Below are 225,140 nucleotides of genomic sequence, written 5' to 3' on the forward strand. Positions count from 1 at the left end.
GCGCCGATCTGCCAGAGCACAGTCACCATGGGTGACGATCCCGGCTTCTCCGGGCAGGCGGTTGCCTCAGCGCAGCTGATCCAGACCATTGGGCAAAACTAGACCGGCTGTTAGTGCTTCATTAACGCCGTTGGGACTCCGCCGCGCCGTATGCGGCGTCGTAAATATCCGATTAGTGACATGCTCCTAGACTAGACCCGCAAGGAGAGCGTGGCCTTTGTCCAGCAGGATCGCATCGAAGATTGCCAGAGCGCTGTTGGGCAACCGACGGGGCAAGTTCACGCGTGATGAACACGGCGCTGTTGCAGTCGAGTTTGGCCTCCTCGCCCTGCCTTTTTTCGCCATTGTTGCGGCAATCCTGGAAACGGCGGTTGTCTTCCTTTCCGGGCAGATTCTTGACGCTGCAGTGCAGGATGTCAGCCGTTTGATCCGCACGGGCCAGGTTCACCAGATGGGAATCAACAGCCCTGCCAAGTTCAAGGAACGCGTTTGCGATCGGCTTTATGGATTGTTCCGGGACTGCGATGCCTTGCACGTCGAGGTTAAGAAGCAGAATTCGGATCGTTTTGCTGACGTCACAATCACTGCCCCATTAGACCTTGCCAACTGCAAAGTGGACGCTTGCGACTGGACCCGCCCCGAGACTTTCAATGCCGGCGAAGGCTCGAGCCTCATTGTGGTGCAAGTCTATTACAAATGGCCCACGATCATTGACATCGGCGGCGCTCACCTCGGCAATCTGGGCGATGGCACGCGGCTGATGAGTGGCACCACGGTTCTGCGCAATGAGCCATACACATGAGATTGGCCAAGTGTTTCGCAGCAAAGCTCCGGTCGTTCAGAATTGCGGAGAACGGTGCTGCGGCGGTGGAATTTGCCTTGATCCTGCCAGCCATGCTGATCCTCTATGTAGGAGCCAATGAAGCTAGCATGTTGATCAGCATGGACCGCAAGGTGCAGCTGATATCGGGCGCGGTGGGGGATCTGGTGGCGCGTACGGACACGGATATCAGTTCGGGCGACCTTCAGAACTATGTCAATGTCGCGGGGGGGATCATCTCTCCCTATGTGGTCGACGGCATGGTGCAGATCGTGAGCCAGGTAAAAGTCGAGAACGGAAAAGCGAAGGTCGTCTGGTCGCGCGGCTTTGACGACCAGGAACCCGACCCCAAGCTCGATCGGGCTGATGGCGCGGAATATGTCCTGCCACAGGCCGTGCTCGATATTGCGGAGGGCGATCACGTCATCGTTGCGGAAACCCGCCTGCCCTATACCCCGCTTTACGGAATCGTCTACACCAGTCCGGTGACGCTTTACCGCGAAAACTTCTTCATGCCCCGCTTCGGTGGACGGATAAGACTCGACGGGCGCTGACGCGCTTGCGCCGTGCGGAGCCACGTGCCACAAACCGGCATATTCTCCCACCCGCCAGAGTTTTCCCATGACCGATACGCTTATTCCCGTTTTTGATCTTGGCGGCGTGTTCGTCGACTGGAACCCGATGTACCTCTTCCGCAAGCTCTTCGAGAGCGAGGAAGACGCTTTGTGGTTTCACCAGAGCGTTTGCACGCTGAACTGGAATCTGGAATTCGACGCGGGTGAAATCTATTCCGAAGGCGTTGCCAAGCTCATCACGCGCTTTCCGAAGTATTGGCGCGAAATCCAGGCGTTTGATTTGCGCTGGAAAGAAACGTTGGGCGACTTCATCCAGGGCACGATCGAGATCCACGATGAACTGGTTGATCAGGAAATACCCACCTTCGCCATCACCAATTTCTCCTGGGAAAAGTGGGTAAGTTGCCTGCCGGAATGGCCATTCCTCGAAAAGTTCGATGGCGTGATTGTTTCAGGGCTTGAGGGCCTGGTTAAACCGGATCCGCGCATCTACCGCGTTTTCTGTGAACGCTACGGCGTGGCGCCAGAGAATTGCGTGTTCATCGACGACAGCGAGCCCAATATTTCTTCGGCACGCAAGTTCGGGATGCATGGGATTCACTTCACCGATCCGGTTGCGTTGCGGCGCGAACTGATCGGCCTGGGATTGCCACTCAAGGCGAAGTGAGGCGTTCAGCCGAAGCGGCCGCCCTTCCCGATGACTTCGATCTGATATCCGTCGGGATCGGCGATGAAGAAAAAGCGGGCGACGGGCACGTCACCGTTCTTGAAATCGACGAGCTTGCGCGGACCATAGCCCAGTTCGCTTAGGCGCGCGTGCTCGGCGTCCACATCGTCTACGACGAATGCCAGATGCCCATAGCCATCGCCGAGATCATAGGGCTCGGTGCGGCCGAAATTGACGGTAAGTTCCAGCTCGAAGCTGCCCGTCTCTGTCGCTAGATAGATCAGCGCGAACTCGGGAAATTCGATGCGCTCCTGCACCTTCAACCCGAAGGCCTGTTCGTAGAAATCAACCGAACGAGCCTCATCAAGGACCCGGATCATTGAATGGACAATCTTGGCCATCTCAGCGGGTCCCGTACATGCGGTCGCCGGCGTCGCCGAGGCCTGGGATAATATAGCCCTGCTCGTTGAGGTGGCTGTCAATGGCAGCGGTAAAAACCGGCACGTCGGGATGGTGCTCGGTGAACCGTTTGACGCCTTCAGGCGCCGCCAGAAGGCAGAGGAACCGGATGTCGTTTGCGCCGAGCTGCTTGAGCTTGTCGATGGCTACGGTGGCGGAATTGGCGGTCGCCAACATCGGGTCCACTACGATGATCAGGCGATCCTCAAGGTTGGACGGGGCCTTGAAATAATATTCAACCGGCTCCAGCGTCTCATGGTCACGATACATGCCGATATGGGCAACGCGAGCTGCCGGGACGAGGTCCAGCATGCCATCAAGCAGGCCATTGCCGGCGCGCAGGATCGAGGCAAAGACGAGCTTCTTGCCCTTGATGGCAGGTGACTTCATGGGCGACATCGGCGTTTCGATATCAATCATCTCGAGTTCGAGATCGCGAGTGACCTCGTAGCACATGAGATGCGCGATTTCGCGCAGAAGGCGCCGGAAACCGGCGATGGAGGTCTCCTTGTTGCGCATGATGGTCAGCTTGTGCTGGATCAGCGGATGATCGATCACCGTCACATTGCCGACTTTGTTGCTCATGAAACCAACCTGGTGTTTTAAAGAAAACTTCTGCCATGACGGCCGGGCGGGAGGCCAAGCCAATGGGCAATACTCTCGCCAATATCTGCGAAGGTGGAGCGAATGCCAAGTTCGCCTTGCGACAGGCTTGGGGAAAAGAGCAGGATCGGCACTTGTTCGCGGGTGTGATCAGTCCCCGTCCAGGTGGGATCGTTGCCGTGATCGGCGGTGAGGATCAGCAAATCGTCCTGGAGGAGCTTTGAGATGATCTCAGGCAGGCGGCTGTCGAAGAGCTCAAGTGCCGCGGCATAGCCCGGCACGTCGCGGCGATGGCCGTATTCGCTGTCGAAATCTACGAAGTTGGTCATGATCAACGCCCGATCAGCGGCCATTTCCATGGCATCGAGCGTTTTGTCGAAGAGCTGCGGGATGCCGGTGCCCTTGATCTTGTGGGTGACGCCATGGCCGGCATAGATGTCCGAAATCTTGCCGATGGCATAGACCTGGTTGCCGGCGGCCTGGTTGCGATCGAGCAGGGTTGGCTCGGGCGGCGCGATGGCAAAGTCGCGACGGTTGCCGGTGCGCCTGAAGCTGGTGGCATCCTCCCCGATAAAGGGGCGGGCGATCACGCGTCCGATCATCATTGGCGCGGTGAGCTCGAAGGCGATCTGGCAAATGTCGTATAGCCGGTCGAGGCCGAAATGGGTTTCGTGGGCCGCGATCTGGAAGACGCTGTCGATGGAGGTGTAGCAGATGGGCTTGCCGGTGCGGATATGTTCCTCGCCCATCGCGGCAATAATGTCGGTGCCGGAGGCATGCTTGTCGCCGAGGATGCCGGGCAGTTTGGCGCGCTCCACGAACTCGGCAATGAGATGGGGCGAGAAGGCAGGCTCGCTTTCAGCGAAATAGCCCCATTCGAAGGGAACAGGAACGCCGGCGATTTCCCAATGCCCGGAAGGTGTGTCCTTGCCCTTGCTCACTTCGCGGCCAACGCCGAAGCGACCGCCCTTGGCTGTTGGGGAAAGACCCGGCGGGAGCGTGCCAGTGGAGAGCTGAATGGCAGCGCCAATACCCAAGGCATCGAGGTTGGGGACATGGAGGGGGCCGGAGCGGAGCCCGTCGCGATCAGCACGACCGGAGGCAGCCCACTCGGAGATATGGCCGAAGGTGTTGGATCCCACATCGCCGTATTTGTCGGCGTCGGGCGCGCCGCCAATGCCGACGCTATCAAGAATGCAGAGGATGGCGCGCGGCATGGATCTACTCCTAAGGTCTTGGTTCATCGTCATTGCCCGGCTTGTCCGGGCAATGACGATAGGAGGCGAAGTCTTTTATGCGCCGGAAATCCTTGCGGCAATGAGCGGGGCGCCTGGTGCAGCGTCGCTCAGCTTATACGCGGCCCGAAGACGTGCGGTTGCATCGGCGGCGGAGGCTTCGTCGCGGGCGTGGATGCGGGCGATAGGGGTAGTTCGGTCTATCCTGGCGCCAAGCGGAGCCAGGCGATCGAAGCCGACAGTGTAGTCGATGGGGTCCGTGGGCGTGGTGCGGCCGCCGCCGAGGGCGACAACGGCCATGCCGACGCCGCGCGTGTCGATCTCCGTGATCTCCCCCTCCGTGTCGGCCAAGACATCGCGAATGATGGGTGCGGCTTGAAGATGGTGGTCCATGCGTTCGATGAAATCGGTAGGGCCGCCCAGTTCAGCGACCATGCGCGCGAAGCGCTCGGCCGCCGCTCCGCTGTCGAGCGCTTTTTGGACCATCGTCCGGGCGGAAGCGGTGTCCTCGGCTTTGCCGGCCATGAGGGCGAGTTCAGCACAAAGGGCGAGCGTAACCTCGCGCAGGCGCGGGTCCTGGTGCTTGCCGGAAAGGAACTCAACGGCATTGCGGACCTCGAGGCCATTGCCGGCGGCGCTGGCGAGGGGCTCGTTCATGTCGGTGATAAGAGCGGAAGTCTTGAGCCCTGCCCCATTAGCGACGGACACAAGGCTTTGGGCGAGCTCGCGGGATTTTTCCAGCGTCGGCATGAAGGCGCCCGAACCGGTTTTGACGTCGAGCACCAGGGCACCAAGGCCGGCGGCGAGTTTCTTGGAAAGGATGGACGCCGTGATGAGGGGAATGGATTCCACCGTACCTGTCACGTCGCGGATGGCGTAGAGCGTCTTGTCGGCGGGGGCGAGGTCGGCGGTCTGGCCGATAATGGCGCAGCCGGCTGACTGGACCACCTTGCGGAACTGGGCGTTGTCGGGGCTGGTGGCGTAGCCGGGGATGGCATCGAACTTGTCGAGCGTGCCGCCGGTATGGCCAAGGCCCCGGCCCGAGATCATGGGCACGTAGATGCTGATGGCGGCAAGGATCGGCGCGAGCATAAGCGAGACATTGTCCCCGACGCCGCCGGTCGAATGCTTATCGGCCACGGGGCCGTCGAGATCGGACCAATCGAGCACCGTGCCGCTGTCGCGCATGGAGAGGGTCAGCGCTACCCGTTCGGGCATGGACATGTCCTGGAAGTACACGGCCATGGCGAAGGCAGCGGCTTGGGCGTGGGAGACGGTGCCTTGGGCGAAACCGGCGATGAAATCAGAGATCTCGGTAGGCGTCAGAGCCTTGCCGTTGCGCTTTTTGATGATGACTTCTTGGGGGAGGAAGACCATGGGACTTTCTGCTTTCCCGAACTCAGTACACCCACATTGTCACCCCGCGAAGGCTGGGGTCCATCCTGAGACGTGTGTTCGCTGTGGTATCTCAGGATGGATCCCGGCCTTCGCCGGGATGACATCGCGTTTGTTGAGTATTTAAGCTCCGTACGGAACCCAGACGTTCTTGACCTGCGTAGCCTTGCTCAGGAAGTAGTCGCCTTCAAAGCGCCGGTCGGCGAGGTCGTAGTAGAGGCCGCGGCTGGTCCAGGTTTGCTTGAGGTTGCCCGCGGAGGCCTTTTCGACCATCGCAGAGGTTTGCGCGTCGCCGGCAAACCAGAGGCCATCCACGCCGTCATGTTCGGCTAGCGTCTTGGCGAGCGTGGCGCTGTCGCCGGTGACGATGTTGACCACGCCTGAGGGGATGTCCGAGGTTTCGATGACCTGGTAGAGGTCGGTGATGCTGAGGGGCGAGCGCGCGGAGGGAACAAGGACCACCGTGTTACCCATCGCCAATGCCGGGGCAAGCAGGGCAATTGAGCCCAGGAGCGGGCGCGAGGGTGGCGCGACGATGCCTAGGACGCCGAGGGGTTCGATCATGGAGGCGGCAATCGCGCGCATAGGTGGATTGTGGACGGCGCCATCATATTTGTCGGCCCAGCCGGCAAAGGCAAAAAGCCGCTCGACAGAGAGGGCAACTTCTTCAGCGCCGTCTTCGCCGGTTTGAGCCTTGATGCGCCTGGCGAACTCGTCGCGGCGGTAGTCGAGGTTTTCGGCAAGGAAATAGAGGATCTGCGCGCGGGAATGCGCGGATGTGGTGGACCAGCCAAGGGCAGCGCGCGCGCCTTCCACGGCATTGCGGATGTCCTTGCGGTTGCCGTCACCGACTTCGCCGATAGTTTCGCCGTTGGGTGCTAGGACAGCGCGGCTGTAACCGCTGTCAGGCCGCGCCTGCTTGCCGCCGATATACATCTTGGCAGTTTGGTCGAGATGGTCACGATCCAGAGGGTTCGTGCCACGCCCTCGTGGTTCGACAGGCTCACCATGAGGGCTACTGGTCGTTGGCGCGAGGTGCTTTTCCCAAGCGGGCTTCAAATAGGCGCTCACGCCCTCGCGGCCGCCTTCGCGACCGAAGCCGGATTCCTTGTAGCCGCCGAAGCCCACTGCCGCGTCGAAATTGTTGGTGCCGTTGATCCAGACAACGCCTGCCTTGATCTTGGGGGCGATGTCGAGGGCGAGATTGATGTTCTCGCTCCAGATGGTGGCGGCAAGGCCGTATTTGGTGTTGTTGGCGAGGGCGACGGCTTCCTCGGGCGTGCGGAAGCTCATGGCGACGAGGACGGGGCCAAAGATTTCCTCGGCGACAAGGGTGTTGGCCGGGGAGACATTGGTGACGAGAGCGGGCTTAAGGAAGCAGCCGGCGTCGGGCAACGTCATGTTGTCGGGCTCATAGATCATCGCGCCTTCGGCAGCGCCGCGCGTCATAAGATCACGGATACGCTCGACCTGGACGGGTGCGACCATGGCGCCGATATCCACGGATTTATCGAGCGGGTCTCCGACGCGCAGGGTTGCCATGCGCTTCTTGAGCTTGGTGATGAAGCGCTCTTCGATGCTTTCCTGCACCAGGAGGCGGGAGCCGGCGCAGCAGACCTGGCCCTGGTTGAACCAGATGGCGTCGACCAGGCCCTCGATGGCGGAGTCGATGTCAGCGTCTTCAAAGACGATGTAGGGTGACTTGCCGCCCAGCTCGAGCGAGAGGCCCTTGCCGGTACCGGCGGTCGCCATGCGGATGGCCTTGCCGACTTCGGTCGAGCCGGTGAAGGCGATCTTGTCGATGCCTTGGTGGGCAACAATGGCCTGGCCGGTTTCGCCCTGGCCGGTGACGATGTTGACGACGCCCTTGGGCAGGCTGATGCGCTGGCAGATTTCGGCGAAGAGGAGCGCGGTGAGCGAGGTGAACTCGGCGGGTTTCAAGATCACCGTATTGCCGGCGGCAAGCGCCGGGGCGATCTTCCAGGCGAGCATCAGCAGCGGGAAGTTCCACGGGATAATCTGGCCGCAGACGCCGTAGGGCACGTGGTCGGGAAACACGCGCTGGAGGTGCTGGGCCCAGCCGGCGTGGTGGTAAAAATGGCGCGCGACCAGGGGAATGTCGATGTCGCGGGATTCGCGGATGGGCTTGCCGTTGTCGAGGGTTTCCAGAACCGAAAACAGGCGGGCGTGCTTTTGGACCGCGCGGGCTATGGCGTAGAGGTATTTGCCGCGTTCGTAGCCGCTGAGAGAGCTCCAAGGGCCGAAGGCGGCGCGGGCGGCGCTGACGGCGAGGTCGATGTCGGCTTGTGTACCTTCGGTGAGGTCAGCCAGTTTCTCGCCGGTAGCGGGATTCTCGGTGTTGAAAATCGTGCCGGGTTCGGTCCACTCGCCATCGATGAAGTGGCCGAAGCGGCGCTCGTGCCCATCCAGCCATGCGATCGCCTGGTCGGCGGCTTCGGGAGCGGGACCATATTCGAGCGTTTCGAAAATTTGTGCGATCTTGTTCATTTGGTTTCCTTCCAACCGAACCCCATGATCGTCATCACCGGCTTGTCCCGGTGATCCATCTGCGCGCATCAAGCATGCGAACTTCAGGATGGATTGCCGGGACAAGCCCGACAATGACGGCGGTGTGGGATCGAGGCCTCCTCCTTGATTGCGCTGGCGCCTAGACCAAGGGTTGGCGGTAGTCCGCCGCGTAGTGGCCGGTGAGGCCGTGCTCTAGCTGACGCTCGATATCTGTTAACAGACTGCTAGCACCGAAGCGGAACAGATGCGGTTGCAGCCAGTGCGTTCCGAGCTCTTCCTTCATCAGCGCCATGTACTTGAGTGCATCGCCCGCAGTCGCAATGCCGCCAGCAGGCTTGTAGCCGATTTCGATGCCGGTTTCCTCGGCGAACCAGCGGATCATCCGGATCATAGTCAGCGAGGTCACAAGGTTCGCATTGACCTTTTCCTTGCCGGTCGAGGTCTTGATGAAATCGGCGCCGGCCAGCATGCAGACGAGCGAAGCCTTTGCGATGTTGGTTTGGGTGGCGAGTTCGCCTGTGCCCAAAATGGTCTTGATGTGGGCGTCGCCACAGGCCTTGCGGAAGGTGCGGACCTGATCGTAGAGCGCCTGCCAGTCGCCGCGCAGAACCATGCCGCGCTCGATGACGATATCGATTTCCTCGGCGCCATCGGCAACCGAAAGCTCGATCTCGCGCAGCTTGGTTTCAACGGGTGCCAGACCATGGGGGAAGGCGGTGGACACGGCGGCAACGGGGATACCGGTGCCCTTGAGGGCATGGACAGCTGTCTTGACGAAAGAATGGTAGACGCAGACGGCGCCGGGCAGGATGCGCAGATTGCCGATGTCGAGCTGCTCGAGAATGTCCTGGCGGAGGGGATGACGGGCCTTGGCGCAGAGGCGTTCGACGCGACCGGCGGTATCGTCGGCGTTGAGCGTCGTGAGGTCGATCAGCGTGATGGCCCTGAGCAACCAGGCGAGCTGATAGTCCTTCTTGACGGTGCGGCGGGTGCCAATAGTCGAGGCGCGGCGCTCGAGGGCGGAGCGGTTCATGCGGACGCGCCCGACCCAATCGAGATCCAGGGGAAAGCCCGGATTGCGCTTGTGGGTGGTTTCAGAGCGAAGCTTGTCGACGATCTTGAGGCTCATAGTTCCTCCACCAGCAAGGGGATCAGCCGCTTGAGTTTGTCGGCGCCCTGCACTGCCATGGTCTTGGTGTGCTCATGGCTGATGTTTTCAGCCGAGAGCCCTGCCCCCATATTGGTGATGGAGGAGCAGGCCCAGACCTTCATTCCCAGGAAACGCCCTAGGATCACTTCTGGTGCCGTGGACATGCCCACGGCATTGGCGCCCAAGCGGATGGCCATCTGGATTTCAGCCACCGTTTCAAAGCTCGGGCCGGAATACCAGAGATAGATGCCTTCGCCCAAGCGGATGTCGAGCCGCTCGGCCAGACCTTGCGCCTTGGCACGCAGATCCGGAGCATAGCAATCGACCATGTTCACAAAACGGCGGTCGGTCGCTTCCCCGATAAGTGGGTTCATGCCGGCATAATTGATGTGGTCGGAGATCAGCATCAGATCGCCGGGGCGGAAGCGTTCATCGACCGAGCCGGCGGAGTTGGTGAGCAAGAGGGTTTGCGCACCAAGGTCAGCCAGTGCTTCGAGCGCGGGGCGCATGGCGGCGGCGTTACCGTGTTCGTAGTAGTGTTCGCGGCCGGATAGGATTGCAACGCGCTTGCCACCAAGGATGCCGATCAGGAGGTCGCGGCCATGGCCGGACACCCCAGCGCCGGGGAAGCCCTTGAGCTCGGTATAGGGGATGGCGATCCTGTCGGCGAGGAGATCACCTATGGCGGACAGGCCGGAGCCTAGGACGATGGCCGCCGCGATAGGTTCCTTGCCGGCGATTTTCTGGATGGTCTTGGCGGCTTTGCTCATTTGGGCAGGTACTCCGGACCGAAGGAGTGGGGCAGCAATTGCTCCAAGGTTTGCGCCAGAGGGGTGCCCTCTACGCCATGGGAGATCACGGTAACATCGAGATCGGCGAATTCGCGAATACGCTGGCGACAGCCGCCGCAGGGCGTCACGGGTGCAGCACCGGGGCCGGTGACATAGATGCGCCTGATGCGGCGGGCACCGCCCGCAATCATCGCAGCGATGGCCGAGGTTTCGGCGCAGTTCCCTTGTGGGTAGGCAGCGTTCTCGATGTTGCAGCCAGAATAGATCTTGCCGTCGTCGGCGAGGATGGCGGCGCCCACGGAGAAGCGGGAATAAGGTGCGTAGGCCTTGGCACGAATGGCTTCGGCGGCTTCAAAAAGCCCTTGATCAATCGTATTCTCGGACATCGGCATCCTATCATTAGACCTCATCCTGAGCCTGTCGAAGGACGAGGTCGTGGCAATCTCTGGGGACCCGCCCTCGTGGTTCGACAAGCTCACCATGAGGGCCTAGTTGCATCGAAGGCGCGCTAGCGCTCCTTGGTGTAGGGCACACCGCCTGCCTTGGGGCCAACGGCTTTGCCGATGAAGCCGGCCAGCAGGATCACGGTCAGCACATAGGGCAGCGCCTGGATGGCCTGTACGGGGATTTCGATGCCGCCCAGGCGCGCGCTCTGCAGGCGAATCTGGAGGGCGTCGAGGAAACCGAAAAGGAGGCAGGTGAACATGGCGGGCACCGGCTTCCACTTGGCAAAGATCAGGGCGGCCAGAGCGATGTAGCCCTTGCCGGCTGTCATGTTGTTGCCAAAGCCGGAACCCTGCGCGATGGAGAAATAGGCGCCAGCAAGGCCGCAGAGGAGACCGGTTATGATCACGGCCTGGTAGCGCAGGGCGACCACGGAAATGCCTGCCGTATCCACCGCCTTGGGGTTTTCGCCCACAGCGCGCAGGCGCAGGCCGAAGCGGGTACGGTAGAGCACATAGGCAGTGACGGCCACCATGATGAAGCCGATGTAAACAAGCAGATAATGCCCGGAAATCAGGTCCGCATAAATGGGTCCGATGATTGGCACGCCGGAGAGTTCGCTGGCGAATGGCAGGGTGATGACGGAGAAGCGCCCGCCCTCATTGAGCGGCGGAGTACGCCCGCCCTGACCGAACCAGGTCTGGCCGAGGAATGTCGTCATGCCGGCGGCCAGCATGTTGATGGCGACGCCGGCAATAAGCTGGTTGCCCTTGAGGGTGATGGCGGCAACGCCTTGCAAAAGCGCCGTGCCCAGGGACACGGCCATGCCGGCAAGAAGGCCCATCCAGGCCGAGCCCGTGACAGCGGCGACCGCGCCAGCGGCGAATGCCGCTGCCAGCATCTTGCCTTCAAGGCCGATGTCGAAAATCCCGGCACGTTCGGAGTAAAGACCGGCAAGGCAGGCCAGAAGCAGCGGCGTGGACAGGCGGATCGTGGCGTCCAGAATGGAGAGGATGGTGGCGATATCCATCTCAGCTCTCCGTCTTGGCGGTGGACACGGCCACGGCTTCGGTCTTGTGCTCGGGCGTGTAGAGCATGAAAGCGCGCTCCAGCGTTGGCCGGAACAGCCCTTCCATGGCGCCGGTGAAGAGGATCACCAAGGCCTGAATGACGACGATCATCTCGCGGGTGATGCCGGGAATGACGAATTGAAGTTCTTGCCCGCCTTGGTAGAGCGCGCCGAAAAGGAGCGATGCGAGGAGGATGCCGATGGGGTGGTTGCGGCCCATCAGCGCCACGGCGATGCCAACAAAACCGGCGCCGGCGACAAAATCGAGCACGAGGCGGTTCTGCACGCCCATGACTTCGTTGATGGCCACCATGCCGGCGAGAGCGCCGGAAATGGTCATGGTGATCATGATCATCTTGCTGTTGGAAATACCGGCATAGCGCGAGGCGGTGGGATTGGCGCCCAGCACGCGCATGGCATAGCCGAACTTGGTGCGCCAGACGAGGAAGTAGACCCCAATCAGCGCGGCAATGGCGATGACGATGGAAAGGTTGACCGGCGAATAGCCGAAGAAGGAGAAGAATTGGCGCAGCTGCGGCACGCGCCCGGGGACTGCAATAGTGGCGGATTCAGGAGCCATGGTGGTAGCGGGCTTGAGCACACGGTTGACCATGTAGACCATCAGCGCCGCAGCGATGAAGTTGAACATGATAGTGGTAATAACCACATGGCTGCCGCGCTTGGCCTGCAGGTAACCGGGTATAAAGGCCCAAAAACCGCCGACGGCGCCTGCAGCGATGATGGCGAGCGGCATGGCAAGGAGCCAATGGGTCTGGTCGAGCGCCAGGGCAACGACGATGGCGCCCAGCCCTGCGACATAGGCCTGTCCATCGCCGCCAATATTGAAGAGCCCGGCATGGGCGGCTACTGCCACGGCAAGGCCGGTGAAGATGAAATTGGTGGCGTAGTACAGCGTGTAGCCAAAGCCATCGCCATAGCCGAAGGCGCCGTAGATGATGACCTGGATGGCGTGGAACGGGTTTTCCCCGACCAGCAGCACGACGAGGCCCGACACGAGGAAAGCCAGGATCAGGTTGATGGCGGGAAGCAGGGCGATATCGGCCCAGCGGGGAATAGGTCTGCGGGCGCTCATTCAGCTGCCTCGATGTTTGCGCTTGCCGCTTCAACCATCGCGTCTTGGTATTCCTTCAAAGTCTGATCACTCTCTTTGACCAGCCACGACGTCCTACCATTTGCATTGCGGCCGTAAATTACGGCTGCGGCTGCGCTTGGACTGGAGAATGGCACGTCTCTGGTGAAAGCAAGCATAGTCTGATCACTGCTCAACGAGAGTGAACCGTCGGCTATTAGTTGATCCCGAAGACCGCTGTATTGATTCATAGCATAATCGGGATCCTTGCGGGCGAGACTACCTTCCCGAACTATAGTCTCATCGCCGATCTGAACCGCAGCCGCAGAAAGCCCTTCTCGGCTGTTTCGTAGTATCAGTTCCAGTCGATCCACATCTGAATGAATGGGAGTAGCGGCGTTCCGAAAGACGGGCTGAACAACTCTAGAGATCGGCTCACGCAGTATGTCAAAACCAAGTACCGGAAGTACAGTCTTCAGCTGTTCAAGAAAGAACTCCATGTCTGCCAGATCTGATTCCGGCATGGCTCCCGGCGGAGGATCGTTGGCATTTAACACGTGAGCCCTGCCAGACTCGCGCGCGATCTGAGTAATACGGCTCTCTAGATATCTGACATGCGCTTTCGTTATATTCTGATCCGAGCTTGTAATCAGACAAACGCGTTCAAAAAAGTCCTTCTGCTCGTCTTTAGAATGCTGGACTATCCGCCGGCCTACGATGTCGCTTTCTCCAACATAAATTGTTCTTCTGACACTTGGATCCGGAGCATCTCCCAGCAGTATATAGACACCCGTTTTGTCTGCCTCCGGCCTGCGGACGAGCTCTGCCAGCCTTTCCCGAGGAGCGACCAAGACCCTGCCTGTCCAATTGATGATCTCAGCTGTTATCAAACCCGCCTGAGCGTTGCCGTCGACCAAGAAAAGTCTGACGGTACGGCCTAGGGCGCTCATGGCAGGGGTCCCTGTTCGGCAATGCCGAGGCCGCGGGGGGCCGCTTTGCTGTTGATGCCGGCCATCATAAGGCCGAGTTCGCCTTCGGTGGCGGTGGCGGGGTCGGCTTCGCCTACAATGACCCCGTCGAACATCACGAGGATGCGGTCGGCAAGGGAGCGAATTTCGTCGAGCTCGACCGAGACGAGGAGGATGGCCTTGCCCTCGTCGCGCATCTTGATGATCTCGTTGTGGATGAACTCGATGGCGCCGATATCGACGCCGCGGGTGGGCTGCCCGATCACCAGCACGTCGGGGTCCTGCTCCATTTCGCGGGCAAGGACGATCTTTTGCTGGTTGCCGCCGGAAAACAGCGAGGATTTGAGATTGATGTTGGCGGGCCGCACGTCAAAGAGCTTGATGTGGTCGGCAGCGGCTTTCTTGGCGGCGGCAATATCGAGGAACGGGCCCGCGCCATAGGCGGGTGTATCCTGGTAGCCCAGGATGGCGTTTTCCCATTCGGCGAAATTGGTGACAAGGCCCATGCGCTGGCGGTCTTCCGGGACATGGGCAAGGCCGGCCTGGCGGGCGCGGGCGGCGCCGTCATCGCCATCCAACGAGAGCGGCTCGCCCTTGACGAGGACATGTCCGGATTTCTGGTCGCGCATGCCGGAAATGGATTCCAGCAATTCCGACTGACCATTGCCGGAGACGCCGGCTATGCCGACGATCTCGCCGGCCCGCACGGCAAAGCTCACATCCTTGACGCGAGTGACACCCATGTCGTCGGCAACGACGAGGTTTTGCACTTCAAGGAGGGTTTTGCCAGGGGTGGCGGGCTTCTTGTCGACGCGCAGGAGGACGCGGCGCCCGACCATGAGTTCGGCGATCTGCTCGGGATTGGTTTCGGCGGTCTTGAGCGTGGCAACCATCTGGCCCTGGCGCATGATCGATACGCTATCGGTGATGGCCATTATCTCGCGCAGCTTGTGGGTGATCAGGATCACCGTCTTGCCCTGCTTGCGCAGGGTTTCCAGCACGCGGAAGAGGTCGTCGGCTTCCTTGGGGGTCAGAACGCCCGTGGGTTCGTCCAGGATCAGGGTTTCGGCGCCGCGATAAAGCGCCTTGAGGATTTCGACGCGCTGCTGCTGGCCTACCGAGATATCCTCGATGATGGCATCGGGATTGACCTCGAGGTCGTATTCCTGTTCGAGCCGATTGAGCTCCTTGCGGGCGCGGTCAAGGCTGGGCTTGATCAGGCCGGAATCCTCGGCGCCAAGCACGATGTTTTCAAGGACAGTGAAATTGTCGACCAGCATGAAATGCTGGTGCACCATGCCGATGCCCAGCTTGAGGGCATGGCGGCTGTCGGTGATGGCCTGAGGGGTGCCGTTGACGCGGATGGTGCCGCTGTCGGCGGTGTAGAAGCCATATAGGATGGACATCAAGGTGGACTTGCCCGCGCCGTTTTCCCCCACGATGCCATGGATGGTGCCGCGTGCGATCTTGAGATCGATGTCCTTGTTGGCGTGAACGTCGCCAAAGCGCCTGTTGATCTTTTCAAGCTCGATCGCCCAGCCATTTGCCGGGACAAAAGCAGCGGCCGTTTCCGGCCGCTGCGGGTTCATGGGGCCATTCTGGCTCATCAATTCTCGCTTAGAGAGGGCAGGACGAGTCGGTGAAGTAGTCGTGGACCTCGATATCGCCAGCGATGATCTGGTTCTTGATTTCCTCGACCTGGGTCTGCATCTCGGGGGTGATCAGTTCCTGGTTGTGTTCGTCCAGCGAATAGCCAACGCCATCTTCGGCAAGGCCGAGAACGGTGGTGCCGGGCTTGAAGGTGGCGTCGTCGGCCGCTTCGGTCAGGGCATTCTTCACGGCAAGATCAACGCGCTTGATCATGGAGGTCAGGACCGAGCCGGGCTGGAGGTAGTTTTGGTTGCTGTCCACGCCGATGGAGTATTTGCCGGCGTCCTTGGCAGCCTGCAGCACGCCAAGGCCCGAGCCACCGGCCGCGGCGAAAATCACGTCGGCACCAGCGTCGATTGCAGCCTTGGTCAATTCACCGGCGGTGACCGGATCGTTCCAGGCGGCCGGGGTGGTGCCGGTGTAGTTTTCGATCAGGGTTGCATCGGGGTTCACGTGCTTGGCGCCCTGGGCATAGCCGCAATAGAAGCGGTGGATCAGGGGAACGTCCATGCCGCCGACGAAGGCCACGGTGCCGGTTTCGCTCTTGAGCCCCGCCAGGGCGCCAACGAGGAATGAGCCGGTGTGCTCATCAAACAGGATGGACTGCACGTTTGGCGCTTCAACAACGGTGTCGATCACGACGAAATTGGTGTCAGGGAATTCAGGAGCAACGGCTTCAAGCGCCGCAGTCCAGGAGAAGCCGGCCATGACGATGGGGTTTGCACCCTGACCTGCAAAGCGGCGCAGGGCCTGCTCGCGCTGGGCATCGTTCTGCAGTTCCAGATCCAGGAAGTTGCCGCCCGTTTCTTCTTTCCAGGCCACGCCGCCATTATAGGCCGCTTCGTTGAACGACTTGTCGAACTTGCCGCCAAGATCATAGATCAGCGCGGGATCGGCGAAGGCTGCACCGGTCAGGACCGCGCTCAGCGCGATGCCGCCAGCGATAGCCTTGGTGAAGGTGGAAAATTTCATTGCTTAGTCTCCCTGTCTGGCACCTGAGCACCAGGTCTTTGCCCGATGGTTCAGCTTTGCGTGCGCTAGCAGGCGATACAATCGTGCAAATGCCGCGCCCGCAAGAGGGGATAATGCAAATTTTTCCGGTTGGTCAAAATTCAAGCGCCTCGGCTGGGCCGCTTTTCGGCAGGGCTAGAGGCGCGCCAGTATGCTCATGAACAGCCCCGGCAAATCGGCGTCGGCATACAGGACGCCAAGCACGGCAAGTGCCGCCAGTGAAAAAAGGGCGAGTGTGTCACGGGTCTGGGTGGACATGATTCAATTTGTTTCAAATGCGCTGGATTGCCGGCGACAGATAACCCGGGAACGCTGTGCTGATTATGATCCTTTCAAGGCAGAGAGCGGCATGGTTAGCGCCTGATTAATCCGGTCTGGAGGACCGTTCAGGGGGGCGGCAGAGGGGTGACCTGGGCGCCCATGGCAGCGCCGAAGCGCTCGAAAAAGCCGTCGATGATCTTTTGGGCCGAGTTGCCGATCACGGCCTTGCCCAGCTTCATTATCTGCCCGGATGCACCGCCTTCGGCCGTGAACACCAGCAGCGTTTGTTCGCCATGGTCGGACAGGGCAATGTCGGCGGCACCTTCGGCAAGGCCAAAGAGCCCGCCCTTGCCGCGGCCCGCAAGGGTGTAGCGTTCGGCCGGGATGATGTTGCTTAACATCAGCTCGCCCTTAAAGGATGGCTTGGCGACGCCCAGATTGACCTTGATCTCCATGTCCAGCGTGTTTTGGCCGGACCATTCTATGGAATGGCAGCCCGGAATGGCGGCTTTCAGCGTTTCGGCATCGTTGAGTGCCGCCCAAACCGCCACACGCGGCGCAGCGATTATATAACGCCCGCCAAAATCCATCAGCAGCCCTCCCCTGCACTGGCCCTATTGTGGCCGGAATGCCCCACGAAACAATTGCTTGCCATGCTTGGTCGGCCCCACTCTTTACGTGCGGCCTTTTCGCACCAATATGGCCTAAATAGTTGGCCCGGCAAGCAGTTGCAATTGCCACGCCCGGGTTCAGCAGCAATCTATGACGCGCACAAGCGCACACAATCGGCCCTGTGCCGGATACGGGAGCGAACAATAATGGCCACTGAAATGACCACCGCACCGAAACTCGAGACGGCCCCGGCGAGCGATATCGCCGAGCGTCCGCTGCAGTATCTGGACAAGGCCGTCAACGCCATTCGCGATCTTGGAATCTGGCCCGAGAGCCAAGGCGAGCAGCCGATCACCGGGCTTCTGAGCCAGATCACGGAACTCGATGAAACGCGCGTGATCCTGATCGGGCGCACGCTGTCGCAGGCCAGCGCCTTCAACGAAGTGGTGCGCGAGCAGATCGCGGCCATGAAGATCGGGGAGCGCTACGAGGAAATTACCAAGGGCTTCGATTCCATCCGCGACGATGCCAAGGGCATGGTTGACCAGCTATCGGACAACAAGATCGATCTGCTGGAGCGCGCGTCCAATGTGTGGATGAAGGTGAGCCGGGGCGATATTGCCACGCGGTTCAACCGGATTCGGGACACTTATCTTTCCGTGACCCGCGACACCAAGGACCAGATCGACCGCGAGCATGTCATCCTCGAAGCCTATCGCGATTTCCGAGGTGCGCTCAAGCAGGCCGAGGTGATGGCGCTTGAAGTGCTGGCGGTGGCCGAAGGCAAGCTCGCCGAAAAGAAGAGCATCCTCGAAGCGGCATCGGCGGCGGTTGCGGGCTATACCGGCACTGTGCCGGCCGATCGGGCACGCCTTGAAATGGAGCGTGACGAGAAGCTGCGCGACATGCAGAACGAAGAAAAGCGCTACCAGATCGCCAAGGACCTCTCGGACAATCTGACCATTTCCTACAATACTTCGGAAGTGGTGATGGCGCGGCTGATGCAGACCACCAATGCCAAGGAGCGGGTGTATCAGCAATCGATCTCGTTCTTTTCCACCAATGAGACCGTGCTGACGGCGCTGTCGGCCTCCTTCACCGGCATGTTCGGGCTGCATGAATCGACCGAAACTCTCAATGCCATGAAAGAGGGCATGAGCAAGAGCCTGGAAACGTTGAGCGAGATCGGCAGCCAGGTGCAGGAAGAAGCCGTACGTGCCGGCTATGGTCCAACGGTGCGGGCGGATGCGGTCAAGAAGCTCGTCGATTCCGTGATCAATTTCCAGGAAAAGAGCCGCACCATCATCAACGAGATGCGGGTTGCCTCCACCAAGAACTCGGCTGAAATCCGCGATGCGGTGGAAGACGGCAAGCGGCGCCTGGCGACTCTTGCAGCAGAGGGTAATGCTCTTTTGCTGGAAACCAGGCAGTAGAGAGCGGCTTACCCGGGTGAACGCCAATAATGAGTGACGTTTCGGCCAAGCCGGTCGCGCCCCTGGACGAAGTGATGCTGGCGATGGACGTGGTCGACACGCTCCGTCACCGGCAGGATCTGGCCACGCGTGAGCTTGCGGGGGTGGCACGCGAGCAGCAATTGATCGACAAGCTGCGCGAGATCTACCACCAGCAGGGGATCGAGGTACCCGACCACATCCTTAGGGAAGGCGTGGCGGCGCTGGCCGAGAGCCGCTTCGTTTATGATCCGCCAAAGCCTGGTCTTGGAACGACGCTCGCGCGGCTTTATGTAACCCGTGGCCGCTGGGGCAAGCCGGCGATGGCGCTGCTTGCCGTCCTGGTGACGTTGGGCGTGGCGTTTTTCGGCATCTACCTGCCCTACCAGACGGCACAGGCCGAACAGGCGCGGATCGAATTGGCCGAGGCTTTGCCCGCGCAGATGGATGCGCTTTACCAGACCATTTTCGAGGAAACCAAGGTGCAGCAGGCGGTCATGGATGCCGAGAGCCTGCGCCAGCGGGGGCATAGCTATGCCGCCGAGGGCAATCGCCAAGGCGCCTTGCAGGCCGTGGCTGACCTCACCGCGTTGCGCGATCAGTTGCGCCAGGAATATGTGTTGCAGATTGTCAGCCGGCCCGACGAGCAATCCGGTTTCTGGACCTTTCCCGAGATCAACAGGGCTGCCACCAACTATTACCTCGTGGTGGAAGCGTTAGACGCCGAAGGCAACAAGCTCTCCCTGCCGATCCGCAACGAAGAAAACGGGCAGGTCGAGACGGTGGGCAAATGGGGCCTGCGCGTCCCTGAGAATGTCTACAATGCTGTTGCGGCCGACAAGCGGGATGACGGGATCATCCAGAACCAGGAAGTTGGCCGGAAGTCCGACGGGTTCCTCCAGGTTGAATACAATGTGCCGGTGCTCGGCGGGGCGGTAACGCGGTGGTAGTGTCATGAGCATTCGCGGACCACAGGCTTTGGCGAGCCTTGATGAAGCCATGCGCGACATACGGCGCGAGGAAGACGAAATTGCCAAGCGTCTCGCCCGCTCGGCGGAGCGCATCGCCAAGATCAGGGAAGGCGAGGCGGAGCTGTTTCGCCAGCTGGCACAGCTGCGCCTTGATCCGGCCGTGCAGTCGGAACTGGATGGCGCGATTTCCAGCGCCGAGGTCAAGGCACGCGAAATGCTCAAGTCGCGCGCCAAGTCGATGAGCGAGGCCGAAGAGGCCGTGGCGCAAAGCGACACTAAACTCGCCGAGCTTGCAGCAAAGCGCGCCGAAGAACTGGAAAATTATGAAAGGCATCAGGCGCAGCTCAAGGCGCTTGCCGCCAAGTTCAGCGCCCAGATTGCGCGCGATCCGGCTTTTGCTGCAAAGCGCGCAGAAGCCACCGAATTGGCTGAAATCGCGGCGCAATCCATGCGCAAGACCGAACAGGCAGAGGCGGACCAGGATGCCAAGGGCAAGCCTTATCGGGATGATCCGCTGTTCATGTATCTTTGGGAGAGCGGTTACGGCACATCCAGCTACCGGGCCAATAATCTCGTCCGCTATTTTGATGGGCTGGTGGCAAGGCTAGTCCGCTTCGACAAGGCGCGGCCGAACTTTTCCATGCTCAACGAAATCCCGCTGCGGTTGCGCGAGCATGCGGAGCGGCAGATCGAGAGCGCCAAGGCAGCAGAGGCCGAGGTCGATGCGCTCGAGGTGCAGGGCATCGACAATGCCGGGGGCAAGCCCATCCGCCAAGCCATGGAAGCGGCGCAGGCGCGGATCGATGCCATTGATGCCGAGATCATGGAGATCGAGGACCAGCGCGACGAAGCAGCAAAGACGCTGGTGCAGTTGTCGCAAGGGAGCGATCCGGCGTTTGAAAGCGCGCTGGGGCAATTGGCGACGGCCCTGGGGCGCGAGGATATCCAGACCCTGTTGGCCGAGGCGCGCAGGACGCGGACAGCGCAGGACGACACAATCGTGGCGCAGATCGATGATGCGCGAGCCCGCGCCAAGGAAGAGGATGCCGAGACGCGCGAGCAGAAGGAGCGGCTCAAGACCCTGGCCGCTAGACGGCGGGAGCTGGAGGACATCCAGTGGGAGTTCAAGAAGCAGCGGTTTGATGATCCCCGTTCCACCTTCCGGGAAGACCGGCTGGTGGGCGATCTGCTGAACGATTTCCTGCGCGGCGGAATTTCGGCGGCGTCCTATTGGGAGCAGTGGCAGCGCTCGCAGAACTGGAGCGCGGGAACCTCGGACTGGGGCGGTGGCGTGGGCTTGCCCAATAATGGCCGCAGCCAAAGCAATTCGCCCTGGCGTGATGGCGGCGGATCATTCAGCTGGCCCGACAGCAGCTTTGGTGGGGGTTCGAGCAGCCGGCCGCGCAGTGGCGGCGGCTTTGGTGGCGGCTGGGGTGGTCGGCCGTCAGGTGGCGGGTTCTCTCGGCCGCGGACTGGATCAAGCGGCAATCGCCGCTCGGGCGGGTTCAAGACGGGCGGCGGGTTCTAGCCGGCGAGACCGGTGTAAAGGAAGTGCCCTCGGGTCGGACCCGAGGGTAACAATAGGGCGCTTGTTCAGGCTGGATTGATGAAGCCGAAAACCTGGGCGGCGTTGCCGGTTTGCTCGGCGAAGCGCTGGCGATGGACGCGCTGGACGAGAACTTCGCCGTTTTCCGGCGTGCCGGCCAGCAATTCCATGGTTTCGCTGATATAGGCATCGAGCGGCATGGCGTTTGGGTCGCGGGCCTGCTGTTCGCCCTGCAAGGTTGTTTGCACATAAGGTGGCGCTAGTTCGATGACCTCCATGGCGGTGTTTCGCAATTGGTGGCGCAGGGACTGCGTATAGGAGTGGATCGCGGCCTTGGTGGCGCTGTAGGTCGGCGTAGAAGCCTTGGGTACGAAGGCGAGGCCTGAGGATACCGTCAGCACAGCCGCCCGCTCCTGCTTAAGCAAATGGGGCAGCAGGGCTGCGGTAAGGCGGATGGGACCCAGAAGATTGGTGGCGATCGTGTCTTCGGCGGTTGCGAGGTAGGCGGGCGCGGCCAGGATATCCTCGTCGATCATGATGCCGGCATTGTTGATGACGGCGTTAAGCGCCGGAAAGGCATCGATGACGGCGGCCGCAAACTGCGCAATGGCTGCTTTGTCGGTCATGTCGACGGTGAACGCCGCCATGCCGGGATTGGCTGATGTGACGTCATCCAAAGCCGACTGCCGCCGGCCCGAAATAATCACCTGATTGCCGGCCTTGTGGAAGGCTTCGGCAAGGCCGCGGCCGATGCCGGAACCGCCGCCAGTGATAAGGATGGTGTTGCCCGTGATCTGCATGAGGATAGCTCCTTGCTCTTGATTGCCGGCAAGGTAGGCTTCACACTATCCATAGGGAAGTAGGCGCCGCAAAGTTCGATACATACCCGCAGGAGAGTGACTGTGCCACAAGGCTCCCGAGCAGAAAAAATCTTTGACTGGACCGACCGGGTGCCCAGCGGGCCACTTGATCCGGCGCTCCGAGCGCTGGTGCGGGACATTATAGGCAAGGTCGCTGACAAGTGGACAATGTTGATTTTGGAAGCGCTGGAGGAGCACGGCACGCTGCGCTTTACCGATGTCGGCCGAAAGGTTGGGGACATCAGCCAGAAGATGCTGACCAAGACCTTGCGACAGATGGAGGCGGATGGGCTGGTGGAGCGCACGGTTCATCCGGTAATCCCGCCGCATGTGGATTATCGGCTGACAGAGATGGGGCGCAGCCTTGGTGGCGCATTCTGCGGGGTGTGGATGTGGGCTGAAGCCCATCACGAGCAGATCGAGCAAGCCCGCAAGGTGTTCGCCGAGCGGAACGGCGCTCCCTAGTTTGCGGGCGGCTGGGCCATCAGTTCCCAGACATTGCCTTCACTGTCCTCGAAATAGGCGGAATAGCCCCATTCGGATTGCGTGCCGTCCATGATGATGGCGCCGCCTGCAATCAGGACCTGACGCAGAATGTCGTCGACCTCGTCGGAGCTGCCGGCTTGGTGGCTGAGGACAAACCCCGGTGTTCCGGCAATCGCTGCATCCTTGCCAGCGGTCTGGGCGATCTGCTCGCGGGGGAAAAGGACAAAGGAAAAATTGTCATCGAAAAAGAAGGCGACATGGTCCTCGCCAGGCGCGATCTGCTCGTCTGAAAGATCGAACAGAGCGCGGTAGAAGGTGAAGGCCCGCTCCAGATCGTCGACGCCGATGGTGATGATGGAGATCGATGGCTTCACGGCGGCGCTCCTTGCACGATTCGTCCGGAGCCTAGCACGGCTGCCTATTCGTAATAGAGGCTGATGCGCTGGCCGCCGATTTCGTGGACCTTGATCTCCATGTCGTAGATTTCGGAGAGCACTTTGGGGTCGATCATTTCGGCGGCGGGGCCCTGATTGGCCAGCTTGCCGTTTTTCATGGCGACGATGTAGTCGGAATACCAGGACGCAAAATTGATGTCGTGGAGCACCAGGACCACGGTTTTTCCCAGCTCGTTGGCGGCGCGGCGCAGGAGCTTCATCATGCCCATGGCATGCTTCATGTCCAGATTGTTGAGCGGCTCGTCGAGCAGGACATAGTCTGTGTCCTGGCAAAGGACCATGGCGACAAAGGCGCGCTGGCGCTGGCCGCCCGAAAGCTCGTCGAGGAAGCGGTCAGAGAGTTCACCGAGGTTGAGGTAACCGATAGCGTCGTCGATCTGCTGCTTGTCTTCGAGCGTGAGACGGCCCTTTGAATAGGGATAGCGCCCGAAGCTGACGAGATCGCGGACGGTGAGGCGCGCCGTCATGTGATTGTCCTGGCGCAGGATCGAGAGGCGCCGGGCCAGCACGTCGCTTGGGGTCTTGGTTACGTCGAGGCCAGCGACGGTGACCGTGCCCATATCCATGCTCATGAGGCGGCTGATCATGGACAGGAAGGTCGACTTGCCTGCGCCGTTGGGGCCGATGATGGAAGTAATGCCACCGGCCGGCAGGGTCAGGGAGACGCCATCGACCACGCAGGACGTGCCGTAGTTCTTGGTGACGCCTTGCGCGACGATCATCGGGCGGCTCTCCGTAACACAAGGAAGATGAACACGACGCCGCCCAGGAATTCGATGATGATCGAAAGGGCGGTATCAAATGCAAATAGGCGCTCCAGCACGGTTTGGCCACCCACGAGGCACACGATGCCCAGCAGCACGGCGGCAGGCAGGACATATTTGTGCCGGCTGGTGCCGAGGAGAGAATGGGCAAGGCTCGCCACCAGGAGGCCAAAAAAGGTGATGGGGCCGACAAGGGCGGTGGAAACCGCGACCAGCACGGAAACGAGGGTCAGGATGATGACCACGGTGCGCTTGTAGTCGACGCCCAGATTGATGGCTTGCGAACGCCCCAGCGAAAGAACGTCGTAGGTGTGCATAAGGCGGATGCCGACAATGGTCACCGCGCCCACGATGACGCTGGCGGCTACAAGCAGGGACGTGTCGACGGTGGCAAAGCTGGCAAAAAAGCTGTCCTGCAGCACGTTAAAGGCATTGGGATCCAGCAGGCGCTGCATGAATTGGGAAAGGCTGCGGAACAGGATGCCAAAGACGATGCCGACCAGCACGAGGAGGTGAAGGCTCCTTTCCTCGCCCAGAAACAGCCATTGGAAGAGGAGGCCTGAGAAGGCGACCATGACCAGAACTTCGGCGGCGAACTGCGCCTGGGGATTGAGCGTGCCGAGGGCGCCGATACCGAGGAAAAAGACGATGGCGGTCTGGATCAGCACATAAAGGGCGTCGAACCCCATGATGGAAGGGGTGAGGATGCGGTTGTTGGTGACAGTCTGGAACAGGACCGTGGAGACTGCCACCGAATAGGCGACAAGGCCGAGTGCCAGGAGCTTGCGACCGCGGAAGGGCAGCACAAAGCTCCAACTGCCCTTGGCGCCCAGGGTCATGAAGCAAATAATGGAAATGAGCGCCAGTGCACCCAGCACGAGGAGAACGAAGGCGGGGCGTGACAGCTTGCCGATGCGGCGAACGCTTGGAGCCGGGACGGGGACGGTGGTGGCGGGATCAGGTTGCATTGGGGCGCGTCCTGAGCAGGAGATAAAGGAAAACCATGCTGCCGATGACGCCAACCACGACGCTGATTGGGATCTCATAGGGCGCGCGAAGGATGCGACCGAGGATATCGCAGGCGAGAACGAAGCCCGCGCCCATCACGGCCACCCAGGGCACGGTGCGGCGCATGTTGTCGCCAACCATGAGGCTGACGAGATTGGGGATGATGAGGCCCAGGAACGGAATGGAGCCGACAGAAACCAGCACGACGGCGCTGACCAGCGAGACGATAACGAGGCCCAGGACCATGACGCGCTGGTAGTTGAGGCCAAGGTTTGTGGTGAAGTCCTTGCCCATGCCGGCAACGGTGAAGCGGTCGGCGGCGACATAGGCGAGGATGGTGCAGAGAAGGCCGATCCAGAGCAGCTCGTAGCGCCCGCGCAGAATGCCCGAGAAATCGCCCATGTTCCAGGCGAGGAGCGAGGGCAGAAGTTCGAAGCGATAGGCAAAGAAGGTCGTGACGGCGCCAATGATGCCGCCCAACATGATGCCGACCAGGGGCACGAGGAGCGTGTCGCGCAGGGGCACGGCTTTGAGGATGCGCAGGAAAAGGGCTGTGCCGGCCAGAGCAAAACTCGCGGCGATCAGCATCTTGCCCATCAACGGCCAGGCGGGGACGAAGATGGTGGCGACAAGGAAACCCAGGCTCGCCGCTTCCGTGGTGCCGGCAGTGGAGGGCTCAACGAAGCGGTTGCGCACAACCATTTGCATGACGAGGCCAGCCACGGCCATGGCGGCGCCGGAAAGGATGATGGCCAGGGTGCGCGGAATGCGGCTGATCAGGAGGACCTGTGTCGCGCGGTCCTCGGGGCCGGAGGACAGTAGCGTGCCGAGTGACACATCGCTGACACCCACAAAGAGGCTGGCGATGGCCAGGGCAATGGTCAGGATGATGGCGCCTGCGAGAAGCCGCAAGGGCAGACCTTTCGTTTAAACGAGCAAGACCCGGCGGTTCGAAAACCGCCGGGCCCCAATCGGTAAGCCTTTAGATCAGGCGTTGAGACCAGCCAAAACCTGGTCCAGCAAGAGCATCAGGCCGGAATAGCCATGCATGGTGATATAGGCAGCCTGGGGGTCGAGATAGACGATGTGGCCGTTCTGGGATGCGTTGGTCTGGTTGACCAGTTCGTTGTCCAGCAGGGCCGCGGCAGCGCCGGTGTTTTCGCCAACGCCCGCGTCACGGTCGATCACGAAGAGCCAATCGGGATTGGCTTCAAGGATGAACTCGAAGGAAACGGTGTCGCCGCCATGATCGCCATCATCGACTTCGGCCATGGGCGAGACCATGCCGATTTCGTTGTGGATCCAGGAAACGCGGCTATCCGGACCGTAAACGCCCACATTGCCGGCATTGGTGACCAGCACCATGGCCGTGCCCTTGCCTTCGGCAGCGGCTTTGACTTCGGCGACCTTGGCATCAAGGTTGGCGTTGAGTTCGGCGGCCTTGTCGCTGACTTCGAAGATCTCGCCAAGCTTGGTGATGTTGTCTTTGACGCCCTGGATCAGGGCATTGTTGGACACCGAGAGATCGATGGTGGGCAGGATCTCGGAGCCGGTGGGGTAAGCGGTGCGCGAGCGGGAAGCGACGATATAGAGGTCAGCTTCGGCCGCGGCGATGCCTTCGAAATCAGGCTCCTGGAGCGAGCCGATCTTGAGAGCGTCAGCTGGAACGCTGTCGGCGAGGTAGCCGGGAGCGTTGGAGCCGGGAAGGCCCGCTACGGGGATGCCTAGGGCGGTCAGATTGTCAAAGGCTGCCCAATCGGACACCAGAACCTTGCTGGGAACGCCGGTGATGGTGGTTTCACCCTGGGCATGGGTGATGGTTTTTTCCTGCGCGACGGCCGCAAACGACGTCACGGACAAGGCGCCGGCAACAAGCGCGGCCAGAATAGCGGAGGTGGGGATGAGCTTCACAGCAACTTCCAATCCGAGGCTGAAACAAGTGGAAAGCGCAAAGATGACCGCGCTTGTCCGCTTACTAGCCAGCTGGCATCGCGCTGTCAAAATATAATCTGAGGTGCCGGATCACCTTTGCACAAGCCTGTGCAAGATGATCCGGTCGCTGTCCTCAGCTTTTGGCCAGGAGATTGCGGATTTTCCCAAGGGCCGTGGCGTTGTCTTCGCCATAAGCAATGGTGCCCTGGAAGGCGCCGTCCTTATCGAGAAGGAAAACCGAGGCGGTGTGATCCATTGCGTAATCACCGCCTTCCACTGGCTGCTTGGCATAGTAGACGCCCCAGCCCTTGGCGAGCTTGGCGATCTCGTCGGTCGAGCCGGTGAGACCTGTCACACGCGGCACCCAGGAGATGTATTCGCCCAGGATTTCGGGGGTGTCGCGCTCGGGATCGACAGTGGCAAAGAAGCCGCGGAGGCCCCTGCCCTCCTCGCCCAATTGCTCGAACCAGGTCGACATTTCAGCAAGCGTCGTTGGGCAAACTTCGGGGCAGTGGGTGAAGCCAAAAAAAAGGAGCGATGGCTGGCCCTTGAGGATGGATTGGTCAATTGGCGAGCCGTTCTGATCGACGAGGTTGAAGCTGGCCTGCCCGAAAGTGGATGCCTCAGGCTGTGGCTGGCGAAGAAGGAACGTGCCGGCGGCAAGACCCGTGCCGAGCACAGCGACAAGGACCCAGAGCCAGATTCGAAGGGTTTTCATGGCTAATGGCTCATCGTGTGGTCGGCCGAACGGGCAGCGGCACCGAGGATGGGCAGTTCAACATCCACCGTTCCCGCCTTTTCAAAGGTCAGGCTGATGGTGATTGTTTCGCCTTCTACCAGCTTACCTTCAAGGTTCATGAGCATGATGTGAAGCCCGCCGGGCGCCAGGGTCACCGTCTCGCCGGCAGGGATGGGCAAGCCATCGTGCAGGTGCCGCATCTTCATGACATCGCCCTCCATGGCCATGTCATGGATCTGTACCGTGCCGGCGACAGGCGATGTGGCCGAGACGAGGCGGTCATCTTCGGCGCCGGTGTTTTCGATGGTGAGGTAAGCGCCGCCGACCAGGGCATTGGGCAGGGTGGCGCGGGTGAAGAGGGCCGAGATGTTGAGAGGGCCGAGGTGGACAACACCGTTATGCGCGAAGGCCGGGGTGATCAGCAAAAGCGTGGCGGCAAGGGCAGCCTGGACGAGACGAAGCATGATGGTTTTCCAGTAAAAGGGGGTTCGATGGGCCGATTGGCCGTTGGTCAGCCCAGGACTGGAGGGGCTCTTGCGCCCAAGGGGATAGGGGCAGTTCTTGCCGGGAGGAGCAGGGAAGGAATCGCGCGCGGGGCAGCAAGCGCGGTTCGCCCGATTGGGAGCACGATGGCGGCGGGTGGGGGTGCAATGAGATCGTTTTTGCCAATGCTAGTGGCAGGACATTTTGCGACGGCCAGCTCGTTGCTATCGCTGCTGTTTTCGAGCGGGCTGCAGAGGACCCAGCCGGTTACCAGCGTGGTAAAACCGAGTTCCTGAAGAGCAAGCTGGCTGGCGCGAGCCTGGTGGAGCGGCGCCAGGATGGTGAGCAAATAGATGGCGAGGACCGCCAGGGCCGTGCCGATCTCCTTTGCCATGATGCGCTGGGTGCTCATGGTCTTGTGGTAGGCGGGTTTCGTGCCGCGCTCAAGAGCGGTGTTGTCGCGGCTAGGCGCTGGGTGCGTAGGTTTCGCTGCAGAGGGCAATGAAACTCTTCATGGCGGCCGAAAGCGGGCTCGACTTGCGGCGGGCGACAAGCAATTGGCGCAAGGCCCAGGGCTCGGCCAAGGGAGCGCAGACGAGGTCGGTGCCGGCAAGGAGATGCAGGCTCGTGGAACGGAGGAAGCCTATGCCAAAGCCCGCTTCCACCATGCGCACCAGGGCGGGAAAGCTTTCCACGCTGACATTGGTTTGCACGGGTTTTCCGGCCTTCTTGGCGGCTTCGGCGACGAGGCGATCGAGCGAGCCGGTGTGGTGGATGCCCACAATGGGGTAATCGATGACGGTGTCGAAAGCGATGGTTTGGCGCGGCTGGATCTGTTCGGCCAGGGGGTGTTCTGGCGGAGCGAGGACCCAGACGCGGTCATCCTCGAAGGGTTTGATCTCGAAGCGCGTGAAATCATAATGATCGGAGACGATGGCGACATCGGCACGGCCTTCGTCGAGCGCCAGAAGAGCCCGGGCGGCGCCGGTTTCCTGGATGTCGATCTGGATGCCCGCGTGCTTGGCGGCGTAGCGGGCCAGCAATTCCGGCAAGCGACCAGTCAGGGCCGAGCTGGTGCAGGCCAGCCGCAGGCTGCCGCGCTGGCCTGCGCCAAAATCGGCCATGACGGCGTCGAGATCGGCAATGGAGCGCAGCACGGTGCGGCAGCCTTCGGCATAGGCCTGGCCGGCCGTGGTGAGCTTGACGCCATGGGCGGAACGATCGAACAGGACGACGCCCAGGCGGCTTTCGAGGTCGGACACGCGGCGGCTGACGGCAGACGAGGCTATGCCTTCGCGCTCGGCGGCGCGGCCAATAGAGCCGGTATCGGCCAAAAGCAGGATCAGCCGCGCGGTGACGCTGTCGAAAGGTGCCATGTCATCTCCATAGATGAGCGGCACCTTACTCATCGCGCCTAGATCAGCAAGGAAATGCCGCGCGCGAGGTAATAAATCCCGATGGTAGAGACGATGAGGCGCGTCCAGCGCTTGAAATTGGCGTCGGTGAGACGCTGGAGAACCCAATGGCCGGCGCTGGTGCCCAGGACCGCGAAGGGCGCGGCCAAGGCGATCGCACCCCATTCAAATGGGGCGAGATTTGCGGTGGCACTCCAGTAAAAGGCGATCTTGGCGGCATGATTGACGACCTGGGCTGCGGCTTTCGTGGCGATGATGGTACGCCGGTCCATGGGGGTGCGGATAAAAAACATGTCGATGGTGGGACCAGCGACGCCCACGGCCAGGTTTATGCCGCCACCAAGGAGGCCGCAGAGGAAGGCGTGGTGGGGTTTGCTGGCGTCCAAAGCCAGCCAATGCTGGGGAATCCAGAGCAGGATCGGCAGCAGGCCAATGGTGATGCAGACAGTCGCAAGATCGGGCGTGTAGCGCAGGATGAACAGGGCGATGGCGGCGGTGACGAGGCCACCTGTCATAATGGCAAGGACGCGCAAGTCTATGTAGGCGCGGGAGAAATAAGCGCGCGAGCCATTGGCGATGAGCTGGATGGCGCCTTGGACGGCGATGGCGGTGCCCACGGGGAGAATGAGGAGAAGAATGCCGAGGAGGACCAAGCCACCTGCCATGCCGAAGATGCCGGACAGCATGGAGGTGAGGAATACGGAGAGAAGAAGAACTGCGCCGATCCAGATCATTTTGCCAAGCCCGTCATAGGTATGTGTTGTGCACGTGCCTGGGCGAAGCGGGTAGACTGGATTGGGCAAGAGGGGGTGCCGGGCGGGGGATTTGGGCCTGTGGCGGGGTTCGCGTTCGAGGGGTTTGGGTTAGCAGACTGTTATCGTTGAGGGGGCGTTTGGGGGTTTGCTGCTACCGATAAGGCAAGCTGCGACAGCCAAGTTTGGTATTTGATCTCCATTATCGTGGCTCCCCTCCCCGCACCCTTGATCCCTCCCCGCAAAGGGGAGGGCGTCAACTGAGACTTTGGGGCTAGGCGAGTGGACCTTTGTGCCACGACCGCATGGTTCGACAAGCTCACCATGAGGTCTACTGGGGCGACTGGGCTGCGATGGGTCAGGTCTCGATCAGGAGGGTCGCGATTTCAAAGGGGCGGAGGTTTAGGGTGATGCTGTTGTCCCTGAGCTCGAGTGGAGCCCCCTGCCCTTCTTCCATGAGGTTGACGGGGCGGACGGATTTGACGGGGATGCCGAAGTGGATGGTGGCGTTGGCGCGGATGTTGGCGTGTTCGAAGAGGCGCAGGACCAGCGCATCGCTCCGCTCGGCTTTCTTGACGGTTTCGAGGGTGACGTTGGGTTGGTCGACGCTGGCGAAGCTGAAGCTCGTGAGGTCGGGGGTGGCGGCGGTTACAGGAGTGCGTGTGCCGACCACAGCCACGGGGTTGTTGAAGCGTTCGGCGGCGCGATGGACGTCGGCGAGATCGGCGATGCCGTCGTGGATAAAAAGGGCGTAGCGCAGGCGATGCTCGCCCAGATCGGCCTGGGGATCGGGGAAGGTGGAGCCGCGCACGAGCGTCAGGCGGATGGATTGTTCCAAACAGTCGTAGGCGTACTTGCAGTCGTTGAGGAGCGCGACGCCGAAATCGGCTTCGCTTAGATCCATCCAGCGGTGCATGGAGGCTTCAAAGCGCGCCTTGTCCCAGGAGGTGTTACGGTGAGTGGGGCGCTTGACGTGGCCGAACTGGATCTCGGAGCGGATTTCGGAGGTATTGAGATCGAAGGGGAATTGGGCCTTGAGCACGGTCTGGCGTTCCTGCCAGTCGATGAAGGTGTCGAATTCGACCTGGTGGGCCCCGGCGGCAAGGGAGACGATCTGTACCACTGTTGAGGCCTGGTAGTGCCGCTCGATACGAAGGGCCGCGCGATGTGGGCCGGTTTCCACGACGGAGATGGTGGTTGGGCCGTCTGCCAGGGGCCAGCCTTGTTCCTCGAAATAGCGGTCGATGTCCCAGGCGTCCCATTCCATGGGCTTGTCTTCATAGGCGATAAGGCGATTGGCCTTTTCGCCGGCGGCAAGGGTTTCGCGGTTGCGCGTCTTGTCAAAGACGGAGGTGATTTCGCCCGACGGGTCAACGGTGACCCGCAGGAGCTCGTTTTCGAGGTGCGTTTCGGAAACGGACAGGGTGGAGCTGGTGTTGGTGGCGCCGCCGGTCAGGAGTTGGGCCGCCGTCCAGCCCAAGGGAGCAAGGTCATGGACGGGAGAGACCATTTCGGTGGTGCCATCGGCGCGCGAAATAGTCTGTAGCGGATGAACGCCATTGGCGGTGGCGAGGGATAGGCCTTCAAGGCCGGGGTCGCTGCCCAGCGTCACCAGGCCCGAGCGGGTCTGGCTGGTGAAGTTGAGAAGGCGCAACTGGTCGGCGGCGGGCGCGGCGAAGGCCTGCGCGGCGGAATGCCAGGGGCCGTTCTGCGAGCCCAGGGTCGAGAAGATCTGGCCGTATTCATTGTCGGAATCGACATAGACTTCCGGAATGGAGGTGCCGGGCAGGATATCGTGGAACTGGTTGATGAGCACCAGTTCCCAGAACTCGGCAAGCGTTTCGCTGGGATAGGGGGAGCCGGTCTGCGTCAGGGCCATGGCGCCCAAGAATTCGAGCTCGCGCAAGAGGCGTTCGGCGCGGCGGTTATTGGCCTTGTTCTTGGCCACGGAGGTCAGGGTACCGCGGTGGTACTGAAGGTAAAGCTCTCCATTCCAGGTGGGGAAGTTGGAGCCTTGAGCGTCCATGCGTTCGCCCAGACGATCGAGGAAGGGCACGATGCCTTCAAGTTTCACACGCGGGGCGCCGGGAATGCCCCGCTCAAGGCGGATGCCGCGCTCGATCATGGCGCGGGTGGGGCCGCCCCCGCCATCGCCATAGCCATAGGACATGACGAGCTCGTTGTGGATCGCCTTGGGCTCGTAGCGCTTCCAGGCGCCCATGGTCTCCGAAACGGAGAGGTCGCCATTATAGGTGGTGTAGATCGCATCGCTTTCAAAGCGCTGCGCGGTGATCAGCTGGGCCTTGGTCACCGTGCCGTCGATGCCGCGCCAATGAAAGCTGTCATAGGGGTGCCGATCGGTGTCGTTCCACGAGAGCTTGGAGGTGACGAAGTATTTGAGCCCCGACTTGTCCATGATCTGCGGCAGATTGGCCGAATAGCCAAAGGTGTCGGGCAGCCAGACGGTTTTGGGATCAACGCCGAAATGCTCGAGGTGGAAGCGGCGGCCGCGCATGATCTGGCGCACCAGGGATTCGCCCGAAACGATGTTGACGTCGGGCTCCACCCACATGGCGCCCTCGATCTCGAACTGACCCGACTTCACCTTGGCGAGCATGCGCTCCCACAGCTCGGGATAGTCCTTTTTGAGGAAATCGAAGAGCACCGACTGGTTATACATGAAGACAAATTCGGGGTACTCCTCCATGAGGGCAAGCACCGTGGCAAAGCTTCGGCCCGTCTTGTCGCGGGTGTGCATCACGCGCCAGAGCCAGCCCACATCGAGGTGCGTGGAACCGACAGCCGTGATCTGCGGCTGCGTTTCGGTATCGACAATGTCGTAAATCTCGGCGGCGATCTTTTCCGCATCACCGAGCGACGCGGCAAAAGCCTCGGTGTGGCCGCCGCGACGATCAAGGGCACGCAACGAACGCTCCACGATATGCAGGATCGCGTGGCGGCGCGGATCGCTCTGGTGGAGGCGAATGGCGACGTCCAGCGGCGTCTGCAGATCATAATAGAGCTTTTCCGCCCGTTCGTTGCGCACAAAGAACTCGACGCCAAAGCCGACCAGCGGGCGATCGAAAAAGGTAAAGGCGTTCACAAGGAGCGTGTGGGTATTGCCGGGCTTGGCGTTGCGCTCAATGACCAGTTCAGTGTGATTGCCATCGAGGGCCTGGGCGATTTTGCCATCGAGATAGGCAAGGCATTGCGGATCGGTGGAGCCGGGGCGCTCCTGCCATTGCGAGGTGAAGCCGAGCACCAGCGTCTGGCCGGCTGCCCCTTCGGGCACCGTCACCTCTGCGGCAAACCAGGTGTGGCCCTGATGCTTGGCCCAGACGGAATGGGAGCCGAACTGTTCCCATTCGTGCCAATCGGCCGACAAGGCCTGCTCGGTCGTGACGTCGGCGCGCTGCACATGCCATTGAAAGGGTGTCGGCTCGATGGGGGTCAGGATTTTGCGGCGGAGATCCTCGCAGAGGCGGAGCAGCTTGCCCTCGCGCTTGAGATCATCATCCCCAAGGGCGAGCCTGGATGAAAGGGGATTGGAATAGGTCATGCTGGCGCTCCGCTGCTTTTGGCGGGGAGACGTTGGCACAGCTTGTGCAACGTTGCAAAGGGGTTTTCCCTAGCGGCACAAGCACCGGCCTCCTGCGTTTGTCGGCTTGGTTTGCGTGGGGAAGGATCGTAGACATAGGCGATGAGCAAGCAAAACGACATGGCGCCTCAGGGCGGCAAGCCGCCCCAGCGGGCAACACTGCGCACCATTGCCGAAATGACAGGCCTCAGCCTTTCCACCGTGTCGCTGTCGCTGCGCGGGGGCACGACGCTGAAGCAGGAAACGCGTGACAAGGTGCATGCCGCCGCCAAGGCGCTGGGCTATGTGCCCGACCGGGCCGGCGTGCGCCTCAGAACCGGGAAAACCAATGTTCTGGCGCTGGTGCTCGATGGCGCCGAGGACTCGATCGATTTTGCGCGCCAGATGATCCAGGGGATCGGGCAGGCGATCGGCGGGACGCAGTATCATCTCAATGTCGTGCCCGAATTCGAGCGGCATCTGTCGGCCGATACGATCCGGCATGTGCTGGATAATCGGTTGGCCGATGGGGTGATCATCACCCATACGGGGCCACAGGACCAGCGCGTCGCAATGATGATGGATGCGGGGTTTCCCTTTGTGAGCCATGGGCGGACGCAGTTCGAGCAGCCCCATCCGTTTCACGATTTTAATTCAGAGGCCTTTGCACGGATGGCCGTGGACCGGCTGGCGGAAAAAGGATGCCGGCGGCTGATGCTGGTGATCGGGGACGATCGGACGACGAACCACCACAATATCCTGTCCGCCTTTCACCAGCGCGCCGCGGAAAGGGGCGTTGGGGTTCAGGTGAGGGACGATATTCAGGGCATGCCGGTGGCCGAGTTGCGGCGCGTGGCGCGGGAGATCGGCAGCGGCGCGGAACGGCCGGACGGGATTATTTCCGATAGCGAGATGCGCACGATCTCGCTGGTGAGCGGGCTGGCGGATGCGGGGCTGGTGCTCGGGCGGGACGTGCAGATCGTCTACAAGCAGACCTCGGGGATTTTGCCGATGGTTTATCCAGAGATGGATAGCATCCGGGAGGATGTGTTTGCGGCGGGGGTGGAGCTGACGCAATTGTTGCTGCGGCGGATCGAAGGGGTGGATGCGGGGGAATTGCAGACGCTGGCGGAGCCAGTGGCGCAGTGGCGGGGGTGAGGGTTGGGGCTGGACGGAGACCTTGCGGCTGTGGAACGATCTCGGGATGGATCCCGGCTTGAGGCCGGGATGACATCGGGGGGTGGGGAGGGTGTGGGGCTATACGGGGTTGTTTTCACTCGATCGTCACCCTCGGGCTTGACCCGAGGGGACTGTACTGGACTGAGCGGCTGGCAAGTGTAGAGCCCTCGGGTTCGGGCCCGAGGGTGACGTTTGGGGGGTGGGATGGGGCTGGTGGCTGCCCTTCAATGGCCCGGTGTCTTGATGGGGTTGAGCTTGCGCCATTCCTCGTATTCGGCGCGGGCGTCGTCGTGGAGGGGGTAGTAGCGCTGGAGGGGTTCGCCGGCCATGAGTTTCATGCGGGAGAAGTCTTCCCAATCGTGCTGCTTGTTGGCGTTTTGGACCATTTCCGCAGCGAGGGCGGCGGGAACGCAGACGGCGCCGTCATCGTCGGCGATGATGATGTCACCGGGCATGACAGTGACGCCACCGCAGGCGATGGGGGTGTTGACGGCAAAGGGCATGAGATTGGTCTGGGTGTGAAAATTGGGCGTCCAGCCGCGAATCCAGATGGGAATGTCGAGCTTCTTGAGGTTCGGCTGATCGCGCAGGCACCCGTCGATCACCATGCCGGCGCCGCCGCGACCCTTGAAATAGGTACTCATCATATCGCCGAAGACGCCCGATGACATGTCGCCGCGCGCGTCGACCACGACAATGTCGCCGGCTTCCACATGGTAGAGCACATGGCGATGGAGCTGTTTTTCAGGGTCGGCGTATTCGGTTTCGTTGTAGAGGTCCTCGCGCTTGGGCATGAACTGCAGGGTCAGCGCGGGCCCGCAAATCGCCTTGCCGGGGGACCATGAAACCGGGCCTGTGATGTGGCAATTGCGGATGCCCATATGGGCCAGCGTCGAGGACGCGGAAGCTGCCCCCACCGCCAGAACGGCCTCGATGAGTTCCTTGGGTGGCCTTGTGATGCCGGGCGTATGCGTCATGTTGTTTTCTCTACCAATTGGTGACTGAACCATCTGTGCGCCGCAGATGCGGAGCTTCCCAGAATTTGAAGGATTGCTTGCGAATAAGGTCCTCGTTGACCTCGACGCCCAGGCCCGGTGCGTCGCTGACGGGGTAAACGGCGCCCTCGAGCATGGGTTGTCGGGTGAAGATTTCGGCGTCGTCGAAGCCGTGATAGAGCTCGCCGGGAGAGGCGCGCGTTTCTAGCCAGCTGAAATTGGGGACGGCGGCGGCGAAGTGAATGGTAGCGGCCGTGCAGATCGGGCCCAGGGGATTGTGGGGCATGAGGTCGACGTAATGGGCCTCGCTCCAGCCCGCGACTTTCATCGCTTCGGTGAAGCCGCCCACATTGCAGATGTCGAGCCGGTTGAACTGGTGGATGTTGCGCTCGATGAAGGGCAGGAACTGCCATTTGCTGGAGAATTCCTCGCCAATGGCGAAGGGTATGTCCGTCATGCGGCGCAGGGCTTCGTAGGCTTTGGGCGTTTCGTCGCGAATGGGTTCTTCCAGGAAATCGAGCGTGCCCGAGGGCATTTTCTGGCAGAAGCTGGCAGCTTCGGCGACGGAGAGGCGATGGTGGTAATCCACGCCCAGCACCACGTCCTCGCCCAGCGCTTCGCGTGCCTTGATGCACCATTTGGCAGTTTCGCCGATGCTTTGGCGGGGTTCGTAGATATCGACGTTACCGTGACCATGAGGAAAGAGGCGGATGGTGGTCCAGCCCAACGCGAGGAGTTCCCGGGCCTGCTCGATCATTTCGGGGCCGCAGGGGCCGCGTGTGGTGGCAAAGGTCGGGATATGGTCGCGCTGCTTGCCGCCAAGGAGCTCGTAGACGGGCACGCCCAGCGCCTTGCCCTTGATGTCATGAAGGGCAATGTCGATGGCCGAAATAGCGGCGGTGAGGACGCGGCCGCCCTCGAAATATTGCGAGCGATACATCTCCTGCCAGAGGGCGCCGATGCGCATGGGATCGCGGCCGATGAGGAACTCGCGATAATGCTCGATGGCGCCGGCCACGGCCTTTTCACGGCCGGAGAGGCCGCTTTCGCCCCAGCCGTAGAGGCCTTCGTCGGTTTCGATCTTGACGATGAGCTGGTTGCGCAGGCCGACCCAGATAGGAAAGGGGGTGATGGCGGTGATTTTCATATGTGGGGCATACCGGGTGAAATCAGGGCATTCCTCTTGCCAAGTGCTGGCGTCACCACCCGGCTTGTCCGGGTGGTCCAGGGGCGTGGTGGGATCGCTGGATTGCCCGGACAAGCCGGGCAATGACGCTGGGAAAACATCGAGAGTACGCCAAGGCACATGGCTTAGGCCTGCACGGCGAAGACAAACATTGACAAAGCCTTCGGCATACTAAGCCGCCTGGAGGGCCATGGTGGTTTCCGCGTCGAAAAGGTGCATGCGGTCCTGGTCGAATTCGATGAAGACCTGTTCATCGGGGGTAAGCAGGACGCTGGGCTCGACGGAGATGTTGACCACGGCGCCGTTGATGAAGATCTGGGCGAAGGTGATGTCGCCTGTGGGTTCAACCGTATAGACCTTGCCGGGAACGGAGCCGGGGACCTCTGATTTGTGCAGCTTAAGCGTGGAGTGGCGGGCGCCGAGGATGATCTTGCTTGTGCTCGAGCTGGCGATCTTGCGGGCGTTGAGGGGCGAGAGGGGCAGGTCCCAGCCTTCGGGGCTGCGCAGGGATGCTTCGGTGCCGTGGGTGACGGCGTCGAGCGGGATCAGGCTCATGGCGGGGCTGCCGACAAAGCTTGCAACAAAGGTGTTGACCGGGTTGGCAAAGACGTTGGCAGGGGTGTCGTATTGCAGCAGCAGGCCCCCGTTCATCACGGCCATCTTGTCGGCCATGGTGACGGCTTCGAGCTGGTCGTGGGTGACATAAACAATGGTGGCGTTGAGATTGTGGTGGAAGCGCTTGATCTCGGAGCGCATCTGGACGCGCAGCTTGGCGTCGAGGTTGGACAGGGGCTCGTCCATCAGGAACACGGCGGGATCGCGCACCAGGGCCCGGCCCAGGGCGACACGTTGTTGCTGGCCGCCCGAGAGCTCGCGCGGCTTGCGCTCAAGCAGGTGGGTGATGTCGAGGAGGCGGGCGGCTTCCTTGACCTTGCGGTCGATCTGCTCGGCGGGCAGCTTGCGCATCTGCAGGGGGAAGGCGAGGTTCTTGTAGACCGATTTGTTGGGGTAAAGCGCGTAGTTCTGGAACACCATGGCGATGTCCCGGTCCTTGGGATCAAGGTCGTTGACAAGGCGGTCACCGATGACGATGTCGCCGCCCGACATGGGCAGAAGGCCCGCGATGAGGTTGAGCGTCGTGGTCTTGCCGCAGCCGGAGGGGCCGACAAGGGCGACGAATTCGCCGTCGTTCACGGTGAGGGAGACATCGTTGACGGCATAAAGGGAGCCGTAGTTCTTCATCACGTGCTGGAGAACGATTTCAGCCATCGGCATGCTCCTTAGTGTTTGACGGCGCCTTCGGTGAGGGCACGCACGAAATATTTCTGCAGGACGAGGAAGAGGACGACCACGGGCACGCTCATCATGAAAGTGGCGGCCATGAGCCCGGGCCAATCGGTAGCGTTTTCCGAAAAGAAGCGCTGGATGCCTACCGGCAGGGTCATCTGGTCGTGCCGTGTAAGGAAGGTGTAGGCGTAGATGTATTCGTTCCAAGCGCCGATAAAGGAGTAGATGGCGGTGGCGATGATGCCGGGCGTGGAGAGCGGCATGACGATAAAGAGAAAGGCCTGGAGGCGCGTGGCGCCATCGATGCGGGCAGCCTGTTCGAGCTGGATGGGGATGTTGTCGTAGAACCCCTTGAGCAGCCAGATGGCGAGCGGCAGGCCAAAGGTGAGGTAGGTCAAAACCAGCGAGCCATGGGTATTCACCAGGCCCAGCCAGCGCATCAGGATGAATAGCGGCACAAGGAAAATTACCGCCGGGAACATGTTGCGTAGGAGGACCGCGAAAAACAGGACGGTGCGCCCGGGGAAGCGGAAGCGTGAAAAGGCGTAGGCGGCGGGTACGGCGACCACGATGGCAAGGATCGTGGTGAGGGTGGATACCCAAAGGCTGTTCCAGAAATAGCGCAGGAATTCCTGGCCCACGCTGTTGGTGGGGTCGAGCAGGCGTGTGTAATTGCCCAGGGTGGGTTCGGTCGGCCACCATTGGGGCGGGTATTGCATCGCGGCAAAGCCCGTTTTCAGCGAGGTGATCAGCATCCAGATCATGGGCATGACGGTGAAGATCAGCAGGAGCGTGAGGAAGATGCGGCCGGCCCAGCGCCAGCCATCGATGGGCCGGCGGGAGACGGGGTGGTCGGCGGTTGCGATGGTCATGGGTGGGATGCTCCATGCGCGGTCATTTTGAGCGAGGGTTCGCTCGGGGTGCGTGCCAGGCCGAGAGTGGCCCTCGGATCAAGTCCGAGGGCGGCGCTGGTGGGGGTGGCTAGAGCGGGGGTGATGCCTGGCTGGGCGAGGTGTACGAACGCCGTCATGCCCCTGCCCTTTCCTTGTCGCCCTGGGTCAGGGCGCGGACGTAGAAATAGCCCAGGGTCATCATGATCAGGAACAGCAGGACCGAGTAGGCGGCGGCGACGCCCCAGCGTTGGCGGCCAAAGGCGAGCTGGTAGATCTGGGTGATCCAAATGTCCGTCGAGCCGGCGGGCCCGCCGCCCGTCATGATCCAGGGGATGATGAAGGAATTGAAATTGGCCACCATGAGCAGCAGGATCGTGACGGTGGAGACGCCAGCAAGGTGGGGAAAGGTCACGTGCCAGAAGCGCTGCCAGGCATTAGCGCCATCGACCTTGGCAGCGCGCAGCAATTGCTCGGGCACGGTCTGCAGGCCCGCCATCAGCATGATCATGGCGAAGGAGAATTCCTTCCAGATGTTGACCACGATCAGGGATGGAAGGGCGGTGTTGATGTTGTCGACGAAGTTGATGGGCTGATCGGCAAGGCCCAGCTGGACCATCATGGCGCCGATAGCGCCGAAATCGGAATGGTAGAGCCACTTCCAGACATAGGAGGCGGCGACGGCGCTGACGACCCATGGGATCAGCAGCAGGGCACGCAACAACCCACGGCCGACGAATTCGCGATGAAGCGCGAGGGCTGCGCCAAGGCCGAGCAGGAAGGCAAAAAGGGTGGAAAAGAAGGTCCAGATCAGGGTCTGCCAGGTGACCTTCCAGAACGAGGCGCTGGAGAGGATCGTGGTGTAGTTGTCGAGCCCGATGAAGATCTTGTCGCGCAGCTGCAGGCTGGCGGGCGTGCGGAACAGGGACAGATCGATGGTGTAGTAGATGGGGTAGGCGATGACGACCATCATCACGATCAAGGCTGGCAGCACATAAAGGTAGTCGGCGCGCTGCTTCCACATGCGGGACAAGAGGCCAGCGCGTTTATCTGCTCCTGTACGCGGGCGATCGGTGAAGATGGCCCCTTCGGTTACGCCACTCATGGAGCTGATCCTTGTGTTGATGAAGGATAGGGCGGCCGTGGTCGCCGTGGCTTGGTGGGTTGGAGGCCCCTCCCCTGCTTGGGGAGGGTGCTGGATAGGGCAAGCCCCTGGACTCGAGTGCGCCGCGCAGCCGGCACCCCCACCTTGATCGCCATTCGAGCATAGCTCTCATGGCCTTCTCTCCTCCAATCGCTCCACCGGAGCGATTGGCCTTGCGGGACGGGTCGAAGCCCCTCAAGGGGGAGGTGTTGTCTGACACCGCACGGCTACATGCCGCTGCGGAGTTCTTCGATCTTGCGGGCGGCGTCTTCGGCGGCTTCGTCGACGGTCATGCTTTCGGTCAGGGCGTTCTGGAGCATGTCGGGGACGATGATGTTCATGATCTCGGGCGCTTCGGGCAGGACCGGGAAGGGTATGCCGTTGGGCAGCATGGAAGTCGTGACATCAAGGAACTTGATGGTGTCGAGACGTTCCTTCATCCACTCGGTCTTGAAGCCACCCAGATGGCCCGGATTGGAGCCGACCCAGGCGAGCTTTGTCGACCATTCGGGGCTGGTCCACATGCAGATCAGTGCCTTGGCAGCCTGCTCGTCATATTCGCCTTCCACATATTGGGGATTGACCACGTGGATGTTGGAGCCGCCGAACACCACGGCGCGGCGGGCCGGGCCTTCGGGGATGAGGCCATAGCGCATGTTTTCAACGACTGCGTCCGCCACTTCCTTGTCGGCCCCCGTTGCCTGGCTCGCAAGATCCAGCATCTTGGCGTATTCGGCAGGGTGAGCGATCATCATGGCGAGCTGGCCGGCGATGAACGGCCCCTGGTTTTCAGCCTGGGTATTGGTCAGGGCCGAAGTGGGCACGGATTTGTCGCGGACATACATGTCGTAGGCCGCCTGGAGCGCCTGCTTGCTGCCCTCGTTGTTGATGTGGACGCTGTCGTAGGTGGGGTTTTCCTCGGCCTCATCGAGCGCGCCGCCGCCATAGGCCCAAAGCTGGGGCATGAAGCGGAAGGGGGTATTGCCCGCGTTCTGCTTGGCGACAAGGCCATAGCCGGAAATGCCCAGCTGGTCCTTGATCTGCTTGGAATAGGTGACGACGTCGTCCCAGGTTGCCGGCGGGCTTTCGGGATCAAGGCCGGCATCGGCAAAGATCTTGGCGTTCCAGATGAAGGCCATGGTCTCGTTGTTGGTGGGAATGCCATAGCCTGTGCCGTCCCAGGTGACGGATTTGAGCGCGCCTGGCCAGAAATCGGCGCTGGTATAGCCGACATCCTCGGGAGCCAGCGGATCAAGATAGCCCTTGGCGGCAAATTCGACGCCGCCCAGGATCTGTAGGCGCACGACCATCGGGGCGGCATTGCCCAGGAGCGAAGTGCGGAACTTGTCGAGCAGCTCGTTATAGGTGATCGACTGCACATCGGTCTGGATATTGGGGTAAGCCTCCTTGAAGGCTTCCCAGAAGGCGGCGTCCTGCTCGTGGGCGATCAGGGGGTCGGCTTCGAAGGCGCCGGTGTACCAATAGGAGACGCGGCCTTCGTAATCATTGGGAACTACGGCGCCACAGGTAGCGGCAGTGTCATAGGTTTCGGTACCGGCAATGGAGCGGATATATTCGGGCGACCATTGGCTCAGATCAACGCTCTGGGCATAGGCGGTGGTGGACATCAGAGAAGCGGTGGTAGCAACCGCCAGGGCAAGAGCAGTGAATTGCCGACGAGTCGGCGAGCGGTGCCGCGCGATGCGGCCCTCCTTATTCGACATCGATATTCCTCCTCACAAGCGGAAGGATCGTCCAGCCCCCTCGGCCGAACCGGCCTTCCTCGCAGCCTTTCGGCTGCGCCTCCTCGGGGCCGGGCTTTTTGCCCATGTCTCCCATTGGTGAGAGTTCCAGAGCAATCCACATCTGTCAATACTTGCCCGATCGTACACTATTTTTGCCTCATCATGTGCAAAGCGGCTTGGCTTGCACCTTAGAGCGGCCTAGCATTGCCGAATGGCAATAAAGACTGCAGCGGACAACAATGCCGAGCCGATCGGAGGGTCAGTGTACGAGCTGATCCGGGAGGATATCATTTCGGGCACGCTCGGGCCCAATGAACGGCTCAAGGTCGCGGACCTTGCCGAGCGCTACGGCACATCAACCAATCCGGTGCGCGAGGCGCTGCAGCAGCTGCGCGGCGAAGATTTCGTGATCATGGAGCCCAATCGCGGGGCACGGGTGCGCCCGATCGACGAGGCTTTCGTGCGCGACATCATCGAGATCGCCTCGCTGATCGAGCCGGCGCTGACGCGCTGGTTCGTGTCGATCGCAACGGAAGACGATATCGTGCAGCTCGAGGCCATCCAGGCCGAAATCGAGGCCTTGAATTTTGCCGACCCGACGCTGCATGGCGAACTTGATACACGGTTTCACCAGGTGATCTATGACCGTCATTACAACCGGCACGCGGCCGACCTTTGGTGGCGGCATAGGGAAATTTTGCGCGCCATCAGCCGGCGCTTCACGACATCGCTGAGCCGCAGGGTCGCCGTGGTGAAGGAGCACCACGCGCTGATCGAAGCCATAAGGCTGCACGATGCCGACAAGGCGGCTAGGATAATCGCTGGCCATGTGGAGGGTTCGGGCCGGCACATCATCGAGCAGATGCGCCTCGCGCGCACAACAACAAGTGCTCGTAAATCGCTGACATAAGATCAGCCTGGAGGAGGATGAATGACCAAGGATGCTGACGCGATCAACACCGATGAGTTGATCCAGACCCATGTGCGCACGAGCTCGCGCCCAAGCGAATTGCGCATAACCGATATTCGGGTGGCGGAAATCGTAGGGGCGCCGTTTATTACCGCGCTGCTCAAGATCTATACCAATCAGGGTATCGTGGGCTTTGGCGAAGTGCGCGATGGCGCGAGCGCGACCTATGCGCTGATGCTGAAAAGCCGGCTTCTGGGGGAAAATCCGCTCGATGTGGATCGCCTGTTCCGCCGCATAAAGCAATTCGGCGGGCATGGGCGGCAGGGTGGCGGCGTTTCGGCCATCGAGATCGCGCTGTGGGACATTGCCGGCAAGGCCTATGGCGTGCCGATCTACCAGATGCTGGGCGGCAAGTTCCGCGACAAGGTTCGCATGTATTGCGACACCGATGCTTCGGTGCCGAGCGGCACAGAGACCGGCAAGCGGCTCAAGGAGCGCATGGATCTGGGGTTCACCTTCCTCAAGATGGATCTGGGCTTGATGCAGGTTGTCGACACGCCTGGATCGGTGGTAGCGCCAGCCGGGTCGCTGGAGGGCTATCGCATCCACCCCGAGCGGGGCGTGGGCAAGACGCTGGAGGACCGGCGCGCGCGCAATGCGGTTTATGACACGCATAACGTGCGCCATCCGTTCACGGGGCTCAATTTCACCGAACGGGGGCTGGACCAGCTCGAGCAGTATATCCACGAAGTGCGCGAGGTGATCGGCTACGAGATTCCGCTCGCGATCGACCATGTGGGTCATATCTCGCTCCAAAGCGGCATCCGCCTTGCCAAGCGCATTGAAAAATATGCTCCGGCCTGGCTCGAGGATGTGATCCCCTGGCAATATACCGAGCATTACCGGCAGCTGCAGCAGGCGACATCCGTGCCAATCTGCACGGGCGAGGACATCTACCTCAAGGAAGGCTTCGAGCCGCTGCTACAATCAGGGATTTCGGTGATCCATCCGGATCTACTGACTTCAGGCGGAATCCTCGAAACCAAAAAGATTGGCGATGCGGCGCAGGAATATGGGGTGGCCATGGCCATCCACATGGCCGAAAGCCCGATTGCCTGCATGGCGGCGGCCCATGTGGCCGTGGCGACCGAGAACTTCATGGCGCTCGAATATCATTCGGTGGAGGTGGATTGGTGGGACGATATCGTCACCGGCCTGCCCAAGCCGCTGGTTCAGAACGGCTTCATCACCATGACCGACAAGCCGGGGCTGGGGATCGACGAGATCGTGGACGAGGTAATCGCCGAGCATATGCAGGAGGGCGTCACGGGAATCTGGCAGCCCACCGATCACTGGGACAATGAATATTCCTGGGATCGGACCTGGAGTTAGGCCTGCTCCCGGGGGCCATGCGCCACCAGAGTATCCAACTTCAATGAGCATTTCGTGTTTCGTCACCACCCGGCTTGTCCGGGTGGTCCAAAACCGGACTGCGACATCGCTGGATTGCCCGGACAAGCCGGGCAATGACGGCGGGGAGACATGAGAACCGCTCGCGGGCGTCGGGGCAAAACTAGGGACCAAAAAAATGAAGATCACCGATCTGCGTTGTGCCGTTATCGGGCGGCATCCGATTGTGCGTATCGTGACCGATGAGGGGCTTTATGGGCTGGGCGAGGTGGAGTTCACCAAGACCTATCTCAAGCCCTGGGTGCTGCATTTCCAGGATGCCCTGATCGGGGAGGACCCGACCGATGTGGAGCGCTGCATGCTCAAGATCCGGCAGCGGGGTTCGTTTAAGCCTTATGGGGCAGCGGTCAGCGCGATCGAGCATGCGCTTTGGGATATTGCCGGCAAGGCCGCCAATGTGCCGGCCTATAAGCTCTTGGGCGGGAAGGTGCGCGACAAGGTGCGGGTTTATAATGGCTCAATCCGGCAGAAGCGCACGGGCGACCGGCCGGAGGATTATGCGGCTGATGTCAAATGGATGATGGAGCAGAAGCAGAACTTCTTCATGGTCAAGCAGGGCATTTCGTTTCATTCCAACATGAAAACCAATGTGCCCGATTTCCACTATGGCGTGACGCAGCCGCGGCTTTTCCATGGTGCGATGGACCAGGGGCAGATCAGCGAGCGTGGGTTCAACCACATGCTTGAGTGCGTGATCGCGATGAAGGAAGTGCTGGGCGACAAGGTTTCCCTGGCGCTCGATTGCGGGCCTGGCTGGTTCTTGCCCGACGCGATCCGCTTTGCGCAGGCGGTGGAGAAGTACAACCTCATGTGGCTCGAGGACATGTTGACCGGGGATTATGTCCCTTGGGTCAATCCGCAGGCCTATCGGGAGCTGACGACCTCCACCTCGACGCCGATCCATACGGGCGAGCAGATCTATCTCAGGCACAATTTCAAGGAGCTGATCGAAACACAGGCTGTGCGGGTGATCGGACCAGATCCGGCCGATATCGGGGGCATTGCCGAGCTTAAATGGGTGGCCGAGCACGCCTATATGCATTCCATCATGATGGCGCCGCATGGCACGGCCAATGGCTTGCTGGGGCTTGGGGCGCTGATCAATGTGTGCGCGACGCTGCCGGCGAACTTCATTGCGTTTGAGTATCCCAGTGCGTCCGATCCGTGGTGGGAGGATATCGTGATCGGCCTACCGGACGAGATCGTCAAAGATTCCATGGTGGATCTGCTGGAGGCGCCGGGACTGGGGCTGGATATCGATCCGGAGGGGGCGCGGAAGTATTTGCTGGAAGAGGATATGGGGTTTTTTGACGTTTAGGGGTTGGGTGAGGCCCGGTTTCGATCGTCACCCTGGGGCTTGACCCGAGGGGACTGTATTTAGCTGAGCGGCTGGCAAGTGCAGAGCTCTCGGGTCAAGCCCGAGGGTGACGCGTGGTGGGTGTGGAGGGAGTGCTCGTTAAGGCCTAGGGCCGGATGATTGGATGCGTCCAGCCGAGCATGCGGTTGGCTTTGGCGGAGGTGAAGAAGCTCTTGTGGTCGCTGAGGTCCCCGGTGATGGGGATGGTGGGGAAGTGTTCGGCGGCCAGTTGCAGGCTTGGAATGGGCGAGAACGTCGTCGGGGAAACGATGAAGAAGGCTTCGTGGCCGCGGAAGGGGGCTTGCAGGCTGAGGAGGCACGCGTCGGCGGCGGCGTCCAGATGGGTCCAGGCCCAGAGATATTTGGCGGGGTCGGTGTAGGATTGGTGGATGCTGATCGCCTGCTCGATGCGGGGCGTGACATAGTGGAAGCGCATGGAGGCGATTGACATGTCCTCGTAGCGGCGGGCAAAGGCGCGGCCCTGTTCCTCGCATATCCATTTGGAGAGGCTATAGGCTTCCTCGCCGTAATTGGGGTGATCCTCGTCGATGGGGAAATAATCGTAGCGGGGGTGGCGGCTAAAGGCATGGCCAATGGCGTTGACGCTGGAGGCTTGGCAGACTCGCATGATGCCGTTCTCGGCGGCCGCCTGGAGGGCGTTATAGCTGCCCACGACATTGTTGTTGTGAACGAGCTGGTCGGGGTGGCGCCCCGGCGCGGGAATGGCGGCCATGTGGATCACGGCGTCGCAGCCGGCGAAGGCTGCACAAAGGGCGTCGTAATCGGTGGCTTCAGCCTGGATAAAGGGCAGTCCGTAGACCTGCCCCTCAGGTGGCGGCACGCGGTCGATCAGGACGAGGTCATGCCCACGGGCTAAAGCAAGGCGGATGATGCCTTGGCCGATGCGGCCGCTGGAGCCCGTGAGCGCGATTTTCATAGGGTCAACCGATCCTGGGGTGAAAGGCAATGGCAGTGGGGGAGCCGCTGGGGATGGAGGCGCCCAGGGGTTCGAGAGCGCCCGTTTCAGGGCGGTAGCGGAACAAGGAGAGCAGATCGCTTTCCTGATTTCCCACCACCAGAATCTGGCCGGTGGGGTCGAAGCTGAAATCGCGGGGGACGCGGCCCCCGCAGGGTGTGTTGCCGATGCGGCGGGCGATGCCGCTGGCCTGATCGATGGCAAAGCCGGCAATGCTGTCGTGGCCGCGATTGCCGACATAAAGGTGCTGCCCGCCCGCGGCGATGTCGATGGCCGAGCCAGAATTGCCGTCCACCGGCTGGGGCGTCGTGGGTTCGCTGGCGAGCACGTCGAGGGTGCCGGCCCCTGCATTGTAACGGAGGCTCACCAGGGTGCAGGTGAGTTCGTTGACCAAATAGGCAAAGGGCAGGCTTGGGTGGAAGCGGAAGTGGCGGGGGCCGGAGCCGGGTGGCAGCACGGTTTCGCCATGGGGCGTCAGGGCGCCGGTGTTTTCATTGAAGCGGTAGATCACGAGGCGGTCTATGCCGAGATCAGCGACGATGACAAAGCGATTGTCAGGCGTCCAGCGGATGCAATGGGCGTGGGGACGTTCCTGGCGTTCGGCGTTGGGGCCGGTGCCGTGGTGGCGCATTTCGGCGACGGGGGAGCGAAGAGTTCCGTCAGGGTCGCGGGGGTAGATGGCGATGGACTGGTTGGGCCTGGCGTCGGCGGGAAGGCCCGAATAATTGGCAATGGCGGCGAAGCGGCCGGTGTGGTCGTGGCTGTTGTGGGCGGCGCCGTCACCACGGGTGGGCTGCTTGGACAAATAGGTCAAAGCGCCAGTGGCATAATCGATGGCATAGGCCGAGATATCACCCTCGTTCCAGCCCGCGACTTCGCTGATGGCGGAAAGCGAGGTGCCGTCCGGGGCAACAGCGAGAAAGGTGGGGTTGTCGATGCCTTCTGTGAGCCCAAGAAACTGGGTGGCGCCGGTATCCAGATCAAGCCGATAGGCGGAGATGCCCTTGCCCGCCACCTTCTTCACATAGCCTATAGGGCGATTAACGCAGCCGACGAAAAACAGGGCAGAAGGCATTCGAACTCCGGAAAATCATTTGGTAAGCGGCACGCTGGATTTTGGGCATGAGAGCCCGGTTCAGTCTAGCCGGTGTGTGCGGTTCTTGCCATGATTGCGTAGCGAGCCGAACAATCGGGCACAACAAGAGCGGCGCAAGGCTGGGAGAACATGGACATGTACAAGGATATGAAGGGCTCGGCCCATCGGCTGGCGCCGCCCGAGATTGCCGTCAAGGCCATGCCCGAAGATGAGCGGGTTTGGGTGCCGCAGGCCGAGGGGGTGTGGTTCCGGCCGCTGATGCTCAATACGCTGGTGGGGCAATGGTGCAATCTCTTGCGCGTGCGCCGGGCCGGCGTCCTTTCGCGGCATCTGCATCCCAATCCGGTGCATGGCTATGTGATCGAGGGGCGCTGGTTTTATCGCGAGCATGACTGGGTGGCGGAAACGGGCTCCTATGTGTTCGAGCCGCCGGGGGAAGTGCATACGCTGGTGGTGCCGGAGGATTGCCCGGAAATGATCACCTTTTTCAACATTACCGGCTCCATGATCTACCTTGATGAGGCCAACAAGCATGTTGGCTATGAGGATGTGTTTACCAAGATCGACATGTGCCGGGCGCATTACGCCGAGGTCGGGCTGGGAGCGGACTATGTCGATCAGTTCGTCCGCTGAAGCAGATTACCGCTGGGCCGCCGGTTGGTATGGCGGCAAGCGCGTGTTGGTGACGGGCGGCACGTCGGGGATCGGGCTGGGCGTAGCCAATGCGTTTGCGGCAGCTGGTGCCCGAGTGATCGGCCTTGGGGCGTTCGCGCATGAAGTGGAAGCTTTGCGGGCAGCTCCTGATTTCGATGGACGCGATCTGCGTGTGCTGGATGTGCGCGACAACGGGGCGGTGACGGCACTGGTCGGGGAACTCGATGAACTCGATGTGCTGGTCAATTGCGCGGGAGTGATCCGGCGCGGCGCGGAGCATGAGCCTGACGTATTCGACGATGTAGTCGACATTAATCTGGGCGGAACCATGCGCATGTGCGCGGCGGCGCGGCCGCTGCTCGCGGCAAGTGGGCAAGGGGCGATCGTCAATCTTGCATCCATGCTGTCGTTTTTCGGCGGCGGGCTGGTGCCGGGTTATTCGGCGAGCAAGGGTGGCGTGGCGCAGCTGACCAAATCGCTGGCGATCGCCTATGCGGGGGAAAATATCCGCGTCAATGCGGTGGCGCCGGGTTGGATTGCAACGCCCCTGACCGGAGCTCTTAGGGAAGATGAAGCGCGCAGCGAAGCGATCTTGAGCCGGACGCCGCTTGGTCGCTGGGGGCAGAAGGAAGACGTGGCGGGCGCTGTGTTGTTTCTGTGCTCGCCGGCTGCGCGGTTCATCACGGGGGCAGTGTTGACCGTGGATGGAGGCTATTCGGTAGCATAGCTGGTTAGTAGCTATGCATTTTTCAGGCTTGTGCGATTTTTAGGCAGCGGCACTAATGCCGGTCAATGACGCATCCCGATTTGTCCATCCTGATCATCGACGAGAATCGCATCCGCGCTTCGATCATCGAAGAAGGTTTGCGCGAGGCCGGGCATTTGCGGGTTGCGGTGCTGCACGATGTGAACGAGGTGGGGCGCACGATCGAGGCCGTAGTGCCCGATGTGATCGTCATTGATCTCGAAAACCCCAAGCGCGATACGCTGGAGCATTTCTTTTCCCTGTCGCGGGCCGTGAAGCGGCCGATCGCCATGTTTGTGGATCGCTCCGATGGCGCGTCGATCGAGAAGGCGGTGGAAGCAGGCGTTTCGGCCTATGTGGTGGATGGGCTGCGCAAGGAGCGGGTGAAGCCGATCCTTGATATGGCCGTTTCGCGCTTCAACGCTTTTTCCAAGCTCGCGCGCGAGCTGGAACAGGCCAGGAGCGAGCTGGAGGATCGCAAGCTGATTGACCAGGCCAAGGGCATCTTGATGCGAACGCGGGGCCTTGGCGAGGCCGAGGCCTATGCCCTGCTGCGCTCCACCGCCATGAACAAGAACCGCCGGATCGTCGAGATTGCGCAAAGCCTTGTGACGGCCGCTGACCTTTTGGGGCCTTGAATGACGACGCACCATCTTACCGCCGGTTTCCTGCCCCTGCTGGACAGTGTCCTGCTGGTGCTGGCGCGCGAAAAGGGCTTTGCCGAGGATGAAGGGCTGGACCTGCATCTGGTGCGGGAAAGCTCCTGGGCCAATATCCGGGACCGAGCGGCGATCGGACATTTTCCCATTGCGCAAATGCTGGCGCCGATGCCCCTGGCAGCCAGCCTGGGTTTGACCCCGATTGCCGTGCCTACGATTGCGCCCGTCGTTTTGGGGTTGGGCAATAATGCGGTGACGGTGAGCCAGACGCTTTGGGAAACCATGGCGGATCAGGGGGCGCCGGGGGATCTGCAGGCGAAGGCGGCGGGCGCGGCGCTGCGGAAGGTGGTGGCATCATCGTCGCGCAAGCTGCGGTTCGGAGTGGTGCACCAGACGTCTTCGCACAATTACGAGCTGCGCTATTGGCTAGCGGCGAGCGGGATCCAACCCGACCGGGACATCGAAATCGTGGTGCTGCCCCCTCCCCTGCTGCCGGACGCCTTGGGGGCAGGCAGTATCGATGGCTATTGCGTCGGCGAGCCGTGGAACAGCATCGGAGTGGCCGAGAGAGGTGCGCACATTGCGACGGTCAAGGCATCCATCTGGCGCACAAGCCCGGACAAGGTTTTGGGCATGCGGGCTGATTGGGCCGAGCAGAACCCGGAGATTGTTGCGGCAGTGATCCGGGTGATTTACCGGGCCGGCCTGTGGTGCAGCGATCCGGCGCATCACGACGAGATCGCGGAGATCATGGCTGGGGAGGCATATCTGAACGCTCCGGCCGGGATCGTAGGGCGGGCGCTGAGTGGAAGGCTCGATGTCGGCGGCGGCGTGGTCGCGGACGTGCCTGATTTCTTCGTTCCGCACCGAAACGATGCCAACTTCCCCTGGAAGAGCCATGCGCTGTGGTATTATTCGCAAATGGTGCGCTGGGGCGAGGTGGCGGCGAGTCAGGAGAATTCCGAGATCGCGGCGGGGGCGTTCCGGCCTGATCTTTATCGCGCGGCCTTGGCGCCGTTGGTCGTTCCTGCGCCTGAAACGGACTACAGGGCAGAATACACGAGGGCGTTCTTTGACGGCCAGGTGTTCGACCCTCAGCACTTGGACGAATATCTGGCTGAGCATTGCGCCTGAGCGCCTGCCCGCCTTATGCCCAGCCCGTTGCAGATGACTAGGTTTTGGGCAGATTGATGCACGATTGACCCGCGCCGGCTTGGCGCTGCGGTTTTCCAGCGACCGGCACAATCGATCTACTGCATTGTTAACATTTAACTTTCTGCCATCAGGCTGAATTGGCACGCTTCGTGCAATGTCTATGTCGAAGGCGCTCCTCCCAAGACGCTCCTTTCTTAATCCGACGTCCAATGGCGGGCGTCATCAGGCAAAGCTGCCAACAGATCTCGCATGCGGTCCCCCCGATCGCTGCGCCGGTTTGTTGGCAGCTTTTTTGTTTTCCCCAGCGGGGCAGATGGAGAACTGGATGACAAAGACGATGACGACCCGGCGCCACTTCCTGCAAGGCGCTACCGCCACGGCAGCCACCCTGCTGGCGGCCAAGGCGCTGTTTCCATCAGGGGTCTTTGCACAAGGGGCTGGACCCGAAGTCACCGGTGCAAAGCTGGGCTTTATTGCGCTCACCGATTCCTCGCCGCTGATCATCGCGCGGGAAAAAGGATTTTTCGCCCAGCATGGCGTTGGGGATGTGGAGGTGCTGAAGCAAGCCTCCTGGGGCGCAACGCGCGACAATCTGGTGCTGGGCGGCGCGGCCAACGGGATCGATGGGGCCCATATCCTGACGCCCATGCCCTACCTCATGAGCCTGGGCACGGTGACGAACGGCGCGCCGGTGCCGATGTCGATCATTGCGCGATTGAACCTGGATGCACAGGGCATTTCGGTGAGCCAGGCCTACAAGGATGCTGGCGTGGGGCTCGATGCATCGCCGCTCAAGGCGATCTTTGCCGAACGCAAGGCGGCGGGGCAGGAGGTCAATGTGGCCATGACCTTTCCCGGCGGCACGCATGATCTGTGGATCCGCTATTGGCTGGCAGCGGGCGGGATCGATCCCAACAGCGAAGTGTCGCTGATCACCGTGCCGCCTCCGCAGATGGTCGCCAACATGAAGGTGGGCACCATGGACGCGTTCTGCGTCGGGGAGCCCTGGAACGAGCAGCTGGTGAACCAGAATGTGGGCTTCACCGCGACGACGACAGGCGAAATCTGGAAGAACCATCCAGAAAAGGCGCTGGCGCTGCGCAACGACTTCATCGAAGCCAATCCGCGCGCAACAGAGGCGATCCTGATGGCCGTGATGGAAGCGGCGCAATGGGCCGATGCCACCGAGAACAAGGAAGAGCTGGCGCAGATTTTGGGCAAGCGGCCCTGGTTCAACATTCCGGCGGCTGATGTGGCCGGTCGGCTCAAGGGCGACATCAATTACGGCAATGGGCGCGTCGAAACGGCGACCGGGCTCGAGATGAAGTTTTGGCGCGACCATGCGTCCTATCCGTTCAAGAGCCACGATGCCTGGTTCCTCGCGGAGAACATGCGTTGGGGCTATCTACCGGGGACGACCGATATTGCGGCGACCGTCGATCAGGTGAACCGCGAGGACCTTTGGCGCGGGGCGGCGGCAACGTTGGGCGTGGCGGCAAGCGACATTCCCGAGGGGACGTCACGTGGGATCGAGACCTTCTTTGATGGGAAGGTTTTCGATCCGGCCGATCCAGGGGCGTACCTCGAGAGCCTGGCGATCAAGGCGATGGTTTGAGGCCAACCGACCCCACCCTTGATCCCTCCCCGCAAGGGGGAGGGTGTCGACTGAACCATCAGGGTAACAACATTCGAAGGGACTTTGCTATGCCCGCCAACGTTCAACGCCTGCCGACTGCGGCTTTGCCGGAAACCAGCGTACCGGCTGCTGTGGTCAGTTTACCCAAGCGTCCAAGGCGCACGCGGTCGTGGGGAAAGACTGCGGCGCAGATTGCTAGCAATGTGGTGCCACCGCTGGTGGTGTTCGCGCTGCTGCTGGTGGTCTGGCAGATCCTGTGTTCGTCGCCGGGGGCATCGCTGCCGTCTCCAAGCCAGGTTTGGAGCGATGCGGGGGAGCTGATCGTCAGTCCGTTCTTTGATTATGGACAGGGCGACATTGGGCTGGGCTTGCGGGTGTTGACGTCGTTGCAGCGGGTGGCGATCGGCTTTGGGATTGCGGCGGTAGTGGGGGTGGCTATTGGGGCGGTGATCGGGCAGTCGGTTTGGGCCATGCGGGGGCTCGATCCAATTTTCCAGATCCTGCGCACGGTGCCGCCGCTGGCCTGGCTGCCGCTGTCGCTAGCGGCATTCATGGATTCCGCGCCGTCGGCGATTTTCGTGATTTTCATCACCTCGGTCTGGCCGGTGATCATCAACACGGCGGTGGGCGTGCGCAACATTCCGCAGGATTACCGGAACGTGGCCGAAATCCTGCAGCTCAACCCGGCCGAGTTCTTTTTCAAGATCATGATCCCGGCGGCGGCGCCCTACATTTTCACCGGGCTCAAGATCGGCGTGGGCCTGTCCTGGCTCGCCATCGTGGCCGCCGAGATGCTGACGGGCGGTGTGGGAATCGGGTTCTTTATCTGGGACGCGTGGAATTCGTCGCGCCTCTCCGACATCATCGTGGCGCTGGCCTATATCGGGCTTGTTGGGTTCATGCTCGACCGGCTGGTTTCGGCCATAGGCGCCTTTGTCACCCGCGGCACAGCCGCGAACTAAGGGGCCAGACACATGAGCTATCTCACACTCGAAAACGTCGACAAGTATTTCGACCGTGGCGGGCAGCGCTCGGAGGTCCTCAAGGACATTTCGCTCGATATCGCCGAGGGGGAAGTAATTTCCATCATCGGGCATTCCGGGTGCGGGAAGTCCACCTTGCTCAACCTCATTGCGGGGCTGACCGAAGTGTCGTCGGGTGGCATCCAGCTGGAGGGGCACGAGATCAATGGACCAGGACCCGAACGGGCCGTAGTGTTCCAGAACCACTCGCTGCTGCCCTGGCTCACGGTCTACGAGAACGTCAATCTGGCTGTCAGCAAGGTGTTCGGCAAAACCAAGAGCAAGGGCGAGCGGCATGACTGGATCATGCACAATCTCGATCTCGTGCAGATGAGCCACGCCCGGGACAAGCGCCCGACCGAGATCTCGGGCGGCATGAAGCAGCGTGTTGGGATCGCCCGGGCGCTCGCCATGCAGCCCAAGATCCTGCTGCTGGACGAACCCTTCGGCGCGCTCGATGCGTTGACCCGCGCGCATCTGCAGGATGCCGTCATGGGTATCCAGAAGCGCTTGGGCTCAACCATGATCATGATCACCCATGATGTGGACGAGGCGGTGCTCTTAAGCGATCGCATCGTGATGATGACCAATGGGCCGTCGGCACGGATCGGGGAAATTCTCCCTGTGCCGCTGGAGCGCCCGCGCGACCGCATCGCCCTTGCCGGAGACCGCACGTACCTCCAATGCCGCGAGGCGGTGCTCAAATTCCTCTACGAGCGCCACCGCTTCGTGGAAGCGGCATAGGGAGCCCCGCCAATGAAAGAAAAACTCGTCATCATCGGCAATGGCATGGCGCCGGGCCGGGCGCTGGAAAAGCTCTTCGAGACTGGTCCCAGCCGCTACAGCGTCACCATTTTCAACGCCGAGCCACGCGTCAATTATGATCGCATCATGCTCTCGCCAGTCCTGTCGGGCGAAAAGAGCTTCGAGGACATCATTATCCATGGAGACGGCTGGTACATCGAGCATGGGATCATGCTCTATAAAGGGCACAGGATCGTCGAGATCGACCGCGAGAAGCGCATGGTGCGCTCCGAGCAGGGTGCGACGGCGGAATACGACAAGCTGATCATCGCCACGGGATCGGTGCCGTTCATTATCCCCGTGCCCGGGCACAAGCTGCCGGGTGTGTTGAGCTATCGCGACCTCGATGACGTGCATGCCATGATGCTGGCGGCAAAAGGGCGCGGGCATGCAGTGGTGATCGGCGGGGGGCTCCTGGGGCTGGAGGCCGCGGCGGGGCTGCTGAATCAAGGCATGAGCGTCACGGTATTGCACGTCAATCCGACGCTGATGGAGCGCCAGCTCGATCCGGCAGCGGGGTATCTGTTGCAGCGCGAGCTGGAGCGGCGCGGGATCGAGGTGATCACCAAGGCCAATACCAAGGAGATCATCGGCGGAAGCCGGGTCGAGGCGGTGTTGCTCGACGACGGGCGGCGCATTTCGGCCGATCTTGTGGTGATGGCCGTGGGCATCCGCCCCAATGCGGCGCTGGGGAAGGAAGCGGGGCTGGCGGTCAATCGCGGCATTGTGGTCAACGACCAGATGCAGACATCCGACCCGGCCATCTACGCCCTGGGTGAATGCGCGGAGGTGGGTGGCACCTGTTATGGGCTGGTGGCGCCGCTTTATAGCCAGGCCAATATCGTTGCGGCCCATCTGAGCGGCGACAGCAAGGCAGCGTTCGTGCCGCAATATACGGCGACCCGGCTCAAGGTGACGGGGATCGACCTTTATTCGGTGGGCGACTTTGCCGAAGGCGAGGACCGCGAGGAGATCGTGCTGCGCGATGCGACGGCGGGTGTCTACAAGCGGGTGATCCTGCGGGATGATCGGATTATCGGGGCCGTGCTTTATGGGGATACGGCCGATGGCCCGTGGTTCTTCGACATGCTCAAGAACGGGACTGACACGCGCCCCATGCGCGACACGCTGATCTTCGGCCAGGCCTATCAGGGGGGCACCCCGCTGGACCCTATGGCGGCCGTTGCAGCCTTGCCGGATGAGGCAGAGATCTGTGGCTGTAACGGCGTGTGCAAGGGCAAGATCACCGATGCCATTACCGGCAAAGGGCTGACGACGCTTGATGGCGTTCGGGCGCATACCAAGGCTTCGGCTTCGTGTGGCTCGTGCACGGGGCTGGTGGAGCAATTGCTGCGGGCAACGCTGGGCGATGGGTACAATCCGGCGGCGGTGCAGCCCATGTGTCCGTGCACGGACTATGGGCATGACGATGTGCGGCGGCTGATCGTGGCCAAGTCTCTCAAGTCCATTCCTGCGGTCATGCAGGAGCTGGAGTGGAAGACCTCGTGCGGCTGCGCGAAATGCCGGCCTGCGCTCAACTATTACCTCGTGGCCGACTGGCCGGGCGAATACGAGGACGATGGGCAATCGCGGTTCATCAATGAGCGCGTCCACGCCAATATCCAGAAGGACGGGACCTATTCGGTGGTGCCGCGGATGTGGGGCGGGATGACCAACCCGAAGGAATTGCGCGCCATAGCTGATGTTGCCGACAAGTTCGCCATCCCGGCGGTGAAGGTGACGGGCGGGCAGCGCATCGATTTGCTGGGCGTGAAGAAAGAGGATCTGCCGGCGGTCTGGGCGGATCTCAATGCGGCTGGGATGGTTTCCGGCGCGGCTTATGCCAAGGGGCTGCGGACGGTGAAGACCTGCGTCGGGTCGGACTGGTGCCGGTTCGGAACGCAGGATTCAACAGGGCTTGGTATCCGCATTGAAAAGTTCATGTGGGGCGCCTGGACGCCGGCCAAGCTCAAGCTGGCTGTGTCGGGTTGCCCGCGCAATTGCGCTGAGGCGACGTGCAAGGACATCGGCGTGATCTGCGTGGACTCGGGTTACGACATCCACTTTGCGGGTGCTGCGGGCCTCGACATCAAGGGGACTGAACTCCTGTGCCATGCCGACACGGAAGACGAGGCGCTGGAGATCATCGTGGCGCTGACCCAGCTTTATCGCGAGCAGGGGCGCTATCTCGAGCGCATCTACAAATGGGCCAAGCGGGTGGGCACGCCTTCGATCCTCGCCAATGTGGTGACCGATCGCGAGAAGCGCCGGCACTATTACGAGCGCTTCGTTTATTCCCAGACCTTTGCCCAGGTGGACCCCTGGGAAGAGCGCGTCAACGGCAAGGATGCCCATGAGTTTGCCGCCATGGCCGAGTTCGGCCTGCCGGTTGCAGCGGAGTGAATGGCATGACCGATTGGATCGAAATTGGCACAGTCCAGGCCATTCCCCGGCGTGGAGCGCGATGCGTCAGCGTGCCGGGTGGCAAGATCGCGGTGTTCCGCACGCAGGAAGACCAGATCTTTGCCATCGAGAACCGTTGCCCGCATCGCAATGGGCCGTTGAGCGAAGGGATTGTGCATGGCGGGTCGGTGACGTGCCCGCTGCACAATTGGGTGTTTGACCTCGCAACCGGGAAGGCTCTGGGAGCCGATGAGGGAGAGGTCAGGACCTATCCTATCGATGTGGTGGATGGGCGCATATTCCTTGCCGCCGATCTGGTAGCGGTGGCGGCGGAATGAACCAGATGGCTGCTGGCAACACTGTGCGCACCACCTGTCCCTATTGCGGGGTGGGATGTGGCGTGTTGGCGACGCCGCAGGCGGATGGTTCGGTCGCCATTGCGGGTGATCCCGATCATCCGGCCAATTGGGGGCGGCTGTGTTCCAAGGGATCGGCGCTGGGGGAAACGCTCTCGCTCAAGGGGCGGCTGCTTTATCCCGAGATTGGGGGCAAGCGGGCGGGCTGGGACAAGGCGCTGGATTTGGTGGCGCAAAAATTCAGCCAGGCCATCGCGGAGCATGGACCCAATTCGGTGGCCTTTTATGGCTCGGGGCAATTGCTGACGGAAGACTATTACGTCGCCAACAAGCTGATGAAGGGGTTCATCGGCTCGGGGAATATGGACACCAATTCCCGGCTTTGCATGGCGTCCAGTGTAGCAGGACACAAGCGGGCGTTTGGGTCCGATACGGTGCCGGGGAACTATGAGGATCTCGAGCTGGCGGATCTGATCGTGCTGGTGGGGTCCAATCTCGGATGGTGTCATCCGGTGCTGTATCAGCGGATTGCCAAGGCCAAGGGGGAGCGGCCCGAGATGCGGGTGGTGCTCATTGATCCGCGGCGGACCAATACAGCCGACATTGCCGATCTGCATCTGCCGATCCAGTCGGACGGGGATGGGGCGCTGTTTGTAGGGCTGCTGCGCTTTCTGGAACAGAATGGGCGGGCGGACGAGCGGTTTGTGCGGGAGCATACGAGCGGGCTGGGGGCGGCGCTGGATATTGCCGAGGACTGGCCGGTAAGCCGGGTTGCGGAGGCGACGGGAGTGCCAGAGGCATCGGTGCGCCAGTTCTACGAATGGTTTGCCGGAACGGAGAAAACCGTCACCTTGTTCTCCCAAGGAGTGAACCAGTCGGCGTCCGGCACGGACAAGGTCAATGCCATTATCAATTGCCATTTGCTGACGGGGCGCATTGGGCGGCCGGGCATGGGGCCGTTTTCGGTGACGGGACAGCCCAATGCAATGGGCGGGCGCGAAGTGGGCGGGCTTGCCAATATGCTGGCAGCGCATATGGATTACACGCCCGAGGCGATCGAGCGGGTTGGGCGGTTCTGGGGAAGCGATCGGCTCGCGCGGGAGCCGGGGCTCAAGGCGGTTGATCTCTTTCGGGCCATGGCGCGGGGGGAGATCAAGGCTCTCTGGATCATGGCAACCAATCCGGTGGATTCCATGCCGGAAGCCGATCTGGTGCGCGAGGCGCTAGGGCAATGCCCGTTCGTGGTGGTGTCGGATATGTCGGCTGAGACCGATACATGCATCGTAGCCGATGTTCGGCTGCCGGCAGCGGGTTGGGGCGAAAAGGACGGAACCGTCACCAATTCGGAGCGGCGGATTTCGCGCCAGCGGCCGTTTTTGCCGCTGCCCAGCGAAGCGCGGCCAGATTGGTGGATCATCACGGAGGTCGCCAAGCGGATGGGGTTTGGCGCGGCATTTGATTACGCCGGGCCCAAGCAGATCTTTGCCGAGCATGTGGCGCTGTCCGCATTCGAAAATGGGGGCACGCGGGATTTCGACCTCTCTGGCCTGCAGGATGTCGACTACCACCAGTTGAAGCCCGTGCAATGGCCGGTGTGTCATAAGCCGACAGCGCGCATGTTTGCGGATGGACGGTTCTATACCGCTGACGGCAAGGCGCAGTTCGTGCCGGTGTGCCCGCCGCCGCCCTTCGTGCCAGCGCCGGGGCAGTTCGTGCTCAATACGGGCCGGGTGCGCGACCATTGGCACACCATGACGCGGACGGGCAAGGCGGCGCGGCTTTCGGCGCATTATGCCGAGCCATTTGTGGAAATCCATCCCAATGATGCGCGTGTGTTGGGCATTGGGCGGGCGACGCTGGTGCGGGTGAGCAGCAGGCATGGTCAGGCCGTGTTGCGGGCGCTGGTAACGGATAGGCAAAGGCATGGGCAATTGTTTGCGCCCATGCACTGGACGGACCAGTTTGCCTCTTGCGGGCGGATCGATGCGCTGGTCGCGGGAAAGGTCGACCCGCAATCGCACCAGCCGGCGCTCAAGATGGCGCTGGTGCATGCCGAGCCGTTTCGGGTTGCGCTTTATGGATTTTTCGTCTCACGCACGCGGCCGCTCCTATCGGGGTTGGCCTACTGGGCCCTTGCGGAAGCTGTGGGCGGTGTGCGGGGCGAGATTGCCCTGGCGCAAGAGCCGGCGGATTGGCTAGGCTGGGCGCGGGCCATGTTTGGCGTGGGTGCCGATGCCGAGTTGATCAGCGTTCGCGATGCGCAGTCTGGCCGGCGCAGCATGGCGCTGGTGGAGGGTGGCAGGCTCGTCTTTGCGCTTTACCTGTCGCCCGATCCGGTGCTGGTGTCGCGGCAATGGGCGGTGGATCTGCTTGCAGCAGAACAGGTCTCAGGCGCCAGGGTTTTGGCGGGGCGGCCAGGTACCGACATGCCGGATAGCGGCGCAATTGTGTGCGCGTGCTTTGGCGTGGGCGTTAACACGATCGCGGCGGCAGTGACTGGCCAGGGCTGCACAACAGTGGAAGCGGTGGGAGCCTGCACGCGGGCGGGGACCAATTGCGGCTCGTGCCGTGCGGAGATCCGGGGCATCATCGAGGCGCATCGTCTCCAAGCCGCAGAGTAGCGGTTAAGCGGCCTAGGCTCCGCTTGCTTTTTGCCTCCACGCAAGGGTGTGGGTGGAACGGAGTTTGCCCGCAATCATTGACCTCTTGCCCAATGCTGGCGATCGGACGATCGGTTCGAAGAGGCTGAAGGCCAAAGATGCGCCTGCGCTTGCCAAGCGCTGGGCAGCCCTGACTTGCACCCTTTGTGCAAGTCTTTGATCTCAATCACTTTTCGCGGAACTTACGACCTATTGTGGCCGTTGGACGAGCAACTTGCAACCGCAAGGATTGCTTATTCCGCCTTGGAGGATTTTCCAGATGAGCACCGATGACTCGACGAACTTGCCAGGCGACGCTTCTGGCACCTCGACTTCCCAGATCCAGGACCGTGCCAAGCAGGACCTGAGCAGCGCCACTGAAACCGCCAAGCGCGATTTGGGCAATGCTACCGAAACCGCCAAGCACGAACTGGATGCCGCTGCCCAGAAAGCCGCCGCCGAAGTTGCGCGCCTGAAGGAGCAGGCTGGCCAGCAGATTCATGATGCAACGGACAAGGCCAAGAGCTTTGCCTCGGAGCAGAAGAATTTTGCCGCCGGACAGATCACGGGCGTTGCCTCGGCGATCGACAAGGTTGCCGATGAACTCGAGGGGAGCGACCAGCAGATGGTTGCGCGCTATGCCCGCGACATTGCATCGGGCTTGTCCCGCTTCGGCACCAATGTGCAGAACAAGGAAGTGGACGACCTGGTGGGCATGGCGCAGAATTTTGGGCGTAGCCAGCCGCTTGCCTTCCTTGGAGCCGCGGCCCTCGCCGGCTTTGTCGCGAGCCGCTTCGCTCTCGCATCGGCCAAGCGCCGGGAACCCGGCACCGGTCAGTATTCGGGCAGCCAGGCCAACAATTACACCGGCAATTCCACTGCCTATGGGTCGGGTTCGACCGGCGGCTATGGCGGCGGCTCGAACTATGGCACGGGCTCATCCACCGTTTCGGGCTATGGCGCAACCTCGTCCACCGGTACGGGCTATAGCTCCACCAGTGCGGGCAACACCCCAGGCACCGCCAGTTCCTCGGCCAGCACGACTGGTGGCACCGGTTCCACCGGCTATGGTTCGGGATCGTCCAGCACCAGCCCATCGGGCAATGGATCGAGCACGCCATCCACCTTTTCCAGCAGTTCAAATCCGTCGGGAGATAAATGATGTCTCAGGTTAATGAAGGCCGGCCTCTGGCCGAACTGCTGGGCGGGCTCGCCAGCGATATATCGAATTTGTTTCGCAAGGAAATCCAGCTTGCCAAGGCTGAAGCCTCCGAAAAGCTGTCCCAGACCATTGGCGGCGTGATTTCCCTCGTGATCGGGGCCGTCCTGGCCCTGGGCGCCCTGGGTGTGTTGCTGAGCGCAATCGTATCACTCCTGGCCTCGTTCTTTGTGAATCAGGGCATGGACCCAGCCATGTCCAACGCGATTGCCGCCGGCATTGTGACCATTGTGGTCGGCATCATTGCGTACATCTTTGTCAATCGAGGTCTTAGCGCCCTCAAGGCGAGCAACCTCAATCTGAACCGGACCACGGCGTCCCTTAGCCGCGATGCCGACATTGTTAAGGAGAGGCTCTAATGGCTCACGATAACGACTCCAAAAGCGCGGCCGAACTCCAGCGTGAAATAGAACTGCAGCGCTCGCGCGTCGAAGACACGATCGACCAGATCCAGCAAAAGCTGTCGCCTGGGCAGATGGTGGACGAGCTGCTTGCCTATACCAAGGGTGGTGGCGGCGAATTCATCTCGACCCTGCAGCGCCAGGTTACGGCCAATCCCCTCCCGGTCGCCCTGCTCGGCGTGAGCCTGGCCTGGCTGATGGCCAAGCCCGGCAGCACGAACAAGGACAGCAGCGTCAGCTATAGCAGCCCTGCCCCAGCCCCTGCTCCGGTTCGCTACACGGATCGGGAATGGGACGAAAGCATCAGCACCAATCGTGGCTATACGGCCGGTGCGGGCGATGACTACGACTATGACGACGATTATCAATACGAGGACATCGACTACCCGGTGACCACGGTTTCGGGTTCGGTGCGTCGCACCGGCTATTCGACCGACGAGGGCGGCAATCGCTTCAGCCACTTTGTTGACGATGCCGGCAAGAAGTTCCGCGCCGCAACCGATGCCCAGGGTCGTCGTGCCGGTCACTTCATCGACGATGCAGGCAACCGGTTCAAGGGCTTCACCGATAGCGCCGGTGGCACCATCCAGCAGATCCGCGATGAAGCGGGCAATCTGCTGGACGAAGCCAGCAATTGGGCTTCGCACACCTGGAGAATGGTTCGCCGCCGCATGCACGATGCACGTGACACAGCTGGACGTGGCATTGGCGGTGGTCGGCACCATGCCGGGCGGGCCGGGGCTGCGGTGCAACACCAGTTCGGCAATCTCAATGATACGCTGATCCACCAGTTCCGTGACCAGCCCCTGGTCGGTGGCGCTTTAGCCTTCGCCCTTGGCGCTGCACTAGGCTCCGCCCTGCCTCATACCGAGCAGGAAGACGCCTTGCTGGGTGAAGCAGCCGACAATGTAAAGGGCATGGCGAGCGAGCAGGCTGCGGGTCTTTATGAGCAGGGCCGGCAGAAGACAACCGAGCTCTATGAGACCGCCAGCTCTAAGGCCGGCGAGATCCTGAACCAGGCCAAGGACGGCTTGTCGGGCGTGACGGAGGGCGGCTCGGGTTCGAGCGGCTCTGGCTCAAGCAGCTCAGGCACGAGCGGCTCGAGCGCGGGCAGCTCCGGAGTAGGCAGCTCAACCTCAGGGGGTAGTTCAACCCAGGGTGGCAGTTCCACCATCGCCGGATAAGCAAAAGCGTTTACGACGGGAGGCTGACGCCTCCCGTTTTTCTTTCAGAGTGCCATCATGGTCAGCCACGGCGACGAAATGCAGGCCCGGCAGCGCGGACGGGGACGCGAAGCCGATGCTCCCTCCGAAATACCCGCTCCCGGTTGGAAAGACATAGTTTGGCGGCTTTATCGCTCGATCAGCGAGGATCACATCCTGCTGACGGCAGCGGGCGTTACCTTTTATGCGTTGCTGGCGCTGGTGCCGAGCTTGTCGGCCTTTGTGTCGATCTATGGCCTGTTCAATGATACAGCCAGCGTGCTGGACCAGGTCGAGCTGCTGCGCGGCGTCGTGCCCGGCAGCGTTCTGGAAATTCTGACGGACCAGTTGACGCGGCTGACCGCCCAAAGCACCGAGCAGCTTGGGCTCAATTTGATCTTTTCGCTCGCCATTGTCCTTTGGAGCGCCAGTGCGGCGGCGAGGGCCATGTTCGAGGCGATGAACGTCGCCTATCATGAAACGGAGCGGCGCTCGTTTTTCGTGTTCAATGGCCTGGCCCTTCTGTTCACCCTGATGGGTGCCATAGCGGCCGTTCTGGTGTTGGCGGTGGTTCTGGTGTTGCCGGCTTTGCTGGCGCTGCTGCCGTTTGGCACCGGGCTTGAGTGGACCGTGCGCGTCGCCAGCTACATTGCCATGCTGGTGGTGATCGCGCTAGCGATCTCGGCGCTTTATCGCTGGGGCCCGAGCCGGGAACAGGCCAAATGGCGGTGGATCACGCCGGGGGCGGTTTTCTCGGTGGTGGTGCTGGGCATCACCTCGGTGACATTTTCCTGGTATGTCAGCAATTTCGGCAATAATGACGCGACCTATGGCTCTCTGAGCGCAGTGATCGGCCTCATGACATGGCTCTGGATCTCGACGACGCTGGTGATTTTAGGCGCGGAGATCAATTCGGAAATCGAGCATCAGACAGCGCGCGATTCAACCATTGGCGAAGAAGCGCCGCTTGGCGAGCGCGGCGCCCATATGGCCGATCATGTGGGGCGGGTCTGGCCCCCTGCGCGGGATAAGGTGGAGCAGCAGGTCATGGCACAGGCGTCTGCAAGGCGGGAGCGCAAGCCGTTTTCGTTTGGGGCCCTGCTGTTTGCAGCGCCAGCGGCCCTAGCATTGAGCAAGTTCAAGCGGCCCAAGAGCTGAGGTCTGATAAAGCTATTTCGGCACCAGCGCCGCGTCGAGCGCGGGGGTGACGCCGTTGGGATCGTCGGGCAAGGCGATATAGCCCTGCGCCATGAGCCAATCGCGGATGATGACATTGACGGCGTCATCATAGCTCATCTTGCCCCTGGGCGGTTCATTGCGCTCGGCAATAAAGCCTTCAAGCCCGTCCAGGAGCTCGTCTTCGACCGTGACCGAAATCATTTGGGCCTGGAGCCCTGCGATTGCGGACGTGGCGGGGATTTGCCGTTGTGCGCATAGCTATTGGGGCCGACCTCATGGGCATCGGGCGGGTTGGCGCCGCCGGGATGAGGAATCTTGTCGTATTCTTCTTCGGTTGCGGGATGCGGATCGGCTACGTCCCTGGTTTTGGATGTGCCTTCCCCGGTTGGAAGCCCTTCCTTTTTCATTTGTTTTCCAATCTTTGTTCGACCTTGCCGCGGCTGTTGCCTTCTGCCTTGACCGCCTCGCGGACTTCGTCGGGTGATGTTCCGGTCTTTTTGGCTTCGTAGCGGACTTCATAGTCCTGCCCGCCAGCCACCCGGGCGCGATCCTGCGCGCGGCCGCGCGATGTGTGTTGTGCCATCTCTGTGCTCCTCCGTTCGGGGCGCTGGGGATCAATGCGGCGTTCGGGAAGTAGTTGCCTGGCTTCCCAGCGCCAGAAGGCTCCTGAGTTCGGCCAGCACATCGTCCGTGCCGTTGCGGTCGGCAGTGAGGCGGTCGTTGCTGGGGCGGAGGCGATTGCCGGAAAGGTTGATGAGTTTTTTGGTGTCTGCCGTTTCGCCGAGGGTCAGGGCCAGGGCCTTGGGACCAGCGTCGATGCGCGTAATGCCAAGCGATGCGGCCTCGAAGGCGAGGCTGGTGAGGGCAAGAAGGGATTGGACGGGCTCGGGCGGTTCGCCGAAGCGGTCTTCCAGCTCGTCGGCAAAGCTTTCGATGTCCTCCGGCTTCTGGAGGCGCTGGAGGCGCGCATAAAGATTGATGCGGACCACCGCCTCGGGAACATAGTCGGCGGGGATAAAGGCGGGGAGGCCAAGATTGAGCTGGGCAGGTTCAAGCGCCTGGAGTGTTTCGCCCTTGGCAGCGGCAAGGGCGCGTTCCAGCATCTGCTGATAAAGGCCGGCGCCGATCAGGTGGACATGGCCGGCCTGGTCCTCGCCCAAAAGGTCGCCAGCGCCCCGCAGCTCAAGATCACGCGCGGCGATCTCGAAGCCCGAGCCAAGCCGGTCGAGGGTCTGCAGGGTTGCCAGGCGAGCGCGGGTTGCTTCGGCAATTTCCGCATCAGGCTCGAGGAGGAGATAGCAAAAGCCCTGGGCACGGCCGCGACCGACACGCCCGCGCAGCTGATGGAGCTGGGAAAGACCAAAGCGGTCGGCATGCCAGATCAGCATGGTATTGGCCTGGGGAACGTCCAGGCCGCTTTCGATGATGTTGGTAGCCAGCAGAATATCCCCTTGCCCATTGGCGAAATCGAGGAGAGCCGTGTCGATCTGCCTGGCGCCGAGATCGCCATGGGCGGTGATGACCGAAAGTTCTGGGACGATGCGGCCCAGCTCCTCCTCCAGGCCCGCAATGTCTTCGATGCGCGGCACCACAACAAAGCTTTGTCCGCCGCGGCGCTTTTCGCGCAGCAATGCGGTGCGGGCGGTTGCGGCATCATAGGGAGCAAGGGAAGTGCGCACCGGGCGGCGGCGGGCTGGCGGGGTGGCGATGACGCTGACGTCCTGCAGGCCGACCATGGCGGATTGCAGGGTGCGGGGAATGGGCGTTGCGCTCATGGAGAGGAGATGGACATCCTTGCCTAGTTCCTCGAGTTGGCACTTGAGTTTGGCGCCGAAGCGCTGCTCCTCGTCGATAATGACCAGGCCGAGTTCGGGTAGTTCCACATCCGCGGCGGCTATGGCGTGGGTGGCAATCACGATACGGATTTCGCCTGTGCGCAGGCCAGCCTTGACCTTGTCGGCTTCCGCCGGAGTGTTGAGGCGGGAGAGATGGCCGATGGTGATGCCGGTGCCCGCAAAGCGGCGTTCGAAGCTTTGCCCATGCTGGCGGGCAAGCACGGTGGTGGGCGCGACGAGTGCCACCTGTCCGCCGCTCAGGGCGACGGCTGCGGCGGCGCGCAGGGCCACTTCGGTTTTGCCGAAGCCCACATCGCCGCACACAAGACGATTCATGGGATGGCTGGAGGCAAGGTCCTCGAGCACCGCGTTGATAGCGGCGGATTGGTCGGGCGTGGGCGTGAAGGGGAAGCGTGCGGTGAAGCGCTTGTAGTCGGCTGCACTGGGCTTGAACACGGCCGCCTTGGCCTTGATGCGCTCGGCCGCGAGGGCGGCGAGAGCCTTGGCGGCCTCGTCGATCTCGGCACTAACTTCGGCCCGCTTCTTGCTCCATTTATCACTGTCGAGGCGGTCGAGCTTGACGGCGTCGACTTCGGCGCCATAGCGCCACAGCTTGCCGAAATCGCCCACCGGCACCATGAGTGTATCATCGCCGTGGTAGCGGAGGCGGATGGTGTCCTGCTCAGTGCCTTCGGTTTCGATGTGGGTGAGGTCCTCCAGCACGCCGACGCCATGCTCTTCATGCACGACAACATCGCCCACGCGCAGCTCGGTCGGAGCCGAAAGGGATTGTACACTTGTGTGGCCCGGAGCGGCGGCGCCGTCGAAGACGTCGGTGGCGGCGATAGCTGTCAGCTTTGCGGTGCGGTCGGTGAAGCCTTGGCTTAGCTGGTAGTCGGCAAGCCAGATGCCGGGACTGGAAGGCAACTCTCCAGGGGTTTCGAGCTCTTCGCCCTCGAGCCTGCTGCGTCGCAGGATGGATCGGAGGCGGCGTTGCCTATCCTGGTTGCCGGACAGGAGGATGGAATAGCCTTCGGCTTGTTGCTCGGTGATGAAGCGGACCATGGCGCCGCCAGGATTGGGCTCGGCAGAAAAGAGCGGCACGGGGGCGAGTTCGTCGCGATCAACAGGCAGGGGCTTGTGCGCCTTGAGGATGGCGGACCATTCCTTGGCGTCGATATAATGGGCCCAGGCGGAAGCACTGACGGCTTCTTCGCTGAGGCTCCTTGCGGTGGCATGTGCCTCCTCGATTTGCTCGACCAGGGAAGCGATACGCTCCTCGACCTGCTCGCCCAATACGAGCTTGGCTTTGGGTAGATAGCTGAAAAGGGTTTGGAGCGTGTCGTAGAAGCCGGCGAGGTGATGCTCATCGCCGGGCTCGCGCGTTTCGGCTGAGGTGATGAGCTCGGATGCGGGGCGCAGGATCAGCTCTGCGAGCTCGTCGGTGGAGCGCTGCGTGGCCGGATCGAAGCGCATCATGGATTCGATGACGCCGTCTGCGTCGGTTATGCGCACGGGCGTCTCGGCGTTGGCGGGGAAGATGTCGACAACGTTGCCAAGAAGGGCCAGCTCGCCCGGCTCGTCCACCCGTTCGTCGGCGATATAGCCAGTGCGCTGGGCAAAGGCAGCAAGCTTATCGCGGTCGAGGGGCTGGCCGGTTTCGAGCTTGAGGATTTCGCCGGCAATGGCGTCGGGAGGGGGCAGGCGCTGCAGAGCCGCGTCCGGCGAGGTGATCAGGACACGAAGCGCCTTGCCGCCTTCACGCAGCCTTTGCAGCACGGCCATGCGCTGGCCCATGATTTCGCGGGAGGGCGCTGCGCGATCAAAGGGCAGGCAATCCCAAGCCGGGAAATAGAGTACGTCCAGGTTGGGTGCGAAGCTTTGCAGGGCCTGAGCGGTTTGCTCGGCGCGACGGTCGCTGGAAGCGATGAAAATGAGATCGGTTCTGGCCTTGCCCAAGGCTTGCGCGAGGCGAAAGGCGATGGCGGATGGCGGCGCCTGGCGAATGGACGGGGTGGCCAGCGCCTCCGCTTCGGCAGGATGGAGGGCAGCCGGAGCGGGCATGGTCATTCAGCAAGTCCAGAAGGAAAGAACAAGGCAAGGGCGGCAAGCTTGTCGCCGCAGCGGCAAACTGGTCTGCGCAAGGAAAGCCGCAGAAGCGGCTTAGCTTATGTTGTACGGCTAACGGTCGGTTACCTTGGTATAAAGGCGGACCATGTTGAGCGGCTGGCCGCTGTGCTGCCAATACACACGGGCCGCGAGATCGCGCTTGCTGCCACTGCGGATCAATCGCAATCCCAAGGCTTCACGCGCGGCATCTTCAGGGGTTCGGGCGCCCTCGATGATGATGTCGCCCGCTTTGTTTGCGTCTTCGCGCAGATCTACTACTCGATAGGCCAGGGTCATTGAATTGGTCATCTTGGTCTGATTGCTTGACCAGAGGTTAATGCCTGCTCGACGGTAACAGTTGCGCATAAAGGCCGGCGATCAGGCGATTTGATCCGGAACTCCTCGCGAGGACCGGGGATTAAGACGGTCCAACAGAGGAGAGCCTCATGAGCAAGACCGATCGCCAGCAGGAACAGCTGAAGCATGTAAGCGGTGGCGGACAAACGCCCGGCACCAATTGGGGAACAACCCCAGGCGAAGCCACCAATAGCGAGGGGCAGAAGAAAACCGTGCCCCATACCCAGCGCGGCAACAACGAGCCAGGCCAAGATGGCGACGACATGACGCCGATCGAAACCGACGAATAGCCGGGTGCCGAGGGGCCGATCGCGGTCGGCCCCTGCCCGGCGCATTGCATAGGGCAAGGCTGGAACATTCGCTCCTGTTCGAGATTGGTTTTTCGGTGAATTCGAACCGAGCCGCTGGCTCAAGGAGCAGTTGATGATCCCTACCCGTGTTCATGGCATAATAGACTATGTTGTTGGCGCCCTGCTTATCCTTGCCCCGTTCCTGCTTGGCTTTGCCGATGGGAGGGCAGCCCAGTGGACACCCATCATCCTTGGGCTAAGTGCACTGGTTTACAGCCTTCTGACCAGATACGAGCTCAGCGTCGTCAAGGCCATTCCCATGCCGGTGCATTTGGGGCTCGATATTGCGAGCGGGCTCTTGTTGCTGGCCTCGCCATGGCTGTTCGGCTTTGCCGATCGCGTCTGGCTGCCCCATGTGGTGGTGGGCCTTGCGGAAGTAGTTATTGCGGCTTTGACCCAGCGCCAGCCACGCGCAGTGCACTAGGTCCAAAGGCCGCTACGGGGTCGGGAACTGGCACGAGGCGGAAGCTCGTCGGTCCCATGTTGCACGGCTTCAAAAGCCTCTATGAATGCTTTCGGGGCGTTCCTATATATGCCCCGATATTGATCGGAAGGAAATTTGCCCATGTTTGCCTCGAGGGGCTTTCGCCTAGCCAGTTTATTTGCCTGCGTCTTCATGACCATGTCGATGGTTACGGTGGATCAGGCAGAAGCACGTCGCGGCGGCAGCTTCGGCAGCCGGGGCTCGCGCACCTTCCAGACCGCACCGGCGACCCCGACCTCGCCGAACGTGACGGCACCGGTGCAGCGCAGCACGACACCGGCGCAGCCGAGCAGCGCAACGCCGCGCGCCAATACTGCCCAGACGCGGCAGAATTCGTTTCTGGGCGGGTTCGGCGGGTCGCTGATGCGTGGCCTGTTCCTGGGTGGCCTGCTTGGGCTCTTGTTCGGCGGGGGCCTTGGTGGCTTTGCGGGCTTCCTTGGCCTGATCGTACAGCTGCTGCTGATCTTTTTCGTTGTTCGCCTGGTCATGGGCTTCATGGCGCGGCGTTCAGCGCACGCCACGGCTGGCGGCCCGCCCCTGGATGGCAACAACTTCTCTTTTGCGCGAGAAAGCGCGGCGCCTCGGCAGGCGCAGGGGAGCGGCTATGGCTCACGCTCCAGCAAGCCGCGCAGCCCTGACGAGATCGGCACGACGCAACAGGACCTTGACCGGTTCGAAGAGCTGCTGCGCGAAGTGCAGGACGCCTATGGGCGCGAGGATTACGAAACGATCCGCCGCGTCGCGACGCCTGAAATGATGTCCTACCTTTCCGAGGAACTGGGGCAGAATGCGTCCAACGGCCTGCGCAACGAAGTGTCCGATGTCCACCTGCTGCAGGGCGATGTCAGCGAAAGCTGGCGCGAAGGCAGCAAGGATTATGCAACGGCGGCCATGCGCTACTCGTCGATCGATGTGACCCGCGAGCGGGCCAGCGGCCAGGTGGTGAGCGGCGACGCTGAGCGCCCAAGCGAAACAACTGAGCTCTGGACGTTTGTTCGCGAGCGTGGCGGCGACTGGAAGTTGTCGGCTATCCAGGAAGCTTAAGAAGTCTTGCGGCGTGGGATCAATGAAGGTCCCGCGCTGTGACCCGCAGGCGCACGCCAGTGTCCGGACGTACCGTCATGGACATGGTGGGCGTTGGTAGCGGATGTGGCCCGGGTGCGAAGTGAAAGCGTGCCAGAAGGGTCGACAGAATGATCTGTGCCTGCATCATGGCGAAGTTTGCCCCCACACAAACACGCGGCCCTGCCCCGAACGGCAAATAGCTGTAGCGATCCCGGCGCTTGCTCTTTTCATCAGCGAAACGATCGGGGCGGAAGCTGTTGGGCTCCTCCCAAAGCAGCTGATGGCGGTGAAGGGCATAAAGGGGCAAGAAGATCACGTCATTGGGCTCGATGCGCCGGCCACCCAATGTGTCGGCAGCCCGCACCTCGCGTGCGAGCAGACCCACGGGCGGGTAAAGGCGCATGGCTTCTTCCAGGATCTGCCGCGAAAGCGGCATGCGATCGAGCTGGTCGGCTTGCGCTGCTTGCTTGCCGAGGACGGCACGGGCTTCCCGGTGCGCCTGTTCCTGCCAGTCGGGACTAAGGGCCAGGAGTTGCAAAGCCCAGCTCAGGGCCAAGGCCGTGGTTTCGTGGCCGGCAACGATAAAGAACTGCATGTTGTGAAGCAGGTCCTGCGGCGACATGGTGCGGCCGGTTTCAGGGTCCTTGGCGTTGAGCATGAAATCAAGGAGATCGTCGGCCTTTCCGCTGGATTGCTTGCGGCGCGCGTCGATCGCCCTGGCGACCATGTCGTGCATGGTGCGGACGGCGCCGAGCCCCAGCAATTCGCCGGGGCGAGGAATCCAGGACGGCACGCGCAGGAAATCGAGCAGCGAGGCTTTGCCGGCGGTTTCAAAATAACGCAGGATCGCGGCGGCATAAACGGCGGAGTCGAAGTGCTCGCGGCCCGAAAGAGCGACCTCGCAGATGACATCGAACGTGGCGGTGAGCATTTCGCCGACCATTTCGGCGTGCGAGCCCGCTTCGTGGAGGCGCTGCGCGGCGCGCTCGGCAGTGGCGGTCATTACCGGGGCAAGCGCAACTACATTGCGCTGGGCAAAGACCGGGGCGACGGAGCGGCGCTGCCAGCGCCAGTCAGGACCTTCGGAGGTGAAAAGGCTTTCCCCCACTGCCGGGCGGAGCATGCGCAGCATGACTTCGGATTTGGGGTAGTTTTCTGAATTGTCGAGAAAGATGCGCCGGAGGGCAACCGGATCCTGCACCATGTGCCAGCGCGCGCCCATGCGGCCTGAAACAATGGGCTGTGAATAGGCGATGGCCGGGATGATCTCGAGCACATTGCGGCGGGCAGCTCGAACCGATTGGAGGATCGAGAGGGGCTTGCGATGAGGCTCGATATGGGGCGGGTGGATCTGGGACAAGGTTCTGGCTGCTGTTGGCGGGCGGAACGGCAGAGTATGGCCAGCGCCGAACCAGCCCAAGCCACAACAGTGTGAAAGGTTTTCTAGCCGAACAGGGCCGTCATCAGGGTTTCGAACTCAACCCGCTTGTCGCACAGTTTGATATGGCTAAGGCGCGGCGGGATTATCGCTGGCTCGTAGCCGGTGAGAAACACGAAGGGAATGGAGCGGCTGACAAGGGCGTCGGCCAGGGGGAAAACCATTTCGCCTTGCAGATTGATGTCGAGGATAGCGCCATCGAGATGTTGCGTGCTGCCCAGCAGCACCATGGCCTTGCCTAGATTGCCCTCTGGACCGACTACTTCCAGGCCTGCCTGCTCCAGCTGGCGCAGGAGTTCCTCGACAATGAAAAAGTCATCCTCGACTACAAGCAAGCGGCGCCCCTTTAGCGAGGCCAGCACGTCACCCATTCCGTTAAACCTTTGTGTACTTTAGAGGAAAGCAGAGCAATGGGCGCCAGCCCCGTCCGCTCCGTGCTCCTTAAGGCCTCAGCGCCCAAAGGGCAATCTGGTTCGCACCCAGCGCCATGATCGCTCGATCCAGCTCAGCATGCGCGTCGTTGGGCGCTGCAGAAAGGGCACATCGATGGCCAGAAGCATCAGGCCGACTGGCAGCATCCACATGCCAAGCAGGGGCAGGATGCTGAAGACGCTGCCGATCACCAGCAGAACGCCTATGGGGATTCGCACCATGCGGTGGCTGGGTTGGCGTAGCCAGGCAAGCCAGCCGGTTGCAAGGTCGGGTAGTTGCGTTTCAATCCGGTCGAGCTGGCGCTCTAGCTTTCGCCTATCCTTTTCGGACATGGCTTTCACTCCACCAATGGGAACGGAAACGCCCGGCGGGAAACCCTGTTCCGTTTGGCCCGCTCCGGATTGCCATGGGGAAAACCCTGGTTTGCCGGTTCTCTTTACCAGCTGGAAACCATCGGCTTTGATTATGCGCTGGCTGTTTTCACCAAGGAGAAACCATGAGCGACGTGGGTATTGCCGGCGGACGGATCCGCTCTTTTGTTGAGCGGATCGAGCACATCGAGGCCGAGATTGCCGAGCTCAACGAGGGCAAAAAGGAAGTGTTTGCCGAAGCCAAGGGCGAAGGCTTCGACATCAAGATCATCAAGGAAATCATCAAGCTGCGCAAACAGGACGAAAACGAGCGCGACGAGCACGAGACCTTGCTGGATCTTTATATGCGCGCCATGGACAATTCGGAGCCGGAAGAGGCTGAAGCCAAGGCGGCGTAGTTTTGCAAGGGCCTGGATGGAAAAGCCGTCCGGGCCTTTTGCTGCAAGCGTTTAGGCGGGCTGCTGCCCTGCCTGCTGGGCGGGGGTGAAGTATCGCTTAAGAGAGAGGGCCGGCCGCTCCACCCAATGCCAGGAGAGATAGGCAAAGCAAACCGTAACCGCTGCGGCGGCCAGGCTCATGAGGATGGCCAGCGGCAGGGTGGTGCCAAAGCGGGCGAGCAGCGCCTGCTGGATGGGAAAGGAATAAAGGTAGATTCCGTAGGAAAGATCGGTGTGCCGGGTGGCGCGGGTAAGGCCCGGAATGCTGGTGGCGCCTAGGGTCGCCGCAGCATAGGCAAAGGCAATGATCGAGGCGACTTGTCCCAGGGGCGTGGGTGAGAGCCAGAAGGCAAGCACAATGCCGCAAAGCGCGATGGGCCAGCTCAGGACAATGCGATCACGGCAGGTGAATGCCAGCATGCCCAAGGCGAAGCAGAAGCCAAAGCGGATAAGGCTGCCGGCGAAGGAGGCGTCGAATGCGTGAGTTTGATAGCCAATCACCACCAGCGTGCCGAACAGGAAAACCAATGCTGCCATTGCCGCGCGGGAGCCGAAGACCTTAAGCAAGGGAATGCCCAGAAAAGCCAGATAGGCGATCAGCTCGTACTTTATGGTCCAGAGCGGGATATTGACCTGGCCCGGCTCCATGCCGAACAGAAAGGCGCCGGGCAGATCGGTCTGGCTGAAAAAGACCGGCATCAGCAAGGGATAAATCCAGGTCGCGGGATTGGTGAAGTATTCGCCCAGGCTCAAGCTCGTGCTGAAAGGTGCGATGACCCAGGCGATAAGGGCGCCGCAGACCAGAAGGCCGGGAAAAATGCGCAGGATGCGGGCGATGATGAAGCTGCCCAAATGGGGCTTCAGCGCAAAGGAGCGGCTCAGCATCAAGCCGGACAGAAAGAAGAAGACGTTGACGGCCAATTGGCCGAGGTCGAATGCCATGTTGTCCAGGGGCTGGTGGTGCGTTCCGGCAGGCACGATCAGGAAGGCATGGGACACGAAAACGGCAGCGGCTGCCAGCAGGCGTACCGCGTTGAAGCTGTTGTTGCGATCCTCGATGACGTCCTGAAGCGTTCGGCGGCTCATTTTGCACCTTTGGCAGAGTCATTCTTATACGCTCGGGACGTGCCTTTAGGCAGGGCAGCGGGCGGATATGATGTGGCTCAGGGTTAACGGCGCTTTGGAGCAGAACGGGACTCCCAAGTGCCCTCCCAATGTGTAGGCTGCCCTCCATGCGATTTGCCTTGTGTCCAGCAAAAGGGTTTTGGGAATGGCTTTGAACGTGTTGTTTATCGGGGGAACGGGGCAGATTTCCTACCCTTGTGTCGAGCGCGCGGTGGCGCAAGGGCACCGGGTCAGCGTTTATAATCGCGGCAAGCGCGAAAGCGATTTGCCTGCGGGTGTCGAGTCCATCGTAGGGGAGCTCAAGGACATAGCCAGTGCGGGTCTGGCGCAGCGCAATTTCGACGTCGTGTGCCAGTTTATCGCCTTTACGCCCGACCAGGTGGCGCGGGATATCGAGGTATTTTCCGGCCATTGCGGGCAGTATATCTTTATTTCGTCCGCCTCGGTCTATGAGAAGCCGGCGAGCCATTATGTGATCACCGAAAGCACGCCGGCCATCAATCCGTTCTGGCCTTATAGCCAGAACAAGATTGCCTGCGAGGAATTGCTGGCCAAAGCGGACGATCTCGCCTGGACCATTGTGCGCCCCAGCCACACGGTGCGCACGGGCATGCCCGTGATGATTGGGGATGCCGACATCATGGCGCGGCGCATGCTCGATGGGGAGCCGACCCTCGTGGCGGGTGACGGGCATACGCCCTGGACGCTGACGCGGTCGGTGGATTTCGCCGTGCCGTTTGTTGGGCTGTTCGGCAAGGAGAAGGCGCTGCGGGACGTGTTCCACATCACCTCCGACCGGGCTCATATCTGGGACCATATCCAGCGCGAGATTGCCAACCAGCTGGGTGTCGAGGCAAAAATCGTGCATGTGCCGACCGACACGTTGGTGAAGTTCAACCCCGAATGGGTGGGGCCGTTGCTGGGGGATAAGTCCTGGACGGCGATCTTTGACAATTCCAAGGTCAAGAGCGTGGCCGGGGATTTTACCTGCGCGGAGGATCTGCCGACGATTTTGGAAGAGCCGATCTTCCATCTCAAGAAGCGCCTGGAAAGCAATCGGCCGCCGCGGGGCGAGTTCGATGCGCTGGTTGATCGTATCTGCCAGGCGCAGGCCGCGCTGGGCTAGCAGGCATCACAGGGCAAAATGCAGGGGCGGCGGGATATTTCGCCGCCCTTGTGCCGTTAAGGGGCATGTGGACAGGAGGACAGCATGACCCGAGCCGTTTACGAGCCGATCGATACGCCCAAGCCGGTGGCCAACAATGTGTGGATCGTTGATAGCGGGCCGCTGCGCCTTGCTGGCATGCCCCTGCCCGTGCGGATGACGGTGATCCGGCTCAAGAGCGGCAAGCTGATCCTTCATTCGCCGACACAGTTCAGCTTTGCCCTCAAGGAGCAGTTGGAGGCTTTGGGGGAGATTGCGTACCTTCTGGCGCCCAACACGGCGCATTGGTCGTTTATGCGAGAGTGGCAGGAGCATTTGCCACAGACGCAGTGTTGGGCGGTGCCAGGGCTGGGCGAACGGCCGGCGGTCAAGAAATCGGGGTTGCGGATCGACCAGGTGTTTGCCGATGGCGCGCCCGCCGAATGGGACCAGGAGATCGAAATCGTGCTGCTGCGCGGCAAGGGGCTGGTGGAGGCGGAACTATTTCACCGCCCCAGCCGCACGCTGGTGTTGACCGATCTCATCGTCAATCTGGAAGGGGAAAAGCTGCCTTTGCCGATGCGGTGGGGGGCGCGGCTCGCCGGCGCGCTGGCGCCGGACGGCAAGGCGCCGGTCTATGCCCGGGGCCTGGTCAAGGCTGGCGGGGAGGCTGCAACAGCGGCAGCCCAGCGGCTGGTGGCACTGGAGCCAGAGCGCGTACTTTTTGCCCATGGGCACTGGCATGAACGCGATGGCGCCGCGCATCTGCGCCGATCGCTGGATTGGCTGCTGCCCAAATAAGCACTGCCCTTGCGGATTGGCGTGGCTGGGGTAACCTCCGGAGCAAAAAGGGGGGACGGCTATGGGCAGGCTCGAAGGAAAAAGCTGCGTCGTTACAGCGGCGGGCCAAGGTATCGGCCGCGCGATTGCAGAGAGCTTTCTGCGCGAAGGTGCCATGGTCTGGGCGAGCGATCTGGATCCGGGCAAGCTCGAGGGGCTCGATGGGGCGCAGACCCGGCAGCTCGATGTGCGCTCGAGCGAAGCGATCAACCAATTAGCTGCCGATACCGGCCGCATCGATATCCTCGTCAATGCCGCGGGCTTTGTGCATCACGGCTCGGTGCTCGAATGCAGCGATGAGGAGTGGGATTTCTCGTTTGATGTGAACGTCAAATCCATGCACCGGACGGTACGGGCCTTTCTGCCTGGGATGCTGGAGCGCGGCCAGGGCTCGATCGTCAACATTTCCTCGGGCGCTTCCTCGGTGCGGGGTATTCCCAACCGGCATGCTTACGGAGCGAGCAAAGCGGCGGTGATCGGGCTGACCAAGGCAGTTGCGGCCGATTTCATCAAGCAGGGCATACGCTGCAATGCGATTTGCCCGGGGACGATCCAATCGCCTTCGCTGGACGGCCGCATTGCCGAGCTGGCGCGGCAGACGGGCCGTTCGGAAGACTCGGTGCGCGCTGATTTCGTCAACCGGCAACCGCTTGGCCGGCTGGGGACAGCCGAGGAAATTGCCCTGCTTGCCGTGTATCTGGCGAGTGACGAGGCGAGTTATACCACGGGCTCGGTGTTCATGGCCGATGGCGGCTTCTCGCTTTAGCAGGCCAGCGATTCTGCCCGAGCAAAGATTGTTTTTGATCCCGGAAGGGGGCACGTGCGTTCCAGATCAAGATTTGTTCTGGTTGATGTCCCATGCGCCTGGCTTTCTTTAGTCCTCCCCTTCAGGGGCATCTGCAACCTGCTTCCGCGTTGGCCGAGGCATTGCGGGAGCGCGGGCACCAATGTTTTGCTGTTGCCCATCCAGAAACGCAACTGCCACAGCATAGCTTTTCGCCCATTTGGCTTGATCCGGCCAAGACGCGCTGGACGCCAGGGCAGTTCCTCGCCCATTCCCGCTCGCCGGGGCTGCCGCTGGGGATCTGGCGGCTGGTGGGGGACATGTCGACCATTACGGATTCCCTGTGCAGGCAGGCGCCGGAATTGCTGCGAGCGCACGGGATCGAGGGGATCGTTGGGGATCAGCTGGAGCCTGCTGGTGCCTTGGTGGCCCAATTCCTCGGACTGCCTTATGTGAGCCTGGCGGCAGCCGCGCCGATTAATCGCGAGCCGCTGGTGCCCCTGCCTGTGCTGCCTTGGCCCTATGAGGACAGTGAGGCGGCCATGCGGCGCAACGAAGTTGGAGAGCGCATTGCCGATTGGCTGACGCGCAAGCATGACCAGACTATTGCGCAATGGTCCGAGCGGTTTGGCATTGCGGGGCGATCCAAGCTGATCGACTGCCTGTCGCCCTTGGCTGACATGGCACAGATGCCAGCGGGCCTTGATTTCCCGCGCCGCAATTTGCCGTCCACCTATCACCATGTCGGCCGCCTACGGCCCGCGGACGGGGCTGGCGGAGGTGAGGTGCCGGCGTTCGGCCCCAAGCCGCTGGTTTATGCCTCGCTTGGAACCATGCAGGGCCATCGGGTGGGCCTGTTTCGCCGCATGGCAAAGGCGTGCCGGCTGTTAGGGCTGCAGCTGCTGGTTAGCCATTCCAATACGCTGACGGAAGCGGAGGCCAAGACTATTGATGCCGATTGGGTACTGCCCTGGGTTCCGCAAGAGGCGGTGTTGCGGCGGGCTGATATCGTCATCACCCATGGCGGGCTCAACACGGTACTTGATACGCTAGCGCACGGCTTGCCGCTGCTGTGCATGCCGCTGGCGTTCGAGCAGCCGGGGATCGGCGCGCGCATAGCCCATTCGGGCGCCGGAATGACGCTTTCGCCGCGCGCTTCCGCCCCGCAGATTGCCCAAGCTCTTGGGCGCATCATGAGTGAGTCATCGTTCCGCCAAAGGGCCGGAGTTTTGGCGCAGGAACTGGCGCAATTGCCCGGCGCCGCCGGGGCAGCCGAGATTGTTGAACGTGTTGTGGCCAGTGGGCAACCCGTATCCCGGCAGCCCGTCGCAGAACGGGCGTGACCCCTCAGGTACGGCGGGAGCGCTGCAGGGCGCCTGCAACGAGGAGGATAGAGCCGGCGACAAGCAAGAGGGGCAGCGCACCGCCGCCAATCCTGCCCGAGGGGTGCTTCCAGCCACCGCTTACGGTCCACTCGTCATCATGGATGGGCGCAAAGGCATTGCCGGTGGAAGGTGGCGCCGGGTCCTTGCGCAGCTCGATCGTGTTGACGGCTGTGCTAACCACAAGATCGCTCAAGGGCGGGAATAGGGTCTTGGCGAGAGCCGACAATGCACCGATCTTGCCGGCATAAACCTCCCGCCGGGGCTGCTTGAGCAAGGCGATGACTGTGTCAGCGACGGTTTGTGCGGAGTAGCGGGGCACGACGGGTTGCGCCTCGTGGCCGGAATAATTGGCAGCGCGCTGATAGATCGGTGTGTCGATGGCGTAGGGCAGAACGGTGCACACCTTGATGCCGGGAACATCGGCGACCTCCTGGCGGATGCTTTCGCTTAGACCCCGAACAGCGGCCTTGCTCGCGACATAGGCAGAGCCATAGGGCTGGCCAGTGATCGCTAGAACCGAGGAGACGTTGATCAGCATGCCGCCGCCTGCACGCCGGAACTGGCGGACCGCTACGCGGGTGCCGTTGAAATAGCCATTTATGTTGGTGTGGAGGACCTGGTCGATCACGGATGGGGGCGTGTCCTCGATGCGGCCGAAATGGATGATGGCGGCGTTGTTGATCCAGATATCGATGCGGCCCCATTCCTCCAGGGCTGCCTGCCCGACACGTTCAACAGCTTCGCTGTCGCCCACATCGGCGGCGATGGGCAGGGCTGCCCCGCCAAGAGCGCGGCATTCCGCGGCTGTTTCATCGAGCGCTTCCTGGGAGCGGGCAACAAGCACGAGGCGGGCGCCGCGGCGGGCGAATTCATGGGCGATGGCGCGCCCATTGCCGCTGGAAGCCCCGGTGACAACAACGACATGATCGCGCAGGTTCAAGGCTGATGCTCCATCTGGCTGCGGAGCTGGAGCAATGCGTAACGCCGCGTCATTTCAAAGGGCGATCAGCTACTCAGCTCAAGTTTGAGACGGCAATGCCAGCCCTCGCGGTTTGTTCCCGACGCGGCACATCCTTGCGGGGATTAGTGCCCCGGTGGCGCTTTGGCGGAGAGCATTTCCTCGATCGTGCCGGCAAGGGCGGACAGCTCGAAAGGCTTGGTCATCAGCCGCGTTCCGGGCTCGAGTTCGTCCCCGTTCAGGCCCGCGCCCTTGGCGTAGCCTGTTAAAAACAAAACCGGGAGCGACGGGCGAATCTCGCGGGCGAGCTTGACCAATTGCTGGCCGTTCATGCCGGGCAAGCCAATGTCGGAGATCAGCAGGTCGATCCTGAGATCGGATTGCAGGATCGCAAGGCCCGCATTTCCGTCCACCGCAAATGCGGACTTGATGTTGAAATCATCAAGCACCGAACCGATCAGCATGCGGATGGCCGGATCGTCCTCCACCACCAGCACGGTTCCTCCATGCACGAGGGAAGTCGGCGCCATGGACGCAGGCATTGGCTCGTCCACACTTGGCTGGGCCGGAGGCAAGAACATGGTGACGGTTGTGCCTGCGCCGGGCGCGCTGTCGATAGTGACATCGCCGCCGATCTGGCCCATGAAACCGTGGATCATGGAAAGGCCCAGGCCCGTTCCCTGCCCTAATGGCTTGGTGGTGAAAAACGGATCAAAGGCTTTCCTCATCACCTCGGGCGGCATGCCGCTGCCATTGTCGGCTACGCTGACGGTGAGATAATCGCCCGCAGGCAGTCGCGGCCCGCTGGTTGGAAGGTGCCGGCTGCCCAGGGCAATTGTGATCACCCCGCCATCGGGCATGGCGTCGCGCGCATTGATGGCGAGGTTGAGGATGGCGCTTTCCAGTTGCGCGGCATCGGCCCGGGCCCACCATTCGCCGGGCGGCACGTCGATGCCGATGTCGATGGCTTCGCCGAGGGTTCGGCGCAGCAGATCGTGGAGCGAGCGGACGAGTTGGCCAATTTCAACGGCCTGCACGTCGAGCGCCTGGCGGCGGCCAAAGGCAAGGAGGCGCTGGGTCAACGAGGCCGCGCGGCGCGAAGAGGTGACTGCCCCATCGATGAAACGGGCGATATCGTCGTAGCGCCCGGCGGCAAGGCGGCGCTGGATAACGTCCAGGCTACCGATGATGCCGGCAAGCATGTTGTTGAAGTCATGGGCGATCCCGCCGGTGAGCTGGCCGATGGCTTCCATTTTTTGCGCCTGTCGCAGGGCTTCCTCGGTGTTGCGCAATTCCTCGGCGGCCTGGTGTTCGGCAGTGATATCCCGGCCCACGGCATGAACGACGCCATCTTCCACCACGCCGCGCCAGTCAAACAGGCGATAGCTGCCGTCCCGGGCGCGGTAGCGGTTTTGAATGGTTATGACATCATCGCTTGCGGCCTGGTGCGCCACATAGCTTGCGGTGCGATCGCGATCCTCAGGGTGCATGAACTCGAAGATGGATTTGCCGATCATCTCTTGCGGGTCCCAGCCCAGGAGCCGCTTGGCACTCGGATTGACCGAAAGGATGATGCCGGCCTCATCGCGCACCAGCATCACTTCCTGGGAGATGCGCCAGAGACGGTCATGATCCCTTTGCCGCTCCCGGGCTTCGCTACGTCGTAGGGCAGCTTCGGCTTGCGATTGCCTATAGGCTGACCAGGTCCGGGCGGCGACCTCGCGGACCAGGACCGCTTCGGCCTCGGTCCAGTGTCGCTCCTGGGCAGAGTGGACATAAAGAATGCCAGTCAGCGCGCCTTCCCGTAGCAATGGCGCAACGATCAGCGCTTTGGTGCCGATGCTGCGCCAAGTCTGGAGATGGCCTTGCTCGACCCGCGCATCCTCGTCGCAATGATCAACGACCAAAGTTTCGCCGCGGCGCAATTGGTTGATGATCTGGGGGCCAAAGGCATCAAGGACGCGCGCTTCGCCTGCCAGCGACCCCATGGACCCAGCCCAGTCGCTCTCGACGCGGACGACCAGTCCGTCTTCGATGATGTCACCAAAACCAGTGCGACCGGCTCCGAGGTGACGCCCAAGCAGTTCGGCCGCAATCGCTGTCATTGCCGCCGCGGAAGCGGCACCGCGTAGTGCTTCTTCCAGATCAAGAAGAAACTGGAGCCTTGCTTCGGCTGGCGAGACAGGATCAGGCAAAATGACGAATCCCAGATGACCTCATGTGGCTAGCACGCCTCGCTGATTTGAGCGAGGGCGGGATCGGGTTTGCAAGACGGGAAGAACCTCGTGCGGATGGAGTCCGCTAGTGCCTGAGGGGCCTCCCCCGGCTTGTTGCAAGTGCCAAGCCTGCCTTGGGAAGGCTTTAAGAGCTGAGTAACTACGCTGCAAACTTGGGCGGTGGGGAAGGAATTTCTTTCGAGGTGCGCCGCTAAGCAGGACGGGAGGAACCAAGCTTTTCATGTCCAGTTTGCACCCGACCGGCTCGACCAGCACAAGGTCTATTGCTTTCGTCTCCCTGGCGCTCGCCTTGGCGCTAGTGATGGCGTTTGTCATGGCCGCCTGGTGGGCGGTGGACAAGATCGATACGCGCGAACTGCTCAATGAACGGCAAAGCATTGCCGCGGGGCTGGTTGCACGCAAGAACCGCATTGCTCAGGAGCAGGACAGCTCGGCCGTCGGGGACGATGCTGTTGTGAATTTGCGCGCGAACAATCAGCCCTGGATTGCCAGAAATCTTGCGGATTGGATGAGCCAATTCTTTTCACATGACCGCGTCTACGTGCTGGCGCCTGATGATCGTGTGGTGCGGGCGGCGGAGGCGGGCGAACAGATCCCGTCCATCATCGATCTGCGCGACCGGGCCGTGGTTGAGCCCATAATTGCCAAGCTTCGGGAGAAGCTTGCCGTGGCTGCCAATGAGGGTGATGCCTCCATGGCAGCGCCCATGGGAACGGGGAATACCGACACGGTTCGCCTCCCGAGCAACGAGCTGGCCTATGTCAGTGTCCGCCCGATAGTGCCGTCCAGCGGCGCCGTTGTGCAGAGGCCGGGCGAAGAATTCCTGGTCATTTCGGTGGTGGCGCTGGACGGCGATGTGCTGGGGGAGCTCGGCCAACAGCTGGGCTTGCCGGATCTAAGGATCGGAGGCCCCGGAAAGGGGAAAGGCGCGCTGCCCGTGGTGAACAATGCGGGGCGCACGATGGGCTTTGCCGTCTGGACGCCCAAGAAGCCGGCGCTTGTGTTGATGCAGGAGACGGCACCTGCAACGCTGGGCCTGTTGCTGGTGGGCGGGCTGAGCCTGTTCGGATTCCTGATGTGGCTGCGCCGGACCATGTCGGCCCTGGAAAAGAGCCAGGCGCAGATCGAATATCTGGCGTTTCACGATCCCCTGACGGGAGTTGCCAACAGGGCGCTGTTTGATGTGCGGCTGCGCAATGCCCTCCACTATGAATATCTGGCTAAGGCCAAGGTGGCGCTGGTGTCCATTGATCTTGATACGTTCAAGGAGATCAATGACAGCCTTGGGCATGGGGCGGGCGATGAGCTGATCAAACAGGTCGCCAAGCGCCTCTCGAGCAGGCTTCCTGAAGGTGCGACGCTGACGCGGCTGGGTGGCGACGAGTTCGCAGTGGTGCAGCCTGGCGTGGTCAGTGAGGGCCATGCGCGTTTCCTTTGCCAGACGCTGCTCGACACGTTCCATGATCCATTCCTGCTTGCGGGCGAATACGTCCGGGTGACGGCCAGCATGGGCCTAGCGCTGGAATCGGGCGAGGCCGTGTCGTCAACCGAGATCATGCGCCGGGCGGACGTTGCGCTCTATGCGGTGAAAGCGGCAGGGCGGGATGGCTTTCGCTGTTATGAGCAGTCGATGGATCAGTCGCGGCGCGACAAGCGGACGCTCGAGATCGATTTGCGCAATGCGCTGGTGACCAATAGCGGGCTGCACCTCCTCTACCAGCCGATCTTTGACGCGGTGAGCAGCGCCATTGTTGGGGCCGAGGCGCTGGTGCGGTGGGAGCATCCCACCAGAGGCAATCTTACGCCCGATCTTTTTATCAGCGTTGCAGAAGAGCAAGGCGTGATTGAGCGATTGGGTCTTTGGGTGCTGAACGAGGCCTGCCGGTTTGCTGCCAATTCCGCCCTGCCCTGGGTGGCGGTCAATGTTTCCCCGCTGCAATTCAACAATGCTCATTTCGCGCAAAGCGTTCTTGATGTGCTGCGCGCCCAAAATCTGCCACCGCACCGGCTGCAGATCGAAATTACCGAAGGGCTGCTGCTGCAGAACTCGCCTGTGGTGCGCGCGAGCCTGGAATCGCTTCGCGCCAATGGTATCGCCATTGCCCTCGACGATTTCGGGACCGGTTATTCCTCGATCGGCTATCTGCGCAACCACAGCATCGACAAGCTCAAGATTGATCGCTCCTTTACCCAGCTGATCGGCCGCGACAAGGCGACCGAAACCATTGTCCAATCCGTTGTGGAAATGGCCGAGGCGCTTGGGATGACGGTTACAGCCGAAGGGGTGGAAGACGACCTGCAGCGTCATACGCTGGTGAAACTGGGCTGTGCAACGCTGCAGGGTTATCTCCTTTCGCGGCCCATTGCTGGAGAGCGGCTCGAGGATCTGCTCGCCAGCGACTTGGCCGGCGCGTCCATGCGGAAACAACCAGCACTTCGCTAGAGCTGCCCGCTGGGCCTTATAGAGCCCAGACCAGCAGCAGCATGGGCACGGATACAAGAACCACCAGCAGCGAGAGCGGCAGGCCGAGGCGCCAATAGTCGCCGAACCTGTATCCACCGGGCCCCATGACAAGCGTATTGCACTGATGACCTATGGGGGTGAGGAAGTCGGACCCGGCCCCAATTGCCACCGCCATCAGAAAGGCTTCAGGGCGATAGCCAAGGTCCGCCGCAAAGGTGGCGGCGATTGGGGCCATCACCAGCACGGTAGCGGCGTTGTTCAAAAACGGCGTCACGGCCATGGCCGCCACCATGATGAGAGCCAAGGCGCCATAGGAGGGCAGGATGCTTGCCGTGCTGGAAAGCCAACCGGCGATGAGATCGGTTGCTCCCGTGGTGCGCAGGGAGTCGCTCACCGGGATCAGGGCTGCCAGCATGATCAGGATGGGTGCATCGAGATACGAATAAACATCACGCATTGGGACCGTCCGGGTGACGACCATCAGGACCGCCGCGGCAAAGAATGCCAGAGGAACGGGCACAAGGCCGAGCGCCGTACTGCCCATGGCAAGGGCCAGGATCACAACCGGCACAAGGCCATTGCGGATGGTACCGAGCTTGAGATGACGCTCAACCAGCGGCAGGCAATTCCACTGCCGCAGCAGTTCGGGCAGTTGATCCATGTTGCCCTGCAGCACGATAACGTCGCCATTCTGGAACTTGATCTCACCCAAGCGTTCGGTGAAACGCTTGTCGCGCCGGCTGACGGCAAGGAGATTAAGGCCGGTCGTGTCGAACAGGGTCAACTCGCGCGCGCTACGCCCGATGAGGCTTGAATGCTCGCCCACGACAGCTTCGACAACGCCGGTGTTTTCCGAGGCGACCTGCGCGTCCCGCCGTTCGGAAAAGACGAGCTTGCCCTGCGCAACCATCTTGTCGAGCGCGTCGGGATCGCCTTCCACAAGCAGAAGATCGCCTTCGCGGATAATGGAGTCTGGCAGGGGCCGTCGATGCTTGCCGTCGGCAGAGATGATGCCGATGACCATGGCGCGCCCGCCGCCAAGGCCCTGCAGCTCGCCAATAGTTTGGCCCACGCTTGGCGATTCCATGGGGACATGGACTTCGGTCGTATAGTTTTTGATCTCGATGGCCTCGTCCATGGAGCGGCCTTCGCGCGACCGGACGGGCAGGAGCCAGTAAAACAGCGCCAGAAAGATGATTCCAACTGCGGCAAGGGTGGCGCCGACGGGGGTAAAGTCAAACATGGTGAAGGGCGTGCCGGTCAGGTCCTCCCGCACGCGTGAAACGATGATGTTGGGGGAGGTGCCGATCTGGGTCATGAGGCCGCCCAGGAGCGAGCCGAAGGCCATGGGCATCAGGAACATCGAAGGCGACACGCCCGAGCTGCGTGCCATCTGGAACGCGATGGGGATCATGATCGCCAGGGCGCCGATATTCTTGATAAAGGCCGAAAGCACGGTAACGACCAGCACAAGCAGGATCAATTGGGCACGCGGCGTGCTCACCCCCGGGGCAAACCGGCGCACGGCGACTTCCATGATGCCGCTTCGGGCAACAGCTGCACTGACCACGAGGGCACTGCCGACAATAACGACAATGTCGTCGGAAAGGCCGGAGAATGCCGCGTCGGGCGGAACGATCCCCACGGCAACTGCCACGAGCAAAGCGCCTGCTGCAACAAGATCGTAGCGCCAGCGCCCCCACACAAAAGCGACCATCATCGCGGCGATGACGGCAAAGGCGAGAAGCTGGGCAGTGGTCATAGGCAAGGGCTCCGGCAAAACCGCACAACGCGGCTGGATCGTTTTTCAGCAGGGTCGATAAACATTTTTTTGTTGGCCTCCCACCGGCTAATCACCTCGTGGAAGTTTCAGGGCTGAAGTAGGGGAAGGTGCTGTTAAGCGGGGAACGTTTTGGGACGGGTTGCTGTTGGGAGGCAACAAGCAAAACACAAGAGGATAGCGCCATGGCGAACCCCAAGACCCTTGAAGATGCTTTTTACGAAGGCCTGAAGGATATCTATTTCGCCGAGCGGACCTCCGTGCGGGCGCTCAAAAAAGCCGCTAAGGCTGCGCAGGAGCCAAAGCTCAAGGAGGCTCTCGAGCGCCATGAAGAGGAAAGTGCGCAGCAGGTGGAGCGCCTGCAGCAAGTGTTCGAGATTTTCGGGAAGGCTGCGCGTGGCAAGACCTGCGAGGCTATCCAGGGCCTGATGGCAGAGCTCGAGGAACACATCGAGGACTTCAAGGACAGCGAGGCTGCAGACGCCGTGCTGATCAGCGGCGCGCAGGCGATGGAGCACTACGAGATCGCCCGCTATGGCACGTTGCGCTCATGGGCAGCGCAGCTCGGGCTCAATGACGCCGTCAAGCTGCTCGAGCAGACGCTGGCGGAAGAAGAAAAGACCGACGAATTGCTGACCCAGATGGCCGAAGAATTCGCCAACCGGGCTGCTGCCTAGAACGACTGGCGGGAGCATCGGCTCCCGCCTCCCCCACCCAAGCGGGAGAGCGCACGATCTGCTCTTCACCCCGGCACCTAAATCCTTGTACTGGTTTGCCGTGACGCACACGCACGGAAACAACCATGTCCCTCCTCACAGAAGACGCCAAGGGCGTTTACATCATCGCCGTAACGCCCTTCACGCCCGAGGGCGAGGTGGATTGGGCAAGCGTTGACCGCATGGTCGACTTCTACGAGGAAAAGGGCGTTTCCGGCATGACGATCCTGGGGCAGTTGGGCGAGGCGCCCAAGCTGACGTCGGAGGAGTCCCGCGCAATCGCCAAGCGCGTACTGGACCGGGTGGGCAATCGTATGCCCATCGTTGTGGGTGTTTCGGCACCCGGCCTTGCGCCCATGCGCGAACTCGCCGATTCCGTGATGGACATGGGCGCCGCGGGGGTGATGGTGGCGCCACCCTGGACCACCAAGACGGACGATCAGGCTTATAGCTTCTACGTGTCCGTTGGTGAGGCTTTGGGCAAGACGCCCTGGGTTCTGCAGGATTATCCGCTGACCACCAATGTGACGATCGCGCCCAAGGTGATCGATCGTATCATCCGCGACGTGCCGACTTGCGTCATGCTCAAGCATGAGGACTGGCCGGGGCTCAACAAGATCAGTGCCCTACGTGCCTCGAGTGACAAGGGCGAAACGCGCCGCATCTCGATCCTGTGCGGCAATGGCGGGCTGTTTTTGCCCGAGGAAATGGGCCGCGGCGCCGATGGGGCGATGACCGGCTTCTGCTTCCCCGAGATGATGGTTGGCGTGGTCGAGCATTATGGAAAGGGCGAGGTGGAGCGCGCGCATGACCTTTTCGATGCCTATTTGCCGCTGGCTCGCTACGAGCAGCAGCAGGGATTGGGTCTCGCGGTGCGCAAATATGTATTGGCTAAGCGCGGCGTCATTGCTTCGGCGACCCTCCGCAAACCAGGTGGCTCCCTTGGCAAACTCGACATTGCCGATGTTGAGCGGCTTTTGGCGCGGCAGGCGAAGCGTCTGCAGGAAATCGGCGCATAAGAGCCGCGGCAGCAATGATATGGTCAATTCTTTGGGGTAGCATCTTGCCCGGCGGAGGGGCAGAGCGTTGAAAGCACGGACTTGGAGGGGCGTCTCCCCCACTCAGCTAGCTGTCGGGCTGTTTACGCTGTTCCTGGCGCTGTTTGTGGGGCTGTTCGCCTACTACGTCACGCAAGGCATCGAACGGCAGCACGAGCGCTTCGCCGATCGTTCCAGCTATGCTGCCAAGGTTGTCAGCGCCAACACCTTCTGGATCTGGGAGGTGGCTATCCAGACGCTTCGGCTTGCCGATGTGGAACTGGGCGAAACCATTTTCAGCGAACCCGACAAGATGGCGCTATTGCTGAACGACCTTCCTGCCGGCACGGAAATCTACATCGTCGATGCCGCTGGGAACATGGTTTACTCCACTATTTCCGGAGCGGAACGCGTTTCGGTGGACGATCGCGGGTATTTTCAGGCTGTGAAAAGCGGCCGCCCATTCTACACATCGGCGCTTCTCCAAAGCAAAATCACAGGTGAATCAATCTTTGTGGTCAGCAAAAGGGTCGAGCGCGGCGGCGCTTTTGCAGGCGCGATCATGCTCTCCTTCCCTGAAAGCCTGCTGCAGGAAATATTTGCTACGGTAGACCTTGATCCGGGGTCAACGATCAGCCTGATCCGCAATGACGGACAGTTGATGGCCCGGCACCCACCTGCGGGGGAACCGGTGGACATGAAGAACCATGTCCTTTTCACCGAATATCTCCTGTCTAGCCCCGAAGGCACATATGTTTCCGCCGTTTCGCCGGTAGATGGCGTGGCGCGCGTCGTCAGTTACAAGACCGTGCCGGGAACCCCCATTATAGCGCTAGCCTCCATTGCGACCGACGAAGCTTGGGATCAGTTCCAGCGCGGCATCATCATCCTGATCCTTATTGTATCACCCGTGCTGATCGGGCTGGTGCTGGGATGTTTCTGGATCATAAGCCTCCTCAACAAGGCTTCCAGGCGTTCGGAGGAGCTACAGGCCTCGGTTGACCTCAACACCATGCTGTTTCGCGAAATCCACCACCGGGTGAAAAACAACCTTCAATCGGTGCAGGCACTCGTGCGGATGCAGGACATGCCGGAAACCGCAAAGCGCGATTTGCAGAGCCGGTTTGCCGCAATGGCGGCCATGCACGAGCATATCTACATGGCCGATCGCTATGAGGATATCGACGCCAAGGAGTTCATCCCAGCCATATTGAGGGAAGTGGTGCGCGCCTATGGTTCTGACGCAGAGCTGCAGCTGAACATCGCCAGCATGGCGGTGGACAGGGACCATGCAACCCCGCTGGCGCTGTTGCTGAGCGAGTTGGTCACCAACGCGTTCAAGCATGCCCTTCCGGAGGGCGGCGGGCTGATCACGGTCGAGCTTTCGCCACGTGAGGATGGCCTCGCCAATCTGGTTGTGCGGGACAATGGGCCCGGAATGACGGAGCCGGTTCCGAGCAAAAGCATGGGCATGCGGCTCATCAACGGCATTGTGGCGCAGATGGGCGGAACTTATGCCTTCCGGAACGAGAACGGCACGGTTTTTGAAGCCCAGATCGCCTTGAGCATCAAGGCGCGTTCCGTTGCAGAAAAGGTAGCTTCGCAAGCATAGGAGAGAGCCGGCCACCGAAGTGGCCGGCCGCGGGATCATGCCTTGGCAAGGGCCTGGTCGATATCGGCGATGATGTCGTCTATATGCTCGATGCCGATCGAGAGGCGCACGAGGTCTTCGGACACGCCGGCGCGGGCCAGTTCCTCGGGGGCAAGCTGGCGGTGAGTGGTGGATGCCGGATGGCAGGCGAGCGACTTTGCGTCGCCTATATTGACCAGCCGCAGGATCATGCCCAAAGCGTCGATGAACTTGCCGCCCGCTTCTGCACCGCCCTTGATGCCAAAGCTGACAATGCCTGATGCATGCCCCTTGGTGATGCGCTTGGCCACCTCATTGTATTTGCTGGTGGGCAGGGCCGCATAATTGACCCAGCTGACCTTGGGGTGGTTTTCAAGATATTGGGCGACCTTGAGCGCGTTTTCGCAATGGCGCTCCATGCGCAGGCCTAATGTTTCCAGCCCCATGAGGAACAGGAAGGCGCTGTGCGGCGAGAGCGCTGCGCCCGTGTTGCGGAGGGGAACGACGCGGCAGCGGCCGATATAGGCTGCAGGGCCCAGCGCCTCGGTATAAACCACGCCATGGTAGGACGGATCGGGTTCGTTGAGGACCGGGAAGCGGGCCTTGTTGGCCACCCAGTCGAACTTGCCGCTATCGACGATGATGCCGCCGATCGAATTGCCATGGCCCCCGATATATTTGGTGAGCGCATGAATGACGATGTCGGCGTCGAAATCGATGGGGCGGCAGAGGAAAGGCGTGGCCACCGTGTTGTCGACGATCAGCGGCACGCCATGGGCATGGGCGACTTTGGCCAGGAGTTCGATATCGACTACATTGCCGGCAGGGTTGCCAATGGACTCGCAGAACACGGCCTTGGTGTTGTCGTCGATCAGGGCGGCGATCGCATCGATATTGCCGGCGTCGGCAAGGCGCACTTCAATGCCCTGGCGCGGGAAGCTGTGCATGAATAGATTATAGGTGCCGCCATAGAGCTGGCTGATCGAGACGATGTTGTCACCGACGCCGGCGATAGCCTGGATGGCATAGGTGATCGCCGCCATGCCCGAGGCAACCACCAGACCGCCAATGCCGCCCTCCATTTCGGCAACGCGCTGCTCCAGCACGGCAGTGGTGGGGTTCATGATGCGGGTATAGATATTGCCCGGCACGGCCAGGTTGAAGAGATCGGCGCCGTGCTGCGTATCATCGAACGTATAGGAGGTGGTCTGGTAGATCGGCACGGCTGCGGCCTTGGTCGTGGGATCCGAATTGTAGGCGTGGTGCAAGGCGAGGGTTTCGAGCTTCATTGGAGTTCCTTTCTTTGGCATCTGGTGGGTCAGCCCTGATTGCTCATGGAATCGCGCTTCGGCGAAAGCCTGGTGGCATATTCGCCAGTGTGGACGCGAGGGCAATGGGGCATTCAAGCGTGTGGCAGTGATCCCTCGCGTGGGCGGAGGATAGAAAGCGTCAGGAGTAGGGCACTGCTCACCGCGTGAAGCAAGATTTGCAAGGGCACCGACAAGCCGCTTTCGAGCAGGACCAAGGCGATGTCACCGGCAGGGATGATGGCGCTTGCGGCGAGGAGGCGGCCTGCAGTCAGAATAAGGCAAAGGCGGGAGCGCTGCGGCATTCAAATGCTCCCAAGTTCAATGGGCGGGCCGGATGCCGTGGGAACCGTTCGGGGAAATTTCCGTTGGATTTGCAGCAGATAAATACACTGGAGGCTCAGATGATCAACACACGCACGCATGGTATCATCGACTACCTTATGGGCTTGGCGCTTATTCTTGTCCCATTTCTCTTCAACTTCGGTGCCGTAGAGCCGGCAGCGCTCTGGGTACCAGTTATCCTGGGTATCGTGGTCTTGATGACCAGCCTGATTACCAAGTATGAACTCAGCGTCGCAAAAATCATCCCCATGCCAATTCATATTGGCGCGGACGTCGTCGTCGGCCTGCTCCTGGCCGTTTCGCCATGGCTCTTCGGCTTTGCCGACCAGATGTGGATGCCGCACGTTGTGCTCGGCGCGCTTGAAATCGGTGTTGCTCTGACCACCCAGAAGCATTCCGCCTATGACGCCCACAATGGTGTCGGCCACGCCGCCCACCGCTAATACGCTTCATACATATAAAGCTTTTGAAGGTCGCCCTCGGGCGGCCTTTTCTCTTTCGGGTTTGCACCGCCCCAGGAGACTGCTCCGGCAAACATCAAATCGGCTGGGTCAGCACGTGTTCTAGAGTATGGACGAGGCCAGTGCTGCCCATGAAGATGTTTGCGCTAAGCCTTTGGACATGCCTGCGCCATGTCCGGGCGAGGCCTTGAGCATGGGCGATCGCACCCTTGCCCAAGGTTTTGGCACGTTGCCGTGCAGCCCAGCCAACGGTGTGCAGCCGCGCGATACAGTCGGTGCCCCAATTTCTGGGTCCCACGACTAGAGTGCCCATTGGCACATCACCGTTCCACAAGCCTTGGATGACATGACCATCGGCGGTGGTGGACGAGTCCATGTCCGTGCAGTCAGTGCCGGCGTAAAAGGCTTCGACGATCATATATTCCAGCACCAAGCCTGGACTAAATTTGCGATAGCGCTCGTCATAGGCACATTTGGGCGTGAAGATCGTTTCGCCGGCCTGCATGTTGATGCTTAGCGCAATTGGTTTGTCATCCAGCAACAGGCTATCGACCGATGTCTGGCCGTCTCTTGGGCAAAAGGCTTGGCGGGCAAAGCGCGCATGCTGGGGCTTGGACAGGAAAGAGGTGCCAGCCTTACCCTTCCAGCCGGCATGCTCGACGGCAAGAAACTGTTCGATGCGTTGCGTCACCAGAGCGGGATCGGCTGCCCGCTCGAAGCGCACCTCGCCCAATTCCTCGAGCCGGCGAATTGTGCGTTGAATATCCTTCACCCGGCTCCTGGACACGGTTGAACGCAGATGCTCGGCAAAGTCGCACGATGAGCGGGTGAGCCGGGAGCGCCTATAATTTGCCAGCGGCAGGCAGCGCAGCGAGCTGGTGCCCGCCAGAAAGTTCAAGCGTTGGGCGAAGCGGCTGCAAAGGTCCACATGCGGAAAACTCCAGCGGCGCGGGATCTGACTCGTGCGAATGGCATCGCTCCAGGCGACGATCACATCGTCCGCCCGGTCCTTGTTGATCAGGGGCTGGCTGCAGAACTGATACAGATTGGTTGCCGCGACGGCGCGCGTGAGAGGAAGCTGCTTTAGACGGAACGGAAACATGCCGAGCAGTTGGCTTCCGTCCTCGCTGCGAACACAAACGGCGCGAAGCCCTGATGCCCGGTCAATGGTGTTCAGGCCCGCCAGAACATAGGAACGAGCATAGAAGGGATTCTCGTCCAGCGCATTGCGGGAAAGCTCGTCCCATGCCGCAGCTTCGATATTGCGGATGTCCTTTTCGTCGAGAACTTCAAGGATCAGTTTTGGCGCACTCGTCGTTGGTTTCATGATCAAAGCTCCCCTCCACGAGGCCTTATCTGGCCAAACACCGGCAGCACCAAACCAAGCTGGCTTTGAGCAAACCACGCGAGCAGAATGCCTCGTACCGTCAATCCTGCCACGAGCCCCAGAGCTGCGCCCAGCGGCCCCAACAAGGGTACCAGGCTGACAGCAACACCCATGTTCACCACCAGTGCCAGCAGAAACGCTAGAGAACAAAGGCGCTCCTTGCCCAGCATGGTCAGAACGTCTTCCCCGGGTCCCAGCAGGCAGGCAATGACAATGCCCGAGCATAGAACAGGGACCAGATAGTGCGCCTGCCCGTAGTCTGAGCCAAAGAGGTTAAGCAACAATCCCCCAGCCAGCAAAAGCAGGACGGCTCCTGCTGCCGACACGGTGGTGGACAACAATGCGGACCGCCGGATCAGCGACTGCAATTTCTCGAGTTCGTTCGTGGCAGCGAGCTTGGCATATTTTTGGGCGGTCACGGCGGTGACACCATAGGGCACATAGGCCAGGATCTGCGCGATGCGCGAGGCCGCAAAGTAAAGCGCCACCGCCTCGGGTGGGGCAAAGAACCCCAGGATCAGGATGTCGGCATTGGCGAACAGAACTTCGGCAACATCTATGCTCGCGATCGGCAGTGCCGTCTTGGTCCATTGATGTATTGAGTAGATTGGTCGGGCGTCACCAAGAGCAGCGCGGAGGTGGACCTTTAGCAGCGCGAACTGGATGGCAACACTCAGGATCAGTCCTAGGACAGTGAGCGCCATAACCGTATTCGCATCCGCACCCAGGCCGAGTGCCGCAAGGGCGCTCAACCCGATAATGATGATTAGGTGTCGAAGCAGATAGGCCGGGCCGATGCCCAGATTTGGCCGATCCAGGCCGCGCGCGATGGCTTCCAGAAAATCCTGCAGGGCCAGCAGCGGTATCCCCGCAAGCGCAAGGCTAGCTAATACAACATACCCAGGCTCCAGTGGCGAAAGCGGGCTATAGATCAGGGCAGCGGCAGCTGCGATCACTATCGAGGAAACAGCGGCGGTAAAGGCCAAAGCAAAAATCAGAAGTCCGCGCGCCCTGCCCTGCTCACCCCGCTCAAGATAATCAGCAAGCAGACGGCAAAGCAGCTGCGCTGTCCCAAACGTGCCGAAATGCCCCAGCAGCAGCAGGTAGACCAGGACCAGGGCATAGCGCCCGAACTCTTCGGCTCCCATGACTCGCGAAGCAAACACTTGAGCTGCCAACGCAATTCCCGCGCCAGCAATGCGTAGCCCCATGACGTGAAAGGATGGGCTCGCCAGCTGCGGCAAGCGGGCTGCAAGGCTTCCGACTGCATCCAGTGCCTGGTTGCTGAACAGTTTCTGCCGAACACTGAAAAGGCTCAAATTACTCTCGTGGGTCCGCAACTTCCATGCGCCGGCGCATCGTCAGGGAGGTTAGACGGGTGTCACCGGAAAAGTACTGCTTTGTGCCCTTATGGTTACAAACATGATTAGGAACGGTGGTGGCGCCATCCACCGAGCTCGTTGGGGTGAGCGTCGACAGCTTCTGAAAGCGGACGAGTCCGATACTCACCTTGCTTGCCTTTGTCGAGCCAGCAGCAGCGGCGTCTGAGCCCCTTGCCCAGAGCATGATTTCCGCAATTGGCAGCCCACTATTAAGCTTTTCTTGCCTCTAGCCAGCACCAGTTGGGAACACCGGGCGGCTCCCGGCACGCAGCTTGCCGATGTCGTGCGATGGTGGCGTTTCGGCTCGAGCCTCTCATCCAGGGGAGATAAAGCCGAACCATTTGGCACCGCAAACGTCTAGTTAGAAGTAGTGGAGGTCTGGATGAAAATCGTGGTTCTGGGCGGTGATGGCTTTTGCGGCTGGCCTACAGCCTTGCGGCTGTCGCGGGACGGTCATTCGGTCACCATTGTCGATAACCTGTCGCACCGGCGGATCGATCAAGAGCTAGGGGTCCAAAGCCTTACCCCCATAACTGCAATCGAGGAGCGGCTCGCGGCGTGGCAGCGCGTGAGTGGCAGGACTATTGCCTTTCAGAATATTGACATTGCTCGGGATTACGACGGCTTGGCAGCCATGCTGGCCGAGCAGGCGCCCGATGCTGTGGTGCATTTTGCCGAGCAGCGTGCAGCGCCCTATTCCATGCGCAATGCGGCAACCAAGCGCTACACGATCGACAACAACATCAATGCCACCCACAATTTGCTCGTGGCATTGGTGGATCTCGGCTTCGACACGCATCTGGTGCATTTGGGAACCATGGGCGTTTATGGCTATGATGGTGATGGGCTTGAAATACCAGAGGGCTATCTGGATGTAACTGTGTCCAACCAAGCGGGGCAGTCTCTCCCTCGTTCCATTCTTTATCCCACACAGCCCGGAAGCGTTTATCACCTCAGCAAGTCGCTCGATCAGCTGCTGTTCCAGTTTTATGCCCGCAATGACCGGCTGCGGATCACTGACCTGCACCAAGGCATTGTTTGGGGCACCCAGACCGAGGAAACCCGGCTCGATGACGCCCTGGTCAACCGCTTCGATTATGACGGGGACTATGGCACGGTGCTCAACCGCTTCCTTGTACAGGCGGTCAACGGCTATCCATTGACCGTGCATGGCAGCGGCGGGCAGACACGGGCCTTCATCAATATCCAGGATACGGTGCGTTGCGTGTCCCTTGCCCTGAACAACCCGCCTCCCCCGGGCGACAGGGTGCGCATCACCAATCAATTGGCCGAAACGCAGAGCGTGCGGGCAGTCGCCGCCATGGTCGCCGGAATAACTGGCGTTCCCATTGCCAATGTTGACAATCCTCGCAAGGAGGGTGAAAGCAACACGCTGCGTGCATCGAACCAAACATTCCGCGGGTTGGGACTGGACCTCATCCTGCTCAAAGATGCGCTGCTGAACGAAACGCTGGAAATCGTGGAACGCTACAAGGATCGCTTCAATCCTGAAGTGGTACCGGCCCGTTCACTGTGGACGCGTGACAATCGCCCGGGCCTCGTGCCGGGCCTTGGCGAGGGCATAACCAAGTAATGCGCGACCTGTTGCGGCTCCTGGGCCTGGCAATCCTGGTATTTGCCATAGTCGGGTTTGCCATGATCTACTCCCGTGACAGCGCCTTCCGCTATGGTGTGACGGCCTTTGTGTCCGGCGCGAGCGGCGCGGTTAGTCGCGGCTTTGTTGACCTGACTGGCTTTGGCAGAGGGGAAAGCACCCCCCAACTGGAAACAACGACCCTGCGGATTGCCCGGGCGCGGCCGGCAGATTGGGTCGGTCTGACAGGTTACGGCGATCGGACGACCGTGCCTTTTTCGGTGCCTTTGGTGGGCAGCTATGTCGATGGCCAGCTCGATTTGCGCTTTGACGCACAACTGGCCCAGGGCAGCACCGGATTGCTCAGCATTGCAGTCAATGGCAGGCAGCGCAGTGAAATCGTGATCGACACAGGCCACAACGCCTATGACGTGACCATTCCGCTCACCCAGAGCGATCTTCTGGCAAACACCGTTCTGGTGGAGTTGACCTCGCGCGGAACAGGCAACGACGGGCAGATGTGCCCCAGTGAAGCGGCCAATGCAGGGATCGCGATCAGCCTTTTACCCGAAAGTGCAATTGTGCTGACCACGTTGCAAGCGGAGCGGGATCCCCAGACTGCCCTGATTGCTGCCGCCGATCCATTGAATATCTATTTGGGAGAAGATCCGGAAGACCAGATCGTTGCTGTCTGGGGTGCCCAGCATATGGCCCGTGCCGGCGTATCCGCGATCCTGGTTGAAGACAAAGTGACACCCGGGCGGGTCATCGTAACCGACAATGCAACTGCGCCGAACCCGGTCGAGCTCGATAGCGGTGGCAATATCGTGCTGAACGGGCTGCTGGGCCTGCGCCGGGCTATCGAATTCCGCCGCGCCGAGACTCGTGATCTGTTTGAGCAGTGGCCCATTCCAGCGGCAGGCCTCACCAAACAAACCATGGCTCGCAATTTCAACGGCACCGAGAGCTGGACTGTTTCCTACCCGATCGCCGACTTGCCTGGGGGGCTTACGCCAACCAGCTTTGAGCTGGCGTTGCGCGCCAGCCAGCTGGCGGACGGAAATGAGTGGATCGTTCGCGTCTCGCTCAACGGCAATCTGCTGCAGACGGCGCGTTTGCCCGGCAACGTGCCCGATATATCCCTAGCGATTGACTTGCCGGTGGCGCTTCAGGGTCTGAATAACACCATCGAAGTCGAGCTGGTCGATACATCACCGGTCCAGGGCGCCTGCCGGGCTGCTCCTGATGCGCGGGCACAATTAATGCCGCAGAGCCGGTTGGTCGCATCAGCATCCCAACCCAGCACCGGTTGGGGCGCTTTGGTGCGGCGACTGGCGACCGCCTCCTTTGTTACGCCTGGCAATCAGGCGCCGCTCAATGCCACCCAGGCCACCCGTCTAGCGACCGCACTGGCCCAGTTCCTGCCAGTGGAGGCCAATGTGACCTTCCAGCCCGAGGCCCCGCCCATGACCCTGACGGCCCTCAGCAAAGACAAGCTTGCCGAAATGTTGCAGCAGCCTCAAGCGAGCGCGCCCGACCAGGACGCCTGGATCATCATTTCCCGAGGCGGAACAGCGGCTGACTCCCTTAACTTGCATGACCTGAAGGCTCTGGACCCGGCGAGCGTTCTGGAGCGAATGCATTCAACCAGTTTGGCAATCCTTGTCCAAAGCCCGTCCCCGCAGTGACCTGCCGCCAACCGGCCATCAATATTGGTCAGTCGACAGTGCCCCGGCGACGCTGACGCGTCCGTTGCCGCTTACTTCGGCGCCTCTTGTGCTGCTGCTGTTCACCTTGTTCAGTTCCATAACACTGTTTGCGGTCAACACCGTGCCGTGGCTTGTCGAGACCTTTCCTAATCACGACTTCGTCTTTTCGCCCTATATGGGCACCCATTCCATCCCTCTACGCATCTTCATCCTCAGCTTCTACCTCGCCTTTACGGCGGCCGTAGGCGCGACCTCTTTGGGCAAGCTCAAATTGCTGGTGGAGATGACGTCCTTGTTCATCCTCATCTGCTGCGCCTTCGACCTGCTCAACGTCGTTCTCTACGAAGCCTTTGGTTTCATCTATTCGCTGCATGTGGTGGAAATCCTTTCGGGCCTGTTCGGCTATTTCGTGTTTTCGCTCAAGCTGCTGGACCACGGCAGCATGCCCCAGAGGGCCAGCACCCCTGTGGGACGGCGATACAAGGGTCGCGGAGCACTAAGGCTGGGTATTGCTGTGGCAATCGCCATTGTGCTTTCGGTTCAGGTCGACCGTCTGGACCTCTTCATCATCGAACGCTTGCGGGACATCGCGCTGTTGGGCGGAACGGGACCGGGCGTCTTTCTTTTCCTGCCCATGTTGTTTCTGCTGCTTTATATCGACGGCACGGTCCAGGCGATCATCCGGCGCAAGGTCGTGTTTACCCCGCCGGTCACGGTGATCGTGCCGGCACATAATGAGGGCCACGTCATCGGCCGCACCATTGCGAGCCTGGATGCCTCGGCAGCCCAATATGGCGGCGAGGTGCTGGTTCTGGTGCTGAACAACTGCTCGAGCGACGACACGATCAAGGCTACTTGGCTCGCCTTCGACAAGGCAAGGCATCTCAGGGGGCGGGTCGTCGATGTGCCGACGCCAGGCAAGGCCAAGGCTCTCAACCGCGGGGTCATGGAGGTGGATACGCCCTTCATGATCCGCATCGATGCCGATACGCAGGTTCAGCCGCCAACACTTCGCCGCGCCATGCGTCATTTTTCCCGCCAGGGTGTCGGCATTGTTGGAGGATTGCCCTTGGCGCCGGGAGATGGTCCGTTTGATCGGGCCCGTACGCTCGAAGTGCTGCTCAAGCACGGCTATTACCAGGTTGCGTATGGCGCAACCGACGCCATAGTGGGTGTGCCCGGCATGTTCGCGGCTTATCGCACTCGTCTTGTGCGCGCGGCGGGCGGGTTCGTCACCGGCATGAATGGCGAGGACACCGACGTTTCCCTGCGCATCGGTGAAATGGGCTATCGGATCGTTGGCGATCCATCAGTGGTCTATGTTTCGGAAGTACCAGTGACCTACCGGCACTTGCGCGAACAGCGCATGCGCTGGTTCCGCTCGGTTTATCACGTCAGTGCCCGCAACCGGAACTACCTCGATAGCTGGCGCTTCTCCATGCGCGGCAAGATCATCCTTCCATTCATGCTGCTCAATTCAGCGCGCCGGGCCATGATGGTGCCATTGGCGCTGTTCAGCCTGCTCCATCTCGGCTTCGCCTTTGAGCAGGAAGCAACGCTTACCGCTAGCGCTGCGCTCGCTGTCCTATTAGGAGCACCCATGCTGATGGCGGCCTTCGCAGCTCTCGCCAATGGCCGCCCAGGAGCATTGCTCGGACTGCCGCATTATACCCTGTTCCGCATTGCACGATCATACCTGACGTTGGAATCCGTGCTCAGCATTGCTTTCGCCGATTCCCGCAAGATGCGTAAAACTGCAACTTAAAGCCTCACGGCCTGTTCTTGTTCTTGGGCGAGTGTCCATGCGCGGTTTTCGGCAGGTGCCGAGCTGCGGTGAGGTCCCGGAGCAATGCGCTATCCGCTGGTGGCATTTCTGTTCGTCTTTTTGCTGGGTCCCTATACAGCCCATGCTCTGCTTACAGGCTCTGCGCGCTTCCAGTCCAAGTCGGCAGTCCAGGCTGTAGAGATCGGTCCCATTGCCAAAGCGGTTATCCACAGCAGGAGCTTGGATGCTGGCGCCCGACTATCCCACTTGATCAGCTTGAATGCGCCCGGGATTCGGTCTGCTCCCATGCGCGCTGGCTTTCAGCACACGGGCAATACCCTGCCCTCGCCATCTCCGGGGTCCCAGCTGCGCTAGGCCGGATAGGCGGACAGCGACGGCGCTCTTTCTTACAGCCGAGCTTGCCGCTCATGGCTGCATCTATGCGATGCATGAGGTGTGGGACTACGGCGATATAGGCGTCGCGACAATCCCATTTAGATCCAGCGACAGACAGCCATTTCGCAGATGTGACCACGCAACTCCGTGGTTACAAACTGCTCCCATATGGGAACAGGCCGCTGCTAGGTCTTTGAGATCACGGGCATTTTAGAAGGGGGGTGGCGGAGAGAAAGGGATTCGAACCCTTGAGACGGTTCCCCGCCTACACACTTTCCAGGCGTGCGCCTTCGACCACTCGGCCATCTCTCCGCATCGCCTAATCTCCGGATGGAAAACTCCGGAGGGCCGGCTGGTGGCCGGCGCGAGCGAGGCGCAATATACTTATCGGCGGGCCGGACGCAAGCGTTCACGACGCTGGGATCACGATTGTTTTTGCCTAAAGCGCTTCCCATCTTGTGAGAAGCCTAGCGGGCGTGGCACAAACGCCTTTGTCCGCAGGATAAAAAAGGCAGCTCGGCCTTGTTCTTATCCCCGTCGGCACAGGGAATTTGGATGCGGCTGATCTTGAGAATATTGGGCACCTGGCTGATTGGCCTGGCGCTGGTCCTGCTTGTTATCGATGGGACAAAATCGTTGGGCGCCAGTGCTTTGGTGTTTACCAGCCTCAGCGATCTTTGGACGCAAGTGCATGCGCCGAGCCTGGATGGGGTGCGGGCTTTCTTTGCCAGCCGGTTCTTTGCGGACCTGTTGGACAATGGGCTCGATACGCTTTTGACCTATCCGGCGTTTGCGGTGTTCGGGATCCCCGGCATCATCGTGGCGCTGGCGGGCCGGACGCCGCGGCGGGAGCGCTTCTTGCGGCAGGACCAGATCTGAAAGGACGCCCGAAGCGTTCTTGGTTGCCGAATTGTGTCGTGAAAGGAAACAAGATGTTTTTCAGATCCAAGCCCTCGACCATTCCTTCCCCCAGCGAAGCCCTTCCTGGCCGCGACACGCAAATGCCCGTGGCGGCTCAGCATTTCGTGAATGGCGCTTCCCTCAAGGATCCTTATCCCGAGGGTTCGGAAATTATCTATTTCGGGCTTGGTTGCTTTTGGGGCGCCGAGCGGCTGTTCTGGGAATTGCCCGGCGTGGTGGTGACGGCCGTGGGCTACCAGGGCGGATCAACCAAGAATCCGACCTATGAGGAAGTCTGCTCGGGGCTTACCGGGCATACCGAAGCCGTCAAGGTCGTGTTCGACCCGGCCAAGATCAACCTCGAGACGCTGCTCAAGACGTTCTGGGAAGAACATGACCCGACGCAGGGGATGCGCCAAGGTAATGATGTGGGCACGCAGTACCGATCCGCAATTTATACGACTTCCCCCGCCCAGGAGGAGATCGTGAAGAAAAGTCGCGATGCCTACGAGAATGCGTTGAACAAGAAGGGTTTGGGGCCGATTACGACGGAGATCGCACCGGCTGCCGAATTCTTTTACGCCGAGACCTACCATCAGCAATATCTGGCCAAAAACCCCAATGGCTACTGCGGGTTACAAGGAACGGGCGTGTCCTGTCCGACCGGGCTGGGCGTGACGGCCGCGACGGAATAGTGCTCGGGATTTTTTCGTTTCATCCAAGCCGATCCCGGTTCACCGGATCGGCTTTTTTGCTAGCAGACTGTTAACGTTGAGCTTAGCGTTTCACCCCATTATGCATCGCGAAATGTTCGAGGCGTTTATCCTCGGCTTGCCGGGCGCGACGCTGGTGCGCCAGTGGCGCGATGATTCCGTGGGCAAGGTCGGGGGCAAGGTGTTTGCGCTGCTCGACAAGGATCCGGGCGAGATCTGGTTCAAGGCGTCACCCATGGCGTATGAATTGCTGTGCGAGTTGGAGGGGGTCCGTCCGGCGCCCTATTTCGCGCGGGCGGGGTGGGTGGCGGTGTCGGCAAGCAGTCCGCTGAGCGAGGACGAGATGAAGGCCTATGTGCGGGAGGCGCATCGGCTGGTGGCGGCGCGGTTGACGCGGAAGGTGCGGGCGGAGTTGGGGTTGGACTAGGTCCGTTTGTTCCGAGGCGAGGCCCATTTTGATCCTCCCCCTGGGGAGGGGGAGGTGTCGACTGGATGCTCCACTCGCCCGCTCCAGGGTCGAGCCGGGACACGGTGAGGCTCCGGAGAATCCAGTTGGATGAAGCTATAAATTCGCACGGTGTCATCCCGGACTTGATCCGGGATCCATCTTGAGATCTCAGGATGGGCCCCGGGTCGAGCCCGGGGTGACACCGTAGGTGATGATGGGGCGGTAGTCGTCAGTTAAGTCGGTTTAGTCCACCCTGCCGCGAGCCGCTACCGGGACGGTTTCGATAATCTCCGAGCCCGAGATCAGCGTCACTTCATCAAAGAGGTTGCTGACGACGCAGGCGTGGTTGGGGATGATGCGGAGTTGTTCGCCGATGGCGGGTTTGATGGGGCAGTTGGAAAGGTCGATCGTGCCGTGCTCTTCGCTCAAGCCGGTGATGACGGCGTCGGGATAGTTTTCAATAAGGCCAAAGCCTTGGAGGCCTAGCGTGTCGGAGGTCAGGGATTTGGAGCCAGCGTCGATGATGGCGCGGTTCTCGGTGGGGCGGCTGACGACAGTGGCGAGAACCGTCAGGGCGCAATCGGTCCACTCACCGACGCCTTTGCCCACCTGGAAACGGTCCATGTAGATATAGGTGCCGGGGCGATGCTCGGTGGCGGCGGTAACTTCGTGGGCTCGCCAGAGGTCGGGCGTGCCGCCATTGGAGATGATAGGGGACGCAAGGCCAGCGACGGTGAGTTTTTCGCGGGCGGCGGCGAGCCAGCTTTGGTTGGCTTCGACCTGGCCGGCTGCGGGATAGGTCATGAGGCCGCCAAAGAGGAGGCCCGGGGACTGGCTGATCTTGTGCGCCAGCGCGAGCGCGGTTTCGGGGGTCTGAACGCCGCAGCGGCCCATGCCGGTATCGCATTCCACAAGAACGGTGAGCGGCTTGGCGCTATCGGCGAAAGTGGAGGACAGGCCATCGACCGTTTCGGCGCTGTCGGCGGTGACGGAGATGTTGACGCGATCGGCGAGAGCCCGGAGGCGCTTGAGCTTGGCCGGACCGATGATGTTGTAGGGGAGGAAAATCTCGGTGATGCCGGCGTCGGCCATGGTTTCGGCTTCGCCAAGCTTCTGGACCGTGATGCCAACGGCGCCCAGCTCCATTGCCCGTTTGGCAAAGCGGGGCAGCTTGTGGGTCTTGATGTGGGGGCGGAGCTTGAGGCCATGGCTATCGGCATAATCCTGCGCGCGCCGCAGATTGGCTTCGATGCGGTCGACATCGATCAGGACGGCTGGGGTTTCGAGCTGGGAAAAAGCGGTCATTTGGTTCTCAGGACATCATCGACGAAGCGCAGATTTCCGGCGGTGAGCCCCGCATCGACCGGCAGGACGGTGCCGGTGATACCAGAGGATGCGTCGGAGCAGAAGAACAGGGCGGCATTAGCCACCTCAACGGGCGACACCATGCGACCCAGGGGATAATGGGGCAAGACATTATCGAGAAGCGTTGGATCGGCCTCGAGGCGATGATCCCAGGCGGGGGTTCGTACCGAGCCGGGGCAGACAACGTTGGAGCGCACGCCGTTCCTGCCGCGCTCAACGGCGATGGCCTTGCTATAGGCGACAAGGCCCGCCTTGGCGGCGGAATAGGCGGGATTACCGTAATGACCCAGGGCATTGACCGAGGCGATGAAGACGAGGCTCCCCTGCCCGCGGGCGGCCATTGCCTTGATGATGGGGTCGGTCAGGGCATAGGCACCGCCCAAATTGATGGCGAGTTCGCTGGCCCATACATCGTCGTCCACCTGCTCGAGCACTTCGGCGCGGGTCCAGCCGGCATTGGAGACGACGGCATCGGGCGCGCCGTGCTGCATCAAATGTTGTTCGATGGCGAGGCGTGTGTCCTTGGGATCAGCCTGATCGCACAGGATCGTGTGAGCGAGATCGAGGCCCTCGAGCATGCCCGGCTCACGGTCAACGCCGATGATGCTGGCTCCGGCAGTGCGGAAGGCCTCCACCAGAGCGCGGCCGATGCCGCCACCGGCGCCGGTAATGAGGACGCTCTTGCCATCCAGGCGGAAAGGATTGGTCATGGTGGGCTCCGGCTCTTTTGTGTCGGTGGATGGTGCAGTCGACACCCTCCCCCTTACGGGGAGGGATCAAGGGTGGGGGTGGGCTGGTCCTAATATCAGGGCTCTCACCACCCCCTCCCACCCGCCATTCGAGCATAGCTTTCATGGCTTTCTCACCTCAAATCGCTCCACTGGAGCGATTCGCCCTGCGGGACGGCTCGAAGCCCGTCCAGGGGGAGGTGCTGTTTCGTGTTCGGGCTGGCATTGTGACACGACCTCGTGGTTCGACAGGCTCACCATGAGGTCTACTGGTGGTGTGGGGGTCCAATGAAATCAACTGAGGTGTACTGATGGTAGAGTAGACCTCATCCTGAGCCTGTCGAAGGACGAGGTCGTGCCCAATATTCTCACGACCCCTTATAGGCCACGCATTCGATTTCGACCTTGCAGTCGACCATCATATGGCTTTGCACGCACGCGCGGGCGGGAGGATGCTCGCCGAAATAGCTTTTGTAGACGCCGTTGAAGCTCCAGAAATCGCGGGGATCGTCGAGCCAGACGCCGCAGCGCACCACGTGTTCGAGCCCGTATCCGGCTTCTTCGAGAATGGCGATGATGTTCTGGATGGTAAGATGGGTTTCTTCCACGATGCCGCCGCGGACGATCTCGCCGTCCTTCATGGCAACCTGACCGGACACATAGAGCCAACCACCGGCTTCCACCGCGCGGGCGAAGGGCAGGTTCTGGCCGCCGGCACCGGTTTTTTCGGCTCCGTAGCGTTTGATCGGCATGGTGGGCTCCCTTTTCTAGTTTGTAACGGAATTTCGCTGATAGGGAGTTTAGGCGAGGGAGAGGCTGATGTGTGGAGTATTTCGCACTCGATTCTGTAAATTTCTTACGTGATTGGGGCGCCTTGCTTGTGTAGGATGACGGAAGCAGCGCGTGTGAGATCGGTTAAATCGATCATCCCGCCGCCGCGGTGTCATCCCGGCCTTGAGCCGGGATCCATCTTGAGATCGAGCCAGCACCGCAAGAGGTTGGGATTGCACCATGACCTTGCGGCGGGGGTGCCATCTCGGGATGGGCCCCGGCTCAAGGCCGGGGTGACATCGCAGGTGGGGCAAGGTCGGTTGTAATCACTCTCGCCCCGCGCCTTGATCGCTTTTTCCATCGGGCGGTCAGCAAGATAATTGTCTTCCGCTTACGACGAGCACCAATTGCGCATTTTTACTGCTGCCCTGGCCACTGAGACCAATACGTTTTCGCCCATAGCCATCGACAAGCGGGCTTTCGAGGCGTCGCTTTATGCGCGGCCAGGGGAGCATCCGGCGACGCCCACCCTGTGCACGGCGCCGATTACCGTGGGGCGGGAGGTGTGTGCGCGGGAGGGCTGGACGCTGGTCGAGGGCAGCGCCAGCTGGGCCGATCCGGCGGGGCTGATTGCGCGCGCGACCTTTGAAGAGCTGCGCGACGAGATCTTGGGGCAGCTTCAGGCGGCGATGCCGGTGGATGCCGTGGTGCTGGGGCTACATGGGGCCATGGTGGCGCAGGGCTATGATGATCCGGAAGGGGATTTTCTGGCGCGGGTGCGCAAGCTCGTGGGGCCCGATGTGCTGGTGTGCGCCGAGCTTGATCCCCACAGCCATCTCACGGCCAAGCGGGTGGGGGCGGCTGATTTCCTCGTTGCGTTCAAGGAATTCCCCCACATCGATTTCGTTGATCGAGCGCGGGATTTGTGGGCTATCGCCGTGCGGGCGCTTAAGGGCGAGATCAAGCCGGTGATGAGCGTGTTCGATTGCCGGATGATCGATGTGTTTCCCACCAGCAAGCAGCCCATGCGCGGGTTCGTGGACAAGCTCTACCAGCTGGAAAAGACGGAGCCCGGCGTGCTGTCGCTGTCGGTGATCCACGGGTTCATGGCCGGGGACGTGCCCGAAATGGGCACCAAGATCATTGCCGTGACCGATAACAATGCAGCGCAGGGCGCGGCGCTGGCAGAACAGCTGGGGCGCGAGCTTTTTTCTATGCGCGGCACCTTCATGGTGGCGCAGGTCGACGAGAAGGAAGCTGTGGAGGCGGCGCTCAGGGCCCCCAAAGGTCCGGTGGTGATTGCCGATGTGTGGGACAATCCGGGTGGGGGCACGGCGGGAGACGCTACCGTGATCCTGGGAGAGCTGATCGCGCGGGGTGTTCAAGATGTGGCGGTGGGAACGGTTTGGGACCCGATCGCGGTGCAGATCTGTTTTGCGGCTGGAGAGGGCGCTGAGATTCCGCTGCGGTTCGGGGCCAAGTCGGCGCCGCTGACGGGCGATCCGATCGACAAGCGCGTCCGGGTGCGCAAGCTGGTGCGTGATGCCCAGATGCGGTTCGGGGAAAGTTTTGCCCCCTTTGGCGATGCGGCGTGGATCAGCTTTGACGGAATCGATGTGATCCTCAATTCAACGCGCGCGCAAAGCTTTGATCCGAGCCTGTTTTCGGCTCTTGGCATTGATCCCAAGTCCAGGAGAATCCTCCTGATCAAATCCACCAATCATTTCTATGACTCGTTCTCGCGCATTGCCGGCGAGATCATCTATTGCGCGGCGGGCAAGCCCTATCCCAATACGCCGGCGACAACGCCCTACCAGAAGGCGCGCCGCACGATCTGGCCCATGGTGGAGAACCCCTGGGCCGAGTAGATCGGCCAAAGCTCCAGCAGGATTTAAATCAAAGGCTGCGTAGTAATCTTAACGGTTTACTACGCATGCCGGCCTTGCTTGTTCGCGCCCGTTTACACCGCAATAATCATCTTGCGAATAAAGGGGCAGACATTTGCCATGGGCAAGGCAGGACGGCTATTCCCGCGCTTCTATTTGGAACCGTGCTTCTGGCCTGGAGCGTTGTGCTGCCAAGTTCAGGTCTGCTCTATGACACGGGGTGGCTAGGCTAATGGTCGCGCAAACTCAACTTCTTCTTGCCCTGGCTGCCGGTGCGCTGGCTGGTCTTTTGTTTTTGCTGCTTGGCCGCTGGCTGATGGCCAGGGACGCGCAGGCGGCTCCCGATGTGTCGGCGGAGCAGGCTCCTGCCCTGCAGCCGCGCCCGGCCGTGACCCAGGATAATCTCAGCCCCGAGGCGCAGGCCTTTATCAAAGCGCTGCAGGGCCACACGGAAGCGCCCAAAAAGCCCAGTGTCGATCCGGTCTGGGCCGTGGATATCTGGGATGCGCGGCAATCCCCGGACGGTGCCCGCGGACTGCCGCACTAAGCTTTTCCCTTAGTGCTCGGACCAGTGCCCATACATGATGGGCATGGTGCCGACCAAGGCCTTGAAGCGGTCCCAGCTCTTGCGTTCGGGCAGGGTCCAGCCCGATTCCGCGATGGCCGAGAGGCGCGGGAAAACGAGGCGATCAAAGATCGCGCGGTCGGTCATGGACTCAGACCAGATGCAGGCCTGGATGCCCAGGAGATGGGTCAGAGCATGCTCGCTGAAGCCGGCACGGGCTTCGAACTCATAGGTTTCCTGCGGGCCTGACCAGCCGGCCCAGCCGGCACCGGGCTCGGCCCAGGCCACGCCATTGGCCATGTCGAGATAATAGCGCTGGCCGGGGGAGACGACGATGTTGTAGCCGCGCTCGGCGAGCTCGGCGTTGACCTCCACATTGCGCCAGCCGATGACAAAGCTCTTGCCTTTGTCCACCGCATCGCCATGGGCCGCCTCTTCCCAGCCGCCGGTTATGGCGCCCTTGGAGGAAATGTAGTCGTGGACGCGGCGGATGAAATGGGCCTGCAGGAGCGCGGTGGGCGAGCCTTCGATTTCGTCGGCGCCGTGGTGGTTGCCGAGCTGGTTGAACTGCGCCTCGTGCTTGCGGCGCATTTCGGGGCCGCCGAGCTTTTCGATCATGTCGAGCGCCAGGGGCGAGCCGGACCAGGCGGCGAGCGGAACTTCGTCGGCGCCGACGTGGAAAATGCCGGCGGGGAAGAGTTCGAGGACTTCATCGATCACGGTTTCCATGAAGCGGTAGACGGGCTCATGGGCAGGGTTGAGCGAATTGTTGGGAAAGCCCTGGACGGATTGGTATTCGCCGGTTTCGTTGGGATCGCGCAACTCCGGTAAGGCCTGAAGAAGCGCATAGGAATGGCCGGGGATGTCGATCTCGGGAATCACGGAGACGGCAAGGCTGTCGGCCAGGGCTACGATCTGGCGGACGGCGTTTTTGCTGTAGTAGCCACCGGTGGGATAGGGGCCGGAGCCAAGGAGCGGGGGCAAGGCCTTGCCGTGGCCGCGCCAGGCGCCGATTTCGGTGAGCTGCGGATAGGCGGAGATTTCGAGGCGCCAGGCTTCGTCTTCGCTTAGGTGCCAGTGGAATTTGTTGAGCTTGTTCCAGGCGAGGAGCTTGATGAGGCGGCTCACTTCGGCGGTGGAATAGAACTGGCGGGCGACGTCGAGGTGGCAGCCGCGATAGCCGAAGCCCGGTGCGTCGGTGATGGTGCCGCCGGTGGGGAAAACAAAAGTCTGCGGGTGCTGGCGGGCGCCGCGCAGGATCTGGCCGAGCGTCACGAGGCCATAGAACATGCCCTGGCGGGTGGTGGCATGGACGGTTGCGCTATCGGCGGTGAAGCCGATCTCGTAGGCTTCTGCGGCAAGGCCGGGCTTGTGGACGATCGAAACGGGCATGCCGGCTTCGGAGAGGGGGCGGACGATGCCTTCGACGGGGAAGAGGTCGTCGACGAGACCCGCAAAGGCTGCGGCGGCACGGCCGGCGCCCTCGCCTTGGGGCTGGAGGTCAAAGCCGGGAGGGGCTGTGCGCGCGCCGGTGGTGGCGACCGACTGGGGCCAAGGAATGATGGAGAGCGGGACCGGGGCTTTGGGGGGGATGGGGAATTTGGCCGCGCCCTTGAGAAGGGGCGAGTTGTGGCCCTTGGCCTGGGTCGGGGTGGTGGCGAGGGTGACGATGGTGCCATCGGAGAGCACCACATAGGCGGAATTGGCGCCATCGCTCCAGTGGCGCAGGCCATAGGAAAGGCCCCGGGCAATGGCGGTCCATTTTTCACCGGGCTCGAGGACGAAGCCCTGGGGCGGGGCGATCAGGGTGTGGTTGGACAGGCGGCGCAGCAGGATGCCGTTTTCGAGCGTTGCGGTGGGGTCGATGCGAGCGGGGCCGGAAAAGCCGAGCTGGAAATCGCGGATCGGCTCGTCGCCGTTGTTGGTGAGCTCGAGGCCATAGCCCATGGGCTCGCCGTCCTTTGCGGGGCTCCAGGTGGTGACGAGGGAAAGCGAGATGGTCATGGGCAATCTTCTTTGCTGGCGGTGGCTGCGACCTCGTGGTTCGACAGGCTCACCATGAGGTCTGGGCGGTGTTGGGGCTCACCATGGATCACCCGGACGAGCCGGGTGATGACGGTGGAGAGGAAGCAGGGATAGGGCGAAATGCCATCAATCCCCCAAGGGCTGGCTGTCGTCGCCGTCGCGGTTGACGACAAGCTGGTGCTTGATGCGGCGCATACTGGTGATGGCCGTGGGGCCAAGACGGGTGGCGACCGTCTGGGCGAGCACATCAACGGTGGCAAGGAACGCGTAGCGGCCGGGTGTGGGGCGCAGGATGTCGGCGTTTTCGTGCCAGTTGACGGGCAGGAGTATGTCGGCCTGCTTGGAAACCATGGAGGCCGAGCGCGTGACGACGATGCGCACGAGGCCATATTCGCCGGCGACGGTCAGGGTCTTGGCAAGCTGGGCATTGTTGCCCGAAAGGGAAAAGGCGATGATCACCGTTCCTGGCGGCGCGGCGGCGGCGCGCATGAGTTGGAGCTGGTGATCGTCGGTGGAGGCGACCTTGAGGCCGAGACGGAAGAGCCGTGCCTCCATTTCGCCGGCCATCATGGAGGAGGCGCCACCCGAGCCGAAGGCCAGCACGTAGTTGGATTTCTGGATGCTTTCGGCTGCCCGCTCGACGGCGGCGAAATCAAGGTGGTCGAAGGTTTCGTAGATGATGGACTGGATGCCGTTGACGACGCCCTGGGCGATTTCATGAACGCTTGTGGGGCCGGCCGCCGGGGCGAAATAGCGCTGCCCGACGAAGCGGGATTGCGCCAGGCGCACCTTGAAATCGGCATAGGAGTCGCAGCCCAGGCGCCGGCAGAAGCGCGTCACCGTGGGCGGGGAGACATCGGCCTGGGCGGCGAGATCGACGATCGACATCTTGAGGACGCTATCGGCGTCAGCCAGGACGATCTCGGTCAATGCCCGTTCGGAGCGGGTGAAGGCGTTTTTCTCGGTCTGCAAGAGGCCGACAATGTCGAGCATTCCGGTTCCTCCGCCAGGGTTGCGGACGCCTAGTAAACGGCCTGGCCAGCCCCGTCGAACAGGTGCACCTGATCGCGCGCAAAGCCCAGCGTCACCGGCGCCTCGTCGGAAACCTTGGGGTCGCCCTCAAAAAGGCCGATGAAGTTTTCGCCGCCCGGCAGGGTGGAATAGATCACGGTGTGGATGCCGAGGTGCTCGACGATGCGCGGGGTGATGGACAGGGTGAAATCGCCCTCGCCCAGCTGGAGGTGTTCGGGGCGAATGCCGACCGTCACGGCCTGACCGGCGCCGACCTTGGCGGAGCGCGGCAGGGTGATGGTGCCGAGCTTGCCCATGTCGACCGCGATCGTCGTGCCGTCCGCGGAGGACACGGTTCCGGCGATGAAGTTCATCTTGGGGCTGCCGATGAAGCCGGCGACAAAGAGATTGTCGGGCTTGTGGTAGAGCTGAAGGGGCGAGCCGATCTGGGAAATGGTGCCGGCGTCGAGCACCACGATCTTGTCGGCCATGGTCATGGCCTCCACCTGGTCGTGGGTGACATAGATCATGGTGGAGCCCAGGCGCTTGTGCAGCTCCATGAGCTCGATGCGCATTTCCGAGCGCAGGGCGGCGTCGAGGTTGGATAGGGGCTCGTCAAAGAGGAAGATTTCGGGCTGGCGCACAATGGCACGGCCTATGGCAACGCGCTGGCGCTGGCCGCCAGAGAGCATGCCGGGGCGATGCTGGAGGCGCGGCTCAAGCTGGAGCACCTTGGCGGCGGCCATCACGCGCTTTTCGACTTCTGCGTTAGGGAGTTTCTCGACGCGCAAGGGGAAGGCGATGTTTTCGTAGACCGTCATGTGCGGATAAAGCGCATAGCTCTGGAACACCATGGCAATGCCGCGCTGTACGGGGGGAAGGTCGTTGACCACCTTGCCGCCGATGGCGATCTCGCCTTCGGTCACGTCTTCAAGGCCGGCGATCATGCGCAGCAGGGTGGACTTGCCGCAGCCGGAGGGGCCGACAAAGACCACGAACTCGCCATGGGACACCTCAAGGTCGATGCCCTTGATGATGCGGGCCTCGTTGAAGCTTTTTTCGAGGTGCTTGAGGGAGAGTTGGGACATGATGGTCTCCGGTGAAATTGCGCGATAGCGGGGCGTTCAAGTCAGGACTTGGTTTGCCGTCATTGCCCGGCTCGTCCGGGCAATCCAGCGATCTCCCGGCATCCCATGGACCACCCGGACAAGCCGGGTGGTGACGTTGTGGAGAGAGTGGCACTCTCTAGGGCAATCAGCTTACTTGTACTGCTCGAGTTCGCCGGCGGCCTTGGTCAGGGCTTCCTGCGGTTCGGCCTGGCCGGTGACAACGGACTGGACCATTTCGATCATGACGTTCTGGAAGCCGACATAGTCGGTGAACAGAGGCTCTGGGCCACCATATTCGATGCCGTCGATGAAGGGCTTCCAGTGCGGCTGCTCGGCGACCAGCTTGTCGACCTCGGCAGACGGACGCAGGGGCGTCAGGCCGCCTTCGGACAGTTCGTACTCCAGCTGGTTTTCAGGCGAAGTCAGGAACTTGCCGAATTCGATGACCTTGTCTTCCTGACCGGTGCCCTTGAAGACAGCCAGCGAGTCGGTGATCAGCAGGGTTCCGGGACCTTCGGCATTGGGGCCGGTCGGCAGCGGAGCAACACCCCAGTTCAGGCCAGCTTCAGTGCCGCGAACCGCGCAGCTGACGGCGCAATGGAGCATGGCAACGCCACCATCGAGCCAGATGGCACGCACTTCGTTTTGCTCATAGGCCGTTGGGCCTTCTTCGGAATAGGGAACGATGTCCCTGAAGGCGGTGAGTGCTTCGAGGTTTTGTGGGGAATCAAGGACGATGTTGCCCTCGGCGTCGATCACCTCGCCACCATTGGTGTAGATCCAGTGGAGGAACCAGTGGACGGTGCCGTCGAAGGTCTTGGCGACCATGCCGAAGCCGGCAGCGTCGGTGTTTTCGGTGATCTGCTTGGCAAAAGCGATCTCTTCTTCCCACGTCTTGGGCGCGGTTTCCGGATCAAGGCCGGCCTGCTCGAAGATGTCCTTGTTCCAGAAGAAGGCCTTGGTGGAGAAGGCCACCGGGATCCCCCATTGATTGCCTTCGAAGGTGACGGTTTCAGGCACGAAATTGTAGTAGGAGCCCCTTTCCTCTTCGGTCATCGGCACAGGAACGATGAGATCGTTCTGGGCGAACTGCTTAAGGGTGCGCGAGCCGACATAGGCGATGTCGACCGGGGTGCCGGCAACGGCGAGCGTGGTCACCTTGTCCTGGCACTGGCCCCAGCCGACGAGTTCCGGCACGACCTGGTAGTCGGGGTTTGCGGCGTTCCACTCTTCAAACAGGCGGGTGTAAACGGGGGTCACCACATCGCCGCACAGGATGATGTTGATGTCCTCAGCGACTGCCACGCCGGACAGCGCGGTGGTGCCCGAGAGGGCACATAACGACGCCAGCACGAAGCCTTTAGTCTTGTTCATTCTGTAGTCTCCCTTGTTGAACGCCCGAAGGCGCCTTCCCTCTCGTCCAATCCCTCCAGGGTTCGGACGAAATTTCTAATGCTTGACCGCACCCGCCGTCAGACCTGCCACCAAATAGCGCTGCAGGAAGACGATCACGATCATGACCGGCAGAATCCCTATGAAGCTGGCTGCCATAAGCTCGTTCCAGAGCACCTCCTGCTTGCCAAAGAAGGCAAAGAGGCCAACGGGCAGCGGCATGAACTCGGTCTTGGAATTGAAGGTCAGTGCGAAGATGAACTGCTGGGCGTAAGCGCCGATAAAGGTCATGATGGCCACCACGACAACGCCCGGCATGGCGAGCGGCAGGATCACCCGCCGCAGCGTATAAAGCCGCGAGGCGCCATCGGCCCAGGCCGCTTCATCGAGCTCCTTTGGAATGCGCATCATATAGGTGCGCAGCAGCCAGATGGAGGACGGGATCAGGAAGGCCGCGCCCGGCACGATCATGGCCCAATAGGTGTTGAGCAGGCCCAGGCCGCGCATGAGGCGGAACAGCGGGATCAGGAGCACGGCGCCCGAGAACATGTTGACCGCCAGAAACAGGCCCAGCAGCACGCCGGCGCCGGCAAAATTGAAGCGGGCAAACGCGTAGGCGGCCGGCACGACGATGGTGATCACGATCAGCGTCACGACCGTCGAGATAAAGAAGGAGTTGAAGATGTACATGCCCAGCATGGGCACGGACGTCCACATGTCGACATAGGCGTCAAAGGAGCCGTTTTTGGGAATGAAGCTGTAGGGCCTCGAAAAGAGCTGCGCGAGAGGCTTGAGCGAAACCAGGAAGCCTTCGATGAACGGCGCCAGCACAAAGAACAGGAACAAGGCGATGCCGAGGTACAAGGCGGCGACTTCATACCATTTGTAGCGGTCGATCATCGCCTTGGTGGAGCGGGCGCGGCGTTTTGGCTTGACCAAAGCGGGGCTATCGACAGAGGCGACTTCCGTGGTGCGGGCGACGTCGCTCATTTGGCTTCTCCCTGGGACAGCTTGCGAACGGCACGGAAGTAGACGAGGCAGAAGATCGACACGAAGATGCAGATCACCACGGCGCGGGCAGCGCCTTCGCCATATTTGCGGCTGCCCATGGCGGTCTTGTAGGTATCGATGATCATGGTGGTGGTGGAGCCGGAGGGGCCACCCTGTGTCAGGATCCAGATGATGTCGAGGCTGTTGAAGGTGGCGATGAGCGAAAGAAGGCTCATGGTCAGGATGGCGGGCAGCATCAGCGGCAGGGTGATGCGGCGCCAGCGATAAAAGCGCCCTGCCCCATCGGTCCAGGCGGCTTCATAAAGATCCTTGGGGATCGATTGCATGGCGGCCAGGAAGTAGATGGTGACCATGGGCACGCCGATCCACACGTCGGTGACGATGGTGGCCCAGAAGGCGGTGTGGCCATAGGCGAGCCAGGCGACAGGGCCATTGGTGAGGCCAAAGTTTTGCAGCAGGCCCGAAATCATGCCGAACTGGCCATTATACATCCAGCCCCACATGAAGATGCCGATGGCCATGGGGACGATCCAGGGCGGCATGGTGAGGACGCGGAACAGCGTCTGGCCAGGAATGGCGGCGTTGAGCAGGACCGCACCGCACATGCCGATGATCATCTTCAGCGCGACCGAGAAGAAGGTCCAGATAAAGGTACGGATGATGACTTCGGTGAAATTGCCGGCGCCGAAAATGCGCTCGTAATTGGCCCAGCCGACCCAGTCATAGGTGGGGCGCAGGGCCGCATTGGTGAAGCTGAGGACAATGGTGTCGAACAGCGGATAGGCAACGATGATGAGGATATAGACCAGCGCCGGGGCCAGCAGGGCGAGAGCGAAAAGAGAAGCGCTGCGGGTGCTGGTCATGGGGTTCTCCTCAGCTCGCCCGGCCCAGGGCAGCGTCGAATTGCTGCCAGAGCGGGGCCATGTCGACAACCGAGCGGGTTCGCATCGCCTCGTCCATGCTCAGCGCCAGAAGGCCGGCCTCAAGCGCGTCGGTGACGGAAACCGGCAGGGGCGCGCCCTCGGTCATGTGCTTGAGGATATCGGCGGCCATCTGCTCGTCGGCGCCGTAATGCTGGCTGAGCCCACTGGTCTTGTAGGTGGAATCCACCAAACGATCCGAGGTGCGCGAATCGGTGACGCGCAGGAAATTGCGGATGAAGTCACCCTCGGCCATGCCCTTGGCGCCCATTACGGCGAAGCGGCGGAAATCGTCGGGCACGTTGAGATTGGTGTGGAAGGTGAGGGCTGCGCCGTTTTCGTACTGCACGATGGCGGTCTGGAAATCGATGATGTCGCCATCGCTGTCGAAGACCTTGTCGGTGCCTTCCCAGCCGCTGGGCTTGCGATGGTAGACTTCCATGTCGTTGATGCCGACATTGGTGGGCGCATTGGCGGGGACAAAGGTACGTCGGCCGCCGAAGCTTGAGACATATTGGGGGCGGCAGCCCATGACGCCATTGTAGAGATCAAGGTCGTGGCAGCATTTTTCGAGCATGAAGCTGCCCGAATAGCGCTCGAAGCGGCGCCAGTCGCGCATGAAAAAGGCGCCGTGATAGGGCGGGATATGCTCGGAGGCCTCTATGGAGGTGATGTCGCCCAGCATGCCCTGGGCCTGCGCCTTGCGCAGATCGACATAAAGGGGCGCATAGCGCAGAACGAGGCCCACCATGAGATTGTCCGAGCCATGCTGGGCAATTAGCTTGGCCAGTTCCATGGTTTCGTCGATGGAGGTGACCACCGGCTTTTCGGTGAAGATCTTGAGGCCGCGCGCCAACCCAATGCGGATATGCTCGAGATGGAGGTGATTGGGCGAGCCGACCATGAGGAGGTCGAGTTCGTTGTTGTCGAGCAGGGCTTCGAGCGAGTCGTACTGTGTGCCGACATCGACGCCATGCTCTTTTGCGTAGGGCAGGCCAGCAGGCGCGGGATCCACATAGCCGACAATCGAAAAGTCATCCCGCGCTGCGGAAAAGACGCGCGCCAGATAACCCAGTCGATAGCCGAGGCCGATGATGCCTACCCGCATTGCCTGTTGTTCCCCATTATTCCAGCCGATCTCTTGCGTGGATCGGTGCGTGGTTTTGTAAACGATTTTCAAGGTTAGGTTCGTTTCTGAAAGCATGTCAACACGAATCCGGCGCGTTGACAATACCAATTGAAGCCACCCCGCAAGTTTGCTCAACAAGGCAGCAATTTGCCTGTTTTCCGGGCGATCCAAGGCGGCGATCAGCCGTGAACGCAGTGGACAAGCGCATAGGAAAAGCTGATGCTGTTGCGATTGGTATTCGCCGGCAGGCACATTCGCGATGTGCGGTGGGCTACACAGGTGAAAATGTGGGACACAGATGTTTAGGCTTGGAATAGCTGACACCGGAATGGCCGCGCAGGCAAGTCAAAGACGCAAGATGCTGGCTGGCAGAGGAGTATGGTGATGCGTATTGCGGTTGCGGGGCTTCATACCGAATGCAGCACCTATAATCCCGTCCTGGCGCGGGAGGCCGATTTCCGGGTGTTGCGGGGTGCGGCCATGCTGGGGGATGATTACTTCAATTTCCTGACCCATTTTCCGGCCGAGTTCATCACGATCCTGCATGCAAGAGCCATTGCTGGCGGACCGGTGGAGCGGGAGATCTACCAGCGCTGGAAAGGGGAGATTCTGGACGGGATCCGGGCGGCGTTGCCGCTTGGTGGCGTCTACCTTGCCATGCATGGCGCGATGTTTGTGGAAGGTATGCTAGATGCCGAGGGGGATTTCATTTCCGCGGTGCGGGCGCTTGTGGGACCCGATGTACTGATCGCGGCGAGCTATGATCTGCATGGCAATGTGAGCCAGCCTATTGTGGATGGTCTCGATATTTTTTCGACCTATAGGACGGCGCCGCATATCGATGTGCAGGACACGATGCGTCGCGCGGTGACCATGCTGGTGCGGGCGGTGCGCACGGGGGTGAGGCCCATGCTGGCCTGGGCGCCGGTGCCGGTGCTCCTGCCGGGGGAGCGGACCTCGACACAGGACGAGCCGGCGCGCAGTTTCTACGCACAGATGCACGAGGTGGAGGAGCCGAGCGGTGTCTGGGATGCGTCGTTCCAGGTGGGCTATGTGTGGGCCGATGAGCCGCGCGCGACGGCCTGTGCGGTGATCACGGGGACGGATCGCCAAGCAATGGGTGTAGCGGCAACCCGGCTGGCGCAGGATTATTGGACTGTGCGCGAGCAGTTTGTGTTTGGCACAAAGACTGGCAGCATCGCGGAGTGCGTGGGCTGGGCGGTCGCGTCCGAAACAGCGCCAGTGGTGCTGGCCGAGTCGGGAGATAACCCCACGGGTGGCGGCGTGGGCGATCGGGCCGAGGTGCTCGAGGCGCTGATCGCGGCGGACGCCCGCGGCGTCGTTTTTGCGGGGATTGCTGACAAGGCGGCGACGGACGCGGCCTATGCGGCGGGGGTGGGTGCGCGCGCAATGCTCACCATCGGGGGGAGCCTTGATCCGTCCAGCCGGCGCGTTTCGGCAGAGGCCGAAGTGCTGTTTCTGTTGGAAGTGGCCGAGGAAAGGATGCGCGAGGCGGTGGTGCGGATGGGGGGGATCGATCTGGTGCTGACGGCGCGGCGGCGGCCATTTCACAACATTGGGGATTTCACCCGGTTGGGACTGGATCCGAGGACTGCCAAGATCGTGGTGGTGAAATCGGGGTATCTGTCGCCCGAACTGGGGCCGATTGCCAATCCGAGTTTGATGGCCCTGTCGCCGGGCGTGGTGGATCAGTTTGTGGAGCGGCTGGAGCGGCGGCATAAGGTGGGGCCGCAATACCCATTCGACAAGGATTTTGAATGGGCGCCTGAAGTGCGGTGGTCCAGGAGGGCTGCGGGCTGAACCGGCATCTTGCGATTTTCGGCGCTGTGGCGCTGCTGGCGGCGCTGGGATTCACCGGGCTGGGCTTTTGGCAGCTAGAGCGGCTGAGGGCAAAGAATGCGCTCGTGGCGGCCATTGAGCAGCGAATTGCAGCCGAGCCGGTGGATTTGAACCAGGATGGAATTTGGGAACGATTTAATCCGGAGCGAGATGAGTATCGCCCTGTGATCGTGCGGGGACGGTTTGATCACGGAGCCGAAACGCTGGTGCAGGCAGTGACAGCACATGGCGGCGGGTTCTGGGTGGTAACGCCCCTGGCGCTTTCCGACGGGCGCAGTGTGCTGGTTAATCGGGGGTTTGTCCCGCCGGAGCGGCGGGAGCCTGGGACGCGGCCCGGACCGGAGGACGAGGTTTCTATTTCGGGGCTCCTGCGGCGGAGCGAGCCGAATGGCGGGTTTTTACGGGGCAATGATCCGGTGGCCGAACGGTGGTATTCGCGAGATGTGCAGGCCATTGCGCAGAACAAGAAGCTCAGGGGCGCCGCGCCGTTTTTTGTTGATGCGGATGAGGATCAGCCGGGTGCGTATCCGATCGGGGGGCTAACGGTGCTCAGTTTTCCAAACAGCCATTTGGGTTATGCGCTGACCTGGTTTGCGCTGGCGGGAATGGTGGTTGGTGGGTTTGGATATGTGGTTTGGGAGGGACGGCGGACCAAGTGAATGCCTGGGATCATAGTGCCACGACCTCGTGGTTCGACAGGCTCACCATGTGGTCTACTGAGGTTGTGGGTCGACGGGCTTAGCACGAGGTCTACTGCGGCTCTGCGTTGGATGCTATTTGCAACCTGCCCTATTTTTCGCTTCATTCGAGGCGTGAAGCGTAGGATGTATGCGGCGGGACAGGGGCCGCGTGGGCCGGGAGCATGCCATGAGCGCTATCAGGATTGTTGTTGCACTGCTGATGCTTGCTTTTGGGGGCTCGGCGGCGCTGGGGCAGGACAAGGTGGTTTTCGGAACCAATTGGCTAGCGCAGGCAGAGCATGGGGGATTTTACCAGGCGCTGGCCGATGGGACCTATGAGCAATATGGCCTGGATGTCACGATCCGCCAGGGTGGACCGCAGGCGCCTAATCGGCAATTGCTGGTCGCCGGGCAGATCGACTTTTACATTGGCGGGATGACGACGATCGATGCGGCGGCCGAGGGCGTTCCCATTGTTGCCGTGGCCGCCATTTTCCAGAAAGACCCGCAGGTTCTGCTGGCCCATCCCGAGGCGCCCTTTGGCGATGTTGCGAGCCTGCGGGGCGCCAGCAAGATCATCATGGGCAAGGATACGTTTTTTTCCGGCTATTGGCCCTGGATCAAATCGACATTCGAAGGGTTCAGCGACGAGCTCTACGAGCCCTATACGTTTAATCCCGCTCCGTTTTTGGCTGACCCCATGGCGGTACAGCAGGGCTATGTAACGTCCGAGCCGTTCGAGATCGAACGGCAGGCGGGCTGGGCGCCCAAGATGTTTCTCCTCGCCGATTACGGCTATCAGCCCTATTCCACCACGATCCAGACCGGGCAAAGCCTGGTGGAAGAGAACCCGGACCTCGTGCAGCGCTTCGTGGATGCTTCGGCGATCGGCTGGTACAATTATCTTTATGGCGACAATAGCGAAGCCAATGCGCTGATCCTTCGCGACAATCCGGACATGAGCGAGGGGCAGATTGCCTTTGGCATCGAAAAGCTCAAGCAATATGGCATCGTGGTTTCCGGCGACGCAGAGACAGGTGGTATTGGCTGCATGAGCGATGCGCGTTGGTCCGAGTTTTACCGGCAGATGACCGAGGCGGGCGTCTACAAGGCGGGGATTGATCTCTCCAGAGCCTATACAACTGCGTTTACCTGCAAGGGCGTCGGCGTCGAGCTGATGGCGCAATAGGTGGAAATGCCCAAGCTTGTTGCCATGCGCGCGGTCAGCAAGGTTTTTGCTGATGGAACGCTAGCGCTCGACCAGATGTCGCTTGAGGTGGAGACAGGCGAGTTCCTGTCGCTGCTGGGACCTTCGGGGTGCGGCAAATCCACGGCGCTGCGACTGATGGCGGGGCTGGCGGAGCCCAGCTCCGGCGTCGTGGAACGGCCAAGCGGGGGCGGGATCGGGTTTGTGTTTCAGGAGCCGACGCTGATGCCCTGGCAGACGGTGTTCGGCAATGTTTTTCTGCCGCTGAAGCTCAGGGGCTTTAGCAAGGCAGAGGTGCGCGAGCGCGTGATGGATGGGCTCCAAAGCGTGGGGCTGGCTGATTTCGCTCATTCCTATCCGCGCCAGCTTTCGGGGGGCATGAAAATGCGGGTGTCCATTGCCCGGGCGCTGGTGACCCGTCCGAGCCTGCTGCTGATGGACGAGCCTTTTGCTGCGCTGGACGAAATCACCCGGCACAAGCTCAATGACGATCTTCTGGCGCTGTGGCGCCGCAGCGGGCTGACCATCGTATTCGTGACCCATTCGGTATTTGAATCGGCCTTTTTATCCAGCCGGATCGTGGTGATGCGGCCCCGGCCGGGGCGGGTGTTCCGGGAATTGGCGATCAGCCAGCCGGCGCAGCGAGGGGCCGATTATCGGGTTTCAGAGAGCTATCGCGCCGATTGCCAGCTGGTGTCGGAAGCCTTGCAGGGCGCCATCAGCGCGGCGGGGAACTAACGCCATGCCTCCTGCCCCACGGCCCGCCGGCATATCCGCCCGTCAAAGAATGCTGCAAATCTTCGTGCCGCTGCTGGCGCTGGGTTTTGGGCTGGTTGTTTGGCAGTGGATCGTTTGGGCCTATGAGATCCCGCGCTATATCCTGCCGGGTCCGGCTGACACTGCCATTGCGCTCCTGACAGATAGCGCAACCCTTTGGCCGGCACTGCTGGTGACGCTGCGCATCACCTTCATGGCGCTGGCAATGGCGATGGTCGGCGGCGTGTTTTTAGCCGTCATTATTGTCCAGAGCCGGTGGCTGGAGCTGGCGCTGTCGCCCTATACGGTGATCCTGCAGGTGACGCCGATCATTGCCATTGCGCCGTTGATTCTGATCTATGCCCCCGATACGCAGACGGCGCTGATGATCTGCGCCTTTCTGGTCGCGTTTTTCCCCATTCTCTCCAACATGATCCAGGGGCTCAAAAGCGTCGATCACCATCTTATCGACCTGTTCGAGCTTTACGGTGCCAGCAGATGGCAGTCGCTGGTTTATCTCCGGCTTCCCGCGTCCCTGCCCTTTTTGATGGTGGGCTTGCGGATTGCAGGGGGGCTGTCGCTAATCGCCGCCGTTGTGGCGGAGTTTGCGGCGGGATCGGCGGGCCAGGGTTCGGGGCTCGCCTTCCGGCTGATCGAAGCGCAATATCGGCTCAATCTGCCGCGCATGTTTGCAGCGCTTGTGCTGCTCTGTGGCGCGGGGATTGCCATTTATGGCCTGACCTCCTTTGTTGCCTGGCTGGCGCTGCGGCGCTGGCATGAGAGCGCCGTGCGGCGGGAAGGCTAAAGGGATGGCCGGGCGATGATCTTGATTTCGCCCTGGGCTGGAGCGCTGGCGATGATCGCCGGGACCTCTGCAAGCGGCACGATGCGGCTGACCAGGGAATCGAGCGCAAGGGTTCTGCTGGCGACCAGGGCGGCGGCGCGCGCATGGGTCAATGGATTGAGGTAGGCGCCTTCGAGGCGGATTTCGTTGACTAGGAGGTCGAAGGGCTCGATGCTGACGGCCTGGCCTTGCGGCATCACGCCGAAGATGATTGCCGCCCCGCCACGACGGACGCTTGCGATGGATTGGCTAAACGTGTCGGGCACACCGGCGCATTCCAGCGCCACATCGGCGCCTTGGGGAACAATTGCCTTGATCTGCCCTACCGCATCACGGGCCTGAGGGTCGATGGCATGGGTGGCGCCAAGCTGAAGGGCAAGGTCGCGGCGAGGCTTCTGGCGGGTGGAAAGAATGATCGTGGTGGCGCCGGCGAGCCGGCAGAGTTGCACCATGAGCAGGCCGATGACGCCGCCGCCAAGGATGGCGACGCTGTCGCCCGGGCGGATGCTGGCCACATCGAGGGCATGAAGGCAACAGGCGAGCGGCTCGCAAAAGGCGGCGTGAACGGGGTCGGTATGGCGAGGCAGCTTATGGGCCTGCGCCTGGGGCATGACAAGGTATTGGGCGAAGCCGCCATCGCGCTGCACGCCAATCGCGGTGAGATTTGCGCAAAGATTGGGGCGCCCATTGCGGCATTGCGGGCAGGTGCCGCAGGCAATGTTCGGGTCGCCCGTCACCAGATCGCCGGTCTGGACGCGCTGGACTTGGGAGCCGGTGGCGATGACCCGGCCGGCAAATTCATGGCCCAGGGTGACGGGCGGATTGGTGGGATATTCGCCGGCATACATGTGCCGGTCCGAACCGCATATGCCGCAGGCCTCCACCGCGATCACGACATCCTCAGGGCCAGGTTCGGGCTCGGGTATGTCTTGCAGCTCGAGCTGGTTGGCGCGGAGAAGGCGAACGGCCTGCATGGTGCTAGCGGCTACGGCGGCGGAGCTGGTCGAAGAAGACGATGATGATGATCAGGGCGCCCGTGATGATGCGCTGCCAGAAGGAGTTGACGTTGAGCAGGTTCGCGCCATTGCTGATGGTGGCAAGAATAAATGCGCCGATCAGCGGGCCGTGGACGGAGCCAACCGCGCCGAACAGCGAGGTACCCCCGATTACCGAGGAGGCGATGGCCTGGAGTTCCCAGCCGTCGCCCTGCGTGGCGTTGCCGACGCCCAGGCGCGCGGCGAGCATGACGCCAACAATGGCGGCGCACATGGCGGAAAGGCCATAGGCGATATAGATCATGCGCGGGACGCTGACGCCCGAAAGGCGCGCGGCCTCGGGGTTGGAGCCCACTGCGTAGAGATAGCGGCCCCATTTGCTGAGGTGGAGGAATACGAAAGCCGGGACGGCAACGATGATCACCATCCAGAAGAGGTTCGGCACGCCCAGGAAGCTTTCACGCGAGAACTGGTTGAAGCCGGCATCGGTGATGTTGATGGTCGAGCCATTGGTCATCAGAAGGCCAATGCCGCGCAAGGAAGTGAGTGTCGCCAGGGTAATGATGAAAGGCGGCAGGCCCATCTTGACGATGCCGAAGGCGTGGAAAAAGCCGATCAGGAGGCCCATCAGGAGCGTTACGATGATGGCGATCCAGACCGGCACGCCTGATTGAATGAGGCTTGCGACCACCACTGTGGAAAAGCCCACAATGGCGCCCACCGACAGATCGATGCCGGCGGTGATGATGACGAAGGTTTGCCCGATAGCCAGGATGGCGATCATGGAGCCCTGGCGCAGCAGATTGGAGATGTTGTTGCCGGTGGCGAAATTGGGTGTCGCGATGCTGAGCGCTACGCACAGGAGAACCAGCAGACCGACCAGGGTGAGCGCAAACAGGAAGTTCCAGTTGCGCCGGGTCTTGACGGAGGTCGGAACGGTTTCGGTGGTCATCATTGTCTCCAGATACGCCGGCTAAACGCCGATGGCCTCGGCCAGAATGTCTTCGTGCGATCGCTCGCGATAGGATTGACTGCCAACGAGATGGCCTTCGCGGAACACGTGGAGCGTGTCGGCGAGTTCATAGACTTCGGGCAGGTAAGACGAGATCAGGATGATCCCGGCACCATTTTTGAGCAGGCGGGCAAAGAGGCGGTAGATTTCGGCCTTGGTGCCCACGTCGACGCCCACGGTGGGCTCGTCGAAAATGAAAACCTCAGCACCATGGTTGAGCCATTTGCCGATGACAATCTTTTGCTGGTTGCCGCCCGACATGGAGGAGGCGAGCGAACGACGTGATGGCGTCTTGATCTGAAGGTCTCGGATCTGCGCATCGGCACGGCGCTTTTCCTCGCCACTGTCGATGACGGGGCCGCGCATGAGCTGGTCGTAGACAGGCAGATTGATGTTGAGCCCGATCGGCAGATTAAGGTTCAGCCCCTGGTCGCGCCGGCTCTCCGGGGCGAGGGCTATGCCCAGATCGATGGCCTTGCGCTCGTTGGAGATGTCGACCGGCTGTTCCTTCCAGAGGATTTCGCCCGAGGTTTTTGGATTGCGCCCGAAAATGGAAAGCGCGAACTCGCTGCGGCCGGCGCCGATCAGGCCATAAAGGCCGACAATTTCGCCCTGGCGCACGGTGATCGACACGTCGTTGAACCCCTTGCCGCTGAGATTGCGCGTTTGCAGCAGGGTCTTGCCGAAGGGGATTTCTTCCTTGTGGTAGATCTGCTCGAGCGTGCGGTTGATCATCAAGGCGACGAGTTCGGCGTCGTTGGTGTCCTCGATATTGCGGGTGCCGACATGGGTGCCGTCGCGCAGGACCGAAACGCGATCGGCGAGTTCGAACACTTCTTCCATGCGGTGGCTGATGTAGACGATGGTGACGCCCTCGGCCTTGAGGCGGCGGATCAAGGCGAAAAGCTGGGCCGCTTCCTGGCGGGTGAGGTAGGCGGTGGGTTCGTCGAAAATGATGAACTTGGTGCCGCGTAACGAGGCGCGGGCGGTGGCGACCAATTGCTGCTGGCCGATGGTGAGAGTGCCGAGCAGCGCGTCCGCGGGCAGGCTGAAGCCCATGTCATCGAGGATCTTCTGGGCTGCGCGGCTCATTTCACGGCGCTGCAGGAGGCCCCATTTGGTGTTTTCGTCGCCAAGGAAGATGTTGGCGGCAACGGAGAGTTGCCGGCAGAGCACCACTTCTTGGTGGACAGCGTTGATGCCGTGGTTGATGGCTTCGTTGGGCGTGGCGAGGTCGACCTCCTGCCCATTCCAGATGATGGTGCCGCCCGTGCGTCGGATTACGCCGGTGAGGAGCTTGATCAGGGTGGACTTTCCGGCGCCATTCTCGCCCACAATGGCGTGGATCTCGCCCCGGCGGAAGCTGAGCGTGCTTTTCTTGAGCGCCTGGACGTGACCATAGCGCTTTTCGAGGTCGCGCAGTTCAAGGATGATGTCGTGGGGTGGCAGAGCCGCTGCGCTGGTTTGACCGGCTGGGTGCGGCGGACCACTACTTAGATCAGTCAAGTTTGCCCCCATCTTCCCGCTTGTATGGTGTTAATCCCAAGCGGAAAGCTCGATTGGTTCGCTTGCGGTAAAACGGAGTTCCCGCTTCGTGGAATGACCCCGGTGGGAGGATAGAGCGAATTGGTCGCCCTATTGTGGCTCTCACACCCCCTCCCAACCTCCCCCGTTAAAGGGGGAGGTGCCGCTCTGTGATGGTGGCACGAGCGTGCCACTTGCATTTCAGCTAGTTCACTTTGGGATTGAGCAGTTCCTGGCTGCGCTCGTCGTCCATGTTGGCGGTGGTGATGAGGTTAGCGCCCGTGTCGACGAATTTTTCAACCGTTTCGCCCTTGGACACGGCAAGCGCGGTTTTGATGCCATCATAGCCCATGCGGTAGGGGTCCTGAACGACCAGGGCGTCGATGGTGCCGTCCTTGAGGAAGCCTACGAGCTTGTCGTCGCTGTCAAAGCCTACCAGGGCGACGCGCTCGGCTGCGCCATTTTCGGCGATGGCCTGGCCGGCGCCCTGAGCCTGGATAAGGTTGGAGGCGAAGATGCCGACAAGGTTGGGGTTGGCGGTGAGCAGGTCGGTGGTGATGTTGAGGCCCGTGGCGGCCTGGCCATCGGCATATTTGTCGGCGACGAGGTTGAGGCCGGGATATTCGGCGGCAAGCTGTTCCATGAAGCCCTGGCGGCGTTCTTCGAGCGAGCCGGCATTGGGGCTGTTGGTGATGATGGCGACGTCGCCCTCGATCTTGCCGGTTGCGGCCTCGATCGCAGCGGCAAGGCCGTCGGCAGCGATGCGGCCGCCCTGCACGTTGTCGGTGGTCAGGAACGAGGAAAAGGCGTCCGATTCGGCCGAAGAGTCGATGCCGATGATCGGAACGGACTGCGCGGCTTCGGTGATGGGCGCGCCAAGCGCCGAGCGTTCAGTGGGCGCGATCACGATGGCGGCAGGGCTGCCCGAAACGGCGTTTTCCAGAATGGAAATCTGGCCATTGATGTCGGTTTCGGCCTGGGCACCCAGCTCGGGGACGTTGACGCCGAGTTCCTGCCCGGCAGCACGGGCACCGGCCAGAACGATCTGCCAGTAGAAGGACGTGGTGTCCTTGACGATGATGGGGATGGTTACGTCCTGCGCCAGCGACACGGACGAACCCAACATGCCCGCAGCCAATGCGATGGACGATAGGCCCAGGACCGCGCGGCGGCCCAGCTTCTTGATGGTCATTCTCTTCTCCCTTTACGGCACGCTTCGGCTTCTGTTGGTCCGATAGCGCGCTCCAACATAGAAGCACGGCTGAGGAGAATGTAAAGCGGGCAAACGCTATTTTTCGGGGATCATTAAGCCGGCTAGTGGCGCAGGAGCCGATCGCGGGCTTCGTTGATCTTGGAGGCGAGATAGCTCGAGCCCCCATGATCGGGATGAACAGCCTTCATCAGTTCGCGATGGGCGGCCTTGATATCGTCATCGCTGGCGCCCGGCTGAAGGCCGAGTATCTCATAGGCCTCGGCAAGTTCGTCCACTGGCGCGGACTGGCTAGGGCCTGCATTTCCGGCGCTGTCCTGCTCGGCGAAATATTCACGCCAGCCGGCGCGATTGCTGTCGAGCCAGCTTTGGAGAAGGCTGATGCTGTCGGCGTCGCCCTGCACTTCCTCGATCAGGAGGCGCGTATCGTATTCCCCCAGATCCATAAGGTCGGCGCCGGTAAATTGGCCACTTGTTACGCGCCCGGCGACGGCACCAGTGTCGTGATCGAGCTCCATGGCGAAAAACCGGCTGCGGACCTTGGATATATTGCCGGGATCGCCCAGATTGCCATCAAGGGAAAAGGGACCAAGCCTGCCGGTGCGCAGGATGGAGAAGACGCCGGCGCCAACAAAAACGGCGAGATCGATCCGGCGGGCCAGCACCAGGCCAATCGTCAGGAGCGCGCCGGCACCCCCGACAAGCCAGCGCAGGCCGGACCTGATGGTGCGAGGATCAAGGCGGCGGATATATTGGTAGGCGGCCAGGATAGCCAGCAGCGTGACACCGCCGAGCAGAATATAGCTCATCGGCCTTCGATCTGCGCGAGCAAGGCGCGTGCGTGCTTGGTGCCCTGAAGCCTGAGATGTTCGCGTCCGCCGCCGGCATAGGCGGCCACGGCCTTCAGAAGGGCTGCCAGCTCCTGGGGTGCGGAGGCATCAAAGCGGGCATAGGCACCCTTGGTCAAACGGGCAAATTCGCGAAAGGCTGCCTCGACACGGCTGTCGTGGCCTTCCTGGAACAAAAACATGGGGCAGTTAAGAAGGCCCAGCTCGCCCGCTTTTTGCGCGAGCTCGTCCACATTCTCCTCGATGGCGTCACCCACGAAAACAACGGCGTTGATCTTGCCCTTGGTATGCTCGGCACGGGCATGGGCAAAGACCTTCCCGATCTGGGTATTGCCGCCGCGGCAATCGATGCGGCTCATCAGGCGGGCAAGAGCTTGCGCATCGATCACCCATTTGGAGGCGCGGCATTCCCCGAAGCCGCGGAAATAGAGTAGCTGCACTTGCAGGCCGCGGTCCTTGGGGAGGGCCTTGAACATCTCGGCCTGAAGCGACTGAGCCAAATCCCAGGTGGGCTGACGGCTCATGGTGGCATCAAGGGCAAACAGGAGCCGCCCCTGCCCTGCGCCTGCCGGACGCGCCAGCGTGCCGACCTTTTGGACAAAGGCGGCGACATCGGCGCTGACATTGGCCGATTGCTGCAGCGGCTTGTTGGGGGTGTTCGCGGGATCCTTGCTTGCCATAGGGAAGATATGTGCTCGGGCAAGCGCCCGCACAAGTCCTGCGCTAGAGGCGATCGGGATGGGGCGGCTTGGTTTGCCCTACAAGCTTGGCCAGTTCGGAGAAGGCTGGCGTCTGGCCATCGGCCGCGCTGTTGTTGGCAAGGAACAGCAGCCGGGGCGCGAAGGCGACCGCATCCTGCTCTGCGCCGCTCAGGCTCTCGTTGCGGTAGTCGCCCAGGGCAGTCTGCTCGGCGCGGCGCAGGGCCAGTCCGACTTCGTCGCGCGTCAGAATACCTTTTTCGACAAGGGCGTTGTTGATGGCGGCGATGGCGAGGTAGAGGCCCTCGAGCTGCAGATTGGCCGTGTTCAAAATCTGTCTCCTGTTGCTGGCAAAATTCAGAAGCCGTGGAGCCGGCGCGCCCATTGCATGCCCACAATGGCGCCCTTGATGGAGGGCAGCATGAGCAGCGGCAGGATCACGGCAAGTGGTATAAGGATGGCGAGGTAGATCCACGCCGCGATTTCGGGCCCGGACTGGAAATGGAGCAGGCCGCCGACCAGAATATGGCCGACAATGGTGATGGCGACATAGGCCGGCAGGTCGTCGGCACGATGGTGGCTGTAGTCGAGCCCGCACTGCTCGCAGCTATCGGCGATCTTTAGGTATTTGCGATAGAGCTTGCCTTCGCCACAACGCGGGCAGCGGCAGCGAACGCCATTCATCATCGCAGGGCCCAGGTCGCGATCGGTGTCAGAGGCTTGCCTGGAGGCGCTTTGAACGTCCTGGTTGTTGCTCATGGCGTGGCTCCCGTTCTCCCTGAATGAACCATGCGAACCTCTTATGGTTCCGGCTTGCCTGGAGCCCCGATAGGGACTTGAAAACCAAACAGCGAATTCTAGATCACCTCCTGCCAAGCCCATCATGGGTTGGTTTGTCAGTGGGACCCTTATAGGGTCCTTCCTATCTATGTTGCTCATCAGAGGATGTAGTTATGTGGACAAACACTGGTTTTGCCATTGATCCCAGGGATGTCGATGAGGTCGAGCGGAGCGATCTGATCGGGTATTACCACCCGCGCGAGATCGTCGCCGACCAAAGCCTCAGCGTGGCGCGACGACGAGCATTGCTCGCCCATTGGCTGTCGGATCGCAATGCGGTGCGCGGCGTGCCGGGGCTGAGATCAACCAGCACGGGCGTTACGGCCAGGGTGGATGACCTGCGGGCCGCGCTTTGTGCGCTTGATCGCGTTGAGGAGATGGTGCCCGCCGAATTGGCAGCGCACCAGATGGGGCAATCGAGCATGGGAGCGGCAGCGTGAATCTCTCGTGGAATTCCCTTACGCCCTTGCAGCAACGAGCCCTTGCGGCGCTGAGCCAGCTTGGCACATCGCCCCTGCCGAGCGAACTGGCCGAGCAACTATATAGCCTTGGGCTCGTCGAGCCGGTGGATGCAAGGCGCTATTGTATGAGCTTGAAGGGCAGCACGGTGTTGCCGCCAACCATTCACTAGCTTTGCAAGCCCTAGGCCCGGGAGCGTTTCCGGGCCGTTTGCCGGCTGCTGGCGATAGGGACGAGTTGCCACGCAGGTGACCGAGCTCACCAGATCAACTGGTGGGCGATGGTCGGGTCATTGTTAGGCAGGAAAGGCGGCTGGAACTTCCATGTCGAAGCAGCGCACCCTTGCGCAGGCAACCCGGGAACGGCAGAGCCGTTGTCCCTCATATCGAGCGGCAAGTGAGCGTAACATGAGCGATTCAGCAAATCCCGAGCGCCCCCGGCCGGAAACCGACGAGGTGCTGGTTGAGCGCAACCGCGGCGTGGCCGAACGGGCTGCCCTGGGCAACAATCCCTATGGCAGCATGGTGCGCATCATCCTGGGCGTAGTGGCGTTTATTGTGGTGTTCGGCACGATCTTTTACCTGGCGATGAACTAGGCCGCGCCGGCAAGCACGACGGGCCCGCATGATCGGGCTAGTTCGCGCCGTTTCTCCCAAGCGTCGGGCCGACGCTTGTGCGGAGGTCGTGAAGCAAGGGTTTTTAGTCGGCTGCCAGGAAAATGGTCGAGATCGCGACGATGGCGACGACCACTATAAGCAGAAGGTAGATCATGCCGCCGGAAACTGCCGGCCGGCCTTCGCCGCCAGGCGACCAGGGGGCAGATTGCTTTTCGAGCTTGCGCTCCTGGGGCGTGGGCGGAGAGCCGCCCGCCTCAGCGTCTGTGCCCAGGGGGGCAGTTGCGGGATCGGGCATGGCGACTTTCTCACCAGTGCGGCCCTTGTCGATATCGTCACGCAGTTGATCGGTTGTCGGGTTTGCCATGCATACATAAAGTGGCAACCAGCAACCGCGTTCCATGCTTGAGCCAGGGATCGTGGACCCATATCGTGCGTTACAACGTGAACGATGGGGCAGCGGGGCTGTTTAGCATCGGTATTTCATCGGGAATGGACAATGCCAGACGAGAACGACCCCTGGATCGACAAGGATTTTGAGTCAGCGGTGCGCGACACCGCCTATTTCCTGTGGGAGAACGATGGCCGCCCCCTGGGCCGGGAAAAGGAATACTGGTTCACCGCCCTCGACAGATGCCTGCGCCAACGCGAGGCAGACGCCCTGCTGCGCCAAAATCCACCTGCAGAAGGGGCAGAACAGGGTGGGGCCTCCGCGGATACCAGCGGTAAGAACAGCGGCACTTGAACCATCTGGCTTAACCAAAGTTATAGCCATGTAACGCAGGTCGCGCGAAACTGCGGGACGAGGTGGAGCGACATGGCATCAGAAGAAGCGGCCGATCTCAACGGCAAACGCATCGTTGTGGTCGAGGATGATTTTGTGCTTGCCACCGATATCTGCCGGTCCTTGCGGGATCTGGGTGCCACTGTGCTCGGCCCCGCGCCGACGCCGTTTTATGCCATGCACCTGATTGGGCGCAAAAAGATCGATGCGGCCGTGCTTGATGTGCGGCTGCATGGCACCACAGTGTTCGAAGTTGCCGACATGCTGCGCGACCAGGGCGTGCCGATCATTTTCGCAACGGCCTCGGATCGCAAGTCGATGCCGAACCGGTTCCGGGAATCGCCGTTGCTGGAAAAGCCGTTTGATCGCAAAAAGCTGGTCAACGAGATCCATGCGGTGACGCGGCGGCCTGTTGTGCGGCCGACCAGCCCCTTGCGTACGATATTGCCCAGCACGCAGCGGGAAGCTCCGGCGCAGATGTTTGCCCGCGCCCTGGCCCGCAGCTTTGCCCGCTAGCTAGTTGGAACGCAGATAGCGTCCGTCAAACGACGCTATGGCTTCAAGGCCGGCCGGATCCAGAATCGTCACCATGCCCTGCCCCATGCTGATCAGCTTGCGCTTGCGCAATTGCTGGATGGTGCGGTTGATATGGACGGTGGAGAGCCCCAGCGCCTCGCCCAGTTCCGCCTGGGTCATGGAAAGCTCGAACTGGTTGCTGGCAGCCACGAGGCCCACGGTGCGCAGGCGATAAAACAGTTCGCACAGGAAATGGGCCAGGCGCTGCAGGGCGTCGCGCGCACCCAGGCTGATGATCAACTCCCGCCCGCAGGACTGATCGATCGCGGCGGCGCGCATCATGGCGACAAGAATGTTGGGCATCTTGTCGGCAGCGGCCGAAAGCTGACGAAGATCGATCCGGCCAACCACGACCTGACCTAGGGAAAGCACGCTTTGCCGGGTAACGCTGGAGGACAGAAAGCCATAGTCGCAGAGGTCCCCCGGAACGACAAAGCCGGTCATCTGCCGGCGGGCGCTGTCGAGCACCTTGTAATGGCAGGCGAGGCCTTCCAGCAGGACCAAAGCTTCCTTGGAGGGTTGCTGTTCCCGCAGAATGTCCTGATGCGGCGCAACTGTGTAGACAGTCTCGACCAGCGATTCGAGGATTTTGCTTTCCTGCGGCTGCAGGGGATAAAGCGCGTTGAGCCGGCGTGCGAACACATCATGTTCACCATCGCCGATGGTCCGCTCCTGTCCGCGAAAACCCTCGGCTGCTTCAACGGAATAGTGGCTGCTCATCTGTGACCTTGCTTGCGCTCGTCAACACTCCTTCTGGACGCCTGATATGTTTCTTGTTGGACATAACGAAGCGGCGCAGTTCGAATGAAGTTGAACGCTCCTGAGCCGTCAACGCTGAAACGGCCCGAGATGATCCTTAGCGGACCGGTGGTTGATCACCCATAGCAGGTGAAGCGGCAATCCGTTTTAACATAGATTTAGCTGGCAGCGACAAGCAGGTCGATAGCCCGCCGGATCTCTCAGCTGTCCTTCCTGCCGGTCTGGTCACTTTCCGCGCGCTCGATATGCGGTTCGGTGACCCCGGTTTCCGCCAGGCCCTTGTTGCTGCGCGGGGTATTGCGGTTGTGGTCGGCTTCGCTTTGCCGTTCCTTGCGGCGCTCGGTGTTATGCTCTGTCTTGCCCGTCATGGTTGTTTGCTTCTCCTGTTTGCTTAACCGGCGTTATCCGGCGAACCTTTTACCCCTTGGCTCCATTCGGCTTGCGTCGAGGAGCGATTCAAAATGACCAATGCGAGCAAGTTCACCCATGAAGATTGGGCGTCGTGGTATGAACGGGCTCGCACGCATACCCGCGTCGCGCCAAGGCTGACCGAGGATCTGCGCGCTGGAACGGCGAGTGCGGCCTTGCTGGCGACGGCGGCTGCAACCCTGGCGGAAATGGACGACGACATCATTGCCGGGGAGTTCCTCGCGCGTTCCCTAGCCGCATCTGGAGCGAGTCAGGCAGTTGAAGCAATTGCCGGGGAATTGTCCCAAATCGCACAGGATCTGCTGCAGGCCATTGTGGAGGCCAAGAACGGGCAGAATTTCTGGGACGGAACAAGCCTCCCCTAGATGCGGAAAGCCGCCATCGGCAAATGGCAGCCTTTTGCCTTGAGACGCTCGTCGGGCCGCGTCCTAGTGGTTGCGCGCTGTCGTATTGCGCTCCGCCGGCACTTCGCCGCTCGACATGGCCCGGGAGAAGGGCACGAGCTGGTAAATGGCGGAAAGGCCAACCAGGATGTAAACGATGCGGGCAAGCGCCCCATCCTGGCCACCGAAAATTGCGGCAACAAGATCAAACTGGAAAGCACCGACCAGCAGCCAGTTGATGCCGCCAATAATAATCAGCAAAAGAGTGATAGGATTTAGCGCTTTCATTGCAAGCTCCATAGGCAGGTAGAGTTACAAGGGCCAAAGCGCTGTGCAGTTCACGACTTAACTCATGTGATCTGCACGCCGTTTGCCAGCAGGCGCTGCCCGTAGCGCCTTAACTGCCGGTCGATGCGGGCGAATTCTTGCCTGTTGTTGCGATCCCGCGCCATGCTCCACAGGCCGATCTGGAAACCGAGATAGCAAAGCTCGCTCGCGGCGACGAAATCGGGTTCGATCGAACGGCCGATGCGCTCGGCCAAAGCCGTGGCGAGTTGGTCGCGATCTTGAAAGCAAAGATCCAGCTCGACTGCGGCACCGGCGAGATCCCAGGCGATATCCTGGCAGCCGACCAGATCATGGGCGGCGTGATGATCGAGGCTGTCGAACTTGAACCATTGCCCATCTTTCAAGTGCCACTCCCAAGCATGTATGCGGTTATCGGTGCAGCAGGGGATGGGATGGAAGCGCTCCGGATTGCCGAGGGCTGTGCGGAGACTGGTTGCGGCGTTCTCGCCATAGCGCTGACCGATATTGTAGATGGCGGCCTCGAAGAGTTCACCAAGGCTCGCCCCTCCCCCTTGCGGGGGCAAGTTGGACCGAAAGGCAAGATAGTCGATCAGGCGGCCCGGAGGGAGTGTTTGCCCGGATGCGGTCTGCCCCTCGAGCCATGGCATAAGGAGAAAACCGCAGGCCAAAAACATGGGTTGAGGCAGGAAGCCGGCATCGCCCAGCGCTTGGGCCAAGGCGAGCTTGTTCTGGCCAGCGTCGCCATTGCCGGAGAATTTCGCGAGCCATTTGCCGCCCTTGGTTTCCGCCAGGAATTTGCGCTTTTCCATAGCTGGATCGGCCGGGACCTCGGCAGGGGCCTTCAGATCGCGCCAGTTTCCCCCGGAGATGTCACGCAAGGGCGCCGTTAGTGGACCTACGGCCGACGCGATCCAGCTTTCCAGGCTTTGTGCGGGTTCTGCGGCGTCCAGAACCAAGGCGTCGAAGCTGACATGGTGCTTGGGCGCTTTTGCCCAACGCTGGCGATGCGCCTCTTGTGCTTGGGGGCCGAGATCGCCGAAATGGCTGGGAAAGAAATGAATGCGTTTCTCGGCAATTCCGTGTCTCACCAGCCAATCGGCGACGCAGTTGAAGGACGAGCCGGACAAGCCCGGACCTTCGTCCACGACGGCAAAGGCGCCCTCTCTTTCCAGCAGATGGCGGGAGAGTTTTGGCCCAAGCACTAATTGGCGATCAAAGGGGTGACCAGAGGGACGAATGGTTATCGCTGGTGGTGCTCCGAGGCCCGCAGCCACCAGGGCCGCAAGCCCTGCGCCGATGCTGCGGATGCCGATCACCGTCGTGTCGGTTCCCAGCCCCGATTGGCGCGCTGCCGCGATATAGCTTTCGGGGTAAAGGGCGTAGAAGGCATAACCTTCTGCCTGCTTGGTGGTGATGGAGCCGGCTTGCCCTAGTGCATAGAGTTGCTGGAAGGCCGCGGGAGGCAGGGGCTCGGTGTTGGAGAAGCCGCTGTCCCATGAAGCTGCAACAGTTTGGGCAAGCGATAACAGCAGCGCATTGCCCGCCTTCTGCGTGGGGCTGATTTCATCGGCATGAATGTGATGGAACTCGCGGTCGGCTATGCCTTGCACCAGTTCGGATAGGCGGATGAAAGCTGCAACGAGTGACTGGTGGCGTTCCCTCCTCGGACCGAGATTGCCCACTTTTTGCAGGCGTTGCCTGAGTTCGCGCGCAACATTGCTCGCATCTTCAAGGCGCTTCATATCTCCAAAGACTTGCACTGGCTTGGCTCTTGTTCTGCGATCAGCAGGAACAAAGCTTGGCGGGTCCCGTTGGCCTCATAGAATGTATGGGGTTGGCATGGCGATGACGGAGCAAGGAGCGCAGGGGGAGAGCGCGAGCGCGAGGATTTCTGCGTGTTTTAGCGTGGGAGAGGTGGCTAAAGCTTGTCCTCATCCCCCGCAACAGCTGCCTTCTGGCTTAACGCAGGTTAACTCCTCTGCCCCTCATGCTTTTGCGGGGCCAAGGGCGTGACAGCTGCGTTTTTTCTGGTGCGCCATGCCGCCCATGACAATGTGGGCGGGTTTTTGGCCGGACGGGCACCTTCGATCCATTTGGGTCCCGATGGGCTGGCGCAGGCGCAGCGCCTGGCCACGCGCATGGCGCGGGAGCGCTTCGAAGCGATTTATGCCAGCCCTCGCGAGCGAACGCAGGAAACAGCCGCTGCCATTGCTGCGGCTAGTGGCGACATGCCCATCAGCATTGCCGAGGAACTGGACGAAGTGGATTTCGGCGCCTGGTCCGGTTCGACCTTTGATCAGCTCAACAAGCTCGATGAATGGCAGCGCTGGAACAGCCAGCGCAGCATGGCCGAAACTCCCAATGGGGAAACCATGATCGACGTGCAGCGCCGCTCAATTGGGCTGGTACGGCAGCTGGCGCGGCAGAATGCCGATGGCCGCTTCGTGCTGGTCAGCCACGCCGATATCATCAAGTCTATAGTCAGCCACATATTGGGCCTGCCGATCGATGCATGGCCGCGCCTGGAAATCTCGCCGGCGTCAATCACCACGATCGTGGTTGGGCAATGGGGCAGCAAGGTGCTGACCCTTAACGAAACTACCCCATGAACAAGGAGGCATGCGCATGACCCTGCCTATTGCTGAAATCCGCCAAAAGGTTGAAGCACTCGGACCGTGGTTCCACAATCTGGATCTGGGCGGTGTCCGTACGGCGCCGGAGCATTTTCTGGGCGATTACCCCAACATCAAGTGGCGCAAGATCGCCGATGCCATTCCGGCCGATCTTTCGGGCAAGACGGTGCTCGATATTGGGTGCAATGCAGGGTTCTATTCGATCGAGATGAAGAAGCGCGGCGCAGCGCGCGTGCTGGGCATCGACTTCGACGATGTTTATCTCAATCAGGCGCGCTTTGCCGCCGAAGTGGCTGAGGCCGATATCGAGTTCCGGAAGATGTCGGTTTATGATGTCGGCGCGCTCGGCGAGAACTTCGACGTCGTGATCTTCATGGGCGTGCTTTACCATTTGCGCCACCCGCTCCTCGCGCTGGATTTGATCCGCGAGCATGTGGCAGCGGACATGTTGATCTTTCAATCGATGCAGCGCGGCAGCAAGGATGTGCCCGAGCTCGCCGAGAACTATCCGTTCTCCGATTATGAATTGTTCAATGATCCGGCTTACCCCAAACTGCACTTCATTGAGCATCGCTATGCCAATGATCCGACCAATTGGTGGGTGCCCAATGCAGCCTGTGCCGAAGCCATGTTGCGCAGTTCGGGCTTTGAAATCACCGCCCATCCGGAAGCGGAAGTTTATATCTGCCGGGCCATTCAACAATCGGCAGACGCCTATCCTATTTACCCCAGCAAGGGAGCCTAAAGCATGATCGAAGCGGCCATGATCTGGAACGAGCCGAACAACAAGTCCCATTGGGATCCCGAGATTGATCCGGAATGGGCGCAGTTCGGCCACATGGTCAATCTGGCTGCCGATGCGATCGCCCAGGCCAATCCGGACGTGACACGAGTGCTCGGCGGCATTTCCCCGATCGATCCGGGCTTCATGACGCGCATGAAGGATTATGGTGTGCTCGACCGGGTCAACGCCGTGGCCGTGCATGGTTTTCCGCTCGACTGGAATCTGTGGCAGATCCACGACTGGCCCAAGAAGCTTGACGAGATCCGCGCCGTTACCGATCTGCCGATCTGGGTGAGCGAGGTGGGCATTTCCACCTTTGGTGCCGAGGAAGTGCAGGTCTGGGGGTTGCAGCGCACGGCCGAACTGCTCAAGGGCAATGCCGCGCGCATCCAGTGGTACAGCCTTTATGATCTGCCGCGCGAGTGGGAAGCGACCACCCGCCACCGCGAGGCCGAGGGTTCATCCTATTATCGGCACTTCTACATGGGGCTGCTGCGCGAGGACGGATCGCCCAAGCCGGCGCTGGAGGAGTTTGCCAAGCACACGCCCGAGATGGGGCTGGTGCAGTGGTTCCACTATCATGACCATCGGCTGGACGACGCAGTGGCCTGGATGAAGCGATTGGGCGTGACGCATCTGCGCACGGGGCTTTCCTGGGCCGACAGCTTCCGGCCCAATGCGCTCGATTGGTTCGACCGGCAGATGCAGGCGCTGGAAGATTTCAACGTTACCGTGACGTTCTGCTTCACCCCTGAGCACCGGGGCATTGCGCCCCATCACACCAGCGCGCCGCAAGTGCCCGAGGAATTCGCCGCGTTCTGCGCGCAGATGATCGAGCGCTATGCGCCGCGTGCCGACGCTCGGTCCCAAGCCGAGTTTCTTCAAACCCCAGCACTGACGATCTAGCCCCTAGCCGTCGCCTCGGCTCAAGCGGAGCCGCTTGGCGACGGCCCCTATCCTGCCCCGGCCATAGGCCAGGCCATGGTAGAGTTTGAGGGCCGCATGGGCCCAGGTGACATAGATGGCCGGGCGATGCTGCTGGCGCGCCAGCCAGAACATGCGATGGCTCCACAGGCTGATCCCATAGCGCAGGCGATAGATCAGCTTGCGCTGGAACGGCAAATCCCTACTGGGCGCGACGCGCTTGCGGGGCCTGAGGCCCAGGCGATGCCAAGACAGGCGGTATGCGAGGCCCTCGCGCCGCTGGCGAAAACCGGCGGCCTGGGTGTTGGCGATGTAGTCGGCGTCAACGGGTTTGAGCTCGAGCCTTGTGGCCGCAATGGCTTCGGCGACGATATCGCGCAGTACGGGCGAGCGCACCACAACGACATTGGTGCCGCGCCAGTCGGATGAATAGGGTTCGACCCAGGCATCGCCAAAGGAGATGTCGGCGGTTTCCGCCAGGACATCGTCGCAGTAATTGCAGGCCGAATTCTGGAAGAAGCCGGCGCCCCAATCGCCATCGCCCAGATACCACCAGTCCTTCTGGCGGACGGAGCCATCCTTTAGTTTAAGCTGGGCGGTGTACCAGTTTGCAGGACGTTCAGGACCCTTGATGCGATATTCGGCGCCGCTTACCGCCTCGATGCTGGTGTCCATCTGCCAGGCAAAGCTTTCCACGAGCCGCGCGCTTTTCATATGCCCGCAGAAAAGCCCCAGAGTATAGGTGATCCGTTCGGCAAGGATCGGGTCCTGCGCGCGGGCCAGATGCACGGCCTTGATGAAGCAGGGTATGCCTATAACGGCGTAGCGTCCGGGAACCTCACGTATTTCGCGAAGAATGGCCGAGAGTTCCACGGGGTAGTAGCGAGATTTGGCGCCGGCATGGACCTCCTCGACGCTGCGGGACATGCCATAGCCAAAGAAAACGTCGCCGCCAGTGGGCCGCACATGGGCGACGCCATCCACCATGCCTCGGCGCAGCAATTCGGCCGCGACCCAGCTGACCATGCCGCCCGAGCTGCCTTGCTGGCGAAACGGTTCTTCGCTGACGGCGCCGACATAGGCGGTTTCGAACCGGCCCAGGCGCGCGTCCTGGTGCGGCGCTTGCGGGAAACGCACCGATGCGATCTCGTCTTCGTTGGTCGCCACCGGAGAAAAGGGGCAGGTCTGCGCCAAAGCCTCAGAGCGCCGGCGCTGCTCGGCGCGTGACGTCATGGGCTTGTATTGCCCATAGCGGTCCAGTTCCATTTGCACATTCGGCAGCGCCATGGTGCAGGCGCCGCAGCCGATGCAAAGGCCGGACTTGGTGATCTCGCCCAAGCTGACCGCGTCAGGCAAGGACATGATCGAGGTAGCTATCGGATTGGATCCGCATGGCTGCGATGGTATGGCCGATCTGGGGATCCAGAACGTCGTTCAGAATGCTTTGGAACTGAGTGCCCGTGGTTTCGGGCGAAACCATGTGGCGCTCGGCTCCCAGGGCGCCCACAAGATCTCGCACCTTGTTGAAGCGGTAGTCAGACGGCGCGGTGACGAAGGGTTTGCCGTTGACCAGGGCAAAGACGCAGCCGTGAAAGAAGTTGGTTACAACTGCCCGCGCCCCCGCAACAATCGCAGCGAATTCCATGGGGCCGGCGCCGATCAGCTGCTCGTCGGCCCAAGCATTTTCATAGCCGATGCTGAGGAGCTGGACGCCCTGATTGTTGGCCCATTGGCGCATGGATTGCTGCAGCCATTCGGGAAAACCGTGGCCATAGACCAGGGCATAAGGTTCACGCTCGGGTAGAGGCGGCACTTTGGGGATGAGGTGCGCGAATTGCAGGCAAGGGTCGAGCACCAAAGGCGGGGTGCGGCCCGTAGCCTCGGCGACAAGAGATTGCGAGTTCTGATCACGCACGGAGATCGCGTCAAAGCGCTTGAGCCGCGAGGACCAATAGCCCTCCAGCCCACCAGAGGCAGATTGGTTGCCAAAGCTTGCCGCATAGGAGGCCAGCAGTCCGGCATTAAGGCCATCGCCATAGAAAATGCCCTTCCCGCCATACCAAGGGTGACGGAGGTTCCACACTTCGTCGCTGCCCACGAGCACCACGTCGCAGGCTTCGCTTTGCTCGGGCTCAAGCAGGGGAAAGGGCTGGGACAGGGGCAATCGGTCGAAAGCTTCGAAAAATTTACGCGCCTTTTGGACATAGGCCGAGCGATGGCTGGCGGGCGGCGCATCAGGGATGGGGTGGAGGGCGACGCGCCACTCGGCCAGATTGATGCGGCGGGAATGGTGGTCCAGCAGGACGGCATCATGGCCGCGCGCGCGCAATCCTTCAGCGAGGCACCGCGCCTGCCAATAGGAGCCATAATTGATGCAACGATGGAAGGTGAGGATGCCGACGCGCTTGGGTGAACTCATAATACTCTAACGGGCATAGATGCGGTCCAGAATGTCGGCCACCGCGGTAAATTGTTCGGCTGCCGGATCGAACCGGCCACCCTGCGCAACGCTTGCGGCCCAGGCGGCCGGGGCGCGACCGGACCAATCGTCGGGTGGCTGGGACAGCACACGCGATTGGGTCCCGGTATTGTGCCGGGCCTCGAAATCGAGAAACGAACCGCCCACATTGCTGAAGCTGGCGCCGCCCTCGGTGCCATAGAAATCGGCACTGATCACCGCATCGCGTCCGGCATGAAGATGCCAGGAGGTGGTGACGCGCACGACAGCGCCCGTAGCCAGGGTCAGCGTTGCGACGGCGAAATCTTCCACTGTGTCGCTGTTGGCGGCAAGAGGCTGGCCTTTGCTGAACAGCTGGCTCGTGACCGATGTGACCTCGGGGAAATGGAGCACCCAGAGGGCCAGATCCACCATGTGAACGCCCAGATCCATGACGCAGCCGCCGCCCGACAAGGTCTTGTCGAAGAACCAGGGTTTGTCTGGGCCATAGGCATTGTGGAACACCAGATCTGCCGCAAAGACCTGCCCCAGCGTGCCGGAGCGCACAACGGACGCGACCTGCTCCATGCCCGCGGTGTAGCGATAGGAAAGGTCGACCCCGAGCGTTCGATCCGCCTTGCGGGCAGCATCGACGACGGCTACAACCTCGTCCCGGGTGCGGCCCAGCGGCTTTTGGCAAAAGACGGGCAAGCCCCGCTCCAGCGCCTTGATCGACTGCTCGGCATGAAGGGCGCTTGGCGTGGCGATGACCACGCCATCCAGATCATGGGAGAGAAGCTCGTCAAACGATGATGCAACCAGGGCGTCAGGCGCAATCTCCTGGGCAGCCCGGACCATTTCGGCTGAGGGGTCCGAAACCACAGCCGCCTCGACCAGCCCCTGATCCACCAGCGCGCGCATGCGGTTGAGCCCGATGCGGCCGGTTCCGAGAAAGCCGATGCGGGGCAGAGCTTGCGCTCCTTGGGGCGAAGCGGAGGCACCGCTCATGGATAAACCACCAGGGCCTTCATGAAGCCATCCGGCCGGTCGCGCGTCGCATTGAGCGCCGTGTCCAGCTCCTCGAGCGGATATTTGTGCGTGTAAAGGGCGCTCGGATCGAGCCGGCCCTCCTCTACAGCGGCGATGGCGTCGCGAATGCCTTGCACATACATGGCTGGGTCGCGCTCATGGGCGTTGATCACATCAAAGCCGCGCCAGTTCCACATCTGCATGTTGACTTGACGGGGACCATCCTGATGGTAGCCCGCAACGATCAGCCGGCCTCGTTCGCGCGTGAGTTCGGCGGCAAGATCAAGCGGCCATTGCTTGCCCACGGCTTCGATGACCCGATCGCAGAACTGTTCATTGGTGAGTTGCTTGACCTGCTCGATGATCTGCCAATGATCGTTCATCGGGATGATCTCGGCAGCGCCCAGTTGCTTGGCCAGATCAAGGGCGAATGGCCGCCGACCTATGGCGATTACCCGGGCGCCGGCGGCAACAGCGAGCTGGATCAAGAGGGCACCAAGAAAGCCGATGCCGATGATGGCGACGGTTTGCCCGGCGGCAATCTCGCTGCGCCGGAAGATGTTCATGGCGCACCCCAGCGGCTCGCCGGGGAAGGGAACGCCGTCCAGCGTTGATGGGAGCTTCACCACGGCCTTGGCATCGGCAATGTCGTGGGTGGCATAGCTATGGTAGGACAGGGCTGCGACGCGGTCCCCCACATCCACGCCTTCCACATCCGGGCCAATTGCATCAATGCGGCCCCAGCCTTCATGGCCGAGCCCACCGGGTTCGGTGGGGAATTTCATCCATTCAGGGCCGGACCAGGGGCCAAGATTTGAGGCGCAGACGCCACAGCCCTCGAGCCGGACCCGAACCTGACCCGGTCCGGGGCTAGGCAGTTCATGCTGTTGTATTGTGATCGTGCCGGGGCCAGTAACGACAGCCGCTTGCATTTGCTCGCTCGTTGGAGGCGCAGCATCCATTATTTTAGCCTCAGTCACGGTTGACGAATTTGTTGAACCGGCTTTCGCCGCCATCAGCCGTTTTGTCCTGGTAGAGGAAGGCCAGTTTGTTTTCGTCGAAAATCTTGAAGAATTCGTCCCACGAGATCTGCTTGAGATTGTCTTCGGGCTCGCCAAAATCGATGCGCAGAATGCCGCCCTTGCCCTTGGTATCAACCATGGCGGGGTGACCGTCGCGCGCTTCGGCCCATTTGCGGATCTCGTCGTGCTTGGTGGTCGTGTTGGAACTGCTCATGGCAAACACTCCTTACTGGTGATCGGTCGAACTCAGGCGGGAGACGCCGCCACCGGCGCCTTGGCGGTGATCGCGTGGCCGCGCCGTGCGGGCTGAACAACAATGCCGGAGCGTCCCAGGCCCTGATAGATAAGCCCTGCGGAGGCCGCGCGTTCCCGATCGATGATGTTGCGGAAATCAAGGAGGGCCTGGCCGCGCATGGCCTTGCGCAGTTCAGCCAGATCAAGGCTCCGGTATTCGTCCCATTCGGTCAGCACTACCGTCACATCAGCGCCCCGCGTCGCGTCAAGAGCGCTCGTGTGCCAATGCGCATCGGGCAGCAGCCGCTTGGCGCCATTGGGCTGTGGATCATGGAGGTGAACATCGAGACCCGCTTCGATGAGCCTAGGAATGATGGTGAGGGCTGCGGCCTCGCGCACATCGTCGGTGTTGGCCTTGAAGCTCGTACCCAGGATCGCGACACGCCCATGCCGGGGCGCGGCGTCGATGATGCGGTCGGCCAGCGCTTCCTTGCGCAGTTCGTTGCGCTCGATCAGGGTTTCGATCAGTGGCTGGGGTGCACCATGGCGGCGGCCTGTGCTGGCAAAGGCGCGGGTGTCCTTGGGAAAACAGGACCCGCCAAAGCCTGGGCCGGCGGAGAGAAACGCCGATCCGATGCGATGGTCTCGCCCGATGCCATCAGCGACAGCGCCGACGTCACCCTCCAATTTCTCGCAAAGGTCGGCAACGTCGTTGATGAAGCCGATGCGTAGAGCCAGAAGCGCATTGGCGGCGTATTTGATGAGTTCGGCATTGACGGTTTGCGTGGCGACGAGGGGGATTCCGCGCAGCAGCAGGGGTTCGTAGACCTCGCGCAACACAGCTTCAGACGCCGCATCGTCAGCACCGATCACAATGCGATCGGCATGCATGAAGTCCTTGATCGCAGAACCTTCACGCAGGAATTCGGGATTTGAAGCGACCGCAATATCCTTGCTGCCGCGGCTGGCATCCACCAGCGCTTTGACGCGACGGGCCGTGCCCGCAACAACGGTGGATTTGATCACCAAGACCGCGCGCGATTGCATATAGGGCGCAATGGTCTTGGCTGCCGTCTCAACATAGGAGAGGTCGATATCGCCATTGGCGTCGGACGGTGTGCCGACGGCGAGGAATATCGCGTCGGCCGTGCCGGCGGCTTTGGTCGCGTGGGTAGTGAAATGCAGGCGGCCAAGGGCGATCTGCTTGCCGATAAGTTCGGACAGCCCGGGCTCGAAGATCGGCACTTCCGCGCGTTCCAGGGCCGCAATGCGATCACCATCAATATCGCAACACGTCACGTCGTGACCAAGCTCGGCAAGGCAGGCGCTTGTGGTCAAACCGACATAGCCGGCGCCCAGTACTACGATCTTCATTGTTGATGCCCTCTTGGTCAGCATGCAGCACGCAATGAACGCAGCAACAAGGGAGCAAGCAGCTTTGTTCCTTGAAAGGATCGCGCTCGATGATTGTTTGCCCAAGCGTTCTGCCGAGCAAGGATTATCACACTCCCATGTAACAACGGAGTCTGGGCGATCAAATCCGCGAAATTATGCAACTGCAAAAGGCGGCCTAGATTAACTTGGGATAATTCGCGTTTCTGCGTGCAGCGGAAGCTGGTGTGGAGCACGTGGGCGTGTAGCTAGGTATGACTCGGCAGTTTTATTGAGCTTTGTAGCTTGTGGCTTCCACAGGAGGCGCGACCCTCATGCGCGCGAGCCCATGCAAAGGAACACCGCGCGGAACTTGTCTGCTCACGACGGCTTCCTACTGCAGGTACTTACCTTCAAGTGGGCAAACATGAAACAGATACTCGTCACCGGCGGATGCGGCTTTATCGGACGTTATGTTACCGAAGAGCTGCTGGAACAGGGCTATCGCGTTCGTATTCTCGATAGCTTTGTGGATCAGGTGCACGGGGAAGCTGCCGCAAGCGTGCCTAATGGAGTGGAGCTTATTCGCGCCGATGTTCGCGACAAGGCCGTTGTGACCGATGCGCTGCGGGACATCGATGGCGTGATCCATCTGGCTGCCGAAGTGGGCGTTGGCCAATCCATGTACGAGATTGCCCGCTATGTGGGCGGCAATGATCTTGGGACCGCCGTGCTGCTGGAAGCCATGATCGACACTCCGATCAAGCGCATCGTGGTTGCATCCTCGATGAGCGTTTATGGCGAGGGGCTTTACCAGTCGCAGGACGGGAGAACCCATGACTCGAGCCGGCGCCGGAGCGCCGATATCAAGGCGGGACGCTGGGACCTCACTGCGGCAGATGGTACGGCGCTGACCCCAATTGCCACGGACGAGCAGAAGCCGGTGGATCTGGCCTCGATCTATGCCCTTACCAAATATGTACAGGAGCGTGCTGTCCTGATCTTTGGCGAAGCCTATGGCGTCGATGCCGTGGCGTTGCGCCTGTTCAACGTCTTTGGTCCGGGCCAAGCTCTTTCCAATCCCTATACCGGCGTTCTGGCGAACTTTGCCTCGCGGCTCATCAATGGGCAGCCGCCGATGATCTTCGAAGACGGGCGGCAGAAGCGGGATTTCGTGCATGTGCGCGACGTTGCCCGCGCTTTCCGCTTGGCTCTCGAGCAGCGCTCGGCCGCAGGGCACGTCATCAATGTGGGCAGCGGCAATGCCTATGCCATAGCCGATATTGCCACCATGCTGGCAAATGCCATGGGCGTTCCGCACCTGGGGCCCGACATCATGAACAAGGCGCGCTCGGGGGACATCCGCAATTGCTTTGCCGACATTTCCAAGGCACGCGAGCTGCTGGGCTTCGAACCGCAGTACCGGCTTGAAGAATCGCTCGATGAACTGGCCAATTGGGTCCGTCAGGCGCAGGCTGTCGATCGCGGCGCCGAAATGAAGCGCCAGCTCGAAGAACGAGGCCTTGTTTCATGACGATCAAACCTCCCACCAGTTCCCCGGACCACCCCATCGTCATCACGGGTGGCGCGGGCTTTATCGGGTCCAATCTGGCCGATGCCCTCCTTGGCGATGGCGATACAGTGCGGGTCATCGATAATCTTAGCCGTAATGGCGTGCAGCAGAACCTCTCCTGGTTGCAGGAGCGGCATGGCGAGCGGCTGCAGGTGTCCCTCACGGACATTCGCGATCCCCAAGCCATGAACGCGGCCCTGGCCGATGCGAGCGCCGTGTTCCATTTTGCGGCGCAAACGGCCGTGACCACGAGCCTTTCCGATCCGGTCGATGATTTCGAGGTGAATGCCCGCGGCACGCTCAATGTGCTGGAAGCCGTTCGCAAGGCGGGGCGCAAGGCGCCGATTATTTTTTCGAGCACCAACAAGGTTTATGGCGGGCTTGGCGATTTGCGCCTTGTGGAGCTGGACGAACGGCATGTGCCGGGGGACGAGCTGGTCCGCACGCGCGGCATCAACGAAGATCGCAAGCTCGATTTTTGCACACCTTATGGCTGCTCCAAGGGCGTGGCGGATCAGTATGTGCTTGATTACGCCCAATCCTATGATCTGCCGACGGCCGTGCTGCGGATGAGCTGCATCTATGGGCCGCGCCAGTTCGGCACGGAAGACCAGGGCTGGGTCGCCCATTTCCTGATCCGGGCGCTCAAGGGTGAACCCATCACCATTTATGGCGACGGCAAGCAGGTGCGCGACGTGCTGCATGTCCGCGATGCGGTGGCGGCCTATCGGAGCGTTCTGGCCAATATGGGCAAGGTGCGCGGCAGGGCGTTCAATCTGGGTGGCGGAACGCGCAACGCGGTCAGCCTCAACATGGTGTTGCGCGAAATCGAGCAGATTGTGGGCAAAAGCGTGTCGGTCAGCCGGGACGATTGGCGCGAGGGTGACCAGCTGTATTTCGTTGCCGAGACAAGCCGGCTTGAGGCCGAACTGGGCTGGCACGCGCAGACTGCGTGGCGGGACGGGCTTCGGGACCTGGCGAACTGGCTCACAGGTGGGGAAAACCCCGCCAGGTTGGCGCAGCACCGGGTGAGTGCATGAGGGCACCCAACACAGCAAACGAGCCCACAATAGCTTCTCCTGACGGCGCTGCCCGCCGGTCTCTCCATATCTTGATCTCGGTCGACGCCGTTGGCGGCGTTTGGCGCTATGCCATGGATCTTGCAGCAAGCCTTGGTGCAGCCGGTTATCGGTTTACCTTTGCCGGCTTTGGGCCGCAGCCCAGCGCGGCGCAGCGGTCTGAGGCCGAACGGTTTGGGGAACTGGTGTGGTTCGACGTACCACTGGATTGGACCGCGGAAAAGGAAGCCGATCTCGATGTAGTGCCAGCCATTCTTAGCGATCTGGTGCGCGAGCGCGGGATCGAGCTGGTGCATCTCAACCTGCCTTCGCAGGCTTGTGGGCTCACGCTCGATATTCCCGTGCTGGTGGTATCCCATTCCTGCGTTGTCACCTGGTTTGCCGGCGTCCGGCAGAGCGAAGTGCCGGCGGACTGGATGTGGCAATATCGGCTCAACCGGGCCGGCTTCGATGTGGCTGATGTGGTTGTCGCCCCAAGCCATGCGCATGCCGACATGCTGCGGAAAAGCTATGGGCATATCGATGGGCTGGGGGTGGTCTACAACGGTACAAAGCCGGTCGAGGCGAGCGCGCCCAAGGAAAACCAGGTGTTTTCTGCCGGTCGTTGGTGGGACGATGGCAAGAACGGCGCCGTGCTCGATGCCGCAGCGCCGCACACCGTCTGGCCGGTAATCATGGCAGGCTCGCAGCGGGGCCCGAACGGGCAATACCGCGATCTGCTGCATGCGCGCTATCTGGGCGAGTTGCCCCATGGCGAGATCATGGGATGGATGACGCGTTCGGCAATCGTCGCCTCGCCCTCGCTTTACGAGCCCTTTGGCCTGGCGCCGCTGGAAGCCGCGCAAGCGGGCGCAGCCCTGGTTCTGGCCGACATTCCGACCTATCGCGAGCTGTGGGACGGCGCGGCCGTGTTTGCACCGGCCAATGATGCCGAAGCTTTTGCTGCTGCCATCAATCGGTTGGCAAACGACGACCTCCTGCGCGGGGAACTGGCACGCAATGCCCGGGAGCGGTCGACCCGCTTTACCCTTGAGGCTCAGGCTGTCGCCATGCAGTCCATCTACCAACATCTGCTGCACCCCGTTGCAGCCATGGAGGCATAAGGCCCGTGAAGTTTGTTTTCTACACCCATTCCCTTGTGTCCGACTGGAACCACGGCAACGCCCATTTTCTGCGTGGGGTGATGCGGGACCTGGTGCGGCGCGGGCATGAGGTGCATGCGCTGGAACCGGTCGATTCCTGGAGCCGGCAGAACCTCCTCGAAACACAGGGGCAGGCTGCCATCGAGCGCTTCGCCACCGACTTCCCCATGCTCTCGTCCGAGCAATATGGTGCCGATTTCGACCATGCGGCGTCGCTCAGCGATGCCGATGTGGTGCTGGTTCATGAATGGACCGAACCGCGGCTGGTGGAAAAGATTGGGCGCCTGCGCCGCGAGGGCGCCCCGTTTACCCTGCTGTTCCATGACACCCATCACCGCGCCGTATCGGCCCAGCAGGATATCGCGGGCCTGGTGTTGCAGGATTATGATGGTGTGCTGGCTTTCGGGGAAACCCTGCGGGAGCGCTATCTGGAGGCTGGCTGGGGCCATCAGGTCTTTACCTGGCACGAAGCGGCCGACACGGCGCTGTTTCGTCCCATGCCCGAGATTGGTTGTGAACACGATCTGATCTGGATCGGCAATTGGGGCGACAACGAGCGCACCGACGAGATCAGCGAATTCCTGATCCGTCCCGCGGCAGAGCTCAAGCTCAGCGGAACCGTGCGCGGCGTGCGCTATCCCGACGATGCCATCGCGGCTGTTCGGGGTGCGGGACTGCGTTATGGCGGCTGGATCGCCAATGCCGATGCGCCGCAAGCCTTTGCGCGTCACCGCGTAACCATGCACATCCCCCGCCGCCCATACGTTCAGTCCCTGCCCGGCATTCCAACCATTCGTGTGTTCGAGGCCCTAGCCTGCGGCATACCCCTCCTGTCCGCGCCCTGGAACGATGCCGAGGGCCTGTTCCGGCCGGGGCAGGACTTCCTGTTTGCCCAGAACGGCGCCGAGATGCGGAACCTGCTCCGAGACGTCGTGTCGGACCCAGCACTAGCGCAGAACCTTTCGACCAGTGGGCTCGAGACCATCAATGCGCGGCACACCTGCGCGCATCGCGTCGATGAACTGCTGGCCATTCTTTCCCAGATCGGCTCGGCACGCGTTGTCGAGCAACTTGAAAACCGCGAGGCGGCTCAATGAAAATAGCGTTTTATGGTTCCAGCCTCCTGTCGGCCTATTGGAACGGCGCTGCCACCTATTACCGGGGCATGCTGCGCGCCTTGAGCGAAAAAGGCTACGACATCACCTTTTACGAGCCGGACGTTTATGACCGGCAGAAAAACCGCGACATCGATACACCCGATTGGTGCCACGTCGTGGTCTACGAGGGCACTGTCGAGGCGCTGAAAACCGCGGCGGCCGAGGCAAGGCACGCCAATATCGTGGTCAAGGCAAGCGGCGTCGGCTTCGAGGATGATCTGCTGCTCGACGAAGTGCTGCGTGCCGCGCGGCCCGATGCCCTCAGGATTTTCTGGGATGTGGATGCGCCGGCAACCCTGGCCGAACTGCGTGCCGCGCCCGATCATCCGATGCACCGCTCGCTCGAGGCGATCGATCTTGTGCTGACCTATGGCGGCGGGCAACCCGTGGTCGACGCCTACCGGGCCATGGGCGCGCCCGACTGCATCCCCATCTATAATGCGCTTGATCCGCACACCCATCACCCGGTGCCGGCGCAGGAACGCTTCCAGGGTGATCTGGGCTTTCTGGGCAATCGCCTGCCCGACCGCGAGGCCCGCGTGGAGCAATTCTTCCTCGAGCCTGCCGCCCGCACCCCGGGGCAGCGCTTCCTTCTGGGCGGTTCGGGCTGGGGCGACAAGCCGATGGCGCCCAATATCAGCTATCTGGGCCATGTCGGAACCGCCGACCACAACGCCTTCAACACATCGCCCAAGGCGGTGCTCAACATTTCGCGCTCCAGCATGGCCGAGAACGGGTTCTCCCCGGCCACCCGCGTCTTTGAAGCGGCCGGCGCCGGCGCCTGCCTCATCACCGATTACTGGGAAGGCATTCCGCTGTTCCTTGCGCCCGACGAGGAGGTGCTCGTGGCGCGCGACGGCCAGGATGTCGCTGATATCATGGCGGAACTAACACCCGAGCGCGCGCGGCGGATCGGGGAAGCAGCCCTCGAGCGCGTCTTGCGCGAGCACACCTATGCTCACCGCGCGATCGAGGCCGACCGGATCTTCCGCTCCGCTGCCCGGCGCCAGAGCGAGGCTGCGGAATGAGCGCGCCTTACGATATCGTTATCGTTGGGCTTTCGTTGTCGTCCTCCTGGGGCAATGGCCACGCGACGACGTTCCGCTCGCTGATCCGGGGCCTTCATGCACATGGCAAGCGCGTCCTGTTTCTGGAACGGGACGTGCCTTGGTATGCCAACAACCGTGATCTGCCGAACCCAGACTTCTGTGCGCTGGAATATTACTCAAGCGTCGAAGATCTGCTGGCGCGCTTCACAGCGCCGCTCGAAGCGGCGGAAGCCGTTATTGTCGGCTCCTACGTGCCCGAAGGCGTCGCCGTAATCGACGCCCTGCATAAGCTCGCACTTGGGCAATTCTGCTTTTACGACATCGATACGCCCGTAACCTTGGCCAAGCTGGTGCGGGACGACGAGGAATATCTCGCCCGCCGCCAGATCCCGCTGTTCGACACCTATTTCTCCTTCTCGGGCGGCCCTGTGCTGGACCGGCTGGAAGAGGAGTTTGGCGCCCAGTCGGCCATGCCGCTTTACTGCTCGGTTGATGCGGAGCGCTATGGCCCGACCAATGGCCGCAAGATATGGGATCTCGGCTATCTCGGCACCTATAGCCCTGACCGCCAGCCAACCCTCGAAAAACTTTTGATCGAGCCGGCTCGCCTCCTGCCCGATCTACGCTTTGTGGTGGCTGGGCCGCAATTTCCCGCCGACATCGACTGGCCCCCTAATGTGGAGCGGATCGAGCATCTGCCCCCTGCCGAGCATCGCGCTTTCTATAATCAGCAGCGCTTCACCCTCAACGTTACGCGTGCTGACATGATCGCGGCGGGATGGTCGCCTAGCGTTCGCCTGTTTGAGGCCGCTGCCTGCGGCACGCCGGTGATCAGCGATATCTGGAACGGCATTGACGATTTGCTGCCGGCCGGGGAAGCCATTCTTCTCGCCCAAACCACCGCCGATGTCGTGCAAACCCTGACGCAAATGGGCGAAGCGGAACGCCAGTCGCTTGCCGATGCAGCGCGGCGCCATGTTCTGGCCGAGCACACATCCACCGCCCGCTCGGGTGAATTGATCTCCATGCTCGGCACCAGCCGTGGTGCAGATCGAAAAATAGCTCAAGAAGGATAGATCCCATGAAGAGATTCAGCGCGAGCAAAACGATCTTGGTGGCCGGTGGCGCGGGTTTTGTGGGTTCTCACCTGTGCGATCAGTTGCTGCAGCAAGGCCATCGGGTCATCTGCGTCGACAATTTCCTGACCGGCTCGGCGGCCAATGTCCGCGCGCTGCAGAATCATCCTGCTTTCAGGCTGATCGAAGCCGATATCTGCAAGCCGCTCGATCCCGGTGAGGCGATCGACCAGATCTACAATCTGGCCTGTCCCGCTTCACCGCCGCACTATCAGGCCGATCCGATCCGCACGATGATGATCAGCGTTGTAGGCACAAGTAATCTGCTGAACCTGGCGGAACGGCATGACGCCACCTTCCTGCAGGCTTCAACCAGCGAAGTCTATGGCGATCCCGAACAGCACCCGCAGCAAGAAGATTATTGGGGCCATGTGAACTGCACCGGTCCTCGCGCCTGCTATGACGAAGGCAAACGCGCGGCCGAGACCCTTTGCTTTGACATGCTGCGCCTGGGCCGGGTCGATGCGCGGGTGGTTCGCATCTTCAACACCTATGGACCGCGCATGAGCCCAAGCGATGGGCGCATTGTTTCGAACCTGATCGTGCAGGCACTCAAGGGTGAGCCGCTGACCATTTATGGCTCGGGCGAGCAAACCCGGTCCTTCTGTTTTGTTTCCGATCTGGTTGCAGGGCTGATCAGGCTCATGAATGTCGACCCCAATCCCGGCATGCCCGTCAATATTGGCAATCCCGGCGAGTTCACGATCAATGAGCTGGCTGATCTGGTGCTGGAGATGACCGGTAGCAATTCTGCAATTGTTCACCACCCCTTGCCTGTTGATGATCCGCAGCGCCGGAGGCCTGACATCAGCCGGGCGCGTGCGGTGCTCGGATGGGAGCCGACGCTGAGCCTGGCGGACGGCTTGGCTATGACCATTCCGTGGTTTGCAGAGGCGCTAAACCTGTCGCTGCCAAAGACAGCGACCCGGCGCCGTGCCGCGCAGCCAAGCCTCGTGGCAGCGGCGTCGCTCTAGCAAGGCAAGATCGCAAAACAAAGCGGAGCGCGTGGGCGCTCCGCATCACTGGAAAGCTGGTGTTTGGTTAGGCCCGGCTGGCTAACCGGCTCCGCGCAGATTGTGCTGGCCTACGAGAGGCTTGAGCATGGCCTCCTCCACATCGGAGATAAACTCGTCCTTGGGTGGCCTCGGCGTCGGAATACCGGCAAGCGGGTCCGCCTCCTGTTGGCGCCGCAATTCTTTCTCGATCAGTTCTTCCACGTGTTCGGTGCGGCCTGCAACCAGGCGCGCAGCCTTGAAGGGCGGGATGCCGAACTGTTCGGTCAGGAACTGCACATCGCTTTCCATGGGCACTGATGAATCGGGCATGGCTTGATCTCCACTATCTTCTGATCAACGCGCTTTGAGGGGGCTCGCTCCCCCTTATCAAGAGTTAAGCCATCAGGGCTGAAAATCCAGTCTGTACAACATGGGTTAGTCCGGCATCTCGCACCAACGCCATCCCGTTAGAAGCTTACCAAGCCTCATCACAGGAAAAACTCATGACCGATACGAACGGCATTTTCGTCACCGGCCTGCGCAATGCGCATGCTATGGAAAATCAGGCGCTTTCGATCATGAAGCCGCAAGTCGAGCGTATTGAGAACTATCCCGAAGTCGCCCAACGGCTGGCGCAGCACATTGCCGAAACGGAAGTGCAGATCGAGCGGCTCGAGCAAATTCTCGAGGGCTTTGGCGAAAGCAAATCATCCCTCAAGGATGCCGCTCTTTCGCTCAGCGGCAGCATGGCAGCAATTACCCACTCCATGGCGCCCGACGAGATCGTCAAGAACAGCTTCGCCAATTATGCTTTCGAGCATTTCGAGATTGCCGCCTACAAGAGCCTGCTGGCCCTGTCGAACCAAGCCGGCAACAGCACGGCGACGGCCCTGCTGCGGCAGAATTTGGATGAAGAACTGTCCATGGCCCAGTGGCTCGACCAGAACATTGAGCCAGTGACACTGAAATATGCCGCGCTGAGCGAAAGCGGCCAGACAGCCAAGAAATAGGTCAGGCCCATGAAAGCTCTTTGTTGGCACGGCAAGCATGACGTGCGCTACGATACCGTCCCCGATCCCAAGATCGAGGACGCTCAGGATGTCATCATCAAGGTTACGAGCTGCGCCATTTGCGGCTCGGACCTCCACCTTTATGACGGCTTCATGCCGACCATGGAGTCCGGCGATGTGCTGGGCCACGAGACCATGGGTGAAGTGGTCGAGGTCGGCTCCGAACACACCAAGTTCAAGGTCGGTGACCGCGTTGTGGTGCCGTTCAATATCGCCTGCGGGCAGTGCTTCTTCTGCCAGAAGGGGCTGTGGTCCCTGTGCGATCGGAGCAACCCCAATGCCAAGATGGCGGAAGCGGCCATGGGCCATTCGCCATCGGGTCTGTTTGGTTACTCCCACATGCTGGGCGGCTATGCCGGTGGGCAGGCGGAATATATGCGTGTGCCCTTCGCCAATGTTGGGCCGATCAAGGTTCCCGACGCCTTGAGCGATGAGCAGGTGCTGTTTCTGTCCGACATCTTCCCCACCGGCTACATGGCGGCGGAAAATGCCGATATCGAACCGGGTGACACGGTTGCTATCTGGGGATGCGGGCCGGTTGGCCAGTTCGCTATCCAGAGCGCCTGGATGCTGGGCGCGGGCCGGGTCATTGCGATCGATAATGTGCCTGAACGCCTGGAAATGGCGCGCACGCACGGCAAGGCCGAAACCATAAATTTCGACGAGCAGTCCGTGTTCGAGACGCTCAACGAAATGACGGGCGGCCGCGGTCCCGACCGGTGCATCGACGCCGTAGGAACCGAAGCCCATGGCGGCGGCTCGCTCGATGCGGCGCTCGACAACGTCAAGAAGACGCTTCGGGTCGGAACCGACCGGCCCCATGTTCTGCGTGAGGCCATCATGGTTTGCCGCAAGGGTGGCACGATCTCCATGCCGGGCGTTTATGTTGGATTCTTGGACAAGGTTCCGATGGGCGCCTTCATGAACAAGGCTTTGACCCTCAAGACCGGCCAGACCCATACCCACCGCTATCTTGCGCCACTAATGGAAAAGATCGTCGACGGCACGATCGATCCTACCTTTATTATCACCCACAAGGCCGGGCTCGACGCGGGTCCTGATCTTTACCGCACCTTCCGGGACAAGCAGGACAGCTGCATAAAGGTCGTCATGAAGCCTTAAGCGACACACCACAAACAAAAACGCTCCCCAAAGATCTTGGGGAGCGTTTTGCTTTAGGCGGCCGCCTTCCGATCAGCTGCCGTCCCGCTCTTCAGCGCGATATTCCTGCTTGGTGGCGATTTCGGTCGCAACACGTTCCTGGTGCGTGCGCTTCTTGTTGCGCATGGCGCTGATAGCCATGATCAACCCAAGCGCGGCTACGCCCAGAGTGAGAAGCAAAAGCCAGACCGTTGGTCCTGATTCCATTGTGTAGCTCCTTTTTGTTTGGTCAGTGCTGCGATCGCGGCACGGCGATCTGCCTGAAATTGTCGGCGAGCTGGTGCAAAGCGGCCGTCATTTCGGCGCCTTGCATGGCGCGGCCATGGCCGGTCACCAGCAGGTCGGGTTCGAGGCTCGCAAGGAGCCGAACCGATTGCTCTGCGGCCACCCAGTCGGGGGTGAGATAGCGCGGTGGCCCATGCATTTCGGGCTCCTGCACCACCACCTCATAAGCGGATTCCTGACCGGTGGTGATCACCGCATCCCCTGCAATCAGGAGCCGATCCTGTTGGCGCCAAAGCGATATATGCCCAGTCGTGTGCCCTGGCGTATGCACCCATTGCCAACCCGGCAGCGGCGGTACAGAGCCGTCCTCCGGCAGCTGGCGGAGCCAGCGGGAGACATCAATGGGATCCCGGGGGAAAAGGGGCGAAAGCTTTGGTATGATCCCGCCGTCGGCCGCTGCATCAGGTGGTGGATAAGCCTGTTGGCCCGTCAAATAGGGTGTCTCGAGCGCATGGGCGTAGACGGGGCAGTTCCAATGCTCCAGCAAATCGACCAGTGCGCCGACATGATCGAAGTGCGCATGGGTCATGAGGATTGCCGCAGGCGGATTATCCGCACCAAACCTGGCCGTGGCCGCTGCGATAATGGAAGGGGCGCTTCCGTGCAGGCCGGCATCTATGAGCACCCAGTCTTTTGCACCCGGCAAGCCCACGAAAACAATGTTGACCATGGTCAGGCGCCGGTAGGCCACGTCCGGAGTGAGCTCGCGAATATGCTCGTCGCCCTTGTCCTCCGTTGCGCGCGCCTCCTGCGACAAAGGGATTTGTACAGCCATAGCATTTCTCCTATGGCCTGCTAACGGCGGGCGCTGCGGAGAGTTTCCAATGGACGGTGATTGTTTGTCGGGTTTGGTGCTTAGCGCGGTTCCCTGATGTGGTGAAGATAGCGCTCGTCGAACTCACCGAGCGCCTTGGCTGCAGCAAGGTTTGGCAGCGTGACCCTGTTGGCCTGCCATGTGAGCAGGTTCTTCTTGCGCAGGCTCTGCACGACCCGATTGGCATGAACCGAGGAAAGCCCCAGCGTATCTGCCAGGTCCTGCTGGGTGAGTGGAAGCCTATAATCATCAGCCGCCCCCAGCCCAACAGCTTCAAGGCGAGCGCCCAGCTCGCAAAACAGATGTGCGGCACGGGCCTCAGCCGAGAGGCGCCCCAGGCAGATGATCCACTCGCGCTGCAAGGCGCCGTCCAGCAAGGTTAGAAGCCAGAGCAAGCGGGTGAGGTGCGGGAATTCCTCGGTGATGTTCTTTATCGCTTGGTGCGGGTAGATCGCCAATTGGCACGGAGCCAGGGCCATAACGGAATGGTCCATCTCCTTGAGCGGGAAGCTGTGCAGGTCAATGAAGTCGCCGGGAACATGGATCAGGGTGAACTGGCGCTCTCCGCTGGCGACCATGCGATAACGGGCCGCGAACCCGCTGACAAGCAGGGTGCAACGTTCGGGGCGGTCGCCTTCGCGCACGATATCGGCCCCAGCGCCGACATCTTCAAAGGCGCTGACGGCCTTGATCAGGGCCTGCTGCTCTGCCATTCCGAGTGCGTCGCGATGCTCCAGGCGACGGAAGAATGGATCAAGGCGCTTTTCCACCAGCTCGTCCATGTGGCTCCTTCCCTGCTCGCCTGCAAGCATTGCCGGCCGTGCCTCGGCTCATTCTCTAACCTGTGATGCCGCCGGAACCCAGCGCTTTTGCAACCTGTTGGCAGGTCGCCGCCATGTTCCACGAGCGCGGCATAGTTTCAGCCTTGAAAGCAGATAATCATCATGCCTTCCAACATTCCCCAGATCGCATTGAACGACGGACGGACCATTCCCCAGCTGGGCTTTGGTGTCTGGCAAGTGCCAGATAATGAAGCCACTCAGGCGGTTCACCACGCTATCGAGGCCGGCTATCGGCTGATCGATACGGCCGAAGGATACAACAATGAAGAAGGTGTCGGCCGTGCCATTCGCGAGTGTGGTGTTGCTCGCGAGGATCTTTTCATAACCAGCAAGCTGCGGAACGGGGCGCATGCCTTTGACCAGGCGATGGCGGCATTCGACGAAACGCAGCGCAAATTGAGTCTCGATTATCTCGACATGTTCCTGATCCACTGGCCCGTGCCCGAGCAGGACAAATATGTCGACGCCTGGAAAGCTCTCGTGAAGCTGCAGGAACAGGGGCGCGTGCGCTCGATTGGCGTGTCGAATTTTCTGCCCGAACATCTGGACAGGGTCATTGAAGCCACAGGCGTTGTTCCGGCCGTGAACCAGATCGAGTTGCATCCCAAGTACCAGCAGCGCGATGTGCGCGATGCCCACAGGCAGCGCAATATCCAGATTGAATGCTATAGCCCCCTGGGCAGTGGCGCCGTGCTGAAGGACGAGACCATCGCATCCATCGCCGACAAGCATGGCAAGAGCGTTGCCCAGGTGATCCTGCGCTATCTGCTCGACCAAGATGTCATTGTTATTCCCAAATCCACCCACGCCGAACGCATCCAGAACAATATTGATGTGTTCGGCTTCTCGCTCGATGACGAGGATCGCAAGAAGATCGATGCGCTGGACGATCCGAAGAACGGCAAGACGGGCGGTTTTCCGGAAACCATGAACTCGCTGTTCTAGGCGGCGCTAGCCCAACCAGCTCCCTCTTCCGCCGGGAGGGGCTGGTGCTAGGCGCTTTTTCGGATAGCTGGGTTCTAGCTGATATGCGCATCCCGTTCCGCTGCGTTCAGCGCAAAAGTCCCTCGCGTTCAAATGCCTCCCAGCCCTCAAGAGATGGACGCACGCCCTCCTGCTCACCGGTAGGCTTGGCAGAAGGAGAAGGGCTCTTGCGCGAACGTGTGAGCGCCCGCCTTGCCGCCGCTCGTCTTCTGTTCTCGGCTGCTGCAATGGCATCATCTTCCCGCCACGTATCCACAAGATCGCGATCGAGAATTTCCTCCACGCGGCGGGGATTAAATACGTGGAAGGTAATCTTTTTCGCGCGGCCATAGAGCTTCACGGTCCGCGTTCCGGCGCTTGCCAGCCGACCATCCTTGAGCCAGCGATGCCGTTCGGTCGTGGAGATAGCAAGAATGTCCTCCAGCTCGCGCGGAATGATCGGCAGGTTCTCCACGCGCAATAAGGCCTCGCTGACCATGGCAGCGACCGCGCAAAACTGCTCCGCAAGGTGCTCGGGCATGCGCAATGCCAGCACGCCCCCATCCAGCACGAGGCATTTCCTTGTTTTAACCGGCAGGCGCGCCCGAATATCATTGAGGATGCCTTTGCACCGAACTGCCGACCCAAGCATAGCAGCAGAAGGAAGCGTCCATTCATGGACCAGCGGCGCAACGAGCTCGGGCTTGGGAGAAGGCATAGAGCTCAAATAGCAATTTATCCGGTGGCTTCAACCAATTCAGGCAGAGTTGAACCGCGAGGAAATTGACTATCCAGTTCTGCGGAACGGCAGGCGGTAGCTGCTGAATAAAGAAATGGCGCGCCCTAAGAGATTCGAACTCCTGACCCCCAGATTCGTAGTCTGGTGCTCTATCCAGCTGAGCTAAGGGCGCGCACGGCCGTCGGAACGGCGGCTCAGGTGAAGCGAGGTGCTTAACTGCCTGAAGCGGCGCAACCCATACATGGGCCTTTCCAGCTTGGCAAGCGTTCAGATGATAGTTTTGCGACTGAGTGGATCTAAGCCTGCAATGTTGATGGCAGGACAATGTCGAAACGGGTGCCGCTTGGCTGGTCCTTGAACAGCAATTGTCCCCCGTGAGCCTCGGCAATTTCGCGGGCGATCGACAGTCCCAGCCCCGTGCCGCCGGCCCGGGCGGAGCCCTGAAAGGCCACAAAAAGATTTTCGCGCGCCTTGGGCGGCAGGCCAGGACCATTGTCGGTGACCGAAATGGTGATATCGGCCTTGGTAGCATGCGCCCCAACGTTTACTGCCGGGTCGGGAATGTTCGCGGCGGCATGCTCCAACGCCTCGCGGGCGTTTTTAAGGAGGTTGAGCACGACACGTCCCATCTGCCCGCCATCCACATTGAGCACCAAATCATCGGGCAATTGGTTGTTGAAAACGATTGTGGGGTGTCCGGCCAACCGCGCATCGAAGGCCGCTTCTTCGATCAATGCATGCATATTGGTGGGTACCGGCGCGGGCGGCACGCTGGTCTGGCGGCCATATTCGAGCACCGATTGGGCAAAGCCGATGGCCCGGTCCAATGTGGTCACCAGGCGCGGCGCGAGACGCTGCACCTTGGGATCGTCCAGTGTCGCGACCTGATCAGACAGCAATTGCGCCGAGGTGAGGGTATTGCGCAAATCGTGGTTGATCTTGGCCACAGCCAAGCCGAGTTCGGCCAAATGGCGGCGCTGCCGGAGCATGGAAAACAGATCCTGCTCCATGGCCGCCAATTCGCGCTCCGCCACGCCGATCTCGTCCCGCCGGGGTGATGGAGCGATGATCAGCGTGCCGTTTTCCGGCTCCTGGCGGAAGGCCAGCATGTTTTCGGTCAGCCGGCGTATGGGATGAATAAAGAGGAAGCTCGCCAAGAGGTAGAGCGCCACGGCCGTCGCGGCTGCGATAGCCAGAGACAGGGCACCGATCTGGCGGGAATAGTTGAGCATTTCCTGGCGCAGAGGGCGCTCGGGCATCAGCAGTTCAACAAGGCTGGCCTCGAGATCGCCTTCGCCCACGATGCGCAAAGTGCGTCCGGGGCCAGCAAATAGGGTATCAAACGCGCCCATGATCAGTGTCGCGATGTCGGTCTGGCGCATATCGGCCGTCACGACAACGTCGGGGGTTACAGGATCGGCCAGCTCGATCAGCTGGCTTTGTCCCTGGCGGCGATAAACAATGGCATGGGCACCTGCCGAGGTAAGCAAGCGGTCGGTGAGGTTTCGCGGCAGGGCCATGACGTCGGGCACGGCATCCAGCACGTTGACGGCGACGACACCCACCCGCAACCGATCGTTGAGCCAATTGGCCCGGAAAATGGCCAAAGAGGGCACATAGAACACGATTTCAACCAAAAGGATCACCGCGATAATGGTCGCGATGAGCTTGTTGGACAGGCCCCAGAATCGGGCAGGCAGAAAACGGCGTTTGGCTGTCATTTCAAGCCAGTATAGACAAAGCACGCGCAGGCGTAAGCCTGCCCGGACATTGCTAGGGCAACAAACGGCGCAAAGAATTCTGGCGTTTGGACCAGGAGTTCGCGGGAAGCTGGCTGGCGAACTGGTTGCCGAGGTCAACAAGCATGGCCAGCTCGCTTGTTGCAGCGATCGGCAGGCGGGCGAGTTCAGCCGCGGTGATGCCCTTGCCCATAGCGAGCGCAACGCTGGCCATGACGTCAGCAGCCCCCTGCCCGACCATGACGCCGCCCAAAACCTTGCCCGATTTTTCGACGAGGATCTTGGCGCTCCCTTCCCGCACTCCGGAAGCGCGAGCTGCTTCGTTTTCGCCGAGATTGGCGCGCAATATCCTTGAGCCCGGCTTGGGCGCTTTGAACATTTCAACGGCGCCGATCTGCGCAAGGGGTGGTTGGGTCGCGATCACGCGTAGAAGGGGAGCATGCAATTGTGCCGCGCCTCCTCGACCGGCAAATCGGTCCAGCAGACGTTCGCCCTTGCGAAGAGCCAGATGGTAGTTGGTTTCACCAGCAGCGCCGCCGACGGCACTGATGCGCCAGTAGGAGGTGCCGCCCCATGGCGTGAGGTGCAGGCGATCGGGAGCATCGGCCTGGCGCTTGAGCTTTGTTTTTTCGGAATCTATCCAGGCGAGATCGGGAATGCGCCCCGAAGCAAGCAGGACATGGGAGATATCGAGGCTGGAAACGCGCCCGTCTGCGTCATCAAGGCTGACACCGATGCCTTGGCTACGGGGAAGGAATGCCTTGACGCTTGCGCGCTCAAGCACAGCCAAGCCTTCTTCGCGCAATTGGCGGCGCAAGATGGCGACGGCTTCAGGATCAAAGCCCTTCAGCAGTGGCCCTTGGGGCACAAGGGTCACGTCCGAGCCCAGACGACGATAGATTTGCGCCAGCTCAATAGCGGTTTCATCGCCGCCGACCACAAGCAGATGCGTGAGCTTGCGCACATTGCCCAGAATAGTGTCTGGGGTGAAATAGGCAATTTCGGAGAGGCCGGGCAGGTCCGGAATGGCTGGCGTGGATCCAGTCGCAAGAATGATGTGGGCTGGCTTAAGCAGTGTTTCGCCAATTCTCAGGCTGTTGCGCTCAGCAAACGCTGGGTGGCCAACGACGCGTTGGACACCAAGGGCTTCGAGCCGCTCGAGGCTGAGCTGTGGAGCGCCGGAGGCAGCTATGGCTTGAGCGTGTTCGGTGATTGTCTTGTAGTTGAGCTTGGGCACGGCATTGTCAAGGCCGAGCCGTGCACCCGTCCTTATCGCCTGGGCATGCGCGGCACTGGCCGATAGCGCCGCGCGTTGCAGATGGCCCAGCAAGGGATCGCCGGGCTCGGCAGTCTCCCGGTCGACCAGAACGGTCGCAAGACCCCGCTCGCGTGCCTTGACCGCCAAACTGGCGCCAAGGCCGCCTGCGCCGATTATGCACACATCTGGTTTAAGGATCACGGGCATAGCCGCCAGTCAGGACAACAGAACTGGGCTGGACTTATGCGGCGAGACGAGCGGGAAGACAACCGGCATTGATAGCAAAGGAAGTGGGCGCGGCTGCGTTGACTTGCTGGCCGGTTTTCCCTATAGACGCCACCAACACGCACCGTGGGCGCCTGGCGCTCCATGTGTGCCCCGAATTCTTGCGATAAGCAATCAAACAAGAGGAACCGTGCCAGGCGCGGTTTAATGTCATGAAGCGTACTTACCAGCCGTCCAAGCTCGTGCGTGCTCGCCGTCACGGTTTCCGCGCCCGCATGGCGACCAAGGACGGTCGCATCATCCTGAACCGCCGCCGTAACCAGGGCCGCAAGAAGCTCTCGGCTTAAGGCCTTCTGGCCGCATGACGGCCATGGAGCAGCCGAGCACATCTTTGCGCCGGCTCACCAAGCGTTCGCAGTTTCAACGGGCCGCCCGGGGCAATCGCGCCGGGCGTTCTGCGTTTGCGCTGCAGGCCATTGCCGCGCCTCAGCCGGAACCCGGCATCGGCTTTACCGTCACCAAGAAGACGGGCAATTCTCCACAGCGCAATCGGATCAAGCGGCGCCTTCGCGCGGCTGTGACAGCTTGCGCGCGTGACTTTCAGGCCGCGCATGACTATGTGCTGGTCGGCAAGCCGGAAGCGCTGAGCGAACCCTTTAGCAAGCTGGTTGCCGATCTGGGCGCCGCGATCGTGCGCGTGCACGCTCCCAGATCGCCCCATGAACATAAATCCTCCGGCCGCGGCCCACGGAAACCGAATAAATGACTGACAATCGCAACATAATCCTGGCCATTGTGCTCAGCATGATCGTGCTGTTCGGCTGGCAGTTCTTCGTTGCCGGTCCGCAGCTCGAGCGTGCCCAGCAGCAGGCCCAGATCGCGGCCGAGCAGGCACAGTCCGAGGCTGCGCTGGCAACGCCCGCGGCAAACGCCCAGCCAGGCGTCGCTGGCGCTCCAGCGCCCGATGGCACGGTTTCGTTCCCCGATCGGGCCGCGGCAATTGCCGCAAGCCCGCGCGTTACCATCAACACCGAGGACCTTGAAGGCTCGATCAACCTGACCGGGGCGCGGCTGGATGACCTCGAGCTCAAGCAGTACCGCGAAACGGTTGATCCGGATTCGCCCATCATCACGCTGTTGACTCCTGCCGGGGCACCGAATGCCTATTTTGCCGAGCAGGGCTGGGTGCCGGCTGCAGGCGCGAATGTTGCCGTTCCCACTGGGCAGACTGTCTGGTCGGTTGAAGGGGAAAACACAACCCTGACGGCGGCGACGCCAGTTACGCTTGCATGGGACAATGGCGCGGGTCTGATTTTCCGCCGCACCTTTGCGGTTGACGAGCACTATCTGTTCACCGTCACGCAGACGGTCGAAAACGTCGGCACGAGTGACGTAGCGCTCTTCCCCTATGCGCGTATCGCGCGCCACGGGACGCCAAAGGTCGCCAATTTCTTTATCCAGCACGAAGGCCCACATGGCGTCCTAGGTTCCAACAATCTGGTGTCTAAGAAGTATTCCGACCTGCAGAACGACCAGCAGGTTCGCTTCGACAATACCAGTGGTTGGCTCGGTTTTTCGGACAAGTACTGGGCTACGGCCGTGCTGCCCAAGGCAGGCGAGCAGATCAATGCGCTGTTCTCCTGGAAGAACACCGGCTCGTATGACGACTACCAGACGAGCTTTGTGGAAACGACGCCGGTTGTGGTCGCAGGCGGTCAAACAGCGACGCATGAAAGCTATGTGTTCGCGGGCGCCAAGGAAGAATCGGTCATTTCGTCCTATGAGCAGCAATATGGCTTTGATCGCCTGGAGCTGCTGATCGACTGGGGTTGGCTGCACTTCATCACCAAGCCCATGTATTATCTGCTGACGTTCCTTTACGGCATTCTGGGCAATTTCGGCCTGGCGATCCTGGCCGTGACCGTTATCGTCAAGGCGCTGTTCTTCCCACTTGCCAGCCGTTCCTATGCTTCCATGGCCGCCATGCGCCGCGTGCAGCCGGAGATGAAGGCCATCCAGGAGCGTCTCAAGGACGATCGCCCTGCCCAGCAGCAGGCGATGATGGAGCTCTACAAGAAGGAAAAGATCAATCCGCTGAGCGGCTGCTGGCCGATCCTGATCCAGATTCCAGTGTTCTTTGCCCTTTACACCGTTATTTTCATCAGCCTCGACATGCGCCATGCGCCGTTCTTTGGCTGGATCCAGGATCTGGCGGCGCCCGATCCAACGAATATCTTCACCCTGTTCGGCCTGATCCCTTGGGATCCAACCGTGCTTCCCATCATTGGCGGCTTCCTGCATCTGGGCATTTGGCCTGTGATCATGGGCATCACCATGTGGGTGCAGATGAAGCTCAACCCGCCGCCGCCCGATCCGACGCAGGCCATGATCTTCAACTGGATGCCGGTGATCTTCACCTTCATGCTCGGGACCTTCCCGGCGGGCCTTGTGATCTACTGGGCGTGGAACAATACGCTCTCGGTGACCCAGCAATGGTTCATCATGAAGCGGCATGGGGCCGAGGTGAATTTGCTCGGCAATATCCTCGACAGCTTCCGGCGCAAGCCCAAGACGGCCGAACCCACCAAGTCCTGATCGCCATACAGCGTCAGAAATGTTAAAGCCCGCCGGACACAATCCGGCGGGCAAATTCTTTGAAAACGAGCCACACATGAGCGAAATCGATTATCCGCCCGACAGCATCGAACGTGGACGGCTGTTGTTTGCGCGGCCCTTCCTGTTCACCAAGGGCTGCGTACGCATCGCCGACCTGCCGCCAATGGATCGGGTGGAAATTGCTTTCGCCGGCCGCTCCAATGTTGGCAAGTCGAGCCTGATCAATGCGCTGTGCGGCACATCGGGCCTGGCGCGTACGTCCAATACGCCAGGACGGACGCAGGAACTCAACATCTTCGAGAGCCAGAGCGAGAATTTGCGCATTGTCGATATGCCCGGCTATGGCTATGCCAAGGCGCCCGAAGACAAGGTGCGTGCGTGGACTAAGCTGATCCACCAATATCTGACCGGCCGCGCAACATTGCGGCGCGTCTATGTGCTGGTGGACGGACGCCATGGGCCCAAGGACAATGACCTGACGGTTATGAACGAGCTCGACAAGGCTGCCGTCAGCTATCAGATCGTTCTGACCAAATCGGATAAGCCGCTTGCCAAGGACCTCGAGAAGGTCATCGCGGCGACGCGTGCGGCGATCGCCAAACGACCTGCGGCGCACCCGCATGTGATCCTTACGTCCTCGATAAAGGGCGATGGGCTCAGGGAATTGCGCACCGAAATTGCGATGCTGCTGGAAAGCTGAGGCATGGCGGTGAAGCTGCCTCGCGTGACACAAAGGCTCAGTGGTGAGCCCATCGAACCATGGGGTTCAAGCGCGCGGGCTTGAGTGCCACAACCTCGTCGTTCGGCAGGCCCGGGATGAGGTCTACCGACGGTTTTTTGGAAGGGCTTAGCGGGTCGTCATTGCTACCCAGCGGCGCAGCACCTCGCCAATGGCTTGCGCCTTGCTCGTCAAATCGGTGCTATCCTTAATTGTGATCACGCCTCGATCGGGTGCGGCCCAGGCAATCAGCTTGTGGGGGTCCTCGAAACGAAACAGATCGTCGGCACCCGCCTTCGCGCCACGGTGCAGGATGATCTGCACGCGGTTCCCCGGGTGAAGGCGCATGGTTATACGGTCAGCATCGCCTCGGCCGTAATTGGGCGCATTTGCCTTGATGGCTTCAGTTAAGCCGGGAACCGCGTCCAGGATCAGCTGGCGTAGCGCAACAATCTCAGACTTGCGGGTGTGATCCAGGCCATCCAGGAAGATGTCCACGTCAGAGAGCTTTTCCGCTGCAGCCATTTCAGCCTGCCTTCAAGAACTGTCCGATATATCCGGCAACATCGCCGCTATTGGATGGTTTTGCAATCGAGGCTAGCGCCTTGTCCACCACCTCATCAGCAACGGTGCCGCGACGCAACTCAGCCAACGCGATGGTATAATCGTCCAAGAATTCGGGATGCGGCTGCAGGCTCAGCGCGCGGCCGTTGCGATAGAAAAGCCCGGCATTGGGCGCGAATTCCGAAGCCAGGATCACATCGGCATCTCCTGGCCGCAGGATGATCTGGTCCTGATGTGAGCAGGCAAGCGAGAGCGCAGCCGGTGCGGCTTGCATGAACGGGGGGCGCTGAAGCACCTGATAGGTGTGCCGGCCAAGGCCCCAGCCCTTTTCTGATTTTCGAACGTCACCACCCAAGGCGTCTGCCATGATCTGGTGACCAAAACAGACGCCCAGCATCGGCGTAAGGGCGCAATAAGCGCTGCGGATAAATTCGCGCAATGGCTCAAGCCAGGGCAGATCATCATAGACGCCAGCTGGGGATCCCGTGATGACGATTGCTTCGAGATCAGCTGGATGGGGGCAAGGCTCACCATCCGACACGGCGATTGTCTCATAGGTAAAGCCCAATCCCGTGCTGTCGAACATGCGCTCGAACATTTTTCGATATGGCCCGAATTTCGGGCGCAACGGGGCGGGCACTTCGCCTGTCTGGATGATGGTGAGCTTCATGTGGGGCTCCAGCTATAAGCCGGTTCTTAGCGGGGTATTGGCCATGTGCAAAGCTGAGGCAGGGCCCACATAAACAAAAATCCCCGCCGGGGGCGGGGATCTCAAGATCGCGGCCGATGTTCCTATGCGGGCTGGAACTTCAGTGCCACGCCATTGATGCAATAGCGCAGGCCGGTTGGTGGAGGACCATCCTCGAACACATGCCCCTGGTGTCCGCCGCAATTGGAACAATGCACTTCGGTGCGTGTCATGAAGAGCGAGTTGTCTATCGTGGTGCCAAGGGCACCGTCGATATAGGTGTAAAAACTCGGCCACCCGGTGCGGCTGTCGTATTTGGTTTCGGATGTAAAGAGCGGCTGCTCGCAGCCTGCGCATAAAAAGGTACCGGCACGCTTTTCGTCGTTTAGCGGAGAAGAAAAAGCGTATTCGGTGCCTTCGTGGCGCAGGACATCATAGGCCGCTGGGTCGAGCCTTGCTTTCCATTCTTCGTCGGTCAACTTGAACGGGAAATCTCCCTCGGCCGCCTGGACGGACGCCACCGAGCGCAAAAGACCAAAGGCCGAGAGGGCAACAATAGCTGTTCCGCCCAGAAGCACGCTACGACGATCCATCATCATCACTCTTCCCGCTTGTAAGAGGCCCCGCATCTGATCCGCGGTGCGGCGAAGCGGGGCTGATTGAGTGCCAGTCTACGATTTCTGGCTGTGTCGGGCATCACAAGTTGTGGTGAGGGTAGACGCGCCGCCGCTCACCTGCAACTCTGCTCGCTGAAGCTTACGAGGACGGCAGCAGTACTTTGTCGATGACGTGAATCACGCCATTGGACTGATCCACATCCGCAATGGTCACAGTGGCCACGCCACCCGTTGCGTCCGTGATCTTAACGGCATCCCCGTCCAGTTCAAAGGTCAATTCGGCGCCCTGAACGGTTTCGGCCGAATAGCTGCCATCATTGTCTTCGATCAGCTTGATGAGATCGGCCGCATGGATATCACCGGCAACAACGTGATAGGTCAGAACTGCAGTCAGCTGGTCCTTGTTCTCGGGCTCGAGCAGGGTCTCTACAGTGCCTTCTGGAAGGGATTCGAAGGCAGCGTTGACGGGCGCAAAAACGGTGAACGGGCCTTCACCCGACAGCGTCTCGACCAAGCCGGCGGCCTGAACGGCTGCAACAAGGGTCGTGTGGTCAGCGGAATTTACGGCATTCTCGACGATGTTCTTGTCGGCATACATGGCAGCGCCGCCAACTTCCGGATTGTCCTGGGCGTATACGGCAGCGCCGGAGAGCGAACCGACGGAGAGCATGGCGGCAAGGGTAAGAGCACGGAGATTCATTGGTTTGTTCCTTCCTGTGTTTCGTTCCCATTCATCGTCTGGGACACGGGAAGCTACGGAGCTGCACGAGAGGCAGTTTCGGTGAGTTTCCGCCGAAATTTCGCATTTATCGTGAAACTTTTCGCAAGCGCTTTTCGTACGCGCAGCCCCTTAGATAGCGACTGCAGGCCCCACAGCCACAATAGGACCCTGCGCGACGCCAGTCGGGGATCCCCCCGTCTGCTCCAGTGTAACGGCTAGAACCGTGCCAGGCCCAATATTGGCCTGTGTAGCCGGATCAAGCGCAATCTCCAGCCGCTGATCCACTGGAATGACACCCATCGACACGGCCGGCTGGTTCTCGTTGATGTACCAGAGTTCGAAATCCTTGTTTGGCACGGCGGCACCCTTAAGCGAGGTAATCCGGACCTCGCCCTGGGACTGGTCGTAGACAGCCAGGAACTCGACGCCGCTTCCCTCCTGCGCCTGAAGGGCGGCCACCAATTGTATTGCCATCTGGTCCGCATCAAAGCGGGGCTGCGAAAGGTTGATTGCCACGGCGACTACCGCAACGGCCAGAGCACCTGCTGCAATGCCGCGCCAAAGTGCGAGACTGTTCCAGAGGGAAGCGCGTCGACCGGATTGCACCGTGTCGCCAAAAGCGCGTGCCTCGATGCGGGCAAGGAGATGGGGAGGCACAGGGGACTCGGTGTATTCATCGTCAAGGGCTGAGAACCGGTTGAGCCAAAAGTCACGCTCAGCCTGTAGCCCCGGATCGTTTTCGATCAGACGCCCGATCCGCTCATGTTCAGCCGCTGACAGCAAGCCAAGGACATACTCGGCCACAAGGGCGTTGCGGCCCTCGAAATCTCCGCCGATGTCATCATGTTCGCTCATACCGTCAGACAATCTTTCAGTTTCATCAAGCTCCGGCGCAACCAGGTCCGCATGGTATTCAGCGGCACTCCATAGCGGGAAGCCAATTCCTCGTAACTATAGCCGTCGAGATAGGCACCGCGAACGGCTTCGGCACGATCGGGTTCAAGCGTTGCCAGGCAGCGGTCGATTGCGGCCCGCTCTTGATTGTTTTGCGCAACACGTTCAGGGGACGGGTTGCCGTCCGGGATCTCCAGGGCAACGTCGAGATCATCCGATGCGGGGCGCCGCGCCCGGAGAATATCGAGGCAGTGATTGCGTGCCACTGCCACAAGCCAGCTGATCGGGCTGGTGGGGCCGGCAACAAAGCGATCTGCGCGTTGCCAGATTTTTACGTAGACTTCCTGGATCGCCTCTTCGGCTTCCGCGCGGTCCTTCAAGATACGCAAGGTAACGCCAAAAAGTTTCGCGCTTGTGCGCTCATAGAGCTGGCGAAAGGCCGATCGATCCCGAATTGCGCAGCGCGCAATAAGATCGGCGATCTCCTGGGATGGACTGGTTAGCATGGTCATGGCGCAGCGAGCCCTCCCCTGGCGCTTACAGAACGCTACAAAAACCGAAATGGATCAATGAGCAATCGGACCAATAGCGTCTTTTCCTTTCCCCATTCATGCTCTATGCCCGTTGCGGACTTTTTCCTGTCCATCTTAACCGATTGAGTCTTGCCATGTCCGATGAAACTTCCTTGACCGACCGGTTCAGTCATGACGCAGGTATTCTTGCACAGGCCCTGCCCTATATGCAGCGCTACGAAGGCAAGACCGTTGTGGTGAAATATGGCGGTCACGCCATGGGCGACGCCAAACTCGGCGCAGCTTTTGCCCGCGATATCGCGCTTCTCAAGCAGTCCAAGGTCAATCCCATCGTGGTGCATGGCGGCGGGCCGCAGATTGCCTCCATGCTCAAGAATCTTGGCATCGAGTCCAAGTTCGAGGGTGGTTTGCGCGTTACCGACCGGCGCACGATGGAAATCGTGGAAATGGTCCTCGCCGGCTCGATCAACAAGGAAATTGTCGCGCTGATCAATGCCGAAGGCGAATGGGCTATTGGTCTTTGCGGCAAGGACGGCAACATGGTCTTTGCCCGCAAGGCAGTGAAGACGTTCAGGGATCCAGACTCCAACATCGAGAAAGAACTCGATCTTGGCTTCGTCGGTGAGCCCGTGGAAGTGGATCGCACCTTGCTGGACCTTCTGGCTCGCTCGGAAATGATTCCGGTGATCGCGCCGGTGGCGCCGGGCCGGGACGGCAGTACCTACAACATCAATGCCGATACATTTGCCGGCGCGATCGCCGGCTCGCTGGGCGCCAAGCGCCTTTTGTTCCTCACCGATGTTCCTGGCGTTCTGGACAAGAATGGCAAGCTGATCCCCGAACTGTCGGTGCGCGAAGCCAAGGAGCTTATCGCCGATGGCACAATTTCGGGCGGCATGATTCCCAAGGTCGAAACATGCCTCGAGGCGCTGGAAAACGGCGTCGAGGGTGTTGTGATCCTCAACGGCAAGCAGCCGCATGTGGTGCTGGTGGAACTGTTTACCGAATTCGGGGCCGGCACGTTGATCGTGCGCTAGCCACCCATACGAAAAGGCCGCCTATGGGGCGGCCTTTGTTTTCAGGCTTCCACCAGAACCGGCTGGCCCGGCGCCTGCCCCGCTGTGGGAGCAGGCCGCTTGAAGAACCCGGCCATCAGCAACACAAGGGCAAAGCTGCCGACGACGTACCAGAGCGCGATCCCCGCCGCTCCGGCAAAGGCCTCGTGCTGGGGGGAGCCCGAGGCAAGGCCAAAGCCCAGATTGGAGAAGAATAGCTCGCCGATAAAGGCTACGCCAAGCGCGCCGCCGACCTGCTGGAAGGCCTGCAGCGCACCCGATCCTGCACCCGCATCGCGCGGCGGCACATAGGCCAGCACGAGCTGGAACAAGGACGAAAACCCGAGACCAAGGCCAATGCCAGCGATCAGCAGCGATGGCAGAAACGCCCATTGATCGATGCTGTCGGTAACGCCGGCGATATAGAAACGCAGCGATCCGATCCCGAGCACCAGCAGCAGGCCGGCGGTTGCGAGTCGCGCGCGGAGAAAGCGCGAACCCAAGCGCCCGGCAATTCCCGAGGCAATCAGGACACCTATCGAGAAGGGCGTGTTGGTCAGCCCCGATTGGAGCGGCGTGAAGTCAAAGCCACCCTGCAGCAGCAGCGAGATGATCATGAACATGCCCGGGATGCCCGAAGCAAAAACGGTGATCACGAAGGCGCCGAACATGAACTGCCTGTTGGTGATCAGGTCGAAATTGAGCAATTGCGGCTCGCCCATTCTGGCGCGCCCGCGCGTCCAGACAACGAATACGCCCATCAGGACCAGCCCTGCCAGCATCATGCCGAAGGCCCAAACCGGCCAGCCATAGGTGCGCCCCTCAACAATGGGAAAGACGACCGCAAGGATGGCAGCGCCGAACAGGACAATGCCGACGAAGTCATTCTTGAGTCCGGCATGGCCTGGCAGACGTGGGATCAGGAACCAGCCGGTAACCACCGTGGCGATACCGATCGGTATGTTGACGAGAAAGATGGGCTGCCATTCCATGCCAAAGAGATTGGCCGAGACCAGCACGCCGCCCAGGATAGGACCGCAAACCGAGGCCAGGCCAGCGGAAAGCCCGAACAGCGAGAAAGCCTGCCCCCGCTCATGGGGCGGGAAGGTGACGGTGGCGATCGCCAGCACCTGCGGCGTCATCATGGCGCCGCCGAGCCCCTGAAGGACCCGCGCGAGAATAAGAAGCTCAATATTGGGTGCAAGCCCGCACAGGGCTGATGCAGCCGTGAACCAGGATACTCCGATCAGGAACATCCGGGTGCGGCCGAAGATGTCACCAAGCCGCCCGAAAGGCAGGAGCCCCAGTGCAAACGCCAAGATGAAGGCTGCGACCACCCACTCGATCTGGCTGTCGCTGGCGCCCAGACTTTCACGCATCGAGGGCAGCGCGACGTTGACGATGGTGACATCGATCAAATTCATGAAGTTGGCGATCAGCAGCACAAACAGGGCCGGCCAGCGGCGCGGATCGAGCTCAGCAGGCGCGCCATGTGCATGGGTGTCAGCCATTGGGAATGTCCTTGGTCCATCCGATTGAAGCAGGGATTTCGACAGGCAGCAGCCCTGTGCTGCCAACAAACGACATGCCGCAATGTCGAAATCTCGAGGGCGCGTAGGCATACGCCTGCGGTTTCAATTATTCAATTGATGGCTCAACCCCATGTTCGCATGGCTGACCTGTGCGCTGTTGACAAACGAGCAGCCTTGGCTTCCCTCCCAGGCAGCCCCCATGGAGCAGCATTATGTTGGATTATGTCCGTCGCATACTGACATCATCGGTCTATGAAGCCGCCGAGGAAACGCCGCTTGAGAAGATGGAGCTGCTGTCTGCGCGACTGGGCGCTGAGGTATTGCTCAAGCGCGAGGACCTGCAGCCCGTATTCTCGTTCAAGATCCGCGGCGCGCATAATCGTATCGCCCAGCTGAGTGCCGCAGAACGCGCGCGTGGCGTGATCTGCGCTTCAGCTGGCAATCATGCGCAGGGAGTGGCGCTTTCGGCCACGCGCCTGGGGATTCGGGCCGTCATCGTGATGCCAACCACCACACCTGCAATCAAGATCGGGGCCGTACGTCGCTTGGGTGGCGAGGTGGTATTGTTTGGCGACGGGTTCGATGCAGCGCGCGCCCATGCGGAAGAGCTTGCGCGCAAGAACGGCTATGTCGTGGTGCATCCGTTTGACGATCCTGACGTGATTGCCGGCCAGGGTACGATCGGCCTGGAATTGCTGCGTCAGCATCCCGGCAACATTGGCGCCATCTATGTGCCGGTGGGTGGTGGCGGGCTGGCTGCGGGCATTGCAGCCTTCGTCAAGTTCCTGCGCCCCGAGATCCGCATCATCGGCGTTGAGCCCGAGGAAGCCGCCAGCATGAAGGCAGCTATAGCTGCGGGTCATCCAGTGGCGCTTGACCAAGTGGGGCTATTCGCGGACGGCGTTGCGGTGCGCCAGGTCGGCGAGGAAACATTCCGCCTGTGCCGCGATCTGCTCGATGATATCGTCACCGTCTCGGCCGATGAGATTTGCGCTGGAATCAAGGACATTTTTGATGACATGCGCGCCATAGCCGAGCCTGCCGGTGCGCTGGCGCTGGCGGGATTACGCCGTCAGGTCGAAACTGGACAGGCGCCCGAGGGCGCTCTTATCGCGATAAACTCGGGGGCCAATGTCAATTTCGACCGCTTGCGCTATGTGGCGGAGCGCGCCGAGATCGGGGAACGGGCCGAAGCGCTCCTGTCGGTGGAAATTCCGGAGCGGCGCGGCAGCTATCGCGCTTTCATCCGTCTTTTGGGGCAACGCTCGATCAGTGAGTTCAACTACCGCTTTGCCCATGGCACCAATGCCAAGATTTTCGTTGGCATCAAGCTTACGGGCGGTGACAGCGAGAAGCACGAGATTATCGGACAGTTGCAAACACACGGGCTCCATGTAACTGACTTGACCGACAACGAAGTCGCCAAGCTTCATGTTCGCCATATGGTCGGCGGGCGCGTTGCGGATCTGCCCGACGAAATGGTCTACCGCTTCCAGTTTCCCGAACGGCCGGGGGCCCTGCTCAAATTCCTCGAGGGGCTGAACGATGAATGGAACATTTCCTTGTTCCACTATCGCAACCATGGCGCCGATTATGGACGGGTCCTTGTGGGTATCCAAGTGCCGGCCGCCACCCGAAGCGCTTTTATCGCGCATATCGATGCCATTGGTTTCCCCTATTGGGATGAAACCGCCAATACTGCCTACCAGCAATTTCTGGCTAACCAGTAGAAGCAAAACTTCGCCGGCCTGGGTGATTTTGCCTGAGACCGTCTTATGTTTGCAAGACGACGGCATTATCTCGTGCCGGAGCGTTATTCTGCCGTATTGCGTTGCCATCCGCTTTGGGCGACTTGCCGATAAACATCAGCCTGCCCGATTGCCGCACCGCAAAACCTTCACCTGACCGGAGACGATTTCATGCCGATGCCTTCATTCAAGCTCCTGCTGCTCGCCAGTGCTGCGACTGGCGTTCTGATGCAGCCTGCTTCAGCTCTTGAGGCCCAGGCCTTCGTGGACCGGGTTGCTGAAGTCTACCAGCATATCGGCTATGATTTCGAATTCGGCCCAGCGACGCTGGATGGCGACACCGTTACGGTGGATGGCGTGACCGTCAACATGGCCGGCTTGGAAGGCACCGAAGACGAGCCGACAAGCTTTACGACGGATACGGTGATCACCTTCAGCGGGGTTACGGAGCGCCCAGACGGCAGCTACATGGCGCAAAGCGTCACCATACCCGATATCGACGCTGATTTTGCCGAAGAGCCCACCGGTCATATCACGCTGAGCGATATTCGCCTGGATGGTCTTTACGTTCCAGCCGGCGACACCGTTCCCGCGACGGATATCTTGCAGCTCGTGGCAAGCATCAGCACCGGCCCCCTCACCATCGAGCGCGAAGGTGCACAGGTGTTCGCCTATGAGCGCATGGAAGCGGCGAACACCTTTAATCCAGAACAGGGCAGCGATGCCCTGGTTGACATGACCGCCTCGCTGTCCATCACGGGCATGGCGCTCGACCTGTCTAGTATTGAGGAGGACGATCCTGGTGCCGCCGAGACCATTGAGCAATTGGGCCTCACCAATGTCACCGGCGACATCACCCAGCGCCTCACCTGGTCCATGGCCGATGGGCGCATGGTAGTCGACGAGTTCCTGTTCGACTTCGCCGATGTGGGTGCGCTCGACATCAATCTCGATATCACCGGAATGACCCCGGCCGTGCTGGACCAGATCTACGCCATGCAGGCGCAGATGGCGGCAACGGGTGAGGAAGCCAGCGAAGAGCAATCGCAGGCTCAGATGATGCAGGGCATGGCCATCATGCAGGGCGTTTCCATCGCCGGTGCTTCGATCCGTTATGACGACGCTTCGCTCGCCGGTAAGCTGCTGGACTATTTTGCCGCGCAGTCGGGTTCTGATCGCGCTGGGTTCGTCGAGGGTCTCAAGGCCACCCTGCCCGGCCTCGTGGCACAATCCGGCATTCCGGCGCTTAACGATCTTGTGGTGCCGCCCGTGTCGGCATTCCTCGACGATCCGCAGAGCATCGAAATTGCAGTCGCGCCGCCTTCGCCCACTTCGGTGCTGGTGCTGATGGCAGCTGCAGCCAATCCCGCGGGTCTGATCACGGCCCTGGGGTTGAGCGTCCAAGCCAACCAACAAGCCGATTAATCAAGGTGGGAACGGCGTATGGCGCCGTTCCCACACTGTTTATATGATAATTTCACCACTTGAGCGCATAGTGGCGGGATGAACGATCTTACGCCGCCGACCATTCGCAGCCTTTCCCATGTCACCGACTGGGTGTTTGACCTCGACAACACCCTTTATCCGCGCACATGCAATCTGTTTGCGCAGATTGATCTGCGGATCACCAATTATGTGATGGATTTAACCCAGCTCGATTTCGCATCAGCGCGCGAGCTGCAGAAGACCTATTATCGTGATTTCGGCACAACGCTGAACGGGCTGATGCACCAGCACAGGGTCGATGCCGAGCATTTCCTTGATAATGTTCACGCCATCGACTATTCGCCCGTCGAACCTCACCCCGAGCTTGTCTCGGTGATCAAGGACTTGCCCGGCCGCAAGTTCATCCTCACCAATGGGGACACCAAGCACGCTCGATCAGTACTTGCCAAGCTTGGGGGCGATGATCTGTTCGAGCATGTGCATGATATTCGCGCCATGACCTTTGTGCCCAAGCCGAACCGGGCCGCTTATGAAGGTTTTTTTACCCTTTATGACATCGATCCGACGCGGGCTGTCATGTTCGACGATCTGGAGAAAAACCTTGTTGTTCCCCACGAGGTCGGCATGACCACGGTTCAGGTCGTTGCAGCGCCAGACTTTGCCCATGCGCAGGTGGAAGCCTGGGAACTCGGGCGCGCCAGCGGCCCGCATGTGCACCATGTCACCGACAATCTTGCGGCGTTCCTGCGCGAACGCCCCTAAGCGATCCGAAAGGCAAACCCCTATCGGCTCGTCTTTGCTCCCGATAAAACGGCGTCATGAGCAATCCTTCCGGGCGTCGCCCGTTCCCCGCGCCTGAGCAGCCCCCGAGCTTTCAGGAACGCCTGCGCAATCTGCGTCATCTTGGCCGCCTTGTAGCCCAGATTTGGCGGACCAGCGCACCGCTGACTGCAGCCAGTATCGTTCTGCGCCTTGTTGCCTCCGTTCAGCCTGTAGCCATGCTTTACGTGGGCAAGCTGATCATCGACGAGGTTGTTCGCCTTACCACTATCCCGACGCCTGGCCCTGGCTTTGGTGACTGGTGGGCCAGTGGCGTCCTGACGCAAATTATGGCGTTGCTGGCGCTTGAACTTGTTCTGGTGATCGGCTCGGATCTTTTGGCCAGAGCCACAAGCCTGGTCGATTTGGTTTTGTCCGAGCTGCATTCCAATACGGTCAGCGTCGAGCTGATGACCCATGCGGCCAAGCTCGATCTCATGCACTTTGAATCGGCTGAATACCAGGACCGGCTGGAACGTGCCCGCCGGCAGGCCGCCGGCCGCAACGCGCTTCTTAGCCAGATGTTTGGCCAAGCGCAGGACATGATCACGGTGTTTACCCTGGCAGCGGGCCTTTTTGCCTATGCGCCATGGCTGATCTTGCTCTTCCCGTTGAGCTTTGTCCCGGCGATCTGGGGCGAAACGCGGTTCAATAGCCTCGCCTATAATATGAGCCGGTGGCGAACGCCGGAGCGGCGGGAGCTGGAATATATCCGCTATATAGGCGCCAGCGCAGAAACCGCCAAGGAACTCAAGCTGTTCGGCCTTGGTGGGTTCCTCGTTAGCCGCTTCCGGCAGTTGGCCCATGCGATCTTTCTTGAAAACCGCTCCTTGTCCACGCAGCGAGCCGCTTGGGGAGCGCTCTTTTCATCGATCGCAACGTTGACCTATTATGGCGCCTACGCTTTTATCGTGTGGCGCACGATCACGGGTGATTTCTCCATCGGCGATCTGGCATTTTTGTCTGGCTCGTTCCTGCGGCTCAACGGCTTGTTCCAGAAGATCCTGATCGGCTTTACCCAGATCGCGGGGCAGTCGATGTATCTTGATGATCTATTCTCGTTTTTCGAGATCGAGCCAACTGTCCTTTCGCCCGCAAGTCCAAAGCCTTTCCCGCAGCCTATCCGCGAGGGCATCGTTTTTGACAATGTGGGCTTTCGCTACCCCGTTACGGAAGGTTGGGCCATTCGGCACTTGAGCTTCACGCTGGTGGCAGGGGAAACTCTCGCCCTGGTGGGTGAAAACGGCGCGGGCAAGACGACGATCGTGAAGCTTCTGACGCGGCTCTATGACCCAAGCGAAGGCCGCATCACCGTAGACGGCATCGACCTCAAGGACTTTGCCGTCCAAGACATCCACGCCCATATCGGCGTCATTTTCCAAGATTTCATCCGCTACAGTCTCACCGCTCGGGAGAATATCGGCGTGGGACGTATCGAAAAGCAGAATGATATGGAGCGCATCGAGGGCGCTGCAGAGCGCAGCCTTGCCGACGCGGTGATCCGCAAGCTGCCGCAGGGCTATGACCAGCAATTGGGGCGCTTGTTCAAAAAGGGGCGCGACCTTAGCGGCGGCGAGTGGCAGAAGGTTGCGATCGCGCGAGCCTATATGCGCGACGCCGAGCTGGTCATCCTCGATGAACCAACGGCAGCTCTGGACGCCAAGGCAGAGGCGGATGTGTTTGCACGCTTCAAGAGCCTGGCCTCGGGCAAGACAGCGGTGATCATATCGCACCGTTTCTCGACCGTGCGCATGGCCGACCGCATTCTCGTGCTCGAAAATGGGCGCATCCTTGAGTCTGGTTCGCATAATGAGCTCGTTGCCTTGGGCGGGCACTATGCCGAGCTGTTCGAGTTGCAAGCGGCTGGCTATCGCTGATCCGACTATCGTGGCCGCACTAGGACCCTTCCTTTGATCTCCCCCGCGAGGATCGCGTGGCCTGCATCGGGCAGATCTTCGAGGCCAATCTCGCGCACCATTTCCCCATAGGCATGCTTATCGAAAAGGCTAGCCAGACGTTTCCAAGCGGTCACGCGCCGCTCAAAGGGCTGCATGACACTATCGATGCCGATCAAGGTGACGCCGCGCAGGATGAACGGCAGCACATTGGTGTTAAGCTCTATGCCGGCGGCATTGCCGATGCTGGCAACAGCACCGCCATATTGGATTTGCTTGAGCAGTTTCCCCAGCAGGGCGCCACCAACGTTATCGATTACCGCAGACCAGCGTGCGGACTCAAGCGGCTTGTCTGCCTGGGCAAGGAAATCGGCGCGATCGATAATGCTGGCGGCACCCAAGGCCTTGAGCGTGTTGCTGAGTTCAGCACGACCCGTAAGCGCTGCTACCTCATAGCCAAGCTTGGCCAGCAAGCTGAGGGCGATGGAGCCAACGCCGCCGCCAGCGCCGGTTACGAGCACCGGCCCCGCTTCTGGCTTGAGCCCTGCAGTTTCTAGCCGTTCAATCGCCAGCATGGCGGTGAGCCCAGCCGTGCCCAAGGTCATGGCGTCGCGTGTAGATAGCGCTTCGGGGAGCGGCACCAGCCATTCGGCATCAACACGGGCCAGTTCGGCATAGCCGCCCCAATAGGCTTCCCCGACACGCCAGCCGGTCAACACTACCTGCTGCCCCGGCCGGTATCGAGCGTCCTCGCTCTTCCTTACCGTGCCGGCAAAATCGATCCCAGGCACATGCGGATAGTTGCGCACCAGGCCGCCACTACCAGTTAGGCACAAGCCGTCCTTGTAGTTGAGGCCAGCCCATTCGATCTCAACCGTGACATTGCCCTGCGGAAGCCGCTCTTCGTTGAGCTCCTGCACCGCCGCTTGCACCTCCCCGTTTCCATCCTTGTCGATGACGAGCGCACGAAAACTCATATTGTTCTCCTTTTCCGTTGAGCTTGGCACGAAGCAGGTGACCATGTCAGCCTCTGGTGCGTTGTCCCGGTTACCGCTCTTGAGCAGCGTTACCGCAACCTGACGACAGGAAGTTTGAACAAGGATGCAGCAGCTTAATCGCGCGTTTTTTGACCGCAATGCCGTGGAGGTTGCGCGTGACTTGATCGGGGCCTTTTTGCTCGTTGATGGCGTTGGAGGACCAATGGTCGAAGTGGAAGCCTATGATCAGGCCGATCCTGCATCGCACAGTTTTCGCGGACCAACCTTGCGGAATGCCGCGATGTTCGGGCCGCCAGGGCACGCCTATGTCTACAAGATCTATGGCATTCATTGGTGCCTCAACTTCGTGTGCCAGCCCGGTAGCGCCGTGCTGGTCCGCGCGCTGGAACCCACCCACGGCCTGTCTGTTATGCGCGAGCGCCGTGGCGATATGTTGGAGCGGCAATTATGCTCCGGGCCTGGCAAGCTGTGCCAGGCGCTCGGGGTGGATATTCGCCACAACACTCTGCCGCTGGATCAATCGCCGTTCCGGCTGGAGGCAACAGATGGGCGAAGTGACATTGCAGCCGGACCTCGCATCGGTATTACCAAAGGCGCCGAAACCCCTTGGCGCTTTGTGCTGCGCGGCTCGCCGTTTTTGAGCAAGCCTTTGACAAATTCGTGAGGCACAGGAACCTCTTGCCTCCCGCGAGATTGAGCCGGTCCGAGGTTTTGGTGCGCGTCAACCGGACGCGGTGGTATCAGAGAACGGGTCTATTTTTCCGGTTTCTGGGCCCGGCCAACGAAACGGCAGGCGAGCTCTTGTCCCACCCGCACCGAACCTCTCCTCTTCGCCTCTGCGGGAGATTGATCACGCCCTTTTGTCGCCTTGCCGCGCACGGGCCTGTGTGATTCAAGAGCGGTGTGAGCACCCTTGAATCGAGTTTCGATCTCTTCAGCTTTGCCCCGGACATGCCGCGCGATCCCCTGGCCGTGCTGCGCGATGTGTTTGGCCATAGGAGCTTTCGTGGCCAACAGGCCGATGTGGTCAACCATGTCGTGGATGGTGGCGATGCCGTTGTGCTTTTCCCAACCGGCGCCGGCAAGTCCATGTGCTACCAAATCCCGGCGATCTGCCGCCGGGGTGTCGGCATCGTCATCTCGCCTCTGATCGCACTGATGCGCGATCAGGTGGAAGCCCTTCGACAGGCCGGGATCTCCGCAGCAGCCCTCAACTCGTCCCTGACACCTGAAGAGTCGGCCCAAGTGCGCCGACAATTGCGCGCCGGCGAATTGGACCTGCTCTATGTCGCGCCGGAACGGGTTGCGACCCAAGGTTTTGCCAGCATGCTCTCGGGCATAGAGATTGCCCTTTTTGCGATCGATGAGGCGCATTGCGTTTCCCAGTGGGGGCATGATTTCCGCCCTGAATATCGCGAGCTTAGCCACCTTACCGAGCTTTTCCCTGGCGTGCCGCGCATCGCCCTGACCGCCACTGCCGATCCGATCACCCGAGCTGACATCATCGAGCGGCTCGGCCTCGAACAAGCGCGGGTTTTCACCACGAGTTTCGACCGACCCAACATTTCTTATTCCATCGTGGAGCGGGACAAGGCGCGCGAGCAATTGCTGGCCTTTTTGGCCGCACACAAGGGCAGCTCCGGTATTGTGTATTGCCTGTCACGAGCCAAGGTCGAGGACATCGCCGATTGGCTTTGTGCCAAGGGTATCCCCGCCCTGCCCTATCATGCGGGGCTTAGCCCTGAGATGCGCAGCGCCAATCAGGACGCGTTCCTCAAGGACGACAATATCTGCATGGTAGCGACGGTGGCGTTCGGCATGGGAATCGACAAGCCCGATGTGCGCTATGTCGCCCATATGGATTTGCCTTCCTCGATCGAGGCCTATTATCAGGAAACCGGCCGCGCCGGACGTGATGGGCAGCCGGCCGATGCATGGATGAGCTATGGCATGGCCGATGTGGTGCAGCGCCGCCGCATGATCGACGAAGGCAATGCGCCCGACGAGATCAAGCGGCTGGAGCATGGCAAGCTCAATGCCCTGCTCGGCGTCTGTGAGACGCCAGAATGCCGGCGCAAGGCCATTCTCAACCATTTCGGGGAAGCCCATCCGGGCAATTGCGGCAATTGCGACACCTGCCGCTCGCCGGTGGAATCCTGGGATGGGACGGAAGCCGCCATCAAGGCCTTGGCTGCGATCTACCGCACAGGCCAGCGTTTTGGCGCGGCTCACGTCATCGATGTGTTGATCGGCAAGCAGACCGAGAAAGTCGAACGGTTCGGGCACCAGAACCAGGCGGTGTTCGGTCAGGGCAATGACCTCGACAGCCAGGCTTGGCAATCGGTGATCCGGCAGCTGACGGCCGCTGGATTGATTGTGGTAGACCATGCCAACCACGGCGCCCTCTGCCTGGGCGAAGGAGCCCGTGCCGTGTTCAAGCGCGAGCGCTCAGTGGTGCTGCGCAAGGATCGGCCCAAGCGGGCCGTGGATGTGCGCCGGCAACTGGCTTCGGGTGCCGCCAATCTGAGCGAGCCGGCGCTTTCGATCTTTAACGCTCTGCGGGATGAGCGTTTGCGCATTGCCAAGCAACAGGGCGTGCCGCCCTATGTCATATTCCACGACGCGACCCTGCGCGCCATGGCGCTGGCTCGCCCGCGTCATCCTCATGACATGCTGAACCTGCCGGGCGTAGGTCAGGCCAAGCTTGATCGCTATGGCGAGGCTTTCCTGTCCGTTCTGGCGCAAATCAGCTGATGAGCGAGGTTTCGGCTCCGCGCCAGCGCTTTGCGGTGATCGACATTGCGCGTGGCGTCGCGATCATTGCCATGATTGCCTACCATTTGTGCTGGGACCTTAGCTATTTCCGCTTCATCTCGGCGGACGTCGGCTATGATCCGCAGTGGGTGATTATCGCGCGCTCTATCCTCAGCGCCTTCCTGTTCCTGGTAGGGGTCGGGCTGGTGCTGGGCCATGGCAGGGGCGTTCGCTGGCGTGCATTCTGGCGCCGCTGGCGGTTCGTCCTGGCCGGAGCGTTGCTGATCACACTGGGCACATATTTTGTCTTCCCCCAAAGCTTTGTTTATTTCGGCGTCCTGCATGCCATCGCCTTGTTCAGCGTCCTGGCCCTCCCGTTCCTTCTTGCGCCGCTTTGGCTGCCGATTGGGGTCGCCCTGATCGTTATCGCCCTACCTTGGGTTTATTCGCACTCGCTGTTCAACGAGAAGGCCTGGTCCTGGATCGGCTTTTGGGAAGTGCCGCCGCCCGCCAATGACCTGGTGCCTGTATTTCCCTGGTTTGGCGTGGTCTTGCTGGGCATTGTCGCCACTCGGGTAGTGCTGAGCTCACCGCTTGCCGAGCGCCTCGCCCGCATCAACCCGCCGGGGCGTCTGCCGCGTGTCCTCAGCTTCCTGGGGCGATGGAGCCTGCTGATTTACCTCCTGCACCAGCCGCTCTTGTTGGCCTTGATCTACCCAGCTGCCGCTGTGCTGCAGCCGCAGATTTCGATGCGTCAATCGGACTTTCTCGGTTCCTGCCAAAGCACCTGCGAGGCTGGTGGTACGGGGCCGGATTTATGCACCACCTATTGCCAATGCGGGCTCCAGACGATCGAGGATAATGATTTGTGGGAGGCGGTTTATTCTGGCCTTTTAACAGCCCAGGAACAAACAATTCTTGTTGCCAGCAACCGGCAATGCTCAGCCCTGATTTATCCCGAACTCCAGGACGAGGGGCCAGCGGAGCGAACCGCGCCTTAACGTCAATCGCTGCCAACGCCTGCGGTTCAGGGCTTGCCGGTTTCGTTCCAGGCAAATTTGCGTTTTTGCTCAAATACTGTCTTGAATGGTAGATCGAACGGGCATTCTATAGCGCTTGCGAATGATTTTTTGTCCCGTTGACGGCTGACTATGTTCCGGCCTCCGGCTCGGGCCCATTTATTTCGAAGTCTGGATAGTTCCTTGACCACCGACAAGGCTGGCCGCGTCCATTCACGCGGCGATGCACAGGCCCACGTTGCTGCGGCTCACGCAGGCAAAGGTCAGAGCCCGCTGCTGCGGATCACACTTTATTCGCTGCGCCATCCGTGGCGAGCCGCTGCGGCGATCGGCGCCACGATCATTGCATCCGTGCTGCAATTGCTGATTCCTCGCCTTCTTGGCCGCGCGGTTGACCAGGCGCAGAATATCTTGAGCATTGGCGCGCAGGAGGCTGAACAGGCCCTGTTCTGGAGCGCCGTGACGCTCCTCGTCGTGTCCGTCGCCCGCGGCTTTTTCACCCTGTGCCAGAACTATTTCTCGGAATCGGTGGGCCATCATGTGGGCTACGAGCTGCGCCTGGCCTTCTACGACAAGGTCCAGCGCCTGCCCTATGCCTATCATGACCGGGTGCATACGGGTGACCTGATCACCATGGGCCTGCTCGACCTTGATGGCGTGCGCATGTTTTTTGCGACCGGCCTGGTTCGCGTCGTGCTCCTTTCGGTCTTGATCGGGGTGGGCGCCTATATGTTGCTCACGACCGATCTGCTTCTGGGTTTCTTGGCCCTCAGCTTCGTTCCTTTTGTCGCCTGGCGGTCATCTGTTGCGCAGCTGACGCTGCGCAAGACCTGGCTCATGCTGCAGGACAAGCTTTCCGCCCTCACCCGCGTGATGGAAGAAAATCTGGGTGGCATCCGCGTCGTGCGGGCATTCTCCGGCCAGAAATTCGAGCTCGGCAAGTTCGATCATGCATCCAAGGAAGCGCTGGAGCTTTCGCACCAGCGGGTGCTGATCCGGGTGCGCAATACTTCGGCCATGACCTTTTCGTTTTTTGCCGCCATGGGGCTGGTGCTGTGGGCCGGGGGCAACAAGGTGATCGCGGGGGAGATGAGCGTAGGAACGCTCGCCTCCTTCCTGACCTTCATGACCATCCTTCAGATGCCGGTTCGCCAGCTGGGCTTGATGGTCAACTCCTTTGCCCGGGCTTCCACCTGCGGCAATCGCCTTTTTGCCTTTATCGACGAGCCGCTGACCATCGAGGATAAGCCGGGCGTTCCCGACCTCAAGGTCAGCGAAGGTGTTCTGCGTTTCGAGGATGTCCAGTTTACCTATCCGGGCGCGCTTTATCCAACGCTTGATGGCATTACATTTGAAGCGCGAGCGGGCCAAACGATCGGTATTGTGGGCGCGCCGGGCAGTGGCAAGTCTACCCTAGCTCACCTTATTCCGCGCTTTTATGATCTGACCGGCGGGCGGATCACCATTGATGGGCAGGACGTCAGCCAGGTGTCGCTTCACTCGCTCCGCCGGGCTGTTGCCGTCGTGCAGCAGGACTCGTTCCTGTTCACCACCACGATCGAAAACAACATCGCCTATGGCGATCCCTGGTCCAAGGAAAGCCGGATCGAGCGGGCTGCCGAAAGCGCCCAATTGCACAATTATATCCTTGGCTTGCCCCTCCAATATGGAACGGTCGTGGGCGAGCGCGGGGTGTCGCTATCGGGTGGGCAGCGGCAGCGCCTGTCGATTGCCCGCAGCCTGGTACTCAAGCCCGCTGTTATGGTGTTCGACGATTCAACGGCGGCCATCGATGCCGGGACGGAACACCGCATTCGCAGCGCTATCCGGCGCTATGCCAAGGACCGGGTGACGCTGGTGATTTCCCACCGACTGAGTTCACTGCTGCATGCCGATATCATCCTGTTCCTGGAAGACGGCAAGATTGTCGAGCGCGGCAGCCATGAAGAGCTGCTCGCCATGGGTGGCCGCTATCGGGCCCTCTATGATCTGCAGACGCGGCCGGACAATGACGTGCATTTTGGGAGTGCAGCGGAATGAGTGCGATCGAGCAGGAAGACGAAGATCGCGAGACCGCACGCTTTCCTGGCCAGCGCCCACCGCGCGCGAGCGTAGGTTCGCACCGGATCGAGGAAGAGGTATTCGGCAAGGCCTATGACCCGCGCACGGTGCGCCGCATCTGGGCTTTCGTGCGCCCGTACCGCCGCAAGATCTACTTGTCTGTTGCTGCCGTTCTGGTGTTCACGGCCACGCAGCTGGCCATTCCCCTGATCATCGGCCGGGCCATCGACAGCGGCATGACGCAGGGAGGCAATACCACCAATCTCCTGTGGGCAATGGGTGCCTTTGCTCTAGCCGTGCTGCTCAACTACGGCGCCTCCTATATGCAGGAAACCCAGGTTGGCCAGGTCGCAGAGCATGTGTTGTTTGACATGCGACGGGCCATGTTTGCCCAGCTGCAGCGGGTTTCCTTGAGCTTTATGGACAAGACCGAAGTTGGGCGGCTGATGAGCCGGCTGCAGGGCGACGTCAATTCCATGCAGGAGTTCCTGGAAACTTCCGTGATTTCAGTCGGGGACATGGTGCTGCTGATCGGCATCATCGTGGTGTTGCTGTCGCTCGATTTCCGGCTGGGGCTCCTGACGCTGTCCACCATGCCCGTGCTGTTTGTGGTGCGCATCTTCTGGCTGCCGCGGGCCAAGCGCGCCTTCTGGGCGGCGCATGAGACCAATTCCATCACGGCAGGCGCCATGGCGGAGGGGATCAATGGTGTACGCACCGTACAGAATCTGGATCGGCAGAAGGTCAATTTCGATTTGTTCGACGACAAGGCGTACAGCAATCTACAGACCCAGCTGACGGGCTCGCGCTATGCGCAGGTCATGGTGCCGATCGTGGACAGCCTCACCGGCATTGCCATGGCCATCGTGGTGGTGGTGGGCGGTTCGCTCGTGCTCAATGGCGGGCTCGAGATCGGCGTGATTGTTGCGTTCCTGTTCTATATCCAGCGCTTTTTCGATCCGATCCGCTCACTTACCATGCAATATTCCATCATGCAGCGGGCCATGACGTCGGGACGCCGCATCACCGAAGTGCTTGATGTTCCGGCCTCTATTACGGACAAGCCTGATGCTATCACGCTGACGCGGGAGATGGATGGCTCAGTCGAGTTCCGCGATGTGGTGTTCGGCTATAGCGACGATCGCCCTGTGCTCAAGAATGTGAGCTTTACCGTCAAGCCAGGGGAGACAGTCGCCTTGGTGGGGCCGACCGGATCGGGCAAGACATCGGCCATGTCGCTGGTTCACCGCTTCTATGAGGTGCAGTCGGGCGCCGTGCTGGTGGGCGGGCATGATGTGCGCGATGTAACCCAGGAATCCCTGGGCGAGCAGGTCGCGATGGTGTTGCAGGAGCCGTTTCTGTTTACCGGCACGGTGTTTGACAACATCCGCTACAACAAGGCTTCAGCAAGTCTGGACGATGTGATCGCAGCCTGCCAAGCCGTTGGTGCACATGACTTTATCATGCGCCTGCCCGGCGGGTACGACAGCGTCCTGGAGCAGCGCGGCTCCAATCTTTCCCTGGGGCAGCGGCAATTGCTGAGCTTTGCCCGAGCGCTTGTGGCGGATGCCAAGATCCTGGTGCTCGATGAAGCCACGGCAAATATCGACTCCTATACGGAGCGGCAGATCCAGAAGGCGCTGGTCACCCTGCTTAAAGGGCGAACGGGCATGGTCATCGCCCATCGGCTGGCGACCATTCGCGGGGCGGACCGGATCATCGTGCTGCAGAATGGCGAGTTGATCGAGAGCGGCAATCACGAGGAGCTCATGCCCAAGGGCGGGCTTTATGCCAAGCTTTACAACATGAACTATGCCAGCTTTGATGATATTCCCGACGAATTGGTGGCCAAGGTCAATGCCCGGGCTGCCAGTACCTGAGCTCCCATTACCAACAATGAACGGCCCATGGCCGCTAACAAGGCTTTGAATATGCGTCTAGTTCTTCCGTTCGCCTGCGTGCTGATGGCTGCTCCGGCCTGTGCAGCCGAGGCTGTGACCTACCAAGGCACGCTGGGTGACAAGCCGGTGGTCGTTGAGCTGACGGATCTGGGAGAAGAGATTGTTGCCGGGCGCTTCAGCTATCTCGATAGCGGGATGGATATCCCCCTGGCTTCGCAAGCGAATTCTGCGGGCGCAGTCTCGCTGGTTGAGGAAGCCCAATGCACCGAACAGAGCTGCGTTATCGATGATGAAGGCAATATTGAACAGGTGCCTGTTGCCGGCGTTTGGACGCTGGAAGTGGATGCCGAGGGCAAGGTGAGCGGCGCTCGTTCGTCGAGCAAGGAAGGGGGCGAGAGCCTTTCCATTGAGCTCATGGAGGCTGGTCGCCGGACCCTGCCGGAGGGGACCGAGATCACGCCGCTGGCTTTGCGGGACAGCGCCTGGCCGGAGCGGTATCAGATGCCATATGGTTTTGCGCCGGAGGCCCTGCCTTACGAAAGCGCGAAGATGGCGGTTGGCCTTGAAGAGGTGGAGCCGGTGCAAACGCTGGAAGGCTCGACCTATCGCTTCGTGGTTGATCCTCGCACAAAGCTCGCTTTCCCGCGCCTTGTATCTCTTGCAGACGGGACCTCGCCGGATGCGGCCAATGCGGCCTTGGCGCAGCGCCATGCCGCGATCAATGCGGAGGCCCTTGATTGCCTTGCCGGCGGCTATGCCGGTTTCTCCTTTGGCGGATACAGCGTCTCGATGGAGGGCGGCAGCCTTGGAGGCTATGACGATGAAAACATCGAGATTGCTTACCTTTCACCCACAGTCCTGAACTGGACGGAAGCGGGCAGCACCTATTGCGGCGGCGCCCATCCCAACAATCATTATGACAGCTTCATCATGGATGTGCGGACGGGAGAACCCTTGCCGCTGGGCAAGATATTCAAGGACTGGACTGCCATCAGCAACATCAATGACTATGAGGCGGAAATAGACCAGGCCGAGGCGCTCCAAGCACCGCAGAACTATTTGTGGGCAGCTGGGCAGCCCCTGATCGACTATGTTGTTGCCAATCGTACGCCCGGTTCCGACGCAAGTTTTGAAGAAGAGTGCGGGTTCGATGAGTTGATCCAGTCCAATCTCGGCATGCGGTTTGCGCCGGGCGACAAGGTTGTTTTTGCCCTGCAGGGCCTGCCGCATGTCAGCTTTGCCTGTACGAGCGATTTGCTGACGGTGGAGCTCTCCCAAATCCCCGAGCTGCTTGCGCCGGACGCGACGCAATATCTCCCGGGGCTGAGCCAGTAAAACGAGAAAGGGCTCTCGACTTATCGGAAGCCCTTTTGATCTATTTTCAGGATTGCCTTGCTATTGCCGAGATGTGCCCTATATTGATCTCATACGTTTCAGCTCAAGACAGCTGTCTGAATGCCGGTATACCGGTTTTGGCCTCTTCCTGATTTTTGCGAGCGTGTGACCTGACCAGCATGTTGCTAGCCGGGAGCGACGTCTTGCGTTTCAGCGGGGCGTTTTCAAAACCAAGGACGAAAGCCATGATCAACGGCACCGTAAAATTCTTCAACACCACCAAGGGCTTCGGCTTTATCTCGCCAGAAGGCGGCGACAAGGACGCTTTTGTCCATATCTCCGCTGTCGAGCGCTCGGGCCTTGCTGGCCTTTATGAAGGCGACAAGGTTACCTATGAGCTCGAGACCGGTCGTGACGGCAAGATGTCCGCGACCAATCTGACGCTGCTCTAGTTCGTTTTCGGGTTGGGGTGCTCCTGCACCCCGGCCCTGCCTCCTGCGGGAGCAGTCGAGGCCCGATACCCAAAAGAATGGTCCAAGCCCAAAGGGTAGGACCACATGAGAGAATTCAATGACATCAATAGATTACAATGCTCGCGCCGAGCTTTTCCTTGGCAGCGACCGCCCAACTGCGCTGGCGCAGGGGCCACGAAATTTCCGCACGGCAGCACAAGCGCTCCGCTTTGCCTTTGAACAAGCAGCGCCCGTGAGCCTGCGGGGCGCAAGCCTTCGCATCGGCACGCGGAACTTTACCGGCGAGGATATGGCACGGCTTTACCACAGCCCCGATTATCCCCTTTCTTACCCTCTGGCCGCAGCGCCACGCCGGAAGCGGCGGATGCCGTTCTATGGCGCGAGCTTTGCCAGGGCTGCTTGAGCCCGAGTTTAGCTCCGGATGACCTCGAGGGGGAAATCTTAAGGTTTGCTTTGGATTTCAGCCTCTTGAGGGCCGACAGGACGCCCAATGGCGTTCAACGCAGCCTGGTTGAGTAGTGCTTGTTCTTAATCAGCATTCTCGGCTGCGCCTGTAGCAAGTCTTTGCCAGGTAACGATTTTTCTTCTGGAATATGGCCCCGCTTGCCTTTGGCAGGACGGGGCTTTGTTGTGGCGCGGGCTGAGCCAGACCCAGCCTTGCAGGGCCCTCTATGGCTTCGCATCTGGGTCGAATGGGTTAGCAGACTGCTAACATTTCGCGCTGCGCCGACGCTAATGGGGGTCAACGGGAAGCAGCGTGCTGACTAGCCGGCGGCGGCCAATTCAACATGGTCGGCGGACTGGGGCAGGACGAAGGGAATGTGAGCTGGCGGCACCATGCCGACACGCATAGGGCAGTCGAAGACGTCGGCGATCAACTGGTCGGTGAGAAGGTCCGCGGGTGCGCCGCAGCCCTGAAGGCGTCCGTCGCGTAGCGCCAGGATCTGGTCGGCGTAGATAGCGGCGAGGTTGAGATCATGGAGGATGGCGATGACGCCGCCGCCTTCCCGGGCGAACTGGCGGGCGACATCCATGATCAGGATCTGGTGCTTGATGTCGAGACTTGAGACTGGCTCATCAAGCAGAAGGTAGCGCGGCACGCCGTCGAGCACGGGTATCCAGACCTGCGCGAGGACGCGGGCGAGTTGCACGCGCTGCTGCTCGCCCCCTGACAGCTCGCCATAAAAGCGCCCGCCGAACCCTGCGAGATCAACCCGCGCCAGGGCTTGTTCGGGGAGGCGATGAAGGGTGCCGGGCAGAACGCCGGGGCGGCCGGCAGTGAGGCCCAGGGCTACGACCTCGCGCACGGTGAAGGGAAAAGGCAAATTGCTGGCCTGGGGCAGCACGGCGCGCAGGCTTGCCGCTTGAGCGGGGGTGAGCCCGGCCAGGTCCTGAGTGTTGAGCCGGATCGTGCCACCATAGCGATGATCGCGGCAAAGCGCCTTGAGCAGCGTCGACTTGCCGGATCCGTTGGGCCCGATCACGGCTGTCAGGGTGCCGGGCCGGGCTGAAAAGCTGACCCCATGCAGAATGCGGCGGCCGGCGATATCGACGGTGATGTCTTGGGCTTGGATCATCGGATCACCAGCTGAACACGGCGCGCTTGCGCAGGAGGATCCAGAGAAAGAAGGGGCCGCCCACAGCTGCGGTGACAATGCCGATGGGCAGCTCGGCCGGAGCGACGATCACGCGACTTACGGCATCGGCCAGAAGAAGAAAGGACGCGCCCAGGAGCGCGGAGGCCGGCAGGAGATAGCGATGGTCGGGGCCAATCACGAGGCGCAGGAGATGCGGCACGACGATGCCCACAAAGCCGATGCCGCCGCTGACGGCAACGGAGGCGCCGGTTGCGCCAGCAACAGCGAGGATCACGATGTGCTTGAGGCGCTGGACGGGAATGCCGAGGTGGCTGGCCGTCGCTTCGCCAAGGGTCAGGGCATTGAGACCCTTGCCCAGGAACGCTGCAGCAAGGAGTGCTGCGAGAATAACGGGGCCCGAGGCCATGATCTTGGTCCAATTGGCGCCCGCCAGGGACCCCATGCCCCAGAACGTGAGGTCGCGCAGCTGCGCGTCGTTCGCGACATAGACCAGAACGCCCGTTGCAGCGCCGGCAAGGGCGCCAAGCGCAATGCCGGCCAGCAGCATGGTGGCCATGGCGGTCTGTCCGCTGCGGGTGGCCACACGATAAAGAATAAAGGTCGTGATGACGCCGCCGACAAAGGAGGCAATCTGAAGGGCATAGATGCCCAAAAACGCGGTGAGCGGCGCAAGGGCGGTGGTGCCAAGGACGATCATGCCCACAGCACCTAGGCCTGCTCCCGCCGACACTCCGACAAGGCCGGGATCGGCCAGGGGATTGCGGAACAGGCCCTGCATCAGGAGGCCAGAAACGGCGAGGCCAGCGCCGATCAGCATGCCCAGGAGCATGCGCGGCAAGCGGATATTAACGATGACGGCATGATCGCGAAGGCTGATTTCGTGACCCTGCGGCAGAAGGCCCAGCACCCCTTGCATCCAAGTCCATATGGAGGCTCCCGAAGCCCCAGTGGTCATGGATATGGCCATGGCCAGAAGGAGCAGCAGTGTGAGCACGGCCAGGGTCACCTGGCCAAGGCCAGAGCGGTCCCCCGCCAGACGCGCGGTGCGGATCCGTCCCTCGGTGAGCACTTGGGCCATGCTGGTCACGGCCCGTAGAAGGCGTCGATGAGCTCGCCCACGGCCGAGGCGGTGCGCGGACCAAAGCCCAGCAAATAGGAGCCCTCGAGCCGCACGATGGCGCCGTTCCTGCCTGCCTCGGTGAGGCTGATGGCGGGATGGTTGAGCAGTTCCCCCTCGGTCGTGTCGTGGTCGCCGCCGCGGTCCATCATCAGGATCAGGTCGGGCGCCGCCTCGATGATGGCTTCGTCGGTCAGGGCCTTGTAGCCGCTATATTGATCGATCGCGTTGACCGCGCCGGCCAAGGCGATGATGCCGTTGGCGGCGGTGTCGGTGCCAGAAGCCTGGATCTTGCCGCCTTCGGTGGACAGCACGAACAGGACGCGCTTGCGCTCGGCAATATCGGCCGTGCGCGCTTCGGCGGCCTTGAGGTCGGCATCGATCTCGGCGGCAAGTGCCTCGGCCTTTTCCCTGACATCGAGCGCCTGGCCGACGGCCCGCACCTTCACCAGAATGCCCTCGTGGCTATAGCCCTCCGGCACCGTCTGGTATTCGACGCCGGCATGGGCGAGCACATCGAGCGCTTCGGGCGGGCCGCTGCCTTCGGTGACAAGGAGCGCTGTGGGCGCCACCGAGAGCACGCCTTCGGGCGCCAGGGCGCGCGCATAGCCCACATCGGGCAGCTTGGCGGCAGCTTCGGGATAAAGCGCGGTCTGGTCGCGGGCGACGAGCTTTTTCCCCTCCCCCAGCGCGTAAATGATTTCGGTCAGCGAGGCGCCGATGGACACAAGGCGCGAGCTATCGGCGAAAGGCTGGAGGTCCTGGGCCGTGGCAGGGAGTGCCATGGTACCCAGGATGGCTGTGGCCAGAACGGCGGTGCGGAAGCGAAACATGCCTGTCCTCACGCGGCGTTGGTTTGCTGGAACAGCGGCAATTGCTCGACCAGGGCGCGCCAGGCGGTGCGTTCGTCCTGCCCTTCCTGGCGCTTGCCAAAGAACTGGATAATAAGCTGGCGCTGTGCGTCGTAGACTTCGACCGAGGTCACATGGCCATCGGAGGTCGGCTTGCGCACGGCCCAGGCGGAGGCGATCTGGTCCAGCCGGAGATGAAGGTGGAAAGTGTCGTCCATGACGTTGAGCCAGGGGCCCATGGTCTTGATGTTGGTGACAGGGCCTGAGTGAATCTGGATGCAGCCGTGATTGCCGACAAAGGCCATGATGGGGAGCTGTTCGGCGGCTGAATCGGTGAAAAGCTTTTCGACCGCGCTGTGATCGAGCTGGAAGGCATAGTCCTCGCCCACCATTTCAAGCGCATCGAGCCGGGGAAGATTGAGGGCATTGAGAATGCCGAAGAACTGGTGGGTGTCGGTCATGGCAGCCCAGCGCTCGCGCAGCTGGGCAATTCCGGCGGGCTCACCCTTGGGTGCCGCGGTCTCCAGCGGTGTTATTTCCAGCGTATCGATCTGCTCGGGGTGACGAAGGGCTTCGACCAGCGCTGCCCAGGCGGCAAGGTCCGTTGCGGGGCGGGCGTGCACCTTGTGGACGGCCATGCCCTGAGCGTCGAAGAACTGCAGCGAGCGGCGGATGGCACCATCGTCGGCGGTTTTTTCCACGGCGTAGCCGGACACCCAGCGGCTGGGGAAAATGCGCAGATCGATCTGCTCGCCCAGAACCATGGAGGCAGCCTTGCCGAGTACCGCTTTTTCGTATGGGCCAATCTTTTCGTGCACGGCGCTTTCATTGCGCGTGAGGGCCATGACTTCGCCGCAGGCCGGCAGGCCATTGAGCAGAATTGCGACATCGGCGCGAAGGCGAACAACGCTGCGGCCCGTTTCGGCCGCGACCAGCTGCGCTTCGGAAATGGCGTGGATGCGGGCGAAATCACGTTCGCGCATCTGGGGATGGAGGGCGCGCAGGGAGCGGATTTCGGCTGGCGTCTTGCTTGCTGTAGAGGTCATCGATGGGCCTATTTGGTCAGAATGAGCTTGTTCTGGCGGGTGATGCGCAAGCGATAGGCCGAGCCATTGTGGATAAGGACGATCTCGTCCTTGCCCGCAAAAAGCTCCTGGGTGGTCAATGTGGGTGTGCCCGAAGGGGTCGCCCCCGACAGCGCGCCGTCGCCTGATTGCGTCACGTAAGTTCTCGTTAAAATCAGTGGCTTGGCTGGTTTCTGCGAACTTGGCTGGGCCGATGTCTATATGTTGACTCTTCTAATCATGTTACATAGAAGACGCAATAGGTGATTTTCTGTGTCAGCTTTCTGGCGCAATCACGACGCAGCCAGCCACACAGCCAGCCAGCGCGGACAACACACAGAGTTTTGGAGTTTGAAATGGGGCTGGTTAAGTCGCGGAGCGCAGCACTTATGTGCGGTGCGGCCTTGAGTGTTTTGGCGGCGCAGGGTGCGCACGGGCAGCCAATCGATGTGAATGCCAGCAATATTACGGTGCTGGAGCGGCTGGTGATCGGCGCGGGCGCGCCCAAAGTCGCGATCGACACGCCACAGGCTGTAACGGTGGTGAACCAGGACGACATCGATGCGGCGCAGGCCACCACGATCGGGGAAATCTTCGACAATGTGCCGGGCGTGGCGGTGATCGGGTCGGACCGGGCGCTGGGCGAGTCGTTCAACATTCGCGGCATCGGCACGGCGGAAAGCTCGGGCGATGAATCGCGCATCATCGTGACGGTGGATGGCGCGAAGAAATTCTACGAGCAATATCGCATGGGCTCGTTTTTCTCCGATCCCGAGCTCTACAAGCAGGTCGAAGTGCTGCGCGGGCCGGCGTCCTCGACGCTTTATGGCTCGGGTGCGCTGGGGGGCGTGATCAATTTCACCACCAAGGACGCCTCGGACTTTATCGCGGACGGCTATAGCGGCGCGGCGCGCGTCAAGACGCAGTATAGCTCCAATGGCAATGGCACGCTGCTTTCGGGCGTTCTGGCGCAGCAGATCAATGACAGCTTCGACATTCTGGCTGCAGGCAATTGGCGCCGCTCGGATGATTTGCGGCTCGCCAATGGCGATACGCTCTCGGGGTCGGAATTCGATGCCCTGTCCGGGCTGATCAAGGGCACGGCGCGGTTTGGCGAGAACGACGAGCAGGTGCTGCGCCTGTCCTACCAGCGCTGGAACAGCGATGCGGAGGACCAGGATTATTCCCAGACCGGCACTTCGGCCATGTTCGGGCTGGTGGACCGCAAGGTGGTGGACCAGACGGCGGTGCTCGCCTACGAAAACGCGGACATCGACAATCCCTGGGTGGATATGAAGGCCAATCTGTCCTTTTCCGATACGCAGGTGGACCAGAGCGGGGCGAGCCCCATGGCGGCGTCGTTCGGCAATGCCGAATATGGATATCGCACCTGGCAGGCCAATATCGAGAACACCTCGGAATTCTCCGGCGAGAATTGGGACAATTACCTCACCTATGGCGCCCAGTTCAGCCGGCAGAACCGCATTGCGGAAGGCCGGACCGGCACGGGCGTGATCGGCACCCATCCCGAGGGCGAGGACACACGGCTCGGGCTCTTTGTGCAGAACGAGTTCGTTTATGACGACAAGCTCACCCTGATCCCCGGCGTGCGTGGCGACTTCGTGTGGCAATCGCCCGAGGTCAGCCGTCCCGAGCACAGGGACGTGGAGGATTTCGCGCTCTCGCCCAAGCTTGCGGCGCTCTATGAGTTCAACGAGAATTTCTCGGTGTTCGGCTCAATCGCCCATACGCAGCGGCTGCCGTCGCTGGACGAGCTTTACCAATATGGCGATACGCGTACGCCCAGCCTGCAGCTCGACAAGGAAACATCGAATAATTACGAGGCCGGCTTTGCCGTTTCAGGCTTCGAGCTGATCCAGGAGGGGGACCAGGCGGCGGTCAAGGTCACCGGGTTCTATAGCGATATCGAAGGGCTGATCGAAGCCAATCCGCGCGGCGTGCCGGGGCCCTATTTCTCCAACATCGCCAATGCCAGCATTTATGGCGTGGAGGTGGAGGGCTCCTATGAATCGGGCAATGTGTTTGCGCGGCTGGCCTATACGGCGGCGTTCGGGGAGGACACCGACACCGGGGAAGCGCTGACTTCGATCCCGGCGCACAAGCTGGTGGCGACGCTGGGCGCGCGCAATGACGAGTTCGGGATAGAATATGGCGTCAAGGGCACTTTTGCGGCCAGTGCCGATACGGGTGTTGCGCCTTCGGTTGGGGGCGACAGCGCGACGTCGGGCTATGTGACAGTGGATGCCTTTACCGCCTGGAAGCCGTCGTTCGGTGCGCTCAAGGGAACCGAAGTGCGGCTGTCGGTGGACAATATCTTTGACGCCGACTACCGCGACAACCAGCAGCCGGACCGCTCGGTCGGGCGCAGCTTCAAGGTTTCGGTGTCCCGGCAGTTCGACTGGTAGTGTTTTTTCAGCCCCGGCCAGAGGTCGGGGCTGTTTGCCTCCGGGGCAAATGTGAACGGCTGAAGCGAAACGAAAACGGGCTCAAGACCTTCTCACTGCGGAGGTCTTGATGTCCGTTTTCTATTTTGATGTGGTGCAGAACGGCGATCTCGAGATCGATCATGTCGGTATCGAGTGCCGCAACATCGAGCATGCCCAAGCCGAGGCGCAGCGCGCGGCCATGGAAATGGCCATGGAGCTTGGCGCGTCCGAGCTGGTGCTCAAGATCGTGGTGGCGGACCAGAACTATCGGCAAGTGCTGTGGCTGACGATCATGATCGCCTCGGGCGAGATCCAGCCGCTGGCCGAAACTCGCCACTGAGGCGATCTGTACTTCTTAGCGTAGCAGGATCAGCGAGCGGGCCGTCATGGTGATGGCTTCGCCGCCCGCAACGGTTTGCGTGTCGCCCTCAGTGGTGTCGAGTTCAACCGTCCAGCTTTGCCCCCCCTCGCGGTCGGGCAGGGTGAAGTCGAGGTCTCCGTCGTGGGGGTTGAAGAGGATCAGCACCTCGGACCAGATGCCGTCCTGCCCTTTGAGGTCGTCGCGCGAAAGGCGCAGGCCGATCGTAGTGGCGCCGGCATCGTCCCAATGCTCGCCCTGCTGCTCGGTGCCGCCAGGATTGAACCAGGTGACGCCCATCATGTCGCGCCAGTTGTCGCGGTGAATGAGGGGCTGGGCCTTGCGCAGCGCGATGACCTTGCGGGTGAAGTCGGTCAGCGCCTTGGCATTGTCGTTGAGGTCCCAATTGATCCAGCTGATTTCGCTGTCCTGGGCATAGCCATTGTTGTTGCCCCCTTGCGTACGGCTGAACTCGTCGCCGGCAAGCAGCATGGGCGTGCCGTGGGAGAGGAACAGGGTCGCAAGGAAATTGCGCTTTTGCCGTTCGCGAGTGGCGACGATAGCTTCGTCGCCGGTTTCCCCTTCGGCGCCGTAGTTGAAGGAGCGATTGTCGTTATGGCCGTCGTTGTTGTCTTCCCCGTTCGCCTCGTTGTGCTTCTCGTTGTAGGAAACAACGTCATGGAGGGTGAAGCCATCATGGGCGGTGATGAAGTTGACGCTCGCCCAGGGACGACGCCCGCGGAGGTCGTAGACGTCGCCTGAACCGGTGACGCGGGCGGCAAAATCGGTTGAGGTGCCGTCCGTGTCCTTCCAGTAATCGCGCACGGTGTCGCGATATTTGTCGTTCCATTCGGCCCAGCCGGGTGGGAAGCCGCCCACCTGATAGCCGCCGGGGCCGATGTCCCAGGGCTCGCCCACGAGCTTGACCTTGGCCAGAGCCGGGTCCTGGCCTACGGCGTCAAAGAACCCGCCGCGCTGGTCGAAGCCCTGTGGTTCGCGGCCTAGGATGGTGCCCAGATCGAAGCGGAAGCCATCGACGTGCATTTCCTCGGACCAGTAGCGCAGCGAGTCAGTCACCATCTGCAGGACGCGCGGGTGGCTGGTGTTGACCGTGTTTCCCGTGCCGGTGTCGTTGATGTAGTAGCGCGCTTCACCGGGCATGGTGCGATAGTAGGAGAAATTGTCGATGCCCTTCCAGGACAGGTGCGGGCCGAGTTCATTGCCTTCGGCGGTGTGGTTGTAGACGACGTCGAGGATCACCTCGAGACCGGCATCATGGAAGGCGCGAATGGTGTCACGCAGTCCATTGATGCCGTTGGGGCCGTAGTAGCGCGAGGCCGGGGCAAAGAAGCCCAGGGTATTATAGCCCCAGTAATTGCGCAGGCCCTTGTCAAGAAGGAAGCCGTCATCAGGGAAATAGTGGATGGGCAGCAGTTCCACCGAGGTGACGCCGGTCGACTTGATGTAGTCCACGATCTCGCGCTGCCCCAGGCCCTCGAAGGTGCCGCGCAGCTCCTTGGGAATTGCCGGGTGGAGCTGGGTGTAGCCCTTGACGTGGGTTTCATAGAAGATCGTATCGGCCCAGGCGATGTTGGGCTTGGTGTCTCCACCCCAATCATAGCCTCGCGGATCGACCACCATGCATTTGGGCATGAGGGGCGCGCTGTCTTCCTCGTTGAAAGTGAGGTCCTTGTCTTCTTCGGCATCATTGAGATAGCCGAAATGGGCCGATGACCATTTGACATCCCCCACAAGCTCGCGGGCATAGGGATCGAGCAGGAGCTTGTTGGGGTTGAAGCGGTGGCCCTGTTCGGGCTCGAACGGGCCATGAACCCGATAGCCATAAAGGGTGCCTGGACCCACGCCCGGCAAATAGCCGTGCCAGATTTCGTTGGTGTATTCGGGCAGCCGGATCCGTTCGATCTCGGCGCCGCTGGAGGGATCGAACAGGCAAAGCTCGACGCCCGTGGCATAGGCCGAGAACAAGGCGAAGTTTGTTCCCTCGCCGTCCCAGTGAGCGCCCAAGCGGGTGTAGTCTCCAGGCAGGATCTGGCGGGAGGGGGAGAACATATCTGTCATGAAAACTTCCTGAGGATGGTAGCCTCTAACGGGTCTCCCCTCCACCAGGTTGCTTGATCTGGCCGCAAGCAGCCCATGCACAATCTCGCAGGCTCCTGGCTCCAGTCCGGGAACCGACGCTGTGCACACACGTTTGTGAGCCATCAACTAGGAGAGCGTCATGGGTATTATCTGGACCATCATCATCGGCTTCATCGCTGGCCTTATCGCCAAGTTCATCGTGCCAGGCCGCAACGAGCCATCCGGCTTCATTCTCACAACAATTCTGGGCATCGTTGGCGCCTTTCTCGCCACGTTCCTGGGACAGGCCCTAGGCTGGTACGAAGCCGGTGAAGGCGCAGGCCTCATCGGTGCCATCGTCGGTGCCATCATCATTCTCGTTATCTGGGGAATGGTCGCCCGGCGCCGCACATAATCATTTTCAAAGGAGGCCGCCATGGCCAGAGGAACGCCATCCATGATGGCACTGCTGGGATTACTGGCAGTTGCCGGATATCAAAATCGCGACAAGCTCGGATCCATGCTCGGAAGCCTTGGCAATGCCGGCGGCGCTGATGGCTCCGGGCAACCAGGGCAGGCCGGCCAGGATGCCGGTGGCCTAGGAGGTTCGGGCGGCCTGGGTGGTCTGCTCGGCGGAGTTCTGGGCGGTGCCGGTGCCGGTGCCGGCGGAGCTGGTGGCATGGGTGGCGGCCTCGGCTCGATCCTGAGCGGCGGGCTGGGCGATCTGCTTGAACAGTTCAACGGCGCTGGCCAGGAGCAAAAAGCCAGGAGCTGGATCGGCACCGGCGACAATGAGCCGATCGACCCCAGCGACCTCGAACGCACGCTTGGGGAAGACACAATCGGTGAGCTGCAGGAAAAAACCGGCCTTAGCCGTCAGGAATTGCTGGACCGGTTGAGCAGGACCCTCCCCGACGCCGTCAATCAATTCACCCCCGACGGGCGTATTCCCTCGGAAACTGAAGCGAGCCGCTTCCTTTAAAACAAAATCCCCGTGGCCGGCCCCCCGGCCACGGGTGCATCAGCTGGCAAAAGGAGCGCCACCTTGCCCGACCCCAATTATGGCGCGCCAATCGGGCGGCCCGCCTATGTTCGTCCGTCGGACCGCAGCAATCCGCTGGTGACTGCGGGCTCTCTGCTGATAGCCATTGTGGTTCTGTATCTGGGCTCGGGCATTCTCGTGCCGCTGGTGCTGGCCATTTTGCTGGCCTTTGCCCTGGCCCCGCTGATCCGGCGCCTGCGGCGCCTCCATGTCCCCCATATCCTGGCCATCTTGCTTGCCGTGGGGTTTGCGGCCGCGATCATAGGAACGATCGGCTACCTTGTTGCGACACAGCTGGTGAAGCTGGCGTCCAATTTGCCGACCTACCAGCAAACGGTTACCGCCAAGACCCAGTCGCTGCAGCAGTCCTTTGGCGACGGGCAGTTCATCGACAGCCTCCTGGGCGCCATTGACCAGCTGACCGGCGAGTTTCCCCCGCCCGAGGATGGCAGCGCCGTTCAGCCCATGCCAGTCACCATTGCCAATGGGGGCGCCGGGCCGCTGGACCTGATCCAGGGCGTAATGGGTTCCGTGCTGGGGCCGCTGGCGACCGGGGCCATTGTTTTCGTGTTTTTGATCTTTCTCCTGCTGGAACGGGAGGATCTGCGCGACCGATTCCTTAAGCTCGTCAGCCGCGGGGATTTACGCACCAGCACCAAGGTGATGAACGAGGCGGCCAACCGCGTGGGGCGGTACCTCTTGGTGCAGTTCGGCGTCAATTCCTGCTATGGCATTGTTTTTGGAACGGGCCTCACACTGATCGGGGTGCCCAATGCGGTGCTGTGGGGGCTGCTTGCCGCACTGTTCCGCTATATTCCCTTCGTAGGTACGTTGATGGCGGCCAGCATTCCCTTCATGCTCGCCTTTGCCGTAGACCCCGGCTGGTTCATGCTCTTGGCCTCGATCGGGCTGTTTGTGGGGCTCGAGCTTACCGTCACCAATGCGATCGAGCCCCGGCTTTATGGCTCGAGCACCGGCCTATCGCCGCTGGCGGTGCTGGTGGCTGCCATGTTCTGGGCGACGCTTTGGGGGCCGATCGGGCTGATCCTTTCCACGCCCATCACCGTGTGCCTGGTGGTACTGGGCCGCTATGTGCCACAGCTGGCGTTCTTTGAAACAATGCTGGGCAGTGAGCCTGTGTTGAGCCAGCCCGAGCGGCTTTATCAGCGCCTGGTGTCAGGCAATGTCGAGGAAGCAGTGGAACTGGCGGAGGAGTACATCGCCGGCAATGATGTGCAGCGGTTTTATCTCGATGTTGCGGTGCCGGCGCTGGTTCTGGCGGAGATCGACCTTTCGCGCGATGTGTCGGACCTGGCGCATCGGCGCAATGTGATGGACAGCATGCACGCGGTGATGGACGATCTCGACATCGAAACGTCCGAGCCGACCGATGCCGGCGGGCCGCCGCGGGTGCTTTGCATTGGCGGGCGCACCGAACTCGACGACGCGGCAGCGCAAATCCTGATGCGGCTGATCCCGGCTGAAAGCGGGCCCGTCAAGGCGCTAGCGCCGCTGGTGGTGCGGCAGGAAAGCGTGGGGCAGCTTGATCTCGATGGCGTGGAGGTGGTGTGCCTTTGCTATCTCGATGACAATCCGCGCAGCCATGCGCGCGTTGTGACGCGCCGTCTTTTGCGGCGCCGGCCAGGCATCAAGATCATTGCCATTGCCATGGGCGCGGGCCCCGCCAGCAATGACCGCCAGCGCGATTGGGGCGTGGCGCAGATTGTGCCCGGGCTGCCCGAGGCGGTGGCGGCGGTGAATTCGCTGGTCAAGGTGGACAAGCCCAGCGCCGAGGAACCCACCAAGGCAATCGATGATGCGGCGCTGGATCGCTTGCGGCGACTGGCCCATTCGGAGGGGCCGCTGGCGCTCGCGCTGGGCGATATAGCGTCAGCCATGAATGTTCCAACAGCTATACTTGATATCGTGGATACTCAGTTCAGCGAACTGACGGCACGCGAGGAGGATGAGGAAATCAACATGGCCAGCCAAAGCGTGGTGGCGAGTGGCGAGGCACTGGTGGTTTCCGATGTGGCGGAAAGCACGGAATTCGCCAATGACCGGTTTTTCCTGGAAAACGGCGTGCGCTTCTATGCCGGCGTGCCGCTGGAAGGGCCCGATGGGACCAAGATTGGCGCACTTGCGCTGCTGGACCACCAGGCGCGTGAATTCAGCGATGCCGAGCGGGAAAAGCTCAAGATCGAGGCGCTCAGGCTCGCCGTGCGGCTGCAGAAGCTGGCCGGTGTGGAGGGTGTGTGAGGGGAAAAATGCGACCCCGGCCTTGTGCATGAGCCGGGGTCATCCATGGGAGTTTGGAGGTCGCAGGGGCAAACCTGCTATGGATTAACGCCCTTTAAGACTTTGCGTTCCGCTTCGCCCCACATGAATGAGGGGGCTGTTCATTGGCCGGCGAGAGGCTAATGTCCGGCGCATGACTGTTTCACCTTCCCCGGCGCCCGGAGCGCCCCTGATCCTGGTTGGCGCGGGGCTTGCGAGCGCCTTGATCGCGCAGCGCTTGTCCCATGGGGGGAACGGGCCGCCGATCATCATGCTGGAAGGGAGCCAGGCGCCTTTTGGCGAGCACACCTGGTCGTTTCACCTGGCCGATGTGTCAGGGGAGGACATGGCATGGCTTGAGCCGATGGTGGCGCAGCGCTGGGCGGGGCAGTCGGTCCGGTTTCGGGATCATCGACGCGATATTGCTTCAGCCTATGCCTCGCTGACGTCGCAATCGGTGGCGGGGGTGATAGCCGGATTACCCAATATCCATCTGTGGCCGGGGGCCAGGGTGGCCCAAATCCATCCCGACCGGGTGGTGCTGGAGAGTGGCGAGATCGTCGCGGGCTCCTGCGTGATCGATGCGCGGGGATATCAGCCCAGCGAGGCGCTGGCGCTGGGGTACCAGAAGTTCGTGGGGCTGGAGGTGGAGACCGAGGCGCCGCACGGTTTGGTGAACCCCATCATCATGGATGCGTCGGTGGACCAGCTTGATGGGTACAGGTTCGTTTACGTGCTGCCCTTTTCGCCGACGCGGCTGCTGATCGAGGATACGCGCTATTCCGATGGCGGGGCGCTGGATCTGGTTGAGCTGGGGGAAGCAGTGTCGAATTATGCTGCGAGCCAAGGCTGGCGGATCCGGGAGGTCGTGCGCGAGGAGCACGGGGTTCTGCCCATCGCGCTGGCCCATGATGCCGAGCGCTTCTGGGCGGAGCGGCCGCGCGATGTGCCGCAGGCCGGGATGCGGGCGGCATTGTTTCACCCAACCACCGGTTATAGCCTGCCCGAGGCGGTGCGCGTGGCTAATCTCGTGGGCGCCAATTGGCCGATCGGGAGTGTGGCTCTGGCAGAGAAAATTCGCCGCCATGCATTGGAGCGGCATCGGCAACAGGGATTCTACCGGCTCTTGAACCGCATGCTGTTCCGGGCGGCACGGCCGGATCGGCGACATCTGGTGTTGCAGCGCTTTTATAAATTGCCAAAGCCACTGATCGAAAGGTTCTATGCCGGACGTACAAGCATGGGCGACATCGTGCGCATCCTGACCGGCAAACCACCGGTGCCCATTCATCGTGCCCTCTTGTGCCTGCGAGAGGCGCCGCTGCTGAGACCGGAGAAGAATTGAACACTTCCAGCAAGACTGCCGCAGTGATCGGCGCGGGATTTGGCGGGTTGGCGCTCGCCATTCGCCTGCAGAGTGCCGGCATCCAGACCCAGGTTTTCGAAAAGCGCGACAAGCCGGGCGGGCGCGCCTATGTTTATACCGATGACGGCTTCACCTTTGATGCCGGGCCAACGGTGATCACCGACCCCGATTGCCTCGAGCAGCTTTGGGAGCTGTCAGGCCGCAAGCTGTCCGATTATGTCACGCTCCTGCCGGTGACGCCATTTTACCAGCTGTGCTGGGAGGACGGGTACCGGTTCGACTATGCCAATGACCAGGCGGAGATCGACCGGCAGATTGCGCTCAAATCGCCCCAGGATGTGGACGGGTACCGGCGGTTCCTCGCCTATTCGGAGGATGTGTACCGGGAGGGCTATGAGAAGCTCGGGACGGTGCCGTTTCTCAATTTCTGGTCCATGATCAAGGTCGCGCCGCAGCTGGTGCGGCTCGAAAGCCATCGCAGCGTTTATTCCAAGGTCAGCCAGTTCATCCGGGATGACCAGCTGCGGCAGGCGTTCAGCTTTCATTCGCTGCTGGTGGGTGGCAATCCGTTTGCGACATCGTCGATCTATGCGCTGATCCATGCTTTGGAGCGCAAGGGCGGGGTGTGGTTCGCCAAGGGCGGCACCGGGGCGCTGATTGCGGGCATGGTGAGGCTGCTGGAAGATCTGGGTGGCCGAGTGCATCTCAACGCCGAGATCGACCGGATCGAGATAGAGGGCGAGCGTGCCAAGGCGGTGGTGCTCAAGGATGGTGCGCGTCATGCGTTTGACCAGATCGCGTCCAATTCCGATGTGGTCCATACCTATGCCCATATGCTGCGCGGCACGGCGCGGGGGGAAAGCCAGGGCAAGGCGCTGGCGAAGAAGCGGCATTCCATGTCGCTGTTCGTCATCTATTTTGGTCTCAAGACCAAGCATCCCGAGCTCAAGCACCATATGGTTTTGTTTGGGAAGCGCTATCGCGAGTTGATCAGCGAGATCTTCGGTACAGATGGTTTGGCCGAGGATTTTTCGCTTTACCTGCATGCACCGTCGGTAACCGATGACAGTCTCGCACCGGAAGGCTCGAGCGCCTATTACGTGCTTTCGCCCGTTCCGCATCTGGGGACGGCCGATATCGACTGGGCGGTGGAGGGGCCGAAATATCGCGACCGGATCCTCCGATACCTCAATGACCGCTATATTCCGGGGCTGCTGGATGACCTGGTCACAGTGCGCCATTTCACGCCGTTCGATTTCCGGGACGAGCTCAATGCCCATCATGGCTCGGCGTTTTCGGTGGAGCCGATCCTGACGCAAAGCGCCTGGTTCCGGCCACATAATCGGGACGACAAGATTTCCAACCTTTATGTGGTGGGAGCTGGCACCCATCCGGGCGCCGGTATTCCCGGGGTTGTGGGCTCGGCCAAGGCGACCGCCGGGATCATGATCGAGGATGCTGGTCGATGAGCGATGTTGTTGTCCTCAACAGCGAAATGGCCATCGCGCAGGGCTCCAAGAGCTTTGCGGCTGCGGCGCGGCTGTTTGACCGGCGGACACGCGACGATGCTGTGATGCTGTATGCCTGGTGCCGCCATTGCGACGATGTGATCGACGGGCAAACGCTGGGCCATGCGCAGCAGGCCGATTTCCGCGAAGGACAGCAGCAAAGGCTGGAATTGCTGCAGGCCCAGACTGCGGCGGCGCTGCGGGGCGAGGCAACGACGGACCCTATCTTTGAAGCGTTACGACGAGTGGTACAGCGCCACCAGATTCCCGATCGGCACCCGCAGGAGCTGCTGCAGGGCTTTGCCATGGATGTCCAAAATCGGCACTATGAGACGATCGAGGATACGCTGGAATATTGCTACCATGTTGCGGGCGTGGTGGGCGTGATGATGGCCATGATCATGGGCGCCCGCGATTCCGAAGTGCTGGACCGGGCATCCGATCTTGGCCTGGCGTTTCAGCTGACCAATATTGCGCGCGATGTGGTCGATGATGCACGGGTGGGCCGGGTTTACCTGCCGGCCGCGCTGCTGAAGCGACAGGGGATCGAAACGATCGACCCCGATGATATGGGGCAGCGCCCTGCCCTGCATGCGGCCGCGCTGGATTTGTTGGATCTGGCGGAGCGCTATTACGCATCGGCCTATCAGGGCATGGCGGCCTTGCCGGCCCGGTCGGCCTGGGCGATTGCCGCCGCGCGGCGGGTTTATCGGGCGATTGGCGCCAAGTTGCGTTCGGGTGGGCCTGCGGCCTGGGAGCAGCGGGTGTCGACCGGCAAGGGGCAAAAGCTGGCCTTTTTGGGTGTGTCGCTCAGCGATGTCGCCTGGACGCGGCTCGACAAGCGGCAAACACCGCGACAAGGATTGTGGCAGCGGCCCTAATGGATGCTGGGGCGCTGCTCGTCGTCTTTGAGCGCCTCGGGATCAAACGGGCGCTGGTTGGTGTGCAGCTTCTTGACCAGCTTGTCCACCGGCTCGGCATAAACAAAGCCGAATGACACGCAGCCATCGCGGCCTTGCACGGCATGATGAAGGCGGTGTGCCTGGTAGACGCGCTTGAGATAGCCCTTGCGCGGGATGTATTTGAATGGCCAGCGCTGGTGCACCAGCCCGTCATGCATAAAGAAATACAGCACGCCATAAATGGAAATGCCCACGGCAATCCACCAGACCGGCCATAGGTAGGCGCCCAGGATAAAGAGCCCTACCGCGAAGACCGCGAAGACCACGGCATAAAGGTCGTTTTCCTCCAGCGCTTCGTCATGGGGTTCGTGATGGGATTTGTGCCAGCCCCAACCCCAGCCATGCATGATATGTTCATGCGACCAGGCCGCGAACCATTCCATGAACGCGACAGTGCCCAGCACCAAGAGAGTTGGGATAAGATAATGCAGCAAGGTTTCCATGGCTCTCAGGCGGCGTTAGCGGTGGCGGCGGGTCGGCGGTAGCTGGGCAGTTTCCACCAGGGCACCCAAGGGGCGTCATGGTGTTCGTGATGGTAGCCGAAGTGGAAGCAGGTCAGCAGCGATATGCCATAGGAAAAGTCATTGCTGCGGGCGCGGTGGCGGTCGGTGAATGGCGTTTCATCGATGCGGTGGGGCCGGTAGGTGCCGAAGTAAAAGAGCTGCACCGATGACAGAAGGGCGGGCACGGCCCAGAACAGCAGCATGATGGGGAAGCGCTCGCGCAGGATCAGCGTGTAGATCACAACAACAACAAACAGGACGGCGAATTCGCGCCAACCGAAATAATGGCGGAAGAATTTGACGTACCAGGGCCAGAAGCTTGAGGGGTGGTCTTCATCGAAATCGGGGTCATCAGCGGTGCCGGCATTGCGATGATGAGCGTGATGGTTCTCGTAGAGCTTTTCATAGGAAAAGCCGGCATAGATGAACACCGCGAAGCGCCCGATCAGGCGGTTCAAGGCAGGGAATTGCGGGGCGAGCGAGCCGTGCATGGTGTCGTGGGCGACGATAAAGAGCCCTACGCTCAGCCAGCATTGCAGCGCCACAACAAAGGGTGCCGCGAGCCAAAGATTGCCTTGCGTCCAGTCGATCAGGAAAATCGCGCTGATGTGCACGGTCAGCCAGGCGCCTATGATCAGGGCGGCGAGAAACAGGCCGATTGCAGTATCGCGTGGGCTCACAACGATTTTCGGAGAGGTTTTAACGGGGCTCACCGGAGGCACTCCTTCTTACATCCGCAAGCGCTTGCGCGAAACGATCAAGGCTAGAGCCGTCGCCGCCAGGGCGCAGGCCCAGAGCCAGCCCAGTTCGGGCAAAAGATCAAGCAGGCCTTCGCCGCGCCAGAGTACGCCATGATAAGCCTCGATGGCCCAGGCATTGGGCGTATACCAGCCCGCATCCTGCAGCCAGGGCGGCATCATGAACCGGGGCACCATGGACCCGCCAATTGCAGAACACACTAGCACCACGAATGTGGAAATTGTTTGTGCCTGTTGCCGGCTGGTGCAAATGGAAGCGACGGCCAGCCCCAGGCCAGAAGCGGTGGCCGCAGCGGCAAGGCTTGTCAGGAACCAGAGCCATGAATGGCTGAGGACATCCACGCCATAGACGAGCGCGGCCACAAGAAAGATCAGCGCGACCTGGACCATGCCTTGCACGGTAAGGAAGATCCATTTGCCGATAACCACGACATCGGTGCCGGCCGGACCGATCGCAATGCGGTCGAGGATGCCGGAATGGCGCTCCTCGATCAGGGTGGCGGCGCTTTGCATGGCCGAGAAAAGAAGGAAAAGGATTGCAACGGCGCCGGCATAATAGGTGACGGTGCCACCCGAGCCCCCTTGCGGGCCGACAAAGCTGGTTTGGACCAGGGCCGGGGGTTGGTCGGCATTTGCCGCGGCCATTTGCTCCATGGCGGCGGTAAGGCGCGCCGATTGTTCCGGCGTCCAGCCGCCGACAAGGCTTTCCACGGCTGGAAGGGTGCGCGCAAGGCTGAGATCGGGCAGGTGTTTAGCAAGAACGCGCTGCACCTGGCCGGAAAGAATGGCGCCAGCCATGACCTTGCCAGGATCAACAAGAACAGTGATGGGCGGCGTTGTTGTGTCGGCCAGATCACCGGTGACGACGAGACCCACATCGGCTGCGCCCCTGTTGACCGCCTGGGCAACCGCATCAGCGCTCTCAAGGGTTTCGGGCAGGAAGCGCAAGGAGGGTTCGTCGCGCATGGCCTGCGTCAAGCGTTCCGCTGCGGGGCTATTGCGCTCGATCCCTAAAACCACGCGCAGTTCCATGGCATCGCCGCCGACGCCGGAAAAGATGGCGGCGAAGATCACGAAGATCACGGGCGGCAGCAGGAATGCCATGGCCAGCGCGCCACGGTCGCGCAGGAGGCTCAGCGTCATGACGCGCAGCATGGCCGGGATCATGCAGCGGGCTCCATGACGGACTGGTTCGCCTTGCCGGAGAGGCGCACGAAGAGGCTGTCGAGGCCTGGTTCCCGGAAGCGGATTTCGCGGACGGCCATGCCGGCCCGGTCCAGCGCAGCGCCGAGTTCGGCCGCAGAGTTCTGCGAAGCATTACCCAGCATGATCCAGGTGAGATTGGCATTGGACGGGGTGAATCCTGATTTCAGGAGCGTATTGGCCTGTGGTTCGGTAGGCGGCTGGCGCAACTCGAGAATGATTTCCTTCTGGGTGCCGAATGCCGTCTCGATCAGTTGGCGCGGTTCGCCCTGTGGGGCGACGGTGCCGGAGCGCAGGAAGCCAACGCTGGAGCAAAGGGTTTCGGCCTGGTCCAGATCATGTGTGGTCAGGAGCACGCCCATGCCGGCATGGCTGAGCTGGAGGATCACGTCATGCAGGGCATTGCGGGCATCCACGTCCACCCCGACGGTGGGTTCATCAAGGATCAAGAGGGCCGGTCGATGAAGGATCGCGGCTGCAATATTGGCACGCCGCTTCCAGCCGCCGGAAAGAATGTCGACGCGGCTATGGAGGTGATTGCCCAGGTTTGCGGCTTTGGTGGCCCAGCCCATAGCCGTGCGGGTGGCATCGCGGGACAGGCCGGACAGGCGGCCCAGAACCTCAAGGTTTTCGCCGATGGTAAGGTGGGGATAAAGCGCGATTTCCTGCGGCACCAGGCCAATGCGGCGCAGGCTTTTGCGGCTGACGGGCTGGCCGGCAATGCTGATCGTGCCGCCTAAAGGGCGTACCCGGCCGCAAATGGAGCGGATCAGCGTGGTTTTCCCAGCGCCATTGGGGCCCAACAAGCCATAGATTTCGCCGGCGCGGACCCGAAGATCGAGGTTCTTGAGCACCTCGCGGCCGCCATAGCCGACGCGCAGGCCTGAAACAAGCAGGGCATCGGGTGGTTGGTTCACTGCGCGGCGGCCTGCCGAAGATCGAACAAACGGGCCATGAGGGCGCGGATCGGTGCGCCGTTGACGCCGCTCGCCAGCAGCGCCTGATCGGCGCGGGCGAGGTGTTCCTCGCAGGAAAGGCGCGCTCCCTTGGCACCGAACAGGGACACAAGGGTCGCCTTGTCGCCGTCCTTGCCGACGTCCTTGCCGATCTGGGCTGCGGAAGCGGCACCATCGAGGAGGTCATCGGCCGTCTGGAAGGCGAGACCGAAATGGCGGGCGAACTGACGCACGGCTTCGATGCGCTCTTCGTTCATGCCGGCAAGGATCGCGCCCATTTCGGCCGCAGCCACAAACAGGACACCCGTCTTGAGCCAGTTGAGGGTTTCCACCTGCTCGGCGCCGGCAAGGTCGGCACGGCCATTGATGTCGATCTCCTGGCCGGCGACGAGCCCGTCCCAGCCAACGGCGTCGGACAAGACCTTGGCAAGGCGCGTGCGGGTCTGATGGGGAATGGTTTCAAGTTCGGCGATGAGCCCGAAAGCGCGGGTCAGCAGGGCAATAGCGCCCAAGATCGCGGTGGCCTGGCCAAAGGCGATGTGGGTAGTGGGGCGGTCGCGGCGTATTTGCGCATCGTCCATGCAAGGCAGATCATCGAAAATCAGGGAGGCGGTGTGCACCATTTCGACGGCACAGCCGAGGTCGAGGGCGGTTTGTTTCAGCGCCGGCGAAGGCTGGGCGATCAGCACCAGCAGGACGGGGCGCACGCGCTTGCTGGGGGCAAGCGATGCATGCCGGATTGCCCCGTGAAGGTTGGGCGGAATGCCGGGTTTGCCATCCAGGAGCGCAGCAAGACGCTGCTCCATCGCGAGACGGATTTCGCTCGGGTCTGCAAGGTCGGTGCGCTCTGCGCGCTCGAGCACCAGGCCGGTTGAACTCATGGACGGGTCTCCCCCCTTGCACCCTTTCGGCTGCAGTGAACCAGAAATGGCGCGTAAACGTAAGCACAGAATAGCTGTCCAGGGCCAGTCGGTGTGTGGCAAGTGTGTGTTAAACTGCTGGCAATAACCGGCCAAGCGTGTTCCGGGGGGATCATCATTGCTGAGCGACCGCAAGAACCAGCATCTGGACGTGGTGCTCGCCGGGCGCGGCGTATCGGGTGCGCGTACCGGCTTTGACGACATCGTTTTCGAACATGCGGCTCTCCCCGAGCTCGATATGGACGCAATCGAGCTCTCTACGCACTTCCTGGGCAAACGGATCAACGCGCCGTTTCTGGTGAGTTCCATGACAGGCGGGCCGCAGCGGGCCGAAGCCATCAACCGTCATCTAGCCGAGGCCTGCCAGGCGCTGCGCCTGCCCCTGGCGATCGGCTCGCAACGCATTGCGATCGAGAATGGGGATAGTGCGGGGCTGGGGCGCGAGCTGCGGCGGCTGGCGCCCAATGTGCCGATCCTTGCCAATTTCGGAGCGGCGCAGCTCAACCTGGGATTTGGCGTCGTGGAGGCGGAACGGGCGGTGGAAATGATTGGCGCCGATGCGCTGATTATCCATCTCAATCCCTTGCAGGAAGCCGTGCAGCCGGAGGGGAACCGGGATTGGCGGGGGCTGCTGGGGCGCATTGAAGCGCTGGCGGGGGCGCTTTCGGTGCCGATCGTGGTCAAGGAAGTGGGCGCCGGGATCAGCGGCGCGGTGGCACGGCGGCTGGTTGACGCGGGTGTTCAAGTCATTGATGTGGCGGGGGCCGGAGGAACCAGCTGGGCCCGGGTGGAAGCGGAGCGGGCGCATAATTCGACCCAGGCCGCCATTGCCCGGGGCTTTGTTGATTGGGGCATTCCGACGGCTCGGGCGATCAGCGCGGTGCGCGAGCAATGCCCCGATGCCGTGATCATCGGCTCCGGGGGGATCCGGGACGGGATTGATGCGGCCAAGGCAATCCGGCTGGGGGCTGACCTGGTGGGCCAGGCGGCGGGGGTTCTCGAGGCCGCCACGCAATCGGCCGAGGCCGTGGCCGAGCATTTTGCCGTGGCAATCACGCAGCTGCGAATTGCCTGTTTTTGCACGGGCTCGGCGGATTTGCGGGCTCTGCGCGGTGCTAAATTGCTTTAGGTTACCGCAGGAACGAGCGGATGGGTTGATGATTGACCGGTCCCAATCGATTGAAAAGGACTGACCATGCATAGGCGTTCCCTTATTGGCGGCTCGGCTGCCGCCCTTGCTCTCCTGCCTGTTGCCGGTGTTGCGTTTGCCCAGAGCGGTGATGTGGACCAGGCCAAGCTGCCCGCGCTGATGGGCGGTGATTTCGCCACGGCAACCAGCGAGCTGGCTGTTAGCAAGGCGTCGAGCGACACGGTGAAAATGTTTGCCCAGCTCGAGATCGCCGAACAGGCTGCTGTTGCGCAGGCCTTTGGCTCAACACCGGGCGCGGCGGGCCTGAGCGAAGAGCATGCTGCCATGCTGGCGCAGTTGCAGGAGCTGGAAGGCGCCGAGTTCGACCAGATGTACATCCAGGGCCAGATTACCGGCCATGAGCAGCTGCTGGAAATCCATCAGAAATATGCCGATGACGGTGATGACCCGATGGCGCGCGGCGCCTCCATGGTTGGCGTTACCGGCATCCAGACGCATCTCGTCATGCTGCGCTCGATCCAGGCTTTCCTTTAACAAGCCGCCTATGTTCACAAACTCGTGAAGCTAAAGCCCTGCCCCAAAGGTAGGGCTTTTGCGTCAAGTGCCTTGATTTCGTGCAGGAAACGTCAGCGTTCACGCGGCTGTGACTGTGGTTAATCCAGATTAGCCATAGCAGCCATGCGGAACGATGAACATCGGCTGCTGTTATCTCGCCGCAACCGAGCCTCGCAAAGGCCGGGAAAAACACACGCGGCAGAGGTGGAACTTGAGCAGGTCTGAACAATACGCCATTCATCCCTTACCGGCGCATCGCCAACCTGAAACCGGCTTTGAAGGCCGTTTCTCCTTTATCGACTTCGTGGCCGCCGACAATGACGAGGTCATCACCCGCCCTGAGGCTCAAACGGCTCGGCCGCTGGTGGTGGATCTCGATGGTACGCTTATCCGATCGGATCTGCTGATCGAAGCTGCGTTTTCCGAATTGGGGCAGCGCCCCCACGCCATTCTGGGCATGCTCAAGGCATTGCGCGACGGCAAGTCCGCGCTCAAGGATCATCTTTCTTCTGCCGAGAATTTTGACCCTTCCACCCTGCCCTATGACGAAGTGGTGCTCCAATATATCCGCGGCGCCCGCGATGCCGGCCGGCCGGTTTACCTGGCTTCAGCGAGCCATGAGAGCCTTGTGAGCGCCGTGGCCGAACATCTGGACCTGTTTGACGGCTGGTTCGCCACCAACAAGACCTCCAATTGCTCGGGCCGCGTAAAGGCCAAGATCCTGGTCGATGCGTTTGGGGACAAGCAGTTCGACTATATCGGCAATGACAGCGCCGACCTTGAGGTCTGGCCGCATGCCGCCAAATGCCTCGCCATCCGCACCAACAGCAAGGTTGGCCGCACCCTTGCGCAGCGCTTTGACGATGTGGAGCATCTGCGTCACGACCGGGCAAGCTGGAAGGATTGGGCGCGCCTGATGCGCGTGCACCAATATGCCAAGAATGCGCTGGTGTTTGTGCCACTGATCACCAGCCAGGTGTTCGAGCTCAATGCGCTGCTGACCCTTGTTGTGGCCGCGATTGCCTTTTCACTCTGCGCCTCAAGCGTTTACATCCTCAATGACCTCGTAGACATCAAGGATGACCGGGGCCACCCAACCAAGCGCATGCGACCATTGGCCAGTGGCACGGTGCCGATTGCCGACGCCGTGCTGGCCGTGCCGATCCTGTTCGGCATCTCCATTGCAATTGCCTCGTCCATCTCGCTGCCGTTCCTGGGCGTGCTCCTGGGCTATTATGCCCTTACCACCGCTTATTCCTTTGTGCTCAAGCGCATGCTGATCGCCGACGTTCTGGCCCTGGCTGGCCTTTACACCATTCGCGTCGTGGGCGGCGGGGTGGCGCTGGGTGTCGCCACATCGTTTTACCTGCTGGCGTTCCTTGGCGCCTTTTTCCTTTCGCTGGCGCTGATCAAGCGCTTTGTGGAACTGGGTGCGCGCAGGCGGGCACAGCTGGGCGACAGCTCCAGCCGCGATTATCGCAATGACGATATCTTCATGGTGGGCGCCCTGGCGGCGGCTGCAGGATTGCAGGCCGTGACGCTGTTTATTCTTTATGGCACCAGCGCAGCCGCGGCAGCGATGTATAGCCGGCCCGATATTCTGTGGCTGGTAGCGCCGGTCCTGACCTTTTGGCTCGGACGCGCCTTGGTGCTGGCGCAGCGCGGCGAAATGCACGATGATCCGGTGGTGTTTGCCCTCAAGGACAGGGTCAGCATCGCGACCCTGGCGCTTGCCGGCGCGCTTGTCATTGGCGCTATGTAGCTGTTGGAGACAAGTATGCTTGACGCTTCCACCGTGCGCCCCGTCGGGGCGCCGAGCGCCAGTGCGACCGCATTCCGCTATGTGCTGTTCGCCATTATCTCCACGCTGGTCAATTTCATGGCCCAGCATCTGGTCGTGGTTACCCTGCCCTTCGCACCCCTGACACTGTCCATCCTGTTTGGCACGGCCGCCGGCTTTGCCGTTAAATATGTGCTCGACAAGAAATGGGTGTTCGAGGACGATTACACGACGGGCCGGGACGAAATGCGCAAGGTCAGCCTTTATGCGCTGTTCAGTGTTGCGACCACTGCCGTGTTCTGGGCCTTTGAAATCAGCGCCTGGATGATCTGGCAAACCGATCTGGCCAAATATACCGGGGGTGCAGTGGGGCTTGCCATCGGCTATTGCGCCAAATACGCCTTGGATCGGCGGTTTGTTTTTCGAACGGAGAGGGCGTGAATGCTGCTGGAGGGGTGGGGACGATATCCGCAACTCAACAGTGAAGTGCTCACCCCTGCGACTCCCGACCAGCTCAACGAGCTGGTGCGTGGTCGCGCGGGCCTGATCGCCCGCGGCAATGGACGCGCCTATGGCGACGCGGCCATTGGGGCGCGGTCGAGCCTTTCTGCTGTTAAGCTCGACCGCATGCGGGGGTTCGATCCCCAGACTCATGTGCTGACCGCCGAAGCGGGCGTGCTGCTTTCCGATATTCTCGACACTTTCGTGCCGCGCGGGTTCTTTGTTCCCGTGGTGCCGGGCACGAAATACGTGACGCTGGGCGGCATGATTGCCTCGGACGTGCATGGCAAGAACCACCATCGCGATGGTGGGTTCGGTGCGTTCCTCCAGAGCCTCAAGCTTGTGCTGCCCAATGGGGAAGTGTGGAACTGCTCGCCTCACGAGAACCCGGACGTGTTTTATGCCACTATCGGTGGCATGGGGCTCACCGGGGTCATCGCCGAGGCCAGCATCAAGCTCAAGCCCATTGAAACGGCCTATATCCGGCAGGCCACTACGGTAGCGCCTGACCTAGCATCCGCACTCAAGGCGCTCGACGATGCCGATGAGGCGACCTATTCGGTAGCCTGGATCGACTGCCTGGCAGGCGGGGCATTGCTGGGCCGCTCGCTGATCTATGCGGGTGAGCATGCCAGCCGCGCCGAAGTGGAAGAAGCGCGGGTCAATGGCGAATTGCTGGCGAAAGCCAAGGCTTCACGGCTCAGCGTGCCGCTCGATCTGCCCAGCTGGACGCTGAACAAGGCTTCTGTGAAAGCCTTCAACGAGGTGTACTTCCGCAAGGGCTCACGCAAGGGCGATGCGCCGGCCGTGGTGCATTACAATCCTTATTTCTTTCCTCTGGATGGCGTCAGCCAGTGGAACCGTATCTATGGGGTGCGCGGCTTCTTGCAACACCAATGCGTTGTGCCGCCGAACAATGCCCATGCCGTGTTGAGCGAAATACTCGAGCGGTTTGCCCGTTCGGGCCGGGCGTCTTTTCTGGCCGTGCTCAAGAAGCTGGGCAAGGCGAACGGGCTGATGAGCTTTCCCATGCCAGGCTATACGCTGGCGCTCGACGTTCAGGTGCGGGACGATATTTTTGCGCTGTTGGACGAGATCGATGAGCTTGTAACGCGCGCCGGAGGGCGGTTGTATCTGGCCAAGGATGCGCGGCAATCGCCGGCGACCTTCCAGGCAGGCTATCCGGGCCTAGCTGAATTTCAGGAGATTCGACGCCGGCTGGGCGTCGAGGGCAAGATCGCCTCCAAACTATCCGAAAGGCTTGGCATATGAGTACCGCCCAAAAGACCCTGCTGTTGATCGGGGCCACGTCCGATATCGGCCATGCCACGGCGCAGGCCTTTGCGGGCGCGGGGTGGACCATTTTACTGGCGGCGCGCAATCCGGAAGGGGCGCAGCGCAATCGCGACGACATTGCTGCCCGCAGCGGCGCCGAAGTGTCCACGCACCGGCTCGATGTTCTTGATACCGAGGGATTCGAGGGCTTTATCGATGGGCTGCCGGCCCTGCCAGATGCGGTGGTTTGCGTTGTGGGCGAAATGGGTGACCAACAACAGGCGCAGGGCGATCTGGCCCATGCCGCCAAGGTAATCCGGACCAATTTCGAAGGCCCTGCTCTCTTGCTGGGTGCGCTGGCCGAGCGGTTCCTCCGGCGCGGTCATGGCACGATCGTGGGCGTGAGCTCGGTTGCAGGCGATCGTGGCCGTGGGTCCAATTATGTTTATGGGGCGGCCAAGGCTGGGTTCACCGCCTTCCTGTCGGGCCTGCGCAATCGCCTGGCACCAACAGGCGTGCAGGTGATTACCGTCAAGCCCGGCTTTGTGCGCACGCGGATGACGGAGGGCATGAAGCTGCCACCGCTGTTGACGGCGGAGCCGGGGGAAGTGGGAGCGGCAATCCTTGCGGCCGTGTCGAGCCAGAAGGGCGACGTGCTTTACGTGCGCAAGCTGTGGCGACCGGTAATGATGGCGATCGGGGCGATTCCCGAGCCGATTTTCAAAAAGCTGCGGCTGTAGCATGGAGCGCACGCTCGCCAATCGAGCACCAACAGGCTGGCTTAACCGGAGTTTCGAGGCGCTGGAGCATTCGTCCGGGCGCGCACTGTTTTTTCTGGGGCTGGCCCTTGCGCTGCTGCTGGCCATTCCCGGTGAAACCGTCACGACGCGGGCCATTGAGGAGCTGATCGCCATTCTGGATGGCGTACAGCGCCTGCAATGGGGCGCAGTGCCGAACCGAGATTTCCACTCCGCCGTGGGACCCCTGGCCTATGTCATCCCAGCGCTTGGCTATGCGCTGACGGGCAGCATGGGGGCGGCGATGCCGCTTGGCATGGCCCTGTTGCTGCTGCCGATTGCCTTGATTGCGGCCTATGTGCTCCCCTCCCGGCTGTCGCCGGCTCTGGCGCTGCCGTTTGGCGTATTCTTGCTGCTGATCCTGGCCGTGCCCATGAATCTGGGCGACGGGCTCAATATCCTGTCCTTTGGGCAGTTCTATAATCGGATCGGCTGGGTTGGGCTGTCGCTGCTTGTGGTGCTGTTCTTGCCGGGGGCGGAAGGGGCCAAGCACTCGCGCTTCATGGATGGGCTTTGCGCCACGCTGCTGGTGCTGCTGCTCGCCTATTCGCGCGTGACCTATGGCATTGCGGGCTTGGGTTTTCTTCTCCTTATGCTCACCGACCGGCGGCAGTGGCGGTGGGCGGCAGCGGCTCTGGTGGCTGTTGCCATTTGTGCGCTGCTGGTGGAGTTTGTCTGGGGCGGCTCGCAAGCCTATTGGCGCGACAGCATGATGAGTTTTGCAGCCGCAGGCTGGTTGCGCGGAACACCAGCGCAATGGCTGGAGCTGTTTTTAGGCAATCTGGCCGATTATCTGCTCCTGGGGCTTTTGGCTGGCATCAGCCTTTGGCGGCGGTTCAGCGTACGCACGCTCCTTTTCGTGGTGCTGTGTGGCCTTGCAGGGTTTTGGCTCATCAACCAGAATGATCAGCGTTGGGGCATGCTGACGATCCATGCCGCGGCGGCTGTCCTTGCTGAAGGCATTTTGCGGGACATGCGTTCGGGGCCTGGGCAGCCGACTGGCACACTGGTGAACCCTGCGGGGATCAAGCTGTACCTTCTTGGCTTTCTGTTCCCGACCATTCTGCATTGCACCATCGCCTTGAGCCTTCATACAGGGAGCGCTCTGGCCAATGCCGGCGAGAGCTTGCCTGTGGCGCGGCTCGAAGGTGTGCGGGTGGCGGATCTCCTGACGGCGGGGGATTTTGGCGGCAGCCGGTGGTATCTCGGGCTGGTGAGCGATGGCGTCGCAGCGCTCGAGAATTTGGACGGGCCGGCTGGCAAGATCGTGGTGTTGGGCGGGCCCAATCCCTTTAGCCTGGCGCTTGACCTAGAACCTGCGCACGGAGATGTGGCGCATCTGCGCTGGGGCGCGCATCAGAACGAGAGCGTTCATACCGCGCCCGAGCAGATGTTTGGTGACGCCGACATTGTCATGGAGCGCACGGCTGCCGGGGGTATTGGCGGCTTGGGCCAAGTTTATATGCCGTTTGTCCTTGAGAATTTCGAACTGGTGGCGCAGACGGCCAATTGGCGCATCTTTCAGCGTCCGGCCGACGCGCAGTGAGCCGCCCCATGGTTCTCCCCCGACGGGGCGCTCTCCTGATCGGGGGCTTTGCCGTGCTGCTGGCGCTCTTTTTGGCGCTGCCAGCGCGCACGATCACGACGGCTTATGTCAATGACGTGCTGATCTTCCTGGACGGCGCCAATCGCATTGCGTTTGGGCAGGTTCCGAACCGGGATTTCCATACGGCGCTGGGGCCGCTGGTCTATTATATCCCCGCTATCGGCTTCGGGCTTTCGGGGCGCATGGGTGGAGCTCTGCCGGTAGGCATGGGCGTGCTGATCCTCCTCTTGGGTCCGGTCTTTGTGCATGTGCTCCTATCGCGGCTGCGGCCGATGCTGGCGCTCCCCTTTGGCGCCTTTTTGCTGCTGATCCTCGCCATTCCGGCAAATCTTGGCGATCCGCTCTCGTCCATTTCCTTTGCCATGTACTACAACCGCATTGGCTGGGTGGTGCTAGCGCTTTTGGCGGTGATGTATCTTCATCCGCTCGACAAGGCGCCCTGGTGGCGGGATGCGGCCTGTGCGGCGATCCTGGTGCTGGTCGCGCTTTATACCAAGATCACCTATGCCCCGCCCGCTTTTGCCCTGCTGCTGCTGATTGCCTGTGACAGGCTGCAGCGGCTTTGGGCAGGAGCGGCGCTGGCTCTGGTGGGCTGCGGCATGCTGCTGGTGGAACTGGTGTGGCGCGGCTCGTTTGCCCATGTGCAGGATCTGATCGATACCGCCAGGGTCAGCGGCGAGCGCAATCTGGCGCTGTTTATCCGCGTGGTGCTCAACAATTTTTCCGATTTTGCCATTGCCCTTCTTCTGGCCGGCATGGCGCTTTATCGGACGCGGCGACTGCTGGATGGGTGTTTTTACCTGCTCTGCATCGGGGCTGGAGTGCTCATCATTTCCCAGAATGCGCATTCCTGGGGGATCATCACGCTGTTTGCCGCGGGCGTGGTTGCGGCCGAGACCTGCCTGCGGGACCCCGGCGTTCCCTCCCGCTTGCCGCGGTCTGCAAGTGGCGCGCCCTTGCTGTTCTGGGTCCTTGTGCTGCCGGGCCTGGGCAAGCATGCGATCGGGATGGGGTTTTATGCTGTTCTGGCCATTTCCGGGTTTGGAACGCCGCTGGGGCTGCCGCAATTTGGCGATGTGCGGTTCGGGCGCTTGTGGTCGCCGGGGGATAATGGCTTTACCGAGCTTTATGTCGGCAATTTCCCCGAAGGGGCGGCGCTGCTGGGCGAGATCGAAAATCCCGGGCGCGTGCTGGTGCTTGATTTCAGCAATCCCCTGTCGGCCGGAATGGGCCTTGTGCCGCCGCGTGGGGATATTTCCTGGATGCATTGGGGGCGTAATCTTGATGCCGAGCACCATCCTGCACCCGAAGAGCTTTTTGCCGATGTTGCGCTTGTCATGATCCCCAGGATCGGCATCAATAGCGCGCAGCTGGAACAGCTCTACGGCCCCTTTATCGCGCAGCATTATCGTAAATTTGCCGAAACGGACGGCTGGACGGCTTACCGCTTGGGGGACAATGAATGAGCACGGCACCGATTGCCCAGCAGGGGGCGCGTCGCGCCTTGCGCGTTCCAGCGATGTCGCTGGGCTGGATCGTCTTTGCCATTGGCGTGGTGTGCGCGCTGGTCCTGGCCGTACCGGGGCAGACCATCACGACGAAATACGTCAACGACCTGTTTATTTTCCTTGATGGCGCATATCGCATCTTCGAAGGTCAGGTGCCCAACCGGGACTTTCATTCCTCCCTGGGACCCCTAGCCTTCTACCTGCCTGCTTTTGGCTATGCGATAACGGGAAGTCTTGGCGCTGCCATGCCGCTCGGGATGGGGCTGGCTACTGTGTTTCTGGCTGCGATCGGCGCGCACCTGATCGGGACGCGCATGCGCGCGGTCACGGGCATTCCGCTGGCCATGTTCCTGCTGTTGATCGCCGCCGTGTCGCTCAATCCGGGCGAGGGCATCGCCGATCTGTCCTTTGCCATGTTCTACAACCGGCTGGGCTGGACGGCGATCGGGCTGCTGCTGGTGATGTATTTGCCGCCGCAGGACTGGAGCCGGCGGCAGACGGCTTTGGATGCCCTTTGCGCGGCGTTGCTGACGCTGTTCCTTCTTTATCTCAAGGCCAGCTATGGGCTGGTTGCCCTGGCGTTCATTATTTTCATGGCGACTGATCGCCAGTCGCGGCCATGGGCCATTGCGGCACTCCTAGCCATTGCGGCCGCCATTCTGTTGATCGAGCCTTTTTGGCGGGGAACGCTTACCTATTTTGCCGATGTGCAATTGGCGCGCGAGGTAAGTGGGGACATTCCCGATCTGGTGCGGCTGGTCACCATCGCCCTGCCCAATCTGGCTGACATCGCTGTTTTCCTCGTGTTCACCCTGCTCCTGCTTGTTGTGCGGCGGCGCTTTCGCGATTTCCTGTTTCTGGGCTTTGTGGGTGCCACGGGTATTCTGCTGATCGAGCAGAACTTCCAGATCGTGGGCATTCTGACGCTTGCGGCTGGCGCCAGTGTTGTTGCCGAACTGATTGCCCGAGCGGCACCGCCATGGGCGCGCGATGGAATAGGTGCGGGTCTGCCGCTGCTGGTCGCCATCATGATGGTGCCCGTGACCGTGCAGAATGGCGCGGCGCTTGTGCTGCATGCGGGATTGGCGCTGGGGCAAAAGGGCGAGCCAATCACCCTGCCCGGCTATGCCGGCGTGCGCCTTGCCCAGCTTTCCAATGAAGGGCTCTACCGCAATTTTTCGCGCTATAACCAATCGCTGGCGGATGGCGCAGTGGCGCTGGCGAGCCTTGATACCGAAGTCGAGCGCGTGGTGGTGTTTGATTTCGTGGGGCCATTCAGCGCCGGCCTGGGCCTTGTGCCGCCACGGGATGACAGCCCCTGGTATCATTGGGGCCGCACCCTGCATGACGAAGTCTTTCCACCGGCCGATGAAATCCTGGCCGATGCCAAGATCATCATGGAAGCAAAAGCGCCGATCGAAGTCTGGACAGCCAATGGCATGCGGCGCGTTTACGCCCCTTACCTCGACAACAATTTCACCTTGGCGAGCGAAAGCGCGGACTGGCGCATCTATGTGCGCAAGCCGTCCTCCACGGATGGGCGCTTGAACACCAGCAATGTCAGGAGGCAAAGCACCAGTGCCCAGCCATAGGCCGAACCGGTGGTGATCTGGACGCTCGCCGGCGCGCCGAACTGATTGATGATCATGGGAATGGGAATGCACAGCATGGCGGCCACCAGCCACATGGGCCAGGCGCGCCAGTTGGAGACGATCACCGGCAAGAGAAACAGCGTGTAGTGGATCCAGCCCAGGGGCGAAGCCATGACCGCGCCAAGCAGGGCAAAGCTGCTGACCCGCATGATGTCGGGGCGCTTCCAAAGGGCCCAAGCGGCAAGGGCCAGGAGCATGGCGGCGCTGAGGACAAGGCCCAGGCCTGAAATGCCGGCGCGGGCTGTGAAGCCGGAAATGGATGCATTGGTGAGGAACATGGCACGTTCGCCATCCGAGATCACCAGTTCCAGCCATTGGCGGTAGATCTCGGGCCCGAAGAAGACGAGCGGGATGGCGCTGATCACGCCGGCAACGGCTATGGAAACAAGGCTTGGCTTGCGATAGCCCGCCAGAAACAGCAGTACTGGCCAAACCAGAAAATTGGGCTTCATGGCGATCACGAGCCCGATCAGCACGCCGGCCCATAGGGCCTGCCCGCGCTCCAGGAATAGCCAGGCCCCAACTGCAGCAAGCACCAGCGGAATATAGATCTGGCCCAGGTACAGGGTATCCCAGAAGCCTGCCAGCGCCGCAGCCCAGATGATCAGCACGGCGGCGGCAGGGCCCTGCGCGTAGCGCCAGACCATGAGGGCTATGGTCGCGGCATAAAGGGCAATGGAAATCCAGGACCAGACGCGGAAGCTTAGGTCCTCCGGCGCCCAATCAAAGGCCTGGAACAGGATCGCCGAAATTGGCGGATTGAGATTTGGATTCCAGGCTTCAAAGCCGGGGAAAACCACATGGGGCGTAAGTGGGGGATAAATGCCGTAGGGGTTGAGCCCTTCGGCGGCAGCGCGGCCCGATGCCAGAAAGGCACCAAAATCCCATAGCCCATGCGGGGGCGCGACCCGTGGCCATTCTACCCAGATGACCCAGCAGGAAAAAATCGTCAGCAGCGCCGCGGCGGTCCAGAACAGCAGCTTGTCCGGCCTTTGAACACCATCATACGTTGCTTTGACCTGGCTCATGGGCTCTCCTCGATAGGGCAGTTGCGCAAAAACGGCGCCAGAACGGCGCCGCCTGCCCTATCAACGATCAAAGCATCGCTTTGCTCCCGCGTGCAATGGCGGACTAGCGTGCGAAGGGTGCATGGCCGAAGCTCCGCCTAGCCAGCGGATGCCACTTCCAGAGGGTAATGCCGCCTATTTGCGGGTGCGCTCGGCGTCGATTTCGCCCGATGTGCCATAGCGGGGCGCCTGTTCCTGGTTGGCGTCGTATTGCACTTCGGCCGCCGTGTCGGTCTTGCCGACAAGTGACACGCTTGCCCCCGCCACTGGCTTGGACCGGGTGGTTTCAAAATTGGGCAGCACCGCTTCGAGGCGATCAAGGGTTTCGCCCACGCGGCGCGCCACTTCGGGATCGAAGCGGTGGTCGATGGAGGTGCGCTCATAATCGCGCAATTGCTCGGTAGTCACGCCTGCTTCGGCAGCAAAGGCGTCGGGATCGATGCCCAATGCCAGGCGCCTGTTGTGGTCGCCCTTGGGCTGGCGTTCGGTCGGGATTTCATTGGCCATTGCTTGATCTCCAGCGCCATTCTTATTGAGGAGGCGTTCAGCGGTTGCCAGCGGAGCAAGGCTCCGCCGGCCGTTGTCTGCTTTTAGCTCTTTTCGCGAGGGTTGTGGGTGTGGTGCGTGTCGCCCACCCCGCCGCCGCTCGATACATCCGATTGGGGGCCATTGGTTGGCTGGCCGGGCTCAGGGCCGCGGCCTTCCGTCGGATCTGGCAGGTCAGGCCGCTGGTGGCTGCTGCCGGGTCCGCCGTGATGGCGGTTGGATTGTTCGATCTTATCAGAAGTAGACATGATGGATCACCTGTCCTGCTGCAAACCCTGATTGGTGGTGTTTTGCTTGCTGTTGCCCTGCTGACCCTGCTGATCGTAGTTGCGATCGCCCTGGCCGCCCGAGGCACTGGCCTGCTTGGGATCAAGGTGGTCATTGCCGCCCGTTCCCTTTGGGCTACGGTTCTGCGGTGGAATGGGGGGTAGGTGTTTTGACATGGTCGAACTCCTTCTGCGGCGTAAACCATGCGGCAAGCGCTCCCGTTCCCATAAAGTGATCAGGTTTATTTGAGCTTGCCCGGGGTTAAAGCGCATTAACCGGTGGCGATAATGGAACGGGATTGGCCTGCCCTGCTTTGCCTTTGGAGAAGAAAAAAGCGAGCACCGCCATGGCCGAACACGAGCAAGAAGCCTTCAAGGAACCCGCCGATCCAAGCGTCAATCCGCCTGACAGCGCAACCAACAGCGCGGCGGGCCTGCTGCCCGTCTTCGCTATCCTTCTGGTTGTTCTCGCCATCGCTGCCATTGTTGTCGTCGTGATGATTTCCGGCGCGACCCGATGAGGATTGTTGTGGTCGGGGGCGGCTTTGGCGGCTTGGCCTGTGCCAAGGCGCTGGGCAATTCGCCTCATCAGGTGTTGGTGATCGACAAGAAGAACTTCAATCTGTTCCAGCCGCTTCTTTATCAGGTAGCAACGGGAGCGCTTTCGCCGGCCGACATTGCCGAGCCGATCCGTCGCGTGTTCAAGAAATATCGCAATATTTCTACGGTAATGGCAGAGGTCGAGCGGGTCGACACAGCTACAAGCCATGTGGTGACCAGTGACGGCCGCCAATATCCTTATGATGTGCTCATCCTCGCCACAGGATCGCGCTACAGCTATTTCGGGCATGACGACTGGGCGCAGCATGCCACAAGCCTCAAGACGGTGGAGGATGCGCGGCTGATCCGAACGCGCCTTTTGACGGCGTTCGAGCGGGCCGAAAAGAGCACCGATCCAGAGGAGCAGCGCCGCCTTACCACGACGGTGGTGATCGGCGGCGGGCCGACAGGCGTTGAAATGGCCGGGGCCATAGCCGAGCTTGGCCGCTGGACGCTTGAGGGCGAGTTCCGCAACATCAATCCGAGTTCGGCTCGCGTGATCCTCGTGGAAGGTGGCCAGCGGCTGCTTGGGCAGTTCCCAGAGAAGCTGGCCCTTTACGCACAGCGGGAGCTGGAAAATCTGGGCGTTGAAATCTGGCTCAAGCGGCGAGTGACGGAGATGGACGCCAGTGGCGTGCGGGTCGATGATGAGCGTGTTCCGGCCGGCACCATTGTCTGGGGCGCGGGTGTAACGGCAACGCCGGCGGCGCAATGGCTCGGTCTCGAGACCGATCGCACCGGGCGCATTCCAGTGGAAGCCGATCTGTCCGTGGTCGGCTTTCCCGGCATATACGCGCTGGGCGATATCACGGCCTTTACCCAGGACGACAAGTTCCTGCCTGGGCTTGCGCAGGTGGCCAAGCAGCAGGGCCGCCATCTTGGCGAAGGCTTGCGCTCAGCGACCGAGCCGGGGCAGAAGCTGGCTCCGTTCCGCTACCATGACCGAGGCAATACGGCCGTGATCGGGCGTCATGCGGCCATTTTCGACTTTGGCCGCCATCGCATGAAGGGGCGGCTCGCCTGGCTCCTTTGGGCAATCGTGCATGTTTATCTTCTGGTGAATGCCGAAAAGCGCGCGCTGGTTAGCCTGCAATGGCTCTGGCGCTATATCACCAAGGCTCGCGGCGTGCGGCTGATACCGTAAAGGCGCATGAAAACGCCTGGCCCCAAACATGGTTGGCCAGGCGAAGTGTGCACGGGATGCGCACCGCGGCGTGACAGTGCAGTGCCCTAACTAGATATTCGGCGGCGCAGCTACAATTGATCTGGGATAGTCTGTCCCTGATCTGAAAAGCATGCGCTGCCTAGTTGCCGGCCTGGGCGAAGTAGGGGTTTTCCGGGAAGTCGCCGATCAGGCAATTGGCAAAGGCCCTGGTGCCTTCCCGGTATTCCAGGCGCTTGCAGGCTGCGCGGCGGTCGGCCTCGGGGAAGGACGCGACATAGGTGGCGCCGGGCCTCAGCGAAGCAATCGAGGGGTCGACAGCCGCCTGGCGCGTCGGAGCAGGCCGGATTGGCTGGGCCTGACGCACTATGGGCTGGGGTGCCGAGACGAGAGCAACGGACGAGGACCGAAGACTGCCCCTGTCCGATGTTGAAGCGCAGCCGGCAACAGCAAAGGCTGCGGCGATGAAAATCATGGTTTTGTGCATAATGTCTACCTCCGCTGGGCAAACCGCTGAATGTTTGGTTTGTTCCCGCGACCTCATCGATGATGTGCCGGGTTAGCGGCGGACACCCAGGCGCGCCATTTTTTCGCTCAGGGTTCGCCGGGGTACCTGAAGGGCGTCCACTACGGCTGCGATGGAGTCATTGTGGCGGGCAAGTTCGGTTTCAATCACATGCCGCTCATAGGCGGCCACGCGATCTGCCAGGCTGGCGCTGGAGGCAGCGGGTGGCTTGGCGCGGGTTCCCAGAATGGCCGCGAGGGAGCGGCCGGTGATGTCGAGGCCCAGGGCAAAGCGGTCGGCGGCGGCTTTGAGTTCGCGCACATTGCCGGGCCAGGAATGGGCAAGCAGGGCATCGATATCGGCAGGATGAAGCGTTGGAACTGGCTTGTTGAAGCGTTGCGCCGCGAGCCCCAGGAAATGATGGAACAACAGCACGCAATCCTCGCCGCGCTGGCGCAGGGGCGCCAGGTGAATGGTGGCCATGTTGAGCCGGTAAAACAAATCGGCACGGAACCGGCCGGCTTCGCTTTCGGTGGCAAGGTCGATCTTGGCAGCGGCGATGATCCTGATATCGAGCGGGATCTGGCGATTGGAGCCGATGCGTTCAACCATGCGCTCCTGAACGACGCGGAGCACTTTTGCCTGGGCAAGCAGGGGCATGGATTCGATTTCATCAAGCAGAAGTGTGCCGCAATTGGCGTACTCGAACTTGCCCACGCGCTTTTCGCGCGCCGAGGTAAAGGCGCCGGCTTCGTGGCCAAAGAGTTCGGATTCGATCAGCTCAGCGGGGATGGCAGCGCAGTTGACTGCAACAAAGGGGCCATTGGCGCGTGGGGAAAAATCATGGAGGCACCGGGCGACCACTTCCTTGCCGGTGCCGGTTTCACCCACAAGGATGACATCGGCGGGAATGGGGGCAAGATCGCGCACGGCGCGGCGGAGATCTTCCATGATGGGAGACGAGCCCACGAGGCGCGTGGACAGTTCGGTATCGCCGCCATCGAGCCTACGGCGCAGTTCAGCAACTTCGCGCTTGAGCCGGGCCTGTTCGGCAGCGCGACGGATGGTTTGCACCAATTGGTCGGGCGCATAGGGTTTTTGGAGGAAATCGAAGGCCCCTCCGCGCATGGCCTCCACGGCCATGGGCACGTCGCCATGGCCGGTGATCAGGATCACTTCGGCGCTTAGGCTGCGCTCCTGCATGATGGGCAGCAGATCAAGGCCGGAGAGGCCGGGCATGCGTACATCCGAAAGGATCACTTGTGGGTGGATGGTGTCGAGCATGGCAAGGGCTTGGTCGGCGCTTTGTGCTGCGTGGGTCACGAAGCCGGACAGGCTCAGCCATTGCTCCAGCGCCGTGCGAACCATGTCCTCGTCATCAACAATCAAAACAACGGGCTTGGTCATTGCGCAGCTTCCGGGGTCGGGAGGGAATGAGTGGCGAGAGGCAGGCGGACGGCAAAGGTGGAGCCCTCGCCTGGGCGACTATCGACGCTGATGGCACCGCCCAGATCGCGCACCAGGCCATAGGAGATGGAAAGCCCCAGGCCCAGGCCGCGCCCAGCTTCCTTGGTGGAATAAAAGGGATCAAAAACATTGCCGAGGGCAGTGGGCGCAATGCCCTCGCCGGTATCGCTTACCAGCAAGCTAACCCAGCTATCTTGCTGGGCCAGGCTGATGGAGAGCACGCGAAGAGGGCTTTGTTCCATGGCGTCCACGGCGTTGGACAGGAGGTTGATCAGCACCTGTTCAAGGTGAACGGGATTGCCGCGGACAGTGATGGCATGGGGCAGCGGGGTGTAGTCGAGGTCGACGCTTTTGAGCTTGTGATCGAGCAGATCCAAAGCATTGGCTATGACGTGCCCTAGTTCGGCGTGCTGTGTTTCCGTGTTGGTCTGCTTGCGCGAGAAGGTCTTGAGATGAGCGGTTAGCGCAGCGAGGCGATCGACGACCTTGTCCATGGTATCAAGGGTAGCAGCGATCGCGGGCTCCTGCCGCTGGGACGCGAGCAGCCTAGCGCTTGCCAAATGGGTGGTGAGGGCAGCAACAGGCTGGCTGATTTCGTGGGCGACGCCGGCAAGAGCCTGGCCAAGGCTCGCCAGCTTGGCCGCTTGCACCAGGCTGTATTGAGCTTCCTGCTGGGCTTTTTCAGCCTTGATGCGCTCTGCGATTTCAGCGCGCAAGGCTTCGTTGAGGATATGGAGATCCTCCGTGCGCTCGGCGACACGTTGCTCGAGACGGTCATGTTCGGCAAGGCGCTGGGCAACAAAGCGCTGGCGTTGCAGGACGAGTATGGCGAGCAGGAGGAGGGCTGCGGCGGCCAGTGATGCCGCGGCTGCGGCAATCGCGGCGTCGCGGAACAGGGGGGCTGTGGGGGTGAACGAGACCAGGCGCCAGCCTTGAGCGGGCAGGCGTCGTTCGTCGACCAGAAAGCCACCTTCGGTGTCGGGATCACCGCCATCCAGGGTGGCAAAGGGGCGGTCGTGCGATCGCCATTGCTCCACGGCGACCGGCTTGGAAAGGAGTGTCCCCTCTCCATAGCGGCGCTCGGCGTTGATCCGCTCGCGCGTGCCGGGGCTTAGCGTGGTGAAAGGGCGATAGCGCCAGTCCGGGCGGGTGGAAAGGATAACAACATTGTTGTCGTCAACAATGACGATCAACTCGCCCGAGAGCCACCAATTGGCTTCTATTTCCCCCAAATTGATCTTGGTGACGGCGACGCCAAGCGGCCCATCAGGGCCGTCGATGCGGCGAGCCAGGAAGTAACCGGCCACGCCCGTGACGTTTCCGATGGCGTAGAACTTGGCACTGCCACTGCGCATGGCTTGCTCGAAATAGGGCCGATAGCCCAGGTTTTCGCCGACAAAGCTGTCATAGGCCCACCAATTAGAGGCGGCGATCACTTCGCCATTGGTGGCCATGATGAAGAGCTCGCTCGCTCCGGCATTATTG

The 225,140-nt window shown here is 61.2% G+C and carries 219 protein-coding genes, 2 tRNA genes and 1 pseudogene (2 of these 222 only partly in view); 107 read left to right on the plus strand and 115 right to left on the minus strand.

Going from position 1 to position 225,140, the window contains the following annotated elements; genetic code table 11:
- The 4 genes from DDE77_RS03375 to DDE77_RS03390 form a co-directional block, all read left to right on the plus strand.
- Positions 1-102 carry the final stretch of a pilus assembly protein N-terminal domain-containing protein gene (locus DDE77_RS03375; RefSeq protein ID WP_108396030.1) on the plus strand. 351 nt of this gene lie to the left of the window's left edge, so 102 of the gene's 453 nt are visible here — the last part of the coding sequence; the start codon falls outside the window, past its left edge; the stop codon is at positions 100-102.
- Between the two features lie 115 nt (positions 103-217).
- Positions 218-802, plus strand: a complete 585-nt coding sequence (locus DDE77_RS03380) for a TadE/TadG family type IV pilus assembly protein (RefSeq protein ID WP_108396031.1) — start codon at positions 218-220, stop codon at positions 800-802.
- Positions 799-1,374: a TadE/TadG family type IV pilus assembly protein gene (locus DDE77_RS03385; RefSeq protein WP_108396032.1), complete on the plus strand. Its 576-nt coding sequence runs from the start codon at positions 799-801 to the stop codon at positions 1,372-1,374. The genes DDE77_RS03380 and DDE77_RS03385 overlap by 4 nt, the downstream gene beginning before the upstream one ends.
- A gap of 67 nt (positions 1,375-1,441) precedes the next feature.
- Entirely contained in the window at positions 1,442-2,062 is a 621-nt protein-coding gene (locus tag DDE77_RS03390) for an HAD family hydrolase (RefSeq protein WP_108396033.1), read from the plus strand.
- Positions 2,063-2,067: 5 nt separating this feature from the next.
- On the opposite strand, the gene DDE77_RS03395 is transcribed toward DDE77_RS03390, so the two are convergent.
- The 15 genes from DDE77_RS03395 to DDE77_RS03460 all read right to left on the minus strand — a co-directional run bounded on the left by DDE77_RS03395 (position 2,068) and on the right by DDE77_RS03460 (position 17,307).
- A complete protein-coding gene (locus DDE77_RS03395) occupies positions 2,068-2,463 on the minus strand; it encodes a VOC family protein (protein ID WP_108396034.1) in 396 nt (131 codons plus the stop codon).
- A gap of 1 nt (position 2,464) precedes the next feature.
- On the minus strand, positions 2,465-3,106 hold the full coding sequence (gene upp / locus DDE77_RS03400; protein ID WP_108396035.1) for a uracil phosphoribosyltransferase: 642 nt from the start codon (positions 3,104-3,106) through the stop codon (positions 2,465-2,467).
- 17 nt (positions 3,107-3,123) lie between these two features.
- A complete protein-coding gene (locus DDE77_RS03405; protein WP_108396036.1) occupies positions 3,124-4,341 on the minus strand; it encodes a phosphopentomutase in 1,218 nt (405 codons plus the stop codon).
- Positions 4,342-4,416: 75 nt separating this feature from the next.
- Positions 4,417-5,736: a thymidine phosphorylase gene (gene deoA / locus DDE77_RS03410; RefSeq protein ID WP_108396037.1), complete on the minus strand. Its 1,320-nt coding sequence runs from the start codon at positions 5,734-5,736 to the stop codon at positions 4,417-4,419.
- A 141-nt stretch (positions 5,737-5,877) separates the two neighbouring features.
- Positions 5,878-8,262: an aldehyde dehydrogenase family protein gene (locus tag DDE77_RS03415; protein ID WP_108396038.1), complete on the minus strand. Its 2,385-nt coding sequence runs from the start codon at positions 8,260-8,262 to the stop codon at positions 5,878-5,880.
- 160 nt (positions 8,263-8,422) lie between these two features.
- On the minus strand, positions 8,423-9,412 hold the full coding sequence (deoC, locus tag DDE77_RS03420; RefSeq protein WP_108396039.1) for a deoxyribose-phosphate aldolase: 990 nt from the start codon (positions 9,410-9,412) through the stop codon (positions 8,423-8,425).
- On the minus strand, positions 9,409-10,203 hold the full coding sequence (locus DDE77_RS03425) for a purine-nucleoside phosphorylase (protein ID WP_108396040.1): 795 nt from the start codon (positions 10,201-10,203) through the stop codon (positions 9,409-9,411). Before DDE77_RS03425 ends, deoC begins: the two co-directional genes overlap by 4 nt.
- The gene (locus DDE77_RS03430) at positions 10,200-10,610 is read right to left on the minus strand and encodes a cytidine deaminase (RefSeq protein WP_157959654.1); all 411 of its coding nucleotides are present in this window, start codon (positions 10,608-10,610) and stop codon (positions 10,200-10,202) included. The genes DDE77_RS03425 and DDE77_RS03430 overlap by 4 nt, the downstream gene beginning before the upstream one ends.
- A gap of 122 nt (positions 10,611-10,732) precedes the next feature.
- Positions 10,733-11,698, minus strand: coding sequence for an ABC transporter permease (locus DDE77_RS03435; protein WP_108396042.1), 966 nt, complete (start codon positions 11,696-11,698; stop codon positions 10,733-10,735).
- A gap of 1 nt (position 11,699) precedes the next feature.
- Positions 11,700-12,830 (minus strand): ABC transporter permease, encoded by a 1,131-nt coding sequence (locus DDE77_RS03440; RefSeq protein WP_108396043.1) that lies wholly within the window; start codon positions 12,828-12,830, stop codon positions 11,700-11,702.
- Entirely contained in the window at positions 12,827-13,777 is a 951-nt protein-coding gene (locus DDE77_RS03445) for a GIY-YIG nuclease family protein (RefSeq protein WP_108396044.1), read from the minus strand. The genes DDE77_RS03440 and DDE77_RS03445 overlap by 4 nt, the downstream gene beginning before the upstream one ends.
- Positions 13,774-15,384: an ABC transporter ATP-binding protein gene (locus DDE77_RS03450; RefSeq protein ID WP_108396270.1), complete on the minus strand. Its 1,611-nt coding sequence runs from the start codon at positions 15,382-15,384 to the stop codon at positions 13,774-13,776. The genes DDE77_RS03445 and DDE77_RS03450 overlap by 4 nt, the downstream gene beginning before the upstream one ends.
- Positions 15,385-15,412: 28 nt before the next feature.
- Positions 15,413-16,417, minus strand: coding sequence for a BMP family lipoprotein (locus DDE77_RS03455; RefSeq protein WP_108396045.1), 1,005 nt, complete (start codon positions 16,415-16,417; stop codon positions 15,413-15,415).
- Positions 16,418-16,591: 174 nt separating this feature from the next.
- Positions 16,592-16,714 carry a hypothetical protein gene (locus DDE77_RS20040; RefSeq protein ID WP_281261287.1) on the minus strand — a complete coding sequence of 41 codons (123 nt, stop codon included), beginning with the start codon at positions 16,712-16,714 and terminating at the stop codon, positions 16,592-16,594.
- A 128-nt stretch (positions 16,715-16,842) separates the two neighbouring features.
- Positions 16,843-17,307, minus strand: coding sequence for an SRPBCC family protein (locus DDE77_RS03460; RefSeq protein ID WP_108396046.1), 465 nt, complete (start codon positions 17,305-17,307; stop codon positions 16,843-16,845).
- 228 nt (positions 17,308-17,535) lie between these two features.
- Here DDE77_RS03460 and DDE77_RS03465 point away from each other — a divergent pair, with 228 nt between their 5' ends.
- Genes DDE77_RS03465 through DDE77_RS03475 form a run of 3 tightly spaced genes read left to right on the plus strand, consistent with a single transcriptional unit; the run spans position 17,536 to position 21,279 of the window.
- Positions 17,536-18,762 carry a cell surface protein gene (locus tag DDE77_RS03465; protein ID WP_245895068.1) on the plus strand — a complete coding sequence of 409 codons (1,227 nt, stop codon included), beginning with the start codon at positions 17,536-17,538 and terminating at the stop codon, positions 18,760-18,762.
- A gap of 29 nt (positions 18,763-18,791) precedes the next feature.
- Positions 18,792-19,730, plus strand: a complete 939-nt coding sequence (locus DDE77_RS03470) for a DUF6384 family protein (RefSeq protein WP_108396047.1) — start codon at positions 18,792-18,794, stop codon at positions 19,728-19,730.
- Positions 19,731-19,734: 4 nt separating this feature from the next.
- Complete coding sequence (locus DDE77_RS03475; RefSeq protein WP_157959655.1) at positions 19,735-21,279, plus strand: coiled-coil domain-containing protein; 1,545 nt, start codon at positions 19,735-19,737, stop codon at positions 21,277-21,279.
- 65 nt (positions 21,280-21,344) lie between these two features.
- On the opposite strand, the gene DDE77_RS03480 is transcribed toward DDE77_RS03475, so the two are convergent.
- Positions 21,345-22,097 carry an SDR family oxidoreductase gene (locus tag DDE77_RS03480; RefSeq protein ID WP_108396049.1) on the minus strand — a complete coding sequence of 251 codons (753 nt, stop codon included), beginning with the start codon at positions 22,095-22,097 and terminating at the stop codon, positions 21,345-21,347.
- Positions 22,098-22,199: 102 nt separating this feature from the next.
- Here DDE77_RS03480 and DDE77_RS03485 point away from each other — a divergent pair, with 102 nt between their 5' ends.
- Positions 22,200-22,622 carry a winged helix-turn-helix transcriptional regulator gene (locus DDE77_RS03485; RefSeq protein WP_425430725.1) on the plus strand — a complete coding sequence of 141 codons (423 nt, stop codon included), beginning with the start codon at positions 22,200-22,202 and terminating at the stop codon, positions 22,620-22,622.
- Here the strand turns inward: DDE77_RS03485 and DDE77_RS03490 are convergent.
- The 11 genes from DDE77_RS03490 to DDE77_RS03540 form a co-directional block, all read right to left on the minus strand.
- On the minus strand, positions 22,619-23,017 hold the full coding sequence (locus tag DDE77_RS03490; protein ID WP_157959656.1) for a VOC family protein: 399 nt from the start codon (positions 23,015-23,017) through the stop codon (positions 22,619-22,621). The two genes, DDE77_RS03485 and DDE77_RS03490, sit on opposite strands and share 4 nt — an antisense overlap.
- A gap of 44 nt (positions 23,018-23,061) precedes the next feature.
- Positions 23,062-23,820: an iron ABC transporter ATP-binding protein gene (locus tag DDE77_RS03495; protein ID WP_108396051.1), complete on the minus strand. Its 759-nt coding sequence runs from the start codon at positions 23,818-23,820 to the stop codon at positions 23,062-23,064.
- Positions 23,817-24,830: an iron chelate uptake ABC transporter family permease subunit gene (locus tag DDE77_RS03500; RefSeq protein WP_108396052.1), complete on the minus strand. Its 1,014-nt coding sequence runs from the start codon at positions 24,828-24,830 to the stop codon at positions 23,817-23,819. Before DDE77_RS03500 ends, DDE77_RS03495 begins: the two co-directional genes overlap by 4 nt.
- Entirely contained in the window at positions 24,820-25,782 is a 963-nt protein-coding gene (locus tag DDE77_RS03505) for an ABC transporter permease (RefSeq protein ID WP_108396053.1), read from the minus strand. Before DDE77_RS03505 ends, DDE77_RS03500 begins: the two co-directional genes overlap by 11 nt.
- Before the next feature lie 75 nt (positions 25,783-25,857).
- Complete coding sequence (locus DDE77_RS03510; protein WP_245895069.1) at positions 25,858-26,781, minus strand: siderophore ABC transporter substrate-binding protein; 924 nt, start codon at positions 26,779-26,781, stop codon at positions 25,858-25,860.
- A gap of 154 nt (positions 26,782-26,935) precedes the next feature.
- Complete coding sequence (locus DDE77_RS03515) at positions 26,936-27,520, minus strand: SCO family protein (protein WP_108396054.1); 585 nt, start codon at positions 27,518-27,520, stop codon at positions 26,936-26,938.
- 2 nt (positions 27,521-27,522) lie between these two features.
- Positions 27,523-28,005: a copper chaperone PCu(A)C gene (locus DDE77_RS03520; protein WP_108396055.1), complete on the minus strand. Its 483-nt coding sequence runs from the start codon at positions 28,003-28,005 to the stop codon at positions 27,523-27,525.
- Between the two features lie 47 nt (positions 28,006-28,052).
- The gene (locus DDE77_RS03525; protein ID WP_108396056.1) at positions 28,053-28,436 is read right to left on the minus strand and encodes a hypothetical protein; all 384 of its coding nucleotides are present in this window, start codon (positions 28,434-28,436) and stop codon (positions 28,053-28,055) included.
- A gap of 52 nt (positions 28,437-28,488) precedes the next feature.
- Positions 28,489-29,400, minus strand: coding sequence for a LysR family transcriptional regulator (locus tag DDE77_RS03530; RefSeq protein ID WP_170116472.1), 912 nt, complete (start codon positions 29,398-29,400; stop codon positions 28,489-28,491).
- Positions 29,401-29,438: 38 nt separating this feature from the next.
- On the minus strand, positions 29,439-30,173 hold the full coding sequence (locus DDE77_RS03535) for a TSUP family transporter (protein WP_108396058.1): 735 nt from the start codon (positions 30,171-30,173) through the stop codon (positions 29,439-29,441).
- Positions 30,174-30,549: 376 nt separating this feature from the next.
- Positions 30,550-33,750, minus strand: coding sequence for an alpha-mannosidase (locus DDE77_RS03540; RefSeq protein ID WP_108396059.1), 3,201 nt, complete (start codon positions 33,748-33,750; stop codon positions 30,550-30,552).
- Positions 33,751-33,891: 141 nt separating this feature from the next.
- Between DDE77_RS03540 and DDE77_RS03545 the strand changes: the two genes are divergently transcribed.
- Complete coding sequence (locus tag DDE77_RS03545; RefSeq protein ID WP_108396060.1) at positions 33,892-34,926, plus strand: LacI family transcriptional regulator; 1,035 nt, start codon at positions 33,892-33,894, stop codon at positions 34,924-34,926.
- Between the two features lie 245 nt (positions 34,927-35,171).
- Here the strand turns inward: DDE77_RS03545 and DDE77_RS03550 are convergent, their stop codons facing one another.
- The 6 genes from DDE77_RS03550 to DDE77_RS03575 all read right to left on the minus strand — a co-directional run bounded on the left by DDE77_RS03550 (position 35,172) and on the right by DDE77_RS03575 (position 42,077).
- Positions 35,172-35,924, minus strand: coding sequence for a ribonuclease activity regulator RraA (locus DDE77_RS03550; protein WP_108396061.1), 753 nt, complete (start codon positions 35,922-35,924; stop codon positions 35,172-35,174).
- Positions 35,925-35,934: 10 nt separating this feature from the next.
- Complete coding sequence (locus DDE77_RS03555; protein ID WP_108396062.1) at positions 35,935-37,089, minus strand: mandelate racemase/muconate lactonizing enzyme family protein; 1,155 nt, start codon at positions 37,087-37,089, stop codon at positions 35,935-35,937.
- Between the two features lie 210 nt (positions 37,090-37,299).
- Positions 37,300-38,397 carry an ABC transporter ATP-binding protein gene (locus DDE77_RS03560; RefSeq protein ID WP_108396063.1) on the minus strand — a complete coding sequence of 366 codons (1,098 nt, stop codon included), beginning with the start codon at positions 38,395-38,397 and terminating at the stop codon, positions 37,300-37,302.
- An 11-nt stretch (positions 38,398-38,408) separates the two neighbouring features.
- A complete protein-coding gene (locus DDE77_RS03565) occupies positions 38,409-39,287 on the minus strand; it encodes a carbohydrate ABC transporter permease (RefSeq protein ID WP_108396064.1) in 879 nt (292 codons plus the stop codon).
- A gap of 154 nt (positions 39,288-39,441) precedes the next feature.
- Positions 39,442-40,329, minus strand: coding sequence for a carbohydrate ABC transporter permease (locus DDE77_RS03570; RefSeq protein ID WP_425430727.1), 888 nt, complete (start codon positions 40,327-40,329; stop codon positions 39,442-39,444).
- Between the two features lie 347 nt (positions 40,330-40,676).
- Complete coding sequence (locus DDE77_RS03575) at positions 40,677-42,077, minus strand: ABC transporter substrate-binding protein (protein WP_245895082.1); 1,401 nt, start codon at positions 42,075-42,077, stop codon at positions 40,677-40,679.
- A 328-nt stretch (positions 42,078-42,405) separates the two neighbouring features.
- On the opposite strand from DDE77_RS03575, the gene DDE77_RS03580 reads away from it, so the two are divergent.
- From DDE77_RS03580 to DDE77_RS03590, 3 genes are all read left to right on the plus strand, one after another.
- The gene (locus DDE77_RS03580; protein ID WP_108396067.1) at positions 42,406-43,104 is read left to right on the plus strand and encodes a GntR family transcriptional regulator; all 699 of its coding nucleotides are present in this window, start codon (positions 42,406-42,408) and stop codon (positions 43,102-43,104) included.
- A gap of 21 nt (positions 43,105-43,125) precedes the next feature.
- Positions 43,126-44,496: a mandelate racemase/muconate lactonizing enzyme family protein gene (locus tag DDE77_RS03585; RefSeq protein ID WP_108396068.1), complete on the plus strand. Its 1,371-nt coding sequence runs from the start codon at positions 43,126-43,128 to the stop codon at positions 44,494-44,496.
- Positions 44,497-44,692: 196 nt separating this feature from the next.
- Complete coding sequence (locus DDE77_RS03590; protein WP_108396069.1) at positions 44,693-45,892, plus strand: mandelate racemase/muconate lactonizing enzyme family protein; 1,200 nt, start codon at positions 44,693-44,695, stop codon at positions 45,890-45,892.
- Positions 45,893-46,037: 145 nt separating this feature from the next.
- Here DDE77_RS03590 and DDE77_RS03595 read toward each other — a convergent pair whose 3' ends face one another.
- Positions 46,038-46,868: an NAD-dependent epimerase/dehydratase family protein gene (locus DDE77_RS03595; RefSeq protein WP_108396070.1), complete on the minus strand. Its 831-nt coding sequence runs from the start codon at positions 46,866-46,868 to the stop codon at positions 46,038-46,040.
- A gap of 4 nt (positions 46,869-46,872) precedes the next feature.
- Positions 46,873-47,982 carry a lactonase family protein gene (locus DDE77_RS03600; RefSeq protein ID WP_108396071.1) on the minus strand — a complete coding sequence of 370 codons (1,110 nt, stop codon included), beginning with the start codon at positions 47,980-47,982 and terminating at the stop codon, positions 46,873-46,875.
- Between the two features lie 156 nt (positions 47,983-48,138).
- Here DDE77_RS03600 and DDE77_RS03605 point away from each other — a divergent pair, with 156 nt between their 5' ends.
- From DDE77_RS03605 to DDE77_RS03670, 14 genes are all read left to right on the plus strand, one after another.
- The gene (locus tag DDE77_RS03605) at positions 48,139-48,636 is read left to right on the plus strand and encodes a 2,4'-dihydroxyacetophenone dioxygenase family protein (RefSeq protein ID WP_245895070.1); all 498 of its coding nucleotides are present in this window, start codon (positions 48,139-48,141) and stop codon (positions 48,634-48,636) included.
- Positions 48,614-49,384, plus strand: coding sequence for an SDR family NAD(P)-dependent oxidoreductase (locus DDE77_RS03610; protein ID WP_108396072.1), 771 nt, complete (start codon positions 48,614-48,616; stop codon positions 49,382-49,384). Before DDE77_RS03605 ends, DDE77_RS03610 begins: the two co-directional genes overlap by 23 nt.
- A gap of 65 nt (positions 49,385-49,449) precedes the next feature.
- The gene (locus tag DDE77_RS03615) at positions 49,450-50,040 is read left to right on the plus strand and encodes an ANTAR domain-containing response regulator (RefSeq protein WP_108396073.1); all 591 of its coding nucleotides are present in this window, start codon (positions 49,450-49,452) and stop codon (positions 50,038-50,040) included.
- Entirely contained in the window at positions 50,041-51,195 is a 1,155-nt protein-coding gene (locus tag DDE77_RS03620) for a CmpA/NrtA family ABC transporter substrate-binding protein (protein ID WP_108396074.1), read from the plus strand.
- Between the two features lie 346 nt (positions 51,196-51,541).
- The gene (locus tag DDE77_RS03625; protein WP_108396275.1) at positions 51,542-52,831 is read left to right on the plus strand and encodes a CmpA/NrtA family ABC transporter substrate-binding protein; all 1,290 of its coding nucleotides are present in this window, start codon (positions 51,542-51,544) and stop codon (positions 52,829-52,831) included.
- A gap of 89 nt (positions 52,832-52,920) precedes the next feature.
- Positions 52,921-53,814 carry a nitrate ABC transporter permease gene (ntrB, locus tag DDE77_RS03630; protein WP_108396075.1) on the plus strand — a complete coding sequence of 298 codons (894 nt, stop codon included), beginning with the start codon at positions 52,921-52,923 and terminating at the stop codon, positions 53,812-53,814.
- Positions 53,815-53,826: 12 nt separating this feature from the next.
- On the plus strand, positions 53,827-54,618 hold the full coding sequence (locus DDE77_RS03635; RefSeq protein ID WP_108396076.1) for an ABC transporter ATP-binding protein: 792 nt from the start codon (positions 53,827-53,829) through the stop codon (positions 54,616-54,618).
- 12 nt (positions 54,619-54,630) lie between these two features.
- On the plus strand, positions 54,631-57,081 hold the full coding sequence (gene nirB / locus DDE77_RS03640; RefSeq protein ID WP_108396077.1) for a nitrite reductase large subunit NirB: 2,451 nt from the start codon (positions 54,631-54,633) through the stop codon (positions 57,079-57,081).
- 5 nt (positions 57,082-57,086) lie between these two features.
- Positions 57,087-57,419: a nitrite reductase small subunit NirD gene (gene nirD, locus DDE77_RS03645; RefSeq protein WP_108396276.1), complete on the plus strand. Its 333-nt coding sequence runs from the start codon at positions 57,087-57,089 to the stop codon at positions 57,417-57,419.
- 5 nt (positions 57,420-57,424) lie between these two features.
- Positions 57,425-60,058 carry a nitrate reductase gene (locus DDE77_RS03650; protein WP_108396277.1) on the plus strand — a complete coding sequence of 878 codons (2,634 nt, stop codon included), beginning with the start codon at positions 57,425-57,427 and terminating at the stop codon, positions 60,056-60,058.
- Positions 60,059-60,356: 298 nt separating this feature from the next.
- Positions 60,357-61,238, plus strand: coding sequence for a hypothetical protein (locus tag DDE77_RS03655; protein ID WP_108396078.1), 882 nt, complete (start codon positions 60,357-60,359; stop codon positions 61,236-61,238).
- Positions 61,238-61,654, plus strand: a complete 417-nt coding sequence (locus DDE77_RS03660; RefSeq protein ID WP_108396079.1) for a phage holin family protein — start codon at positions 61,238-61,240, stop codon at positions 61,652-61,654. The genes DDE77_RS03655 and DDE77_RS03660 overlap by 1 nt, the downstream gene beginning before the upstream one ends.
- Positions 61,654-62,880: a DUF3618 domain-containing protein gene (locus DDE77_RS03665; protein ID WP_108396080.1), complete on the plus strand. Its 1,227-nt coding sequence runs from the start codon at positions 61,654-61,656 to the stop codon at positions 62,878-62,880. Before DDE77_RS03660 ends, DDE77_RS03665 begins: the two co-directional genes overlap by 1 nt.
- A gap of 57 nt (positions 62,881-62,937) precedes the next feature.
- Positions 62,938-64,056, plus strand: coding sequence for a YihY/virulence factor BrkB family protein (locus DDE77_RS03670; RefSeq protein WP_245895071.1), 1,119 nt, complete (start codon positions 62,938-62,940; stop codon positions 64,054-64,056).
- Positions 64,057-64,068: 12 nt separating this feature from the next.
- Here the strand turns inward: DDE77_RS03670 and DDE77_RS03675 are convergent, their stop codons facing one another.
- The 5 genes from DDE77_RS03675 to DDE77_RS03695 form a co-directional block, all read right to left on the minus strand.
- A complete protein-coding gene (locus tag DDE77_RS03675) occupies positions 64,069-64,278 on the minus strand; it encodes a hypothetical protein (RefSeq protein ID WP_108396081.1) in 210 nt (69 codons plus the stop codon).
- Entirely contained in the window at positions 64,275-64,484 is a 210-nt protein-coding gene (locus DDE77_RS03680) for a hypothetical protein (RefSeq protein WP_108396082.1), read from the minus strand. Before DDE77_RS03680 ends, DDE77_RS03675 begins: the two co-directional genes overlap by 4 nt.
- The gene (locus DDE77_RS03685; protein WP_108396083.1) at positions 64,481-64,660 is read right to left on the minus strand and encodes a DUF3606 domain-containing protein; all 180 of its coding nucleotides are present in this window, start codon (positions 64,658-64,660) and stop codon (positions 64,481-64,483) included. The genes DDE77_RS03680 and DDE77_RS03685 overlap by 4 nt, the downstream gene beginning before the upstream one ends.
- Positions 64,661-64,691: 31 nt before the next feature.
- Entirely contained in the window at positions 64,692-67,982 is a 3,291-nt protein-coding gene (mfd, locus tag DDE77_RS03690; RefSeq protein WP_108396084.1) for a transcription-repair coupling factor, read from the minus strand.
- A gap of 111 nt (positions 67,983-68,093) precedes the next feature.
- Positions 68,094-68,330, minus strand: coding sequence for a hypothetical protein (locus DDE77_RS03695; protein ID WP_108396085.1), 237 nt, complete (start codon positions 68,328-68,330; stop codon positions 68,094-68,096).
- A 137-nt stretch (positions 68,331-68,467) separates the two neighbouring features.
- On the opposite strand from DDE77_RS03695, the gene DDE77_RS03700 reads away from it, so the two are divergent.
- From DDE77_RS03700 to DDE77_RS03710, 3 genes are all read left to right on the plus strand, one after another.
- Complete coding sequence (locus DDE77_RS03700; protein ID WP_108396086.1) at positions 68,468-68,668, plus strand: hypothetical protein; 201 nt, start codon at positions 68,468-68,470, stop codon at positions 68,666-68,668.
- A 133-nt stretch (positions 68,669-68,801) separates the two neighbouring features.
- Positions 68,802-69,152 carry an SPW repeat domain-containing protein gene (locus DDE77_RS03705; RefSeq protein WP_108396087.1) on the plus strand — a complete coding sequence of 117 codons (351 nt, stop codon included), beginning with the start codon at positions 68,802-68,804 and terminating at the stop codon, positions 69,150-69,152.
- 141 nt (positions 69,153-69,293) lie between these two features.
- Positions 69,294-70,256, plus strand: a complete 963-nt coding sequence (locus tag DDE77_RS03710; protein WP_108396088.1) for a Tim44 domain-containing protein — start codon at positions 69,294-69,296, stop codon at positions 70,254-70,256.
- 19 nt (positions 70,257-70,275) lie between these two features.
- Here DDE77_RS03710 and DDE77_RS03715 read toward each other — a convergent pair whose 3' ends face one another.
- The 3 genes from DDE77_RS03715 to DDE77_RS03725 all read right to left on the minus strand — a co-directional run bounded on the left by DDE77_RS03715 (position 70,276) and on the right by DDE77_RS03725 (position 72,479).
- On the minus strand, positions 70,276-71,637 hold the full coding sequence (locus DDE77_RS03715) for a cytochrome P450 (protein ID WP_108396279.1): 1,362 nt from the start codon (positions 71,635-71,637) through the stop codon (positions 70,276-70,278).
- An 83-nt stretch (positions 71,638-71,720) separates the two neighbouring features.
- Positions 71,721-72,050 (minus strand): response regulator, encoded by a 330-nt coding sequence (locus DDE77_RS03720; RefSeq protein WP_245895072.1) that lies wholly within the window; start codon positions 72,048-72,050, stop codon positions 71,721-71,723.
- Between the two features lie 114 nt (positions 72,051-72,164).
- Positions 72,165-72,479, minus strand: a complete 315-nt coding sequence (locus tag DDE77_RS03725) for a hypothetical protein (RefSeq protein ID WP_108396090.1) — start codon at positions 72,477-72,479, stop codon at positions 72,165-72,167.
- A 164-nt stretch (positions 72,480-72,643) separates the two neighbouring features.
- On the opposite strand from DDE77_RS03725, the gene DDE77_RS03730 reads away from it, so the two are divergent.
- Complete coding sequence (locus tag DDE77_RS03730) at positions 72,644-72,916, plus strand: DUF2312 domain-containing protein (protein ID WP_108396091.1); 273 nt, start codon at positions 72,644-72,646, stop codon at positions 72,914-72,916.
- Positions 72,917-72,967: 51 nt separating this feature from the next.
- Here the strand turns inward: DDE77_RS03730 and DDE77_RS03735 are convergent, their stop codons facing one another.
- Complete coding sequence (locus DDE77_RS03735; protein ID WP_108396092.1) at positions 72,968-74,041, minus strand: acyltransferase family protein; 1,074 nt, start codon at positions 74,039-74,041, stop codon at positions 72,968-72,970.
- 184 nt (positions 74,042-74,225) lie between these two features.
- Here DDE77_RS03735 and DDE77_RS03740 point away from each other — a divergent pair, with 184 nt between their 5' ends.
- The 4 genes from DDE77_RS03740 (at position 74,226) to DDE77_RS03755 (ending at position 78,191) form a co-directional block, all read left to right on the plus strand.
- Complete coding sequence (locus DDE77_RS03740) at positions 74,226-75,206, plus strand: SDR family oxidoreductase (protein WP_108396093.1); 981 nt, start codon at positions 74,226-74,228, stop codon at positions 75,204-75,206.
- 84 nt (positions 75,207-75,290) lie between these two features.
- Positions 75,291-76,025, plus strand: coding sequence for a DUF4336 domain-containing protein (locus DDE77_RS03745; protein WP_108396094.1), 735 nt, complete (start codon positions 75,291-75,293; stop codon positions 76,023-76,025).
- Between the two features lie 61 nt (positions 76,026-76,086).
- Positions 76,087-76,830: an SDR family oxidoreductase gene (locus DDE77_RS03750; protein ID WP_108396095.1), complete on the plus strand. Its 744-nt coding sequence runs from the start codon at positions 76,087-76,089 to the stop codon at positions 76,828-76,830.
- Between the two features lie 92 nt (positions 76,831-76,922).
- Positions 76,923-78,191 (plus strand): glycosyltransferase, encoded by a 1,269-nt coding sequence (locus tag DDE77_RS03755; RefSeq protein WP_108396096.1) that lies wholly within the window; start codon positions 76,923-76,925, stop codon positions 78,189-78,191.
- Between the two features lie 4 nt (positions 78,192-78,195).
- Here DDE77_RS03755 and DDE77_RS03760 read toward each other — a convergent pair whose 3' ends face one another.
- Both DDE77_RS03760 and DDE77_RS03765 read right to left on the minus strand, forming a co-directional pair.
- On the minus strand, positions 78,196-79,173 hold the full coding sequence (locus DDE77_RS03760) for an SDR family NAD(P)-dependent oxidoreductase (RefSeq protein ID WP_157959658.1): 978 nt from the start codon (positions 79,171-79,173) through the stop codon (positions 78,196-78,198).
- A 143-nt stretch (positions 79,174-79,316) separates the two neighbouring features.
- Complete coding sequence (locus DDE77_RS03765) at positions 79,317-81,386, minus strand: ATP-binding protein (protein ID WP_108396098.1); 2,070 nt, start codon at positions 81,384-81,386, stop codon at positions 79,317-79,319.
- 262 nt (positions 81,387-81,648) lie between these two features.
- Here DDE77_RS03765 and DDE77_RS03770 point away from each other — a divergent pair, with 262 nt between their 5' ends.
- Entirely contained in the window at positions 81,649-83,871 is a 2,223-nt protein-coding gene (locus DDE77_RS03770) for a putative bifunctional diguanylate cyclase/phosphodiesterase (RefSeq protein WP_108396099.1), read from the plus strand.
- A 16-nt stretch (positions 83,872-83,887) separates the two neighbouring features.
- On the opposite strand, the gene DDE77_RS03775 is transcribed toward DDE77_RS03770, so the two are convergent.
- Positions 83,888-85,654, minus strand: a complete 1,767-nt coding sequence (locus tag DDE77_RS03775) for an SLC13 family permease (RefSeq protein ID WP_108396100.1) — start codon at positions 85,652-85,654, stop codon at positions 83,888-83,890.
- Positions 85,655-85,857: 203 nt separating this feature from the next.
- Between DDE77_RS03775 and DDE77_RS03780 the strand changes: the two genes are divergently transcribed.
- The 3 genes from DDE77_RS03780 to DDE77_RS03790 all read left to right on the plus strand — a co-directional run bounded on the left by DDE77_RS03780 (position 85,858) and on the right by DDE77_RS03790 (position 89,037).
- Positions 85,858-86,349, plus strand: coding sequence for a YciE/YciF ferroxidase family protein (locus tag DDE77_RS03780; protein ID WP_108396101.1), 492 nt, complete (start codon positions 85,858-85,860; stop codon positions 86,347-86,349).
- Between the two features lie 125 nt (positions 86,350-86,474).
- Entirely contained in the window at positions 86,475-87,407 is a 933-nt protein-coding gene (locus tag DDE77_RS03785) for a dihydrodipicolinate synthase family protein (protein ID WP_108396102.1), read from the plus strand.
- A 67-nt stretch (positions 87,408-87,474) separates the two neighbouring features.
- A complete protein-coding gene (locus tag DDE77_RS03790; protein ID WP_108396103.1) occupies positions 87,475-89,037 on the plus strand; it encodes a sensor histidine kinase in 1,563 nt (520 codons plus the stop codon).
- A gap of 35 nt (positions 89,038-89,072) precedes the next feature.
- On the opposite strand, the gene DDE77_RS03795 is transcribed toward DDE77_RS03790, so the two are convergent.
- Complete coding sequence (locus DDE77_RS03795; RefSeq protein WP_108396104.1) at positions 89,073-90,344, minus strand: O-acetylhomoserine aminocarboxypropyltransferase/cysteine synthase family protein; 1,272 nt, start codon at positions 90,342-90,344, stop codon at positions 89,073-89,075.
- Between the two features lie 113 nt (positions 90,345-90,457).
- Positions 90,458-90,667 carry a hypothetical protein gene (locus tag DDE77_RS03800; RefSeq protein ID WP_108396105.1) on the minus strand — a complete coding sequence of 70 codons (210 nt, stop codon included), beginning with the start codon at positions 90,665-90,667 and terminating at the stop codon, positions 90,458-90,460.
- Between the two features lie 99 nt (positions 90,668-90,766).
- On the opposite strand from DDE77_RS03800, the gene DDE77_RS03805 reads away from it, so the two are divergent.
- Entirely contained in the window at positions 90,767-91,150 is a 384-nt protein-coding gene (locus DDE77_RS03805; RefSeq protein ID WP_108396106.1) for an SPW repeat domain-containing protein, read from the plus strand.
- 94 nt (positions 91,151-91,244) lie between these two features.
- Here DDE77_RS03805 and DDE77_RS03810 read toward each other — a convergent pair whose 3' ends face one another.
- Positions 91,245-92,495, minus strand: coding sequence for a GNAT family N-acetyltransferase (locus tag DDE77_RS03810; protein ID WP_108396107.1), 1,251 nt, complete (start codon positions 92,493-92,495; stop codon positions 91,245-91,247).
- A 2-nt stretch (positions 92,496-92,497) separates the two neighbouring features.
- On the minus strand, positions 92,498-93,874 hold the full coding sequence (locus DDE77_RS03815) for a lipopolysaccharide biosynthesis protein (RefSeq protein WP_108396108.1): 1,377 nt from the start codon (positions 93,872-93,874) through the stop codon (positions 92,498-92,500).
- A gap of 445 nt (positions 93,875-94,319) precedes the next feature.
- On the opposite strand from DDE77_RS03815, the gene DDE77_RS03825 reads away from it, so the two are divergent.
- Genes DDE77_RS03825 through DDE77_RS03835 form a run of 3 tightly spaced genes read left to right on the plus strand, consistent with a single transcriptional unit; the run spans position 94,320 to position 99,005 of the window.
- The gene (locus DDE77_RS03825) at positions 94,320-95,531 is read left to right on the plus strand and encodes an NAD-dependent epimerase/dehydratase family protein (RefSeq protein ID WP_108396280.1); all 1,212 of its coding nucleotides are present in this window, start codon (positions 94,320-94,322) and stop codon (positions 95,529-95,531) included.
- Positions 95,531-97,219: a hypothetical protein gene (locus tag DDE77_RS03830; protein ID WP_108396110.1), complete on the plus strand. Its 1,689-nt coding sequence runs from the start codon at positions 95,531-95,533 to the stop codon at positions 97,217-97,219. Before DDE77_RS03825 ends, DDE77_RS03830 begins: the two co-directional genes overlap by 1 nt.
- Positions 97,194-99,005 carry a glycosyltransferase family 2 protein gene (locus tag DDE77_RS03835; RefSeq protein WP_108396111.1) on the plus strand — a complete coding sequence of 604 codons (1,812 nt, stop codon included), beginning with the start codon at positions 97,194-97,196 and terminating at the stop codon, positions 99,003-99,005. The genes DDE77_RS03830 and DDE77_RS03835 overlap by 26 nt, the downstream gene beginning before the upstream one ends.
- 618 nt (positions 99,006-99,623) lie before the next feature.
- On the opposite strand, the gene DDE77_RS03845 is transcribed toward DDE77_RS03835, so the two are convergent.
- Positions 99,624-99,713: transfer RNA gene (locus DDE77_RS03845), tRNA-Ser, on the minus strand.
- Between the two features lie 243 nt (positions 99,714-99,956).
- On the opposite strand from DDE77_RS03845, the gene DDE77_RS03850 reads away from it, so the two are divergent.
- The 3 genes from DDE77_RS03850 to DDE77_RS03860 all read left to right on the plus strand — a co-directional run bounded on the left by DDE77_RS03850 (position 99,957) and on the right by DDE77_RS03860 (position 101,441).
- On the plus strand, positions 99,957-100,280 hold the full coding sequence (locus tag DDE77_RS03850; protein ID WP_108396113.1) for a hypothetical protein: 324 nt from the start codon (positions 99,957-99,959) through the stop codon (positions 100,278-100,280).
- Positions 100,281-100,333: 53 nt separating this feature from the next.
- The gene (msrA, locus tag DDE77_RS03855) at positions 100,334-100,996 is read left to right on the plus strand and encodes a peptide-methionine (S)-S-oxide reductase MsrA (protein ID WP_108396114.1); all 663 of its coding nucleotides are present in this window, start codon (positions 100,334-100,336) and stop codon (positions 100,994-100,996) included.
- Positions 100,997-101,072: 76 nt separating this feature from the next.
- Positions 101,073-101,441 (plus strand): MmcQ/YjbR family DNA-binding protein, encoded by a 369-nt coding sequence (locus DDE77_RS03860; RefSeq protein WP_245895073.1) that lies wholly within the window; start codon positions 101,073-101,075, stop codon positions 101,439-101,441.
- 264 nt (positions 101,442-101,705) lie between these two features.
- Here DDE77_RS03860 and DDE77_RS03865 read toward each other — a convergent pair whose 3' ends face one another.
- The 3 genes from DDE77_RS03865 to DDE77_RS03875 all read right to left on the minus strand — a co-directional run bounded on the left by DDE77_RS03865 (position 101,706) and on the right by DDE77_RS03875 (position 104,307).
- Complete coding sequence (locus DDE77_RS03865; RefSeq protein WP_108396116.1) at positions 101,706-102,767, minus strand: D-TA family PLP-dependent enzyme; 1,062 nt, start codon at positions 102,765-102,767, stop codon at positions 101,706-101,708.
- Positions 102,764-103,537, minus strand: coding sequence for an SDR family oxidoreductase (locus DDE77_RS03870; protein WP_108396117.1), 774 nt, complete (start codon positions 103,535-103,537; stop codon positions 102,764-102,766). Before DDE77_RS03870 ends, DDE77_RS03865 begins: the two co-directional genes overlap by 4 nt.
- A gap of 386 nt (positions 103,538-103,923) precedes the next feature.
- Positions 103,924-104,307 carry a RidA family protein gene (locus tag DDE77_RS03875; protein WP_108396118.1) on the minus strand — a complete coding sequence of 128 codons (384 nt, stop codon included), beginning with the start codon at positions 104,305-104,307 and terminating at the stop codon, positions 103,924-103,926.
- 426 nt (positions 104,308-104,733) lie between these two features.
- On the opposite strand from DDE77_RS03875, the gene DDE77_RS03880 reads away from it, so the two are divergent.
- Both DDE77_RS03880 and DDE77_RS03885 read left to right on the plus strand, forming a co-directional pair.
- Entirely contained in the window at positions 104,734-106,194 is a 1,461-nt protein-coding gene (locus tag DDE77_RS03880; RefSeq protein ID WP_108396119.1) for a M81 family metallopeptidase, read from the plus strand.
- Between the two features lie 250 nt (positions 106,195-106,444).
- Positions 106,445-106,759, plus strand: a complete 315-nt coding sequence (locus DDE77_RS03885; protein WP_108396120.1) for a hypothetical protein — start codon at positions 106,445-106,447, stop codon at positions 106,757-106,759.
- Between the two features lie 9 nt (positions 106,760-106,768).
- On the opposite strand, the gene DDE77_RS03890 is transcribed toward DDE77_RS03885, so the two are convergent.
- The 7 genes from DDE77_RS03890 to DDE77_RS03920 all read right to left on the minus strand — a co-directional run bounded on the left by DDE77_RS03890 (position 106,769) and on the right by DDE77_RS03920 (position 115,353).
- The gene (locus DDE77_RS03890) at positions 106,769-108,781 is read right to left on the minus strand and encodes a beta-N-acetylhexosaminidase (RefSeq protein ID WP_108396121.1); all 2,013 of its coding nucleotides are present in this window, start codon (positions 108,779-108,781) and stop codon (positions 106,769-106,771) included.
- A 147-nt stretch (positions 108,782-108,928) separates the two neighbouring features.
- A complete protein-coding gene (locus tag DDE77_RS03895; protein WP_108396122.1) occupies positions 108,929-109,795 on the minus strand; it encodes a MurR/RpiR family transcriptional regulator in 867 nt (288 codons plus the stop codon).
- Between the two features lie 29 nt (positions 109,796-109,824).
- On the minus strand, positions 109,825-110,901 hold the full coding sequence (locus DDE77_RS03900; protein ID WP_108396123.1) for an ABC transporter ATP-binding protein: 1,077 nt from the start codon (positions 110,899-110,901) through the stop codon (positions 109,825-109,827).
- 171 nt (positions 110,902-111,072) lie between these two features.
- Positions 111,073-112,296, minus strand: coding sequence for an ABC transporter substrate-binding protein (locus DDE77_RS03905; RefSeq protein ID WP_108396124.1), 1,224 nt, complete (start codon positions 112,294-112,296; stop codon positions 111,073-111,075).
- Between the two features lie 75 nt (positions 112,297-112,371).
- Entirely contained in the window at positions 112,372-113,214 is an 843-nt protein-coding gene (locus tag DDE77_RS03910) for a carbohydrate ABC transporter permease (RefSeq protein ID WP_108396281.1), read from the minus strand.
- Positions 113,215-113,300: 86 nt separating this feature from the next.
- On the minus strand, positions 113,301-114,188 hold the full coding sequence (locus tag DDE77_RS03915; RefSeq protein WP_108396125.1) for a carbohydrate ABC transporter permease: 888 nt from the start codon (positions 114,186-114,188) through the stop codon (positions 113,301-113,303).
- 10 nt (positions 114,189-114,198) lie between these two features.
- Entirely contained in the window at positions 114,199-115,353 is a 1,155-nt protein-coding gene (locus DDE77_RS03920; RefSeq protein ID WP_108396282.1) for a Gfo/Idh/MocA family protein, read from the minus strand.
- A 405-nt stretch (positions 115,354-115,758) separates the two neighbouring features.
- Here DDE77_RS03920 and DDE77_RS03925 point away from each other — a divergent pair, with 405 nt between their 5' ends.
- From DDE77_RS03925 to DDE77_RS03945, 5 genes are all read left to right on the plus strand, one after another.
- The gene (locus DDE77_RS03925) at positions 115,759-117,195 is read left to right on the plus strand and encodes a M81 family metallopeptidase (RefSeq protein ID WP_108396283.1); all 1,437 of its coding nucleotides are present in this window, start codon (positions 115,759-115,761) and stop codon (positions 117,193-117,195) included.
- The gene (locus DDE77_RS03930; RefSeq protein WP_108396126.1) at positions 117,171-117,893 is read left to right on the plus strand and encodes an SURF1 family protein; all 723 of its coding nucleotides are present in this window, start codon (positions 117,171-117,173) and stop codon (positions 117,891-117,893) included. Before DDE77_RS03925 ends, DDE77_RS03930 begins: the two co-directional genes overlap by 25 nt.
- Before the next feature lie 208 nt (positions 117,894-118,101).
- A complete protein-coding gene (locus tag DDE77_RS03935) occupies positions 118,102-119,103 on the plus strand; it encodes an ABC transporter substrate-binding protein (protein WP_108396284.1) in 1,002 nt (333 codons plus the stop codon).
- Positions 119,104-119,109: 6 nt separating this feature from the next.
- Complete coding sequence (locus tag DDE77_RS03940; protein ID WP_108396127.1) at positions 119,110-119,859, plus strand: ABC transporter ATP-binding protein; 750 nt, start codon at positions 119,110-119,112, stop codon at positions 119,857-119,859.
- Positions 119,860-119,863: 4 nt separating this feature from the next.
- The gene (locus DDE77_RS03945; RefSeq protein WP_108396128.1) at positions 119,864-120,682 is read left to right on the plus strand and encodes an ABC transporter permease; all 819 of its coding nucleotides are present in this window, start codon (positions 119,864-119,866) and stop codon (positions 120,680-120,682) included.
- Here DDE77_RS03945 and DDE77_RS03950 read toward each other — a convergent pair.
- The 8 genes from DDE77_RS03950 to DDE77_RS03985 form a co-directional block, all read right to left on the minus strand.
- The gene (locus DDE77_RS03950; protein ID WP_108396129.1) at positions 120,679-121,695 is read right to left on the minus strand and encodes a zinc-dependent alcohol dehydrogenase family protein; all 1,017 of its coding nucleotides are present in this window, start codon (positions 121,693-121,695) and stop codon (positions 120,679-120,681) included. The two genes, DDE77_RS03945 and DDE77_RS03950, sit on opposite strands and share 4 nt — an antisense overlap.
- 4 nt (positions 121,696-121,699) lie before the next feature.
- Positions 121,700-122,668 (minus strand): ABC transporter permease, encoded by a 969-nt coding sequence (locus DDE77_RS03955; RefSeq protein WP_108396285.1) that lies wholly within the window; start codon positions 122,666-122,668, stop codon positions 121,700-121,702.
- 21 nt (positions 122,669-122,689) lie between these two features.
- Entirely contained in the window at positions 122,690-124,177 is a 1,488-nt protein-coding gene (locus DDE77_RS03960) for a sugar ABC transporter ATP-binding protein (RefSeq protein ID WP_245895083.1), read from the minus strand.
- 280 nt (positions 124,178-124,457) lie between these two features.
- Complete coding sequence (locus DDE77_RS03965) at positions 124,458-125,444, minus strand: ABC transporter substrate-binding protein (protein WP_108396131.1); 987 nt, start codon at positions 125,442-125,444, stop codon at positions 124,458-124,460.
- Positions 125,445-125,566: 122 nt separating this feature from the next.
- Complete coding sequence (locus DDE77_RS03970) at positions 125,567-126,271, minus strand: DnaJ domain-containing protein (protein WP_108396132.1); 705 nt, start codon at positions 126,269-126,271, stop codon at positions 125,567-125,569.
- Positions 126,268-126,990: a hypothetical protein gene (locus tag DDE77_RS03975; protein WP_108396133.1), complete on the minus strand. Its 723-nt coding sequence runs from the start codon at positions 126,988-126,990 to the stop codon at positions 126,268-126,270. Before DDE77_RS03975 ends, DDE77_RS03970 begins: the two co-directional genes overlap by 4 nt.
- A 43-nt stretch (positions 126,991-127,033) precedes the next feature.
- Positions 127,034-127,339, minus strand: coding sequence for a hypothetical protein (locus DDE77_RS03980; RefSeq protein WP_108396286.1), 306 nt, complete (start codon positions 127,337-127,339; stop codon positions 127,034-127,036).
- Positions 127,340-127,365: 26 nt separating this feature from the next.
- On the minus strand, positions 127,366-127,767 hold the full coding sequence (locus tag DDE77_RS03985) for a DUF983 domain-containing protein (protein ID WP_108396134.1): 402 nt from the start codon (positions 127,765-127,767) through the stop codon (positions 127,366-127,368).
- A gap of 194 nt (positions 127,768-127,961) precedes the next feature.
- Between DDE77_RS03985 and DDE77_RS03990 the strand changes: the two genes are divergently transcribed.
- The 3 genes from DDE77_RS03990 to DDE77_RS03995 all read left to right on the plus strand — a co-directional run bounded on the left by DDE77_RS03990 (position 127,962) and on the right by DDE77_RS03995 (position 128,903).
- Complete coding sequence (locus DDE77_RS03990) at positions 127,962-128,288, plus strand: hypothetical protein (RefSeq protein ID WP_108396135.1); 327 nt, start codon at positions 127,962-127,964, stop codon at positions 128,286-128,288.
- Positions 128,285-128,479, plus strand: a complete 195-nt coding sequence (locus tag DDE77_RS19365) for a hypothetical protein (RefSeq protein ID WP_157959659.1) — start codon at positions 128,285-128,287, stop codon at positions 128,477-128,479. The genes DDE77_RS03990 and DDE77_RS19365 overlap by 4 nt, the downstream gene beginning before the upstream one ends.
- Positions 128,480-128,714: 235 nt before the next feature.
- Positions 128,715-128,903, plus strand: a complete 189-nt coding sequence (locus tag DDE77_RS03995; protein ID WP_108396136.1) for a hypothetical protein — start codon at positions 128,715-128,717, stop codon at positions 128,901-128,903.
- Between the two features lie 103 nt (positions 128,904-129,006).
- On the opposite strand, the gene DDE77_RS04000 is transcribed toward DDE77_RS03995, so the two are convergent.
- Positions 129,007-129,288 carry a hypothetical protein gene (locus tag DDE77_RS04000; RefSeq protein ID WP_108396137.1) on the minus strand — a complete coding sequence of 94 codons (282 nt, stop codon included), beginning with the start codon at positions 129,286-129,288 and terminating at the stop codon, positions 129,007-129,009.
- Between the two features lie 132 nt (positions 129,289-129,420).
- Between DDE77_RS04000 and DDE77_RS04005 the strand changes: the two genes are divergently transcribed.
- Both DDE77_RS04005 and DDE77_RS04010 read left to right on the plus strand, forming a co-directional pair.
- A complete protein-coding gene (locus DDE77_RS04005) occupies positions 129,421-129,666 on the plus strand; it encodes a DUF2934 domain-containing protein (RefSeq protein WP_210204335.1) in 246 nt (81 codons plus the stop codon).
- Positions 129,667-129,738: 72 nt separating this feature from the next.
- Positions 129,739-130,221, plus strand: coding sequence for a response regulator (locus DDE77_RS04010; protein WP_108396139.1), 483 nt, complete (start codon positions 129,739-129,741; stop codon positions 130,219-130,221).
- On the opposite strand, the gene DDE77_RS04015 is transcribed toward DDE77_RS04010, so the two are convergent.
- Both DDE77_RS04015 and DDE77_RS19370 read right to left on the minus strand, forming a co-directional pair.
- Positions 130,222-131,001, minus strand: coding sequence for a Crp/Fnr family transcriptional regulator (locus tag DDE77_RS04015; RefSeq protein WP_108396140.1), 780 nt, complete (start codon positions 130,999-131,001; stop codon positions 130,222-130,224).
- A gap of 239 nt (positions 131,002-131,240) precedes the next feature.
- A complete protein-coding gene (locus DDE77_RS19370; protein WP_157959660.1) occupies positions 131,241-131,408 on the minus strand; it encodes a hypothetical protein in 168 nt (55 codons plus the stop codon).
- Between the two features lie 93 nt (positions 131,409-131,501).
- Here DDE77_RS19370 and DDE77_RS04020 point away from each other — a divergent pair, with 93 nt between their 5' ends.
- Positions 131,502-131,834 carry a hypothetical protein gene (locus DDE77_RS04020; RefSeq protein ID WP_108396141.1) on the plus strand — a complete coding sequence of 111 codons (333 nt, stop codon included), beginning with the start codon at positions 131,502-131,504 and terminating at the stop codon, positions 131,832-131,834.
- A 63-nt stretch (positions 131,835-131,897) separates the two neighbouring features.
- Here DDE77_RS04020 and DDE77_RS04025 read toward each other — a convergent pair whose 3' ends face one another.
- Complete coding sequence (locus DDE77_RS04025; RefSeq protein WP_108396287.1) at positions 131,898-132,140, minus strand: DUF378 domain-containing protein; 243 nt, start codon at positions 132,138-132,140, stop codon at positions 131,898-131,900.
- Positions 132,141-132,202: 62 nt separating this feature from the next.
- Entirely contained in the window at positions 132,203-133,903 is a 1,701-nt protein-coding gene (locus tag DDE77_RS04030) for a hypothetical protein (RefSeq protein ID WP_108396142.1), read from the minus strand.
- A 267-nt stretch (positions 133,904-134,170) separates the two neighbouring features.
- Here DDE77_RS04030 and DDE77_RS04035 point away from each other — a divergent pair, with 267 nt between their 5' ends.
- From DDE77_RS04035 to DDE77_RS04045, 3 genes are read left to right on the plus strand one after another with little or no spacing between them, the layout of a single operon-like run.
- Positions 134,171-134,770, plus strand: a complete 600-nt coding sequence (locus DDE77_RS04035; protein ID WP_108396143.1) for a histidine phosphatase family protein — start codon at positions 134,171-134,173, stop codon at positions 134,768-134,770.
- Positions 134,771-134,786: 16 nt separating this feature from the next.
- Positions 134,787-135,539 carry a TIGR04290 family methyltransferase gene (locus tag DDE77_RS04040; RefSeq protein ID WP_108396144.1) on the plus strand — a complete coding sequence of 251 codons (753 nt, stop codon included), beginning with the start codon at positions 134,787-134,789 and terminating at the stop codon, positions 135,537-135,539.
- A gap of 3 nt (positions 135,540-135,542) precedes the next feature.
- Positions 135,543-136,484, plus strand: a complete 942-nt coding sequence (locus DDE77_RS04045) for a glycoside hydrolase 5 family protein (RefSeq protein ID WP_108396145.1) — start codon at positions 135,543-135,545, stop codon at positions 136,482-136,484.
- A 3-nt stretch (positions 136,485-136,487) separates the two neighbouring features.
- Here the strand turns inward: DDE77_RS04045 and DDE77_RS04050 are convergent, their stop codons facing one another.
- The 6 genes from DDE77_RS04050 to DDE77_RS04075 are packed head-to-tail and all read right to left on the minus strand — an operon-like array spanning position 136,488 to position 142,598.
- Positions 136,488-137,864 carry a Coenzyme F420 hydrogenase/dehydrogenase, beta subunit C-terminal domain gene (locus DDE77_RS04050; protein ID WP_108396146.1) on the minus strand — a complete coding sequence of 459 codons (1,377 nt, stop codon included), beginning with the start codon at positions 137,862-137,864 and terminating at the stop codon, positions 136,488-136,490.
- Positions 137,851-138,921: a polysaccharide pyruvyl transferase family protein gene (locus tag DDE77_RS04055; RefSeq protein WP_108396147.1), complete on the minus strand. Its 1,071-nt coding sequence runs from the start codon at positions 138,919-138,921 to the stop codon at positions 137,851-137,853. Before DDE77_RS04055 ends, DDE77_RS04050 begins: the two co-directional genes overlap by 14 nt.
- Before the next feature lie 6 nt (positions 138,922-138,927).
- Positions 138,928-139,947, minus strand: coding sequence for a Gfo/Idh/MocA family protein (locus DDE77_RS04060; protein WP_108396148.1), 1,020 nt, complete (start codon positions 139,945-139,947; stop codon positions 138,928-138,930).
- Positions 139,944-140,900, minus strand: a complete 957-nt coding sequence (locus DDE77_RS04065; RefSeq protein ID WP_108396288.1) for an MDR/zinc-dependent alcohol dehydrogenase-like family protein — start codon at positions 140,898-140,900, stop codon at positions 139,944-139,946. The genes DDE77_RS04060 and DDE77_RS04065 overlap by 4 nt, the downstream gene beginning before the upstream one ends.
- Positions 140,901-140,940: 40 nt before the next feature.
- The gene (locus DDE77_RS04070) at positions 140,941-141,204 is read right to left on the minus strand and encodes a hypothetical protein (RefSeq protein ID WP_108396149.1); all 264 of its coding nucleotides are present in this window, start codon (positions 141,202-141,204) and stop codon (positions 140,941-140,943) included.
- 32 nt (positions 141,205-141,236) lie between these two features.
- Positions 141,237-142,598, minus strand: coding sequence for a UDP-glucose dehydrogenase family protein (locus DDE77_RS04075; RefSeq protein WP_108396150.1), 1,362 nt, complete (start codon positions 142,596-142,598; stop codon positions 141,237-141,239).
- 424 nt (positions 142,599-143,022) lie between these two features.
- Between DDE77_RS04075 and DDE77_RS04080 the strand changes: the two genes are divergently transcribed.
- The 7 genes and pseudogenes from DDE77_RS04080 to DDE77_RS04110 all read left to right on the plus strand — a co-directional run bounded on the left by DDE77_RS04080 (position 143,023) and on the right by DDE77_RS04110 (position 150,705).
- The gene (locus tag DDE77_RS04080; RefSeq protein ID WP_108396151.1) at positions 143,023-144,129 is read left to right on the plus strand and encodes an NAD-dependent epimerase/dehydratase family protein; all 1,107 of its coding nucleotides are present in this window, start codon (positions 143,023-143,025) and stop codon (positions 144,127-144,129) included.
- Positions 144,130-144,161: 32 nt separating this feature from the next.
- Positions 144,162-145,208: pseudogene (locus DDE77_RS04085) on the plus strand (NAD-dependent epimerase/dehydratase family protein); the annotation flags it as partial.
- Positions 145,205-146,350 (plus strand): glycosyltransferase family 4 protein, encoded by a 1,146-nt coding sequence (locus DDE77_RS04090; protein WP_108396153.1) that lies wholly within the window; start codon positions 145,205-145,207, stop codon positions 146,348-146,350. The pseudogene DDE77_RS04085 and the gene DDE77_RS04090, both read left to right, overlap by 4 nt.
- 5 nt (positions 146,351-146,355) lie before the next feature.
- Complete coding sequence (locus DDE77_RS04095; protein ID WP_108396154.1) at positions 146,356-147,486, plus strand: CgeB family protein; 1,131 nt, start codon at positions 146,356-146,358, stop codon at positions 147,484-147,486.
- Positions 147,483-148,574 (plus strand): CgeB family protein, encoded by a 1,092-nt coding sequence (locus DDE77_RS04100; protein ID WP_108396155.1) that lies wholly within the window; start codon positions 147,483-147,485, stop codon positions 148,572-148,574. The genes DDE77_RS04095 and DDE77_RS04100 overlap by 4 nt, the downstream gene beginning before the upstream one ends.
- Positions 148,571-149,671: a CgeB family protein gene (locus DDE77_RS04105; protein ID WP_108396156.1), complete on the plus strand. Its 1,101-nt coding sequence runs from the start codon at positions 148,571-148,573 to the stop codon at positions 149,669-149,671. The genes DDE77_RS04100 and DDE77_RS04105 overlap by 4 nt, the downstream gene beginning before the upstream one ends.
- A 5-nt stretch (positions 149,672-149,676) precedes the next feature.
- Positions 149,677-150,705 carry a UDP-glucuronic acid decarboxylase family protein gene (locus DDE77_RS04110; RefSeq protein ID WP_108396157.1) on the plus strand — a complete coding sequence of 343 codons (1,029 nt, stop codon included), beginning with the start codon at positions 149,677-149,679 and terminating at the stop codon, positions 150,703-150,705.
- An 81-nt stretch (positions 150,706-150,786) separates the two neighbouring features.
- On the opposite strand, the gene DDE77_RS04115 is transcribed toward DDE77_RS04110, so the two are convergent.
- Positions 150,787-151,056: a hypothetical protein gene (locus tag DDE77_RS04115; protein WP_157959661.1), complete on the minus strand. Its 270-nt coding sequence runs from the start codon at positions 151,054-151,056 to the stop codon at positions 150,787-150,789.
- Positions 151,057-151,229: 173 nt separating this feature from the next.
- Between DDE77_RS04115 and DDE77_RS04120 the strand changes: the two genes are divergently transcribed.
- On the plus strand, positions 151,230-151,736 hold the full coding sequence (locus DDE77_RS04120) for a ferritin-like domain-containing protein (protein WP_108396159.1): 507 nt from the start codon (positions 151,230-151,232) through the stop codon (positions 151,734-151,736).
- Between the two features lie 9 nt (positions 151,737-151,745).
- Positions 151,746-152,918 (plus strand): zinc-dependent alcohol dehydrogenase, encoded by a 1,173-nt coding sequence (locus DDE77_RS04125; protein ID WP_108396160.1) that lies wholly within the window; start codon positions 151,746-151,748, stop codon positions 152,916-152,918.
- Positions 152,919-152,990: 72 nt separating this feature from the next.
- Here the strand turns inward: DDE77_RS04125 and DDE77_RS19375 are convergent, their stop codons facing one another.
- From DDE77_RS19375 to DDE77_RS04135, 3 genes are all read right to left on the minus strand, one after another.
- On the minus strand, positions 152,991-153,164 hold the full coding sequence (locus tag DDE77_RS19375; RefSeq protein ID WP_157959662.1) for a hypothetical protein: 174 nt from the start codon (positions 153,162-153,164) through the stop codon (positions 152,991-152,993).
- A 22-nt stretch (positions 153,165-153,186) separates the two neighbouring features.
- Positions 153,187-154,017 carry an MBL fold metallo-hydrolase gene (locus DDE77_RS04130; RefSeq protein ID WP_108396161.1) on the minus strand — a complete coding sequence of 277 codons (831 nt, stop codon included), beginning with the start codon at positions 154,015-154,017 and terminating at the stop codon, positions 153,187-153,189.
- Positions 154,018-154,097: 80 nt separating this feature from the next.
- Entirely contained in the window at positions 154,098-154,838 is a 741-nt protein-coding gene (locus DDE77_RS04135; protein ID WP_170116474.1) for a Crp/Fnr family transcriptional regulator, read from the minus strand.
- 162 nt (positions 154,839-155,000) lie between these two features.
- Here DDE77_RS04135 and DDE77_RS04140 point away from each other — a divergent pair, with 162 nt between their 5' ends.
- On the plus strand, positions 155,001-155,843 hold the full coding sequence (locus DDE77_RS04140) for an aldo/keto reductase (protein ID WP_108396163.1): 843 nt from the start codon (positions 155,001-155,003) through the stop codon (positions 155,841-155,843).
- Positions 155,844-155,949: 106 nt separating this feature from the next.
- Here the strand turns inward: DDE77_RS04140 and DDE77_RS04145 are convergent, their stop codons facing one another.
- The 4 genes from DDE77_RS04145 to DDE77_RS04160 form a co-directional block, all read right to left on the minus strand.
- The gene (locus tag DDE77_RS04145) at positions 155,950-156,579 is read right to left on the minus strand and encodes a hypothetical protein (protein ID WP_108396164.1); all 630 of its coding nucleotides are present in this window, start codon (positions 156,577-156,579) and stop codon (positions 155,950-155,952) included.
- 116 nt (positions 156,580-156,695) lie between these two features.
- Positions 156,696-156,772, minus strand: a tRNA-Arg gene (locus tag DDE77_RS04150).
- Between the two features lie 124 nt (positions 156,773-156,896).
- Complete coding sequence (locus tag DDE77_RS04155; protein ID WP_108396165.1) at positions 156,897-158,321, minus strand: sensor histidine kinase; 1,425 nt, start codon at positions 158,319-158,321, stop codon at positions 156,897-156,899.
- A gap of 52 nt (positions 158,322-158,373) precedes the next feature.
- On the minus strand, positions 158,374-159,798 hold the full coding sequence (locus DDE77_RS04160; protein ID WP_170116475.1) for an FAD-dependent oxidoreductase: 1,425 nt from the start codon (positions 159,796-159,798) through the stop codon (positions 158,374-158,376).
- A gap of 236 nt (positions 159,799-160,034) precedes the next feature.
- Here DDE77_RS04160 and rpmH point away from each other — a divergent pair, with 236 nt between their 5' ends.
- From rpmH to yihA, 4 genes are all read left to right on the plus strand, one after another.
- The gene (gene rpmH, locus DDE77_RS04165; RefSeq protein WP_108396167.1) at positions 160,035-160,169 is read left to right on the plus strand and encodes a 50S ribosomal protein L34; all 135 of its coding nucleotides are present in this window, start codon (positions 160,035-160,037) and stop codon (positions 160,167-160,169) included.
- A gap of 14 nt (positions 160,170-160,183) precedes the next feature.
- A complete protein-coding gene (gene rnpA, locus DDE77_RS04170) occupies positions 160,184-160,588 on the plus strand; it encodes a ribonuclease P protein component (RefSeq protein WP_245895074.1) in 405 nt (134 codons plus the stop codon).
- Positions 160,585-162,417, plus strand: a complete 1,833-nt coding sequence (gene yidC / locus DDE77_RS04175; protein WP_108396168.1) for a membrane protein insertase YidC — start codon at positions 160,585-160,587, stop codon at positions 162,415-162,417. The genes rnpA and yidC overlap by 4 nt, the downstream gene beginning before the upstream one ends.
- Before the next feature lie 76 nt (positions 162,418-162,493).
- Positions 162,494-163,138, plus strand: a complete 645-nt coding sequence (gene yihA / locus DDE77_RS04180) for a ribosome biogenesis GTP-binding protein YihA/YsxC (RefSeq protein ID WP_108396290.1) — start codon at positions 162,494-162,496, stop codon at positions 163,136-163,138.
- A gap of 147 nt (positions 163,139-163,285) precedes the next feature.
- On the opposite strand, the gene DDE77_RS04185 is transcribed toward yihA, so the two are convergent.
- From DDE77_RS04185 to DDE77_RS04210, 6 genes are all read right to left on the minus strand, one after another.
- Complete coding sequence (locus DDE77_RS04185; RefSeq protein ID WP_108396169.1) at positions 163,286-163,681, minus strand: DUF1801 domain-containing protein; 396 nt, start codon at positions 163,679-163,681, stop codon at positions 163,286-163,288.
- 1 nt (position 163,682) lies between these two features.
- The gene (locus DDE77_RS04190; protein WP_108396170.1) at positions 163,683-164,390 is read right to left on the minus strand and encodes a glutamine amidotransferase-related protein; all 708 of its coding nucleotides are present in this window, start codon (positions 164,388-164,390) and stop codon (positions 163,683-163,685) included.
- A gap of 122 nt (positions 164,391-164,512) precedes the next feature.
- Positions 164,513-165,001, minus strand: a complete 489-nt coding sequence (gene msrB / locus DDE77_RS04195; RefSeq protein WP_108396291.1) for a peptide-methionine (R)-S-oxide reductase MsrB — start codon at positions 164,999-165,001, stop codon at positions 164,513-164,515.
- A gap of 163 nt (positions 165,002-165,164) precedes the next feature.
- Positions 165,165-165,725 (minus strand): fasciclin domain-containing protein, encoded by a 561-nt coding sequence (locus DDE77_RS04200; RefSeq protein ID WP_108396171.1) that lies wholly within the window; start codon positions 165,723-165,725, stop codon positions 165,165-165,167.
- A gap of 150 nt (positions 165,726-165,875) precedes the next feature.
- Entirely contained in the window at positions 165,876-166,601 is a 726-nt protein-coding gene (locus tag DDE77_RS04205; RefSeq protein WP_108396172.1) for an anti-sigma factor, read from the minus strand.
- The gene (locus DDE77_RS04210; RefSeq protein ID WP_108396292.1) at positions 166,598-167,146 is read right to left on the minus strand and encodes a sigma-70 family RNA polymerase sigma factor; all 549 of its coding nucleotides are present in this window, start codon (positions 167,144-167,146) and stop codon (positions 166,598-166,600) included. The genes DDE77_RS04205 and DDE77_RS04210 overlap by 4 nt, the downstream gene beginning before the upstream one ends.
- Before the next feature lie 161 nt (positions 167,147-167,307).
- Between DDE77_RS04210 and argB the strand changes: the two genes are divergently transcribed.
- Positions 167,308-168,210 (plus strand): acetylglutamate kinase, encoded by a 903-nt coding sequence (gene argB / locus DDE77_RS04215; protein ID WP_108396173.1) that lies wholly within the window; start codon positions 167,308-167,310, stop codon positions 168,208-168,210.
- 41 nt (positions 168,211-168,251) lie between these two features.
- Here argB and DDE77_RS04220 read toward each other — a convergent pair whose 3' ends face one another.
- Entirely contained in the window at positions 168,252-169,739 is a 1,488-nt protein-coding gene (locus DDE77_RS04220; protein WP_108396174.1) for a DHA2 family efflux MFS transporter permease subunit, read from the minus strand.
- Positions 169,740-169,972: 233 nt separating this feature from the next.
- Here DDE77_RS04220 and ilvA point away from each other — a divergent pair, with 233 nt between their 5' ends.
- From ilvA to DDE77_RS04240, 4 genes are all read left to right on the plus strand, one after another.
- The gene (gene ilvA, locus DDE77_RS04225; RefSeq protein WP_108396175.1) at positions 169,973-171,490 is read left to right on the plus strand and encodes a threonine ammonia-lyase, biosynthetic; all 1,518 of its coding nucleotides are present in this window, start codon (positions 169,973-169,975) and stop codon (positions 171,488-171,490) included.
- A gap of 189 nt (positions 171,491-171,679) precedes the next feature.
- A complete protein-coding gene (locus DDE77_RS04230; protein WP_108396176.1) occupies positions 171,680-172,933 on the plus strand; it encodes a YdgA family protein in 1,254 nt (417 codons plus the stop codon).
- 78 nt (positions 172,934-173,011) lie between these two features.
- Complete coding sequence (locus DDE77_RS04235; RefSeq protein ID WP_108396177.1) at positions 173,012-173,716, plus strand: pyrimidine 5'-nucleotidase; 705 nt, start codon at positions 173,012-173,014, stop codon at positions 173,714-173,716.
- 56 nt (positions 173,717-173,772) lie between these two features.
- The gene (locus DDE77_RS04240; RefSeq protein ID WP_108396178.1) at positions 173,773-175,650 is read left to right on the plus strand and encodes an ABC transporter ATP-binding protein; all 1,878 of its coding nucleotides are present in this window, start codon (positions 173,773-173,775) and stop codon (positions 175,648-175,650) included.
- A 5-nt stretch (positions 175,651-175,655) separates the two neighbouring features.
- Here DDE77_RS04240 and DDE77_RS04245 read toward each other — a convergent pair whose 3' ends face one another.
- The gene (locus tag DDE77_RS04245; RefSeq protein WP_108396293.1) at positions 175,656-176,645 is read right to left on the minus strand and encodes an oxidoreductase; all 990 of its coding nucleotides are present in this window, start codon (positions 176,643-176,645) and stop codon (positions 175,656-175,658) included.
- Positions 176,646-176,769: 124 nt separating this feature from the next.
- Here DDE77_RS04245 and DDE77_RS04250 point away from each other — a divergent pair, with 124 nt between their 5' ends.
- The 8 genes from DDE77_RS04250 to DDE77_RS04285 all read left to right on the plus strand — a co-directional run bounded on the left by DDE77_RS04250 (position 176,770) and on the right by DDE77_RS04285 (position 186,612).
- Complete coding sequence (locus DDE77_RS04250; RefSeq protein WP_108396179.1) at positions 176,770-177,330, plus strand: DNA-3-methyladenine glycosylase; 561 nt, start codon at positions 176,770-176,772, stop codon at positions 177,328-177,330.
- A gap of 287 nt (positions 177,331-177,617) precedes the next feature.
- A complete protein-coding gene (gene recQ, locus DDE77_RS04255) occupies positions 177,618-179,420 on the plus strand; it encodes a DNA helicase RecQ (protein WP_108396294.1) in 1,803 nt (600 codons plus the stop codon).
- Positions 179,420-180,421 (plus strand): heparan-alpha-glucosaminide N-acetyltransferase, encoded by a 1,002-nt coding sequence (locus tag DDE77_RS04260; RefSeq protein ID WP_108396180.1) that lies wholly within the window; start codon positions 179,420-179,422, stop codon positions 180,419-180,421. Before recQ ends, DDE77_RS04260 begins: the two co-directional genes overlap by 1 nt.
- 150 nt (positions 180,422-180,571) lie before the next feature.
- Positions 180,572-182,479 carry an ABC transporter ATP-binding protein gene (locus tag DDE77_RS04265; protein WP_108396181.1) on the plus strand — a complete coding sequence of 636 codons (1,908 nt, stop codon included), beginning with the start codon at positions 180,572-180,574 and terminating at the stop codon, positions 182,477-182,479.
- Positions 182,476-184,380: an ABC transporter ATP-binding protein gene (locus tag DDE77_RS04270; RefSeq protein ID WP_108396182.1), complete on the plus strand. Its 1,905-nt coding sequence runs from the start codon at positions 182,476-182,478 to the stop codon at positions 184,378-184,380. Before DDE77_RS04265 ends, DDE77_RS04270 begins: the two co-directional genes overlap by 4 nt.
- Before the next feature lie 51 nt (positions 184,381-184,431).
- A complete protein-coding gene (locus DDE77_RS04275) occupies positions 184,432-185,736 on the plus strand; it encodes a head-tail connector protein (protein WP_157959663.1) in 1,305 nt (434 codons plus the stop codon).
- 245 nt (positions 185,737-185,981) lie between these two features.
- A complete protein-coding gene (locus DDE77_RS04280; RefSeq protein WP_108396184.1) occupies positions 185,982-186,188 on the plus strand; it encodes a cold-shock protein in 207 nt (68 codons plus the stop codon).
- A gap of 118 nt (positions 186,189-186,306) precedes the next feature.
- Positions 186,307-186,612, plus strand: coding sequence for a hypothetical protein (locus DDE77_RS04285; RefSeq protein ID WP_108396185.1), 306 nt, complete (start codon positions 186,307-186,309; stop codon positions 186,610-186,612).
- A 361-nt stretch (positions 186,613-186,973) separates the two neighbouring features.
- Here the strand turns inward: DDE77_RS04285 and DDE77_RS04290 are convergent, their stop codons facing one another.
- Genes DDE77_RS04290 through hemP form a run of 5 tightly spaced genes read right to left on the minus strand, consistent with a single transcriptional unit; the run spans position 186,974 to position 190,997 of the window.
- Positions 186,974-187,786 (minus strand): heme ABC transporter ATP-binding protein, encoded by an 813-nt coding sequence (locus DDE77_RS04290; RefSeq protein ID WP_108396186.1) that lies wholly within the window; start codon positions 187,784-187,786, stop codon positions 186,974-186,976.
- A 4-nt stretch (positions 187,787-187,790) separates the two neighbouring features.
- Positions 187,791-188,885, minus strand: coding sequence for a FecCD family ABC transporter permease (locus DDE77_RS04295; protein WP_108396187.1), 1,095 nt, complete (start codon positions 188,883-188,885; stop codon positions 187,791-187,793).
- A 5-nt stretch (positions 188,886-188,890) separates the two neighbouring features.
- The gene (locus DDE77_RS04300; RefSeq protein ID WP_108396188.1) at positions 188,891-189,757 is read right to left on the minus strand and encodes a heme/hemin ABC transporter substrate-binding protein; all 867 of its coding nucleotides are present in this window, start codon (positions 189,755-189,757) and stop codon (positions 188,891-188,893) included.
- Between the two features lie 8 nt (positions 189,758-189,765).
- The gene (locus DDE77_RS04305) at positions 189,766-190,821 is read right to left on the minus strand and encodes a hemin-degrading factor (RefSeq protein WP_170116477.1); all 1,056 of its coding nucleotides are present in this window, start codon (positions 190,819-190,821) and stop codon (positions 189,766-189,768) included.
- Between the two features lie 8 nt (positions 190,822-190,829).
- Positions 190,830-190,997 carry a hemin uptake protein HemP gene (hemP, locus tag DDE77_RS04310; protein ID WP_108396189.1) on the minus strand — a complete coding sequence of 56 codons (168 nt, stop codon included), beginning with the start codon at positions 190,995-190,997 and terminating at the stop codon, positions 190,830-190,832.
- 198 nt (positions 190,998-191,195) lie between these two features.
- Here hemP and DDE77_RS04315 point away from each other — a divergent pair, with 198 nt between their 5' ends.
- Together DDE77_RS04315 and DDE77_RS04320 are read left to right on the plus strand one after the other, a co-directional pair.
- Positions 191,196-193,265 (plus strand): TonB-dependent receptor domain-containing protein, encoded by a 2,070-nt coding sequence (locus DDE77_RS04315; RefSeq protein ID WP_108396190.1) that lies wholly within the window; start codon positions 191,196-191,198, stop codon positions 193,263-193,265.
- A 109-nt stretch (positions 193,266-193,374) separates the two neighbouring features.
- Entirely contained in the window at positions 193,375-193,626 is a 252-nt protein-coding gene (locus DDE77_RS04320; protein WP_108396191.1) for a DUF6894 family protein, read from the plus strand.
- A gap of 15 nt (positions 193,627-193,641) precedes the next feature.
- On the opposite strand, the gene glgX is transcribed toward DDE77_RS04320, so the two are convergent.
- The gene (glgX, locus tag DDE77_RS04325) at positions 193,642-195,714 is read right to left on the minus strand and encodes a glycogen debranching protein GlgX (protein ID WP_108396296.1); all 2,073 of its coding nucleotides are present in this window, start codon (positions 195,712-195,714) and stop codon (positions 193,642-193,644) included.
- Between the two features lie 169 nt (positions 195,715-195,883).
- On the opposite strand from glgX, the gene DDE77_RS04330 reads away from it, so the two are divergent.
- From DDE77_RS04330 to DDE77_RS04355, 6 genes are all read left to right on the plus strand, one after another.
- Positions 195,884-196,138 carry a GlsB/YeaQ/YmgE family stress response membrane protein gene (locus DDE77_RS04330; protein WP_108396192.1) on the plus strand — a complete coding sequence of 85 codons (255 nt, stop codon included), beginning with the start codon at positions 195,884-195,886 and terminating at the stop codon, positions 196,136-196,138.
- 21 nt (positions 196,139-196,159) lie between these two features.
- Positions 196,160-196,705: a YidB family protein gene (locus tag DDE77_RS04335; RefSeq protein WP_108396193.1), complete on the plus strand. Its 546-nt coding sequence runs from the start codon at positions 196,160-196,162 to the stop codon at positions 196,703-196,705.
- Between the two features lie 63 nt (positions 196,706-196,768).
- Positions 196,769-199,024, plus strand: a complete 2,256-nt coding sequence (locus DDE77_RS04340) for an AI-2E family transporter (protein WP_157959664.1) — start codon at positions 196,769-196,771, stop codon at positions 199,022-199,024.
- Positions 199,025-199,196: 172 nt separating this feature from the next.
- Positions 199,197-200,387, plus strand: a complete 1,191-nt coding sequence (crtY, locus tag DDE77_RS04345; protein ID WP_108396195.1) for a lycopene beta-cyclase CrtY — start codon at positions 199,197-199,199, stop codon at positions 200,385-200,387.
- Entirely contained in the window at positions 200,384-201,877 is a 1,494-nt protein-coding gene (locus tag DDE77_RS04350; RefSeq protein ID WP_108396196.1) for a phytoene desaturase, read from the plus strand. Before crtY ends, DDE77_RS04350 begins: the two co-directional genes overlap by 4 nt.
- A complete protein-coding gene (locus DDE77_RS04355) occupies positions 201,874-202,797 on the plus strand; it encodes a phytoene/squalene synthase family protein (RefSeq protein WP_108396197.1) in 924 nt (307 codons plus the stop codon). The genes DDE77_RS04350 and DDE77_RS04355 overlap by 4 nt, the downstream gene beginning before the upstream one ends.
- Here DDE77_RS04355 and DDE77_RS04360 read toward each other — a convergent pair.
- From DDE77_RS04360 to DDE77_RS04380, 5 genes are read right to left on the minus strand one after another with little or no spacing between them, the layout of a single operon-like run.
- A complete protein-coding gene (locus DDE77_RS04360; RefSeq protein ID WP_108396198.1) occupies positions 202,794-203,321 on the minus strand; it encodes a sterol desaturase family protein in 528 nt (175 codons plus the stop codon). The two genes, DDE77_RS04355 and DDE77_RS04360, sit on opposite strands and share 4 nt — an antisense overlap.
- Before the next feature lie 5 nt (positions 203,322-203,326).
- Positions 203,327-204,094 (minus strand): fatty acid desaturase, encoded by a 768-nt coding sequence (locus DDE77_RS04365; RefSeq protein ID WP_210204336.1) that lies wholly within the window; start codon positions 204,092-204,094, stop codon positions 203,327-203,329.
- Positions 204,095-204,109: 15 nt separating this feature from the next.
- On the minus strand, positions 204,110-205,306 hold the full coding sequence (locus tag DDE77_RS04370; RefSeq protein ID WP_108396200.1) for an ABC transporter permease: 1,197 nt from the start codon (positions 205,304-205,306) through the stop codon (positions 204,110-204,112).
- Positions 205,303-206,259: an ABC transporter ATP-binding protein gene (locus DDE77_RS04375; RefSeq protein WP_157959665.1), complete on the minus strand. Its 957-nt coding sequence runs from the start codon at positions 206,257-206,259 to the stop codon at positions 205,303-205,305. Before DDE77_RS04375 ends, DDE77_RS04370 begins: the two co-directional genes overlap by 4 nt.
- Positions 206,256-207,179: a polyprenyl synthetase family protein gene (locus DDE77_RS04380; protein ID WP_157959666.1), complete on the minus strand. Its 924-nt coding sequence runs from the start codon at positions 207,177-207,179 to the stop codon at positions 206,256-206,258. Before DDE77_RS04380 ends, DDE77_RS04375 begins: the two co-directional genes overlap by 4 nt.
- 157 nt (positions 207,180-207,336) lie before the next feature.
- Between DDE77_RS04380 and fni the strand changes: the two genes are divergently transcribed.
- The 9 genes from fni (at position 207,337) to DDE77_RS04425 (ending at position 217,982) form a co-directional block, all read left to right on the plus strand.
- On the plus strand, positions 207,337-208,347 hold the full coding sequence (gene fni, locus DDE77_RS04385; protein WP_108396202.1) for a type 2 isopentenyl-diphosphate Delta-isomerase: 1,011 nt from the start codon (positions 207,337-207,339) through the stop codon (positions 208,345-208,347).
- 66 nt (positions 208,348-208,413) lie between these two features.
- Positions 208,414-208,902, plus strand: coding sequence for a DUF4142 domain-containing protein (locus tag DDE77_RS04390; RefSeq protein WP_108396203.1), 489 nt, complete (start codon positions 208,414-208,416; stop codon positions 208,900-208,902).
- 232 nt (positions 208,903-209,134) lie between these two features.
- Complete coding sequence (locus DDE77_RS04395; protein ID WP_245895077.1) at positions 209,135-210,685, plus strand: UbiA family prenyltransferase; 1,551 nt, start codon at positions 209,135-209,137, stop codon at positions 210,683-210,685.
- A 15-nt stretch (positions 210,686-210,700) separates the two neighbouring features.
- The gene (locus DDE77_RS04400; protein WP_108396205.1) at positions 210,701-211,144 is read left to right on the plus strand and encodes a GtrA family protein; all 444 of its coding nucleotides are present in this window, start codon (positions 210,701-210,703) and stop codon (positions 211,142-211,144) included.
- Positions 211,145-212,476 (plus strand): FAD-binding protein, encoded by a 1,332-nt coding sequence (locus tag DDE77_RS04405; RefSeq protein WP_108396206.1) that lies wholly within the window; start codon positions 211,145-211,147, stop codon positions 212,474-212,476. It begins immediately after the preceding gene.
- Entirely contained in the window at positions 212,473-213,219 is a 747-nt protein-coding gene (locus tag DDE77_RS04410) for an SDR family oxidoreductase (protein WP_108396207.1), read from the plus strand. The genes DDE77_RS04405 and DDE77_RS04410 overlap by 4 nt, the downstream gene beginning before the upstream one ends.
- Position 213,220: 1 nt before the next feature.
- Complete coding sequence (locus DDE77_RS04415; protein WP_108396208.1) at positions 213,221-214,822, plus strand: hypothetical protein; 1,602 nt, start codon at positions 213,221-213,223, stop codon at positions 214,820-214,822.
- Positions 214,823-214,830: 8 nt separating this feature from the next.
- Positions 214,831-216,348 carry a hypothetical protein gene (locus DDE77_RS04420; protein ID WP_108396209.1) on the plus strand — a complete coding sequence of 506 codons (1,518 nt, stop codon included), beginning with the start codon at positions 214,831-214,833 and terminating at the stop codon, positions 216,346-216,348.
- Entirely contained in the window at positions 216,345-217,982 is a 1,638-nt protein-coding gene (locus tag DDE77_RS04425; RefSeq protein ID WP_210204337.1) for a hypothetical protein, read from the plus strand. Before DDE77_RS04420 ends, DDE77_RS04425 begins: the two co-directional genes overlap by 4 nt.
- On the opposite strand, the gene DDE77_RS04430 is transcribed toward DDE77_RS04425, so the two are convergent.
- The 4 genes from DDE77_RS04430 to DDE77_RS04445 all read right to left on the minus strand — a co-directional run bounded on the left by DDE77_RS04430 (position 217,901) and on the right by DDE77_RS04445 (position 220,098).
- A complete protein-coding gene (locus DDE77_RS04430; protein ID WP_108396210.1) occupies positions 217,901-219,070 on the minus strand; it encodes a glycosyltransferase family 87 protein in 1,170 nt (389 codons plus the stop codon). The genes DDE77_RS04425 and DDE77_RS04430 overlap by 82 nt on opposite strands.
- 174 nt (positions 219,071-219,244) lie before the next feature.
- Positions 219,245-219,616, minus strand: a complete 372-nt coding sequence (locus DDE77_RS04435; RefSeq protein WP_108396211.1) for a hypothetical protein — start codon at positions 219,614-219,616, stop codon at positions 219,245-219,247.
- An 83-nt stretch (positions 219,617-219,699) separates the two neighbouring features.
- Positions 219,700-219,903 carry a hypothetical protein gene (locus tag DDE77_RS04440; protein ID WP_108396212.1) on the minus strand — a complete coding sequence of 68 codons (204 nt, stop codon included), beginning with the start codon at positions 219,901-219,903 and terminating at the stop codon, positions 219,700-219,702.
- A gap of 6 nt (positions 219,904-219,909) precedes the next feature.
- Complete coding sequence (locus DDE77_RS04445) at positions 219,910-220,098, minus strand: hypothetical protein (protein ID WP_108396213.1); 189 nt, start codon at positions 220,096-220,098, stop codon at positions 219,910-219,912.
- A gap of 170 nt (positions 220,099-220,268) precedes the next feature.
- On the opposite strand from DDE77_RS04445, the gene DDE77_RS19380 reads away from it, so the two are divergent.
- Positions 220,269-220,442, plus strand: coding sequence for a hypothetical protein (locus tag DDE77_RS19380; RefSeq protein ID WP_157959667.1), 174 nt, complete (start codon positions 220,269-220,271; stop codon positions 220,440-220,442).
- The gene (locus DDE77_RS04450) at positions 220,439-221,665 is read left to right on the plus strand and encodes an NAD(P)/FAD-dependent oxidoreductase (RefSeq protein WP_108396214.1); all 1,227 of its coding nucleotides are present in this window, start codon (positions 220,439-220,441) and stop codon (positions 221,663-221,665) included. The genes DDE77_RS19380 and DDE77_RS04450 overlap by 4 nt, the downstream gene beginning before the upstream one ends.
- 160 nt (positions 221,666-221,825) lie before the next feature.
- Here the strand turns inward: DDE77_RS04450 and DDE77_RS04455 are convergent, their stop codons facing one another.
- The 3 genes from DDE77_RS04455 to DDE77_RS04465 form a co-directional block, all read right to left on the minus strand.
- Positions 221,826-222,170: a hypothetical protein gene (locus DDE77_RS04455; RefSeq protein ID WP_108396215.1), complete on the minus strand. Its 345-nt coding sequence runs from the start codon at positions 222,168-222,170 to the stop codon at positions 221,826-221,828.
- Between the two features lie 72 nt (positions 222,171-222,242).
- Entirely contained in the window at positions 222,243-223,595 is a 1,353-nt protein-coding gene (locus tag DDE77_RS04460) for a sigma-54-dependent transcriptional regulator (protein WP_108396216.1), read from the minus strand.
- Positions 223,592-225,140, minus strand: partial view of an ATP-binding protein gene (locus DDE77_RS04465; protein ID WP_157959668.1) — the 3' portion only. Its footprint extends 311 nt past the window's final position; the window shows 1,549 of its 1,860 coding nt (coding positions 312-1,860); the start codon falls outside the window, past its right edge; the stop codon is at positions 223,592-223,594. Before DDE77_RS04465 ends, DDE77_RS04460 begins: the two co-directional genes overlap by 4 nt.

Source organism: Devosia submarina, assembly GCF_003056345.1.
GTDB lineage: Bacteria > Pseudomonadota > Alphaproteobacteria > Rhizobiales > Devosiaceae > Devosia > Devosia submarina.

Excerpts from the sequence above, each read along its gene's own strand:
- DDE77_RS04230 (WP_108396176.1), top strand. The coding sequence starts at position 171,680 with ATGCCGATGCCTTCATTCAAGCTCCTGCTGCTCGCCAGTGCTGCGACT.
- DDE77_RS04405 (WP_108396206.1), top strand. The coding sequence starts at position 211,145 with ATGCTGCTGGAGGGGTGGGGACGATATCCGCAACTCAACAGTGAAGTG.
- DDE77_RS04390 (WP_108396203.1), top strand. The coding sequence starts at position 208,414 with ATGCATAGGCGTTCCCTTATTGGCGGCTCGGCTGCCGCCCTTGCTCTC.
- DDE77_RS04355 (WP_108396197.1), top strand. The coding sequence starts at position 201,874 with ATGAGCGATGTTGTTGTCCTCAACAGCGAAATGGCCATCGCGCAGGGC.
- DDE77_RS03465 (WP_245895068.1), top strand. The coding sequence starts at position 17,536 with ATGGCCACTGAAATGACCACCGCACCGAAACTCGAGACGGCCCCGGCG.
- DDE77_RS03405 (WP_108396036.1), bottom strand. The coding sequence starts at position 4,341 with ATGCCGCGCGCCATCCTCTGCATTCTTGATAGCGTCGGCATTGGCGGC.
- DDE77_RS03655 (WP_108396078.1), top strand. The coding sequence starts at position 60,357 with ATGAGCACCGATGACTCGACGAACTTGCCAGGCGACGCTTCTGGCACC.
- DDE77_RS03385 (WP_108396032.1), top strand. The coding sequence starts at position 799 with ATGAGATTGGCCAAGTGTTTCGCAGCAAAGCTCCGGTCGTTCAGAATT.
- DDE77_RS03450 (WP_108396270.1), bottom strand. The coding sequence starts at position 15,384 with ATGAACCCGCAGCGGCCGGAAACGGCCGCTGCTTTTGTCCCGGCAAAT.
- DDE77_RS03445 (WP_108396044.1), bottom strand. The coding sequence starts at position 13,777 with ATGAGCGCCCTAGGCCGTACCGTCAGACTTTTCTTGGTCGACGGCAAC.
- DDE77_RS03915 (WP_108396125.1), bottom strand. The coding sequence starts at position 114,188 with ATGACCAGCACCCGCAGCGCTTCTCTTTTCGCTCTCGCCCTGCTGGCC.
- DDE77_RS04280 (WP_108396184.1), top strand. The coding sequence starts at position 185,982 with ATGATCAACGGCACCGTAAAATTCTTCAACACCACCAAGGGCTTCGGC.
- DDE77_RS04335 (WP_108396193.1), top strand. The coding sequence starts at position 196,160 with ATGGCCAGAGGAACGCCATCCATGATGGCACTGCTGGGATTACTGGCA.
- nirB (WP_108396077.1), top strand. The coding sequence starts at position 54,631 with ATGAAAGAAAAACTCGTCATCATCGGCAATGGCATGGCGCCGGGCCGG.
- DDE77_RS04245 (WP_108396293.1), bottom strand. The coding sequence starts at position 176,645 with ATGAGTTTTCGTGCGCTCGTCATCGACAAGGATGGAAACGGGGAGGTG.
- DDE77_RS04320 (WP_108396191.1), top strand. The coding sequence starts at position 193,375 with ATGTCCGTTTTCTATTTTGATGTGGTGCAGAACGGCGATCTCGAGATC.
- DDE77_RS03500 (WP_108396052.1), bottom strand. The coding sequence starts at position 24,830 with ATGCAACCTGATCCCGCCACCACCGTCCCCGTCCCGGCTCCAAGCGTT.
- DDE77_RS04455 (WP_108396215.1), bottom strand. The coding sequence starts at position 222,170 with ATGCACAAAACCATGATTTTCATCGCCGCAGCCTTTGCTGTTGCCGGC.
- msrB (WP_108396291.1), bottom strand. The coding sequence starts at position 165,001 with ATGGATCGTCGTAGCGTGCTTCTGGGCGGAACAGCTATTGTTGCCCTC.
- DDE77_RS03625 (WP_108396275.1), top strand. The coding sequence starts at position 51,542 with ATGACAAAGACGATGACGACCCGGCGCCACTTCCTGCAAGGCGCTACC.
- DDE77_RS03580 (WP_108396067.1), top strand. The coding sequence starts at position 42,406 with ATGGCAATAAAGACTGCAGCGGACAACAATGCCGAGCCGATCGGAGGG.
- DDE77_RS03435 (WP_108396042.1), bottom strand. The coding sequence starts at position 11,698 with ATGGATATCGCCACCATCCTCTCCATTCTGGACGCCACGATCCGCCTG.
- DDE77_RS04420 (WP_108396209.1), top strand. The coding sequence starts at position 214,831 with ATGGTTCTCCCCCGACGGGGCGCTCTCCTGATCGGGGGCTTTGCCGTG.
- DDE77_RS04205 (WP_108396172.1), bottom strand. The coding sequence starts at position 166,601 with ATGAGCGAACATGATGACATCGGCGGAGATTTCGAGGGCCGCAACGCC.
- DDE77_RS04015 (WP_108396140.1), bottom strand. The coding sequence starts at position 131,001 with ATGAGCAGCCACTATTCCGTTGAAGCAGCCGAGGGTTTTCGCGGACAG.
- deoC (WP_108396039.1), bottom strand. The coding sequence starts at position 9,412 with ATGAGCCTCAAGATCGTCGACAAGCTTCGCTCTGAAACCACCCACAAG.
- DDE77_RS03695 (WP_108396085.1), bottom strand. The coding sequence starts at position 68,330 with ATGACCAATTCAATGACCCTGGCCTATCGAGTAGTAGATCTGCGCGAA.
- DDE77_RS03475 (WP_157959655.1), top strand. The coding sequence starts at position 19,735 with ATGAGCATTCGCGGACCACAGGCTTTGGCGAGCCTTGATGAAGCCATG.
- DDE77_RS03560 (WP_108396063.1), bottom strand. The coding sequence starts at position 38,397 with ATGGCTGAAATCGTTCTCCAGCACGTGATGAAGAACTACGGCTCCCTT.
- DDE77_RS04005 (WP_210204335.1), top strand. The coding sequence starts at position 129,421 with ATGCCAGACGAGAACGACCCCTGGATCGACAAGGATTTTGAGTCAGCG.
- DDE77_RS04030 (WP_108396142.1), bottom strand. The coding sequence starts at position 133,903 with ATGAAGCGCCTTGAAGATGCGAGCAATGTTGCGCGCGAACTCAGGCAA.
- DDE77_RS03985 (WP_108396134.1), bottom strand. The coding sequence starts at position 127,767 with ATGAGCAACAACCAGGACGTTCAAAGCGCCTCCAGGCAAGCCTCTGAC.
- DDE77_RS04440 (WP_108396212.1), bottom strand. The coding sequence starts at position 219,903 with ATGTCTACTTCTGATAAGATCGAACAATCCAACCGCCATCACGGCGGA.
- DDE77_RS03750 (WP_108396095.1), top strand. The coding sequence starts at position 76,087 with ATGGGCAGGCTCGAAGGAAAAAGCTGCGTCGTTACAGCGGCGGGCCAA.
- DDE77_RS03850 (WP_108396113.1), top strand. The coding sequence starts at position 99,957 with ATGCGGCTGATCTTGAGAATATTGGGCACCTGGCTGATTGGCCTGGCG.
- DDE77_RS04130 (WP_108396161.1), bottom strand. The coding sequence starts at position 154,017 with ATGGCTGTACAAATCCCTTTGTCGCAGGAGGCGCGCGCAACGGAGGAC.
- DDE77_RS03550 (WP_108396061.1), bottom strand. The coding sequence starts at position 35,924 with ATGACGCATACGCCCGGCATCACAAGGCCACCCAAGGAACTCATCGAG.
- DDE77_RS03795 (WP_108396104.1), bottom strand. The coding sequence starts at position 90,344 with ATGAAGCTCGAAACCCTCGCCTTGCACCACGCCTACAATTCGGATCCC.
- glgX (WP_108396296.1), bottom strand. The coding sequence starts at position 195,714 with ATGTTCTCCCCCTCCCGCCAGATCCTGCCTGGAGACTACACCCGCTTG.
- DDE77_RS03895 (WP_108396122.1), bottom strand. The coding sequence starts at position 109,795 with ATGCTCGACATTGTCGGCCTCTTGCAGACCGAGAAAAACGCCTTCACC.
- DDE77_RS04435 (WP_108396211.1), bottom strand. The coding sequence starts at position 219,616 with ATGGCCAATGAAATCCCGACCGAACGCCAGCCCAAGGGCGACCACAAC.
- DDE77_RS04210 (WP_108396292.1), bottom strand. The coding sequence starts at position 167,146 with ATGCTAACCAGTCCATCCCAGGAGATCGCCGATCTTATTGCGCGCTGC.
- DDE77_RS04100 (WP_108396155.1), top strand. The coding sequence starts at position 147,483 with ATGAAAATAGCGTTTTATGGTTCCAGCCTCCTGTCGGCCTATTGGAAC.
- DDE77_RS03910 (WP_108396281.1), bottom strand. The coding sequence starts at position 113,214 with ATGATCGACCGCTACAAATGGTATGAAGTCGCCGCCTTGTACCTCGGC.
- DDE77_RS03455 (WP_108396045.1), bottom strand. The coding sequence starts at position 16,417 with ATGAAATTTTCCACCTTCACCAAGGCTATCGCTGGCGGCATCGCGCTG.
- DDE77_RS04415 (WP_108396208.1), top strand. The coding sequence starts at position 213,221 with ATGGAGCGCACGCTCGCCAATCGAGCACCAACAGGCTGGCTTAACCGG.
- DDE77_RS03775 (WP_108396100.1), bottom strand. The coding sequence starts at position 85,654 with ATGACCACTGCCCAGCTTCTCGCCTTTGCCGTCATCGCCGCGATGATG.
- deoA (WP_108396037.1), bottom strand. The coding sequence starts at position 5,736 with ATGGTCTTCCTCCCCCAAGAAGTCATCATCAAAAAGCGCAACGGCAAG.
- DDE77_RS03705 (WP_108396087.1), top strand. The coding sequence starts at position 68,802 with ATGATCCCTACCCGTGTTCATGGCATAATAGACTATGTTGTTGGCGCC.
- DDE77_RS03545 (WP_108396060.1), top strand. The coding sequence starts at position 33,892 with ATGAGCAAGCAAAACGACATGGCGCCTCAGGGCGGCAAGCCGCCCCAG.
- DDE77_RS04290 (WP_108396186.1), bottom strand. The coding sequence starts at position 187,786 with ATGATCCAAGCCCAAGACATCACCGTCGATATCGCCGGCCGCCGCATT.
- DDE77_RS04115 (WP_157959661.1), bottom strand. The coding sequence starts at position 151,056 with ATGCCCGATTCATCAGTGCCCATGGAAAGCGATGTGCAGTTCCTGACC.
- DDE77_RS03805 (WP_108396106.1), top strand. The coding sequence starts at position 90,767 with ATGATCAACACACGCACGCATGGTATCATCGACTACCTTATGGGCTTG.
- DDE77_RS04020 (WP_108396141.1), top strand. The coding sequence starts at position 131,502 with ATGACCAATGCGAGCAAGTTCACCCATGAAGATTGGGCGTCGTGGTAT.
- DDE77_RS03955 (WP_108396285.1), bottom strand. The coding sequence starts at position 122,668 with ATGACCACCGAAACCGTTCCGACCTCCGTCAAGACCCGGCGCAACTGG.
- DDE77_RS04190 (WP_108396170.1), bottom strand. The coding sequence starts at position 164,390 with ATGAAGCTCACCATCATCCAGACAGGCGAAGTGCCCGCCCCGTTGCGC.
- DDE77_RS03570 (WP_425430727.1), bottom strand. The coding sequence starts at position 40,329 with ATGTGGAAGCAGCGCGCCGACTACCTTTATGTGCTGCCAGCCTTGATC.
- DDE77_RS04110 (WP_108396157.1), top strand. The coding sequence starts at position 149,677 with ATGAAGAGATTCAGCGCGAGCAAAACGATCTTGGTGGCCGGTGGCGCG.
- DDE77_RS04000 (WP_108396137.1), bottom strand. The coding sequence starts at position 129,288 with ATGGCAAACCCGACAACCGATCAACTGCGTGACGATATCGACAAGGGC.
- DDE77_RS03735 (WP_108396092.1), bottom strand. The coding sequence starts at position 74,041 with ATGAGCCGCCGAACGCTTCAGGACGTCATCGAGGATCGCAACAACAGC.
- DDE77_RS04080 (WP_108396151.1), top strand. The coding sequence starts at position 143,023 with ATGAAACAGATACTCGTCACCGGCGGATGCGGCTTTATCGGACGTTAT.
- DDE77_RS04120 (WP_108396159.1), top strand. The coding sequence starts at position 151,230 with ATGACCGATACGAACGGCATTTTCGTCACCGGCCTGCGCAATGCGCAT.
- DDE77_RS04265 (WP_108396181.1), top strand. The coding sequence starts at position 180,572 with ATGTTCCGGCCTCCGGCTCGGGCCCATTTATTTCGAAGTCTGGATAGT.
- DDE77_RS03830 (WP_108396110.1), top strand. The coding sequence starts at position 95,531 with ATGCGCGACCTGTTGCGGCTCCTGGGCCTGGCAATCCTGGTATTTGCC.
- DDE77_RS03970 (WP_108396132.1), bottom strand. The coding sequence starts at position 126,271 with ATGAGCTATATTCTGCTCGGCGGTGTCACGCTGCTGGCTATCCTGGCC.
- DDE77_RS03740 (WP_108396093.1), top strand. The coding sequence starts at position 74,226 with ATGGCTTTGAACGTGTTGTTTATCGGGGGAACGGGGCAGATTTCCTAC.
- DDE77_RS04360 (WP_108396198.1), bottom strand. The coding sequence starts at position 203,321 with ATGGAAACCTTGCTGCATTATCTTATCCCAACTCTCTTGGTGCTGGGC.
- DDE77_RS03470 (WP_108396047.1), top strand. The coding sequence starts at position 18,792 with ATGAGTGACGTTTCGGCCAAGCCGGTCGCGCCCCTGGACGAAGTGATG.
- DDE77_RS03950 (WP_108396129.1), bottom strand. The coding sequence starts at position 121,695 with ATGCAGGCCGTTCGCCTTCTCCGCGCCAACCAGCTCGAGCTGCAAGAC.
- DDE77_RS03870 (WP_108396117.1), bottom strand. The coding sequence starts at position 103,537 with ATGACCAATCCTTTCCGCCTGGATGGCAAGAGCGTCCTCATTACCGGC.
- DDE77_RS03520 (WP_108396055.1), bottom strand. The coding sequence starts at position 28,005 with ATGCTTCGTCTCGTCCAGGCTGCCCTTGCCGCCACGCTTTTGCTGATC.
- DDE77_RS03725 (WP_108396090.1), bottom strand. The coding sequence starts at position 72,479 with ATGTCCGAAAAGGATAGGCGAAAGCTAGAGCGCCAGCTCGACCGGATT.
- DDE77_RS03700 (WP_108396086.1), top strand. The coding sequence starts at position 68,468 with ATGAGCAAGACCGATCGCCAGCAGGAACAGCTGAAGCATGTAAGCGGT.
- DDE77_RS03810 (WP_108396107.1), bottom strand. The coding sequence starts at position 92,495 with ATGAAACCAACGACGAGTGCGCCAAAACTGATCCTTGAAGTTCTCGAC.
- DDE77_RS03395 (WP_108396034.1), bottom strand. The coding sequence starts at position 2,463 with ATGGCCAAGATTGTCCATTCAATGATCCGGGTCCTTGATGAGGCTCGT.
- DDE77_RS03675 (WP_108396081.1), bottom strand. The coding sequence starts at position 64,278 with ATGATTTCGGTCACGGTCGAAGACGAGCTCCTGGACGGGCTTGAAGGC.
- DDE77_RS04135 (WP_170116474.1), bottom strand. The coding sequence starts at position 154,838 with ATGGACGAGCTGGTGGAAAAGCGCCTTGATCCATTCTTCCGTCGCCTG.
- DDE77_RS04125 (WP_108396160.1), top strand. The coding sequence starts at position 151,746 with ATGAAAGCTCTTTGTTGGCACGGCAAGCATGACGTGCGCTACGATACC.
- DDE77_RS03635 (WP_108396076.1), top strand. The coding sequence starts at position 53,827 with ATGAGCTATCTCACACTCGAAAACGTCGACAAGTATTTCGACCGTGGC.
- DDE77_RS03620 (WP_108396074.1), top strand. The coding sequence starts at position 50,041 with ATGACGACGCACCATCTTACCGCCGGTTTCCTGCCCCTGCTGGACAGT.
- DDE77_RS03925 (WP_108396283.1), top strand. The coding sequence starts at position 115,759 with ATGCGTATTGCGGTTGCGGGGCTTCATACCGAATGCAGCACCTATAAT.
- DDE77_RS03440 (WP_108396043.1), bottom strand. The coding sequence starts at position 12,830 with ATGAGCGCCCGCAGACCTATTCCCCGCTGGGCCGATATCGCCCTGCTT.
- DDE77_RS03885 (WP_108396120.1), top strand. The coding sequence starts at position 106,445 with ATGGTCGCGCAAACTCAACTTCTTCTTGCCCTGGCTGCCGGTGCGCTG.
- DDE77_RS03585 (WP_108396068.1), top strand. The coding sequence starts at position 43,126 with ATGACCAAGGATGCTGACGCGATCAACACCGATGAGTTGATCCAGACC.
- DDE77_RS03905 (WP_108396124.1), bottom strand. The coding sequence starts at position 112,296 with ATGAACAAGACTAAAGGCTTCGTGCTGGCGTCGTTATGTGCCCTCTCG.
- DDE77_RS03900 (WP_108396123.1), bottom strand. The coding sequence starts at position 110,901 with ATGTCCCAACTCTCCCTCAAGCACCTCGAAAAAAGCTTCAACGAGGCC.
- DDE77_RS03990 (WP_108396135.1), top strand. The coding sequence starts at position 127,962 with ATGTGGACAAACACTGGTTTTGCCATTGATCCCAGGGATGTCGATGAG.
- rpmH (WP_108396167.1), top strand. The coding sequence starts at position 160,035 with ATGAAGCGTACTTACCAGCCGTCCAAGCTCGTGCGTGCTCGCCGTCAC.
- DDE77_RS03390 (WP_108396033.1), top strand. The coding sequence starts at position 1,442 with ATGACCGATACGCTTATTCCCGTTTTTGATCTTGGCGGCGTGTTCGTC.
- DDE77_RS03890 (WP_108396121.1), bottom strand. The coding sequence starts at position 108,781 with ATGACCATCTCGCTTTCCCTCGTCACCACCTGGAGCCCCGCAAAGGAC.
- DDE77_RS03535 (WP_108396058.1), bottom strand. The coding sequence starts at position 30,173 with ATGATCTGGATCGGCGCAGTTCTTCTTCTCTCCGTATTCCTCACCTCC.
- DDE77_RS04295 (WP_108396187.1), bottom strand. The coding sequence starts at position 188,885 with ATGGCCCAAGTGCTCACCGAGGGACGGATCCGCACCGCGCGTCTGGCG.
- DDE77_RS03785 (WP_108396102.1), top strand. The coding sequence starts at position 86,475 with ATGTCCCTCCTCACAGAAGACGCCAAGGGCGTTTACATCATCGCCGTA.
- DDE77_RS03515 (WP_108396054.1), bottom strand. The coding sequence starts at position 27,520 with ATGAAAACCCTTCGAATCTGGCTCTGGGTCCTTGTCGCTGTGCTCGGC.
- DDE77_RS04140 (WP_108396163.1), top strand. The coding sequence starts at position 155,001 with ATGCCTTCCAACATTCCCCAGATCGCATTGAACGACGGACGGACCATT.
- DDE77_RS03965 (WP_108396131.1), bottom strand. The coding sequence starts at position 125,444 with ATGACCATCAAGAAGCTGGGCCGCCGCGCGGTCCTGGGCCTATCGTCC.
- ntrB (WP_108396075.1), top strand. The coding sequence starts at position 52,921 with ATGCCCGCCAACGTTCAACGCCTGCCGACTGCGGCTTTGCCGGAAACC.
- DDE77_RS03995 (WP_108396136.1), top strand. The coding sequence starts at position 128,715 with ATGAGCGATTCAGCAAATCCCGAGCGCCCCCGGCCGGAAACCGACGAG.
- DDE77_RS03755 (WP_108396096.1), top strand. The coding sequence starts at position 76,923 with ATGCGCCTGGCTTTCTTTAGTCCTCCCCTTCAGGGGCATCTGCAACCT.
- nirD (WP_108396276.1), top strand. The coding sequence starts at position 57,087 with ATGACCGATTGGATCGAAATTGGCACAGTCCAGGCCATTCCCCGGCGT.
- DDE77_RS04105 (WP_108396156.1), top strand. The coding sequence starts at position 148,571 with ATGAGCGCGCCTTACGATATCGTTATCGTTGGGCTTTCGTTGTCGTCC.
- DDE77_RS03460 (WP_108396046.1), bottom strand. The coding sequence starts at position 17,307 with ATGGATTTTGGCGGGCGTTATATAATCGCTGCGCCGCGTGTGGCGGTT.
- DDE77_RS03600 (WP_108396071.1), bottom strand. The coding sequence starts at position 47,982 with ATGCCTTCTGCCCTGTTTTTCGTCGGCTGCGTTAATCGCCCTATAGGC.
- DDE77_RS04200 (WP_108396171.1), bottom strand. The coding sequence starts at position 165,725 with ATGAATCTCCGTGCTCTTACCCTTGCCGCCATGCTCTCCGTCGGTTCG.
- DDE77_RS03650 (WP_108396277.1), top strand. The coding sequence starts at position 57,425 with ATGGCTGCTGGCAACACTGTGCGCACCACCTGTCCCTATTGCGGGGTG.
- DDE77_RS04070 (WP_108396149.1), bottom strand. The coding sequence starts at position 141,204 with ATGAGCAGTTCCAACACGACCACCAAGCACGACGAGATCCGCAAATGG.
- mfd (WP_108396084.1), bottom strand. The coding sequence starts at position 67,982 with ATGACCATGCCCGCTCCGGCTGCCCTCCATCCTGCCGAAGCGGAGGCG.
- DDE77_RS04220 (WP_108396174.1), bottom strand. The coding sequence starts at position 169,739 with ATGGCTGACACCCATGCACATGGCGCGCCTGCTGAGCTCGATCCGCGC.
- DDE77_RS04185 (WP_108396169.1), bottom strand. The coding sequence starts at position 163,681 with ATGGCTGCAGCGGAAAAGCTCTCTGACGTGGACATCTTCCTGGATGGC.
- DDE77_RS04275 (WP_157959663.1), top strand. The coding sequence starts at position 184,432 with ATGCGTCTAGTTCTTCCGTTCGCCTGCGTGCTGATGGCTGCTCCGGCC.
- DDE77_RS03710 (WP_108396088.1), top strand. The coding sequence starts at position 69,294 with ATGTTTGCCTCGAGGGGCTTTCGCCTAGCCAGTTTATTTGCCTGCGTC.
- DDE77_RS04450 (WP_108396214.1), top strand. The coding sequence starts at position 220,439 with ATGAGGATTGTTGTGGTCGGGGGCGGCTTTGGCGGCTTGGCCTGTGCC.
- DDE77_RS04250 (WP_108396179.1), top strand. The coding sequence starts at position 176,770 with ATGCAGCAGCTTAATCGCGCGTTTTTTGACCGCAATGCCGTGGAGGTT.
- DDE77_RS04430 (WP_108396210.1), bottom strand. The coding sequence starts at position 219,070 with ATGAGCCAGGTCAAAGCAACGTATGATGGTGTTCAAAGGCCGGACAAG.
- DDE77_RS04235 (WP_108396177.1), top strand. The coding sequence starts at position 173,012 with ATGAACGATCTTACGCCGCCGACCATTCGCAGCCTTTCCCATGTCACC.
- DDE77_RS19380 (WP_157959667.1), top strand. The coding sequence starts at position 220,269 with ATGGCCGAACACGAGCAAGAAGCCTTCAAGGAACCCGCCGATCCAAGC.
- DDE77_RS04315 (WP_108396190.1), top strand. The coding sequence starts at position 191,196 with ATGGGGCTGGTTAAGTCGCGGAGCGCAGCACTTATGTGCGGTGCGGCC.
- DDE77_RS04370 (WP_108396200.1), bottom strand. The coding sequence starts at position 205,306 with ATGATCCCGGCCATGCTGCGCGTCATGACGCTGAGCCTCCTGCGCGAC.
- DDE77_RS03540 (WP_108396059.1), bottom strand. The coding sequence starts at position 33,750 with ATGACCTATTCCAATCCCCTTTCATCCAGGCTCGCCCTTGGGGATGAT.
- DDE77_RS03670 (WP_245895071.1), top strand. The coding sequence starts at position 62,938 with ATGGTCAGCCACGGCGACGAAATGCAGGCCCGGCAGCGCGGACGGGGA.
- DDE77_RS03680 (WP_108396082.1), bottom strand. The coding sequence starts at position 64,484 with ATGAAAAAGGAAGGGCTTCCAACCGGGGAAGGCACATCCAAAACCAGG.
- DDE77_RS04040 (WP_108396144.1), top strand. The coding sequence starts at position 134,787 with ATGACCCTGCCTATTGCTGAAATCCGCCAAAAGGTTGAAGCACTCGGA.
- DDE77_RS03480 (WP_108396049.1), bottom strand. The coding sequence starts at position 22,097 with ATGCAGATCACGGGCAACACCATCCTTATCACTGGCGGCGGTTCCGGC.
- DDE77_RS04425 (WP_210204337.1), top strand. The coding sequence starts at position 216,345 with ATGAGCACGGCACCGATTGCCCAGCAGGGGGCGCGTCGCGCCTTGCGC.
- DDE77_RS03495 (WP_108396051.1), bottom strand. The coding sequence starts at position 23,820 with ATGATCGTCGCGCAAGGCGTCACCAAGAACTACGGCACGTCCTGCGTG.
- DDE77_RS03800 (WP_108396105.1), bottom strand. The coding sequence starts at position 90,667 with ATGCCGCAGCGCTCCCGCCTTTGCCTTATTCTGACTGCAGGCCGCCTC.
- rnpA (WP_245895074.1), top strand. The coding sequence starts at position 160,184 with ATGACGGCCATGGAGCAGCCGAGCACATCTTTGCGCCGGCTCACCAAG.
- DDE77_RS04060 (WP_108396148.1), bottom strand. The coding sequence starts at position 139,947 with ATGAGCGGTGCCTCCGCTTCGCCCCAAGGAGCGCAAGCTCTGCCCCGC.
- DDE77_RS04260 (WP_108396180.1), top strand. The coding sequence starts at position 179,420 with ATGAGCGAGGTTTCGGCTCCGCGCCAGCGCTTTGCGGTGATCGACATT.
- DDE77_RS04270 (WP_108396182.1), top strand. The coding sequence starts at position 182,476 with ATGAGTGCGATCGAGCAGGAAGACGAAGATCGCGAGACCGCACGCTTT.
- DDE77_RS04065 (WP_108396288.1), bottom strand. The coding sequence starts at position 140,900 with ATGCAAGCGGCTGTCGTTACTGGCCCCGGCACGATCACAATACAACAG.
- DDE77_RS03945 (WP_108396128.1), top strand. The coding sequence starts at position 119,864 with ATGCCTCCTGCCCCACGGCCCGCCGGCATATCCGCCCGTCAAAGAATG.
- DDE77_RS04045 (WP_108396145.1), top strand. The coding sequence starts at position 135,543 with ATGATCGAAGCGGCCATGATCTGGAACGAGCCGAACAACAAGTCCCAT.
- ilvA (WP_108396175.1), top strand. The coding sequence starts at position 169,973 with ATGTTGGATTATGTCCGTCGCATACTGACATCATCGGTCTATGAAGCC.
- DDE77_RS04025 (WP_108396287.1), bottom strand. The coding sequence starts at position 132,140 with ATGAAAGCGCTAAATCCTATCACTCTTTTGCTGATTATTATTGGCGGC.
- DDE77_RS03665 (WP_108396080.1), top strand. The coding sequence starts at position 61,654 with ATGGCTCACGATAACGACTCCAAAAGCGCGGCCGAACTCCAGCGTGAA.
- DDE77_RS03770 (WP_108396099.1), top strand. The coding sequence starts at position 81,649 with ATGTCCAGTTTGCACCCGACCGGCTCGACCAGCACAAGGTCTATTGCT.
- msrA (WP_108396114.1), top strand. The coding sequence starts at position 100,334 with ATGTTTTTCAGATCCAAGCCCTCGACCATTCCTTCCCCCAGCGAAGCC.
- DDE77_RS03575 (WP_245895082.1), bottom strand. The coding sequence starts at position 42,077 with ATGTCCACCACCGCCTATGCCCAGAGCGTTGATCTGAGCCAATGGTCG.
- DDE77_RS03660 (WP_108396079.1), top strand. The coding sequence starts at position 61,238 with ATGTCTCAGGTTAATGAAGGCCGGCCTCTGGCCGAACTGCTGGGCGGG.
- DDE77_RS03745 (WP_108396094.1), top strand. The coding sequence starts at position 75,291 with ATGACCCGAGCCGTTTACGAGCCGATCGATACGCCCAAGCCGGTGGCC.
- DDE77_RS04445 (WP_108396213.1), bottom strand. The coding sequence starts at position 220,098 with ATGTCAAAACACCTACCCCCCATTCCACCGCAGAACCGTAGCCCAAAG.
- DDE77_RS03415 (WP_108396038.1), bottom strand. The coding sequence starts at position 8,262 with ATGAACAAGATCGCACAAATTTTCGAAACGCTCGAATATGGTCCCGCT.
- DDE77_RS04400 (WP_108396205.1), top strand. The coding sequence starts at position 210,701 with ATGCTTGACGCTTCCACCGTGCGCCCCGTCGGGGCGCCGAGCGCCAGT.
- DDE77_RS03610 (WP_108396072.1), top strand. The coding sequence starts at position 48,614 with ATGTCGATCAGTTCGTCCGCTGAAGCAGATTACCGCTGGGCCGCCGGT.
- DDE77_RS03555 (WP_108396062.1), bottom strand. The coding sequence starts at position 37,089 with ATGAAAATCACCGCCATCACCCCCTTTCCTATCTGGGTCGGCCTGCGC.
- yihA (WP_108396290.1), top strand. The coding sequence starts at position 162,494 with ATGAGCGAAATCGATTATCCGCCCGACAGCATCGAACGTGGACGGCTG.
- DDE77_RS03615 (WP_108396073.1), top strand. The coding sequence starts at position 49,450 with ATGACGCATCCCGATTTGTCCATCCTGATCATCGACGAGAATCGCATC.
- DDE77_RS03940 (WP_108396127.1), top strand. The coding sequence starts at position 119,110 with ATGCCCAAGCTTGTTGCCATGCGCGCGGTCAGCAAGGTTTTTGCTGAT.
- DDE77_RS04330 (WP_108396192.1), top strand. The coding sequence starts at position 195,884 with ATGGGTATTATCTGGACCATCATCATCGGCTTCATCGCTGGCCTTATC.
- DDE77_RS04155 (WP_108396165.1), bottom strand. The coding sequence starts at position 158,321 with ATGACAGCCAAACGCCGTTTTCTGCCTGCCCGATTCTGGGGCCTGTCC.
- DDE77_RS04460 (WP_108396216.1), bottom strand. The coding sequence starts at position 223,595 with ATGACCAAGCCCGTTGTTTTGATTGTTGATGACGAGGACATGGTTCGC.
- DDE77_RS20040 (WP_281261287.1), bottom strand. The coding sequence starts at position 16,714 with ATGTCCACCCAGACCCGTGACACACTCGCCCTTTTTTCACTGGCGGCA.
- DDE77_RS03780 (WP_108396101.1), top strand. The coding sequence starts at position 85,858 with ATGGCGAACCCCAAGACCCTTGAAGATGCTTTTTACGAAGGCCTGAAG.
- DDE77_RS04055 (WP_108396147.1), bottom strand. The coding sequence starts at position 138,921 with ATGAGTTCACCCAAGCGCGTCGGCATCCTCACCTTCCATCGTTGCATC.
- crtY (WP_108396195.1), top strand. The coding sequence starts at position 199,197 with ATGACTGTTTCACCTTCCCCGGCGCCCGGAGCGCCCCTGATCCTGGTT.
- DDE77_RS04145 (WP_108396164.1), bottom strand. The coding sequence starts at position 156,579 with ATGCCTTCTCCCAAGCCCGAGCTCGTTGCGCCGCTGGTCCATGAATGG.
- DDE77_RS03875 (WP_108396118.1), bottom strand. The coding sequence starts at position 104,307 with ATGCCGATCAAACGCTACGGAGCCGAAAAAACCGGTGCCGGCGGCCAG.
- DDE77_RS03865 (WP_108396116.1), bottom strand. The coding sequence starts at position 102,767 with ATGACCGCTTTTTCCCAGCTCGAAACCCCAGCCGTCCTGATCGATGTC.
- DDE77_RS04380 (WP_157959666.1), bottom strand. The coding sequence starts at position 207,179 with ATGAGTTCAACCGGCCTGGTGCTCGAGCGCGCAGAGCGCACCGACCTT.
- DDE77_RS04075 (WP_108396150.1), bottom strand. The coding sequence starts at position 142,598 with ATGAAGATCGTAGTACTGGGCGCCGGCTATGTCGGTTTGACCACAAGC.
- DDE77_RS04010 (WP_108396139.1), top strand. The coding sequence starts at position 129,739 with ATGGCATCAGAAGAAGCGGCCGATCTCAACGGCAAACGCATCGTTGTG.
- DDE77_RS03605 (WP_245895070.1), top strand. The coding sequence starts at position 48,139 with ATGTACAAGGATATGAAGGGCTCGGCCCATCGGCTGGCGCCGCCCGAG.
- DDE77_RS03975 (WP_108396133.1), bottom strand. The coding sequence starts at position 126,990 with ATGGCAAGCAAGGATCCCGCGAACACCCCCAACAAGCCGCTGCAGCAA.
- DDE77_RS04240 (WP_108396178.1), top strand. The coding sequence starts at position 173,773 with ATGAGCAATCCTTCCGGGCGTCGCCCGTTCCCCGCGCCTGAGCAGCCC.
- DDE77_RS03730 (WP_108396091.1), top strand. The coding sequence starts at position 72,644 with ATGAGCGACGTGGGTATTGCCGGCGGACGGATCCGCTCTTTTGTTGAG.
- upp (WP_108396035.1), bottom strand. The coding sequence starts at position 3,106 with ATGAGCAACAAAGTCGGCAATGTGACGGTGATCGATCATCCGCTGATC.
- DDE77_RS03425 (WP_108396040.1), bottom strand. The coding sequence starts at position 10,203 with ATGAGCAAAGCCGCCAAGACCATCCAGAAAATCGCCGGCAAGGAACCT.
- DDE77_RS03685 (WP_108396083.1), bottom strand. The coding sequence starts at position 64,660 with ATGGCACAACACACATCGCGCGGCCGCGCGCAGGATCGCGCCCGGGTG.
- DDE77_RS04300 (WP_108396188.1), bottom strand. The coding sequence starts at position 189,757 with ATGTTTCGCTTCCGCACCGCCGTTCTGGCCACAGCCATCCTGGGTACC.
- DDE77_RS04410 (WP_108396207.1), top strand. The coding sequence starts at position 212,473 with ATGAGTACCGCCCAAAAGACCCTGCTGTTGATCGGGGCCACGTCCGAT.
- DDE77_RS19370 (WP_157959660.1), bottom strand. The coding sequence starts at position 131,408 with ATGACGGGCAAGACAGAGCATAACACCGAGCGCCGCAAGGAACGGCAA.
- DDE77_RS03430 (WP_157959654.1), bottom strand. The coding sequence starts at position 10,610 with ATGTCCGAGAATACGATTGATCAAGGGCTTTTTGAAGCCGCCGAAGCC.
- recQ (WP_108396294.1), top strand. The coding sequence starts at position 177,618 with ATGCCGCGCGATCCCCTGGCCGTGCTGCGCGATGTGTTTGGCCATAGG.
- DDE77_RS04285 (WP_108396185.1), top strand. The coding sequence starts at position 186,307 with ATGACATCAATAGATTACAATGCTCGCGCCGAGCTTTTCCTTGGCAGC.
- yidC (WP_108396168.1), top strand. The coding sequence starts at position 160,585 with ATGACTGACAATCGCAACATAATCCTGGCCATTGTGCTCAGCATGATC.
- DDE77_RS03825 (WP_108396280.1), top strand. The coding sequence starts at position 94,320 with ATGAAAATCGTGGTTCTGGGCGGTGATGGCTTTTGCGGCTGGCCTACA.
- DDE77_RS03920 (WP_108396282.1), bottom strand. The coding sequence starts at position 115,353 with ATGCGGGTAGGCATCATCGGCCTCGGCTATCGACTGGGTTATCTGGCG.
- DDE77_RS04090 (WP_108396153.1), top strand. The coding sequence starts at position 145,205 with ATGAGGGCACCCAACACAGCAAACGAGCCCACAATAGCTTCTCCTGAC.
- DDE77_RS03530 (WP_170116472.1), bottom strand. The coding sequence starts at position 29,400 with ATGGCACCTTTCGACAGCGTCACCGCGCGGCTGATCCTGCTTTTGGCC.
- DDE77_RS03565 (WP_108396064.1), bottom strand. The coding sequence starts at position 39,287 with ATGACCATCGCAACCGCCGACCACCCCGTCTCCCGCCGGCCCATCGAT.
- DDE77_RS19375 (WP_157959662.1), bottom strand. The coding sequence starts at position 153,164 with ATGGAATCAGGACCAACGGTCTGGCTTTTGCTTCTCACTCTGGGCGTA.
- DDE77_RS04305 (WP_170116477.1), bottom strand. The coding sequence starts at position 190,821 with ATGACCTCTACAGCAAGCAAGACGCCAGCCGAAATCCGCTCCCTGCGC.
- DDE77_RS03590 (WP_108396069.1), top strand. The coding sequence starts at position 44,693 with ATGAAGATCACCGATCTGCGTTGTGCCGTTATCGGGCGGCATCCGATT.
- DDE77_RS04050 (WP_108396146.1), bottom strand. The coding sequence starts at position 137,864 with ATGTCCTTGCCTGACGCGGTCAGCTTGGGCGAGATCACCAAGTCCGGC.
- DDE77_RS03525 (WP_108396056.1), bottom strand. The coding sequence starts at position 28,436 with ATGAGCACCCAGCGCATCATGGCAAAGGAGATCGGCACGGCCCTGGCG.
- DDE77_RS03935 (WP_108396284.1), top strand. The coding sequence starts at position 118,102 with ATGAGCGCTATCAGGATTGTTGTTGCACTGCTGATGCTTGCTTTTGGG.
- argB (WP_108396173.1), top strand. The coding sequence starts at position 167,308 with ATGTCCGATGAAACTTCCTTGACCGACCGGTTCAGTCATGACGCAGGT.
- DDE77_RS03595 (WP_108396070.1), bottom strand. The coding sequence starts at position 46,868 with ATGAAAATCGCGCTCACGGGCTCCAGCGGCCGCATCGGCCAAGGCATC.